The sequence below is a fragment of the Streptomyces sp. NPDC086519 genome (assembly GCF_040686075.1).
Classification (GTDB): domain Bacteria; phylum Actinomycetota; class Actinomycetes; order Streptomycetales; family Streptomycetaceae; genus Streptomyces; species Streptomyces shenzhenensis.
This window is the reverse complement of record NZ_JBFBJL010000007.1, coordinates 1-229,040: the sequence shown is the minus strand read 5'-3', so window position 1 is coordinate 229,040 and position 229,040 is coordinate 1. Positions and strand designations below refer to the sequence as shown.

At 71.5% G+C, this 229,040-nt stretch carries 199 protein-coding genes, 2 tRNA genes and 7 pseudogenes; 117 read left to right on the top strand and 91 right to left on the bottom strand.

What is annotated here, in order from left to right; genetic code table 11:
* The first annotated feature begins 143 nt into the window (after positions 1 to 143).
* Positions 144 to 1,019 (top strand): hypothetical protein, encoded by an 876-nt coding sequence (locus tag AB0P24_RS10080; protein WP_365792084.1) that lies wholly within the window; start codon positions 144 to 146, stop codon positions 1,017 to 1,019.
* A gap of 43 nt (positions 1,020 to 1,062) precedes the next feature.
* Here AB0P24_RS10080 and AB0P24_RS10075 read toward each other — a convergent pair whose 3' ends face one another.
* Positions 1,063 to 1,851 carry an SURF1 family protein gene (locus AB0P24_RS10075; protein ID WP_365792082.1) on the bottom strand — a complete coding sequence of 263 codons (789 nt, stop codon included), beginning with the start codon at positions 1,849 to 1,851 and terminating at the stop codon, positions 1,063 to 1,065.
* Positions 1,852 to 2,083: 232 nt separating this feature from the next.
* Here AB0P24_RS10075 and AB0P24_RS10070 point away from each other — a divergent pair, with 232 nt between their 5' ends.
* Positions 2,084 to 3,892, top strand: a complete 1,809-nt coding sequence (locus AB0P24_RS10070) for a prolyl oligopeptidase family serine peptidase (RefSeq protein ID WP_365792080.1) — start codon at positions 2,084 to 2,086, stop codon at positions 3,890 to 3,892.
* 531 nt (positions 3,893 to 4,423) lie between these two features.
* Here the strand turns inward: AB0P24_RS10070 and AB0P24_RS10065 are convergent.
* Positions 4,424 to 6,364 carry an NAD-binding protein gene (locus AB0P24_RS10065; protein WP_365792111.1) on the bottom strand — a complete coding sequence of 647 codons (1,941 nt, stop codon included), beginning with the start codon at positions 6,362 to 6,364 and terminating at the stop codon, positions 4,424 to 4,426.
* A 207-nt stretch (positions 6,365 to 6,571) separates the two neighbouring features.
* Between AB0P24_RS10065 and AB0P24_RS10060 the strand changes: the two genes are divergently transcribed.
* Both AB0P24_RS10060 and AB0P24_RS10055 read left to right on the top strand, forming a co-directional pair.
* Positions 6,572 to 7,582, top strand: a complete 1,011-nt coding sequence (locus tag AB0P24_RS10060) for a permease (RefSeq protein WP_365792109.1) — start codon at positions 6,572 to 6,574, stop codon at positions 7,580 to 7,582.
* The gene (locus tag AB0P24_RS10055) at positions 7,579 to 8,349 is read left to right on the top strand and encodes a TIGR03943 family protein (RefSeq protein WP_365792078.1); all 771 of its coding nucleotides are present in this window, start codon (positions 7,579 to 7,581) and stop codon (positions 8,347 to 8,349) included. The genes AB0P24_RS10060 and AB0P24_RS10055 overlap by 4 nt, the downstream gene beginning before the upstream one ends.
* 71 nt (positions 8,350 to 8,420) lie before the next feature.
* Here the strand turns inward: AB0P24_RS10055 and AB0P24_RS10050 are convergent, their stop codons facing one another.
* Entirely contained in the window at positions 8,421 to 9,086 is a 666-nt protein-coding gene (locus tag AB0P24_RS10050; RefSeq protein ID WP_365792076.1) for a TetR/AcrR family transcriptional regulator, read from the bottom strand.
* 109 nt (positions 9,087 to 9,195) lie between these two features.
* On the opposite strand from AB0P24_RS10050, the gene AB0P24_RS10045 reads away from it, so the two are divergent.
* Positions 9,196 to 10,143, top strand: a complete 948-nt coding sequence (locus AB0P24_RS10045; RefSeq protein ID WP_365792074.1) for an SDR family NAD(P)-dependent oxidoreductase — start codon at positions 9,196 to 9,198, stop codon at positions 10,141 to 10,143.
* A gap of 226 nt (positions 10,144 to 10,369) precedes the next feature.
* On the opposite strand, the gene AB0P24_RS10040 is transcribed toward AB0P24_RS10045, so the two are convergent.
* Together AB0P24_RS10040 and AB0P24_RS10035 are read right to left on the bottom strand one after the other, a co-directional pair.
* Entirely contained in the window at positions 10,370 to 10,504 is a 135-nt protein-coding gene (locus tag AB0P24_RS10040; protein WP_365792072.1) for a DUF397 domain-containing protein, read from the bottom strand.
* Complete coding sequence (locus AB0P24_RS10035) at positions 10,467 to 11,381, bottom strand: helix-turn-helix transcriptional regulator (RefSeq protein WP_365792107.1); 915 nt, start codon at positions 11,379 to 11,381, stop codon at positions 10,467 to 10,469. Before AB0P24_RS10035 ends, AB0P24_RS10040 begins: the two co-directional genes overlap by 38 nt.
* 188 nt (positions 11,382 to 11,569) lie before the next feature.
* Here AB0P24_RS10035 and AB0P24_RS10030 point away from each other — a divergent pair, with 188 nt between their 5' ends.
* Positions 11,570 to 11,992 (top strand): ATP-binding protein, encoded by a 423-nt coding sequence (locus tag AB0P24_RS10030; protein WP_365792070.1) that lies wholly within the window; start codon positions 11,570 to 11,572, stop codon positions 11,990 to 11,992.
* A 22-nt stretch (positions 11,993 to 12,014) separates the two neighbouring features.
* Here AB0P24_RS10030 and AB0P24_RS10025 read toward each other — a convergent pair whose 3' ends face one another.
* The 4 genes from AB0P24_RS10025 to AB0P24_RS10010 form a co-directional block, all read right to left on the bottom strand.
* The gene (locus tag AB0P24_RS10025) at positions 12,015 to 13,289 is read right to left on the bottom strand and encodes a cation:proton antiporter (RefSeq protein WP_365792068.1); all 1,275 of its coding nucleotides are present in this window, start codon (positions 13,287 to 13,289) and stop codon (positions 12,015 to 12,017) included.
* A 7-nt stretch (positions 13,290 to 13,296) separates the two neighbouring features.
* Entirely contained in the window at positions 13,297 to 13,782 is a 486-nt protein-coding gene (locus AB0P24_RS10020; RefSeq protein WP_365792066.1) for a TrkA C-terminal domain-containing protein, read from the bottom strand.
* 105 nt (positions 13,783 to 13,887) lie between these two features.
* A complete protein-coding gene (locus AB0P24_RS10015) occupies positions 13,888 to 14,256 on the bottom strand; it encodes a peptidoglycan-binding domain-containing protein (protein WP_365792064.1) in 369 nt (122 codons plus the stop codon).
* Positions 14,257 to 14,266: 10 nt separating this feature from the next.
* On the bottom strand, positions 14,267 to 15,268 hold the full coding sequence (locus tag AB0P24_RS10010) for a sulfite exporter TauE/SafE family protein (RefSeq protein ID WP_365792062.1): 1,002 nt from the start codon (positions 15,266 to 15,268) through the stop codon (positions 14,267 to 14,269).
* A 140-nt stretch (positions 15,269 to 15,408) separates the two neighbouring features.
* Between AB0P24_RS10010 and AB0P24_RS10005 the strand changes: the two genes are divergently transcribed.
* Both AB0P24_RS10005 and AB0P24_RS10000 read left to right on the top strand, forming a co-directional pair.
* Complete coding sequence (locus tag AB0P24_RS10005; protein ID WP_365792060.1) at positions 15,409 to 16,419, top strand: ATP-binding cassette domain-containing protein; 1,011 nt, start codon at positions 15,409 to 15,411, stop codon at positions 16,417 to 16,419.
* Positions 16,416 to 17,210 carry an ABC transporter permease gene (locus AB0P24_RS10000; protein ID WP_365792058.1) on the top strand — a complete coding sequence of 265 codons (795 nt, stop codon included), beginning with the start codon at positions 16,416 to 16,418 and terminating at the stop codon, positions 17,208 to 17,210. The genes AB0P24_RS10005 and AB0P24_RS10000 overlap by 4 nt, the downstream gene beginning before the upstream one ends.
* On the opposite strand, the gene AB0P24_RS09995 is transcribed toward AB0P24_RS10000, so the two are convergent.
* The 3 genes from AB0P24_RS09995 to AB0P24_RS09985 all read right to left on the bottom strand — a co-directional run bounded on the left by AB0P24_RS09995 (position 17,188) and on the right by AB0P24_RS09985 (position 23,493).
* The gene (locus tag AB0P24_RS09995; protein ID WP_365792057.1) at positions 17,188 to 20,412 is read right to left on the bottom strand and encodes a BTAD domain-containing putative transcriptional regulator; all 3,225 of its coding nucleotides are present in this window, start codon (positions 20,410 to 20,412) and stop codon (positions 17,188 to 17,190) included. The genes AB0P24_RS10000 and AB0P24_RS09995 overlap by 23 nt on opposite strands.
* 92 nt (positions 20,413 to 20,504) lie before the next feature.
* Complete coding sequence (locus AB0P24_RS09990) at positions 20,505 to 22,091, bottom strand: adenosine deaminase (protein WP_365792105.1); 1,587 nt, start codon at positions 22,089 to 22,091, stop codon at positions 20,505 to 20,507.
* Positions 22,092 to 22,275: 184 nt separating this feature from the next.
* A complete protein-coding gene (locus tag AB0P24_RS09985; protein WP_365792103.1) occupies positions 22,276 to 23,493 on the bottom strand; it encodes a permease in 1,218 nt (405 codons plus the stop codon).
* A 458-nt stretch (positions 23,494 to 23,951) separates the two neighbouring features.
* On the opposite strand from AB0P24_RS09985, the gene AB0P24_RS09980 reads away from it, so the two are divergent.
* The 3 genes from AB0P24_RS09980 to AB0P24_RS09970 all read left to right on the top strand — a co-directional run bounded on the left by AB0P24_RS09980 (position 23,952) and on the right by AB0P24_RS09970 (position 31,755).
* On the top strand, positions 23,952 to 24,593 hold the full coding sequence (locus tag AB0P24_RS09980) for a hypothetical protein (RefSeq protein WP_365792055.1): 642 nt from the start codon (positions 23,952 to 23,954) through the stop codon (positions 24,591 to 24,593).
* 87 nt (positions 24,594 to 24,680) lie between these two features.
* Positions 24,681 to 26,708: an SPFH domain-containing protein gene (locus AB0P24_RS09975; protein ID WP_365792053.1), complete on the top strand. Its 2,028-nt coding sequence runs from the start codon at positions 24,681 to 24,683 to the stop codon at positions 26,706 to 26,708.
* A gap of 130 nt (positions 26,709 to 26,838) precedes the next feature.
* Positions 26,839 to 31,755, top strand: coding sequence for a DNA repair ATPase (locus AB0P24_RS09970; protein WP_365792052.1), 4,917 nt, complete (start codon positions 26,839 to 26,841; stop codon positions 31,753 to 31,755).
* On the opposite strand, the gene AB0P24_RS09965 is transcribed toward AB0P24_RS09970, so the two are convergent.
* A complete protein-coding gene (locus tag AB0P24_RS09965; protein WP_365792050.1) occupies positions 31,722 to 32,804 on the bottom strand; it encodes a helix-turn-helix domain-containing protein in 1,083 nt (360 codons plus the stop codon). The genes AB0P24_RS09970 and AB0P24_RS09965 overlap by 34 nt on opposite strands.
* Before the next feature lie 627 nt (positions 32,805 to 33,431).
* Here AB0P24_RS09965 and AB0P24_RS09960 point away from each other — a divergent pair.
* From AB0P24_RS09960 to AB0P24_RS09910, 11 genes are all read left to right on the top strand, one after another.
* Positions 33,432 to 34,379 carry an ATP-binding cassette domain-containing protein gene (locus AB0P24_RS09960; protein ID WP_365792048.1) on the top strand — a complete coding sequence of 316 codons (948 nt, stop codon included), beginning with the start codon at positions 33,432 to 33,434 and terminating at the stop codon, positions 34,377 to 34,379.
* On the top strand, positions 34,376 to 35,215 hold the full coding sequence (locus AB0P24_RS09955) for an ABC transporter permease (protein ID WP_365792046.1): 840 nt from the start codon (positions 34,376 to 34,378) through the stop codon (positions 35,213 to 35,215). The genes AB0P24_RS09960 and AB0P24_RS09955 overlap by 4 nt, the downstream gene beginning before the upstream one ends.
* 28 nt (positions 35,216 to 35,243) lie before the next feature.
* Positions 35,244 to 36,545 carry a sensor histidine kinase gene (locus AB0P24_RS09950; RefSeq protein ID WP_365792101.1) on the top strand — a complete coding sequence of 434 codons (1,302 nt, stop codon included), beginning with the start codon at positions 35,244 to 35,246 and terminating at the stop codon, positions 36,543 to 36,545.
* The gene (locus AB0P24_RS09945; protein ID WP_365792044.1) at positions 36,542 to 37,210 is read left to right on the top strand and encodes a response regulator transcription factor; all 669 of its coding nucleotides are present in this window, start codon (positions 36,542 to 36,544) and stop codon (positions 37,208 to 37,210) included. The genes AB0P24_RS09950 and AB0P24_RS09945 overlap by 4 nt, the downstream gene beginning before the upstream one ends.
* 116 nt (positions 37,211 to 37,326) lie before the next feature.
* The gene (locus AB0P24_RS09940; RefSeq protein ID WP_365792099.1) at positions 37,327 to 38,823 is read left to right on the top strand and encodes a hypothetical protein; all 1,497 of its coding nucleotides are present in this window, start codon (positions 37,327 to 37,329) and stop codon (positions 38,821 to 38,823) included.
* A gap of 5 nt (positions 38,824 to 38,828) precedes the next feature.
* A complete protein-coding gene (locus AB0P24_RS09935; protein ID WP_365792042.1) occupies positions 38,829 to 39,776 on the top strand; it encodes a lysylphosphatidylglycerol synthase domain-containing protein in 948 nt (315 codons plus the stop codon).
* A gap of 999 nt (positions 39,777 to 40,775) precedes the next feature.
* Positions 40,776 to 41,507, top strand: a complete 732-nt coding sequence (locus AB0P24_RS09930; RefSeq protein WP_365792040.1) for a polysaccharide deacetylase family protein — start codon at positions 40,776 to 40,778, stop codon at positions 41,505 to 41,507.
* Positions 41,508 to 41,658: 151 nt separating this feature from the next.
* Positions 41,659 to 42,012, top strand: a complete 354-nt coding sequence (locus AB0P24_RS09925; protein WP_365792038.1) for a class I SAM-dependent methyltransferase — start codon at positions 41,659 to 41,661, stop codon at positions 42,010 to 42,012.
* A 21-nt stretch (positions 42,013 to 42,033) separates the two neighbouring features.
* The gene (locus AB0P24_RS09920) at positions 42,034 to 42,480 is read left to right on the top strand and encodes a hypothetical protein (protein ID WP_365792036.1); all 447 of its coding nucleotides are present in this window, start codon (positions 42,034 to 42,036) and stop codon (positions 42,478 to 42,480) included.
* Between the two features lie 135 nt (positions 42,481 to 42,615).
* The gene (locus AB0P24_RS09915) at positions 42,616 to 43,740 is read left to right on the top strand and encodes a PLP-dependent cysteine synthase family protein (RefSeq protein WP_365792034.1); all 1,125 of its coding nucleotides are present in this window, start codon (positions 42,616 to 42,618) and stop codon (positions 43,738 to 43,740) included.
* Entirely contained in the window at positions 43,737 to 44,984 is a 1,248-nt protein-coding gene (locus AB0P24_RS09910) for an MFS transporter (protein WP_365792032.1), read from the top strand. The genes AB0P24_RS09915 and AB0P24_RS09910 overlap by 4 nt, the downstream gene beginning before the upstream one ends.
* Positions 44,985 to 45,123: 139 nt before the next feature.
* On the opposite strand, the gene AB0P24_RS09905 is transcribed toward AB0P24_RS09910, so the two are convergent.
* Positions 45,124 to 46,506 carry an NAD(P)-binding domain-containing protein gene (locus AB0P24_RS09905; RefSeq protein WP_365792030.1) on the bottom strand — a complete coding sequence of 461 codons (1,383 nt, stop codon included), beginning with the start codon at positions 46,504 to 46,506 and terminating at the stop codon, positions 45,124 to 45,126.
* 377 nt (positions 46,507 to 46,883) lie between these two features.
* Here AB0P24_RS09905 and AB0P24_RS09900 point away from each other — a divergent pair, with 377 nt between their 5' ends.
* Complete coding sequence (locus AB0P24_RS09900; RefSeq protein ID WP_365792028.1) at positions 46,884 to 47,249, top strand: metalloregulator ArsR/SmtB family transcription factor; 366 nt, start codon at positions 46,884 to 46,886, stop codon at positions 47,247 to 47,249.
* A 63-nt stretch (positions 47,250 to 47,312) separates the two neighbouring features.
* On the opposite strand, the pseudogene AB0P24_RS09895 reads toward AB0P24_RS09900, so the two are convergent.
* From AB0P24_RS09895 to AB0P24_RS09885, 3 genes and pseudogenes are all read right to left on the bottom strand, one after another.
* A pseudogene (locus AB0P24_RS09895) lies at positions 47,313 to 47,634 on the bottom strand (hypothetical protein); the annotation flags it as partial.
* Complete coding sequence (locus tag AB0P24_RS09890) at positions 47,631 to 48,395, bottom strand: aquaporin (protein WP_365792026.1); 765 nt, start codon at positions 48,393 to 48,395, stop codon at positions 47,631 to 47,633. The gene AB0P24_RS09890 and the pseudogene AB0P24_RS09895, both read right to left, overlap by 4 nt.
* On the bottom strand, positions 48,392 to 48,700 hold the full coding sequence (locus tag AB0P24_RS09885; protein WP_365792024.1) for a metalloregulator ArsR/SmtB family transcription factor: 309 nt from the start codon (positions 48,698 to 48,700) through the stop codon (positions 48,392 to 48,394). Before AB0P24_RS09885 ends, AB0P24_RS09890 begins: the two co-directional genes overlap by 4 nt.
* A 149-nt stretch (positions 48,701 to 48,849) precedes the next feature.
* Between AB0P24_RS09885 and AB0P24_RS09880 the strand changes: the two genes are divergently transcribed.
* On the top strand, positions 48,850 to 49,263 hold the full coding sequence (locus AB0P24_RS09880) for an arsenate reductase ArsC (protein ID WP_365792022.1): 414 nt from the start codon (positions 48,850 to 48,852) through the stop codon (positions 49,261 to 49,263).
* A gap of 72 nt (positions 49,264 to 49,335) precedes the next feature.
* On the opposite strand, the gene AB0P24_RS09875 is transcribed toward AB0P24_RS09880, so the two are convergent.
* A complete protein-coding gene (locus AB0P24_RS09875; protein ID WP_365792020.1) occupies positions 49,336 to 51,027 on the bottom strand; it encodes an acetolactate synthase large subunit in 1,692 nt (563 codons plus the stop codon).
* Positions 51,028 to 51,402: 375 nt separating this feature from the next.
* On the opposite strand from AB0P24_RS09875, the gene AB0P24_RS09870 reads away from it, so the two are divergent.
* Positions 51,403 to 52,140, top strand: a complete 738-nt coding sequence (locus AB0P24_RS09870; RefSeq protein WP_365792018.1) for a flavodoxin family protein — start codon at positions 51,403 to 51,405, stop codon at positions 52,138 to 52,140.
* A gap of 224 nt (positions 52,141 to 52,364) precedes the next feature.
* Here the strand turns inward: AB0P24_RS09870 and AB0P24_RS09865 are convergent, their stop codons facing one another.
* The 6 genes and pseudogenes from AB0P24_RS09865 to AB0P24_RS09840 all read right to left on the bottom strand — a co-directional run bounded on the left by AB0P24_RS09865 (position 52,365) and on the right by AB0P24_RS09840 (position 55,431).
* Positions 52,365 to 52,715, bottom strand: a complete 351-nt coding sequence (locus AB0P24_RS09865; RefSeq protein ID WP_365792016.1) for a hypothetical protein — start codon at positions 52,713 to 52,715, stop codon at positions 52,365 to 52,367.
* Positions 52,716 to 52,745: 30 nt separating this feature from the next.
* Positions 52,746 to 52,883 (bottom strand): annotated as a pseudogene (locus AB0P24_RS09860) (PKD domain-containing protein); the annotation flags it as partial.
* A 73-nt stretch (positions 52,884 to 52,956) separates the two neighbouring features.
* The gene (locus tag AB0P24_RS09855) at positions 52,957 to 53,400 is read right to left on the bottom strand and encodes an SRPBCC domain-containing protein (protein ID WP_365792014.1); all 444 of its coding nucleotides are present in this window, start codon (positions 53,398 to 53,400) and stop codon (positions 52,957 to 52,959) included.
* A gap of 2 nt (positions 53,401 to 53,402) precedes the next feature.
* Complete coding sequence (locus tag AB0P24_RS09850) at positions 53,403 to 53,756, bottom strand: metalloregulator ArsR/SmtB family transcription factor (protein ID WP_365792012.1); 354 nt, start codon at positions 53,754 to 53,756, stop codon at positions 53,403 to 53,405.
* On the bottom strand, positions 53,753 to 54,211 hold the full coding sequence (locus AB0P24_RS09845) for an SRPBCC domain-containing protein (protein ID WP_365792010.1): 459 nt from the start codon (positions 54,209 to 54,211) through the stop codon (positions 53,753 to 53,755). Before AB0P24_RS09845 ends, AB0P24_RS09850 begins: the two co-directional genes overlap by 4 nt.
* Before the next feature lie 329 nt (positions 54,212 to 54,540).
* Positions 54,541 to 55,431 carry a phosphorothioated DNA-binding restriction endonuclease gene (locus AB0P24_RS09840; protein WP_365792008.1) on the bottom strand — a complete coding sequence of 297 codons (891 nt, stop codon included), beginning with the start codon at positions 55,429 to 55,431 and terminating at the stop codon, positions 54,541 to 54,543.
* A 164-nt stretch (positions 55,432 to 55,595) separates the two neighbouring features.
* Between AB0P24_RS09840 and AB0P24_RS09835 the strand changes: the two genes are divergently transcribed.
* Both AB0P24_RS09835 and AB0P24_RS09830 read left to right on the top strand, forming a co-directional pair.
* Positions 55,596 to 56,114 (top strand): hypothetical protein, encoded by a 519-nt coding sequence (locus AB0P24_RS09835; protein ID WP_365792006.1) that lies wholly within the window; start codon positions 55,596 to 55,598, stop codon positions 56,112 to 56,114.
* Between the two features lie 163 nt (positions 56,115 to 56,277).
* Entirely contained in the window at positions 56,278 to 58,908 is a 2,631-nt protein-coding gene (locus tag AB0P24_RS09830) for a valine--tRNA ligase (protein WP_365792004.1), read from the top strand.
* Between the two features lie 64 nt (positions 58,909 to 58,972).
* Here AB0P24_RS09830 and AB0P24_RS09825 read toward each other — a convergent pair whose 3' ends face one another.
* Both AB0P24_RS09825 and AB0P24_RS09820 read right to left on the bottom strand, forming a co-directional pair.
* A complete protein-coding gene (locus AB0P24_RS09825) occupies positions 58,973 to 59,326 on the bottom strand; it encodes a hypothetical protein (protein WP_365792002.1) in 354 nt (117 codons plus the stop codon).
* Positions 59,327 to 60,118: 792 nt separating this feature from the next.
* Positions 60,119 to 60,602, bottom strand: a pseudogene (locus tag AB0P24_RS09820) (DUF4265 domain-containing protein); the annotation flags it as partial.
* Positions 60,603 to 60,800: 198 nt separating this feature from the next.
* Here AB0P24_RS09820 and AB0P24_RS09815 point away from each other — a divergent pair.
* A complete protein-coding gene (locus tag AB0P24_RS09815) occupies positions 60,801 to 61,934 on the top strand; it encodes a barstar family protein (RefSeq protein WP_365792000.1) in 1,134 nt (377 codons plus the stop codon).
* 82 nt (positions 61,935 to 62,016) lie between these two features.
* On the opposite strand, the pseudogene AB0P24_RS09810 reads toward AB0P24_RS09815, so the two are convergent.
* A pseudogene (locus AB0P24_RS09810) lies at positions 62,017 to 62,485 on the bottom strand (serine hydrolase); the annotation flags it as partial.
* Between the two features lies 1 nt (position 62,486).
* On the opposite strand from AB0P24_RS09810, the pseudogene AB0P24_RS09805 reads away from it, so the two are divergent.
* Positions 62,487 to 62,759, top strand: a pseudogene (locus AB0P24_RS09805) (tyrosine-type recombinase/integrase); the annotation flags it as partial.
* A gap of 83 nt (positions 62,760 to 62,842) precedes the next feature.
* On the opposite strand, the gene AB0P24_RS09800 reads toward AB0P24_RS09805, so the two are convergent.
* From AB0P24_RS09800 to AB0P24_RS09790, 3 genes are all read right to left on the bottom strand, one after another.
* A tRNA-Pro gene (locus AB0P24_RS09800) sits at positions 62,843 to 62,916 on the bottom strand.
* Between the two features lie 74 nt (positions 62,917 to 62,990).
* Entirely contained in the window at positions 62,991 to 63,752 is a 762-nt protein-coding gene (locus AB0P24_RS09795; protein ID WP_365791998.1) for a Pr6Pr family membrane protein, read from the bottom strand.
* A gap of 144 nt (positions 63,753 to 63,896) precedes the next feature.
* Positions 63,897 to 64,823 (bottom strand): metallophosphoesterase, encoded by a 927-nt coding sequence (locus AB0P24_RS09790; protein WP_365791996.1) that lies wholly within the window; start codon positions 64,821 to 64,823, stop codon positions 63,897 to 63,899.
* Between the two features lie 171 nt (positions 64,824 to 64,994).
* Here AB0P24_RS09790 and AB0P24_RS09785 point away from each other — a divergent pair, with 171 nt between their 5' ends.
* Positions 64,995 to 65,462: a GatB/YqeY domain-containing protein gene (locus AB0P24_RS09785; RefSeq protein WP_365791994.1), complete on the top strand. Its 468-nt coding sequence runs from the start codon at positions 64,995 to 64,997 to the stop codon at positions 65,460 to 65,462.
* A gap of 180 nt (positions 65,463 to 65,642) precedes the next feature.
* On the opposite strand, the gene AB0P24_RS09780 is transcribed toward AB0P24_RS09785, so the two are convergent.
* On the bottom strand, positions 65,643 to 67,946 hold the full coding sequence (locus tag AB0P24_RS09780) for a transglycosylase domain-containing protein (protein WP_365791992.1): 2,304 nt from the start codon (positions 67,944 to 67,946) through the stop codon (positions 65,643 to 65,645).
* A gap of 572 nt (positions 67,947 to 68,518) precedes the next feature.
* On the opposite strand from AB0P24_RS09780, the gene wblA reads away from it, so the two are divergent.
* Entirely contained in the window at positions 68,519 to 68,857 is a 339-nt protein-coding gene (wblA, locus tag AB0P24_RS09775; protein WP_132856581.1) for a transcriptional regulator WblA, read from the top strand.
* Between the two features lie 11 nt (positions 68,858 to 68,868).
* On the opposite strand, the gene AB0P24_RS09770 is transcribed toward wblA, so the two are convergent.
* Positions 68,869 to 70,311: an ArsA family ATPase gene (locus tag AB0P24_RS09770; protein WP_365791989.1), complete on the bottom strand. Its 1,443-nt coding sequence runs from the start codon at positions 70,309 to 70,311 to the stop codon at positions 68,869 to 68,871.
* Positions 70,308 to 71,285, bottom strand: coding sequence for an ArsA-related P-loop ATPase (locus AB0P24_RS09765; RefSeq protein ID WP_365791987.1), 978 nt, complete (start codon positions 71,283 to 71,285; stop codon positions 70,308 to 70,310). Before AB0P24_RS09765 ends, AB0P24_RS09770 begins: the two co-directional genes overlap by 4 nt.
* A 107-nt stretch (positions 71,286 to 71,392) precedes the next feature.
* Here AB0P24_RS09765 and AB0P24_RS09760 point away from each other — a divergent pair, with 107 nt between their 5' ends.
* The 4 genes from AB0P24_RS09760 (at position 71,393) to AB0P24_RS09745 (ending at position 73,807) form a co-directional block, all read left to right on the top strand.
* Complete coding sequence (locus AB0P24_RS09760) at positions 71,393 to 71,548, top strand: DUF4177 domain-containing protein (RefSeq protein WP_181806301.1); 156 nt, start codon at positions 71,393 to 71,395, stop codon at positions 71,546 to 71,548.
* Complete coding sequence (locus AB0P24_RS09755) at positions 71,548 to 72,012, top strand: RidA family protein (RefSeq protein ID WP_365791985.1); 465 nt, start codon at positions 71,548 to 71,550, stop codon at positions 72,010 to 72,012. The genes AB0P24_RS09760 and AB0P24_RS09755 overlap by 1 nt, the downstream gene beginning before the upstream one ends.
* Positions 72,013 to 72,074: 62 nt before the next feature.
* Positions 72,075 to 72,950, top strand: coding sequence for an NUDIX hydrolase (locus tag AB0P24_RS09750; protein ID WP_365791983.1), 876 nt, complete (start codon positions 72,075 to 72,077; stop codon positions 72,948 to 72,950).
* A 2-nt stretch (positions 72,951 to 72,952) separates the two neighbouring features.
* Positions 72,953 to 73,807: an MBL fold metallo-hydrolase gene (locus AB0P24_RS09745; protein ID WP_365791981.1), complete on the top strand. Its 855-nt coding sequence runs from the start codon at positions 72,953 to 72,955 to the stop codon at positions 73,805 to 73,807.
* A gap of 113 nt (positions 73,808 to 73,920) precedes the next feature.
* Here the strand turns inward: AB0P24_RS09745 and AB0P24_RS09740 are convergent, their stop codons facing one another.
* Positions 73,921 to 74,595: a Crp/Fnr family transcriptional regulator gene (locus AB0P24_RS09740; protein ID WP_018547939.1), complete on the bottom strand. Its 675-nt coding sequence runs from the start codon at positions 74,593 to 74,595 to the stop codon at positions 73,921 to 73,923.
* 341 nt (positions 74,596 to 74,936) lie between these two features.
* Between AB0P24_RS09740 and nth the strand changes: the two genes are divergently transcribed.
* The 3 genes from nth to AB0P24_RS09725 all read left to right on the top strand — a co-directional run bounded on the left by nth (position 74,937) and on the right by AB0P24_RS09725 (position 77,974).
* Entirely contained in the window at positions 74,937 to 75,956 is a 1,020-nt protein-coding gene (gene nth, locus AB0P24_RS09735; RefSeq protein WP_365791979.1) for an endonuclease III, read from the top strand.
* Between the two features lie 97 nt (positions 75,957 to 76,053).
* Complete coding sequence (locus AB0P24_RS09730) at positions 76,054 to 76,761, top strand: CoA pyrophosphatase (RefSeq protein ID WP_365791977.1); 708 nt, start codon at positions 76,054 to 76,056, stop codon at positions 76,759 to 76,761.
* 13 nt (positions 76,762 to 76,774) lie between these two features.
* On the top strand, positions 76,775 to 77,974 hold the full coding sequence (locus tag AB0P24_RS09725; RefSeq protein ID WP_365791975.1) for a MarP family serine protease: 1,200 nt from the start codon (positions 76,775 to 76,777) through the stop codon (positions 77,972 to 77,974).
* A 188-nt stretch (positions 77,975 to 78,162) separates the two neighbouring features.
* Here the strand turns inward: AB0P24_RS09725 and AB0P24_RS09720 are convergent, their stop codons facing one another.
* The 6 genes and pseudogenes from AB0P24_RS09720 to AB0P24_RS09695 all read right to left on the bottom strand — a co-directional run bounded on the left by AB0P24_RS09720 (position 78,163) and on the right by AB0P24_RS09695 (position 86,331).
* Positions 78,163 to 78,342 carry a hypothetical protein gene (locus AB0P24_RS09720; protein WP_365791973.1) on the bottom strand — a complete coding sequence of 60 codons (180 nt, stop codon included), beginning with the start codon at positions 78,340 to 78,342 and terminating at the stop codon, positions 78,163 to 78,165.
* A gap of 127 nt (positions 78,343 to 78,469) precedes the next feature.
* Positions 78,470 to 79,390, bottom strand: coding sequence for an alpha/beta hydrolase (locus AB0P24_RS09715; RefSeq protein ID WP_365791971.1), 921 nt, complete (start codon positions 79,388 to 79,390; stop codon positions 78,470 to 78,472).
* Complete coding sequence (locus AB0P24_RS09710; protein ID WP_365791969.1) at positions 79,387 to 79,872, bottom strand: phage holin family protein; 486 nt, start codon at positions 79,870 to 79,872, stop codon at positions 79,387 to 79,389. The genes AB0P24_RS09715 and AB0P24_RS09710 overlap by 4 nt, the downstream gene beginning before the upstream one ends.
* A gap of 80 nt (positions 79,873 to 79,952) precedes the next feature.
* Positions 79,953 to 81,403 (bottom strand): annotated as a pseudogene (gene nhaA, locus AB0P24_RS09705) (Na+/H+ antiporter NhaA).
* A 188-nt stretch (positions 81,404 to 81,591) separates the two neighbouring features.
* Positions 81,592 to 83,550, bottom strand: coding sequence for an acetate--CoA ligase (acs, locus tag AB0P24_RS09700; RefSeq protein ID WP_365791967.1), 1,959 nt, complete (start codon positions 83,548 to 83,550; stop codon positions 81,592 to 81,594).
* Between the two features lie 369 nt (positions 83,551 to 83,919).
* The gene (locus AB0P24_RS09695; RefSeq protein ID WP_365791965.1) at positions 83,920 to 86,331 is read right to left on the bottom strand and encodes a SulP family inorganic anion transporter; all 2,412 of its coding nucleotides are present in this window, start codon (positions 86,329 to 86,331) and stop codon (positions 83,920 to 83,922) included.
* 339 nt (positions 86,332 to 86,670) lie between these two features.
* Here AB0P24_RS09695 and AB0P24_RS09690 point away from each other — a divergent pair, with 339 nt between their 5' ends.
* Positions 86,671 to 87,933, top strand: coding sequence for a hypothetical protein (locus AB0P24_RS09690; RefSeq protein ID WP_365791963.1), 1,263 nt, complete (start codon positions 86,671 to 86,673; stop codon positions 87,931 to 87,933).
* Positions 87,934 to 87,958: 25 nt separating this feature from the next.
* On the opposite strand, the gene AB0P24_RS09685 is transcribed toward AB0P24_RS09690, so the two are convergent.
* Positions 87,959 to 88,945, bottom strand: a complete 987-nt coding sequence (locus AB0P24_RS09685) for an ATP-binding protein (protein ID WP_365791961.1) — start codon at positions 88,943 to 88,945, stop codon at positions 87,959 to 87,961.
* 94 nt (positions 88,946 to 89,039) lie between these two features.
* Between AB0P24_RS09685 and AB0P24_RS09680 the strand changes: the two genes are divergently transcribed.
* Positions 89,040 to 89,864, top strand: coding sequence for an oxidoreductase (locus tag AB0P24_RS09680; protein ID WP_365791959.1), 825 nt, complete (start codon positions 89,040 to 89,042; stop codon positions 89,862 to 89,864).
* 396 nt (positions 89,865 to 90,260) lie between these two features.
* Here the strand turns inward: AB0P24_RS09680 and AB0P24_RS09675 are convergent, their stop codons facing one another.
* A complete protein-coding gene (locus AB0P24_RS09675) occupies positions 90,261 to 91,085 on the bottom strand; it encodes an HAD family hydrolase (RefSeq protein WP_365791957.1) in 825 nt (274 codons plus the stop codon).
* A 584-nt stretch (positions 91,086 to 91,669) separates the two neighbouring features.
* Between AB0P24_RS09675 and ssd the strand changes: the two genes are divergently transcribed.
* From ssd to AB0P24_RS09640, 7 genes are all read left to right on the top strand, one after another.
* A complete protein-coding gene (gene ssd, locus AB0P24_RS09670) occupies positions 91,670 to 92,770 on the top strand; it encodes a septum site-determining protein Ssd (RefSeq protein ID WP_365791955.1) in 1,101 nt (366 codons plus the stop codon).
* Positions 92,767 to 93,948, top strand: coding sequence for a TadA family conjugal transfer-associated ATPase (locus AB0P24_RS09665; RefSeq protein ID WP_365791953.1), 1,182 nt, complete (start codon positions 92,767 to 92,769; stop codon positions 93,946 to 93,948). Before ssd ends, AB0P24_RS09665 begins: the two co-directional genes overlap by 4 nt.
* 126 nt (positions 93,949 to 94,074) lie before the next feature.
* Positions 94,075 to 94,944 carry a type II secretion system F family protein gene (locus AB0P24_RS09660; RefSeq protein ID WP_365792097.1) on the top strand — a complete coding sequence of 290 codons (870 nt, stop codon included), beginning with the start codon at positions 94,075 to 94,077 and terminating at the stop codon, positions 94,942 to 94,944.
* The gene (locus tag AB0P24_RS09655) at positions 94,941 to 95,729 is read left to right on the top strand and encodes a type II secretion system F family protein (RefSeq protein WP_365791951.1); all 789 of its coding nucleotides are present in this window, start codon (positions 94,941 to 94,943) and stop codon (positions 95,727 to 95,729) included. The genes AB0P24_RS09660 and AB0P24_RS09655 overlap by 4 nt, the downstream gene beginning before the upstream one ends.
* Positions 95,730 to 95,824: 95 nt before the next feature.
* Positions 95,825 to 96,004, top strand: a complete 180-nt coding sequence (locus AB0P24_RS09650) for a DUF4244 domain-containing protein (protein WP_234540082.1) — start codon at positions 95,825 to 95,827, stop codon at positions 96,002 to 96,004.
* 28 nt (positions 96,005 to 96,032) lie between these two features.
* Positions 96,033 to 96,347 carry a TadE family type IV pilus minor pilin gene (locus tag AB0P24_RS09645; protein WP_365791948.1) on the top strand — a complete coding sequence of 105 codons (315 nt, stop codon included), beginning with the start codon at positions 96,033 to 96,035 and terminating at the stop codon, positions 96,345 to 96,347.
* 101 nt (positions 96,348 to 96,448) lie between these two features.
* Entirely contained in the window at positions 96,449 to 96,943 is a 495-nt protein-coding gene (locus AB0P24_RS09640) for an Rv3654c family TadE-like protein (protein ID WP_365792095.1), read from the top strand.
* Here AB0P24_RS09640 and AB0P24_RS09635 read toward each other — a convergent pair.
* Complete coding sequence (locus tag AB0P24_RS09635; RefSeq protein ID WP_365791946.1) at positions 96,912 to 99,362, bottom strand: DEAD/DEAH box helicase; 2,451 nt, start codon at positions 99,360 to 99,362, stop codon at positions 96,912 to 96,914. The two genes, AB0P24_RS09640 and AB0P24_RS09635, sit on opposite strands and share 32 nt — an antisense overlap.
* A gap of 79 nt (positions 99,363 to 99,441) precedes the next feature.
* On the opposite strand from AB0P24_RS09635, the gene bldG reads away from it, so the two are divergent.
* The 11 genes from bldG (at position 99,442) to AB0P24_RS09580 (ending at position 116,535) form a co-directional block, all read left to right on the top strand.
* The gene (gene bldG, locus AB0P24_RS09630; protein ID WP_010986038.1) at positions 99,442 to 99,783 is read left to right on the top strand and encodes an anti-sigma factor antagonist BldG; all 342 of its coding nucleotides are present in this window, start codon (positions 99,442 to 99,444) and stop codon (positions 99,781 to 99,783) included.
* A 241-nt stretch (positions 99,784 to 100,024) separates the two neighbouring features.
* Positions 100,025 to 100,459 (top strand): ATP-binding protein, encoded by a 435-nt coding sequence (locus tag AB0P24_RS09625; protein ID WP_365791944.1) that lies wholly within the window; start codon positions 100,025 to 100,027, stop codon positions 100,457 to 100,459.
* Between the two features lie 324 nt (positions 100,460 to 100,783).
* The gene (locus tag AB0P24_RS09620; protein ID WP_365791942.1) at positions 100,784 to 103,192 is read left to right on the top strand and encodes a sodium-translocating pyrophosphatase; all 2,409 of its coding nucleotides are present in this window, start codon (positions 100,784 to 100,786) and stop codon (positions 103,190 to 103,192) included.
* 308 nt (positions 103,193 to 103,500) lie between these two features.
* The gene (locus tag AB0P24_RS09615) at positions 103,501 to 104,151 is read left to right on the top strand and encodes a small secreted protein (protein ID WP_365791940.1); all 651 of its coding nucleotides are present in this window, start codon (positions 103,501 to 103,503) and stop codon (positions 104,149 to 104,151) included.
* A gap of 281 nt (positions 104,152 to 104,432) precedes the next feature.
* Positions 104,433 to 105,953: a class I SAM-dependent methyltransferase gene (locus AB0P24_RS09610; RefSeq protein WP_365791938.1), complete on the top strand. Its 1,521-nt coding sequence runs from the start codon at positions 104,433 to 104,435 to the stop codon at positions 105,951 to 105,953.
* A 370-nt stretch (positions 105,954 to 106,323) separates the two neighbouring features.
* Positions 106,324 to 106,521 carry a hypothetical protein gene (locus AB0P24_RS09605; RefSeq protein WP_365791936.1) on the top strand — a complete coding sequence of 66 codons (198 nt, stop codon included), beginning with the start codon at positions 106,324 to 106,326 and terminating at the stop codon, positions 106,519 to 106,521.
* Between the two features lie 255 nt (positions 106,522 to 106,776).
* The gene (gene topA / locus AB0P24_RS09600; protein WP_365791934.1) at positions 106,777 to 109,620 is read left to right on the top strand and encodes a type I DNA topoisomerase; all 2,844 of its coding nucleotides are present in this window, start codon (positions 106,777 to 106,779) and stop codon (positions 109,618 to 109,620) included.
* A gap of 275 nt (positions 109,621 to 109,895) precedes the next feature.
* The gene (tmk, locus tag AB0P24_RS09595; RefSeq protein WP_365791932.1) at positions 109,896 to 113,162 is read left to right on the top strand and encodes a dTMP kinase; all 3,267 of its coding nucleotides are present in this window, start codon (positions 109,896 to 109,898) and stop codon (positions 113,160 to 113,162) included.
* Positions 113,163 to 113,383: 221 nt separating this feature from the next.
* Positions 113,384 to 114,589 carry a DNA polymerase III subunit delta' gene (locus AB0P24_RS09590; protein WP_365791930.1) on the top strand — a complete coding sequence of 402 codons (1,206 nt, stop codon included), beginning with the start codon at positions 113,384 to 113,386 and terminating at the stop codon, positions 114,587 to 114,589.
* A gap of 209 nt (positions 114,590 to 114,798) precedes the next feature.
* Positions 114,799 to 116,355, top strand: coding sequence for an alpha/beta hydrolase (locus AB0P24_RS09585; RefSeq protein WP_365791928.1), 1,557 nt, complete (start codon positions 114,799 to 114,801; stop codon positions 116,353 to 116,355).
* A gap of 106 nt (positions 116,356 to 116,461) precedes the next feature.
* A tRNA-Thr gene (locus AB0P24_RS09580) sits at positions 116,462 to 116,535 on the top strand.
* Positions 116,536 to 116,632: 97 nt separating this feature from the next.
* On the opposite strand, the gene AB0P24_RS09575 is transcribed toward AB0P24_RS09580, so the two are convergent.
* The 3 genes from AB0P24_RS09575 to AB0P24_RS09565 are packed head-to-tail and all read right to left on the bottom strand — an operon-like array spanning position 116,633 to position 118,845.
* Complete coding sequence (locus AB0P24_RS09575; RefSeq protein ID WP_365791926.1) at positions 116,633 to 117,832, bottom strand: tyrosine-type recombinase/integrase; 1,200 nt, start codon at positions 117,830 to 117,832, stop codon at positions 116,633 to 116,635.
* Complete coding sequence (locus AB0P24_RS09570; RefSeq protein ID WP_365791924.1) at positions 117,813 to 118,217, bottom strand: helix-turn-helix transcriptional regulator; 405 nt, start codon at positions 118,215 to 118,217, stop codon at positions 117,813 to 117,815. The genes AB0P24_RS09575 and AB0P24_RS09570 overlap by 20 nt, the downstream gene beginning before the upstream one ends.
* Positions 118,210 to 118,845, bottom strand: a complete 636-nt coding sequence (locus AB0P24_RS09565) for a helix-turn-helix transcriptional regulator (RefSeq protein ID WP_365791922.1) — start codon at positions 118,843 to 118,845, stop codon at positions 118,210 to 118,212. The genes AB0P24_RS09570 and AB0P24_RS09565 overlap by 8 nt, the downstream gene beginning before the upstream one ends.
* A gap of 59 nt (positions 118,846 to 118,904) precedes the next feature.
* On the opposite strand from AB0P24_RS09565, the gene AB0P24_RS09560 reads away from it, so the two are divergent.
* The 10 genes from AB0P24_RS09560 (at position 118,905) to AB0P24_RS09515 (ending at position 130,758) form a co-directional block, all read left to right on the top strand.
* Entirely contained in the window at positions 118,905 to 119,135 is a 231-nt protein-coding gene (locus AB0P24_RS09560) for a DNA-binding protein (protein WP_365791920.1), read from the top strand.
* On the top strand, positions 119,132 to 119,476 hold the full coding sequence (locus tag AB0P24_RS09555) for a hypothetical protein (RefSeq protein WP_365791918.1): 345 nt from the start codon (positions 119,132 to 119,134) through the stop codon (positions 119,474 to 119,476). Before AB0P24_RS09560 ends, AB0P24_RS09555 begins: the two co-directional genes overlap by 4 nt.
* Positions 119,473 to 120,342, top strand: a complete 870-nt coding sequence (locus AB0P24_RS09550; protein WP_365791916.1) for a bifunctional DNA primase/polymerase — start codon at positions 119,473 to 119,475, stop codon at positions 120,340 to 120,342. Before AB0P24_RS09555 ends, AB0P24_RS09550 begins: the two co-directional genes overlap by 4 nt.
* Positions 120,339 to 121,469, top strand: a complete 1,131-nt coding sequence (locus AB0P24_RS09545; RefSeq protein ID WP_365791914.1) for an AAA family ATPase — start codon at positions 120,339 to 120,341, stop codon at positions 121,467 to 121,469. The genes AB0P24_RS09550 and AB0P24_RS09545 overlap by 4 nt, the downstream gene beginning before the upstream one ends.
* A gap of 228 nt (positions 121,470 to 121,697) precedes the next feature.
* A complete protein-coding gene (locus tag AB0P24_RS09540) occupies positions 121,698 to 122,006 on the top strand; it encodes a hypothetical protein (protein ID WP_365791912.1) in 309 nt (102 codons plus the stop codon).
* Between the two features lie 76 nt (positions 122,007 to 122,082).
* Positions 122,083 to 122,367, top strand: a complete 285-nt coding sequence (locus AB0P24_RS09535; RefSeq protein ID WP_365791910.1) for a hypothetical protein — start codon at positions 122,083 to 122,085, stop codon at positions 122,365 to 122,367.
* Positions 122,368 to 122,949: 582 nt separating this feature from the next.
* Complete coding sequence (locus AB0P24_RS09530) at positions 122,950 to 123,324, top strand: hypothetical protein (RefSeq protein ID WP_365791908.1); 375 nt, start codon at positions 122,950 to 122,952, stop codon at positions 123,322 to 123,324.
* An 817-nt stretch (positions 123,325 to 124,141) separates the two neighbouring features.
* A complete protein-coding gene (locus tag AB0P24_RS09525; RefSeq protein WP_365791906.1) occupies positions 124,142 to 125,566 on the top strand; it encodes a phage major capsid protein in 1,425 nt (474 codons plus the stop codon).
* A 303-nt stretch (positions 125,567 to 125,869) separates the two neighbouring features.
* Positions 125,870 to 130,174 (top strand): phage tail tape measure protein, encoded by a 4,305-nt coding sequence (locus AB0P24_RS09520; protein ID WP_365791904.1) that lies wholly within the window; start codon positions 125,870 to 125,872, stop codon positions 130,172 to 130,174.
* Between the two features lie 215 nt (positions 130,175 to 130,389).
* Positions 130,390 to 130,758 carry a hypothetical protein gene (locus AB0P24_RS09515; RefSeq protein WP_365791902.1) on the top strand — a complete coding sequence of 123 codons (369 nt, stop codon included), beginning with the start codon at positions 130,390 to 130,392 and terminating at the stop codon, positions 130,756 to 130,758.
* Positions 130,759 to 130,839: 81 nt separating this feature from the next.
* Here the strand turns inward: AB0P24_RS09515 and AB0P24_RS09510 are convergent, their stop codons facing one another.
* From AB0P24_RS09510 to AB0P24_RS09460, 11 genes are all read right to left on the bottom strand, one after another.
* Entirely contained in the window at positions 130,840 to 131,220 is a 381-nt protein-coding gene (locus AB0P24_RS09510) for a DUF6415 family natural product biosynthesis protein (protein ID WP_365791900.1), read from the bottom strand.
* A gap of 101 nt (positions 131,221 to 131,321) precedes the next feature.
* The gene (locus AB0P24_RS09505; protein ID WP_365792093.1) at positions 131,322 to 132,515 is read right to left on the bottom strand and encodes a helix-turn-helix transcriptional regulator; all 1,194 of its coding nucleotides are present in this window, start codon (positions 132,513 to 132,515) and stop codon (positions 131,322 to 131,324) included.
* Positions 132,516 to 132,850: 335 nt separating this feature from the next.
* On the bottom strand, positions 132,851 to 134,989 hold the full coding sequence (locus AB0P24_RS09500; RefSeq protein ID WP_365791898.1) for a zonular occludens toxin domain-containing protein: 2,139 nt from the start codon (positions 134,987 to 134,989) through the stop codon (positions 132,851 to 132,853).
* A gap of 90 nt (positions 134,990 to 135,079) precedes the next feature.
* Entirely contained in the window at positions 135,080 to 135,259 is a 180-nt protein-coding gene (locus AB0P24_RS09495) for a DUF6257 family protein (RefSeq protein WP_365791896.1), read from the bottom strand.
* A gap of 2 nt (positions 135,260 to 135,261) precedes the next feature.
* On the bottom strand, positions 135,262 to 135,567 hold the full coding sequence (locus AB0P24_RS09490; RefSeq protein ID WP_365791894.1) for a hypothetical protein: 306 nt from the start codon (positions 135,565 to 135,567) through the stop codon (positions 135,262 to 135,264).
* Positions 135,564 to 135,740, bottom strand: coding sequence for a hypothetical protein (locus tag AB0P24_RS09485; protein WP_365791892.1), 177 nt, complete (start codon positions 135,738 to 135,740; stop codon positions 135,564 to 135,566). The genes AB0P24_RS09490 and AB0P24_RS09485 overlap by 4 nt, the downstream gene beginning before the upstream one ends.
* On the bottom strand, positions 135,737 to 136,540 hold the full coding sequence (locus tag AB0P24_RS09480) for a hypothetical protein (protein WP_365791890.1): 804 nt from the start codon (positions 136,538 to 136,540) through the stop codon (positions 135,737 to 135,739). The genes AB0P24_RS09485 and AB0P24_RS09480 overlap by 4 nt, the downstream gene beginning before the upstream one ends.
* The gene (locus tag AB0P24_RS09475; protein WP_365791888.1) at positions 136,537 to 136,923 is read right to left on the bottom strand and encodes a hypothetical protein; all 387 of its coding nucleotides are present in this window, start codon (positions 136,921 to 136,923) and stop codon (positions 136,537 to 136,539) included. The genes AB0P24_RS09480 and AB0P24_RS09475 overlap by 4 nt, the downstream gene beginning before the upstream one ends.
* A 190-nt stretch (positions 136,924 to 137,113) precedes the next feature.
* Positions 137,114 to 137,485: a hypothetical protein gene (locus AB0P24_RS09470; RefSeq protein ID WP_365791886.1), complete on the bottom strand. Its 372-nt coding sequence runs from the start codon at positions 137,483 to 137,485 to the stop codon at positions 137,114 to 137,116.
* On the bottom strand, positions 137,482 to 137,796 hold the full coding sequence (locus AB0P24_RS09465) for a hypothetical protein (RefSeq protein ID WP_365791884.1): 315 nt from the start codon (positions 137,794 to 137,796) through the stop codon (positions 137,482 to 137,484). The genes AB0P24_RS09470 and AB0P24_RS09465 overlap by 4 nt, the downstream gene beginning before the upstream one ends.
* Positions 137,797 to 137,911: 115 nt before the next feature.
* On the bottom strand, positions 137,912 to 138,439 hold the full coding sequence (locus AB0P24_RS09460) for a hypothetical protein (protein WP_365791882.1): 528 nt from the start codon (positions 138,437 to 138,439) through the stop codon (positions 137,912 to 137,914).
* A 726-nt stretch (positions 138,440 to 139,165) separates the two neighbouring features.
* On the opposite strand from AB0P24_RS09460, the gene AB0P24_RS09455 reads away from it, so the two are divergent.
* Positions 139,166 to 140,059: a glycosyltransferase gene (locus AB0P24_RS09455; RefSeq protein ID WP_365791880.1), complete on the top strand. Its 894-nt coding sequence runs from the start codon at positions 139,166 to 139,168 to the stop codon at positions 140,057 to 140,059.
* A 503-nt stretch (positions 140,060 to 140,562) separates the two neighbouring features.
* The gene (locus AB0P24_RS09450; RefSeq protein WP_365791878.1) at positions 140,563 to 143,880 is read left to right on the top strand and encodes a BTAD domain-containing putative transcriptional regulator; all 3,318 of its coding nucleotides are present in this window, start codon (positions 140,563 to 140,565) and stop codon (positions 143,878 to 143,880) included.
* Here the strand turns inward: AB0P24_RS09450 and AB0P24_RS09445 are convergent, their stop codons facing one another.
* Positions 143,881 to 145,569 (bottom strand): bifunctional 3'-5' exonuclease/DNA polymerase, encoded by a 1,689-nt coding sequence (locus AB0P24_RS09445; RefSeq protein WP_365791876.1) that lies wholly within the window; start codon positions 145,567 to 145,569, stop codon positions 143,881 to 143,883.
* A 67-nt stretch (positions 145,570 to 145,636) separates the two neighbouring features.
* A complete protein-coding gene (locus AB0P24_RS09440) occupies positions 145,637 to 146,422 on the bottom strand; it encodes a Clp protease N-terminal domain-containing protein (protein WP_365791874.1) in 786 nt (261 codons plus the stop codon).
* A 133-nt stretch (positions 146,423 to 146,555) separates the two neighbouring features.
* Here AB0P24_RS09440 and AB0P24_RS09435 point away from each other — a divergent pair, with 133 nt between their 5' ends.
* Positions 146,556 to 147,692: a DUF2786 domain-containing protein gene (locus tag AB0P24_RS09435; protein WP_365791872.1), complete on the top strand. Its 1,137-nt coding sequence runs from the start codon at positions 146,556 to 146,558 to the stop codon at positions 147,690 to 147,692.
* A 306-nt stretch (positions 147,693 to 147,998) separates the two neighbouring features.
* Here AB0P24_RS09435 and AB0P24_RS09430 read toward each other — a convergent pair whose 3' ends face one another.
* Complete coding sequence (locus AB0P24_RS09430) at positions 147,999 to 148,514, bottom strand: DUF4232 domain-containing protein (protein ID WP_365791870.1); 516 nt, start codon at positions 148,512 to 148,514, stop codon at positions 147,999 to 148,001.
* A 156-nt stretch (positions 148,515 to 148,670) separates the two neighbouring features.
* Complete coding sequence (locus tag AB0P24_RS09425; protein WP_365792091.1) at positions 148,671 to 149,192, bottom strand: hypothetical protein; 522 nt, start codon at positions 149,190 to 149,192, stop codon at positions 148,671 to 148,673.
* Between the two features lie 679 nt (positions 149,193 to 149,871).
* On the opposite strand from AB0P24_RS09425, the gene AB0P24_RS09420 reads away from it, so the two are divergent.
* Positions 149,872 to 150,141, top strand: coding sequence for a DUF397 domain-containing protein (locus AB0P24_RS09420; protein ID WP_365791868.1), 270 nt, complete (start codon positions 149,872 to 149,874; stop codon positions 150,139 to 150,141).
* Between the two features lie 90 nt (positions 150,142 to 150,231).
* Here AB0P24_RS09420 and AB0P24_RS09415 read toward each other — a convergent pair whose 3' ends face one another.
* On the bottom strand, positions 150,232 to 150,732 hold the full coding sequence (locus tag AB0P24_RS09415; RefSeq protein ID WP_365791866.1) for an ATP-binding protein: 501 nt from the start codon (positions 150,730 to 150,732) through the stop codon (positions 150,232 to 150,234).
* Positions 150,733 to 151,065: 333 nt separating this feature from the next.
* Between AB0P24_RS09415 and AB0P24_RS09410 the strand changes: the two genes are divergently transcribed.
* From AB0P24_RS09410 to AB0P24_RS09400, 3 genes are all read left to right on the top strand, one after another.
* Entirely contained in the window at positions 151,066 to 151,890 is an 825-nt protein-coding gene (locus AB0P24_RS09410) for a helix-turn-helix transcriptional regulator (protein ID WP_181806657.1), read from the top strand.
* 180 nt (positions 151,891 to 152,070) lie between these two features.
* The gene (locus AB0P24_RS09405) at positions 152,071 to 153,531 is read left to right on the top strand and encodes an aldehyde dehydrogenase family protein (protein WP_365791864.1); all 1,461 of its coding nucleotides are present in this window, start codon (positions 152,071 to 152,073) and stop codon (positions 153,529 to 153,531) included.
* Between the two features lie 174 nt (positions 153,532 to 153,705).
* Positions 153,706 to 154,245: a DinB family protein gene (locus AB0P24_RS09400; RefSeq protein ID WP_365791862.1), complete on the top strand. Its 540-nt coding sequence runs from the start codon at positions 153,706 to 153,708 to the stop codon at positions 154,243 to 154,245.
* Positions 154,246 to 154,265: 20 nt separating this feature from the next.
* Here the strand turns inward: AB0P24_RS09400 and AB0P24_RS09395 are convergent, their stop codons facing one another.
* Entirely contained in the window at positions 154,266 to 155,675 is a 1,410-nt protein-coding gene (locus AB0P24_RS09395) for a glutamate decarboxylase (protein ID WP_365791860.1), read from the bottom strand.
* A gap of 77 nt (positions 155,676 to 155,752) precedes the next feature.
* Positions 155,753 to 157,039, bottom strand: a complete 1,287-nt coding sequence (locus AB0P24_RS09390) for an ion channel protein (RefSeq protein ID WP_365791858.1) — start codon at positions 157,037 to 157,039, stop codon at positions 155,753 to 155,755.
* Between the two features lie 113 nt (positions 157,040 to 157,152).
* Between AB0P24_RS09390 and AB0P24_RS09385 the strand changes: the two are divergent.
* Positions 157,153 to 157,912, top strand: a pseudogene (locus AB0P24_RS09385) (MerR family transcriptional regulator).
* 27 nt (positions 157,913 to 157,939) lie between these two features.
* Here AB0P24_RS09385 and AB0P24_RS09380 read toward each other — a convergent pair.
* The gene (locus AB0P24_RS09380) at positions 157,940 to 158,305 is read right to left on the bottom strand and encodes a YbjQ family protein (protein ID WP_365791856.1); all 366 of its coding nucleotides are present in this window, start codon (positions 158,303 to 158,305) and stop codon (positions 157,940 to 157,942) included.
* A 156-nt stretch (positions 158,306 to 158,461) separates the two neighbouring features.
* Between AB0P24_RS09380 and AB0P24_RS09375 the strand changes: the two genes are divergently transcribed.
* Positions 158,462 to 159,370 carry a VTT domain-containing protein gene (locus AB0P24_RS09375; protein WP_365792089.1) on the top strand — a complete coding sequence of 303 codons (909 nt, stop codon included), beginning with the start codon at positions 158,462 to 158,464 and terminating at the stop codon, positions 159,368 to 159,370.
* A 121-nt stretch (positions 159,371 to 159,491) separates the two neighbouring features.
* Here the strand turns inward: AB0P24_RS09375 and AB0P24_RS09370 are convergent, their stop codons facing one another.
* Together AB0P24_RS09370 and AB0P24_RS09365 are read right to left on the bottom strand one after the other, a co-directional pair.
* A complete protein-coding gene (locus AB0P24_RS09370) occupies positions 159,492 to 161,150 on the bottom strand; it encodes a threonine/serine exporter family protein (RefSeq protein ID WP_365791854.1) in 1,659 nt (552 codons plus the stop codon).
* 231 nt (positions 161,151 to 161,381) lie between these two features.
* Positions 161,382 to 161,873 carry an inorganic diphosphatase gene (locus AB0P24_RS09365; protein ID WP_181807501.1) on the bottom strand — a complete coding sequence of 164 codons (492 nt, stop codon included), beginning with the start codon at positions 161,871 to 161,873 and terminating at the stop codon, positions 161,382 to 161,384.
* A 79-nt stretch (positions 161,874 to 161,952) separates the two neighbouring features.
* On the opposite strand from AB0P24_RS09365, the gene dacB reads away from it, so the two are divergent.
* The 6 genes from dacB (at position 161,953) to folE (ending at position 169,885) form a co-directional block, all read left to right on the top strand.
* Positions 161,953 to 163,614 (top strand): D-alanyl-D-alanine carboxypeptidase/D-alanyl-D-alanine-endopeptidase, encoded by a 1,662-nt coding sequence (gene dacB / locus AB0P24_RS09360; RefSeq protein WP_365791851.1) that lies wholly within the window; start codon positions 161,953 to 161,955, stop codon positions 163,612 to 163,614.
* Between the two features lie 199 nt (positions 163,615 to 163,813).
* Positions 163,814 to 164,947: a zinc-dependent metalloprotease gene (locus AB0P24_RS09355; RefSeq protein WP_365791849.1), complete on the top strand. Its 1,134-nt coding sequence runs from the start codon at positions 163,814 to 163,816 to the stop codon at positions 164,945 to 164,947.
* 191 nt (positions 164,948 to 165,138) lie between these two features.
* Complete coding sequence (gene tilS, locus AB0P24_RS09350) at positions 165,139 to 166,269, top strand: tRNA lysidine(34) synthetase TilS (RefSeq protein ID WP_365791847.1); 1,131 nt, start codon at positions 165,139 to 165,141, stop codon at positions 166,267 to 166,269.
* 66 nt (positions 166,270 to 166,335) lie between these two features.
* Entirely contained in the window at positions 166,336 to 166,896 is a 561-nt protein-coding gene (hpt, locus tag AB0P24_RS09345; RefSeq protein WP_181806860.1) for a hypoxanthine phosphoribosyltransferase, read from the top strand.
* Positions 166,897 to 167,105: 209 nt separating this feature from the next.
* Positions 167,106 to 169,145: an ATP-dependent zinc metalloprotease FtsH gene (ftsH, locus tag AB0P24_RS09340; RefSeq protein WP_365791845.1), complete on the top strand. Its 2,040-nt coding sequence runs from the start codon at positions 167,106 to 167,108 to the stop codon at positions 169,143 to 169,145.
* Positions 169,146 to 169,279: 134 nt separating this feature from the next.
* A complete protein-coding gene (gene folE / locus AB0P24_RS09335; RefSeq protein ID WP_181806862.1) occupies positions 169,280 to 169,885 on the top strand; it encodes a GTP cyclohydrolase I FolE in 606 nt (201 codons plus the stop codon).
* Positions 169,886 to 169,916: 31 nt separating this feature from the next.
* Here the strand turns inward: folE and AB0P24_RS09330 are convergent, their stop codons facing one another.
* From AB0P24_RS09330 to AB0P24_RS09305, 6 genes are all read right to left on the bottom strand, one after another.
* A complete protein-coding gene (locus tag AB0P24_RS09330) occupies positions 169,917 to 170,405 on the bottom strand; it encodes a DUF3180 domain-containing protein (protein WP_365791843.1) in 489 nt (162 codons plus the stop codon).
* A 51-nt stretch (positions 170,406 to 170,456) separates the two neighbouring features.
* Positions 170,457 to 171,068, bottom strand: coding sequence for a 2-amino-4-hydroxy-6-hydroxymethyldihydropteridine diphosphokinase (folK, locus tag AB0P24_RS09325; RefSeq protein ID WP_365791841.1), 612 nt, complete (start codon positions 171,066 to 171,068; stop codon positions 170,457 to 170,459).
* Positions 171,065 to 171,424 (bottom strand): dihydroneopterin aldolase, encoded by a 360-nt coding sequence (gene folB, locus AB0P24_RS09320; RefSeq protein ID WP_365791839.1) that lies wholly within the window; start codon positions 171,422 to 171,424, stop codon positions 171,065 to 171,067. Before folB ends, folK begins: the two co-directional genes overlap by 4 nt.
* Positions 171,425 to 171,682: 258 nt before the next feature.
* Positions 171,683 to 172,186 (bottom strand): nuclear transport factor 2 family protein, encoded by a 504-nt coding sequence (locus tag AB0P24_RS09315; protein WP_365791837.1) that lies wholly within the window; start codon positions 172,184 to 172,186, stop codon positions 171,683 to 171,685.
* Positions 172,183 to 173,118, bottom strand: a complete 936-nt coding sequence (gene folP / locus AB0P24_RS09310) for a dihydropteroate synthase (protein WP_365791835.1) — start codon at positions 173,116 to 173,118, stop codon at positions 172,183 to 172,185. Before folP ends, AB0P24_RS09315 begins: the two co-directional genes overlap by 4 nt.
* 100 nt (positions 173,119 to 173,218) lie before the next feature.
* A complete protein-coding gene (locus AB0P24_RS09305; protein WP_365791833.1) occupies positions 173,219 to 175,030 on the bottom strand; it encodes a phosphatidylglycerol lysyltransferase domain-containing protein in 1,812 nt (603 codons plus the stop codon).
* Between the two features lie 224 nt (positions 175,031 to 175,254).
* Between AB0P24_RS09305 and AB0P24_RS09300 the strand changes: the two genes are divergently transcribed.
* Complete coding sequence (locus tag AB0P24_RS09300) at positions 175,255 to 176,382, top strand: alpha/beta hydrolase-fold protein (RefSeq protein WP_365791831.1); 1,128 nt, start codon at positions 175,255 to 175,257, stop codon at positions 176,380 to 176,382.
* A 97-nt stretch (positions 176,383 to 176,479) separates the two neighbouring features.
* Complete coding sequence (locus tag AB0P24_RS09295; RefSeq protein ID WP_365791829.1) at positions 176,480 to 177,667, top strand: hypothetical protein; 1,188 nt, start codon at positions 176,480 to 176,482, stop codon at positions 177,665 to 177,667.
* 79 nt (positions 177,668 to 177,746) lie between these two features.
* On the opposite strand, the gene AB0P24_RS09290 is transcribed toward AB0P24_RS09295, so the two are convergent.
* Positions 177,747 to 179,075 carry a PH domain-containing protein gene (locus AB0P24_RS09290; protein ID WP_365791827.1) on the bottom strand — a complete coding sequence of 443 codons (1,329 nt, stop codon included), beginning with the start codon at positions 179,073 to 179,075 and terminating at the stop codon, positions 177,747 to 177,749.
* Positions 179,072 to 179,575 (bottom strand): PH domain-containing protein, encoded by a 504-nt coding sequence (locus AB0P24_RS09285; protein WP_365791825.1) that lies wholly within the window; start codon positions 179,573 to 179,575, stop codon positions 179,072 to 179,074. Before AB0P24_RS09285 ends, AB0P24_RS09290 begins: the two co-directional genes overlap by 4 nt.
* Before the next feature lie 31 nt (positions 179,576 to 179,606).
* Here AB0P24_RS09285 and AB0P24_RS09280 point away from each other — a divergent pair, with 31 nt between their 5' ends.
* A complete protein-coding gene (locus tag AB0P24_RS09280) occupies positions 179,607 to 180,758 on the top strand; it encodes an NADH-quinone oxidoreductase subunit D (RefSeq protein ID WP_365791823.1) in 1,152 nt (383 codons plus the stop codon).
* A gap of 90 nt (positions 180,759 to 180,848) precedes the next feature.
* Here the strand turns inward: AB0P24_RS09280 and AB0P24_RS09275 are convergent, their stop codons facing one another.
* Positions 180,849 to 181,871 carry an SAM-dependent methyltransferase gene (locus AB0P24_RS09275; protein ID WP_365791821.1) on the bottom strand — a complete coding sequence of 341 codons (1,023 nt, stop codon included), beginning with the start codon at positions 181,869 to 181,871 and terminating at the stop codon, positions 180,849 to 180,851.
* A gap of 118 nt (positions 181,872 to 181,989) precedes the next feature.
* Here AB0P24_RS09275 and AB0P24_RS09270 point away from each other — a divergent pair, with 118 nt between their 5' ends.
* A complete protein-coding gene (locus AB0P24_RS09270; protein ID WP_365791819.1) occupies positions 181,990 to 183,195 on the top strand; it encodes a sensor histidine kinase in 1,206 nt (401 codons plus the stop codon).
* Positions 183,196 to 183,290: 95 nt separating this feature from the next.
* Positions 183,291 to 183,965, top strand: a complete 675-nt coding sequence (locus AB0P24_RS09265) for a response regulator transcription factor (RefSeq protein WP_365791817.1) — start codon at positions 183,291 to 183,293, stop codon at positions 183,963 to 183,965.
* A gap of 88 nt (positions 183,966 to 184,053) precedes the next feature.
* On the opposite strand, the gene AB0P24_RS09260 is transcribed toward AB0P24_RS09265, so the two are convergent.
* On the bottom strand, positions 184,054 to 185,244 hold the full coding sequence (locus tag AB0P24_RS09260) for a beta-eliminating lyase-related protein (protein WP_365791815.1): 1,191 nt from the start codon (positions 185,242 to 185,244) through the stop codon (positions 184,054 to 184,056).
* Positions 185,245 to 185,463: 219 nt separating this feature from the next.
* Between AB0P24_RS09260 and AB0P24_RS09255 the strand changes: the two genes are divergently transcribed.
* From AB0P24_RS09255 to AB0P24_RS09210, 10 genes are all read left to right on the top strand, one after another.
* A complete protein-coding gene (locus tag AB0P24_RS09255) occupies positions 185,464 to 186,426 on the top strand; it encodes a DUF2520 domain-containing protein (protein WP_365791813.1) in 963 nt (320 codons plus the stop codon).
* A complete protein-coding gene (gene panC / locus AB0P24_RS09250; RefSeq protein WP_365791811.1) occupies positions 186,423 to 187,424 on the top strand; it encodes a pantoate--beta-alanine ligase in 1,002 nt (333 codons plus the stop codon). Before AB0P24_RS09255 ends, panC begins: the two co-directional genes overlap by 4 nt.
* The gene (locus AB0P24_RS09245; RefSeq protein ID WP_365791809.1) at positions 187,421 to 189,166 is read left to right on the top strand and encodes an L-aspartate oxidase; all 1,746 of its coding nucleotides are present in this window, start codon (positions 187,421 to 187,423) and stop codon (positions 189,164 to 189,166) included. Before panC ends, AB0P24_RS09245 begins: the two co-directional genes overlap by 4 nt.
* Positions 189,167 to 189,171: 5 nt before the next feature.
* On the top strand, positions 189,172 to 190,149 hold the full coding sequence (gene nadC, locus AB0P24_RS09240) for a carboxylating nicotinate-nucleotide diphosphorylase (RefSeq protein ID WP_365791807.1): 978 nt from the start codon (positions 189,172 to 189,174) through the stop codon (positions 190,147 to 190,149).
* A gap of 4 nt (positions 190,150 to 190,153) precedes the next feature.
* Entirely contained in the window at positions 190,154 to 190,951 is a 798-nt protein-coding gene (locus AB0P24_RS09235) for a type III pantothenate kinase (protein ID WP_089099902.1), read from the top strand.
* Positions 190,952 to 191,501: 550 nt separating this feature from the next.
* A complete protein-coding gene (locus AB0P24_RS09230) occupies positions 191,502 to 192,119 on the top strand; it encodes a hypothetical protein (protein WP_365792086.1) in 618 nt (205 codons plus the stop codon).
* Between the two features lie 84 nt (positions 192,120 to 192,203).
* A complete protein-coding gene (locus AB0P24_RS09225; protein ID WP_365791805.1) occupies positions 192,204 to 192,389 on the top strand; it encodes a hypothetical protein in 186 nt (61 codons plus the stop codon).
* A 163-nt stretch (positions 192,390 to 192,552) separates the two neighbouring features.
* Positions 192,553 to 192,975 (top strand): BlaI/MecI/CopY family transcriptional regulator, encoded by a 423-nt coding sequence (locus AB0P24_RS09220; protein ID WP_365791803.1) that lies wholly within the window; start codon positions 192,553 to 192,555, stop codon positions 192,973 to 192,975.
* Positions 192,976 to 192,984: 9 nt separating this feature from the next.
* A complete protein-coding gene (locus AB0P24_RS09215) occupies positions 192,985 to 193,518 on the top strand; it encodes an amino-acid N-acetyltransferase (protein WP_365791801.1) in 534 nt (177 codons plus the stop codon).
* Positions 193,519 to 193,794: 276 nt separating this feature from the next.
* Positions 193,795 to 194,130, top strand: a complete 336-nt coding sequence (locus tag AB0P24_RS09210; RefSeq protein WP_181806390.1) for an Lsr2 family protein — start codon at positions 193,795 to 193,797, stop codon at positions 194,128 to 194,130.
* On the opposite strand, the gene AB0P24_RS09205 is transcribed toward AB0P24_RS09210, so the two are convergent.
* Positions 194,109 to 194,729: an SCO3374 family protein gene (locus tag AB0P24_RS09205; RefSeq protein ID WP_365791798.1), complete on the bottom strand. Its 621-nt coding sequence runs from the start codon at positions 194,727 to 194,729 to the stop codon at positions 194,109 to 194,111. The two genes, AB0P24_RS09210 and AB0P24_RS09205, sit on opposite strands and share 22 nt — an antisense overlap.
* Positions 194,730 to 195,159: 430 nt before the next feature.
* On the opposite strand from AB0P24_RS09205, the gene AB0P24_RS09200 reads away from it, so the two are divergent.
* Positions 195,160 to 197,685 (top strand): ATP-dependent Clp protease ATP-binding subunit, encoded by a 2,526-nt coding sequence (locus AB0P24_RS09200; protein WP_365791796.1) that lies wholly within the window; start codon positions 195,160 to 195,162, stop codon positions 197,683 to 197,685.
* A 112-nt stretch (positions 197,686 to 197,797) separates the two neighbouring features.
* Here AB0P24_RS09200 and AB0P24_RS09195 read toward each other — a convergent pair whose 3' ends face one another.
* On the bottom strand, positions 197,798 to 198,400 hold the full coding sequence (locus AB0P24_RS09195; RefSeq protein WP_365791794.1) for an HAD family acid phosphatase: 603 nt from the start codon (positions 198,398 to 198,400) through the stop codon (positions 197,798 to 197,800).
* A 457-nt stretch (positions 198,401 to 198,857) separates the two neighbouring features.
* On the opposite strand from AB0P24_RS09195, the gene AB0P24_RS09190 reads away from it, so the two are divergent.
* The gene (locus AB0P24_RS09190; protein WP_365791792.1) at positions 198,858 to 199,409 is read left to right on the top strand and encodes a M23 family metallopeptidase; all 552 of its coding nucleotides are present in this window, start codon (positions 198,858 to 198,860) and stop codon (positions 199,407 to 199,409) included.
* Between the two features lie 21 nt (positions 199,410 to 199,430).
* Here AB0P24_RS09190 and AB0P24_RS09185 read toward each other — a convergent pair whose 3' ends face one another.
* A complete protein-coding gene (locus tag AB0P24_RS09185) occupies positions 199,431 to 200,027 on the bottom strand; it encodes a helix-turn-helix domain-containing protein (protein WP_365791790.1) in 597 nt (198 codons plus the stop codon).
* 148 nt (positions 200,028 to 200,175) lie between these two features.
* Between AB0P24_RS09185 and AB0P24_RS09180 the strand changes: the two genes are divergently transcribed.
* The 4 genes from AB0P24_RS09180 to AB0P24_RS09165 all read left to right on the top strand — a co-directional run bounded on the left by AB0P24_RS09180 (position 200,176) and on the right by AB0P24_RS09165 (position 203,693).
* Positions 200,176 to 201,780 carry an MDR family MFS transporter gene (locus AB0P24_RS09180; RefSeq protein WP_365791788.1) on the top strand — a complete coding sequence of 535 codons (1,605 nt, stop codon included), beginning with the start codon at positions 200,176 to 200,178 and terminating at the stop codon, positions 201,778 to 201,780.
* Between the two features lie 139 nt (positions 201,781 to 201,919).
* The gene (locus AB0P24_RS09175; RefSeq protein ID WP_181804410.1) at positions 201,920 to 202,381 is read left to right on the top strand and encodes a helix-turn-helix transcriptional regulator; all 462 of its coding nucleotides are present in this window, start codon (positions 201,920 to 201,922) and stop codon (positions 202,379 to 202,381) included.
* On the top strand, positions 202,378 to 202,809 hold the full coding sequence (locus AB0P24_RS09170; protein ID WP_365791786.1) for a VOC family protein: 432 nt from the start codon (positions 202,378 to 202,380) through the stop codon (positions 202,807 to 202,809). Before AB0P24_RS09175 ends, AB0P24_RS09170 begins: the two co-directional genes overlap by 4 nt.
* A gap of 2 nt (positions 202,810 to 202,811) precedes the next feature.
* Positions 202,812 to 203,693 carry a class I SAM-dependent methyltransferase gene (locus tag AB0P24_RS09165; protein ID WP_365791784.1) on the top strand — a complete coding sequence of 294 codons (882 nt, stop codon included), beginning with the start codon at positions 202,812 to 202,814 and terminating at the stop codon, positions 203,691 to 203,693.
* Positions 203,694 to 203,843: 150 nt separating this feature from the next.
* On the opposite strand, the gene cseC is transcribed toward AB0P24_RS09165, so the two are convergent.
* The 5 genes from cseC to AB0P24_RS09140 all read right to left on the bottom strand — a co-directional run bounded on the left by cseC (position 203,844) and on the right by AB0P24_RS09140 (position 208,287).
* Positions 203,844 to 205,193: a two-component system sensor histidine kinase CseC gene (cseC, locus tag AB0P24_RS09160; protein WP_365791782.1), complete on the bottom strand. Its 1,350-nt coding sequence runs from the start codon at positions 205,191 to 205,193 to the stop codon at positions 203,844 to 203,846.
* 11 nt (positions 205,194 to 205,204) lie between these two features.
* Positions 205,205 to 205,909 carry a two-component system response regulator CseB gene (cseB, locus tag AB0P24_RS09155; RefSeq protein ID WP_365791780.1) on the bottom strand — a complete coding sequence of 235 codons (705 nt, stop codon included), beginning with the start codon at positions 205,907 to 205,909 and terminating at the stop codon, positions 205,205 to 205,207.
* Positions 205,910 to 205,940: 31 nt separating this feature from the next.
* A complete protein-coding gene (locus tag AB0P24_RS09150; RefSeq protein ID WP_365791778.1) occupies positions 205,941 to 206,609 on the bottom strand; it encodes a hypothetical protein in 669 nt (222 codons plus the stop codon).
* The gene (locus AB0P24_RS09145) at positions 206,597 to 207,136 is read right to left on the bottom strand and encodes a SigE family RNA polymerase sigma factor (RefSeq protein WP_365791776.1); all 540 of its coding nucleotides are present in this window, start codon (positions 207,134 to 207,136) and stop codon (positions 206,597 to 206,599) included. The genes AB0P24_RS09150 and AB0P24_RS09145 overlap by 13 nt, the downstream gene beginning before the upstream one ends.
* A gap of 275 nt (positions 207,137 to 207,411) precedes the next feature.
* A complete protein-coding gene (locus tag AB0P24_RS09140; protein ID WP_365791774.1) occupies positions 207,412 to 208,287 on the bottom strand; it encodes an A/G-specific adenine glycosylase in 876 nt (291 codons plus the stop codon).
* Between the two features lie 208 nt (positions 208,288 to 208,495).
* Between AB0P24_RS09140 and AB0P24_RS09135 the strand changes: the two genes are divergently transcribed.
* Entirely contained in the window at positions 208,496 to 209,359 is an 864-nt protein-coding gene (locus tag AB0P24_RS09135) for a hypothetical protein (RefSeq protein ID WP_365791772.1), read from the top strand.
* A gap of 177 nt (positions 209,360 to 209,536) precedes the next feature.
* Here AB0P24_RS09135 and disA read toward each other — a convergent pair whose 3' ends face one another.
* Both disA and radA read right to left on the bottom strand, forming a co-directional pair.
* Positions 209,537 to 210,661, bottom strand: coding sequence for a DNA integrity scanning diadenylate cyclase DisA (gene disA / locus AB0P24_RS09130; protein WP_365791770.1), 1,125 nt, complete (start codon positions 210,659 to 210,661; stop codon positions 209,537 to 209,539).
* 80 nt (positions 210,662 to 210,741) lie between these two features.
* Positions 210,742 to 212,151 (bottom strand): DNA repair protein RadA, encoded by a 1,410-nt coding sequence (gene radA / locus AB0P24_RS09125; protein ID WP_365791768.1) that lies wholly within the window; start codon positions 212,149 to 212,151, stop codon positions 210,742 to 210,744.
* Between the two features lie 207 nt (positions 212,152 to 212,358).
* Between radA and AB0P24_RS09120 the strand changes: the two genes are divergently transcribed.
* Positions 212,359 to 214,056, top strand: coding sequence for a hypothetical protein (locus AB0P24_RS09120; protein ID WP_365791766.1), 1,698 nt, complete (start codon positions 212,359 to 212,361; stop codon positions 214,054 to 214,056).
* 377 nt (positions 214,057 to 214,433) lie between these two features.
* Here AB0P24_RS09120 and AB0P24_RS09115 read toward each other — a convergent pair whose 3' ends face one another.
* Entirely contained in the window at positions 214,434 to 215,300 is an 867-nt protein-coding gene (locus AB0P24_RS09115; protein WP_365791764.1) for a hypothetical protein, read from the bottom strand.
* An 80-nt stretch (positions 215,301 to 215,380) separates the two neighbouring features.
* On the opposite strand from AB0P24_RS09115, the gene AB0P24_RS09110 reads away from it, so the two are divergent.
* The 4 genes from AB0P24_RS09110 (at position 215,381) to ilvD (ending at position 219,866) form a co-directional block, all read left to right on the top strand.
* Entirely contained in the window at positions 215,381 to 216,313 is a 933-nt protein-coding gene (locus AB0P24_RS09110) for a Ppx/GppA phosphatase family protein (RefSeq protein WP_365791762.1), read from the top strand.
* A gap of 96 nt (positions 216,314 to 216,409) precedes the next feature.
* Positions 216,410 to 217,240, top strand: coding sequence for a sugar phosphate isomerase/epimerase (locus AB0P24_RS09105; protein ID WP_365791760.1), 831 nt, complete (start codon positions 216,410 to 216,412; stop codon positions 217,238 to 217,240).
* The gene (locus AB0P24_RS09100; protein WP_365791758.1) at positions 217,237 to 217,896 is read left to right on the top strand and encodes a TetR family transcriptional regulator; all 660 of its coding nucleotides are present in this window, start codon (positions 217,237 to 217,239) and stop codon (positions 217,894 to 217,896) included. The genes AB0P24_RS09105 and AB0P24_RS09100 overlap by 4 nt, the downstream gene beginning before the upstream one ends.
* 116 nt (positions 217,897 to 218,012) lie before the next feature.
* Entirely contained in the window at positions 218,013 to 219,866 is a 1,854-nt protein-coding gene (gene ilvD / locus AB0P24_RS09095) for a dihydroxy-acid dehydratase (protein WP_365791756.1), read from the top strand.
* A gap of 58 nt (positions 219,867 to 219,924) precedes the next feature.
* On the opposite strand, the gene AB0P24_RS09090 is transcribed toward ilvD, so the two are convergent.
* On the bottom strand, positions 219,925 to 222,054 hold the full coding sequence (locus tag AB0P24_RS09090) for a serine/threonine-protein kinase (protein ID WP_365791754.1): 2,130 nt from the start codon (positions 222,052 to 222,054) through the stop codon (positions 219,925 to 219,927).
* Positions 222,055 to 222,234: 180 nt separating this feature from the next.
* Between AB0P24_RS09090 and AB0P24_RS09085 the strand changes: the two genes are divergently transcribed.
* The 7 genes from AB0P24_RS09085 to proC all read left to right on the top strand — a co-directional run bounded on the left by AB0P24_RS09085 (position 222,235) and on the right by proC (position 227,179).
* On the top strand, positions 222,235 to 222,561 hold the full coding sequence (locus AB0P24_RS09085; RefSeq protein WP_365791752.1) for an SH3 domain-containing protein: 327 nt from the start codon (positions 222,235 to 222,237) through the stop codon (positions 222,559 to 222,561).
* Positions 222,562 to 222,636: 75 nt separating this feature from the next.
* On the top strand, positions 222,637 to 222,918 hold the full coding sequence (locus tag AB0P24_RS09080) for an SH3 domain-containing protein (RefSeq protein WP_365791750.1): 282 nt from the start codon (positions 222,637 to 222,639) through the stop codon (positions 222,916 to 222,918).
* A 54-nt stretch (positions 222,919 to 222,972) separates the two neighbouring features.
* Positions 222,973 to 223,479: an EamA/RhaT family transporter gene (locus AB0P24_RS09075; protein ID WP_365791748.1), complete on the top strand. Its 507-nt coding sequence runs from the start codon at positions 222,973 to 222,975 to the stop codon at positions 223,477 to 223,479.
* Between the two features lie 157 nt (positions 223,480 to 223,636).
* Positions 223,637 to 224,458 carry a class I SAM-dependent methyltransferase gene (locus AB0P24_RS09070; RefSeq protein WP_365791746.1) on the top strand — a complete coding sequence of 274 codons (822 nt, stop codon included), beginning with the start codon at positions 223,637 to 223,639 and terminating at the stop codon, positions 224,456 to 224,458.
* Positions 224,459 to 224,691: 233 nt separating this feature from the next.
* Positions 224,692 to 225,501 (top strand): ABC transporter ATP-binding protein, encoded by an 810-nt coding sequence (locus tag AB0P24_RS09065; RefSeq protein ID WP_365791744.1) that lies wholly within the window; start codon positions 224,692 to 224,694, stop codon positions 225,499 to 225,501.
* A complete protein-coding gene (locus AB0P24_RS09060; RefSeq protein ID WP_365791742.1) occupies positions 225,498 to 226,298 on the top strand; it encodes an ABC transporter permease in 801 nt (266 codons plus the stop codon). The genes AB0P24_RS09065 and AB0P24_RS09060 overlap by 4 nt, the downstream gene beginning before the upstream one ends.
* 68 nt (positions 226,299 to 226,366) lie before the next feature.
* Positions 226,367 to 227,179, top strand: a complete 813-nt coding sequence (gene proC, locus AB0P24_RS09055; protein WP_365791740.1) for a pyrroline-5-carboxylate reductase — start codon at positions 226,367 to 226,369, stop codon at positions 227,177 to 227,179.
* A gap of 121 nt (positions 227,180 to 227,300) precedes the next feature.
* On the opposite strand, the gene trpS is transcribed toward proC, so the two are convergent.
* Positions 227,301 to 228,353 carry a tryptophan--tRNA ligase gene (gene trpS / locus AB0P24_RS09050; RefSeq protein WP_365791738.1) on the bottom strand — a complete coding sequence of 351 codons (1,053 nt, stop codon included), beginning with the start codon at positions 228,351 to 228,353 and terminating at the stop codon, positions 227,301 to 227,303.
* Positions 228,354 to 228,824: 471 nt separating this feature from the next.
* The coding region (locus AB0P24_RS09045; protein ID WP_365791736.1) for a hypothetical protein at positions 228,825 to 229,040 on the bottom strand (216 nt) is incomplete at its 5' end.

Here is a 229,040-nt window from a genome sequence, read left to right as displayed (position 1 = left end):
CGATCATGGCCGGAAGCGGGTGCTCGGCGAGCACGTCGACCGCGCGCAGCCGGACGTTGGACAGCGGGCACAGCGTCAGCGGGACCCGTTCGCGCCGCGCGGTGCCCGCCCGCCGGGCCCGCAAGCGCCAGGCCGTTGTCGGCATGGCGGCCGCGGCCCTGTTCATCGGCACCGCGATCCCCGCCCTCGTGCACGTCTCCAACTCCGGCGGCACCAACCCCGACACCTCGATGGCCGGCCAGGCCTCCCAGGCGCAGGGCGGCTCCACCGGCGGCAAGAACCCGGACGGCGGCGCCAGCACGGCGGGCGGCACCAGCGGCCAGGCCACCGGCGAGAGCCCCGGCGGCGGCCAGGGGAGCGGCAAGAGCGGGAGCACCGGAACCGGCCCCGGTACCAAGGTCGTCCCCACCGCCAGTGCCGCCAGCAGCGCCCCGGTCTGCACCGCGGCGCAGCTCGGCACCCCGACGTCCACCGTCGACGCCCCCGACTCGACGGGCGTCGTCTACGGCACCTTCCGCGTCGTCAACGTCTCGACGACGAGCTGTACCGTCGGCGGCCCCGGCAGCGTGGGTCTCCTCGCGCAGGGCGCGGCCGACAGCACCAAGATCAACGCCGTCCGGCACACCTCCGGCGACGCGGCGGCCGGGCTGCCCGACCCGGCCACCGAACTCACCGGCCTGGTCCTGGCGCCCGGCGCGGCCTACGAGGAGAAGTTCGGTTTCGTCCCCTCGGAGACCTGCCCGACCGGCGGCTCCAGCACGGGCGGCTCCACCGACACCGGGGGCACCGGCGGCGCCACGGCCTCCCCGAGCCCTTCCGAGGGCGCCAGCAGCAGCGCCGGTACGACCACGTCCGGATCGGGCGGCACCACCACCCAGCTGCTCACCGAGGACGCCACGGCCGACGGGGGCATCGCGGTCTCCTACACCCCGGAGGCCGGCTCCCCGACGGGCTCGGCGACGGTGACGAACGCGTGCGCGGGCACGGTCTACTGGACCGGGGTCCTGCCGGCGGTGTGACCGGCGGGGTCCGGCAGAGCGGGGTCCGGCAGCGCGAGGTCCGTCATACGGCCGTCGGCTGCTGGACTTCCTCGTCCGGGACCAGGCCGAGCGCCGCGTCCCGGGCGAACTCCACCTCGCGGCGCAGCAGCCGGAACCACATGAACACCACGAAGCCCGCGAAGACGAACCACTCACCGGTGTAGCCGAGGTTCTGGAACGCCTTCAGGTCGAGCCCCGAGTTGTCCGGCGCGGTCGCCGGTACGGCCGTCATCCCCGAGTCGGCCTTGTCCAGGGTGATCCACGCGTCGTACACCGGATACGGCACCAGGTTCACCAGTGTGGCCGCACTGATCGCCGCCGTCTGCCCCGCCGGCAGCCCGCCCTGGTTGCTGACGCCGTTGTCCCCCGGTGTCTCGGAGGCCTGCAACGCGCCGGTGACGGTGACCTCGCCGGTGGGCGCGGCGGGCGCCTTGGCGGCATCCGCCTTGCCGGGCAGCCAGCCGCGTACGACGGGCAGGGCCTTGCCGGAGTCGGTGCGCAGCAGGGTCAGGACGTAGAAGCCGTTCTTCCCGTCGACCTGACGGCCGGGCACGAGCAGCTGCTTGCCGTACCGCCCGCTGGCGGTGGCGCGCTTGCCCGACGTGGACTGGTCGACGGGGAGCAGATCGGCCAGTGGCCGGGCCGCCTGCGTCTTCGCCGTCTCGGCCTGCTTGTCCGCGCTGCGATGCGCCTCGACCCGCGCCTCGAACCGGCTCAGCTGCCACGACCCCATGAAGACGCAGAACGGGATGGCGAGCAGCACGAAGACGTTGATGCCCCACCAGCGGGGTGTCAGCAGAAAGCGGTACACCCTGTCCACGGTACGGGGCGGTTCATGACGGTTTACGGGCGGGGTGGGCGGACACGGACGGCATTCCACCGGCTTGCCGAACGGCCTGTCGAACCGTCCGTCGAACCGCCTGCCGAACGGCCTGGTGCCGGCCCGGAGCGCCACCCGGAGGTTCGCAAAGTTATCCACAGGCTGCGGGACTCCTCGACGCGTTGTGGGCGGGGAAGGGCACTATGGGGCCATGACTGCGGCCATGAGTGAGAGCGACATGCCGGACTGGGAGAAGCGCTTCCGCGCCCCTCGGGTCTCCCTGCCGGACTGGGCGGAAGACGCCTGGGACCGTTCCCTGTTCGTGTCGAACGCGACGGGGACGTACGAGCTGTACGCCTGGGACCGCGCGAGCGGTGAGCAGCGCCAGGCGACGAACCGGCCCAACGGCACGACGGACGGCCTGCTCTCCCCGGACGGCGCGTGGATCTGGTGGTTCGACGACAAGGACGGCGACGAGTTCGGCGTCTGGCGCCGCCAGCCCTTCGGCGGCGGCGCGGACGAGGAGGCGACGCCGGGCCTGGAGCCGTCCTACCCCTCGGGCCTGGCGCTCGGCCGGGACGGCCGCACGGCGGTCGTGGGCCGGTCCACGGATGACGAGGGTACGACGATCTACCTGGTCAGAACGGGGGAGGAGCCGCTGGAGATCTACCGGCACGCCGAGTCGGCCGGAGTCGGCGACCTCTCCCACGACGGCTTGCTGATCGCCATCGAGCACACCGAGCACGGCGACGCGATGCACTCGGCGCTGCGCGTGGTCCGCCCGGACGGCACGACGGTCGCCGAACTCGACGACACCGACGGCGGCAGGGAGGAGCTGGGCCTGGAGGTGCTGGGCTTCGCCCCGGTCGACGGCGACCCGCGCCTGCTCATCGGCCACCAGCGGCGCGGCCGCTGGGAGCCCCTGGTCTGGGACGTCGTCTCCGGCGAGCAGACGGACCTGACCCTCGACCTGCCGGGTGACGTGAGCGCGGAGTGGTATCCGGACGGCGGGGCGCTGCTCATCGTGCACAGCCACAAGGCCCGCAGCGACCTGTTCCGCTACGACCTGGCCACGCGCGAGCTGGAGCGCATCCCGACCCCGCCGGGCTCCGTCTCCGGGGCCACGGCCCGCCCCGACGGCGCCGTCGAGTACCTCTGGTCGTCGGCCGCCGAGCCGCCGGTGGTCCGCTCGACGACCGGCAAGGTGGTCCTGGACCCGCCCGGCATGAAGTGCCCGCCGTCGGTCCCGGTCTCGGACGCGTGGGTGGAGGGCCCCGGCGGTGTCATCCACGCCCTGATCCAGAAGCCGGCCGGCGCGACGGGCCCCCTGCCCACCGTCTTCGACCTGCACGGCGGTCCGACCTGGCACGACAGCGACAGCTTCGCGGCCGGCCCGGCGGCCTGGGTCGACCACGGGTACGCGGTGGTCCGCATCAACTACCGCGGCTCCACGGGCTACGGCCGGGCCTGGACGGACGCGCTGAAGCACCGGGTGGGCCTGATCGAGCTGGAGGACGTCGCGGCGGTCCGGGACTGGGCGATCGAGTCCGGCCTCGCCGACCCCGAGCGCCTCGTCCTGACCGGCGGCTCCTGGGGCGGCTACCTCACCCTCCTCGGCCTGGGCACCCAGCCCGAGTCCTGGACGGTGGGCATCGCCGTCGTGCCCGTCGCCGACTACGTCGCGGCGTACCACGACGAGATGGAGTCACTGAAGGCGATGGACCGCACGCTGCTGGGCGGCACCCCGGAAGAGGTCCCGGAACGGTTCGCCGCGTCCTCACCGCTGACCTACGTGGACGACGTCAAGGCCCCCGTGTACATCTCGGCCGGCCTCAACGACCCCCGCTGCCCGATCCGCCAGATCGACAACTACGTCAACCGCCTGGCAGCCCGCTCGGCCCCCCACGAGGTCTACCGCTACGACGCGGGCCACGGCTCCCTGGTGGTCGACGAACGCATCAAGCAACTCCGCCTGGAAATGGAGTTCGCCGAGCGCCACCTGGCGCCTACGGCGACAGCGCCGACAGACTGACCGCCCTTTCCCACCCACCCACCCGACTCGGTCCGCGAAGGAGCGAGCCCCACACCCACGGCGAGCCCCGTCAGGGGTGCGGGGCGCATGGGCGGTGCGTCGCTGCCCCGCGGTGCGGCGAGCCCTGTCAGGGGTGCGGGGCTGTGTTCGTTGTGCGGCTGTGCCGCGGGGGCGCGGGCGGCTGTGGCGGTGTGGCGCCGGGCTGCGGTGCGGTGGGCCCGGTCAGGGGTGCGGGGCGCATGGGCGGTGCGTCGCTGCCCCGCGGTGTGACGAGCCCTGTCAGGGGTGCGGGGCTGTGTTCGTTGTGCGGCTGTGCTGCGGGGGCGCGGGCGGCTGTGGCGGTGCGGGGCTGACGCATGGTGCGGTGCGCCCCGTCAGGGGTGTGGGGCTGTGCCGTGGGGGCGCGGGCGGCTGTGGCGGTGCGTCGCTGACGCACGGTGCGGTGTGCCCCGGCAGGGGCGCGGGGAACTGCGCGGCCGGCCACAACGCGCCCGCGCGTACCCACCACCTCAGCCCGCCCACCCCCGCCTCTCAACCGAGCGCGTCGGGCGGGTGGGCGGGCGGCACCCGGCCGGACAGCTCCGCCAGCCCCCTCCGCGTGGCGACCACCACCGCCCGGTCCCCACCCCGCAGCACGTACTCCCCGTCCGCAACCCCCTGCCGGCCCTCAAGCGCCAGCACCCGCCACGCCCCCGCCCGGAACGCCCCCTCCACCGTCCGGCCCTCCAGCTGCGGATGCCCGCCCACCTCCACCAGCGCCACCAGCAACACCTTCCGCTCCACCGGAATCGCCCCGAGGATCTGCCGCCCCAGCATCGCCCCCGCGAAGGACGGCGCCGCCAGATAGGACACGCTCCGGCTCCGGGTGACGGCACGCGGATGCGCCGCCCGCAGCGTCCGGTACACGGCGGTCGCGAAGTCGTCGTCGTACAGCCGCAGCACCGCCGTCAGATCGGGCCGCACGGACCGCGCGTACAGCACGGCCTCCAGATTCGTCGTGTCCGCGCTGGTCACCGCGAGCAGCGCCTGCGCCCGATGGATCTTGGCGGCCTCCAGGACCCCCTCCTGGGTGACGTCCCCGAGTACCACCGGCACCCGCAGCCGCCGCGCCACCGCCAGCCCGCGCGCCTCGGGATCCGACTCGACGCACACCACGGGGACGTGCAGTTCCCGCAGCCGCGTCAGCACCCGCGTACCGATCTTCCCCAGCCCGAGGAGCACCACATGCCCACTCAGTCCCCGCGGCGGCTTGCGCAGCGCGGAGGCGGTCCGGAAGGTGCCGAGCGCCTCCAGCACCGCCGCCAGCAGCACCGGCAGCAGCAGCAACCCGACCAGTCCCGACAGCAGTTGCAGGATCTGCCGGCCGAGCGGAGCCCCGATCGCGGGATTGTCTATGGCGAACAGGTCGAGGAGCGTGTAGTAGAAGGCCCGTACCGGATGGATGCCCGTCACCACCGACAACGCGACCGCGAGCGCGACCACGCATGCCGCGCTTCCGGCCAGCGACCACCTGAGCCGCCGGGAGAAGAGCGAGGCGAGCGGCGGTACGACCCCGACCCCGCGCCCGGCCGGCTCCGCCGCCCCCGCGGACGACGACACCTGCTCCAGCACCATCACGCCACGCTCGCCCGCGGCCCGTACCTGCTCCGCGTCCGGCAGCAGCCGCGGCCCCTGCTCCCGCAGGCCCTCGGCCGACTGGGGCGCGGCGCCGTTCGGCGAGAACAACGCCAGCGGGAACAGGCCCCGTTCGGAGGCGTCCTGCCCGGCGACGGCACCCGGCGGCAGGTCCACCGCCCGCAGCACCAGGCCGTCCGTGTGGATGACCTTGCCGCGCCCGGCGAGCGCGGTGGCGGCGAGCGCCGGCGCGACGGTGTCGGCGTCGGACAGCACGGTCGTGGAGGCGTCCCCCACCACACCGGCCTCGCCGCCGTCCACGTCCCCGATGGCCAACGCGGCGGCCTGGTCGAGGAGTTCCTCGATGTGCTGCCCCAACCGGCGGTTGTACAGCCGCAGCACGAGCCGCAGCCGCGGATTCAGCCGGCGGGCGGTGAGGGCGGCCCGGATGTTGGTCTCGTCGTCGTCGTACACGAGCGCGAGCGCGGCGGCCCGCTCCACGCCCGCCTCGGCGAGCACCGCCTCGGTGGCCTCGGCGGCCTCCAGCACCCGTTCCCCACGCGGCCCGTCACCGGCAGCGGTGACCGAACCACCCGCACCGGAACCAGCGTTGCCGCCGCCACTGCCGCCACCACTGCTACTACTGCCGCCGCCACCGTTCCCGCCTGCCGCCCGTCCGACGGCCGCACTGACCATCCGGTCGAACAGCGCGGCCGAGGCGGCCCGGGCGCGTCCGACGACCGGCGGCCGGGCGATGCGCACGTCCGGCGGCACGACAAGGGTGACCTGTTCGCCGTAGACCGCGCGCAACTCGGCCGCCAGCCGGTGGGCGAGCCCGTCGTCCCCGCACACCACCATGGGGGCCCTGGCCCCACCACCCTGATACGGAACGCTCGCCACGAGGGAAAAGACTGCCTCAACGGGACGCATGGTTCCAGCAACGAGATGAACAGCCGCCCCTGACCGCCCGTAGGGAAGGTGAGGGAGCATAATCCCGGATCTGACCGAAGTGCCGGAGGTACCCGACCCGTGGCCGTCACCGAGAAAGCCGCCCCGTCCGGCGCCGTGCCCGAGGGCGCGACCCCCGGCGGCGACGGCACCCGTACCCCGCCCGACGGGGAGGGCGGGTGGCACTTCAGCTCCCCCCTGGCCCTGACCCTGCTCCTCCTCCTGGTCGTGGTGTTCCAGAGCCCGGTGCGCGGCGCGCTGTCGAAGCCGGTGATGCAGAGCTGGATGACGGTATTCGTGGCGGTGGTCGTCCAGGCGCTCCCGTTCCTCGTCCTCGGCGTGCTGCTGTCCGCGGCGATCGCGGTCTTCGTCCCGCCGTCCTTCTTCGCCCGCGCCCTGCCCGGCCACCCCGCCCTGGCGGTGCCGGTCGCGGGCCTGGCCGGGGTGATCCTGCCGGGCTGCGAGTGCGCGTCCGTCCCGGTGGCCGGCGCCCTGGTCCGCCGGGGCGTCACCCCGGCCGCGGCGATCGCCTTCCTGCTCTCCGCGCCCGCGATCAACCCGATCGTGCTGACGGCGACGGCGGTGGCGTTCCCGCGCGACCCCGAGATGGTGGTGGGCCGGTTCGCCGGCAGCCTGCTGGTGGCGTGCGCGATGGGCTGGCTGTGGCAGCGGCTCGGCCGCACCGACTGGCTGCGCCTGCCGACGCACGCGCACCACGAGGGCGAGACCAAGGGGGAGGCGTTCTGGTCCTCGGTCCGGCACGACACGATGCAGGCGGGCGGCTTCCTCGTCCTCGGCGCGATGGCGGCGGCGACGCTGAAGGCGGTGGCCCCGGCGGAGTGGCTGCGCACGGCGGCCGCCAACCCGGTGGTCGCGATCTTCGCCCTGTCGATCCTGGCCGTCCTGCTGTCCATCTGCTCGGAGGCGGACGCGTTCGTGGCGGCTTCCCTGACCCAGTTCTCGCTCACCGCGAAGCTGGCCTTCCTGATCGTGGGCCCGATGATCGACCTCAAGCTCTTCGCGATGCAGGCGGGCACCTTCGGCCGCGGCTTCGCCCTGCGCTTCGCCCCGGCCACCTTCGTGGCGGCGATCGCGGGCGCGGTCCTGACCGGGGCGGTGCTGCTGTGAACCGGCAGGCGCAGGCGGCCGTGATGTTCCTGGTGGGCGCGGCCCTGCTGCACGCGGGCGGGACCGACCTCTACCTGCGCTACGTCAAGGCGGGTCTCCAGTGGCTGGTGCTGACCGCGGGCGCCGTCCTGATCGTCTCGGCGCTGGCGACGGCGTGGTACGAGTGGAAGCGTGCCCGCACCCGGAAGGCCGCGCAGGAAGCCGTCCAGGCAGCCGCGCCCGAGGCCGCACCCGAGGCCGCGGCCGAGGCGCATGCCCACCCGGAGCCCCGTATCTCCTGGCTGCTGGTCCTCCCGATCCTCGCCCTGATCCTGATCGCCCCGCCCGCGCTCGGCTCCTACAGCGCGATGCGCACCGGGACGGCCCTGCAACATCCGTACGGCTACATGAAGTTGCCCAAGGCCGACCCGATCCCGATCAACCTGGTCGACTACGCGGGCCGCGCGGTCTACGACCACGGGCGCTCGTTCGACGGCAGGAGCGTGCGTATCACGGGTTTCGTGGCCCTGGACAAGAGCGGTGCCCCCTACCTGGTCCGCATGGCCCTCAACTGCTGTGCGGCGGACGCCCAGCCGGTGAAGGTGGCCCTGACCGGCAAGATCCCCCCGGTCCTCCAGCCGGACGCCTGGCTCCAGGTGACCGGCACCTACACCGCCCGCGTGACACACGACCCGGTGAACAACGGCCCGATCCCCTACCTCAAGGTCACCGAGGCCAAACCGATCCCGGTACCGTCCGACCCGTACGACGAGAGCTGGAACAACTGACGGGTCCGGCCGCGGCGCTTCCAGAGAGCGCGAGAAGAGCAGAGGCCTTGGCCTGTCCAGTGCAACGCGGGTCAGCGGCGGGGTAGCACGCCCAGGAGGGTTGCGGTCAGGGCCAGCTCCAAGGAGTCCTTCAGCTCCAAGTGGAAGCGGGCCAGGTCGGGCTCGGCCTCGTAGGCCGCCCTCAGGCTGGGTGGGGGTGTGCTGTACGCCGACAGCGCGCCGGCCATGACCATGGTTTGCAGGCTGAACAGTGTGGCGTTCTCGCCCAGCTCCGGCAGGTACTTCAGGAGCAGGGCGGTCATGGTTGTCAGGCGGTCCAGGGAGGCGCGCTTGTAGCGTGCGACGACCTCGACGGAGACGTTGTGTTCCAGGACGCTGCCCTGTGCGCCGAAGAGGTCGCACAGCACCACTCGGCCGGAGAGTGAGCGGCTGAGGATCTCGGCCACCGCTGCCGCTCGCTCGGCCATGGGTAGGTTCTCGTCGATGCCGGCGGCCAACTCGCCTGCCAGTTCCGTCAGCCACTCCTGTAGGAAGCGGTCCAGCAGTTCCAGCAGCACCGCCTCGCGAGACTCGAAGTAGCGCAGCACGTTCGGCTTCGCCAGACCTACCCGGCGGCTGAGCTCGTTCAGGGTGACCGCGGCCACGGGCATCTCGTCGAGCATCGCCGACGCCGCGTCGAGGATCGCGCGTCGGCGGATCTCCCGCTGCTCTTCGGTCCGCGCCCGCTGGAAAGTCACGACCACCACCCTAACTTAGGTACCTGCGGTACGTTGACAACGTACCGAGAGTACTTTAATGTCGTCGGCACAAGATACCTTCGGTACGTTAGTTAGTCGGGAGCCTGGCATGAGCGACAAGTGGACGACGGCGAACATTCCGGACCAGCGCGGACGGGTGGCCGTGGTGACCGGGGCCAACACCGGACTGGGGTACGAGACCGCCAAGGCGCTCGCCGAGCGCGGGGCGTCCGTGGTGCTCGCCGTGCGCAACGTCCAGAAGGGCGAGCAGGCCGCAGCCCGGATGACCGGCGACGTGACCGTGCAGGCGCTGGACCTGACCTCGCTCGACTCCGTCCGGACCGCGGCGGCGGCGCTGCGGTCCCGGCTCGACCGGCTCGACCTGCTGATCAACAACGCCGGCGTGATGTACACGCCGAAGCAGACCACCCGGGACGGCTTCGAGATGCAGTTCGGCACCAACCACCTCGGCCACTTCGCGCTCACCGGGCTGCTGCTGGACCTGATGCTGCCGGTGCCCGGCTCGCGCGTGGTGACGGTCAGCAGCACCGGCCACCGCATCCGGGCCGCGATCCACTTCGACGACATGCAGTGGGAGCGGTCGTACAGCCGGGTCGCCGCCTACGGTCAGTCCAAACTGGCCAACCTGATGTTCACGTACGAGTTGCAGCGCCGGCTCGCCACACACGGCACCACCGTCGCGGTGGCCGCGCACCCCGGCATGTCCAACACCGAGCTCGCTCGCAACACCCCCGCGGCCCTCCGGCTTCCGATCACCTGGCTCGCGCCGCTGATCACCCAGACGCCGGCGATGGGCGCGCTGCCGACCCTGCGCGCCGCCACCGACCCCGCCGCGCTCGGCGGCCAGTACTACGGTCCCGGCGGACGCAACGAGGTCAAGGGCCACCCCCGGCTGGTCACCTCCAGCCCGGAGTCGTACGAGGTGGCCGTCCAGCAGCGGCTGTGGGCCGTCTCCGAAGACCTCACCGGAGTGAAGTTCCCCGTCGTTCAGTCCAAGCAGAACTCGTTTCCCTCCGGATCGGCCATCACGATGTAGCCCGCGCCGGCAGGAGGCGCCGGGCCGGGTGCGGCACGTACGCCCTCGGGGCCCTTCGGAGACGTCCGCGGTGCCTTCGGACGCCGCCACCCGCACTTCAGTCATTCCGCTCCGAGCCGACCGTCGCCGTGATCACGGTCAGGTCGGAGAGGTCCGGCCCGCCGGGCCCTCGCGGGCAGGGTTCCGGCGGACCGGGGAGGCGGGCGGTTGCCGGGGCCCGGCAGACTCAGACGTGGTGGCGCCGACCCGCCTTCAGCTTGCCTATGAAAGCGGCCCAGGAGCCGGCCTCGAAGATCAGCGCGGGTCCGTCAGGGGTCTTGCTGTCACGGACGGGGACGGCGCCGGGGATTTCCTCGGCCACCTCCACGCAGTCGCCCCCCGCCTGATTGCTGTAGCTGCTCTTGCGCCAAGCGGCGCCGTTCAGATCGGGACGGAACTTTCGCGCCACGGTAGTTGCCCTCCATCACGGACCTGATCATGTCGAGTGACATGAGCGGGGGCAGGGCTGCCGCCCGCAGCCGATCGTAAATCACCTTGTAGCGCCCGACGTTGGGCGGTTCCTCGATGAGCTGGCCGTAGTCCGAGCCTTCCGTGTAGGCCACGTCCGAGCTGTCCGGAAGAGTGAGGATCGTCAGCGATCCGCCCATCGCCTCGTGTCCGCCCTGGTCGAAGGGCAGTACCTGCACAGTGATGTGACGTTCTGCCGCTCCGTCGAGCAATCGCTCCAACTGCTTCCGCATCACGTCAGGGCCGCCGATGGGACGTCTCAGTACCGCCTCGTCCAGAACCACCCAGAGCTCTGGCCGGTCGGGGGAACCGAGACGCTCCTGACGCCCCATCCGGGCGGTCAGGCGTTCTTGCAACTGCTCGTCGCCGTCGAGCAGCGCATCCAGGCTGAGGACCGCCCGCGCGTAGTCCTCGGTCTGCAACAGGCCGGGCACCACATGCGCCGCGTACTGCCGGATGACCACCGCCCGCTCCGAGTACGCCATGAACTGCCGCGACCAGTCCGGAAACGCCTCCCTGTACACGTACGGCCACAGCTCGACCAGCAACTCGTCCGCACCCAGCGCCGCGTCCAGCGCCCGCGCGAGCTCCCGTGTCGGTCTCGCCCCGGAGGCCCGCTCGATCTGGGTGATCCGGGTGCTCACCACGTGTACCGCGGCGCCGAGTTCGGCCTGGGTCAGGCCGGCGGCCGTACGCAGTCTCCGTACCCGCGAACCGAACAGCGCCGCCATCGACGTACTGGGGTCGATTCCGTTGGCCAAGGCGTCACTTCCATCCCTTACGAACCGAGAAGTAAGGCTGCGTCACCTTTCGAGCGTAGGGCGTCGGGACGACTCTTGGACACGGAACGTGATGTCTCGCGCACAGGGCGGGACATTCAGGCTCGACAGGCAAGGACGGGCAGGCAGTGCTGACAGCGATGGTCGAATCACACTCTTTCGCGGGGCAGTTCGCGTCCTCACCGCGGGGCGCCCGGCACGCTCGGCACCACGCCGTCCGTTGCCTGGAGGGGTGGGGATTTCCTCCGGCGTCGGACGCGTCGTCCACGGTCGCCCTCGTGGTCGGCGAACTCGCCGCGAACGCGGTGCGGCACGGCAGGGTGCCGGGGCGCGACTTCGGGCTGCGGCTCGCCCTCGACACCGCGGCGGGCCTGGTCCGTGTCGAGGTCGCGGACGCCGAATCCGGGAAGAGGCCGCCCGCCGCCGCGCCCTCGTCCTTTCCCGAGGGGGAGTCGGGCCGCGGTCTGCTCCTGGTGGACGCCCTGGCCCTGCGGTGGGGTGTGACGCCTCGTCACCCCGTGGGCAAGACGGTGTGGGCGCAGGTGCCCGTCGCCTCGCCGTGACCGGGGTGGCCGCCGGGTCCGGTCACGCCCGTCCGACCGTGTCCTGGTCCTCCACCGTGTCCTCCACCGTGGTCCCCTGCGTAGGGAGCGGGACCGGGAGCGGGACCGGGCGGTCGGCCGGGACGGGCTCCGTCGTCGCGCACCGTCGGGTCAGGCGGCGGGCCACCGGCTCGGTGTAGCGGGCGGTGAGGGGGCCGAGGATGACGAGGATGAGGACGTAGGCGGTGGCCAGGGGGCCCAGGGAGGGTTCGATGCCGGCGGTGACGGCGAGGCCGGCGATGACGATGGAGAACTCGCCGCGGGCGACCAGGGTGCCGCCGGCCCGCCAGCGGCCCTTGGCCGAGATCCCGGCGCGCCGCGCGGCCCAGTAGCCGGTGGCGATCTTCGTCAGCGCGGTGACGGCCGCCAGGCCGAGCGCGGGCAGCAGGACCGGCGGGATGCTCGACGGGTCGGTGTGCAGGCCGAAGAAGACGAAGAAGACGGCGGCGAACAGGTCGCGCAGGGGAGCGAGGAGGTGGTGGGCGCCCTCGGCCACCTCGCCGGAGAGGGCTATGCCGACCAGGAACGCGCCCACGGCTGCGGAGACCTGGAGTTTCTGCGCGATGCCCGCGACCAGGAGGGTCAGGCCCAGGACCACCAGGAGCAGCTTCTCGGGGTCGTCGCTGGAGACGAAGCGGGAGATGTGCCGGCCGTAGCGGACGGCGATCAGCAGGACCAGTCCGGCGGCCCCGAGCGCGACCGCCAGGGTGAGGCTGCCGGCCGCGAGGCCGACGCCGGCCAGCAGCGCGGTGATGATCGGCAGGTAGACGGCCATGGAGAGGTCCTCCAGGACCAGGATGCTCAGGATCACCGGCGTCTCCCGGTTGCCGAGCCGCCCCAGGTCCCCGAGGACCTTGGCGATGACACCGGAGGAGGAGATCCAGGTGACGCCGGCCAGCACCACGGCCGCCACCGGTCCCCAGCCCAGCAGCAGGGCCATCGCGGCGCCGGGCAGCGCGTTCAGTGCGGCGTCCACCAGGCCTGCCCGGTACTGCGTCCTGAGGTTGGAGACGAGATCGCTGGCCGTGTACTCCAGGCCGAGCATGAGGAGCAGGAGTACGACGCCGATCTCGGCGCCGATCGCGACGAACTCCTCGCTCGTGCCGAGCGGGTAGAGGCCGCCCTTGCCGAACGCGAGCCCGGCCAGCAGGTAGAGGGGAATGGGTGAGAAGCGGAGGCGCCCGGCGAGCCGGCCGAGCAGGCCGAGACCGAGGATGATCGCACCGAACTCGATCAGGAAGACGGCGGAGTCGTGCACGGCGGCCTCACTCCCGCCCGAGTATGGCGGCGGCCGCGTCGACGCCCTCACGGGTGCCGATCACGATGAGCGTGTCGCCGCCGGCGAGGCGGAAGCCGGGGGTGGGGGAGGGGACCGCCTCGGCGCGGCGCAGCACGGCGACGATGGACACGCCGGTCTCGGTCCGCATCCGCGTCTCGCCCAGCAGCCGGCCGTTCCAGTACGACGTGGCGGAGAGTTCGATCCGCTCGGCCACCAGCCCGAGGTCGGTGGTGGACAGCAGGTTCGGGCTGTGGTGGGTGGGCATCAGCGCGTCGATGAGGGCCGCCGCCTCCCCCGAGGACAGCCGCAGCGACAGGGCGCAGGCGTCGGGATCGTCCGGTTGGTAGGCGCTCAGAATCCGTGAACCGTCCCGGTGCGCGACCACGGACACCCGGCCCTGGGCCCGCGTGGCGAGGTCGTAACGGACCCCGATTCCCGGCAACGGCGTCCTGCTCAGGCGTGGAGCCCCCAAGGCTGTCTCCCCTGTCTCGTCGTCTCGTCCCGCTGGCTCTTTGCTCTTTCTTTGCCAACAGCCTAGCCTGGCGGGGGGGAGCCGGGGAGCGGGCCCGGAGGGCGGTCAGGAGGGGTAGGGGACGTAGCAGTCCAGGGCCGGGCGGTACAGCACGTGCCAGGTGCGGCCCTCGATCACGCCGCTGGCCGGCAGGCCGTGGCAGGTCTGGATCCACTCGATCTTCTTCTGCATGACCGTGCCGTAGACCCCGTCCAGGGCGAGCTTGGGCGGCTGTCCGCCCCACGCGTTGCTGAGGCACTGCGCCTGTCTGACCGCCGCTCCGGTCTCGCCGTACGCGAGCGTCGGCCGGTCGCCCGAGGCCACGTAGGAACAGTCCTGACCGGGGGCGGCCGCCGCGGTGTGCGGCACCGCCGGGCCCAGGGCGACGGCCGCGCCCAGTGCCGCGGCCGAGGTGAGAAGTAGGTTCCGTCTCATGCCCGCTCCTTCAAGAGCGACTCGACTTCTGCCCATGGTCGCGCGCGAGCGGCAGCACCCGCGACTCGAGCGGACGCGTGTCCGACGGCGGGGAGGCATCGGCGGGCCGCCGGCCGCGTACCGCGGTGAGCGTGCCGAGCAGGGCCATGGCCAGGCAGCCGAGCAGGACGACGGTGGACGACGCCTTCAGCATCGACAGCCCGGACCCGGTGAGCAGCACGACCAGGGCCCAGCGCACCGCGGCTCCCGAGACCCGGCTGGAGACGAGGGAGCCGACCACGACCCCCGGAACGGCGCCGATGAGGAGCGTCGCCGCGAGTCCCAGGTCGGCGTCGCCGACGAGCAGGTGGCCCAGGGCGGCGGCGGCCACCATGGGGACGGCCTGCACCAGGTCCGTGCCGACGAGGTGGTTGGCTTTGAGGCGCGGGTGGGCCAGCATCAGCATCACGATGATCAGGGAGCCCGAGCCGACCGAGGTCATCCCGACGATCACCCCGCCCGCCAGTCCGATGAGCAGCGTGGCCACGGGCCGTACGGGAACGTGGGCGTCCTCGCTGGTAGGGCTGGTAGGGCTGGTAGGGCTGGTAGCGCCGGTAGCGCCGTCCCCGTCGTCGGCGGTGGTGCGGCGGCGGTCGAGCCACATGCGGGCGAGCATGCCGACGACGGCCAGCATCAGCGCCGCACCGACGACGTACTTGACGCGCTGTTGCAGAGCGTCGCCGTCGCCGAGCGCGCGGAGCAGGAACACACCGCAGAAGGCGGCCGGGACGGCGGTCGGCAGCAGCCAGCGCACGATGTCCCAGCGCACGGTGCCCGCCCGCTGGTGGACCAGCGCGCCGAACGGCTTCATGAACACGGACGCGGCCAGGTCGCTGCCGATGGCCGCGGTGGGGTTCACCCCGAACACCATGACCATGATCGGCGTCATGAGCGCTCCGCCACCCATGCCGGTGAGCCCTACGGCGAAGCCGACGAGGGCGCCCGCGATGACGATCGGAACGGTGGAATCCATGGGGCGGCACCTTAGCCACCATTCCTATGGGAAACGTAGGGAACGGGAACGGTCCCGGGTTTCAGCGTCCCGAAGCCGTCCCGCCCGGCTGAAACCGCGCTGAAGCCCGGTTGAATCCCGGTGGCCGCACGCTCTGCGGCATGACGACGAACGCACCAGAACCCGAACCCGCACTCGCGATCGCGGCCACCGGGCTGCGCAAGGCCTACGGGGACAAGACCGTCCTCGACGGCATTGACATCCGCGTCCCCGCCGGCACGGTCTTCTCGCTCCTCGGGCCGAACGGCGCCGGCAAGACCACCGCGGTCAACATCCTGTCCACGCTCATCGCCGCCGACGGCGGCGAGGCCCGGATCGCCGGGCACGACCTCACCGCCGAGGCCCAGAAGGTACGGGCCGCGATCGGGGTCACCGGCCAGTTCTCCGCCGTGGACGGTCTGATCACCGGCGAGGAGAACATGCTCCTCATGGCCGACCTGCACCACCTGTCCAAGCGGGACGGACGGCAGGTCACCGCCGACCTGCTGGAGCGGTTCGACCTCACCGAGGCCGCGAAGAAGCCCGCCTCCACCTACTCCGGCGGCATGAAGCGCCGGCTGGACATCGCCATGACCCTGGTCGGCAGCCCGCGGATCATCTTCCTCGACGAGCCGACCACCGGCCTCGACCCGCGCTCCCGGCACACCATGTGGCAGATCATCCGCGAACTGGTCTCCGGCGGCACCACCGTCTTCCTCACCACCCAGTACCTGGAGGAGGCCGACCAGCTCGCCGACCGCATCGCGGTGCTCGACGGCGGCAGGCTCGTCGCCGAGGGCAGCGCCGAGGAGCTCAAGCGGCTCGTCCCGGGCGGCCACGTCCGGCTGCGGTTCTCCGACCCGGAGTCGTACGAGCAGGCGGCGACCGCGCTGCGCGAGGCCACCCGCGACGACCAGGCCCTCGTCCTGCAGATCCCCAGCGGCGGCACCCAGCGCGAGCTGCGCGCCATCCTCGACTGGCTCGACGCCGCCGACATCGAGGCCGACGAACTCTCGGTGCACACCCCCGACCTGGACGACGTGTTCTTCGCCCTGACCGCCACCACCGCCGGCGCCACTGCCACCACCGGCACCACCGGCAACCAGAACGCCGACAAGGAGACCGTCCGATGAGCACCGCCGGCTACGCCTTCCGCGACAACCTCACCATGCTGCGGCGCAACCTCCTGCACGCCCGCCGCTACCCCTCCCTCACCCTGAACCTCCTGCTCACCCCGGTCATCCTGCTGCTCCTGTTCGTGTACGTCTTCGGCAACGTGATGAGCGCCGGCATCACCGGCGGCCACGCCGACCGGTCCGAGTACGTCGCCTACCTCGTCCCCGGCATCCTCTTCCTGACCGTGGGCATGACCTCGCTCGGTACCGCCGTGGCCGTGTGCACCGACATGACCGAGGGCATCATGGCCCGGTTCCGCACGATGGCGATCTCCCGCGCCTCGGTGCTGACCGGCCACGTGATCGGCAGCGTGATCCAGACGATGGCGGCGCTGGTCCTGGTCCTGGGCATCGGACTCGCCATCGGGTTCCGGCCCGACGCGTCGCCGGTGGAGTGGCTCGCGGCGGCCGGCCTGATGGCCCTGGTCAGCCTCGCCATGACCTGGATCTCCGCCGGCATCGGCCTGATCAGCCCCAACCCCGAGGGCGCCAGCAACATCGGGACGCCGCTGGTGATGCTGCCGTTCCTGTCCAGCGCGTTCGTGCCGGTGGACGCCATGCCGGGCTGGTTCCGCTGGTTCGCCGAGTACCAGCCGTTCTCGCCCTTCATCGAGACCCTGCGCGGTCTGCTGCTGGGCAGCGGGATCGGCACGAAGAACGCGGTGCTGGCCCTCGGCTGGGGCGTCGCGCTGACCGTGCTCGGCTACCTGTGGTCCAAGGCGCGGTTCAGCCGTGAGCACCGGCAGTGAGCCCGTGCAGAGCCTGCCGGGCCGCCGCCCGCAACTGGTCCCGCCCCAGGGCCGCGTACTCCGACCTCGCGTCGGCGTACGCGGCCCGGTCCGCGTTCTCGGCCGCCTGCCGGGACCGGGCCGAGGAGAGGGTCGGCAGGTCCCGCATCACCGGCAGCACCGCCGCCAGCGCCAGCAGCCGTACCCCCGTGGTGTCGCCCCGGGCCAGCCCCGCGTAGCCGAGCGCGAGCAGCACCGAGCCGTAGACCGGCAGTTCCAGCAGGTCCCCGGCGGCGGGGTCGTCACCGGACAGCATCCCGAGCAGCCGGTCCCGCAGGTGTCCGGCCAGCCCGGCCACCGGTTCCAGCCGGTCGTGCTGCGCGTGCGCGGCGAGCGCGGCCGCCTGCACCTGGAGGGACCAGGAGCCGAGGAACGGATCGTCCGCGGCCAGCGCACCGGCCTCCCGGATCCCGGCCGCCGCCTGCCGCCAGAGGCCGAGACCGACCTCGGTCAGCCCGCGGGCCAGCGCGATCTCCGCCCGGGCCTGTAGCAGCTCGGGGCTGAAGGCCTGGGCGGACTCCGGCTGCGGGTCCGGGGCGGCGCGGCCCAGCCAGTACTCCGCCTCCGCGACCTCCCCGCGCTGCAGACAGGCGGACGCCAGCCCGTAGCGGACCCCGATCGCGTCCAACCAGGTACCGGCCTCACTGAGCGCGTCGGCGGCCCGGAGATGCTCGTACGCCTCCGCACCGCGCTCCGTCTTGAGGCACAGCTCGCCGATCCGGCCATGGCTGAGCAGCATCGTGATGGGGTTGCCGAGCGGCGCCACCGCGGCCAGCATCCGCCGGGCGTAGTGGAGCGCGCGTTCCGTCTCGTACGCGGATTCCCACAGGTAGCTGGCGACGCCCGCCGCGAGGCCCGCGAGCAGCGGCTCGTCGGCGTCGCACAGCTCCTCCAGCCGCGCGTACTGCGGCGGGTGCATGTCCGGGACCGCGCACAGCACGGCGGCCAGGGCCCGCGGCACGGTGTCCGCCGGGGCGGGCGGCAGGCGGCGCAGCGTGACGAGCTGGCGTACGGCGTGCGGGCCGTAGCCCATGAAGAGGCCGGCCGCGCACACCGCCGCCGCGCTCCGGGCCGTCTCCACGTCGTCGGAACGCTCCGGTCCCGGGCGGAAATGGGACAGCGGCCCGCCCGTCTCGGCGGCGAGGGTGACGAACCGGGTGTAGCTGTTGCCGACGGACCACAGGGAGGCCAGTACGGCGGTGACGGCGGCGGTGGCCGGGCCGTCGGCGCGGGCCAGGGCGTACCGCAGCGCGAGGACGAGGTTGTCCTGCTCGGCACGGATGCGGTCGAAGGCGGCCGACGCGTCGGTGCCGTACATCCCGGCGTGGTGGGCCCGCCCGAAGTCCCGGGCCCAGGCGAGGAACCGGCCCGTCACGGCCTCGGTCTCCCCCGCCTCCTCCCGTCGGGCGGCGCCGAACTCCCGCAGCGTCTCCAGCATGTGGAAGCGCACCCCGGCAGGGCTCTCCCCCACCTTGATCAGGGACTGGCCGGCCAGCTGCTCCAGCAGGTCCATCGCGTCCCCGTCCCCGTCCCCGTCCCGGTCCCTGTCCCCGGTGTCGGTGTCGATGCCCGTGTCGCCCAGCACGTACTCCGCCGCGGTCACGTCGAAGCCGCCGGGGAACACCGACAGCGCGCGGAGCGCCGCCCTTCCCTCGGGTTCCAGCAGGTTCCAGCTCCACTCGACCACGGCCCGCAGCGTGCGGTGCCGTTCGGGGGCGTCCCGGGCGCCACCGCGCAGCAGCGCGAAACGGTCCCGCAGCCGGTGCGCGATGTCGGCCACGGAGAGCACCCGGACCCGGGCCGCGGCCAGTTCCACGGCCAGCGGCAGCCCGTCCAGATGACGGCAGATCTCGGCGACCCGGTCGGCCGGCAGGTCCACACCGGGCCGCGCGGCCCGCGCCCGCTGCGTGAAGAGCTCGACGGAGGTCGCCAGGGACAGCTCCGGCAGGGTGTACACCGACTCCGAGGTCAGGCCGAGCGGGGCCCGGCTGGTGGCCAGCACCCGCAGCTCCTTCGACCGTGACACCAGCGCCTGGACGAGGGCGGACGCGGCGGCGATCACGTGCTCGCAGTTGTCAAGGACCAGCAGCGCGGGGCCGGGCCCCAGCGCGGCGACGACGGCGCTCACCGTGTCCTTGCCCCCGCCCGGGAGCTGGCGGCCCTCACCGCCGCCGACGGCCGAGGCGACCTCGTCCGCCACGTCGTCGTGGGTGACACCGGCCAGGGTGACGAAGTGGACGACGGGCTGTTCGGCCGCCCGGCTCACCGCGTGCGAGAGGCGGGTCTTGCCGAGCCCGCCCGGACCGACGACGGTGACCACCCGGGCGCCGCGCAGCAGCCCGGCCACGGCGGCGATGTCGGTGTCCCGCCCCAGCAGCGGGTTCGGGTCGTGCGGCACCCCGTGCCGGACCGGCGCCGCGTCCGCACTCAGCAACTCCTGGTGCACGGCCCGCAGTTCGGCCCCCGGATCACTTCCCAGCTCGTCCCGGAGGCGGCGCCGGTAGCCGTCGTACCGGGCCAGCGCCGCGGCCCGCCCGGCGCCGGCGGCCTCACAGCGCAGCAGCTCCGCCAGCACCTCCTCGTCCCGGGGCAGCTCCCGGTGCAGCTCGGCCAGCGGCGCGGTGGCTTCCGCCCGCCGTTCCAGCCGGGCGAGCGCGAGGGCGTGGGAGCGCACCAGCGCCCGGTACGCCCGCACCCGCCCGGCCCGCAGCGCCACCACCGGGTCGTGCAGTTCCTCGTCCGCCCCGGCGGCCACGCTCCCGTCCCACAGCGCCAGCCCCGCGGCGGCCCGCGCCAGGGAGCCTTCGTGGTCCCCGGCCCGGGCGCGTTCGGCGGCGGCCGCCTCGTGCACAAGGAGCGCGGAGCTGTCGATCCGGGTCTCGTCCAGCCCCAGCCGGTAGCCCGTCGGCGTGCTCAGGATCAGCTCGGCGCCCAGCTGCGACCTGAGCCGGGAGACCAGGACCTGCACCGCCTTGCCCGGCCGCTCCGGCAGCTCGTCCGGCCACAGCCCCTCCACCAGCCGCCCGGTGCTGCAACCGGTGCGCGGATCCTGCGCGAGCAGCGCCAGCAGCCCGCGCAGCCGGGGCGCGGTGATCTCCCGTCCACGGCAGGCGACTCGGGGCAGCAGGGTCAGCTCGGGGGGCTCGGCGGTCTCGGTGGTCACCCGTGCAGACTAGGCGTGTTCAGGCAGCGCCCTGAAGGGGCGCGGGGCTGTGCCTGGTCGGTTGGCCGCGGGAGACCGGGCGTACGTGCTTTTCAAGGTCGGGGCGCGGCTCCGGCGAAGGTCCGCTCGAAGGCCGCGGAGGCGGCTTCCTCGCGCCACTGGACGGCCGCCTTCGGGCTCGCGCCGATCAGCCGCCGGCACTCCGCGCCCGGCGGACGGCCGCTGCCGGGGAGCCGTCCGGCGCAGGCGGCGACCGGACGGTAGCCGTCGCGGACGGGGTCGCCCCGCCACAGGCTCCGGCCGGGCAGGAAGGCGTACTGCACGGAGGCGCGGGCCAGGTCCTTGAGCTCCGGGTACGTCAGGCCGTAGGTCTCGGCGGCGTACTGGTACGCGTGGCTGATGTCGGTGCGCGAGACACCGGGGTCGTCGGTGGCCAGGACGACCGGCACCCCGTACGCCCGGTAGGTGTCGAAGGGGTGGGCGGCGCCGCGCACCCCGAGGATCTGCGCGTTGCTGGTGAAGGGCACCTCCACGGCGATCCGCCGGGCGGCCATCGTCCGGGCCGTGCGCTGCCAGTCGTTCTCGTGACGGAGGTCGACGCCGTGCCCGACGCGCTCGGCACCGGCGATGTCCACGGCCTGCCGGATGTGGAACCGCAGGTCCTCGGGCGGGACCAGCCCCGGCCGCAACTCGCCCGCGTGCAGGGTGACGCGGGCTTTCGGATAGACCGTGTGCAGGAACCTCACCATGCGCATCTGGAGGGTGTAGTCGGCCAGCGCGGTGGACCCGTCCTCGGGCTGGACGAGATTGACGGCGAGGAAACGGGGATCGCGCTCGGCGAGCCGCATGCCGAGGGCCAGTTCGGTGAAGACGCGTTCGCGGGACTCGCCGCGGAAGGCCTGGTAGACGAAGCGCACGGTGAGCCGGCAGCCGGGGCGGGGGCGATCGGTGCCGCAGCGGGCGGCGGCCCGGAACCCGGCGTCGGTGGCGTCCGTCGCCCTGCGCGCCGCCGCGACCACCCCGTCGAGCCGGCCGCCCTCGACGAGCCGGGCGTGCAGGGCGGCGAGGTCGGGGTCCCAGCCGACCTCGTCGGCGAGTCGTCCGGCGCGGTCCGAGGCCGGGTTGACCATGGTCTCCAGATAGAACTGGTGCTGCGCCGCGACCGAGTCGGCGACCTCGGCGAGCACCTTGCCGGGGTGCAGCGCGGGCACCAGCCCGAACTTGTCGAACGTGGCGAAGAAATGGTCGTGGCCGCTGCGGTCAGGCGGGAACTCGTCCATGGACCAGGCCCGTAGGACCGCAGCGCGGAAGCCGGGGTCGGTGCGGGCGTCGGCGGCTGGCCGGGTGCCGGGGCCGCAGGGCGGTACGACGGCGGTCAGCGTCGCCGTGTCGACACACAGGCCGTCCCCGGCGGCGAGCGCGATCAGGTACTCGGTCCTGACCGCGCCGAAGAGGTGGTTGTGCAGGTCGCCGCCCTTGGGCAGCTTCAGGAAGAACCCGCGCAGCGCCCGGGGGTCGTTCGGGGCCGCCGTCCGCAACGACGTCAGGTACGCGTCGGTGCGGGCTTCGGCGTCCGTCACCGGGCGGGGGACGGCGCGGGGCCGGGGGAGCGCGGCCGCGGGCGGCGCGGCCGACAGACAGGTCAGCAGGGTCAGCAGGCAGCAGCAGAGCAGGGGCAGGGTGGCGGCGAGGGGGCGGTCGCGGGGGGTGCGGTGGGGAGCGGCTGCGACGGCGGGCGCCGTGCGGCGGGGGTGGCCGGCGGTGCGAGCGCCGTCGTAGGTCGTCACGGACCGATGATCATCAAGTCGGCCTGGTCACGGCCGGACAGCCACGCGGCACGCACGCAGAGCCACCCGGGCGGGCTCAGGGGCGGTGCTCGCCGTGCAGGTGCCCGTGCCCGTCTCCGTGCCCGTCTCCGTGCTCGTGCCCCTCCTGTTGGTCCCCGCCGTCGTCGGGCGAACCGCCCATCATCCGCAGCATCGCCGGGCCGCCGGTGCGCAGGAACCGTACGACCAGCGCGGCGGCCAGCAGCAGGAAGGCGATGTTGAGCCAGGTGGTGTAGTTCCAGCTGATCCCCTCGTCGGGGATCTTCGCGTCGGCCTGGTCGGGGACCAGCCCGAGGCCCCCGAAGAGGAGCTCCACGGCGTAGCCGGCGGTCACCATCGAGGCGTAGAAGGTGCCCAGCAGGAACGCGGTCATCCGGGCGCCGTAGTACTTCCGGTAGATGTTGAGGATCGGCAGGATCAGCAGGTCGGCGTAGATGAAGGCGATGACGCCGCCGAAGCTGATGCCGCCCTTCCAGAGGACCACGGCCAGCGGCACGTTGCCGATGGAGCAGACGAACGAGGCGATGGCCACCAGCGGTCCGATCAGCGGCCCGGTCAGCTTGGCCGCGAGCGGATGGCCGGTCAGGAAGAGGCTCTGCCAGAAGTCGTCCGGCACCCAGGCGGCGATCGCCCCGGCGATCAGCAGCCCCGCCACCAGGTCGCGCAGGATCGCCGCCCACTCCATGACGAAGATGTGGGAGACGGACGTGAACCCGTTCCGGGAGAGCAGCCGGCGGACGAAACCGCCCTCGCCGCCCACGGACATGTCCATCGCCGCGTGCCCTTCCATGGAGCCCGCCACTCCGCGCTCGGCCTGTTCCCGCGCCCGGCGCAGCAGCCGCTCCCGCAGCAGCACCCGGAACAGCACGGCGAGGACGACGATCATGATCGGGCCGCCGACGAACTCCGCGGCGGTGAACTGCCAGCCCATCAGCAGGGCGAGGATCACGCCCAGTTCGATCACGAGGTTGGTGGAGGCGATCTCGAAGGCCATGGCCGCGGTGAAGTCGGCGCCCTTGCGGAACAGCGAGCGGGCGAGCGCGACGGCGGCGTAGGAACAGGACGAGGAGGCGGCGCCGAGCCCCGCGGACAGCGCGAGCGTACGGGGCCGGTCGTCCCCGAGCAGCCGTACGACCGTCTCCCGGCGCACCACGGCCTGCACGATCGCGGAGAGCGTGAAGCCGAGGATCAGCGCCCAGGTGATCTCCCAGGTCATCGACCCGGCGATGGAGAGCGCGTGCCCGACCGCATCCATGGTGTCCACCCTTCACAGCCGACCATGATTATTAGTTTATATACCCCCGGAGGGTATAAGCCCAGTGGCCTCGCGGCATCCGCGTGGGCATCCCGTCATCCGGCTGCTCTCCGAACTCGGTGTGCACGGCGGCCGACTGCTGCCCGTCGGCCTCGCGGCGACGCTCGCCGCGGCCCTCGCCTCGTACGCCCTCGTCGAACGGCCCCTGCTGCGCGCCGCGGCCGCGTCCGCGTGCGCCGGCCGGAACCGGCTGTCGCCACCGCGGGAAACACCAGCCCGGCGGCCGGTGTCCGGGGAGCGGGGAGCGGGGAGCGGGGAGTGTGAGCTGATCCGGGACGTGAAAGGGCCGCGGATACTTCCGGGATCACACACTGTGCGGTGGTCGCCGCGGTGTCACCCTTGCGCGTGCGGCACACGAAGCGTGGCCGTCGGGGGATCTGTAGAGGCGGGCGAACGCAGTGGGGGACTTTCTGGGGGCGGTCACGGCATTTCCGACCGTGGTCTTCACCTTCGCGCTCGTCGTGGTGGCGGTCTACTGGCTGCTGGTGCTCCTGGGGGGCGCCCACTTCCACGGGGCGCGCGGAGGACATCACGGCCACGGGCACGGCCAGGGGCACGGGGGGCGCCATGGCCACGGGGGACTGCAGAAGGTGCTGGGTCTGGGCGGGGTGCCGATCACCGTGGCGGTGTCGCTGGTGGTCGCCTTCGCCTGGTTCGGCGCGCTCAGCGGCCGGGTGGTGTTCGGCAGCGGCCACGGGGGAGTCCTGCTGGCGGCCGCCCTGGTCGGCGGGTGGGCGGGAGCGCGGGTGCTGGCGTGGCCGCTGCGGCGGCTGATGCCTGCCCCCGCCCCGCCGCCGTCGCGCCGGGACTTCGTCGGTCTCGGCTGTGTGATCCGCACCGGACGGGTCGGCCCCGACTTCGGGCAGGCCGAGGTCCACGCGGCCGACGGTTCCTCCGCCGTCGTCCAGGTCCGGCAGAGCCTCGACGACGCGGCAGGGCCGGGTGGCGTGCTCCGTGCCGGGGCATCGGCACTCATCTACGACTACGACGACGCGGACGAGTACTTCTGGGTCATGCCCGCCGTGCCGGCCACCGGCTGACGCGACCGCGCCCCGCGCTCGTCCGGGCGTTCGGCACGCCCGTCGTTCACTCATCCATCCACGGCAAGGTCGTCCAAGGGAACAGCCATGTCTGTCGTCACTGTCGGAATCGGCGTGCTCGTCGCCGTCCTGCTGCTCATCGGCCTGGGCACGTTGCTGCTCTTCGGCCGGCTGTTTCGCAAGGTGGTCCAGGGCGAGGCGCTGATCGTCTCCCGGCCCAAGAACGTCGACGTCACCTTCACCGGTGCCCTGGTGCTGCCGATGGTGCACCGGGCGGAGGTCATGGACATCTCGGTGAAGACCATCGAGATCTCCCGCACCGGGCGGGAGGGCATGATCTGCAAGGACAACATCCGCGCCGACATCCAGATCACGTTCTTCGTCCGGGTCAACAAGACGGTGGAGGACGTCATCAAGGTGGCCCAGGCGATCGGCACGGAGCGGGCCAGCCATCAGGAGACCCTCCAGAACCTGTTCAGCGCGAAGTTCGCCGAGGCGCTGCGGACGGTGGGCAAACAGCTCGACTTCGCCGACCTCTACACCAAGCGCGAGGAGTTCAGAGACCGCATCGTCGCGGCCATCGGTACCGACTTGAACGGCTACCACCTGGAGGACGCCGCGATCGACCACCTGGAGCAGACCCCGCTGGGGCAGCTCGACGCGTCCAACATCCTGGACGCCCAGGGCATCCGGAAGATCACCGAACTGACGGCGCTGGAGCACATCCGCACCAACGACTTCCAGCGCAACGAGGAGATGGAGATCACGCGCCAGAACGTGGACGCGCGCGAGGCCGTGCTGGAGCTGGAACGGCGGCGCGCGGAGGCGGAGATCCGGCAGCGCAAGGGCATCGAGACCCTGCGCGCGCAGGAGGAGGCGGCCACCGCGCAGGTCCAGGAGGAGGAGCGGCTCAAGGCGCACAGCGCGCTGCTGCGGACCGAGGAACTGCTCGGCGTCCAGCGGGAGAACCAGGTGCGGGAGATCGCGGTCGCCGAGAAGAACCGGGAGCGGGTCCTCGCGGTGGAGAGCGAGCGCATCGAGAAGGACCGGCTGCTGGAGGTCGTCAACCGGGAGCGGGAGGTGGACCTCGCCAGGGCGGAGAAGGAGCGGCAGGTCGAGGTGGAGCGCCGGAGCGTGGCCGACGTGGTGCGCGAGCGCGTCGCGGTGGATCGCACGGTCGCCGAGCAGGAGGAGGAGATCAAGCGGGTCCGGGTCGTCCAGGAGGCCGAGCGTACCCGGCAGACCGTGATCATCGCCGCCGAGGCGGAGGCGCAGGAGCAGCTGGTCAAGGACATCAAGGCGGCCGAGGCCGCCGAGCAGGCCGCGCACCTGCGGGCGAAGGAGCAACTGGTGCTGGCCGAGGCCGCGCAGAAGCGCGCGGAGCTGGAGGCCGCCGCCAACGTGCGCCGGGCGGAGGGCGAGCGCGCCCTGGCCGGGGCGGCCGGCCTGGCCCAGGCCGAGGTGGCGGAGCGGCAGGCCATGGCCGAGGCGGCCGGCGTGCGGGCCCGGCTGGAGGGCGAGGCCGCGGGCCTGAAGGAGAAGGCGGAGGCCGTCGAGAAGGTCGGGCTCGCCGAGGCCGCGGTCGCGGAGAGCAAGGCGAACGCGGAGGCCGCGGGCATTCGGGAGCGGTTGCTGGGCGAGGCCGCCGGTCTCAAGGAGAAGGCGGCGGCGATGGCCGCGCTGGACGAGGTGTCCCGGTCCCACGAGGAGTTCCGGCTGCGTCTGGCCGCGGACAAGGAGGTCCGGATGGCCGAGCTGGAGGTCCGGAGCAAGGTGGCCGAGGCCCAGGCGGCGGTGCTGGCCGCCGGACTGGAGAGCGCGGACATCGACATCGTCGGCGGCGACAGCGTGTTCCTGGAGCGGCTGGTCGGTGCGGTGTCCTTCGGCAAGGCCGTCGACGGCGCGGTGCGGGGCTCTGAGACGGTGCAGGCCCTCGGGGCGGACTGGCTGAACGGCGAGAAGAGCTTCAGCGGCGACGCGACGGAGGTGCTGCGCTCACTGGCGGCCGGCGGTCCGTGGAACCTGGCCCTGCTGATGAAGCTGCTCGGCGGCCAGGCGGACGGCGGCACCGTCCCGGCCGACCCGGTGCAGCTCGCCAACGGTTCAGCCGCATAGCGCGGGACGAAGGCGGCCCCGAAGAGGGCCGCAGTGATGTGCGGCTACCACGGCGCGGGCGCGACCGGCCACGACGAGGCCGCGGGCGAGCGACGGCGCGACGCGGCCAGGAGGAACGGGGAAGGCAACCATGGGCGTCGAGGACGGCACCTACCAGATCCTGCGGGCACGGCTCGCCGACCGGGCGGCGGAACTCGGCCGGCGGGCGGCCTCGCTGAACTCCCGTCGGCAGGAGGCGTTCGGCTCCCGCCCGCTGGACCTGGCGGGCTCGGCCCGGCCGCGCACCGAGGGCGCGGGCACCGCGTGCGGCGTGGTCGCCGTACGGCCCGACGTCCTCCTGCTGGGGACCTCGGCGCCCGACCTCGACGCCGGCCTGCTGTCGCTGCACACGCCGGACGGCTCGGCCCTGGGGCCCGAGAAGGTCCCCGGCCTGCTCGACGACGAACGGTTCCACCGCGACCTGGCCGAGCTGCTGCGCTACTACCGGGACGCGCACCTGACCGACCTGAGGCGTACGGCGTCGGGACGGCTGCTCGCCGTGTTCCGCACCGGCGGGAACGAGGGTGATCTGCGCGTCCTGAGCTGGCAGTTGAGGGCGGACCGGGTCGAGTACCTGGGCAACCACGGTGAACGCGACCTGCCGCGGCCGCCCGTCTCCGAGCTGCCGTGGACGACGACCGGACGCGAGCACCACGCGGACGGACGGATCCTGATCGACGGCGGCGAGGGCGCGGTCTCGGTCGCCACCACCGGCGGCAGCCTCACGGTCCGGGCGCGTCCCGGCGACCGGCTGCTGTTCCAGGAAGCGGTCGACGAGCCGCTACAGAGTCTGGCCGACGCCACGGTCGCCTACGCGGCGACCGGACCCCTGCTGCTCCTGCGGATCCGCCCCTACAACGAACCGGCGGACCGCTACCTGGTCGTCAACACCCGTACCGGTTCGGTGCGTCGTCATGACTCCCTCGGCCGCGGCGCCAGGCTGCTGCCCGCCGAGCAGGGCCTGATCTTCCCCGGTGGCTACGAGCTGGCGGACGGCAGCCATCGGGCGTTCCGAATCGGCGGTGGTGGTGGCGGTGCGTCCGGTGCGTCAGGTGCCGGCGGTGCGGGCGGTGCGGGCGGTGCGTCAGGTGCGGGCGGTGCGGGCGCCGGTTCCGCGGCCGACGGGTCCGGCGCGGACGAGCTGCGCTTCGACGCGGTGCTCCCCTCGCCCAACGGCGAGGACCTGCTCTACGTCCTGCGCCGGCCGGGCCGTGCCGAGGTCCTGCTGCTGCCGTGGAACACCGTCCGCCGCGAGGCCGCGAGCGCCCTGCACGGCGCGGCGCACGCCCTGCTGCCGGACGGCACCCTCGTCCTGCTCAGAGCGGACCCCGAGCCGGTGCGCACGCACGAACTCCAGCTGTGGCACACCCCTTTCCAGTCCGCCGACCACGCCGCCGCCCAGCCGGTCGGGGACGGCCCGCTGGCCCGGATCGGCAACGCCGACCTGGTCGCGGGCATCGCCGACTGCCTCGACGTGGTCCGCAGCGCGACCGCCGCCGCGGCCACGCAGGAGAACCCGACGCCGGCCTCCCCGGAGCTGATCCTCGACGCCTGCGCCAGGGCAGCGGACCGCCACTACTGGCTGGCCGACACCGGCCTGCTCGAACCGCTCGACGAACTGCGCGCCACCGCCCAGCAGTTGGTCGCCGAACAGGCCAGAGTCCGGCAACTCGCCGCCCGCGCGGCGCAGGCTCTGGACCATGCGCGTGCCGAGGCCGCCGCGCTCGTCCGCCGCTCCCACGGCGAACCGCCCGCCGACGCGGACGCCTGGACCGCACTCCTCGCCGAACTGCGCCGGGCCCAGGGCCGCACCCGCACCTTGCGCGAACTGCCCCAGCTCGACCTGGCCGCCCTGGACCGGGTCGAGGCGGACCTGGCCGCCGAGCTCGCGGCGGCGACCGAGCGCGCCTTCGCCTTCTTCGCCGGTCCCGACGCCTTCGCCGCCCCCCTCGCCGCCGCCCGGCTCGCGGCCGGGGAAGCCGCCTCGATCGCCACCGCCGCCGAGGCCACGCGGCTCGCCGACCGCCTCACCGAGCAGGCGGACGCCCTGGCCACCGTGACCGACCTGGTCACCGGCGCGGCCGATGCCGACCCGAGCGCGGGAACGGCCGTCCTGCTGGCCATCGGTGAGGTCCTGGCCGCGGTCAACCGTGCCCGGGCGGTGCTGACCGCCCGCCGCCGCGCCCTGCTCGATGCCGAGCACCGCGCCGCGCATGCCGCGGAGACGGCGCTGCTGGCCCAGGCGACGACCGCCGCCCTGTCCGCCGCCGACACCCCGGCCGCCTGCGACGACCAGCTTGCCCGACTGCTGCTGCGGGTGGACGCGCTGGAGGCCCGCTTCGCCGAGGCCGAGGACCTCGCCGCCGACCTGGCGCTGCGCCGGGAGGAGATCCGGCAGGCGTTCGCCGTCCGGCGCCAGACCCTGCTGGACGAGGCCGCCGCCCGCGCCGACCGGGTCGCCGCCTCCGCCGGGCGGGCCCTTCGGGCGCTGAGCCGCAGGCTCGCCGGGCTCGGCTCGGCGGCCGACGTGCACGCGGCGCAGGCCGCCGACCCGATGGCGCTGCGCATCCGCGCCGCCGCCGGGGAACTGCGCGACCTCGACGAGCGGGTGCGCGCCCAGGAACTGGAGGACGGCCTGCTCGGTGCCGTCCGTACCGCCCTGCGCGAGCTGCGCGACCGGGCCGACCTGTCCGAGGACGGCGGCGCCACCGTTCGGCTGGGGCGCCACCGCTTCGCCGTCCGCCGTGAACCGGTGGAACTCACCCTCCAGCCGGACGGCGACTCGCTGGCCTTCGTCGTCACCGGGACCGGCTACCGCCGGTCCGCCGACCTCCCGGAGCTGCTGACCGGCCGGGAGTTCTGGACGCAACCCCTGGTGAGCGAGTCACCGACGCTCTACCGGGCCGAGTACCTGGCCGCCGCCCTGCTGTCCACGACCACGGCCACCGCCGCCGACGAACCCCTCCTCGACCAGGTCCGCCGCGCGGCCGAGCGGGGCTACGACGAGGGGTACGAACGTGGCGTCCACGACCAGGACGCCACGGCCATCCTCGGCGCGCTGCTACGACTGCGCGCGGGTGCGGGGCTGTTGCGGCACCCCGCCGAGGTGCGCGCCACCGCCCAGCTGTTCTGGGCCTGCGGCGCGACCGACGCCCAGCGGGCCGCCTGGCAGCGCCGCGCCCGCTCCCTGGCCCTGGCCCGAGCCCGCTTCGGCCCCGACGGCGCGGCGCCGACGACCGCGGCGTCCGGGCCGGTGACCGTAGCGTCCGGGCCGGTGACCGCGGCGTCCAGGCCGGTGGCCGCGGCGGCCGGGCCGACGACCGCCATGGCCGAGCTGGCGGCCGAACTCACCGACGCGGTCGCCGCGTTCGCCGCCGCCACCGGACTGCCCCCGGCGCCATGGGCGGGCGACTACCTCCAAGAGGAACTGGCCGACCCGCACGAGGGATTCGCCACCGGCGTCGCCGCACGCACCCTCCTGGACGGCTTCCACCACACCGACGCCGCCCCCCTCCTCACCGCGGACCTGGGCGCGCTCGGCGCCGACCTGCCCGCGCGGCACCAGCTCGCCGGGGCCTGGCTGGGCTCGTACGCGGCCACGCACGCGGACGGCACCGACGGCGAGGGGGTGCCGGAGGCCGTGGCGCACCTGTGCGCGCCCGATCTGCCGCGGTACGAGATCACCGCGCCCGTCGGCGAGACCGTCGACGGCCTCCTCGGCACCCACCCCCGCGTCCGCGACGGCCGACTGACCGTCCGCATCGACCAACTGCCTTACCAAGCAAGGGTGTTCAGAGAAGAACGCGCTCCGGCGTTCCGGGCCTTCCAGCGCCGGCGCGCGGACGTCCTGGCCGCCGAGCGGGCCCGGCTGCGCCTGGACGACCACCGCCCCCGCCCGCTCGCCGGCTTCGTCCGCAACCAGCTCATCGACCAGGTGTATCTCCCGCTCGTCGGCGACAACCTGGCCAAGCAGCTCGGCACGCTCGACAGCACCGGCCCCGCCGACCGCAGCGGCCTGCTGCTGCTCCTGTCCCCGCCCGGCTACGGCAAGACGACCCTGCTGGAATACGTCGCCGACCGCCTCGGCCTGCTCATGGTCCGCGTCGACGGCCCCGCGCTCGGCGCCGCCACCACCTCACTCGACCCCGGCCAGGCCCCCGACGCGGCCGCCCGCCGCGAGGTCGAGAAGATCGTGTTCGCCCTGGAGGCGGGCAGCAACGTCCTGCTGCACGTGGACGACATCCAGCACGTCTGCGCGGAACTGCTCCAGAAGTTCATCCCGCTGTGCGACGCGCAGCGCCGCGTCGAGGCCGTCAGCGACGGTGTCGCCCGCAGCTTCGACCTGCGCGGGCGCCGATTCGCCGTCTGCCTCGCGGGAAACCCCCACACCGCGAGCGGGCAGCGCTTCCAGATCCCCGACATGCTCGCCAACCGCGCCGACGTCTGGAACCTCGGCGAGGTGCTCACCGGCCACCAGGAGCTGTTCGCCCTCTCCTTCCTGGAGAACGCCCTCGCCGCCAACCCGGTGCTGGCCCCCCTCGCCGGAGCCGACCCGGCCGACCTCGCCCTGCTGTCCGCCCTCGCCGACGGCGACCCGGGCGCCCAGGCCGACCAACTCGCCCACCCGGTGCAGGACCTGGACCGGGTGCTGGCCACGCTCACCCGGTTGCGCCGGGTCCAGCGGACCGTCCTGGCCGTCAACAGCGCCTACATCGCCTCCGCCGCCCAGTCGGACACCGACCGCCTCGAACCGCCGTTCCTGCTCCAGGGCTCCTACCGCACCATGGCCCAGCTCGCCGCCCGGGTCGACCCGGTCCAGAGCGACGCCGAGGTCGAGGCCCTGCTCGACGACCACTACCTCGCCGAGGCGCGGACCCTCGGCAGTGCCGCCGAGGCCAACCTGCTCAAACTCGCCCGGCTGCGCGGCCGGGCCACCCCCGAGCAGACGGCCCGCTGGCACGCGTTGTGCGCCGCCTACCCGCCCGCCGTCCACCGCTCCGCGGACTGATCCGGCCACCCCAGCAGCCGCGCACCGAACACCGCCGTCTCCAGGGTGTAGCGCTGGAGCGCGTCGTCCGGATCCAAGCCCGTGATCCGGACGACGTGCGCGATGCGGTACGCGAGGGCGCGCACACTCAGCCCGAGCCGCCGCGCCGCCTCCGCCGCGATGTAGCGCGACTCCGCGTAGGCGGTCAGGGTCTCCAACAGCGGCCGCGCCCCTCCGCGCGCCTTCTGCAACGGGCCCAGCACCGAGTGCACCAGCTCCGCCAGTGCCTCCCGGTCCCGTAGCAGCACCGGCAGCACCAGCAGGTCGGCCGCGTTCAGCAACTGGCCGTCCAGCCCCAGCTGGGCCGCCTGCTCCAACGCGTGCCGCGCCTCCTCGTAGGAGCGCACGACACCGCCGGGTCCGCTGTGCGGACGGCCCACCACGACCCGTCGGCCCTGTGTCAGCTCCGTGAAGGCCTTGATCGCGGCGGCCTCGGCCGGGCCGGCGGGCACGATGCACACCAGCCGCCCGTGCTTGACCGCCAGCAGGACCTCCTCCTCGCCGAAGCGGCCGAGCAACTGCCGCTCCAGGGCCCGCACCTGGGGGTCCTCCAGGTCGTAGCCGTCGCCCTCGGCGACCGCGACGACGTGCGCGCACGCCAGGTTGAGCCCGAACCGCTCGGCGTGCTCGGCCAGCCGGCCCAGGTCGCTGCGGCTGCTCAGCAGGTCCGCCACGAACTCCCGCCGCCCGGCCTCCTCCCGGCGCAGCCGCTCCCGGTAGGCCCGGCCGTGCCCCGTGGCGAGCGCGGCCACCGCCGCCCGCAGCGCCGTCATCGACGCGGCGTCCACCGGCTGCCCCTCCCAGACCCTGCCGGTCGCCGCCAGCCGCTCGTCGACCAGCTCGGCAAGACCGCGCCCCTCCTCGGCGGCCCGGTCGCCGTATGCGCGCAGCGACTCCAGCTCGGCGCGCCGCAGCCGCCGTCCGCTGCTGGCCACATCCTCCAGCAACCGCTCCCACGAACCGTCCCCGGCCGCGGCGGACAAGCCCGAGACCGCTCTGCCCGTAGCCAACTCCCGCTTCCTCCCCCGCACACTGCGACAGCGACCTGCCAGCGTACGCCGCACCACGGACACACCACACCTGAGGCCGCGCCTTCCCGACCTCCGTCGGCCCCCCACCGGCCAGCCGCCACGCCCCGCGCGGGCGGCCGCACCGGGTGGTGGGAACGCACCGCGGTCGCCGCGCCCGGACCGGGCCCGAACGTCGGGCTCGGCGGGGCGGCCGTCGCCGGCCGTCGCCGACACGGCCGGCTCGGCCTGGGGCGTCGCCGCCGTGCGGGCCGTCCGGCCTGGCCCGGCCTGGCCCTGCCCTGCCCGGCCCGGCCCTGTCCGGCCCTGCCCTGCCCGAACTCGCCCGGGCCCGGGCCGAACGGCGAGCTCGGCCTGGGCCGTCGTCGGCACGGGGCCGGCTCGGCCTGGGGCGTCGCCGCCCTGCGGGCCGTCCGGCCTGGCCTTGCCCGGCCTTGCCCTGCCCGCGCGGTGAGACCGCAGGCGCAGCGGCGCGTAGTACCGCGGTACCACCCGGCGGGCGCGGATCAGTCCCCGGTACCACCGAATCGGGGCGTTTCGGCTCCTAGCGTTGTCGGTGAGGCGTCGAGGGCGACAGACGGGCGCCGGTTCCGACAGGAAGAGACGCGCATGATCGACGCACAGCAGCTGACCAAGAGGTACGGCGAGAAGACGGCCGTCGACGGGCTGGACTTCACCGTGCGGCCGGGTACGGTGACCGGGTTCCTGGGGCCCAACGGCGCGGGGAAGTCCACGACCATGCGCATGATCGTCGGGCTCGACGCCCCGACCAGCGGGTCGGTGACCGTCAACGGGCGGCTCTACGCCAGTCACCAGGCGCCGCTGCAGGAGGTGGGGGCGCTTCTGGAGGCGAAGTCGATCCACCCGGGCCGCTCGGCCTACAACCACCTGCTGGCGCTCGCGCTGACCCACGGCATTCCGCGCCGCCGGGTCGACGAGGTGATCGAACTGGCCGGCCTCGGCAGCGTGGCGAGGAAGCGGGCCGGCGCGTTCTCGCTCGGCATGGGGCAGCGGCTCGGTATCGCGGCGGCGCTGCTGGGCGATCCGCAGACGGTGATGCTGGACGAGCCGGTCAACGGGCTCGACCCGGAGGGCGTGCTCTGGATCCGCAACCTGCTCACGGCCCTCGCCGACGAGGGCCGGACCGTGTTCGTGTCCTCGCACCTGATGAGCGAGATGGCCCTGGTCGCGGACCATCTGATCATCGTGGGACGCGGGCGGCTGCTCGCCGACACCACCGTGGCGGACCTCGTCCGGGAGGCGGGCGGCGACACCGTGCAGGTGGCCACCCAGGAGCCGGCCCGGCTGCGGGAGGCACTGGCCGGGCCCGGCGTCGACATCACCGGCCGGGCCGGCTCCGAGGAGCTTCAGGTGACCGGGCTCAGCGCCCGGGAGATCGGCCTGAAGGCGGCCGAGCAGGGAATCGCGCTGTTCGAACTGACCGCGCGGACGGTGTCGTTGGAGGAGGCGTTCATGAACCTGACCAGGGATGCCGTGGAGTACCACGGCTCGACGACCGGCGCCGAGACCCGCGTGGCCGAGGGGAGTGCGGCATGAGCACCCTCATCGCGCCTGTCGAGGCGTCCCCGGCCGCCCCGGCCCGCCCCGCCTACCGGGTGACCGGCCGGCGCGTGCTCGCCTCGGAGTGGGCCAAGCTGTGGTCGCTGCGCTCGACCTGGATCACCCTGGGCCTCGGCCTGCTCTTCCTCGTCGCCTTCGGCCTGATCGCCGCGAACCACTACCAGTCCGGCATCGGCTCCGGGCGCCAGGAGCGCGACTTCGCCACCGCGACGGCCGTGAGCCTGTCCCTCTTCGGCACCAACTTCGCCCAGCTCGCCCTCGGCGTGCTCGGCGTGCTGGTCACGGCCGGCGAGTACTCCACCGGAATGATCCGCTCCACGCTCACGGCCGTACCGCGCCGGCTGCCCGTGCTGTGGTCCAAGGCGGCCGTGTTCGGGCTGGTCGCGCTGGCGGTGGGAACGCTGGGCGTGTTCGTCGCCTTCCTGGCCGGCAGCCAGATCGTGTCGGGCACGCCCGCGGCGATGGGCCTCTCGCACGCGGGCGTCGTGCGCAGCCTGCTGGGCGCCGGGCTCTACCTCGGCCTGGTCGGCGTCATCGGCACCGCCCTGGGTGCCCTGCTGCGGTCGGTGGCCGGCGGCATCTCGGTGCTGGTCGCCGCCCTGATGCTGGTCCCGGGCCTGATATCCCTGCTGCCGAGCTCCTGGCAGGACAACATCAGCCCCTACCTGCCGTCCAACGCGGGCGAGTCGATGTTCGCCCTCACGCACGACTCCACGACCCTCGCGCCGGGCGCCGGACTGCTGGTCTTCCTCGGCTGGACGGTGCTCGCGCTGGCGGGGGCGGCGTACCGGCTGGTGCGCAGCGACGTCTGACGGCCTGCACCATGGGCGGGTGACCACCTTGACGACGACCACCTCCGCCGCGGACGTCGGCGTGACGGGACCGCTGGCCGCCCGGCTCACCCGGGCCGGCCAGCGGCTGCGGCAGGCGGACCGCGCCCATCCGTGGGTGCTGGACACCGCGGTGGCGGCGCTGGTCTTCCTCATGTTCTGCCTGCCGGACCTGGTGCACCACGGCGGTGTGGGGCACGGGGACGGCGACGGCCGGCGCAGGTTCCAGTTCGCCTTCACCCGGCTCCCCCTGGCGGCCGTGCTGGCCCTGCAGGCCGGTCTGGTGCTGCCGCTGCTGTGGCGGCGGCGCCGGCCCATGGCGGTCTTCGTCGCCATCGCCGTCGTCTTCTTCGTGCAGTGGTCGCTGGGCGCCGCGCTGCGCGCGGACGTCGCTTTGTTCGTCGCCCTGTACAGCCTGGCCCTGCACGGGCGGCTGCGCCAGCTGCCGTGGGCCGGCGCGGTGATGGCGGCGGGGATGGTGCTGGTCGCGGTGCGCATCTCCTCGGTCGTGTCCGTCTGGGACGCCCTGTTCTTCCTGCTCAGCACGGCCACCGCGGCCCTGGCCGTCGGCCTGACGGTGCGGGCCCGGCGGGCACAGCTCGCCGGGCTGCGGGAGCGGGCGGCACGGCTGGAGACGGAACGCGACCAGCGCATCAGACTCGCGACCGCCACGGAACGCGCCCGGGTGGCCCGCGAGATGCACGACATCGTCGGCCACAACCTGTCCGTCATCATCACCCTCGCCGACGCCGGGGCGTACGCCGCCGACACCGCGCCCGAACACGGCAAGGAGGCCCTGCGGCTCATCGGCGACACCGGCCGCACGGCCCTCGGCGAGCTGCGCCGCGTGCTCGGCGTCCTGCGCGAGGCGTCGGACGGCGCCCGCCAGGCGCCCGAACTCAGCCCCCAGCCCGGTCTCGCGGACATCGGGGCGCTGTGCGACGGCGTACGCACCGCCGGCCTGGAGATCGTCTACCGGACCGTCGGCGAGGTGGACGCCCTGGACCGGGGCGTGCAGCTGACCGTCTACCGCATCGTCCAGGAAGCCCTGACCAACACCCTGAAGCACGCCGGTGCCGGCACCCGGGTGAACCTGTCGGTCGCCGCCGGGGACGAACGGCTCGTCATCCGGATCCGCGACAACGGCCCGGCCAAAGGCCCCGGACCACGGAACGAGGAAGGACACGGACTGGTGGGCATGCGCGAACGAGCGGCGCTGTACGGAGGGACCGTGAGCGCCGGACCGGTGGCCGACGGAGGGTGGGCCGTGGAGGCAGCCCTCGACCTGACACCGCGGGGAGGCACCCGGTGACCACGGTGCTCATCGTCGACGACCAGCAGTTGCAGCGCTACGGCTTTCGGGTGCTGCTCGACTCCATGCCCGAGACGGAGGTGGTCGGCGAGGCCGCGAACGGCGCCGAGGCCGTCCGCAGGACCGCCGAACTGCGTCCCGACGTCGTGCTGATGGACGTACGCATGCCCGGCATGGACGGCATCGAGGCGACCCGCCGGATCGCCGAGGCCGGGGGGCGCTCCCGGGTCCTCGTGCTGACCACCTTCGACGTCGACGAGTACGTGCACGCCGCCCTGCGGGCCGGAGCCAGCGGCTTCCTCCTCAAGGACGCGCGTCCCGAGGAACTCCTCGCCGGGATCCGCGCGGTCGCCGGGGGCGACGCGGTGATCGCGCCGGCCCTCACCCGCCGCATCCTGGACGAGTACGCCCGGCACGTGCCCACCAGAAGAGGTGACCCGGACGAGGACCCGCGACTGGCCTCCCTCACCGAACGTGAGCGCGAGATCCTCGTCGCCATCGGCAAGGGCTGGACCAACGGCGAGATCGCCGCCCGCTTCGTCCTGTCCGAGTCCACCGTGAAGACGCACGTCGGCCGCGTCCTGGCCAAGATCGGCGCCCGCGACCGCGTCCAGGCCGTGATCTTCGCCTACGACCGGGGACTCGCCCGCCCCGGCGCCGGCTGAGCGGAACCGGACGCCTTCTTGCCTGCCTCTCACCATGTGAGCCGTAGGGTGGGACGTCCCCCCTACAAGCTGTAGGAGGAGCCGGCACCGTGGCGCACGACGAAGAGAGGTGCGAGATGGCCGACGGCTCGAACGCCGCGACGACCGGTGTGCCCCGCACCGGCCTCCCCCCACGGGCCCCCCGGCCCCGGCGCGCGCGGGGCGAGCCCCGGCTCGGGGCGGTCGCGGCCGCCTTCACGCTCGCCCAGCTCGTCCTCGTACGACCGGATCTCGGTCTCGGCTGGGACGAGACCGTCTACGTCAGCCAGGTCAGCGGTCACGTGCCCGCCGCCTACTTCAGCGCGCCCCGCTCCCGCGGCATCTCGCTCCTCGTCGCCCCGATCGCGTCGTGGTCCGACTCCACCGCCCTGCTCCGGATCTACCTGGCCGTCCTCTCCGGCCTCGCCCTCTACCTCGCCCTGCGCGTCTGGCGCGGCCACTTCGGGCCCGGCGTGCTGGCCCTGGCCGGCGCCCTGTTCGCCTCGTTGTGGGTGACGCTGTTCTACGGCCCCGAGGCCATGCCCAACTACTGGGTCGCCATCGGCGCCCTGGCCTGCGTCGGCTGCTTCCTGCGCGCCTGCGCGAACGCGCGGGACCGGGCGGCCTGGTGGGGGGTGTTCGCGGGCGCGGCGCTGATGGCGGGGATGCGCCCGATGGACGCCGTCTACGTCGTGCTGCCCCTGCTCGCGCTCTGCCTGCTCTCCCCGCGCCGCCCCCGTCTCCTCGTCGTGCTGGCCGGGGGGCTGGCGGCGGGTGCCGGCGAGTGGGTGGTCGAGGCGTATACGAGCTACGGCGGCCTCGCGCAGCGCCTGTCCGCCGCCTCCGCCGTGCAGGGCGGCCTCGGCTGGCACCTCGCCGTCGTCGACCAGTTGCGCAGCCTCGGCGGCCGTACCCTGTGCCGGCCCTGCACGGGTTCGGCCCCCAGCCCCCTGGTGACCCTGTGGTGGTTCGCGCTGCCCGTCCTCGCCGTGCTCGGCGCGGTGGTCGCCGTCCGCGCCCGGCGCGCCCTGCCCGTCCTCCTCCCGGGGGCCTGCGCCGTCACCGCCGCGGTCCCCTACCTCTTTCTCATCGGCTACGCCGCCCCCCGCTTCCTGCTGCCCGCCTACGCCCTGCTCGCCCTCCCCGTCGCCCACGGCCTCGCCCACCTGGTCACCGCCCCGGCGCACCGGGCCGGGCGCATCCTGGCGGCCGGCCTGGTGGCGGTCGGCCTGGCGGGCCATCTGGCCGTGCAGTACGTCGTCCTGGAACACACCGTGCACAGCTCCGCCGCGTCCCGCGCCGAGTGGGCCCGCACCGCCGCCGCCCTCCACGCGCGTGGGGTACGGCCGCCGTGCCTGCTCAGCGGCTACGACGCGGTCCCCGTCGCCTTCTACGCCGGCTGCGGCTCCGCCCAGACGAAAGGGCACGACGCCAGCACCACCGTGGCCGAGCTGAAGCGCGCCGCCCAGCACACCTCCCTCGCCGTCCTGGCGCCGCCGGGCGGCCGTCCGCCCGCTTACGCGCGCGCCTGGCCGAAGGAGCGGGTCGGCACCCTCCGGGCGTACCTGGCACCCGGGGTACGGCAGGGGAGGTGACCGCCATGACCGAGGCCGAGAGCCCGCCCATCACGCCGATCCCCCTGGGCAGGCGCCTGTACGTCCAGCTGGGCATCACCCTGGTGGTGCTCGCCGCCGTCGGCGGGATGCTCGCCGCGCACCGGGCCACGCTGGACAGCGGCACCGACCGGTTGGCGGCCGCCGACGGGGAGTGGCTGGTGCTCGCCTGCCTCGCCGCGCTGGCCACCTGGGTGTGCGCGGCCGTGGCGCAGCAGGGGGCGGTGGTCGAACCCCTGCCCAAGGGCCGGCTGGTGGCGGCGCAGTTCGCGGCCGGCGCCCTCAACCACGTCCTGCCGGCGGGGGCCGGAGCGACGCTGGTCAACCTGCGGTTCCTGAGGCGGTGCGGGCTGTCCACCCGGAGCTCGGCGACCGCGCTGGCGGTGAAGGCGGCCGTCGGCGGGATCGTCCGGTGCGCGCTGGGCGTGGCCCTGCTGGTCGCCTCGCCCGGCACGGTGCGTCTCTCCGCGCGGGTCCCGTATGCGCTGCTCCTGCTGCCGGTGGCGTTCGGCGCCGTCGCCCTGGCGGTCGTGGTCAGCGGCCGCCTCAGACGCGTGGTGAGCCGGGCCGTCGCCGACGTACGGGAGGTGCACCGGTGCCGGGCGCGGGCTGGCGCGCTGTGGGGCGGGTCGGTGGCGTTCGCTCTGCTGCACGCCGGGGTGGTCGTCGCCGTGGTCCATGCGATCGGCCTCGGCCTCCCCGCGAGCCGGGTGGTCATGGCCTACCTGGTCGCCAGCGGCGCGGCGGCGCTGCTGCCCACGCCGGGCGGACTGGGCTCGCTGGACGCCGCGCTCGCCCTCGCCCTCACGGCGGCCGGCGCGCCGGGTCCGGCGGCGGTCTCGGCGGTCCTCGGCTACCGCCTGCTGACCGGGTGGCTCCCGATGGCCCCCGGACTGCTGGTCCTGGCGCTACTGGTCCGCCGCTCGGCCCTGTGAACCGCCCCGGCCCCCTGCCTTCTCCGGCCGATCCGGTCGCCGCCTGGGGGCGGTGCGTGCGCTGTTCGCGAGGGAGACAGAGGGAGGCCGGAGCCGGCGTCGTCGCCGACTCCGGCCCGGTGGCGCAGGTCCGGGAGCGCAGGTCCGGGAGTGCCGACGTGGTTACCTCACGGGGCCGTTCAGCCGGTGAAGCCGGTGGTCCCGTTCGGGACGCCGAGCCCGGACGGGCCGTCGTGTCCGACGGTGCCGGTGCAGAGACGGGAGCCGCCGTCGGAGCCGCTGCTGACGTCGTACAGGGCGCAGGTGCGGGCGTACGGGAAGGATGCCGGGCAGGAACCGGCGGACGGGGCGCCGCCCAGCGCGTAGGTCGCCGCGATCAGTGGTGATGTTGAGATTCGGGCCGACCCATGACTCGACCGGCCTGGGGGACGGTTGGCGCCGGGCGACAGGCGCGCGCCGCACGCACTCTGCGCGTCCCTGTTCCGCTTCCGCCCGGCGCGGTGAGCACCCGATGCCGGTCCATGCGGACCGGCATCGTGCCGTCCGCGCATTCCTGGTCGCGATCTCCGAACGGCGGGAGGAGTTCACCCGCCCGGTCCGCGGCCCGGCAGACCCAGGACCTGTCCACCTCCACCTCCTGCTCCGGTTGCCGCGTCGTGCCCACCCTGTTCACGGGCGCCGCGACGAGGCGCCGTCATGGCCGGAGCTCTCTGCTCGGCCCGGGCCCGGACGGGAACGTGCGCGGGGCCATCGAGGCCGATGCGGTCCGTCGCCGTCTGCCTGAACGCGGGCAAGGGGTGGAGTCCTCGTGATCACAGCCGCCCGCGCACTCGATTTCGTCGACAGGACGGACATGCGGCATGCACATAACACACTCGCGCGAACCAACCCGAGGACCGCGAAAGCCGTCAACAAGCATGTAGGCATCATTCGATCGGGGGAAGGTCGCCCGTGCTCTCCTTCGCGCGCATACGACGGCCGCGCATACTCATCGCTCTCGTGACGGCCGTGACCGTGGTCCTGGCCGTCGCGCTGACCATCGCCCTGACGGTGACGACGTACGACCACACGTCGCCGCGCGCGGCCCGTGACAAGGCGTCAGGATCGGTGGCCGGGCCGGTCGACTGCCGCAAGGCGCGGTGCGTGGCCCTCACCTTCGACGGTGGACCCAGTCCGACGACCCCTCGGCTGCTGGACATCCTGAAGCGGGAGCATCTGCACGCGACGTTCTTCGTGCAGGGCGCCGGCCACATCGCGAAGTATCCCGGGATCCTCCGCCGTATCTCGGACGAGGGCCATGAAATCGGCAACCACACCTGGACCCACAAGGTCCTGACGCAGATCGACGCGGACGAAGCCCGTCAGGAACTGACCCGCACACAGGACGCCATCGAGAGGATCACCGGCACCAGGCCTGTCCTGATGCGACCGCCCCAGGGCCGTACCAGCCGCAAAGTGGCCAAGATCTGCAAGGAGTTGGGTCTGGCGCAGGTGCTGTGGAGCGTCACGGCCAAGGACTACGAGACGACCGACTCGGCCCTGATCACCAAGCGGGTGCTCGACCAGACCCACCGCGACGGCATCATCCTGCTGCACGACCTGCACAAGGGCACGGTGCCCGCCGTCCCGGGGATCCTCAAGGCGCTCAAGCAGCGCGGCTACACGATCGTCACGGTGTCGCAACTGCTCGCCCCTGCCGAGCCCCGGCCGGGGATGGTCTACCGGCCCTGAGTCACGGTCGCCCGGTCCGGGTCCGAAGGCTGCCGACGGGCCTTGGGGAACTGCCGTCCTGTACGGCCCGCTCCGGGCGGTTCCGGGCGGCTCCCGGTGGCGCGAGGACAGTGGTCGCACAGCGCGTTCGCAGGCTGGGGCGAAACGGCAGGTGGCGGCCGCCTCCGCGGTGTTCAGGCGTGGGCTGCGGCACCGGGTGCCTGCCGCGGCGCGGGTTCCGTGTGGGGATCCCTCGTCGCCGGTGCTGGACTGCGCCCGGCGCGGGACGCGGCGCCCCGGCAGCGCGCACTGCACCTGGCGGGAGGGCCTCGCGGAGTCCCTCGACCTGCCGGAGTCGTCGTTCGGCACCGTCGTGACCAGCCTGCTGCCGCATCACCTGCCGGAGGAGCTCCGGGCCGCGGCGGCGGCGTACGTCCATGGCCGCGCTGCGCTGCGTGCCTGCGGGCGGCGCGTACGCGGTGGTGACACGGGGCCGACCCGGCCTCGCCAAAGTGGCGTCCTGTGATTGAGTCGATACGCTGCGTATGTGATCCGTATGACGGTCGGCAGGCGCGCTCGGCGGCGCCCCCTGCCGACCGTCCTGCTCCTCGGGCTGATGCTGCTGGTGGCGGCCCATCTGGTGGGCGCCCTGCACGGGCCGGGATTCCTCGGCCTGCACCATCCGATCACCGGTACGCACGTCCAGGTGCCGACGGCGAAGGAGCAGGTGGCGTCCGGGACCGATCACGATCACGATCACGGCCGGGGGCAAGGCCACCGTCACGGCGACGCCTCCGAGGACTCCCTTCAGCACGCGGTCGACCGGGTGCGGGACTCCGCCGACCTTCCGGCCCGCATCCCCCACCTCGTCGAACCGGCCCTCGACCACCCCGGCACGCACCCCTGGCTCGGCCGCGCCGGTCCGACGGACAGTGATCCCGCACCGGACGGCGGCAGATCCGCGTGCGTACGGCACTGCCTCTGGCGGCAATAGGCACGCCCCGCGCGCCGTCCCGACCGGTTCCGCGCCGCACAGGCGCCGGATCGCGGCTCGGCGTGCCCACGCGCCCCCCCCGCACCGTCTGCACCGCGCCCGCCCGAGAGGCGGGTGCGAAGGAGCCGTACCCCTATGGATCTCTCCCTGCTCGAATCCGCCCTGTCCGACAGGGCCGCCACCCCCGTCCCCCTGATCGCCCGCCGCCCCGCCGACCTGGTCGGCAGCACACCCGCGCTGTGGATCGAGAAGCCGTTCGCCCCGCCGGGACGCGGCTTCTACGCCAAGCTGGAGGGCGCCAACCCCGGCGGCATCAAGGACCGCCCGGGCCTGCACATGGTTCGGGAAGCCCGTCGGCGCGGCGAACTCCTGCCCGGCGCCCCCGTCGTCGAGTCCTCCAGCGGCACCCTCGGTCTGGGCCTCGTCCTGGCCGGACTGACCTACGGCCATCCGGTCACCGTCGTCACCGACCCCGGCATGGAGCCGTCGATGGTCCGGCTGCTCACCGCCCTGGGGGCGCACGTCGACCAGGTCGCCGCGCCGCATGCCGACGGCGGCTGGCAGCGGGCCCGCCGCGAGCGCGTGGCCGAGTTCCTGGACCGGGCCCCCGACGCCTACTGCCCCGACCAGTACCACAACCCCGACAACAGGGCCGCCTACCGGCCACTGGCCGCCGAACTCGTCGCCCAGATCGGCCGGATCGACGTCCTGGTGGCCGCCGTGGGCACGGGCGGCCACTCCGCCGGGGTCGCGGCGGGGCTGCGTGAGTCCTGTCCCGGCCTGCGGCTCATCGGCGTGGACGCGACCGGCTCGACGATCTTCGGGCAACCCGCGCGCCCACGCCTCATGCGCGGGCTCGGCTCCAGCATCCATCCCTCCAACGTCGACTACGGCGCCTTCACCGAGGTCCACTGGGTGGGCCCGGCCGAGGCGGTGTGGGCCTGCCGGCAACTGGCCCGGCGGCACTACGCGTCCGGTGGCTGGAGCGTCGGGGCGGTGGCGCTGGTGGCCGGGTGGGCGGCACGGACGTACCCCGCGGGGACGCGCATCGCCGCGATCTTCCCCGACGGCCCGCACCGCTACCTGGAGACCGTCTACAACGACGCATGGTGCCGCGAGCACCGGCTGCTCGGCCAGGAACCGCCGGTGGAGCCGGGCGAGATCGCCGCGCCGGACGAGTGCGAGGTGACGGCGTGGACGCGGTGCGGTCAGGTACGTGATCCGCTCGGGCGCGACGTGACGACGGCGGGTGCGCGATGAGGGGGCTGCGGGCCCAGGTGGCCTCCTTCGACCGGCCGGCCCGGCTGCTGATGGTGAACCAGTTCGCCATCAACCTCGGCTTCTACATGCTGATGCCCTACCTCGCCGACCACCTCGCCCACGGCCTCGGCCTCGCCGCCTGGGCCGTCGGCCTGGTGCTGGGCGTGCGCAACCTCTCCCAGCAGGGCATGTTCCTGGTCGGCGGCACGCTCGCCGACCGGTACGGCTGCAAGCCGATGATCCTGGCCGGATGCGTGCTGCGGACGGTCGCCTTCGGACTGCTCGCGGTGGCGAGCAGCCTGCCCGCGCTGATCGTGGCGTCCGCGCTCACGGGCCTGGCGGGCGCGCTGTTCAACCCGGCCGTACGGGCGTATCTCGCGGCGGACGCGGGCGAGGAACGGCGCGTGGAGGCGTTCGCCGCCTTCAACGTCTTCTACCAGGCCGGGGTCCTGGTCGGCCCGCTCGCCGGACTCGCTCTGCTGACATGGGACTTCGGCGCGGTGTGCGCGGTCGCCGCGCTCGTCTTCGGCGCGCTGGCCGTACTCCAGGCCCGCGCCCTGCCCGCACGCCCCCCGGCCGACCGGGGCGCCGAACCAGCATGGCGAGCGGTGGCCGCCGACTGGCGCACCGTCGCCGCAAACCGGCCCTTCCTCCGCTTCGCCGCCGCGATGAGCGGCTCGTACCTCCTGGCCTTCCAGGTCTACCTGGCGCTCCCGCTCCGCGCCCGCGAACTCTTCGGGGAGCGGACCGGGGTGGTGACCGGAGCGGTCTTCGCCGTCTCGGCACTGGCCGCGCTCTCGGGCCAGCTGAAACTGACGGCCTGGGCGAAGCGGAACCTGCCCGGACCGAGGGCGGTCGTGTGCGGGCTGGTGGTGATGGGGGCGGCCTTCCTGCCGATGCTGCGCGGCTCCCACGGCGCCGTGGCCGGGGTGGCGGCCCTGACGGTGTGCGCGGCGCTGCTGGCCTGGGGCGGTGCGCTGCTCTACCCGTTCGAGATGGACACCGTGGTACGCCTGTCCGGCGACCGCCTGGTCGCGACGTACTACGGCGCCTACAACACCGCCTCCGGCATCGCGATCTCCCTCGGCAACCTGGCCGTCGGCGCACTGTTCGACACGGGTGTGCGCTGGCTGCCGTGGGCGGCGCTGGGCACCACGGGATTCGTGTGCGCCGCGCTGGTGGCCCAGCTCCATCGCGCCGGGCACCTCACATCGGAGCCGGCCGCGGTGACCGTGCCGGTGTGAGGCTCAGCGAGCCTCGGCCACCGCGGAGGCGGCCGCGAACAGCTTGCCGCAGAAGGCGATGGACGCGTCGGGGGCCGGGACGCGGAGGGCGAGCTGCACGCGGGACGTCATCGCGAACCTCCCCGGTCGGGAAGGGCGGTCAGCAGTCGCCGCCGGAGGTGGCGGTCGGGGCTCCGATGCCGATCTGGAGGGTGGCGGGTGCGGCACAGCACCCGCCGCCGGACTGCGCGGTGCTCTCGGGCTCGTCGAAGAGGCCCGCGCCGCCGCAGACGCCGGTCTCCGGGAGGGTGAGTTCGACGCGCCCGGCGGCCTCGTGGTCGCCCGCGATGGCGGCGGTGACGGAGCGGACCTGCTCGTAGCCGGTCATGGCGAGGAAGGTCGGGGCGCGGCCGTAGGACTTCATGCCGACCAGGTAGACGCCCTGCTCGGGGTGGGAGAGCTCGGCCACGCCGTGCGGGTAGACGGTGCCGCAGGAGTGGACGTTCGGGTCGATGAGCGGGGCGAGGGCGGTCGGGGCCTGGAGGCGTTCGTCGAGGCCGAGGCGGAGTTCGGAGAGGAAGGACAGGTCGGGGCGGAGGCCGGTCAGCACGATGACCTCGTCGACGGGGTCGAGGCGACGGCCGTCCTCGGCGACGAGGACGAGCTGGTCGCCGTGGGGTTCCACGGCCTGGGTACGGAAGCCGGTGACCGCGTTCGCGTGGCCGGCCTCGACGGCTTCCTTGGCGCGCAGGCCCAGGGCGCCTCGGGCGGGGAGCTGGTCGGCCTCGCCGCCGCCGTACGTGTTCGCGCCGATGCCGCGCCGCAGGATCCACACCGCGTGCGTGCCGTCTTCCTCCTTCGCCAGGTCGGCGAGGAGTGCCAGGGCGGTGAAGGCGGAGGCTCCGGACCCGACGACCGCGGTGCGCCTGCCCGCGTAACGGGCGCGTACGGCCGGGTCCGTCAGGTCCGGGATGCGGTAGGAGATCCGGCCGGCGGCCGACTTCTCGCCGAGGGCGGGCAGGCCGTCCGCTCCCATCGGGCTCGGGACAGACCAGGTGCCGGAGGCGTCGATGACGGCGCGGGCGGTGATCCGCTCCTCGTGGCCGTCGGCGTGCTGGACGTGCACGGTGAAGGGCTGCTCGGCGCGGCCGGCGTCGACGACCCGGTCGCGGCCGGCGCGGGCGACACCGGTCACCGTGGCGCCGTAGCGGACCTTGTCGCCCAGGGCGTCGGCGAGGGGCTGGAGGTAGCGCTCGGCCCAGTCGCCGCCGGTCGGGTAGGCCGTGCTGTCGGGGCGGAGCCAGCCGGTCGGGGCGAGGAGCTTCTCGGCGGCCGGGTCGATGACCTCGCCCCAGGTCGAGAAGAGGCGGACATGGGACCAGTCGCGTACGGCGCTGCCCGCAGCGGGGCCGGCTTCCAGGACGAGGGGTTCGATGCCGCGCTCGACGAGACGGGCCGCGGCGGCCAGGCCGATCGGGCCGGCCCCGACGACCACGACGGGCAGTCGGCCGGTGGTGAGCACGCTGTGGGTGGACGCAGCCACGAGGTTCCCCTTTGCTTCGACATTCGTCGATCTCTTGCGCGGCCAGGATGACACCTGTATCGATAAGCGTCAACATAGACATTCATCGAATCCGGGAGTCGGGCGGGGCGGGTGCGCAACGCGTTGCCGCGTACGGCCCGCTGCCCGGGCTGCCCTTCGGCGGAGCCCCGGGGTGCCGCTCGCGACACGGGACGAGGCCGTCGCCCATCCGGCCCCGCCGGGAGCTCTCGGCGGGGCGACCTGTCGTCGAACTCCCTGCGTCCGCGCGGGGCCGGCCGGGACGCGGAACGGATCGCGCGACGCCCGCCCGCCTCTCTCGAACCCGGGGCCGTGCGGGGGCCCTCGTGCACTGGTTCGACATGTGTCAACATAGACGCATGTCGAATACGAAGGCGCTGCCGCTGCTGGAACCCGCCTCCGGCGAGGCTGCGGCGCCGTGCTGCCCGCCGCTCACCGAGCGTCCGTTCACCGCGGAGGAAGCCGACGTGGCGGCGCGGATGTTCAAGGCGCTCGGGGATCCGGTGCGCCTGCGGCTCTTCTCCGCGGTCGCCTCCCATGCGGGCGGCGAGGCGTGCGTGTGCGACATCTCGGACGTCGGTGTCTCCCAGCCGACCGTCTCGCACCACCTGAAGAAGCTCAAGGACGCCGGCCTGCTGACCTCCGAGCGGCGTGGCACGTGGGTGTACTACCGGGTCGAGCCGTCGGTGTTCGCCGCGATGGGGCAGCTTCTCGCCCCACGCTGATGTCGCGGGGCACGCACGAGGAGGCATCCCGCCGCCTCGCAGCCCCTCAGGACCACTTGACCACTTGCCCGGGACGGCGGGCAGGAAGGGCCGCCACCAGGTGCCGGTCGCGCTGATCACCGTACGGGCGTGCCGGGTGCCGGAGTCGGCCGCCACCCGCGGATGACTGCCGTCCCGGTGGACGGCGAGGAGTGGGCGGCGGGGGAGAGTCCCAGGTGTGCTGCCAGGTGCCGTCCGGTGCGGTCCGGTGCGGTCCGGTGCGGTCCGGTGCGGTCCGGGCGTCGAGGATGACGAAGCCGAGGCCGAGGCGGCGCGGGTGGTGATCGGCGGCGGCGAGCCCTGCCTGGCCGCCGCCGATCACCACCACCCGCGTGCTGTGGCTCAATCCGCCGATCGCCCGGGCGGGAAGACGAGGCCCACCAGGGCCAGTCCGGCCGCCGCGCCCACGAGTTGCGCGCCGATGAAGCCCAGCACCGAAGCCGGGGCGATGCCCGCGAAGGTGTCGGTGAAGGCGCGGCCGATCGTCACGGCCGGGTTGGCGAAGGACGTGGACGAGGTGAACCAGTAGGCGGCGCCGATGTAGGAGGCGACCGCGACGGGCGCGAAGCGCAGCTGGTCCGTCCGGGCCAGGCCGAAGATCAGCAGGATCAGACCGGCCGTCGCGACGACCTCGCCCAGCAGCAGATGACCCGCCGACCGGTCGTGCGTGGACCACTTCACCAGGGGTTCGCCGAACATCGCGTCCGCCAGGATCGCGCCGGCGATGGCGCCCACGGTCTGCGCGGGCAGGTACACCGCCGCCTCGCGCAGGGTGACCCCGGCACCGCCGCGTCGTGCTGTCCACCACTCGGCCAGCGTGACGACCGGGTTGAAGTGGGCGCCGGAGACCGGGCCGAGCAGGAGGATGAGGACGCCGAGGCCGAAGACGGTGGCCGTGGAGTTGGCCAGCAGTTGCAGGCCGACGTCCTCGGTCAGTTCGGTGGCCTGGATACCGGAGCCGACCACGACCGCCACCAGCGCCGCGGTGCCGATGAGTTCGGCGGCGGCCCGGGCGACCAGCGGGGTACGCGGCCGACTGGCTCCCGGCGCAGGCTCGGCCACCGCCGGCGCGGCGGCCTCGGCCGGGGTGGTTTCGGCGGCGGTCATGGGCAGGTCCTCTTGTTCTCCGCGGCGGCGCGAGCGGACTCGGCGAGGTCGGCGAACTGGCCGGCGAGTGCGGCGATGACGTCCGGGCGCAGCTTGTAGTACGTGTACCGGCCGCACGGCTCCGTCTCCACGACCCCGGCCTCGCGCAGCACCTTCAGGTGGTTGGAGAGGTTGGTCTGCCGGGCACCGGTCTCCTCCACGAGGTGGGTGGTGCACAGCGTCTCTTCGGCGAGCAGGGTCACGATCCGGAGCCTGAGCGGGTCGGCCAGGACCCGGATCAGATCAGTGTCGACTGACGTCATCATGGACTGATACTGTCACATCAGCGGTTACTGATACCAGCAGATGCTGATATGTCGTGCCCGTTCTGGTGCGGAGTTGCAGAGTTGCCAGATTTGCGAGATTTGCGAGAGCTGTCGAAGTTGCGAGAGCTGCGAGACAAGAGGGACCTCTGATGTCCGACAAGCCGTCCGTGCTGTTCGTCTGTGTCCACAACGCCGGCCGTTCCCAGATGGCCGCGGCGTGGCTGACCCACCTGGCCGGGGACCGCGTCGAGGTCCGCTCCGCCGGCTCCGCCCCCGGCGCAGGCGTCAACCCGGCCGCCGTCCAGGCCATGGCAGAGGTCGGCATCGACATCTCCGCCGAGGTCCCGAAGATGCTCACCGTCGACGCCGTCAAGGAGTCCGACGTCTGCATCACGATGGGCTGCGGCGACACCTGCCCGGTCTTCCCGGGCAAGCGGTACCTGGACTGGGATCTGGAGGACCCGGCCGGCCAGGGCGTCGAGGCCGTCCGTCCGATCCGGGACGAGATCAAGGTGCTGGTCGAGGGCCTGATCAAGGAGATCGCGCCCGAGCCCCAGGCATGAGCACGGCGGCCGGCACCGCCGCTCGCACACTGTGGTGAGTGCGCACGTCGCTTCAGCGTGGTCGACCGGGTGTCAGAACGGGCCGTGGAGGCTGCCCAGTCTGTCGGTCAGGCGCAGGTTCTCGGAGTAGTCGACGGGACAGGCGATCACGGAGACCGCGTCGTCGTCGAGAGCACGGCGCAGCACGGGCAGCAACTGGTCGGCGGCCTCGACAGCGTAGCCGCGTGCGCCGAAGCTTTCGGCGTAGGCGACCAGGTCGGGGTTGGTGAACCGGGTGTGGCTGTGCCGGCCGAGTTCGAGTTCCATCTTCCAGGTGATCAGGCCGTACTCCTGGTCCACCAGGACGAGGACGACGAGCGGGACGCGTTCGCGGACGGCGGTCTCCAGTTCCTGGGAGTTCATCAGGAAGGAGCCGTCACCCATCATCGCGAGGACCCGCCGGTCCGGCCGGGCGAGCTTGGCGGCGATGGCGCCCGGCAGCGCGAAACCCATGGTGGACAGGCCGTTGGAGACCAGACAGGTGTCCGGTTCGTAGGTCGGGTAGAGGCGGGACATCCACATTTTTCCCGCGCCGGTGTCGGCGAGGACGATGTCGTGGCGGTCAAGCGCGGTGCGGACATCGGTGACCACGCGCTGCGGTACCACGGGGAACGCGTCGTTGTCGCGTCCGTACCGGAGTTCTTCGTCGAGCAGCGTGCGGATCTTCCCGCTGCTTCCGGAGTCGTAGGCCAGTCCCTCGGGCAGTGCCGCCGCGAGTGCGTCCAGCGCCTGCGAGGGGTCCCCTCTGACGCCCACTGCCACCGGGTAGTGGGCGTCCACCTCGGCGGGGAAGCGGTGCACGTGCAGGATCCGCTTGTCACCGTCCGGGTTGATCTTGACCGGGTCGAACTCCTGGATCTCGTAGCCCACACAGATCAGTACGTCGGCCGCGTCGAAACCGAAGTTGCCGTAGTCGTGGCGCATGAAGCCGACCGCACCGAGGGCGTTCGGGTGGTCGTCGGGAAAGACGCCCTTGCCGTGAAACGTGGTCGCGACCGGGATGTTCAGCCGTTCGGCGAACCGGAGCAGGGCAGCCGAGGCCCCGGCTCTGGCGGCGCCGTGGCCCGCCAGCACGATGGGGTGCCGAGCCGAGGCAAGCACGTCGACCGCCCGCGCGATCTGGGAGGGTGACGGCGCGTCGGCACGCACCTTGTCGATCTGCAGGGGTGCCAGCGGCTCGGCGGGACGCCCCGCCTCGATGTCCTCCGGCACGGCCAGGAACACGGCACCGGGGCGCTCGCTCTGCGCGGTCTTGAACGCTTTGCGAGTCATCTCCGGCACCGCGTCCGGACACACGATCTGGGCCGCCCACTGGGTGATCGGGGCGAACATCGACACCAGGTCGATGACCTGGTGCGACTCCTTGTGCGTACGGCGCAGGGAGCCCTGGGCGGCCAGGGCGACCATCGGGGAGCTGTTGGTCATGGCGTCCGCGGTGCCGAGGAGCAGGTTGATCGCACCGGGTCCCAGCGTGGCCGAGCACACCCCGGCCCGGCCGGTCAGCCGCCCGTAGATCTCCGCCATGAACGAGGCGGCCTGCTCATGGCGTACCAGGACGTACCGGATCCCGGAGCCGTTCAGCGCGTCGACGAAGCGGATGTTCTCCTCCCCGGGAATCCCGAAGACGTACTCCACGCCCTCGGCCCGCAGGCAACGCACCAGCAGGTGTGCGACGTCCTCCACGGCAGCCGTGTCCTGCGCGTCGTTCGCGCCCTCGGTATCCATGAGACGAACGTAGGCACGCCCCGCCCGCCCCGGCCACTCGTCCGCCGCCGACCGAGGCGGCCCCGCCGCCCTGCCCATCAGCGGCGCGTCCCTCTGCCGACGGTCATCGAGGTCGTCCCCGCCCACGGCCCGCTCGACGGCGCGGGCGCAAGGGCGGTTGGCGGCCGGCACCGAGCCGGGCGCGACAGCACAACCGCCCGGCGCCGCCCCGCCCACGGCGCGAGCGCCCCGGTGACCCGACGCCGGACGCGGCCGAGGCCATTCGGAGGCACTGCGGTGGCACCCTGACGTGGCCGACTCGCACGCTGGACCTCGGACACGGACATGGACGACTCGCCACGCACCACGTGATGGCAGGGCTTTCAGGAGGATCGAGTGACCACTTCGTCGTCGCCCACCGACGGGCCGCCGGCCCGGTACGACGACCTGCGCGCGCTGGTGATCAACTGCACCCTCAAGCGTTCCCCTGAGCCGAGCAACACCCAGGGGCTGATCGACCGCAGTACCGCGATCATGGACGCGCAGGGCGTGCAGGTCGACGTGGTGCGGGCGGTGGACCACGACATCGCCACCGGGGTCTGGCCCGACATGCGGGAGCACGGCTGGGAGACGGACGCCTGGCCCGAGCTGTACCGGCAGGTGACGGCGGCGGACATCCTTGTGCTCGCCGGCCCCATCTGGCTGGGCGACAACAGCTCTGTGACGAAGCGGGTGATCGAACGTCTCTACGCGTGCTCCAGCCTGCTCAACGAGGCCGGGCAGTACGCCTACTACGGCCGGGTGGGCGGCTGCCTGATCACCGGCAACGAGGACGGCGTCAAGCACTGCGCCATGAACGTCCTCTACAGCCTCCAGCACCTCGGATACACCATCCCCCCGCAGGCGGACGCCGGATGGATCGGCGAGGCAGGCCCCGGCCCCTCCTACCTCGACCCGGGTTCGGGCGGCCCGGAGAACGACTTCACCAACCGCAACACCACCTTCATGACCTGGAACCTGCTCCACCTGGCCCGCGCGCTGAAGGACCTGGGCGGCATTCCCGCCTACGGCAACCAGCGCACCGCCTGGGATGCCGGCTGCCGCCGCGACTACGAGAACCCGGAACACCGTTAGACACGACGATCACTGCCGGACGCCTACCGCCCGGTCCGGCGCGGCGGGCTTCCGGGGGCGGATGGCCCGGCCTGCCGGTGCCCTGAATTCCCGGCGGGGTCGCCCTACTCGCTGACCGGACTGTCCTGCATGTACTCGATGGCCTTCCGCCCCCGGTAGAAGACGGCTCCTTGCACCGGCATGTGCGTCGGTGCACCGGGAGGTCGGGACCCGACCCGGCGGGGTCAGCCGAAGGAGCCTTCCAGGTCGGCGATGACGTTGACGGAGCCGTTGGCGTTGTGGATGTGGATGTAGCCGTTCGTGTCGAGGGGGATCACGGCGAGGACCGTGCGGGTCCCGCCGGTGGCCAGGTTGAGGTTCATGACGTCGGGCAGGCTGCCGGCGCCGAAAGCGGTGAGGTGGGTGGTGGCCGTGGGCCCGGTGCCGGTGAGGTTGACCAGTACCGCTGTTGCGCCGAGCGGGATTCCGCCGACGCCGGCGACCTTGACCGCGAGCGTGCCGCCTGCCCCGACCCGTTTGGCGGGGGCGCCGGTGCCGTACCGGGTGTCGAGCAGGCGGTAGGGGCCGGCGCCCACGAAGGCGGCACCGACCGCGGCCTTGGTGGTGGCGGTGGCGGTGCGCCCGTCGGAGTCGGTGATCTTCTGCGTGACGGTGTAGGTGCCGGGGGCCGCGTAGTGGTGCCTGACGGTTCCGTCCGAGCCGGCGGCGGAGACGGCCGCCGTACCGTCGCCGAAGGTGATCCGGTTGCTGGTGACCGGGTAGGAGGAGAAGGGGGTGGCGTCGTATCCGCACCTTGCGGTGGCGGGGGCGGAGCGCTCAGTGCCAGTCGCTGATCCGGACGTCGCCGGGCGCCGGCCTGCCGTGCCCGGTCTCCACGAACTCCTTGAGGCTCATCAGGAAGATCGCCCACTTGGTGCTGCAGTGGTGCATGAACTCGACCGGCTCGCGCCAGCCCTCGTGCTTGAACAGGACGATGGTGTAGTCGTCGCGTCGGCTGAGAGTCCAGTCGATCTCGGTCCCGAGCCATTCCGCGGGTCCGTCCGTGACGCGCCACCGCACCCGGCCGGCCGGGTCGAGTTCCAGGATCTCCATGTCGAAGCCCCCGACGTCGCCGAACCGGAACGCCAGCTCGCCGCCGACTTCGCTCTTGCCGGTGGTCTCGGTCGTCCACCAGCCGGCGATGCCCTCGGGCGTCGCGATGGCCCGGTAGACGTCGTCCAGCGACGCGACGGCGCCGATCCGATGCAGGATGTCGACCATTTTCATGCTCCTTCGGTGTTGTTGCGGCTGCGTTCGATCGCCTCGGCGATGCGCTTGATCCGGCGCAGTCGGGCATCCCAGGTGGCGCCGACCGCGGCCAGTTGCGCGGCGGCGCGGGCGAGCTGCGCCTCGTCGACGCGGTAGCGCCGCTCACGGCCGGCCGGCTCGGCACGGACCAGTCCGACCCGGTCGAGGACGGCGAGGTGTTTCGACACGGCCTGCCGTGTGAGGGGGAGGCCGGTGCTGAGTGAGGTGGCCGTGCCGGGTCCGGACGCGAGGAGCAGGTCGATCAGGGTGCGCCGGGTCGGGTCGCCGATGGCCGACCACAACTCGTCGTCGACGGGGGGCGTGCTCATGGACGCGACACCAGCCGTGTGATGTACGTGCCCAGTCGGGGGATGTAGTGGTCCCACGCGCTCGCGTGATCGCGGTACTGCTCTTCCAGGACGGCGATCTCCCAGCCCATCTCGCGGAACCCGGTCTCGGTCATCCGCACCCGGGTTCCGTGTTCCGTCGGCACCAGGTCGAAGGTGACCAGCAGCGAGTCCCCGCCACGTTCGGCGTCGGCATAGCACCATCGGAACGAGAACCGTCTGGGTGGGTCGACCTCGACCACCGTGAGGGCGACGGCCATCGTCTCGCCGGTCGCCTCGTCACGCCAGAAAAGCTCACCAGGAGCCCCTGGGGCGGGCTCGAACCGGGCGTCGTCAGGCCACCACTCCCGCATGTGCTCCGGTCGACTGATGACCTCGAAGACGACCTCGGGCGAGGCGTCGACGTGGATGTCGCGCTCGATACCGCCGTACTCCATACTCCAGCCCTTTCGCAACCTTTGGTTGCGTATCAGCGTACGACGCGAGCCGCTTATGTGCAACCTTTAGTTGCGTATCCATGGGAGGCGTCCAGTCCACGGCCCGCCATCAAGACCGAGCACTTTGCAGCGGTGGCTGCTCGGCAGGTACGCCCTTACGGATGTCCTCACCGATACCCCGCTGCCGCCGGACACGGAGCCGACGATGGCGTTCGACTTGATCAGGCGCGGGCGGGAGGAGCTGGCCCGGCTGCTGCACCTGCTCGGCAAGGTGACTCCACCAGACCTGGGGCACATCAACGCCTTCATCGAACCCGGAGTGGTTCAAGTCAGGCGACGGGGCGTGGGGAACCTCGGAAGACTTGGCTGGTGTGCCAGGAGAGGTAGGTCTCCGCGACGGGGCGAATGCCGGGTTGAGGTCCGATGAGCGGGCGGCCGGCGAGTGCGGTGACGTGGTCGCGGGCGGCGGGGCTGCGGCCGACGAAGCTCTGCGAGACCAGGATGCGGTGGCCGTCGCCTATGCCGAGCACGCCCTTGTCGAACAGCTTGTGGTGCAGCGAGCACAGGCACAGCCCGTTGTCGACCTGGTCCGGGCCGTCGAAGGCCCACCAGCGCACGTGCGCGGCCTCCAGCCCGACGGGTGCCGCGCCGATCATGCCGTCGTAACCACAGAAGGCGCACTGGTACTCGTAGGCGGTCAGCACCATCTCCCGCATCCGCCGGTCCCGCTGCCGCCTCTCGGGCGCTGCCAGCGCGGCTGTCTCCGCCAGCTCCAACTCCAGGCCCACCGTCTCGCACAGGTCCTGGTGCAACGACGGCGGGAAGTGCAGGTCCAGCAGCACCCTTGCCATACGGCCCAGCAGCGACGGTTCCCGCCGCAGCGCCAGCCGCAGGTCCGGAGCCAGCCGCCCCGTGGCCCCGCTGGCCCGCAGCTCCCGTACTCCCGTGCCGGGGCTGCCGGCGCCGCGATCGGTCCGTACCTCCCACACCTCGTCGCTGACCAGATGGTGGAAGGGATAGGCGGGCGTGGTCCCACGCGCCGGGCCGTACTCCGCCAGCAGTTGCTTCAGATCGGCCTCCACCGCGGTGTATCGCAGCTCGTCCTCGGCATCAGCCTGAAACCGGCCCAGCGCGTACAGCAGCAGCAACGGTTTGTGCGGAGCCCGCACACCGTCCCGACTCCACTGCCTCAGGTTCGCCGCGCGCTCCAGCCAGTCCATGGCCGTGATCGTAGTGACGCCTCGCCGTACTGAACCGCCCTGGGACGGTCCGGAGGCTCCACCGGGCCCGGAGCGGTTCGCCGTCTGTACGGGAATTCGCGTGGTCGGTCTCCGAGGAGCATTTCGCACTGCCCGAATAGTCGGGCAGATCATGAAGCCCAGCCGTGGCGCAGGGGGAGCCGGCCGGTCTGGAGCGCGTCGCGCTGCTCGGTGATCCACTGTTCGACCTGGTCCACGGATTCCGTTACCGGTCGGTGCGTGGTGTCGAGCAGCTGGGTGTGCCATCTGAGATCACCGGCATTCCACCCGGTCCAGCGGCGCCAGGCCGCGGGGCGGAGGGGGCGGTCAGTACCTCTCCCAAGGGGGACTGCCCGGAGAGCAGAAGATCGATGCCGCGCTCTTGGTACTCCAGCGCGCGTCGTATCCACATCTCGGTCATCCGGTGGCGCCAGTGCCGGTCGACGCCCTTCGGTACACCGAGCTCGTCGAAGTCGTGCACGGCGATCTTCCTGATCCGAGCAGCCGCCGTGTACGCCAGGGTCGTCTTGCCCGAGCAACTGGACCCGGTGAGCTTCAACAACATCGCGTCAGGATGCCGACAGCACGTCACCGCCCACGACCTATTTCTTCGAGCCACGCATCAGGGCGACGTCGCCAGCGCTTGGAGCGGCTCGGGGATTTGAGGTTCCGTCGGGGCGGAGGGGTAGGCTGGGAACCGGTCGCACGGGAGCGTTCTTGGTCACACTTGGATTCCTCCGTGCGGCCACTTCTCTGTCCTGACCATGGCGCGGCGTGCGCGCAATAGTCAGGCGAGGCGAGGAGTGCCGCGGCCCTAGAATGGCCGTCGTGACCGACAACACTCAGCGCCCCGCAAGCGGGCCGAACAGCGCCCCCGAACTGCCGACCCAGTACGCGCCGGCCGAGGTAGAGGGGACGCTGTACGAGCGCTGGGTAGAGCGCGGTTACTTCGAGGCTGACGCGAAGAGCGACAAGCCCGCGTACGCCATCGTCATCCCGCCGCCGAACGTCACGGGCTCGCTCCACCTGGGCCACGCCTTCGAGCACACGCTTATCGATGCCCTCACCCGCCGCAAGCGCATGCAGGGCTACGAGACGCTGTGGCAGCCCGGTATGGACCACGCGGGTATCGCGACGCAGAACGTCGTCGAGCGGGAGCTCGCCAAGGAGGGCAAGTCCCGTCACGACCTGGGCCGTGAGGCGTTCGTCGAGCGGGTCTGGCAGTGGAAGGCCGAGTCCGGTGGCCGGATCGCCGGGCAGATGCGGCGTCTGGGCAACGGCGTGGCGTGGAGCCGTGACCGTTTCACCATGGACGACGGCTTGTCCCGTGCCGTCCAGACCGTCTTCAAGAAGATGTTCGACGACGGTCTGATCTACCGCGCCGAGCGCATCATCAACTGGTGTCCGCGTTGTCTGACGGCGATCTCGGACATCGAGGTCGACTACCAGGACGATGACGGCGAGCTCGTCTCTCTGAAGTACGGCGAGGGGGACGACACGGTCGTCGTCGCCACCACGCGTGCGGAGACCATGCTCGGTGACACGGCCGTCGCCGTTCACCCTGACGACGAGCGTTACAAGCACCTCGTCGGCCGGCGCATTCAGCTGCCGCTGACAGGCCGCACGATTCCCGTCGTCGCCGACACGCATGTCGACCCCGAGTTCGGCACGGGCGCCGTCAAGGTCACGCCCGCCCATGACCCCAACGACTTCGCCATCGGCCAGCGGCACGGCCTGGAGTCGCTGACCGTGATGGACGAGCGCGGTGTCATCACGGTCCACGGGCCCTTCGAGGGGCTTGACCGCTTTGAGGCGCGTTCCGCGATCGTCGCCGCGCTGCGCGCCGAGGGCCGGATCGTCGCGGAGAAGCGGCCGTACGTCCACTCGGTGGGCCACTGCTCGCGCTGCAAGACGACGCTGGAACCGCGACTGTCTCTGCAGTGGTGGGTGAAGGTCGAGACGTTCGCCAAGGCCGCGGGTGACGCGGTCCGCGACGGCCGGGTGGACATCCACCCCGCCGACCTGTCGCAGCGGTACTTCGACTGGGTCGACAACCTCAACGACTGGTGCATCTCACGGCAGTTGTGGTGGGGCCACCGCATCCCCGTCTGGCACGGCCCGAACGGCGAGACCGTGTGCGTCGGCCCCGACGAGCAGCCGCCGACCGGCGAGGGCTGGGAGCAGGACACCGACGTCCTCGACACCTGGTTCTCGTCGGGCCTGTGGCCCTTCTCCACGCTGGGCTGGCCCGAGGAGACCGCGGACCTGGCCAAGTTCTATCCGAACTCGGTCATGGTCACCGGGTACGACCTGATGTTCTTCTGGGTCGCCCGGATGATGATGTTCGGCCTGTACGCGATGGACGGCGAGATCCCCTTCCACACCATCGCGTTCCACGGCATGGTCCGTGACGAGCACGGCAAGAAGATGTCGAAGTCGTTCGGCAACACGGTCAATCCGCTGGACTGGATGGACAAGTACGGCTCCGACGCCCTGCGGTTCACGCTCGCGCGGGGCGCCAACCCCGGTACCGACGTGCCGATCGGTGAGGACTGGGTCCAGGCCTCCCGGAACTTCGCCAACAAGATCTGGAACGCGACGCGGTTCGCGCTGATGAACGGCGCCACGATCGAGGGCGAGCTGCCCCCGGCCGAGCAGCTCTCGGCCACGGACCGTTGGATCCTGTCCCGGCTGAACACCGTCGTGGCCGAGGCGGACGCGTACTACGACGACTACCAGTTCGCGAAGCTCGCCGATGCCTTGTACCACTTCGCGTGGGATGAGGTCTTCGACTGGTACGTCGAGCTGTCCAAGACGACGTTCATGGCCGGCGGCGACGCGGCCAAGGTCTCGGCCCGCGTTCTGGGCGAGGTCCTGGACGTGACGCTGCGCCTGCTGCATCCCATCGTTCCGTTCGTGACGGAGACGCTGTGGACCACGCTCACCGGCCGTGAGTCCATCGTCATCGCCGACTGGCCGGCGGACAGCGGGTTCCGCGATGCCGCAGCCGAGACGGAGGTCGAGAGCCTCCAGCAGGTGATCACCGAGGTTCGGCGCTTCCGCTCGGACCAGGGGCTGCAGCCCGGTCAGAAGGTCCCGGCTCGCCTGGACCTGTCGGGTACGCAGCTCGCTGCCCACGAGGCCGCCATCCGTCAGCTGCTGCGGCTGCAGCCGGAGGGTGACGGCTTCAGTGCCACGGCGACCCTTCCGGTCGCCGGCGCCACGGTCGCACTCGACCTCTCCGGCACGATCGACGTCGCGGCCGAGCGCAAGCGGCTGGCCAAGGACTTGGCTTCGGCGGAGAAGGAGAAGGCCCAGGCGGAGGCCAAGCTCGGCAACGAGGCGTTCCTGGCGAAGGCCCCGGACAACGTGGTCGAGAAGATTCGGACCCGTCTCGCGAAGGCCGAAGAGGACATCGTCCGGCTGCAGAACCAGATCGACAACCTGCCGCCCGCCTAGTAGCCAGACCAGCGAGGAAGCCCCGGACGCATCGTCCGGGGCTTCCTTCATGAAACGGGCACCGCTACGGAATTCCCAAGCCTTCGAAGGGGCTCGACAGGGAGAACCGCCGTTGGCGGGCGACCGCCAGGGCCTGTTCGAGGTCGAACTCGGCCATCCGGATCAGGTCGACGAGCCGGGACGGCTTCGAGGCGAGGACGAGGCGCGTGATGTCCTCGGCTGAGTCATCGCGGTTGAAGTGGTGCCGGAACAGGTCGAGGTTCTTCTCCATCACCAGCAGGGTCATGTCGAACTCGGAGATCTCGGCGTCGGAGACCCGTCGTGTGCGCGAGTGGACCCGGTATTCGTGCAGCGGTCCGGCGATGCACACGATGTGGTTGGCCTCGCCTCTGCGGAAGCGTCCGGCGAGGAGGTTCACGGCGAACGCGAAGTTTCCCCGTGATCTCGGACACGTGATCGTTATGCCACGAGGGCGTGCAGGTGCCGTTGCCTGGTCTCGGTCGGGGTGAGGCAGCCGAAAGGCCGGTGCGTGCGCAGGCGGCGGCGGTTGCAGAAGGTCTCGATGAAGGAGAAGACCTCGGCGCGGGCGGTGGCCCGACCGGGCCGGATGCGGGTGTCGATCTCATCCTTGAGCAGGGCCCAGGAGCTCTCCGCGGCAGCGTTGATGCCCCTGTGGAGTCGCGGACATCGCGCGAACCTGTCTCCGACCCCTGCGCGCGGGCAGTTGCCCAGTGTCACTGCTCACCGGGAACGACACCGGCATCGGAGCCGGTGTGCCAAATACTCCCGATGAGTTCACGCTACTCCCCAAGAGGCCGCACGGACCGCTCCTGGACTCCGCTTCACTGCCGTCGGCAGTCCTCCCCCGAAGAGCGGCTGGTCTCGAGCCAGGACCGCGCCGGTTCCGCCGCGCGCCCGGTGTCCACGGTGAGTTGGAGACGCGTCCCTCCCCCGGAGCCCGCGGGACAGCTTGCGCTGCTCGGTGGCGGCGAAGCAGAACCAGGTGTCCTCTTCGTCCCAGTAGCTGCGGAACCATGTCGTCATCGGCCCATCGTGGACCACCGCTGTCGGCCTCCGATGGCTTGCTGGTCAATCGAACCAGACGACGAGCCGTACGTTCACCGAGCCGTGCAGCTCACCCGGTGTTCACATCACCTCCCAGACCGGCCCCAGCAGGTGGAGCCACTCGGAGGAGGTCCCGCAGAGGTCGGGCGCTCCACCACTCGTCGGTCCCACAGCCAACCTGGAAGTGCCACCACCTTCCTCTCGTCCTTTCTTCAGAAGCGCCTTGATCCCGGCGAAGTCGGCGCCAGCCGGTGCGCAGAAGGCCACCATGGCGAAGTCCTCGCTGAAGACCTCGCCTCCGAGCCCGAACGTCGAAAGGCGCTGGTGCACCGCCTGAGGGCTGCTTCCCAAGGGGCCAGTAGGGACAGGCACGACCCGAATCGTGCAGTTGCCGGCGGGCTGACCCGCCCAACGGCCCGGTGGAGGCCGTCGGTGTCGGTCTGATACCGGATCACGTCACCTTCAGCCACCCCGTCCTGAAGGAAGGGAGTGTTCTGCACGATGGCCGTCTCATCGTCGAGCTTCGTTGCCCACAGGCCCTCTGTGTCCTGCGGGAACCAACCCTCGCGGGGAACGAACCGGAACCAGACCTTGATCTTCTCGACGGTGTTCTCCATGACGGGCATCATTCGCCGTCTGGAGCGGCACTTATCACCGGGGCTGATCTGGGCGATCAACGTTCGTCTGTCCTCGGTCAAGACCCGCGGGCCCAAAAACAGTTGAAGCCGCCCTCAATCAGCGCCGTATCGTGGGCAAGGTGTGGCGTCCGGATGTTCGGGGGTTGAGTGCAGGTCGAAGATCATGCGGCTTGGGAGCGAGACTTCCCGGTGAAGTACCTGCTGGTCCACCAGGATGAGGACGACGAGGACGAGTTCTGGGGACGGTGCGCGGGTGTCGAGGGCATGTTCGTGGACAGGGTGCCGCCACCGCGCGAGGTCCTGACACTGCGGGGATGCGATCCCGAGGGGCTGTTGCGCGATGCTCTGATGCCGAACGGGGAGTCGACCGCCCTGCTGGGTGACGTATGCGTCGAGGTCTGGGACGAAGAGCAGCCGTTGCAGTGGTGGTCATTGCTCGACTGCGTCGTCATCACCCATCAGTCGAACCGTGACGATCCGGCCCTGGTGGATGTCGTGGTCGGAGCGGGCGTCGAAGAGGAGCACGCCTGGTCGCACACCCTACCGGCGACACCGCGGTTCAAGCTGTTCGCGGGGCCCACAAGGACACCCGGTTCGGCTGGCCATTGTCTGGCAGTGGACGGGCTGTTCGTGATGCGAGGTGCCCCGGCGCCCACGCCGATGAGACTCGTTGGCTGTGAGCCTGCCGAGCCCATGCTCGCCGTCCTGCGTCGGCCGCGCAAGTGGGACCGGGACTGGGTGGGGCTGTGGGCCCTGGACCGCACCGGCCGGGTGATGTACCGCCACAACGTGCACCTGCGCATTGAGACTGCCCGGCCTTCAGTTCTGGGCTGCGGCCTTCTCGACATCAGGCTCACCGATGGTGGCGACGACCGGCCTCCCCTGCTAGCTCGCCCCATCTGGGAGACCTGGTACAGAGGTGCTCCGACCACCCGCAATCAATGGGCTGCGCTCTCCGCCCAGGGCAGGTCCGAGTGGCTCGACCTGACCGCCACTGGCATGAACGAGCAGGGCCCTGACCGTTCGGACGACGTCCATCACCTCGACGGTACGTACGTCACAGACATGCCTGGCCTGCACTGCGCCATGGCTGAGGCGCTGGTGGGCCCCGGCGGCTACTACGGCCGGGAATGGAACGCCTTCAAGGACTGCCTGCACGGTGGCTTCGGCGTGTGTGCGCCCTTCACCTTGATCTGGCACGACGCCGATGTCGCTCGCCGGGCACTGGCGGACGAGATCTGGGACACCGAGAAGGGACTTACCTACTTCGAGGAAATCGTGCAGCTCCTCGAATCCTTCGGAGTCACGGTAGTTCTCCAGTGACATGGGCCCAACGCCCTGGTCCCTGGTCGGACAGTCGCCTGATGGGGGCAACGCGCATGGGGCGACCTTCTGGACGCGGCTCTCAGCTGAAGACGAGTTCGCGGAAGGCGCTGCGAATATCGGTCAGAGGCTGTCGATCGCGGGTGTAGCAGAGCTTGTTGGTCAGCAGCACCGCCCATCGACTCTGTCGGGGTGAGATCCACATGCGCCTCGGTGGTCCAAGCGGGGGCGAAGCCGGCCCGTCCTGGTGCGGTGGCGGTATCGAGCATGTAACGCAAGAAGGCAGCGAGGTCGTCGAGGACGGTGAAGGTGCCGGCGATGCCGCAGACACCGCCCAGCAGGCGCGCGGAGAAGTCGTGGGCGGTTCCCTTGAGGTGAGTGTCGGTGCCCTGGTCGAGTTCGGTCGGGGCGCAGCGGGCCGCGATCTTGTCGGGTAGTGGGCCGAAGCGAGTGGTGTGCATGCCCAGGGGCCGCCAGACGCGGACGGCGGACAGATCGTCCAAGGACCGGCCGGAGAGGTGCTCGGCGAGGTAGCCGAGGATGAGGGCAGCCAAGGCCGTCGTGAAGAAAGCCGGGCTGGAGCCGGAGTGGACGCCCCGGGAGCTCCGGCACAGCTTCGTGTCCCTGCTCTCCGACCACGGCATCCCGCTGGAGCGCATCGCGCTCCTGGTCGGCCACAGCAGCCAGGCCACCACGGAAGCGGTCTACCGCAAGCAGTTCCGGCCCGTGATCACTGAGGGGGCCGAAGCCATGGACGACATCTTCGCCGAAGATCAGGAGGGGGAGGAGACAGGCGACTCGGAAGAGGGCGGCGCCGTGGCCTGATCAAATTCGGTTGGCCCCCTGTTTGGCCCCCCGGACACGTCAGAGGCCGGATAGTAAATTTACTATCCGGCCTCTGACCAGCGTCGGGGTGGCGGGATTTGAACCCACGACCTCTTCGTCCCGAACGAAGCGCGCTGCCAAGCTGCGCTACACCCCGGTGTCGCTGCTGTGGTGCTTGTCGCGGCGACGTCGTTTACTTTAGCCCACCGGTGGCCGGAGACGAAATCCGGTTTAGGGGCGGCGGCCGACCGGGTTCGGGCGGGTGTGGTCCAGGGCTACCAGGAGGACCGCCAGGGCGTAGCAGGCGAGGCCCAGGAGGAGGGCGTTGGCGAGGGTGGCGCGGTAGCTGTGCTGCTCGGCGTCGAGGAAGGGGTAGAGGTAGTGGCCCGGCGTTCCGGGCAGGAGCAGTTCGGCTCGGGTGAGGTAGAAGGCCAGGTAGGCCAGGGGGTACAGCATCCATGCCGCCGCCTGGCGGAGGTGCAGGCGGGCCGGGGGTGTGAGCAGCAGCCAGTCGAGGAGTGCGGCCGCGGGGGCCGCCGTGTAGAGGAGCTGTAGCGCCAGCCACTGGCCGTGCCAGGCCACCGGCGGGTGTGTCGCGCCCGTCATCGAGAACGGTGGGGTCGTGTGGCCCAGGAGCAGGTGGTAGACCAAGGACGAGATCACCGCGTAGAGCAGCACCGCGCCCGTCAGGGTCGAGGGGGCGGGGCGGGCCGCGTGCCAGGCCCGGCGGGCCGAGACGAGGCTGACCAGGGCCAGGAGCACCGCCGCCTGGACCCCGAAGTAGCTCAGGATCCGGTCCGGACTGCCCAGCAGCAGCTCCAGGGCCACGCCCGCCAATGCCAGGACGGCCGTCGCGAGGCGGAACATCGCGGTCAGGGGGCGGCGGACAGGGGCGACCACCGCCGTCGCCGGGACGTGTCCGGGCATCAGCACGGGCGTGCCCGGAACCGCGGGGAGGTCGGGTATGTCCCTGGGTATCGGAGGAGTCGTCATGCCCTCAAAATAGGGAGAAAGGGGCATGTGCGGCATTTCGGTTTACGCCGGGTGGGTTATTCCCGGTCCGGCCTCCCGGTATCCGGCCTCCCCGGGGTCCGGCCTCCCCGGGGTCCGGCCTCCCCGGGGTCCGGCCTCCCCGGTCTACTCCCGCCCCACCAGCGTCAGCAGCGTCGCCTCCGGTGGGCAGGCGAAGCGGACGGGGGTGTAGCGGCTGGTGCCGCAGCCGGCCGAGACGTGGAGGTAGGAGGTACGGCCCTCCGCCGCGTGGCGGGAGAGGCCCTTCACCCGGTCCGTGTCCAGGTCACAGTTGGTGACCAGGGCACCGTAGAAGGGGACGCAGATCTGGCCGCCGTGGGTGTGGCCGGCCAGGACCAAGGGGTAGCCGTCGGCCGTGAAGGAGTCTAGGACGCGCAGGTACGGGGCGTGTACGACGCCCATGGAGAAGTCCGCCGCACCGGACGGGCCGCCTGCCACCAGCGGATAGCGGTCGCGCTTGATGTGCGGGTCGTCCAGGCCCGTCAGCTCCACCGAGACGCCCTCGATCTTCAGAGTGCCCCGCGTGTTCGTCAGGTTCAGCCAGCCCGCTCCGTCGAAGCCGTCCCGCAGGTCCTCCCAGGGGTTGTGGATCGCGCCGACGACCGGCGGGTTGCCGTTCAGGCCGTGCCTGCCGCTCGTCTTCTCCAGCAAGTAGCGGGCGGGGTTGCGGGGTTTGGGGCCGTAGTAGTCGTTGGAGCCGAAGACGTACGCGCCCGGGAACTCCATCAGCGGGCCCAGCGCGTCCAGAACCTCCGGGACGCCCTCCGGGTCGGACAGGTTGTCGCCCGTGTTGATCACGAAGTCCGGGCGCAGGCCCGCCAGCGACCGCAGCCACCGCTGCTTCTTGCGCTGGCCGCCGACCATGTGGATGTCGGAGACCTGGAGCACCCGCAGCGGGCGCATCCCCGGGGGGAGAACCGGGACCGTCACCCGGCGCAGTCGGAACGAACGGACCTCGACGCCGGCCGCGTACAACACACCCGCGGCGCCGAACGCCGCGATTCCCAGGGGTACTCCGTATCGAGCGCGCATACGACCATCGTGTCAGACGCGAGGAGGGGGTTGAGACCGGCCACAGCGAAGCGAAGAGGAGAGGAGAACCCAGGAGAGGGGAGGGGAGGAGAACCCGGAAAGGGGGAGGAGAGGCAGGGGGCGGGGAAAACGTCGGGCGGTCCGGCTGCGGCACCTGCGACAATCGGTGCCATGACCACCACGCTCAAGTCGAAGCTGCAGGACGACCTCAACACCGCGATCAAGGGCCGTGACGAGCTCCGCTCGGCCACCCTCCGGATGACGCTCGCCGCGATCACCACGGAAGAGGTCGCGGGCAAGGAGAAGCGTCAGCTCTCCGACGACGAGGTGCTCAAGGTGATCGCCAAGGAGGCGAAGAAGCGCCGGGAGGCGGCCGAGGCCTTCACCCAGGGCGGCCGCGCCGAGAGCGCCGAGCGGGAGAAGGCGGAGGGCGAGGTCCTCGCCGAGTACCTGCCGAAGCAGCTCAGCGACGAGGAGCTGGAGGGGATCGTCGCCGAGGCCGTCGAGGAGGCGAAGGCGGCGGGTGCCGAGGGGCCGCGGGCCATGGGCGCCGTGATGAAGATCGTGAACCCGAAGGTGGCCGGCCTGGCCGAGGGCGGCCGCGTCGCCGCCGCGGTGAAGAGGCGGCTCCAGGGCTGAGAGAGCGGAACCGGGCAGCACGGCGGTACGACGGTGGGGCCGCACCTCTGCGGAAGAGGTGCGGCCCCACCGTCGTACGAGGAGAGCCTCCGTAGGCGAAGTCCTCCGGAGGCGAAGTCTTCCGGAGGTGAAGTCCTCCATGGGGGAAGTCTTCCGTGGGGAAGTCTTCCGTGGAGGAGATCAGCCCCGGTTGCCGCCGTTCCCGTTGTTGCCGCCGTTCCCGTTCCCCTGGATGAAGCCGGCGGGGAGGGAGAAGGTCGGGTTCGGGGTGGAGCCGCCGGTCGTCGTGCCGCCGTCGCTCGTGCCGCCGGTCGTCGTCAGGCCGCCGATGAGCCCGCCGATCAGGCCCCCCGTGTTGTCCCCGCCGCCGTTGTCGCCGCCGTTTCCGTTGCCGTTGCCCTTGTCATGGTTGTTCTCGTCGGGGATGTCGACGAGGTTGAAGGAATCGGACGGCTTGCCCTCCAGGGCGCCGGTCATGGCGTCCTTCCAGATCGGACCCGGGGTGTCGGCGCCGAAGACCTCGGAGTGGTAGACGCCGCCGATGGTGATGTTGGTCATCTCGACGTTCTGCTTGGCACTGCCGACCCAGACCGCGCCCGCGAGGTTGGGCGTGTAGCCGACGAACCAGGCGTTCTTGCGGGAGTCCGTCGTACCCGTCTTGCCGGCGCTCTCCCGGTCGTCCAGACCGGCCTGCTGACCGGTACCGGAGTCGATCACACCGCGCAGCAGGGTGTTGATGGTGTCCGCGGTCTTCTCGCTCATCGCGCGCGAGCAGGTCGACTTGGGGACGGCCAGGGACTTCTGCTCGTTGCCGACCTTCTGGGTGATGGACTCGATGGCGACCGGCGTGCAGTACATGCCCCGGTCGGCGAAGGCGGCGTACGCGCTCGCCATCGTCAGCGGGGAGAGGCCGATCGCGCCGAGGGCGATGGACGGGGTCTGCGGGAGCTTCGAGCCGTCACCCTGGTGGACGTGGAGCGCATCGGTCATGTTGACCACCGGGCACAGGCCGATGTCGGAGATCAGCTGGACGAAGTAGGTGTTGATGGACTTCGCCATCGCCCTCTTCATCTGGTACGGCCCGACTTCGGACTCGTTCTCGTTCTGGACCTGCTCGTTGTCCGTGTTGACCCACTGCTTGCCGCCGCACTGCTGCACGGGGCTCGGGTAGTTCATCTTGTACGGCGACGAGTACTCCTGCGTCGCCGGCTTGCCGCCCTCGATGGCGGCCGCCGCCACGAACGGCTTGAACGTCGAACCGGTCGGGAAGCCGTAGTTGGAGCCGCCGTAGTCCCGGTCGACCGAGAAGTTGTACTCGGTCTCGTTCTTGTTGTAGCCGTACGGCTTGGACTGGCCCATCGCCAGGATCCTGCCGCTGCCGGGCTCCACGAGGGTGGCGGCGGCCGCGACCGAGTCGGACTTGTAGACGTGGTCCTTGATCGAGGTCTGCACGGAGTCCTGGGCCTGCGGGTCCAGCGTCGTACGGATGGTGAGGCCGCCCTGGTTCCAGAGCTTGGCGCGCTCTGCGGAGGTCTTGCCGAAGGTCGGGTCGTTGAGGAAGACGTTCTCCACGTACTTGCAGAAGAACCCGGCGCCCTTGACCGCCGTGATGCAGCCGTTCTTCGGCTGGGTGACGTGCAGGCCGAGCGGGGTCTCCTTGGCCTTGTCGGCCTCCGCCTGCGAGATGTCGCCGACCTGGGCCATGCGTTCGAGCACGATGTTGCGCCGCTTGGTCGCCTCGGCCTCGTCGTTGACCGGGTCGTAGCGGCTCGGCGACTGCACGATGCCGGCGAGCAGGGCCGACTGCTGGAGGTTCAGGTCCTTGGCGTGCTTGGAGAAGTAGCGCTGGGAGGCGGCCTCGATGCCGTAGGCCTGCTCGCCGAAGAAGGTGATGTTCAGGTAGTTCTCGAGGATCTTCTTCTTGCCGAGCGTCTCTTCCAGCTGGATCGCGTACTTCAGCTCCTTGACCTTGCGGCCGAGGGTCTGCTGGGTGGCCTCGGCGACCTTGGTCGGGTCGTCGCCGGCCTCCTCGATGAAGTAGTTCTTCACCAGCTGCTGGGTGAGCGTGGACGCGCCCTGGGCGACCCCGCCGCTCTGCGCGTTCTTGTTGAGCGCGCGCAGCACACCCTTCAGGTCGATGGCGCCGTGCTGGTAGTAGCGCGAGTCCTCGATCGCGACGATCGCCTTCTGCATGTACGGCGAGATGTCCTTGAGCTCCACCACCGTGCGGTCACGGGAGTAGACCTGGGCGATCTGGTGGCCCTCGCTGTCGAGGATCCTGGTGCGCTGGCTGAGCTGCGGGCTCTTCAGGTTGGCCGGGATATCGTCGAAGCCCTGGACCGAACCCTTGGCCGCGAGGCCCAGGGCCCCGGCCGCGGGCAGCGCGATGCCCGCCATCACGGCTCCCGCGAGCACACTGACACCGAGGAACTTGGCGGCCTGCTGCGTGGTCGACAGACCACCGCCCGAGCGCTTCTTTGGCATGGGGGCAGCCTAATCCGTAGTCCTGGGCGTTCCGGGGGAGCGGGTGGCTCTCGGGATGTTCGAGTGCAGGATCGTGACATAGAGGGCGCCCCGGCCGTGCACAGGGCCGTGCGCGGGGGGCGACACCGCCGGCTCCGCCTGACGGCACGACGACATGAACGGTCTACCTTGCCATTCGCCGGACACACGGACAGGCCTTGGCCTAAGCTGCTCTCAACTGTCACAGCAGTGCGGTCACGTATCAATACGTCCGGCGACCCCGAATCGTTCCGGAACCCGCCCACTTTTTTTCGGGTGATGTGTTGATGGCGTGTCCGAATCCACCTCGTGTGTCACTTGGCGTCCGTTGTGGCGCACCATAGCTGTCCCGGTTTGCCGCGATCATCACGCATGTCGCCAGCTCACTCCCGCGGGTGATCTGCCGCTTACCCATAGTCCGTTCGGGCCATTCAAGATTGGGCCCGAAGGGGGTGTTGCGCTGTGCCCACCTTCCGTAACGTCCTCAACTGGCGGCGGTGAATATGCCGCCGTCGCCGTGGGGGAGCCTCGATTCGGGAGAGGACGGCGCCGGTATGGGCTGGGTAACCGACTGGAGTGCGCAGGCTGCCTGCCGCACTACCGATCCGGATGAACTGTTCGTTCAGGGAGCGGCGCAGAACAGGGCCAAGGCGGTGTGCACCGGATGTCCGGTACGCACGGAATGCCTGGCCGATGCGCTGGACAATCGCGTCGAGTTCGGCGTGTGGGGAGGCATGACGGAGCGGGAGCGCCGCGCACTGCTGCGCCGGCGGCCCACCGTGACCTCCTGGCGCCGGCTCCTGGAGACAGCGCGCTCGGAGTACGAGCGGGGGACCGGGATCGTCCCCCTCGACAGCGACGAGGTGTACGAGAACTACGCAGCGGTGAGCTAGACCGGACCGGTCTACGGCAGCTCCGGCCGGCCGGCCGCGAGCCGGTCGCCGATGTCCCGCAGCCCCGCGAGGTCGTGCACATCGCCGGGAAGCGCGGCCACTTCCACCACGGCCACCTCGGGATGGCGCGCGGTGAAGCGGTCACGTGTGCGCTGCTCGCGGGAGAGCAGCCGCATGCGCTCGGCGTGCAGCCTCAGCAGGCCTGCGGTGAGCTGGTCGACGGTGCGGTCCGGGCCTTCTGACGAGTCTGACGAGGGGGATTCGTCAGTCATGTCCGAAGCCGTGTCCGAAGCCGTGGCCGAAGTCATGTCCGAGGTCGTGTCCGTGGTTGTGTCCGTAGTCAGGTCCGCGAGCCCTGACGAGGGGGATTCGTCGGGCCGGGACTCGGACGGCATGGGCGCGGGTGATTCAGAACTGCCGTACGTGTCGGGAGAGTTACGAAGTCCAGCTTTCCCGCCGCCCTGATCCACAATGCGGGGCTCCTCAAGATTTTCCGCGGCGGCGAGCGCACGCTCGGCCGACAGGCGGTCGGCGCCGCTGCCGTGGACCCGGTTGAGGACCAGACCGACCAGCGGCATGTCCTCCGCGGCCAGCCGCTCCACGAAGTACGCGGCCTCCCGCAGCGCGTCCCGCTCCGGAGCCGCCACCACCAGGAACGCCGTGCCGGGCGCCTGGAGCAGCTTGTACGTCGCGTCCGCGCGCGTGCGGAACCCGCCGAACGTGGTGTCCATCGCGGACACGAACGTCTGTACGTCCTTCAGCAACTGCCCGCCGAGCAGCTTGCCGAGGGTGCCGGTCATCATCGACATGCCGACGTTCAGGAAGGCCATGCCCGCGCGGCCGCCCAGTTTCGCGGGGGCGGTGAGAAGACGGATGAGCCGGCCGTCCAGGAAGGAACCCAGCCGCTTCGGCGCATCGAGAAAGTCCAGCGCGGAGCGCGAGGGCGGGGTGTCGACCACGATCAGGTCCCACTCGTCCCGGGCCCGCAACTGGCCCAGCTTCTCCATCGCCATGTACTCCTGCGTGCCCGCGAAGCCCGCTGAGAGCGACTGGTAGAAGGGGTTGGCCAGGATGGCGGCCGCCCGGTCGGCGTCCGCGTGCGCCTCCACGACCTCGTCGAAGGTGCGCTTCATGTCGAGCATCATGGCGTGCAGTTCGCCGGTGCCCTCCGTGCCCTTCACCTTCCGCGGCACGTTGTCCAGCGAGTCGATGCCCATGGACTGCGCCAGCCGCCTGGCCGGGTCGATGGTCAGCACCACCACCTTGCGGCCGCGCTCGGCCGCCCGCAGGCCGAGGGCCGCCGCCGTGGTGGTCTTGCCGACACCGCCCGAGCCACAGCACACCACGATCCGGGTGTCCGGGTCGTCCAGCAGCGGATCGACGTCGAGCGCGGGCGCGTGGGCCAGCCGGCGTGCGCCGTCCTGCGCCGGTTCCTTGGCCGGGTCCGGAGTCATGACATCCCCTGTTTCCGCAGCTCGGTGGCGAGTTCGTACAGGCCCGCCAGGTCCATCCCCTCGGTGAGCAGCGGCAGTTCGTGCCGCTCCAGGTCCAGGTCGGCGAGGACCGCGCGCTGCTCGTGCTCCAGCGTGTACCGCTCGGCGTACTCGGCGGCCTGCGCGAGCAGCGGGTCCACCAGTTGCTCGGCCTTGCCGCCGCGCCGCGCCCCGCCGAGCCCGGCCGCCGACAGCGCCTGCGCCACGGCGGTGCGCGGCACCGTCCGTACGAGTTCCAGGTCGGTCGCGTCCAACACCTCCGGCCGGACCATGTTCACGATGACCCGGCCCACCGGCAGCCGCGCGGCCCGCAGCTCGGCGATGCCGTCGGCGGTCTCCTGGACCGGCATCTCCTCCAGGAGTGTGACCAGGTGCACGGCCGTCTCCTCGGACTTCAGCACCCGCATCACCGCCTGCGCCTGATTGTGTATCGGGCCGATCTTGGCCAGCCCGGCCACCTCGTCGTTGACGTTCAGGAAGCGGGTGATGCGGCCGGTCGGCGGGGCGTCCATGACGACGTAGTCGTATACGAACCGGCCCGCCTTGTCCTTCCTGCGCACCGCCTCGCACGCCTTGCCGGTCAGGAGGACGTCCCTGAGGCCGGGCGCGACGGTGGTGGCGAAGTCGATCGCGCCGAGCTTCTTCAGCGCCCGGCCCGCCCCGCCGAGCTTGTAGAACATCTGGAGGTAGTCCAGAAGGGCCAGTTCGGGATCGATGGCGAGCGCGTAGACCTCACCGCCTCCCGGCGCTACGGCGATCTTCCGCTCTTCGTAGGGCAATGCCTCCGTCTCGAAGAGCTGGGCGATGCCCTGCCGACCCTCGACCTCCACGAGAAGCGTCCGCTTCCCCTCGGTCGCGAGGGCCAGCGCGAGTGCGGCGGCGACCGTCGTCTTTCCGGTCCCGCCCTTGCCGCTGACGACCTGGAGCCTGCTCACATCTTCGAGACTAACCAGTCGGCCGGACACTCACGCGGGAGGCTGTGGATAACCGTGCGTGCGGTGGCCCACGTGTCCCGTCCGTCACAGCGGATACAGTCGCCCCCATGACCAAGTGGGAATACGCAACCGTGCCGCTGCTCGTCCATGCCACGAAGCAGATTCTGGACACCTGGGGCGAGGACGGCTGGGAGCTCGTCCAGGTGGTGCCCGGGCCCAACCCGGAGCAGCTCGTGGCCTACCTGAAGCGGGAGAAGCCCTGATGAGCGCCGTCGAGGCCAAGCTGGCCGAACTCGGTCTCGCGCTGCCGGCGGTCGTGCCGCCGCTCGCCGCCTACCAGCCGGCCGTGCGGTCCGGTGTGTACGTGTACACCTCCGGCCAGCTGCCGATGGTGGACGGCAAGCTCCCGGTCACCGGCAAGGTCGGCGCCGAGGTCACCGCGCAGGAGGCCAAGGAACTGGCCCGTGTCTGCGCGCTGAACGCCCTGGCCGCCGTGAAGTCCGTCGCCGGTGACCTGGACCGGATCGCGCGCGTGGTGAAGGTCGTGGGCTTCGTCGCCTCCGCGGCCGACTTCACCGGACAGCCGGGCGTGATCAACGGCGCCAGCGAACTGCTCGGCGAGGTCCTCGGCGACAAGGGCGTGCACGCGCGCAGCGCGGTGGGCGTCGCGGTGCTGCCTTTGGACGCGCCGGTCGAGGTCGAGGTCCAGGTCGAGCTGGAGCCGTAGCCGTAGCCGTAGCCGGCGGAAGCCCCCTCGAACATTCGCTCCCTACGGGATAGCCTCCGGTAATGGCCGATGGACAGTGGTATCCCCCCGAGTGGCCGGACCGCATCCGCGCACACGCGGAGGGCACCCTGGTGCCGGTGACCCCGAAGCGCGCGGCCACCGTGCTGCTCCTGAAGGACACCCCGGACGGTCCCGTCGTCCACATGCTGCGCAGACGCGCCTCCATGGCCTTCGCCGGAGGCGCGTACGCGTATCCCGGCGGCGGTGTCGATCCTCGCGACGACGACCACCAGGTCCGCTGGGCGGGCCCCACGCGCGCGTGGTGGGCCGACCGGCTCGGCGTCGACGAGGCGGGCGCCCAGGCGATCGTCTGCGCGGCCGTGCGGGAGACGTACGAGGAGGCGGGCGTCCTGCTCGCCGGACCGGCCCCGGACGCCGTGGTCGGCGACACCACCGGGGACGACTGGGAGGCCGACCGCGCCGCCCTGGTCGCCCGTGAGCTGTCCTTCGCCGAGTTCCTGGACCGGCGGGGTCTGGTCCTGCGCTCGGACCTGCTGGGGGCCTGGACGCGCTGGATCACCCCGGAGTTCGAGAGCCGCCGCTACGACACCTGGTTCTTCGTCGCCGCCCTGCCCGCGGGCCAGCGCACCCGCAACGCCTCCACGGAGGCCGACCGCACGGTGTGGATCCGCCCGGCCGAGGCCGCCGTCGGCTACGACAAGGGCGAGCTGCTGATGATGCCGCCCACCATCGCCACCCTGCGGCAGCTGCTGCCGTACGCCACGGCGGCGGAGACGCTCGCGGCGGCGCCCGCCCGGGACATGACCCCGGTGCTGGCCCGCGCCCGCCTGGCGGACGGCGCGATCGTCCTGAGCTGGCCGGGCCACGACGAGTTCACCAAGCGCATACCGACCGATCTGACGAGCGGTGGAGCCTGACCATGACGGACGCAGCAGCCCTGCCCGGCCAGCCGCGCGGCGGAGTCCTCCCGGGGCCCGCCACCGAGCGGGCCGTCAACGTGCTGGCGCCCAACGCGTCCGCGATGACCCTGGACGGCACCAACACCTGGATCGTCGCCGAGCCCGGCTCCGACCTGGCCGTGGTGATCGACCCGGGCCCGCTGGACGACGGCCACCTCAGGAACGTCATCGACACCGCGGAGAAGGCCGGCAAACGCGTCGCGCTGACTCTTCTGACCCACGGCCACCCGGACCACGCCGAGGGCGCCGTGCGCTTCGCGGAACTGACCGGCACGCGCGTGCGTGCCCTCGATCCGGCGCTGCGGCTCGGCGAGGAGGGACTGGCCGCCGGTGACGTGATCACGACCGGCGGACTGGAGCTACGGGTCGTACCCACTCCGGGCCACACCGCCGACTCCCTGTGCTTTCACCTGCCGGCCGACCGCGCGGTCCTGACCGGCGACACCATCCTGGGGCGCGGTACGACGGTCGTGGCGCATCCGGACGGCCGTCTGGGCGACTATCTGGACTCGCTCCGGCGGCTGCGCTCCCTGACGGTCGACGACGGCGTGCACACCGTGCTGCCGGGCCACGGACCGGTCCTGGAAGACGCCCAGGGAGCCGTCGAGTTCTACCTCGCCCACCGCGCCCACCGGCTCGCCCAGATCGAGACGGCCGTCGAGAACGGCCACCGCAGCCCCGCCGAGGTCGTCGCGTACGTGTACGCCGACGTGGACCGCTCCCTGTGGCCGGCGGCGGAACTGTCGGTACGGGCCCAGCTGGACTACCTGACCGAGCACGGACTGATCCAGACCGAACTCCAGTCCGAGTTCTAGGCCCGGTTCCGGTCCCGGTCCTAGTCCTGGTTCTAGTCCTGGTCCCGGTTCCGGACGAGGCCGCAGGCCGACAAACGCGCGGGGTCCGGGGGCAGCGCCCCCGGAGACGGCGACTACCGCGAACGCTTGGCCAGCCGCTCGACGTCCAGCAGGATCACGGCCCGCGCCTCCAGGCGCAGCCAGCCGCGCTGGGCGAAGTCCGCCAGCGCCTTGTTCACGGTCTCGCGGGACGCGCCGACCAACTGGGCCAGCTCCTCCTGCGTGAGGTCGTGGACGACGTGGATGCCCTCCTCGGACTGCACGCCGAAGCGGCGGGAGAGGTCCAGCAGGGCGCGCGCGACCCGGCCCGGCACGTCGGAGAAGACCAGGTCGGACATGGCGTCGTTGGTCTTGCGCAGCCTGCGGGCGACGGCGCGCAGCAGCGCGGTGGCCACCTCGGGCCGGGCGTTCAGCCAGGGCTGGAGGTCGCCGTGGCCGAGGCCCAGCAGCTTGACCTCGGTCAGCGCGGTGGCGGTCGCCGTGCGCGGGCCGGGGTCGAACAGCGACAGCTCGCCGATCAGCTCGCCGGGGCCGACGACGGCCAGCATGTTCTCCCGGCCGTCGGGGGAGGTGCGGTGGAGCTTGACCTTGCCCTCGGTGACGACGTAGAGCCGGTCGCCCGGGTCGCCCTCGTGGAACAGGGAGTCGCCACGCGCGAGGGTCACCTCACTCATGGAGGCACGCAGCTCCGCGGACTGCTCGTCATCGAGCGCCGCGAAGAGCGGGTTGCGCCGCAGAACGTCGTCCACGAGTTCTCTCCTTGTCGACCTGCTCAGGGGATCTTGCTCCCCCTTGGTACCAGGGGACCGTGTTCCCCATTTTGCCGGACGGTCCAAACAGTGTGATCTGTCACAAGGATGCCGCACAGGTGTGCCTGGGTAAGCGGCAGGGGTCCAATCGGGGGCTGATCTTCCGGGTCCGGGGCGGATGTCGGTGCCGGGCTTTAGGCTGGCCGGGTGTCCAAATCGCCGGTGAAGCACAGGCCAAGGGGGCTGGGCGGGTGGTTGTACGAGGTGATTCCGCTGTGGGCGAACATGGGTCCGACGCCGCTTCCAGGGAACCGAAAAAGGCGACAAAAGCGGCGAAAGTCGTGAAGAAGGCTGCGGTGAAGAAAGCCGCCGCGCAGAAGACGGCGGTGAAGAAGACGGCGGTGAAGAAGACGGCGGCGCAGAAACCGGCGGTGAAGAAGACGGCGGTGAAGAAGACGGCGGCGCAGAAACCGGCGGTGAAGAAGGCTGCGGTGGAGAAGACAGCAGCCAAGAAGACGGCGGCCAAGAAGGCCGCCGTCGAGAAGGCCGCCGTTGAGAAGCCGCAGCCGGCCGGGAAGCCGGAGTCGCCGGCCGCGCTCGTCCGCCGGGCCCGCCGGATCAACCGCGAGCTCGCCGAGGTGTATCCGTACGCCCACCCCGAGCTGGACTTCGAGAACCCCTTCCAGCTCCTGGTGGCCACGGTGCTCTCCGCCCAGACCACCGACCTCAGGGTCAACCAGACCACCCCGACGCTGTTCGCGAAGTACCCCACCCCCGAGGACCTGGCCGCCGCCAACCCGGAGGAGGTCGAGGAGATCCTGCGGCCGTGCGGGTTCTTCCGGGCCAAGACCAAGTCCGTGATAGGGCTCTCCAAGGGGCTGGTCGAGCAGTTCGGGGGAGAGGTCCCAGGGCGGCTCGAAGACCTCGTCAAGCTGCCCGGCGTCGGCCGCAAGACCGCGTTCGTCGTGCTCGGCAACGCCTTCGGGCGCCCCGGCATCACCGTGGACACGCACTTCCAGCGTCTGGTCCGCCGCTGGCGGTGGACCGCGGAGACCGAACCCGACAAGATCGAGGCCGCCGTCGGCGCACTGTTCCCCAAGAGCGACTGGACCGACCTCTCGCACCACGTGATCTGGCACGGCCGCCGGATGTGCCACGCCCGCAAACCCGCCTGCGGCGCCTGCCCGATCGCCCCGCTCTGCCCGGCCTACGGCGAGGGCGAGACCGACCCGGAGAAGGCGAGGAAGCTGCTCAAGTACGAGAAGGGCGGCTTCCCCGGCCAGCGGCTCAAGCCGCCGCAGGCGTATCTGGACGCGGGCGGCCGGCCGGCGCCGCCGCTGGGCGCCGTATCAGGGACCTGACCCAGGGGCCCTCTCAGGGACGGAGAACGGAACGATCAAGGAGACTTCGGGCGTTGGAACGGGCAGGACGGGGGAGCAGGGTCGGACGGGGGATGTCGTGACGCAGAGCAGCAAGGCACAAGCGGGCGGTCCACGCGAGGGCGTGGTGCTCAGCAAGGAGGGTCTGCCCGAGTGGCTGGACCCGGTGGCGCGGGCCGCCGAGACGGTCCAGCCGCTCCAGCTGAGCCGCTTCCTGCCGCCGGAGAACGGCGCGGGGCGGCAGTCGGCCGTGCTGATCCTGTTCGGCGAGGGGGAGCAGGGGCCCGAGCTGCTGCTGATGGAGCGGGCCGGTTCGCTGCGCTCGCACGCCGGGCAGCCCTCCTTCCCCGGCGGCGCCCTGGATCCCGAGGACGGCGACCCGAAGGCCGACGGGCCGCTGCGGGCCGCTCTCCGGGAGGCCGAGGAGGAGACCGGGCTGGATCCCGCCGGCGTCCAGCTGTTCGGTGCGCTGCCCAGGCTGTACATCCCGGTGAGCGAGTTCGTGGTCACCCCGGTGCTGGGCTGGTGGCGCGTGCCCAGCCCGGTGGGCGTGGTCGATCCGAACGAGACGGCGCGGGTCTTCACCGTTCCCGTGGCGGATCTCACGAATCCGGCCAACCGGGCCACCACCGTGCACCCCAGCGGCCACCAGGGCCCGGCATTCCTGGTCGAATCGACCCTGGTATGGGGGTTCACGGCCGGGGTGATCGACCGTCTGCTGCACTACGCGGGATGGGAGCGCTCCTGGGACCGAGAGAAGCTGGTCCCGCTCGACTGGCGGTCATGACAGGGTGTCGTTCGTGAATGTGCTGGACATCCTGTTGCTGGTCGCCGCCGTGTGGTTCGCGATCGTCGGCTACCGCCAGGGGTTCGTCGTCGGCATCCTGTCGGTGATCGGCTTCCTGGGCGGCGGACTCGTCGCCGTCTACACCCTGCCCGTGATCTGGGACGCGGTGACCGACAACGCCGAGGTGGGTACCACCGCCGCGGTCGTCGCCGTGGTCGTCGTCATCGTCTGCGCCTCCATCGGCCAGGCCCTGACCACCCACCTGGGCAACAAGCTGCGCCGGTACATCACCTGGTCCCCGGCCCGTGCCCTGGACGCCACCGGCGGCGCGCTGGTCAACGTGGTGGCAATGCTGCTGGTCGCCTGGCTGATCGGCTCCGCCCTCGCCGGCACCACCCTGCCGACGCTCGGCAAGGAGGTGCGCAACTCCAAGGTGCTGCTCGGGGTGTCCAGAGCGCTGCCCAACCAGGCCGACACCTGGTTCGCGGACTTCTCCACGGTCCTCGCGCAGAACGGCTTCCCGCAGGTCTTCAGCCCGTTCGCCAACGAGCCGATCACCGACGTCTCGCCGCCCGACCCGGCCCTCGCGAACAGCTCGGTGGCCACCACCGCCAAGCAGTCCATCGTCAAGGTGACGGGCACCGCGCAGAGCTGCGGAAAGATCCTGGAGGGCACCGGCTTCGTCTTCGCCGACCGCCGCGTGATGACCAACGCCCACGTCGTCGGCGGCGTCGACGAACCCACCGTCCAGGTCGGCGGCGAGGGCCGCAAGTACAACGCCAAGGTCGTCCTCTACGACTGGCAGCGCGACATCGCCGTACTGGACGTGCCGGACCTGCGGACCAGGTCGCTCAAGTTCTCGGCCGACGCCGCGCAGACCACCGACAGCGCGATCGTCGCCGGGTTCCCGGAGAACGGGTCGTACGACGTCCGGCCCGCCCGGGTGCGCGGCCGTATCACCGCCAACGGTCCGGACATCTACCACCGCGGCACCGTGCGTCGTGGCGTCTACTCGCTGTACGCGACCGTCCGCCAGGGCAACTCCGGCGGCCCGCTGCTCACGCCCGAGGGCAGGGTGTACGGGGTCGTCTTCGCGAAGTCACTGGACGACGCCGACACCGGGTACGCCCTCACGGCCGACGAGATCCGGGTGGACATCGCCCGGGGCCGCACCGCGAGCCAGCAGGTGGGCACCGACAGCTGCGCCCTCTAGCGCCGCGTGCCCCGCACGAGTCGTGAGGCCGGCGGAGTCGTCACGTCAGCCGGCGTGCGAACTGCGCCGGTGCCGCACGGTGTTGCTTCTCGAAAGAGCGGCGACGGCACCATGCGTCCGACCGTCAGGACCACCGGCTCTGCGCACCCATGCGGCCACGGCACTGGAGGCCCGTGGGGCTGGGGAGCTCAGCCGCGGGTGTGGCGCAGACGCACCGAGACCCAGCGGGCCCGGCGGCGCAGGATGCGCGGAATCCCCACCCTGAGGTCCGTGCCCGGCAGCTGCGGGGCACCCCCTCGATAGGGGTTCGGACCGCCTGTCGTACGGCGGTTGCGGGGTGCGTCACTGTAGTCGTGCGTCCAGCCCATACCCCGACGTCTGCCCCTGCCCCAAGGTCGATAACCTCCCGCACGCCCCTCAATCGGCCTATGCGCCGGGCATGTGGCCGTTCGTAGAACAGGTGTCCAGATCCGGATACCGGGCGCATCGGCGCGGTCACCGATCGGGTTCGGGGTCTTTCAGCCAGTTGACCAGTTCGGCGGAGAAGCCCACCGGGTCCTCCTCGTGCGGGAAGTGCCCCAGCCCGTCGAACAGCCGCCAGCGGTACGGGGCTTCGACGTACTCGCCGGAGCCGGCCGCGCTGCGGGTGCGGGTGACCGGGTCCAGGGAGCCGTGCAGATGGAGGGTCGGGACGCGCACCGGGCGCTTCATCCGGCGGTTGAACTGGATGCCGTCCGGCCGCGCGAGCGAGCGCACCAGCCAGCGGTACGGCTCGATCGAGCAGTGCGCGGTGGACGGGATGCACATGGCCTGCTGGTAGGTCTCCACCGCCTCGTCGTCGGGCAGCCGCGGCCCGGACCAGTCCCGGATCAGCCGGCCGACCAGTGCGCCGTCGTCGGCGGTGAGCTGCCGCTCGGGGATCCAGGGCCGCTGGAAGCCCCAGATGTAGGAGGCGGCGGCGGTCTGCCGGTGGTCCCGGAGCATCGCCGAGCGCCAGCGCCGCGGGTGTGGCATGGACACCACCGCGAGCCGTCGTACCAGCTTCGGGCGCATCGCCGCCGCCGTCCACGCCAGGTAGCCGCCCAGGTCGTGGCCGACCAGCGCGGCGTCCGGCTCGCCCAGGGAACGGATCACACCGGTGATGTCGAGCGCGAGGTTCGCCGGGTCGTAGCCGCGCGGGGTGCGGTCGCTGCCGCCGACGCCGCGCAGGTCCATGGCCACGGCCCTGAAGCCCGCGTCGGCGAGCGCGACCAGTTGGTGCCGCCAGGTCCACCAGAACTGGGGGAACCCGTGCACCAGCATGACCAGCGGTCCGTCGCCGAGCTCGGCGATGTGGAAGCGGGCGCCGTTCGCGGCGATGTCCCGGTGCGTCCAGGGGCCCTCCGGCCGTACGACCGAGGGAGCGGGATCCGTCATGAGGTCGAGCGTGCCACAGCCTCGATGGCCGGCACCTCGTCCCGTGGAAGTTCCGGGCGCGGATGCGGCTTGGCGTTCTGCAGCACGTTCGCCGTCTCCTTCATCGACGCGGCCACCTTCTGCGGGCCCTGCCCCTTCTTGGCCTTCTTCGCGAACACCACGCCGACCAGTACGAGGGCGACGGCCACCAGGACGTTCGCCGCGAAGGAGAGCAGGAAGCAGACCGCGAGATTCCACTGGCTCCAGGTCCGAATGCCGTACGCCAGCGCGAAGTTGAGCATCGGCAGGGAGAACAGCAGCAGCACCCCGGCCGCCGAGAACGCACCGCCGCTCGTCGCGCCCCGCTTGACGTCCTGCTTCAGCTGGGCCTTGGCCAGCGCGATCTCGTCGTGCACCAGCGCCGACATCTCGGCCGTGGCCGAGGCGAACAGCTGGCCGATGCTGCGTTCGGCACCGACCGGGCTGCCGTCGGGTGCGCTCATCGCGGTCTCCCTCTGCGTCTTCGTCGTCGTCTTCTCGCACCGGCCTCTTGTACCGGTCTTTTTTGTACCGTCTCGTCAGATCATGCCGGACGGCCGCCCTGCTCGCCTGCCCCGCCCGGCACTTCGGCAAGCGCGTCACGCCCCAGGCCCCCTACGAGGCGGCCTTCTCCGCGGCGATCCTGCGGTGTTCGGCGGCCTTGCGCTCGTAGATCTCCGCCATCCGCAGGTGGTAGGCCGGGTCGTCCTCCTCGTAGACGTCCGGGATGCCGTCGAGATCGTCGTCCCGCTCCTCGGCCTCGACCAGCCTGCGGTAGCGGGTGTTGCGTATCTTCAGCAACACCGTGGCGCACAGGGCCGCGATGAGCGAGCCGGTGAGCACGGCGGCCTTGACCTCGTCCGTGAGCACCGCGTCGCCTTCGAAGGCGAGTTCGCCGATGAGCAGCGACACGGTGAAACCGATGCCGGCCAGCGAGGCCACCGCGAAGACGTCGGCCCATTCGATGTCCTCGCTGAGCGAGGCCCGGGTGAAGCGGGCGGTCAGCCAGGTCCCGCCGAATATCCCGGCCGCCTTGCCGACGACCAGGCCGAGGACTACTCCGAGCGTCTCCGGTCTGGTGAAGACGTCGCCGAGCGCCCCTGCGGACACCGTCACCCCGGCGCTGAAGAGCGCGAACAGGGGCACCGCCAGCCCCGCCGACAAGGGCCGCACCAGATGCTCGACGCGCTCACCGGGGGAGTGTTCCTCACCCTTACGGGTGGTGCAGCGCAGCATCAGGCCCATCGCGACACCGGCGATGGTCGCGTGCACGCCGCTGTTGTACATCAGCGCCCAGATCACGACCGCGAGCGGTACGTACACGTACCAGCCGCGCACGCCCCCGCGCAGCAGCAGCCAGAAGACGGCGAGGCCGAGGACCGCGCCGCCGAGCGCGGCGAAGTGGATCCGCTCGGTGAAGAAGATCGCGATGATCAGGATGGCGAACAGGTCGTCGACGACCGCGAGGGTGAGCAGGAAGGCGCGCAGCGCGCTCGGCAGCGAGGTGCCGATCACCGCCAGCACGGCCAGCGCGAAGGCGATGTCGGTGGCCGTGGGCACCGCCCAGCCGTTCGTGGAGCCGCCGCCGGTGAGGTTGGTGAGGGTGTAGACGAGCGCCGGTACGGCCATTCCGCACAGCGCGGCGACCACCGGGAGGACGGCCGCCTTCGGGTCGCGCAGGTCGCCGGCCACCAGCTCGCGTTTGAGCTCGATGCCGGCGACGAAGAAGAAGACCGCGAGCAGGCCGTCGGCGGCCCAGTGGGCGACGGAGAGGTTCAGGCCGAGGGCCCCGGGGCCGAAGTGGAACTCCGCGACGCTCTGGTAGCTGTGGTGGAGCGCGGGGATGTTCGCCCAGACCAGCGAGGCTGTCGCGGCGACGAGCAGCAGCACACCGCCGACGGTCTCGGTCCGCAGCGCGTCCGCCACGATGGTCCGCTCGGGCAGTGAGAGCCGGCCGAGGACCTTCCGGACGGGGGTGGTGCGGGGCGCGGACACGGGGACCTCCGGTCGGTGGGCAGGACAGGGCTACTTGCCGACCAGACTTCCCGGCACACCTTTGGATCACGCTACTTTGCTTAGTTTACCTAAGATGTGGGGCGAGTTACCAGATGAGTCTCACGGTAGGGGCAAAAAGGGCGCCCGGCACGTTTCGTGCCGGGCGCCCCTTCGGACGCGGGAAGGGCTCAGTCCTCGCTGGGCGCCGCCGGGAGCTTCGCCTGGATGAGATCCATGACCGTCGAGTCGGTGAGCGTGGTCACGTCGCCGAGCTGCCGGTTCTCGGCGACATCGCGCAGCAGCCGGCGCATGATCTTGCCGGAGCGGGTCTTCGGCAGCTCAGCCACCGGCAGGATCCGCTTGGGCTTGGCGATCGGGCCGAGGGTGGCGCCGACGTGGTTGCGGAGCTCGTTGACCAGAGCCGCGTCCTCGGCGTTCGCCGTGCCGCGCAGGATCACGAAGGCGACGATCGCCTGCCCGGTCGTCTCGTCCGCCGCGCCGACGACGGCCGCCTCGGCGACCGACGGGTGGGACACCAGCGCCGACTCCACCTCGGTCGTGGAGATGTTGTGCCCGGAGACCAGCATGACGTCGTCCACCCGGCCGAGCAGCCAGATGTCGCCGTCGTCGTCCTTCTTCGCGCCGTCACCGGCGAAGTACTTGCCCTCGAACCGCGACCAGTACGTGTCCAGGAACCGCTGGTCATCGCCCCAGATCGTGCGCAGCATCGACGGCCACGGCTCGGTCAGCACCAGGTAGCCGCCACCGCCGTTCGGCACCTCGGCCGCCTCGTCGTCGACGACCGTCGCCGAGATGCCGGGCAGCGGGGTCTGCGCGGAACCGGGCTTGGTCGCGGTGACGCCGGGCAGCGGCGAGATCATCATCGCGCCGGTCTCGGTCTGCCACCAGGTGTCCACGATCGGCGTCCGGTCGGCACCGATGTGCTTGCGGTACCAGATCCACGCCTCGGGGTTGATCGGCTCCCCGACCGAACCGAGCACCCGCAGGCTGCTCAGGTCGAACTTCGCGGGGATGTCGTCGCCCCACTTCATGAACGTGCGGATCGCCGTCGGCGCCGTGTACAGGATCGTCACCCCGTACTTCTGCACGATCTCCCAGAACCGGCCCTGGTGCGGGGTGTCCGGGGTGCCCTCGTACATCACCTGGGTCGCGCCGTTGGCCAGCGGCCCGTACACGATGTACGAGTGGCCGGTCACCCAGCCGACGTCGGCCGTGCACCAGTACACGTCCGTCTCCGGCTTGAGGTCGAAGACCGCCCAGTGCGTGTACGACGTCTGGGTGAGGTAGCCGCCCGAGGTGTGCAGGATGCCCTTCGGCTTCCCGGTCGTACCGGACGTGTAGAGGATGAAGAGCGGGTGCTCGGCGTCGAAGGCCTCCGGTGTGTGCTCGGCCGACTGCCGCTCGACGATCTCGTGCCACCACACGTCCCGCGTGTCGTCCCAGGCCACTTCCTGCCCGGTGCGCCGCACCACCAGCACGTGCTCGACGTTGCCCGCCTTGCCGACCGCCTCGTCCACGGCCGGCTTGAGCGCGGACGGCTTGCCGCGCCGGTAGCCGCCGTCGGAGGTGATGACGACCCTGGCGTCCGCGTCCTGGATGCGGGTGGCCAGCGCGTCCGCCGAGAAGCCGCCGAAGACCACGGAGTGCGCGGCGCCGATCCGGGCACAGGCGAGCATCGCGATCGCCGTCTCCGGGATCATCGGCATGTAGACCGCGACCCGGTCGCCCTTCTGAACTCCGAGTTCCAGCAGGGCGTTGGCCGCCTTGGAGACCTCGTCCTTCAGCTCGGCGTAGGTGATCGCGCGGCCGTCGCCGGGCTCGCCCTCGAAGTGGATGGCGACGCGGTCGCCGTGTCCGGCCTCCACATGCCGGTCCACGCAGTTGTACGCGACGTTGAGCTCGCCGTCCTTGAACCACTTCGCGAACGGCGGGTTCGACCAGTCCAGCGTCTCGGTCGGCTCCTTGGCCCAGGTCAGCCGGCGGGCCTGCTCGGCCCAGAAGCCGAGCCTGTCAGCCTTGGCCTGTTCGTACGCCTCGGCCGTGACATTGGCGTTCTCGGCCAGGTCAGCGGGCGGCGCGAAGCGTCGCTCCTCCCTCAAGAGGTTGGCCAGGCTTTCGTTGCTCACGACATCTCCCTTTCGAAGGGTGTCCGTTGTGTCCCAGGCCACACCTCATCAGACCTGGGGCCCCGGTGACAAGGGCCGCCGAATAATTGGTTTAGACCTATCGGGTGGGGTGGGCCGAGTCCGGGAGCGGGGTGCGGCGGAGCGCCGCGGTCGGTCGGGCGTGCCGAGCCTGCCAGTTTCGGGGTGCGCCGTGACACACCGGTGCCCGTGCCTGCGCCTGTGCCGGTCCCCGTGCCCGTGCCTGCGCCTGTGCCGGTCCCCGTGCCCGTGCCTGCGCCTGTGCCGGTCCCCGTGCCCGTGCAGCGCCTGCGCCTGTGCCGGTGCTGGTGCCTGTGCCGTGCGGCGCCGACGGCCCCGAGCGCCGTCGGCTCACGCCGGGCTGGGCAGCTCCTCCGTGCCGGGCACCCCCTGGAACACCCCTTCCTCCGCGTCCGCACCGCCCCGGCTCAGCAGGTACGCCTGCGCCTCGCCCACGTGGAAGTACATCCCGTGCAGCTCCAGCTCGCCCACCGCCAGCGCCCGCGCCACCGAGTCGTGCGCCCGCAGATGCTCCAGCTGCTGGATCACGTTCGTCAGGCACAGCCGCTCCACCGTGTCCGCCGGCGCCCGTCCGGCCAGCCGGGCTCCGGGGCGGTCCTCGTCGGCCAGCCGGGCCAGGCTCGGCAGCCCGTGCCGCAGCCACCGCCCGAGCGGGGTCGCCGCGCCCCCGCTTCCCGAGCCGAGCAGCGCCTGCATCGCCCCGCACCCGGAGTGCCCGCACACCGTGATGGACCGCACCCTCAGCACGTCCACCGCGTACTCGATCGCGGCCGCCACCGAGTCGTCCCCGTTCTCCTCACCCGGAAGGGGGACCAGGTTGCCCACGTTGCGGACCACGAACAGGTCACCCGGGCCACTGGAAGTGATCATCGAGGTGACGAGCCGGGAGTCGGCGCAGGTGAGGAAGAGCTGTGACGGCCGCTGCCCCTCGCGCGCCAGCCGGGCCAGCTCCGCCCGCACCAGGGGCGCGGTGTCACGCTGGAACGCGCTGATCCCGCGAGCGAGCTCATGACCCGCCCCGGCCGACCTCCCGAGCCGGCGACCGTGACCTGCGCGGGGCCCGGGTCCGGGACCCGTGCGCGGTCCGGGACCGTGACCTGTGTGCGGCTCGGTGCGGTGCCCGTGCTCCGGTCCGTGGCCGTGCTCCGGTCCGTGGCCGTACTCCGGTGCGCGGACGCCCACGCGGCAGCCGGTCAGTTCGGCGGAGCCGCCCCGCGCGGTGTGGGCCTTGCGCCAGTCCCGCAGTGACTCGTACGCCGCGTGGTCCATGAACGAACCTTCCAGCTCCACCACGGCGTGGGCGCCCTGGGGTACGAGATGCAGGACTCTGCTGAGCCGGGGCACCGCGAGGAATGTCAGCTGCCCTCCTACGTGTACGTGATGGACTCCTCCCTTCTCCTCGTGGGTGATGCGGGTGCGGGCGAGGCGGTGCAGGGCAAGGGCGACGGCCACGGCGACCCCGAGGACCACGCCCTCCAGGACGCCGAGGAGAACCACCCCGAGTGTGGTGACGGCGTACACCAGCACTTCGCGGTGGCGGGTCACCGTGCGGATGTGGTGCAGGGACACCATCTGGATGCCGACGGCCATCACCAGGGCGGCGAGCGAGGCGAGCGGGATGAGATCCAGGACCGGGACCATCAACAGCGCGGCGACCACTACGAGAACGCCGTGCAGGATCGTGGAGTTCCGGCTCACGGCACCGGATCGCACATTCGCCGAACTGCGCACCGCCACCCCCGCGACCGGCAGGCCGCCGAGCGCCCCCGACACGATGTTGGCCGCGCCCTGTCCGAGCAGTTCCCGGTCCAGGTCGGAGCGGCCGAGGCGGGACTGGGGCCCGGTGCGGCCGGCCACCAGCTTGTCCACGGCGACCGCGCCCAGCAGCGACTGCACGCTGCACACCAGCGTGGTGGTGAGCACGGCGGCGACGAGGCCGAGCGCCGGCCCCTCGGGCAGCCCCGCCAGTGCGTGACTGCTCCAGGACGGCAGGTCGACCAGGGGCAGGGCGAGCCCGGTGAGCGAGGCCGTCGCGGTGGCACCGGCGACGGCGGCCAGGGCGGCCGGGACCGTACGCAGCGGGCGGCCGGCTCTGCCCGGGATCCGGGGCCAGCCGAACAGCAGGGCGAGGGTCAGCGCGCTCATCGCCACGGAGGCCGGGTGCAGGTTCGCCAACTGGGCGGGCAGGGCCCGGACATTGGCGAGGACCGAGCTCTGCGGGGTGCCGCCGAGGACGATGTGCAGCTGGGCGACGGCGATGGTGACGCCGATGCCGGCGAGCATGCCGTGCACCACGGCCGGGCTGACGGCGAGCGCGGTGCGGGCCACGCGCAGGCAACCCAGGCCCAGCTGGGCCAGCCCGGCGAGGACGGTGATGCCGCAGGTGGCCCGCCAGCCATACCGGTGGATCAGGTCCGCGGTGACCACGGTGAGTCCGGCGGCGGGACCGCTGACCTGGAGCGGGCAGCCGCCGAGCCGCCCGGCGACCAGTCCGCCGACGGCTGCCGCGACCAGGCCGGCCTGGAGCGGGGCGCCGGTGGCGAGGGCGATGCCGAGGGACAGCGGCAGGGCGATCAGGAACACTGCGACGGACGCGGACAGGTCGGCCCCCGCGACGGGGAAGCGGCCCCGCGGGGGCGTGGCCGGATGCTGTGCCCGGTCGGCTCCGGCGCCGGTCTTGGCAGTTGTGGATCGGGCGAGGCCGGGGCTCTCTTGGTGCGTGGGGACGCAGGCTGATGACATGTTTCCCGTCTCCTCCGGGGCAGCGCGGTCGCGGATCTGGGGTCTCCTCGCCCGGGGGGCGAGGGCTCGGTCGCGGCTGTGGGGCACGGCGTGCAGTGGCGGGATGAATCAACGCTCGGTAAATGAATCGTAATGCAGAGTAAAGGTCAAGCATGGATTTATTGCGCAAATGGGGCACATCTTCACCTCCATGGGTGAAGTGAGCAGTTCATCGGCTTGTCGTATTAATCCCTCTCTCGGTCCCATGCGACCTTGGCGGCGCTGTCGGCAGACACCCGGCACATCGCCATAAAACGCCGTCACCGGCGTTCGCCGAGAGAAGGAAGAAGGTGGGCGGAATTGGCCGCCACCCAGAGGATTGCGGTCGGTGCCGTAGCCGCCGCGGCCTGTGCCGCGTCGGTCGCCGGTTGCGCGACCGGTACCAACTCCGAGCAAGGGACGTCCGGTCCGCAGAAGGGAGCGCCGGCGCCCCAGAGCGTGGTCCGTCTGATCGGCGACGGATCCACCGCGTACACCGGCGCGCAGCCGCATCTGCCCCGGCCCGAGCGGCTCAAGGCCGGTGAGAAGCCCCCGCAGTTCGTGGTGTTCTCCTGGGACGGCGCGGGCGAGGACAGCCAGAAGCTGTTCTCGCACTTCCGCAAGGTCGCCAAGGAGAACCACGCGACCATGACGTACTTCCTCAGCGGCGTCTACATGCTGCCCGAGGAGAAGCGCGACCTCTACCGGCCTCCGCAGCACTCGCCCGGCAGCTCCGAGATCGGCTTCAACGACGAACAGGGCATCGCCGACACCGTCAAGCAGCTACGGCTGGCCTGGCTGGAGGGCAACGAGATCGGCACCCACTTCAACGGGCACTTCTGCGGCCCCGACGGCGGGGTCGGCGAGTGGTCGGTTGCCGAGTGGAAGAGCGAGATCGCCCAGGCCGAGCGGTTCGTGAAGACCTGGAAGACCAACACCGGCATGAAGGACGCCGCACCGCTGCCCTTCGACTACGACAAGGAGCTCGTCGGCGCCCGCACCCCCTGCCTGGAGGGGCAGAAGAACTTCGTGAAGGCGGCGAGCCAGCTGGGCTTCCGCTACGACACCAGTGGCGTCAACGACCAGGTGTGGCCCAAGAAGAGGGAAGGGCTGTGGGATCTGTCGATGCAGCTCGTGCCCTTCCCCGGCCACTCCTACGAGCAGTTGACCATGGACTACAACTTCATGGTCAACCAGTCCGGCACGTCGACCCAGGGTGACCCCGACAAGTACGAGTACTGGGGCGACCAGATGCGCGACGGGCTGCTCCAGGGCTTCAACCGCGCCTACAACGGCAACCGCGCACCGCTCGTCATCGGCAACCACTTCGAGTCCTGGAACGGCGGCACCTACATGCGCGCCATCGACGACGTCGTCGCGAACGTCTGCAACAAGCCCGACGTGCGCTGTGTCTCCTTCCGCCAGCTGGCCGACTGGCTGGACGCCCAGGACCCGCAGGTCCTGGCGAGGCTGCGGAGCCTGAACGTGGGTGAGGCCCCGCGGCAGGGCTGGGAGTCCTTCCTGTCCGGGCGCCCCGCACCGGCACCGAAGGGGGTGCCCGGGGCGCCGGCGGTCAGGCAGTAGACGCGGGGCCGGGGGCGGCCGCCCGTCATACGGGGGCGGCGACTCCCTCGCCGAGCACGAACCCGGGGTCGATCTGCGCGGCCAGGTCGGCCCCGGTGCGCTCGTTGCCCCACGACAGGGCGTTCTTCAGGTGGAAGTGGACCATCTGCCGGGTGTACCGCTCCCAGTCCCGCAGCTCGTACGTCGCGTCGGTGGCGGCCTTGAGGGCATGCAGGGCACGGGAGTTGGGGTTCTCCAGAAGGTCGAACCGGGGTGGGCGGCCCTTCTCCATGGCGCGCACCCAGTCCGAGTGCCCGACCGTGACCAGCAGGTCGTCCCCGACCTCCGAGTGCAGGAAGTCGATGTCCTCCTGCCCCTGCACCTTGTTGCCCACGACCTTGAGGGCGACGCCGAAGTCCCGGGCGTACTCCTTGTACTGGCGGTAGACGGAGACCCCCTTCCGGGTCGGCTCGGCGACGAGGAACGTGATGTCGAAGCGGGTGAACATGCCGGAGGCGAACGAGTCCGAACCCGCCGTCATGTCGACCACGACGTACTCGTCGGGGCCGTCGACGAGGTGGTTCAGGAACAGCTCCACCGCTCCCGTCTTGGAGTGGTAGCAGGAGACCCCCAGGTCGGCTTCCGTGAAGGGCCCGGTGACCATCAAACGGACGGCGCCGCCGTCGAGTTCCACCGGCCGCGCACAGGCGTCGTACACCGGGTTGGGCTCCCGCACCCGGACCAGCCGCGAGCCCTCGCCGGGCGGGGTGGTCTTGATCATCGTCGCGGCGGAGGCGATGCGCGGGTTGTGGCCGCGCAGGTAGTCCTTGATCAGGGAGAGTTGCTCGCCCATCGCGGGCAGCGCCTCCGCCTCCGTCTCGTCGAGGCCGAGCGCGGGGCCCAGGTGCTGGTTGATGTCGGCGTCGACGGCGACGACCGGTGCGCCGGCGGCCGCGAGATGGCGGATGAACAGGGAGGAGAGCGTGGTCTTGCCGCTGCCGCCCTTTCCGACGAAAGCAATTTTCATGTTCACGAAGAGTAGTCGAATGATAGCTGTGTGTGTCATGTGGAGTGAAGAAGACCACTCCTTCGTGGAGTCCCGGAGCGGGGTGCGTAGTGTCGTACTCATGAGTACGACAGGTGCGACCGCCGACCCGCTCGCCGCCCTGGGCGCGCTGCCCGGGGTGGCCGAGTCCGTGGAGTCCGTGCGCAAGGCCGTGGACCGGGTCTACGGGCACCGGATCATGCGGCGCCGCAGCAACGCCGTCACCTCGGAGGCCGCGCTGCGTGCCGCCCGGGGCAGCGCCGCGCTGTCCGGCGCCGACTGGGCGCTGGAGGAGGTGCGGCGGCGCTCCGACTTCGGTGCGGACGACGAGGCGCGCGTGGTGGGCGCGGCACTGCGGCTGACCGCGGAGGCGGGCCAACTGCTCTCCGTTTGGCGGCAGTCGCCGCTGCGGGTGCTGGCGCGGCTGCACCTGGTGGCGGCCGCGACGGCGGACGACGAGGTCGGCCGGCCGCGCCGGGCCGGCGAGGGCGTCGAGGAGCCGCTGGTGGAACTGCCGCTGCCCGATGCCGACGAGGTCTCGGGGCGCCTGGACGGGCTTGCCGAGCTGATCGTCGCGGGGGGCGAGGCGCCCGCGCTGGTGACGGCCGCCGTGGTGCACGGCGAACTGCTCGCGCTGCGGCCCTTCACCTCGTGCAACGGGCTGGTCGCGCGCGCGGCCGAGCGGATCGTGCTGATCGGCAGTGGCCTCGACCCCAAGGCGATCTGCCCCGCCGAGGTCGGCCACGCCGAACTGGGCCGCGTCGCCTACCTGGCGGCCCTGGACGGCTACGTCTCCGGAACCCCGGAAGGGATGGCGGCCTGGATCGCGCACTGCGGGCGCGCGGTGGAACTGGGCGTGCGCGAGTCGACGGCGGTGTGCGAGGCGCTGCAGCGCGGGGCCGCGTAGGCCCCGTCCGGGGAGGCGCGGGTCTCAGGGATCTCGGAAAAGGGTTGCGGCGGTACGAGTTCTCGTACCGCCGCTGGCATGTCCACCGGGTTACCAAGCGTCCTCGATATGTCGCCCATCAGGTCGGGTGCTTTGCCCGTCACCTGGTGCGGCTGGCCCGTAATCGACGGGTCGACGTCGCGTGGGTGCCCAGTGTTCATGCTCGGTCCGTGGGGCCGGATGCGTTTTAAAGGTGATCCTCTCGGATGTCCTTTGGTCTCGCGGGCCGCTAACCCTTTTGTACTGCAAGCCCGGAGCGAGCGGAAGTCCTGCCTGCAGTTCTTTACTTTTGGGTCCAAAGGCGCCCCAAAGGGGCGGAAGCGGGTCGACCGGTGAACGGGAGTGCCGGTGGCCGGTTCAGGCGACCGTGCTCCGGCGCCGGCTGGCGTACCAGACCAGGCCCGCGGTGGCGGCCGCCGCTCCTATGGCCGCCGCGGCGACCAGGGCGGGACGCGGGGGCGCGGAGATCCGCTGCTTGAGCCGTACCGGCCGGTGGAAGTCCAGGATCGGCCAGCCGCGGGCGAGGGCCTCGCGGCGCAGCGCGCGGTCCGGGTTCACGGCATGGGGATGACCGACGGCCTGGAGCATCGGCACGTCGGTCGCCGAGTCGCTGTAGGCGTAGCAGCGCTCGAGGTCGTACCCCTCGGAGGAGGCCAACTCCCGGATGGCGTCGGCCTTGGTCGGGCCGTACGCGTAGTACTCCACCTCGCCGGTGTAGCAGCCGTCGTCCCCGACGACCATGCGGGTGGCCACCACCCGGTCGGCGCCCAGGAGTTCGCCGATCGGCTCGACCACCTCGGCGCCCGAGGTGGAGACGATCACTACGTCCCGGCCGGCCCGGTGGTGCTCCTCGATGAGGGAGGCGGCCTCGTCGTAGATGATCGGGTCGATCAGGTCGTGCAGGGTCTCGGCGACGATCTCCTTGACCTGCTGGACGTTCCAGCCGCGGACGAGGCCGGACAGGTACGCCCGCGTGCGCTCCATCTGGTCGTGGTCCATACCGCCGACCAGGAACACGAACTGGGAGTACGCGGTGCGCAGCGCCGCCCTGCGGTTGATCAGGCCGCCTTGGTAGAACGACTTGCTGAAGGTGAGTGTGCTCGACTTCGCAATGACCGTCTTGTCCAGGTCAAAGAAGGCCGCTGTGCGGGGCAACGAGTGGTTTTCCACGACCCCGAGCATAGGCGCCCACCATTCGGCGTAAGGTGGGGCGTGTGGGTTTGCCTGAGAAGGCTCTCGGGTACACCATGGAAGTCACGGATCGTTCGCGACCGTGCTAACCCGGTCCGGCTCCTCCCCCCCCGAGTCGGCCGTGGAGACGACCCCCACTCTCCCCCCCGGTGGGGGTCGTCGCATGTCCGGGTGGGTTTTCCTCCTCTCTCGCGGGCCCTGAGGCCTTCGTCGGGCGGCTCCGGCCGCCCTTCTCGCATGTCCATGATTCATCACGCTCGGTAGCCGAAGCGCTGCGCTGTGGAAGCCGCGCAGACCCCCGGGACGGACCTCACCGGTATGGGCGACAGCGATATTCACAACCATCGAGTTGTCCACAGTTTCGGACCAAGATCCACACGATTTCCGGGTTCGCTGCACCGTGATTCCAGCGCGCTCCGGCGGCGGCGAGTTCATGGCCGGTTCCGTTTGTCGGGCGCCAATGGCCGGTTTCTGCCGGCCGTGCATATGGAGGCCGATCGCCGGTTCTCCGCACGTTTGGGAATCGCGTGGCCGCGGGGGCCATGCGGGAGAACGCAGCCAAGGGGGAAGCCCACGTGGCCAAAACCGTCACCCACGACCCGCCGTCCGCCGCCTCGGGACGGCCCGGACGCCCGATGATCGTCACCGAGGACGCCGAACTCCTCGACGACCTGCTGCGCCTGTGCGCGGCGGCCGGCGCCAAACCGGAGGTCCACCACCGCCCGCCGGAACACGGCGGCGGCTGGGAGTCCGCCCCGCTGGTCCTGGTCGGCGACGACGCCGCCCGGCGGGTGCGCGGGGCCGCGCGCCGGCGCGGGGTCGTCCTGGTCGGCCTCGACCAGGACGACCCCGATGTGTGGAAACGGGCCGTGGAGATCGGCGCGGACCACGTCCTGATGCTGCCCGACGGCGAGCAGTGGCTCGTGGACCGGATCGCCGACGTCGTCGAGGGCGTGGGCCGCCCGGCCCTCACCGTCGGTGTCATCGGCGGCCGGGGCGGGGCCGGTGCCTCCACGCTGGCCTGCGCGCTCGCCGTCACCTCCGCGCGGGAGGGACTGCGCACCCTGTTGGTGGACGCGGATCCGCTGGGCGGCGGAATCGACGTACTCCTCGGCGGCGAGACGGCCGAGGGCCTGCGCTGGCCCGCCTTCGCCGCCTCACGCGGCCGGCTCGGCAGCGGTGCCCTGGAGGAGTCGCTGCCCGAACTGCACTCGCTGCGGATCCTCAGCTGGGACCGCGGCGACTGCGTGGCGATCCCGCCGCCCGCCGTCCGCGCGGTGCTCGCGGCAGCCCGGCGGCGCGGCGGCACGGTCGTCGTCGACCTGCCGCGCCGCCTGGACGACGAGGTCGCCGAGGTCCTCACCCAGCTCGACCTCGCCGTCCTGGTGGTCCCCGCCGAACTCCGCGCGATCGCGGCGGCCGCACGGGTGGCGGCCACCGTCGGCATGGTCGTGCGCGATCTCAGGGTGGCGGTACGGGGGCCGTACGCGCCGGGGCTGGACGACCGCGAGGTGGCCCGCCTGCTCGGCCTGCCGCTGGCCGGCGAGGTACCCGACGAACCCGGCCTGTCCCGGCCGAACCGGAAACCGCCGGGCTCCGCGGCACGCGGCCCGCTGGGCCGCTTCTGCAAGGGCTTCTGGGAGCGCACGCTGGTCGAGGCCGGTGGTGTCGCATGAGGTCCGACGCCGCGGTGGATGACGGTCCGGCCCTGCTCGACGGGGTACGGCGCTGGCTCGCCGAGCGCGGCGCCGAACCGACACCCGCGCGGGTGGCACAGGCGCTGCGCGCCCAGGGGCGGGTCCTCGGTGACGCCGAAGTCCTCGGCGCGGCCGAGCGGTTGCGCTCCGAACTGGTCGGCAGCGGCCCCCTGGAACCCCTGCTCGCCGACCCCGCGGTCACCGACGTCCTGGTGACCGCCCCGGACCGGGTCTGGGTGGACCGCGGCGGCGGCCTGGAACTCACCCCGGTCGCCTTCCCGGACGCGGCGGCGGTACGACGCCTCGCGCAGCGGCTGGCCGCGGTGGCCGGCCGGCGCCTGGACGACGCGCGTCCCTGGGCGGACGCCCGGCTGCCCGACGGCACCCGCCTGCACGCGGTCCTGCCCCCGGTGGCCGTGGGCTGCACCTGCCTGTCGCTGCGGGTGGTCCGGTCCCGGGCGTTCACACTCGACGAACTGGCCGCGGCCGGGACCGTGCCGCCCGGCGGCGACCGGATCCTGCGGGCGCTCATCGCGGCCCGGCTCTCCTTCCTCGTCAGCGGCGGCACGGGCACCGGGAAGACGACCCTGCTGAGCGCCTTGCTCGGCCTGGTCGGACCGGGGGAGCGGATCGTGCTCGCCGAGGACTCGGCGGAGCTCAGGCCCGAACACCCGCATGTCGTACGGCTGGAGACCAGACCCGCCAACCAGGAGGGGGCCGGCCTGGTCACCCTGGAGGACCTGGTCCGGCAGGCCCTGCGGATGCGGCCCGACCGGCTCGTCGTCGGCGAGGTCCGCGGGCCCGAGGTGGTCCACCTGCTGGCCGCGCTCAACACCGGCCACGAGGGCGGCTGCGGCACCGTGCACGCCAACGCGGCCGCGGACGTACCGGCCCGCCTGGAGGCCCTCGGCACGGCGGCCGGGCTCGACCGGGCCGCCCTGCACAGCCAGCTGGCGGCCGCGCTGTCGGTGGTGCTGCACCTCGTAAGGGACCACGCGGGCCGGCGCCGGATCGCCGAGGTGCACGTTCTGGAGCGGGACCCCTCCGGGCTGGTGCGGACGGTACCGGCGCTGCGCTGGGACGCGGAGGCGTTCGCACGGGAGCGGGGGTGGGAGCGGCTGCGAGGGCTGCTCGGCGGTGATGAGGGCGCGCTGTGAGCTGTGAGCTCGAAGCGACGGCATGAGGGCTGGCGGGCTCGAAGCGACGGCATGAGGGCCTGTGAGCTCGAAGCGGCCGGCTGATGCCGGCCTGAAGTGACGCCAGTGATCCACGACGTGAAAGGGATGTGTCTGATGGGTGAGACGACGGCCGGTGCGGCCCTGGTGTGCGGTGGGGTCATGGCCTGGCTCCTGGCCGAGCGGCAGCGCGAGGTACGCCGGACGCGGCTGCTGCTCGCCGGCGGTGGGGTGGTGGCCACCGGGCCGCCCTCCTGGGAGCGGGCGCTCGCGGAACTGCGGCGGCTGCACGGCCGTTGGCGGAGTGAGTGGTGGGCCCTGGCCGCCGGTGTCGCGCTCGCGCTCCTCGCCGCCTCGGTCCTTCCGGTCCTCGCGGGAGCCGCCGGGGTGCCGGTGCTGCGCCGGGTACGGCTGGCCCGGCAGGCTCGGCGGACCCGGCAGACGCGCGCCGACGCGGTGATCGCGCTGTGCGGGGCGCTCGCCGGCGAGGTACGCGCGGGACGGCAGCCGGGTGAGGCCCTGCTGCGGGCCGCGCGGGACTCCGGTGGCCTCGGCGAGGCCCGCCCGACGGTGGTCGCGGCGGCCCGCTTCGGCGGGGACGTGCCGGGTGCTCTGGCGGTGGCGGCGCGGCAGCCCGGCGCCGACGGCCTGCTGGGGCTCGCGGCCTGCTGGCGGGTGGCCGTCGACCAGGGCGCCGGTCTCGCGGCCGGCCTCGACCGCCTGGACGCCGCCCTGCGCGCGGAACGGGACCAACGTGCCGATCTGCGAGCCCAGTTGTCGGGCGCCCGGGCCACCGCGGTGCTGCTCGCCGCCCTGCCCGCCCTCGGCCTGCTGCTCGGCTCGGCCATGGGCGCCGACCCGCTGCGGGTGCTGCTGCACACCGGCGCCGGCCTGGGCTGCCTGGCCGCCGGCGCGGTGTTCGAAGGCGCCGGGATGTGGTGGGCGACCCGGATCGTGCGGGGAGCTGAGGCGGCGTGAGCGCGGAGGCTGTCCACAGGCTGGGGGTGACGGTCGCGGTGCTGGCGGCCCTGGGCTGGTCGGCATGGTGGCTGGAGGGGGCCAGGCGCAGGCGCTGGACCCGGCGCAAGGTCGCCGGACTGCTTGGTCCGCAAAGGCCGGAGCGGGCACAGAGCCGCTCCGACGTCAGCGGTGCCGTCCGCAGGTGGCTGCCGGTCGTCGGTGCGGTGTGCGGCGGCTGGGCGCTGGTCGGCGGGGTACCCGGGGCGCTGCTGGGACTGGGGATCGCGGTGGGGCTGTGGCGGTGGCGAAGCCGGACCGGTGACGCAGGCCGGGCGGCCGAGGCGGAGGCGGCCGAGGCCGCTCGCCAACTCCCGCTCGCCGCCGACCTCCTGGCGGCCTGTATCGCCGCCGGGGCCGGTCCGGTGGTCGCCGCCCAGGCCGTCGGAGAGGCCCTCGGCGGACCCGTCGGGGAAGGGCTGGCGCGGGGCGCGGCGGAGGTGCGGCTGGGCGGTGAGCCGGCGGCTGCCTGGCGGCGGCTGGCCGCTCTGCCGGGTGCCGCCGCCCTGGCCCGGCTGCTGGAGCGCGCCGGTGAGTCCGGGCTGCCGGCGGCCGCACCCGTCGCCCGGCTCGCCTCGGACGCCCGCGCCGAATGGGCAAGAAACGCGACCGGGCGGGCGCGACGGGCGGCCGTGCTGATCTCGGCGCCGGTGGGGCTGTGCTTTCTGCCCGCGTTCATCGCGGTGGGCGTGCTCCCCGTGGTGATCGGACTCGCGGGCGGGGTGCTGCGAGGGGGTGGTGGGTGAAGGGCGAGACAACGGAGCCGCCGTCCGGAACTGACGTCAAGGTCAGGCGAGTTTGCGCGATTCGAGGAAGTTCACGCGAGTTCAAGGGAGTCGAGATGTACCAGAAAATGAGGATGCTGTTGCGCCGGGACGCGGGGATGGTCACGTCCGAGTACGCGATGGGGATCATCGCCGCCGTCGGGTTCGCGGCGGTCCTCTACGCGGTCGTGACGAGCGGGCAGGTCAGCGCGGAGCTCCAGGACATCGTGAAACGAGCCCTCAGTGCGCGGATGTGAGCGGGGGCGCGGGGCGGACCGGGGGTTCGTGACCGCGGAGGCGGCCGTGGTGCTGCCGGTGCTGGTGGCGTTCACGATGGCGCTGGTGTGGGGGCTGCTCGTGGTGGCCGCCCAGATCCGGTGCGTGGACGCCGCCCGCACCGGGGCGCGGGCCGCGGCGCGGCAGGACGCCGAGGACGCGGTGATCGCGGTGACGAAGGAGGCGGCGCCGGCCGGGGCGACGGTGACGGTCGGCCGGGAGGGGGACGAGGTACGGGTGACGGTGGTGGCGAGGCCGCCGGTGCTGGGTGTGCTGCCGTTCGAGGTGCGGGAGTCGGCGGTCGCGTTGCTGGAGGCGTCGTGAGGGGGCGGCGGGGTCTGGTTGCGCAGCTGCGGGCCGGTGGGGGCCGGCCGCGCCCACGCGGCGGAGCCGCAAAGGTCACAGCCCCGCGCCCCTTCAGGGCGCTGTCCAGCCGGTGGGCTGCGGATCGAGGGTCGGCCACCGTCTGGACCGTCGGGGCGATCGGCGTCCTCTGCGTGGTGTTCGGTGTCGTGCTCGGCCTCGGTCAGGCCGTCGTGGTCCGGCACCGCGCGGCCGGAGGCGCCGACATGGCCGCGCTCGCGGCGGCGGATCACTGGGCCGAGGGGACGGCGGCGGCCTGCGCCAAGGCCGACCGCGTGGCCCGGGCACAGGGGGCACGACTTACACGGTGCGTGCTCGTGGGGGACGTGTCGGATGTGTCGGCGGCGTCGGGAGCGGGGCCGTTCGCGGCCGAGGTCAGGGCCAGAGCGGGCCCCGGCTGCAACGCCGGAGCGGGCCCCGGCTGCGACGCGCCGCAAAGGGGCGCGAGGCTGGGACATCTGCGGCTCCGCCGCGTGGGCGCGACCGGCCCCCAGGCAGCGGTACGCACGCAAGCACCTGTTCCGGCTACTCCGGCGCCCCCCGCAGCAGCGCCGTGAGGAGTCGCACCGCCCCCCGCTTGTGCAACGGCTCGTTTCCGTTGCCGCACTTGGGGGACTGGATGCAGGACGGGCACCCGGCGTCGCACTCGCACGCGGCGATCGCCTCCCGGGTGGCCGTCAGCCAGGTGCGGGCCGTGTGGAAGGCGCGTTCCGCGAAGCCGGCGCCGCCGGGGTGGCCGTCGTAGACGAAGACCGTGGGCAGGAGCGTGTCGGGGTGCAGCGGGATCGACACGCCGCCGATGTCCCAGCGGTCGCAGGTCGCGAAGAGCGGGAGCAGGCCGATGGAGGCGTGTTCGGCGGCGTGCAGGGCGCCGCCGAGGATCTCCGGGTTGATCCGGGCCTCGTCGAGCTGGTCCTCGGTGACGGTCCACCACACCGCGCGGGTGCGCAGCGTACGGGGAGGGAGGTCGAGTTTCGTCTCGCCCAGGACCTCGCCGGTGATGAGCCGGCGGCGCAGGAAGGAGACCACCTGGTTGGTGACCTCGACGGAGCCGTAGCAGAGGCGGCCGTCGCCCCAGGGGACCTCGGTGTCCGTCTCCAGGACGGAGATGGCCGTGGTGTCGCGGGCGACCGTGGAGTACGGCGGCTCGGCCTGTTCGACGAGGGCCACCGAGTCCTCCAGGTCGAGGGACCGCACGAGGTAGGTGCGGCCCTGGTGGAGGTGGACCGCGCCCTCGTGGACCGTGGAGTGGGCGGCGCTCGCGTCCACCGTGCCGAGCAGGCGCCCCGTGCCCGCCTCGACGACCTGCACCGGGCGGCCGCCTTCGCCCCGGATGTCCGTCAGGTCGGCGGCCCGCTCCCGGCGGGTCCAGTGCCAGGCCCTGGTCCGGCGGCGCAGCAGCTTCGCGGCCTCCAGCTGCGGCAGCAGCTCCTTGCAGGCGGGGCCGAAGAGGCCCAGGTCGTCGTCGGTGAGGGGGAGCTCGGCCGCGGCGGCGCACAGGTGCGGGGCGAGGACGTACGGGTTGTCGGGGTCGAGGACGGTGGATTCCACCGGCTGGTCGAACAGCGCCTCGGGATGGTGGACGAGGAAGGTGTCCAGCGGGTCGTCGCGGGCGACCAGGACGGCGAGGGCGCCCTGCCCGGCGCGGCCCGCCCGGCCCGCCTGCTGCCACACAGAGGCCCTCGTACCCGGATACCCGGCGATCAGTACGGCGTCCAGCCCGGAGACGTCCACACCCAGCTCCAGGGCCGTCGTGGCGGCAAGTCCGAGGAGTTCCCCGGAGTGCAGCGCGCGTTCCAGGGCGCGCCGCTCCTCGGGGAGGTAGCCGCCGCGATAGGCCGCGACACGCCGGGCCAGGGAACGGTCCACCTCGGCCAGCCGTTCCTGGGTGATGACGGAGATCAGCTCCGCGCCGCGTCTGGAGCGCACGAAGGCGACCGAGCGCACGCCCTGCACGGCGAGGTCGGTGAGCAGGTCGGCGGTCTCGGCGGTGGCGGTACGGCGGACGGGGGCGCCCTTCTCGCCGTGCAGCTCGGTCAGCGGCGGCTCCCACAGGGCGAAGACCAGCTCGCCGCGCGGGGAGGCGTCGTCGGCGATCTCCACGACCGGCAGGCCGGTGAGGCGACCGGCGGCCACGGCGGGCTCGGCGGCGGTGGCCGAGGCCAGCAGGAAGACCGGGGAGGCACCGTAGCGGGCGCACAGGCGGCGCAGCCGGCGCAGCACCTGGGCGACGTGCGAGCCGAAGACGCCCCGGTAGGTGTGGCACTCGTCGACGACGACGTACTTCAGCGACTTCAGGAAGGAGGACCAGCGGGCGTGCCCGGGCAGGATGCCGCGGTGCAGCATGTCCGGGTTGGTGAGCACGTAGTTCGCGTACTGGCGGATCCACTCCCGTTCCTCGTACGGGGTGTCGCCGTCGTACACGGCCGGCCGCACGGCCGGGCCCAGCGGTTGTGAAAGTTCCTTCACGGAACGGCACTGGTCCGCTGCCAGCGCCTTGGTGGGCGCCAGGTAGAGGGCGGTGGCGCCGCGGCCGTTGGCGGCCTCGGATCCGTCCAGGAGGGTGGACAGCACCGGTACGAGATAGGCCAGGGACTTGCCGGAGGCGGTGCCGGTGGCGACCACCACCGAGTCGCCGTCCAGGGCGTGCTCGGCGGCCAGGGCCTGGTGTTCCCAGGGGTGCTCGATGCCGCACGCCCGCACGGCCGCGACGACCTCCGAACGAATCCGGTCAGGCCAGACGGCATGCCGGCCCGCACGCGGGGGCAAGTGCTCCGTATGAGTGATGCGCGAAGCCCGGCTCGGCCCGGAGGCGAGCCGGTCCAGGACCGTGCCCGGAGAGAACCCGGACGCGGCCGGAACCGGCGGTCGATCGGATCGGTGATTTATGGCCATCGGGACCGAGTGTGTCACTGGCATGACGGACAATGGGGCCAAGGCGTCGTGCACGCCTGCCGGTAAGTGATTGAATGCCATCGCGGCTGGCGAACCGTCCCGGGGGCCGCAAGACGAGTCCCGAGGGGCGACCGCTCGATAGCAAGGTGCTGGAGGATCCGTGGACCTGTCCCTGTCGACCCGTACAGTCGGCGATCGTACGGTCGTCGAGGTCGGTGGCGAAATCGACGTATATACCGCGCCCAAGCTGCGCGAGCAGCTGGTCGAGCTGGTGAACGACGGGAATTTCCACCTCGTCGTCGACATGGAGGGCGTGGACTTCCTCGACTCCACCGGGCTCGGCGTACTGGTCGGCGGCCTGAAGCGGGTGCGTGCCCATGAGGGTTCGCTGCGCCTGGTGTGCAACCAGGAGCGCATTCTGAAGATCTTCCGTATCACCGGCCTCACCAAGGTGTTCCCGATCCACACCTCGGTCGAGGAAGCGGTGGCGGCCACCGACTGACCCCGGGCCGGCCGACGTACTCCGGACCTCCATCGGTCCGTGACGTCCGGCCGGCCGGCCCTCGGCACGGGCTCGTACGCGTCGTACGGGCGCTCGTGCCGCCCCCGCCCGTTCGGGCCCGCGTGCCCGTGCCGGCAGCCGTTCACGGGCCGCACCGCCCGTGGCGGACGCAATTCATCGGGGGCCCGGGTTCTTCGGCGGCCCGGCCCCCATCGCACGCCCGTAGTTCCGAGGGGGACGTATGGCCACCGTTGAACTCCGCTTCAGCGCGCTGCCCGAGCACGTCCGCACCGCCCGACTGGTGGCGGCGGCGGTGGCTCGCAGGGCCGGAGTGGACGAGGCCGTCCTGGACGAGGTCCGGCTGGCCGTCGGCGAGGCCTGTTCCCGTGCCGTGGGTCTGCACCGGACCGCCGGCATCGCCGAGCCGGTGCGGGTGGCGCTGATCGAAGAGGAGAAACAGTTCTCCATCGAGGTCGGCGACGAGGCACCCCGTTCCGTTCCCGGTGACCGGGCGTCCGCAGGCGCGGCGGACACCGACGTGGAGGCCGAGGAGGACGAGATGGGCCTCGCGGTCATCAGCGGCCTCGTCGACGACGTGGAGGTCACCGCCGGGGAGCACGGCGGGCTGATCCGCATGACCTGGCCGACGACCCCGCCCGGGGTCGCGCTCACCTAGCGTCATCCCGACTCTGTGCCGAAGGGCCCTACCGAGTAGGGCCCTTCGGCATGTGCGCGTCGCCCACCGCCGGTCCTACAGTGATCTCGTCCGAATGGATTTAGTGAATTCCTTCACGATCAAACGGGTGATAATTTGATCAAGTAAACGCCGTCGTCAATGCTTTTAGGGCATTACCGCTTTCGGGTTCGTCGGCGTGACCTCGATCATTTGCTGAAGAGGCACGAGAAGGCCAATTCCGTTTACCGTCCCCTGTTTAGATCACTCGCGGGTACCTAGAATCCGTCCACATCTTGAGCTCAGCCCAAGCGTCAAGGAGGACGAATGGCGGGGCTTTCTACCCCTCATCAGTTTGGCCACCCCACAACCATCGCGGCCGCAGTCCTGACCGACGACAACCGGGTCCTGGTGGCGGTCATCGCCGCCGTGGCGCTGGCCGCGCTCGTGGTCGCGTGGATCCTGGTGCGCCAGGTGCTCGCGGCGGGCGAGGGCACCGACAGCATGAAGAAGATCGCGGCGGCGGTCCAGGAAGGCGCGAACGCCTATCTGGCCCGGCAGCTGCGCACCCTCGGCGTATTCGCCGTCGTGGTGTTCTTCCTGCTCATGCTGCTGCCCGCGGACGACTGGAATCAGCGCGCCGGACGGTCGATCTTCTTCCTGATCGGCGCGGCGTTCTCGGCGGCCACCGGCTATATCGGCATGTGGCTCGCCGTACGCAGCAATGTGCGCGTCGCCGCGGCGGCCCGCGAGGCCACTCCGGCGGAAGGCGAACCGGAAAAGGATCTCACCGCCGTCTCGCACAAAGCCATGAAGATCGCTTTCCGCACGGGCGGCGTCGTCGGCATGTTCACGGTGGGGCTCGGCCTGCTCGGCGCCTCCTGCGTGGTGCTGGTCTACGCGGCCGACGCGCCGAAGGTGCTCGAAGGCTTCGGCCTCGGTGCCGCCCTGATCGCCATGTTCATGCGTGTCGGCGGCGGCATCTTCACCAAGGCCGCCGACGTCGGCGCCGACCTGGTCGGCAAGGTCGAACAGGGCATTCCGGAGGACGACCCGCGCAATGCCGCGACCATCGCCGACAACGTGGGCGACAACGTCGGCGACTGCGCGGGCATGGCGGCCGACCTCTTCGAGTCGTACGCCGTGACCCTGGTCGCCGCGCTGATCCTCGGCAAGGCTGCCTTCGGCAACTCCGGACTGGCCTTCCCGCTCCTGGTGCCGGCCATCGGCGTGCTCACCGCGATGATCGGCATCTTCGCGGTCGCCCCGCGCCGCAGCGACCGCAGCGGCATGAGCGCCATCAACCGCGGGTTCTTCATCTCCGCGATGATCTCGCTGGTGCTGGTCGCGGTCGCGGTCTTCGTCTACCTGCCGGGGAAGTACTCCGACCTCAACGGCGTCACGGACGCGGCCATCAGGGCCAAGGACGGCGATCCGCGGATCCTCGCGCTCGTCGCGGTCGCCATCGGCATCCTGCTCGCGGCCGTCATCCAGCAACTGACCGGCTACTTCACCGAGACCAACCGGCGTCCGGTCATGGACATCGGCAAGTCCTCGCTCACCGGCCCGGCCACCGTCGTCCTCGCCGGTATCTCGGTCGGCCTCGAATCGGCCGTCTACACCGCCCTGCTGATCGGCCTCGGCGTCTACGGCGCGTTCCTGCTGGGCGGTACGTCGATCATGCTCGCACTGTTCGCGGTGGCGCTGGCCGGCACCGGCCTGCTCACCACGGTCGGCGTCATCGTCGCCATGGACACCTTCGGGCCGGTCTCCGACAACGCCCAGGGCATCGCCGAGATGTCCGGCGACGTCGAGGGCGCGGGCGCGCAGGTGCTCACCAACCTGGACGCCGTCGGCAACACCACCAAGGCCATCACCAAGGGCATCGCCATCGCCACCGCCGTCCTCGCGGCGTCGGCGCTCTTCGGGTCGTACCGGGACGCGATCACCACGAACGTGCAGGACGTGGGCGCGAAACTGACCGGCGCGGGCGCGCCGTTGACCCTGTCCATGGACATCTCGCAGCCGAACAACCTCGTCGGCCTCATCGCCGGCGCGGCGGTCGTCTTCCTCTTCTCCGGGCTCGCCATCAACGCCGTGTCGCGTTCGGCGGGTTCGGTGGTCTTCGAGGTGCGGCGGCAGTTCCGCGAGCACCCCGGGATCATGGACTACACGGAGACGCCCGAGTACGGCAAGGTCGTCGACATCTGCACCAAGGACGCCCTGCGGGAGCTGGCCACGCCGGGACTGCTCGCCGTGATGGCGCCCATCTTCATCGGGTTCACGCTCGGTGTCGGCGCCCTCGGCTCCTACCTCGCGGGCGCGATCGGCGCGGGCACCCTGATGGCCGTCTTCCTGGCCAACTCCGGTGGTGCCTGGGACAACGCCAAGAAACTCGTCGAGGACGGTCACTACGGCGGCAAGGGCAGCGAGGCCCACGCGGCCACGGTCATCGGCGACACGGTCGGCGACCCCTTCAAGGACACCGCGGGCCCCGCGATCAACCCGCTGCTCAAGGTCATGAACCTGGTCTCCCTGCTCATCGCGCCCGCGGTGATCAAGTTCTCCTACGGGCAGGACAAGAGCATCGGCATCCGGATCCTGATCGCGGTCTTCGCGCTGATCGTGATCGTCGGCGCGGTGTACGTCTCCAAGCGGCGCGGAATCGCCGTCGGCGACGACGAGGACAGTGCCGAACACGTGGCCAAGTCGGCGGATCCCGCGGTGGTTCCGTAGGCGGTCTTACGGCACCCACCGGGGCCCTTGCGAGGGGAACCGGTCAACGAGCGGGCGGATGGCGTGTGCTGACACGCCGTCCGCCCGTTTCGCGTGCCCGGGCAGCCCGCCTCCGTACGGCGCGCGCTCGCCGCGTTCCGTGCGCCGGAGTGCGTCCGGGGCCAGGATGTGCGCGTCGTCTCGTCGTGAGCCTTCTCTCCCTGGTGCAAATTTCCCTAAAAGCATACTTAGTGGGTGCTCTCCATGGGGGTGCTGTCCGTCCGCCGTGTAGATTCCGGGGGCCGAGAGCCATGGAAGGGACCGATCCGGTGAACAAGAAGCTCGCGGCCGCACTGTCCAGCGGTGCGGTACTGGTGGTGGCGCTGTCCGGGTGCAGCAGCAACAAGGGCACCGACCCGAAGCTGATCGCCTGGGCCAAGACCGTGTGCGACGCGGTCCCGGCGCAGGACGCGAAGATCAAGGCGGCGAACGAGGCGATCTCCACGGCGGTCTCGGACACCACGAGCTCGCCCGCGACCATCCAGAAGACCGATTCCAAGGCCTTCCAGGACATGTCCGACGCCTACAAGGCGCTCGCCTCCGCCATCAGCGGCGCCGGCGCGCCCCCCGGGGTCGACGAGGGCGCCAAGCGCCAGCAGAACGTCGTCACGACCCTCAACAGCCTCTCCGCGTCGTACGCCGACCTGAAGAAGAAGGTCGACGCGCTCGACACCAAGGACCAGGCCAAGTTCGCCTCCGGTCTGCAGGACATCGCCTCCCAGACGACGCAGCTGGAGACGCAGAGCAAGAGCGGTACCGCGGCGCTGAACGCCCTGGAGCAGGGCGAGGTCAAGGACGCGATCGCCGAACAGGCCAGCTGCAAGAAGGTCTCCGCGTCTACGTCCTCGGCGGCGTCGTCTCCGGCGTCGGCGCCGGCATCGTCTGCGACGGCGTCTCCGAAGTCCTCGACCGCGGGCTGAGGTCCTCGACCGCTGAAGTCCTCGACCGCGGGCCGAGGCGGGAGCGAGCGTCACGGGCTGCGGCTGAGGGCGGGCTGTGGCTGGGGCTCTGTGGGTGGGGCTGCGGCGGGGCCGGGCGTCGTGGGCCGGGGCGCGGGCGGCGGTGTGCTGAGCCCCGCCGGCCGAGGCCGCGTGCCGAGCGGGGTTCGGCGGTCCGCTGCCGTGCGCCGTGCGGGGTTCGGCGGCCCGCGGCCGTGTGCTGAGCCCGCGGGCGGGCGGGTGCGCGGGACACAATGGAGGGCGTGACTGACTCCGGCCTCACCACCCTGCCCGCCTCCGACCGCCCCGACGTCGCCGCCCGGCTGCGCACCGCCCTGCTGGGCGCCTCCTTCACCGCCGACGGGCTGCTCGACCTGCTCGGCGCCCCCGCGTACGCGGCGCTGGCCCGCAGCGAGACGGTGCCCGCGCTCCGCGCGACCCGCGGGGACACGCCCCTGGAGACGCTCGTCCGGCTGTTCCTGCTCCAGCAACCCGTGCCGCACGCGCGCGTGGCGGACTTCCTGCCCGTGGACGACCTCCTGGACAGCGGCTGGCTGACCGGTGTGGGCGGCGACGAGGTCGCGGCCACCGTGGACGTACGGCCGTACGGCGGGCCGGACGGCGAGGACTGGTTCATCGTGTCCGACCTCGGGTGTGCCGTCGGCGGCGCCGGGGGCATCGGCCAGCGGCACGAGGGGGTCGTCCTCGGGGTCGGCGGGGCGTCCACGACCCTCGCCGGCATCACCGTCCGTACGCCCGTCGCCGCCGCCCTCGACCTCGGTACCGGCTCCGGGATCCAGGCCCTGCACGCCGCCCGGCACGCCACGCGCGTGACGGCGACCGACCTCAACCCGCGCGCGCTGCACATCACGGCGCTCACGCTGGCGCTCTCCGGCGCACCGGCGGCCGACCTGCGCGAGGGCTCGCTCTTCGAGCCGGTCAGGGACGGGGAGACGTTCGACCTGATCGTCTCCAACCCGCCGTTCGTGATCTCACCGGGCGCCCGGCTGACGTACCGGGACGGCGGGATGAGCGGGGACGATCTGTGCCGCTCGCTCGTTCAACAGGCCGGGGAGCGGCTGACCGAGGGCGGGTTCGCGCAGTTCCTCGCCAACTGGCAGCACGTCGCGGGGGAGGACTGGCAGGACAGGGTGAGGTCCTGGGTGCCGCGCGGCTGCGACGCGTGGATCGTGCAGCGCGAGGTGCAGGACGTCAACCAGTACGCCGAGCTGTGGCTCAGGGACTCCGGCGACCACCGCGGGGACCCGGCCGAGTACCAGGCGCGGTACGACGCGTGGCTCGACGAGTTCGAGACGCGCAAGGTGAAGGGGGTGGGATTCGGCTGGATCACGCTGCGGAAGACGGACGCCGCCGTGCCCTCGGTCACCGTGGAGGAGTGGCCGCATCCGATCGAACAGCCGCTCGGTGAGGCGATCCGTGCCCACTTCGACCGTCTCGACTACCTCCGTGACCACGACGACGCGGATCTCCTCGAAGGCCGCTTCAGGCTGGCCGTCGAGGTGGTCCAGGAGCAGGTCGGGCTGCCCGGCGCCGAGGACCCGGAGCACGTGGTGCTGCGCCAGCACCGCGGGATGCGCCGCGCGACCAAGGTGGACACGGTGGGCGCCGGATTCGCAGGGGTGTGCGACGGCACGCTGAGCGCGGGGCGGATTCTCGACGCCATCGCGCAACTGATGGGCGAGGACCCGGTGTTGCTGCGCGACCGCACCCCGGCGCAGATCCGGCTGCTGGTGGAGCAAGGGTTCCTGGAGCCGGCGGTCTGACGGACCGGAAGGCATGCCTGGCGGGCCCGCGTGAGGGCGGGCCGGCGCACCCGCGGGAAGGCCGGCCGGACAAGCCGGAAAGGCCCGCCGGCAACGCCGGGGGAGCCTGTCGGGCGCGCCGGGAGAAAAGCCGGGAGAAAAAAGGCCGGAAAATCTGGCCGGAACGTTCGCCCCGTGGCCCGTCGCGGGCCCCTCGCTGTTCGTCACCGGTCCACGGCCGGTGCGCCACTAGGCCATCGATCTGATGTTCGAGAGTCTTACGGTCGCTCGTTCACCCGGATTTCGCCCCTCGGCCGCCCGTCCGCCGCCCGTGCGTGCCAGTCTCCGGGCGCTGGGCAGTCACGGGCGGCAGGGAAGGGGTGCGCGGGCCATGGAGAGCGGACCGGCGATCTTCGCAGGGGTGGTGTTCGCCCTGTTCGGGGGCGCGCTGCTGGTGTGGACCGGCATCCGGCTCCGGCGTGGTGAACCCGTCGCCCAGGGTGTGAGTCAGGTCGCATCCGCGACCCTCGCGGGCGTCGCCGCGATGATCTCCCTGAGCCTCGGGGCGTACTGCCTGACCCGCCCCTGAAGGCGGCCTTCCGGTAATCGGAGCGTCACGCTCCGGACCGGGTCCGAAGGACGACCGGGGACTCCGGGCGGCAGGAATGGCGGTAGTCGGGTTACCGTTCGAGTGGCCGTTGTGAGCTTTTCCCGTTTGACACGGGGGCGGGATGTACCGTCACACTCCGCAGCGTCACCAAGTGAGCGGGCGCCCCTGCCCGTGCCACGACCCCGGGAGCAAGGCCTGGGGAGGCCCCAGCGTCGACCGGAGAGAAGAGCGAAGTTGTCCCCGACCAGCGAGACCGCACAGGGCGGCCGCCGACTCGTCATCGTCGAGTCGCCCGCCAAGGCGAAGACGATCAAGGGCTATCTGGGCCCCGGATACGTCGTCGAGGCGAGCGTCGGGCACATCCGTGACCTTCCCAACGGCGCCGCGGAGGTGCCCGAGAAGTACACCGGCGAGGTCCGCCGCCTCGGCGTGGACGTCGAGCACGACTTCGAACCGATCTATGTGGTCAACGCGGACAAGCGGGCCCAGGTCAAGAAGCTCAAGGACCTGCTGAAGGACTCCGACGAGCTCTACCTCGCCACCGATGAGGACCGCGAGGGCGAGGCGATCGCCTGGCACCTCCAGGAGGTGCTCAAGCCCAAGGTCCCGGTCAAGCGGATGGTCTTCCACGAGATCACCAAGTCCGCGATCCAGGCCGCCGTGGCCAACCCGCGCCAGCTCAACCAGAAGCTCGTCGACGCCCAGGAGACCCGCCGCATCCTCGACCGCCTCTACGGCTACGAGGTCTCGCCGGTCCTGTGGAAGAAGGTCATGCCGCGCCTGTCGGCCGGCCGTGTCCAGTCCGTGGCGACCCGCCTCGTGGTGGAGCGGGAACGCGAGCGCATCGCGTTCCGTTCCGCGGAGTACTGGGATCTGACGGGCACCTTCGCGACCGGCCGCGCGGGCGATCCGTCGGACCCGTCGTCGCTGGTGGCCCGCCTGCAGGCCGTCGACGGGAGGCGCGTCGCCCAGGGCCGTGACTTCGACTCGCTCGGCCGTCCCAAGACCGCGAACACCCTCCACCTCGACGAGGCGAACGCCCGCGCCCTCGCCGCCGCCCTGGAGAACACCCGGTTCTCGGTCCGCTCGGTCGAGTCCAAGCCGTACCGCCGCTCTCCGTACGCCCCGTTCCGTACGACGACCCTCCAGCAGGAGGCCTCGCGCAAGCTCGGCTTCGGCGCGAAGGCCACCATGCAGGTGGCCCAGAAGCTGTACGAGAACGGCTACATCACGTACATGCGTACGGACTCCACGACGCTGAGCGACACCGCGATCGCGGCCGCCCGCGCCCAGGTCACGCAGCTGTACGGCGCCGACTACCTGCCCTCAGCCCCGCGGACGTACGCCGCGAAGGTCAAGAACGCGCAGGAGGCGCACGAGGCGATCCGCCCCTCGGGTGATCGTTTCCGCACCCCCGCCGAGACCGGCCTGACCGGCGACCAGTTCAAGCTCTACGAACTGATCTGGAAGCGGACCGTCGCCTCCCAGATGAAGGACGCGACCGGCAACAGCGTGACCGTCAAGATCGGTGGCACCGCCGCCGACGGCCGGGACGTCGAGTTCAGCGCCTCCGGCAAGACGATCACCTTCCACGGCTTCCTCAAGGCCTACGTCGAGGGTGCCGACGACCCGAACGCCGAGCTGGACGACCGCGAGCGCCGGCTACCCCAGGTCGGCGAGGGCGACGCGCTCAGCGCCGAGGAGATCACGGTCGACGGGCACGCCACCAAGCCCCCGGCCCGCTACACCGAGGCCTCGCTGGTCAAGGAGCTGGAAGAGCGCGAGATCGGCCGTCCGTCGACGTACGCGTCGATCATCGGCACGATCCTCGACCGGGGTTACGTGTTCAAGAAGGGGACGGCCCTGGTGCCCTCCTTCCTGAGCTTCGCCGTGGTCAACCTGCTGGAGAAGCACTTCGGCCGACTGGTCGACTACGACTTCACCGCCAGGATGGAGGACGACCTCGACCGCATCGCCGCCGGTCAGGCCCAGGCGGTGCCGTGGCTGAAGCGCTTCTACTTCGGCGAGGGCGGCGAGGGCACGGCCACCGGTGGCGCGGCCGACGCCGGCAACGGCGACGGGGACCACCTCGGCGGCCTCAAGGAACTGGTGACCGACCTGGGCGCGATCGACGCGCGCGAGGTGTCGTCGTTCCCGGTGGGCAACGGCATCGTGCTGCGGGTCGGCCGCTACGGCCCGTACATCGAGCGCGGCGAGAAGGACTCCGAGGGCCACCAGCGGGCGGACGTGCCGGAGGACCTGGCTCCCGACGAGCTATCCGTCGAGCTCGCGGAGGAGCTGCTCGCCAAGCCGAGCGGCGACTTCGAGCTGGGCGTCGACCCGCGGACCGGCCACCAGATCATCGCCCGTGACGGCCGCTACGGCCCCTACGTCACCGAGGTGCTGCCCGAGGGCACCCCGAAGACCGGCAAGAACGCGGTCAAGCCGCGCACGGCCTCGCTCTTCAAGTCCATGTCCCTGGACACGGTCACGCTGGATGACGCGCTCAGGCTGATGTCGCTGCCGCGCGTCGTCGGCACCGACGCCGAGGGCCAGGAGATCACCGCGCAGAACGGGCGCTACGGGCCGTACCTGAAGAAGGGCACGGACTCGCGCTCGCTCACCTCCGAGGACCAGCTCTTCACGATCACCCTCGAAGAGGCGCTGCAGATCTACTCCCAGCCCAAGCAGCGCGGCCGGGCCGCCGCCAAGCCGCCGCTGAAGGAGCTGGGCACCGACCCGGTCAGCGAGAAGCCGGTCGTGGTCAAGGACGGCCGCTTCGGGCCGTACGTCACCGACGGGGAGACCAACGCGACGCTGCGCTCCGGTGACAGCGTCGAGACCATCACCCCGGAGCGCGGCTACGAGCTGCTCGCCGAGAAGCGGGCCAAGGCGCCCGCCAAGAAGACGGCGAAGAAGGCGCCCGCGAAGAAGACGGCGGCCGCCAAGAAGGCCGCGCCGGCGAAGAAGACGGCGGCCAAGAAGACCGCCGCGAAGAAGACGACGACCACGGCGACCACGGCGAAGACGGCGGCCAAGAAGGCGACGGCCTCCCGGAGGGCGACCGCGGAGGACTGATCGCGGAGGTCTGACCGCGGAGGTCTGACCGCGAAGTACTGGCCGCGGAGGTCTGATCGCAGAACCGATCGCAGGACCGATCGCAGGACCGATCGCAGAACCGATCGCAGAACCGATCGCAGAACCGATCGCAGGACCGATCGGAGGGCTGAGACGCCCTCAGGTCCTCACATCGGCTTCGCATTGTGCACGTCCCGGCATCAACTTGGTGTCGGGGCGGGTGTACCTGTGGACGGTCGCGACAGGCTGTCCTTGGCTGCCGATAGGCTGAAAGCATGACGCGAGCCGAGCAGCCAACGGCCCCCCAGACAGAACCTGACGACGCGCTGGTAGCGGATTCCCGCGAGCGCGCCGTCCGCTCTCTGCTGCGCCGACCAGAGCTGAGGCGCTTGTGGAGCGCCCAGCTTGTGAGCGGAATCGGCGACAGCCTGGCGTTGCTGGTGCTTGTCGTGCTCACGCTCCAGGCGGCCGTCGCTCAGGGCTCCTTCGGCGGCGGCTACCGCGGCGCGGCGCTCGCGGTGACGATCGTCTTCGGGGTGCGCGTTCTCGCCACCCTGCTCTTCGGCGCCGTCCTGCTGGGCCCGCTCACCGCGCTGACCGCGCAGGACGGCCCGCTCGACCGCCGCTGGACCATGGTCGGCACCGACGGCCTGCGCACCGTCCTGCTGATCATCGCGCCGCTGTGGATCGACTGGACGCCGGCGAACGCCCTGACGCTCGTCCTGGTGACGGCCTTCGTCACCGGAGTCGCCGAGCGCCTGTGGACCGTCTGCCGGGAGAGCGCGGCCCCCGCGCTGCTGCCCGCCCCGCCCCCGGAGGGCGCGACGGTACGACCGCTGCCCGACCACCTGGACGCCCTGCGCCGTCTGTCGCTGCGCACGACGTTCCTGGCGATCCCGCTCGCGGCCGCCGCCCTGGTCCTCGCGTCGCTGATCAACAACCTGCTGGGCACCGGCATCGCCTGGTTCGCCCAGCACCAGGCGGCCCTCGGGTCGTACGTGGCCGCGGGCCTGTTCGCCGCGTCCCTCTCGGTGCTGGTCTACCTGGACGTGCCCGGCACCCGTACCCCGCGCGCGCGGTCGCCGCTGGAGGGCCTGCGCCGCCCCAGGACCGCCGCCGGCACCGACACCGGCCGCACCGGCGCCATCCCGCTCCTGGTACTGGCCTGCGCCGCCGTCGCCGGGGCGATCTCCGCCGCGGTCGCCGTCTCCGTGCTGCACGCCAGGGACCTGGGCGGCGGCCCGGTGCTCTACGGCCTGCTGGTGCTCGCCCTGACCGGCGGGGTCGCCGTCGGCATCCGTACGGCGCCCTCGCTGCTGCCGACGCTCTCCCGCCGTCGCCTGCTGTTCCTGGCGATCGCCTTCACCGGCATCGCGCTGCTCGCCGCGGGCCTGGTCCCGGACGTCACCTCCGTCCTGCTGATCGTCGCGCTGGCCGGCATCGGCGCGGGCGTGGCCGCCAACACCGGGCACACGCTGCTCGACCAGGAGACCGAGGACTTCCGCCGGGCGCGGACGACCGAGCACCTGCACGCGGTGGTCCGGGTCGCCATAGCGCTCGGCGCGCTGATCGCCCCCCTGGTGGCCGCGCTGATCGGACCGCACCGGCTGGAGAACGGCAAGTTCGTGTTCGCGCACGGCGGCGCCGCCTTCACGCTGATGCTGGTCGGCGCGCTGCTGCTGCCGGTGGCCGCCCTGGTGCTCGCCAAGGTCGACGACCGCTCGGGCGTACCGCTCCGCCACGACCTGCGGGACGCGGTGCTCGGCGGCGACGACCCGGCGCAGGTACCTACGGCCGACGGTTTCTTCATCGCCCTGGAGGGCGGCGACGGCGCCGGTAAGTCCACCCAGGCCGAGGCCCTCGCGGAGTGGATCCGCGCCAAGGGCCACGAGGTCGTCCTCACCCGCGAGCCGGGCGCCACCCCGGTCGGCAAGCGGCTGCGCTCGATCCTCCTGGACGTCTCGTCCGCCGGCCTGTCGCACCGCGCGGAGGCGCTGCTGTACGCCGCCGACCGCGCGGAGCACGTCGACACCGTCGTCCGGCCCGCCCTGGAGCGTGGCGCGGTCGTCATCTCCGACCGGTACATCGACTCCTCCGTCGCCTACCAGGGCGCGGGCCGGGACCTGTCCCCGACCGAGGTCGCCCGCATCAACCGGTGGGCGACCGCCGGGCTCGTCCCGCATCTGACCGTCCTGCTGGATGTGGAGCCGGAGACGGCCCGCGAGCGGTTCACCGAGGCGCCCGACCGGCTGGAGTCCGAGCCCGCCGAGTTCCACGCGCGCGTGCGGGCCGGTTTCCTGACGCTGGCCGCCTCCGACCCCGGCCGCTACCTGGTGGTCGACGCAGGCCAGGAGCCCGAGTCGGTCACCACCGTCATCCGGGCCCGGCTCGACACCGTGCTGCCGCTGTCCGAGGCCGAGGTCAAGGCCGCCGAGGAGGCGCGCAGGAAGGCCGAGGAGGAGGCCCGCCGCAAGGCGGAGGAAGAGGCGGCCCGCAAGGCCGAGGAGGAGCGCCTGGAGCGCGAGCGGCAGGAGCAGCTCGCCAAGCTGCGCGCCGAGGAGGAGGAGCGCAAGCGCCGCGAGCTGGAGGAGGCGCAGCGCCGCGAGGCCGAACGGCAGGCGGAGGAGGCCCGGGTGCGGGCCGAGGAGGCGCGTAAGCGGGCCGAGGAGGAGCAGGCCCGGCTGCTCGCCGAGGAGAAGGCCCGCGCGGAGGCCGAGGCCCGCCGCAAGGCCGAGGAGGAACGGCGCCGCAAGCAGGCCGAGGAAGAGGCCCGGCTGCGCGCCGAGGCCGAGGAACGGCGCCTGGAGAAGCAGCGCAAGGCCGAGGAGGCCCTGCTCAAGGCCGAGGAGGCCCGGCGCGTCGCGGCGGAGGCGGCGGCAGCGGCCGACCTGGCCGCCCGGCAGTCCGCCGTCCGGCAGCCGACGGCTCCGGGGGTCACGCCGGAGGCGGCGACCATGCCGACGCCGGTGGTACGGCCTCAGACCCGGGACGACGAGACGAAGGTGCTGCGCCCGGTGCGGGACGAGCAGCCGGCCGCGGCCCCGGAGTCCGACTCCGAGGTGACGGCTCAGCTGCCGCAGCCGCCGGTGCGGCCTGCGGGAGCGGCCGACGAGACTGCGGTGCTGCCCCCGGTGACGCCGGGTGCGGCTGACGAGACGGCGGTGCTGCCCCCGGTGACGCCGGGTGCGGCTGACGAGACCGCGGTGCTGCCTGCCGTGGGCCCGGCCGACGAGACGGCCGTACTGCCTCCCGTGCGCGACGATGCCGGTGCTCCCACCGACCCCCCGGCGGACCGGATGCCGCCCGGCTTCTTCCGGGACGAGCGGGCCGGCGGGAACCCCGACGGCTCCGATGACCGCACCCGCGAGCTGCCGCAGGTCGACGCCGCCGGCCCGGCCCCGCGCCGGCGCCCCCGGCCCGACTGGGCCGAGGAGACCCCGCTGGACGACCTGCCGTCGCTGGCCGACGAGCTGCTGGGGTCGTACGAGGAGCCCGAGCACGACGACGAGCGGGGCCGCCGGGGTCGCGGTCGACGCGGCTGAGGTTCCCGCGCGGGGGCGGTGCTGGTCGGGGTGCCGGCCGGTGCCGCCCCCGCCCCCGTTGTCAGTGGGCACCCGCACAATGGAGTCCGGACCACACCACCGGTGAGTTCCGGGCCACTGGGCGGGTGGATCCCGGACCACGGAGCGGGTGGGGTCCGGGCCATGGAACCGGCACCGGCAGAGTCCGGACCGGTACGTATGACGAAAGGGCGGCGTGACCCATGAGCGTGTGGGACGACCTCGTCGGGCAGGAGCGGGTGAGTGAGGTGCTCACCGCCGCCGCCCGGGACGCCGACGCCCTCGTCACCGCCGCCGCGACCGACCAGCCGCCGCCGGAGTCGTCGAAGATGACCCATGCCTGGCTGTTCACCGGTCCGCCCGGCGCCGGCCGCCACCAGACGGCGCGGGCCTTCGCCGCCGCCCTCCAGTGCGTGAGCCCCGACCGCGCCCTGGGCGGCGTCCCCGGCTGCGGTTTCTGCGACGGCTGCCACACCGCCCTGGTCGGCACCCACGCGGACGTCACCACGGTCGCCGCCGTCGGCGCCGAGATCCTGGTCAAGGACATGCGAGACACGGTCCGCAAGTCGTACACGGCCCCGGCGACCGGCCGCTGGCAGATCATCCTGGTCGAGGACGCCGAGCGGCTGAACGAGAAGTCGGCCAACGCCGTCCTCAAGGCCGTCGAGGAGCCCGCCCCCCGCACGGTCTGGCTGCTCTGCGCCCCCTCCCTGGAGGACGTGCTGCCCACCATCCGCTCCCGCTGCCGCCACCTGAACCTGAGCACGCCCTCGGTCGAGGCGGTCGCCGACATGCTCGTCCGGCGCGAGGGCATCGAGCCCCAGGTGGCCGCGGCCGCCGCCCGCGCCACCCAGGGACACGTCGACCGGGCCCGTCGGCTGGCCACCGACCCGGCCGCCCGCGCGCGCCGCGCGGCCGTACTGAAGCTGCCGCTGCGGCTGGACGAGATCGGCGCGTGCCTGAAGGCGGCCCAGGAGCTGGTGGACGCGGCCGCGGAGGACGCCAAGCAGCTCGCCGAGGAGATGGACGGCAAGGAGACCGAGGAGCTGAAGGCGGCCCTCGGCGCGGTCCAGGGCGGGCGGCTGCCGCGCGGCACGGCAGGCGTGATGAAGGACCTGGAGGACATGCAGAAGCGCCGCCGCACCAGGACCCAGCGCGACAGCCTCGACGTCGCCCTCACCGATCTCACCGGCTTCTACCGCGACGTCCTCGCCCTCCAGCTGGGCTCCAGAGTCGCGATTGCCAACGAGGACGCCGAGGACGCCCTGGAGCGGCTGGCCCGCGCCGGCTCGCCCGAGGCCACGCTGCGCCGGATCGAGGCGATCGCCGCCTGCCGGGAGGCCCTCGACCGCAATGTGGCGCCGCTGCTGGCGGTGGAGGCGATGACGATGGCGCTCAGAGCGGGCTGACGACGACACCGACAGGGCACGCGGGCGGGTGCAAGGCGCTTGGTGCAACGGCGCTTGGTGCACGGCGTTGACCGGGGTCACCCGTACGAGCCACAGACCTCACGCACGGCATGTAGATCATTTCGCGGCGTTACGCTCGATTGATGCACATCAGGCGAATCCCCCACCGGACCCCAATTCGGCACCAGCCCCGGGCCCGGACCCGTGCCATGGCGGCGGCCCTGCTCTCGGCCGCCGCCCTGCTCGCCTCCGCCTGTTCCTCCTCGGGAAGCGCGTCGACGTCGACCGCGGCGGCCACGTCGGCCGACGCCGCCGAGCTGGCCGCGCTGCCCCGCGCGACGCCGTCCGCGCTGGCGCCGTACTACGACCAGAAGCTCACCTGGCGCGAGTGCGGTGTCCCCGGATTCCAGTGCGCGACGATGCGGGCCCCGCTGGACTACGCCAGGCCCGGCGCGGGTGACGTCCGGCTGGCGGTCGCCCGGAAGAAGGCGGCAGGAAAGGCGGAGCCGCCCGGTTCACTGCTGGTCAATCCGGGCGGGCCGGGCGGCTCGGCGGTGGACTACCTCCAGCAGTACGCGGGCATCGGCTACCCCGCCGGGGTGCGGGCGCGCTACGACCTGGTCGCCGTGGACCCGCGGGGAGTCGCCCGCAGCGAGCCCGTCCAGTGCCTGAACGGGCGGCAGATGGACGCGTTCACCGAGACCGACATGACCCCCGACGACCAGAAGGAGACGAACCGGCTGGTCGGGGAGTACAAGACGTTCGCGGAGGCCTGCGGGTCGCACTCGGCGCAGCTGCTGCGCCATGTCTCCACCGTCGACTCGGCGCGGGACATGGACATCCTGCGGGCGGTGCTCGGCGACCCGAAGCTGAACTACGTGGGGGCGTCGTACGGCACCCTGCTCGGCGCCACCTACGCCGGCCTGTTCCCGCAGCGCGTCGGCCGGATGGTCCTGGACGGCGCGATGGACCCGTCCCTGTCCGCGCGTCGGCTGAACCTGGAGCAGACGGCGGGGTTCGAGACGGCGTTCCAGTCCTTCGCCAGGGACTGCGCGAAGCGCGCCGACTGCCCGCTCGGCGCCCAGGGCAGCACACCGACCCAGATCGCCGACAACCTCGGGACGTTCTTCCGGAAGCTGGACGCGCACCCCGTCCCGACCGGTGACGCGGACGGCCGCAAGCTGACCGAGTCCCTCGCGACGACCGGCGTGATCGCGGCGATGTACGACCAGGCGGAGTGGGAGCAGTTGCGCGACGCCCTGCACGCGGTGATCAAGGACAACGACGGCGCGGGTCTGCTCGTGCTCTCCGACAGCTACTACGAGCGGGACGCCGACGGCCGTTACTCGAACCTGATGTCCGCGAACGCCGCGGTGAACTGCCTGGACCTGCCGTCGGCCTTCACCGGTCCCGAGCAGGTCCAGAAGGCCCTGCCCGAGTTCGAGAAGGCGTCCCCGGTGTTCGGCCCGAACCTGGCGTGGGCGTCGCTGAACTGCACGTACTGGCCGGTGAGGGCCACGGGGGAGCCGCACCGGATCGAGGCGAAGGGCGCCGCCCCCATCGTCGTGGTCGGCACCACCCGCGACCCGGCGACCCCCTACCCGTGGGCCCGGTCCCTGGCCCGCCAGCTCTCCTCGGGCCGCCTCCTCACCTACGTCGGCGACGGCCACACCGCCTACGGCCGGGGCAGCGCCTGCATCGACTCGGCGATCAACACCTACCTCCTGAACGGCACCCCTCCGGCACCGGGAAAGCGCTGCTCATAGCCCTGCCACCGGCCCCGGAGCCCGCCGCTCCGGGGCGTGTACGGAGCACCCCGGAAACTGTGTAGACTTACCGACGTCGCTGATCGCACCATAGTGCGGGCGACGCGCCGCTTTAGCTCAGATGGCCAGAGCAACGCACTCGTAATGCGTAGGTCTCGGGTTCGAATCCCGAAAGCGGCTCCGAGGTGAAACCGCAGATCAGATGCGGTACGCGACTGGCCCCCGGCAAGATCACTGCCGGGGGCCAGTACGCATTTAGTACACGTGGTTTTGATCGCTAGGCGTCGGTGAGCGACGCATCCGCCATCGCCAGTGCGACCTGTCGGCCGGCGTCGAGTGCGTCCGCGACCTCGTCCAGCCGGTCCGGGAACAGATGCCCGTAGATGTTCAGCGTCATCGAGGCATCCTTGTGCCCGAGCATCAGCTGAACGACCTTCACGTCAGCCCCGGCCGCGATGGCGAGGGACGCGGCCGTGTGGCGCAGCTTGTGCGGCGTGATGCCCATGCCCCCGAGGCCGGCCTCCTTCACCGCAGGGTCGAACACCCGGGAACGGAAGTTGCTGTACCGCAGCGGCCCGCCCTCCTGCGCCGTGAACAGCAGCCCGTCGGCGGCCTTCCCGAGGGCGAGCGTGCCCAGTTCGTCGGCGAACGACCGGGGGAGCGGCACAGAGCGCTTCTCGTGATTCTTTACCGGCCCGAGCGCGAGGTGCCCGGAGACGTCGGTGTAGTTCTGCACGATCCGGATCCGGCGCTTCGGCACCGACAGCCGGCCCGCCTTGATGGCCGACGCCTCCGCCCACCGGATCCCGCAGTACCCGAGGGTGAGGATCAACAGCCGGTACTCACCTGCTGCGGCTGCCAGCCGCTCCAGCTGGTTGTACGTGAGGTAGACGTGCTCGTCCTCGTCGTCCGGCCGCGGCAGCTCGTGGTCGTGGCACGGGCTGGTGGCGATCCGCTTGGAGAACACCGCGTGCTTCATCACCATGGCCAGCACCCGGTACGCCTTGATGATGCGGGCCGCCCCCAGCTGCTTGCCGGACTTCCCCGGCTTCGTCTCCAGCTCGGTCAGCCACGCGTTCACGTCCTCCCACTGGATCGCCGCGATCTGCCAGGCGCCCCACTTCGGGATCACGTAGTTGTCGAGCAGGTCCCGATAGTCCCGCTTCGTGGTCCGGCCGATCTTCCGCTTCGACTCGTACCACTCCTCGGCGACCACCTTCACGGCCGCCTTCCCGGACTTCGGATCCCGGTACGAGCCCTTGTCGAGCCGCGCCGTGATCGCATCCTTCTCGGCTTCCGCCTGCGGCAGCTTCCCGAACGTCTTCGCCTTCGGCTTCCCGTCCGGCCCGTACCACCGCACCCGCCACCGGCCCGGAGGCTGCCGCTTGCTGCCCTCACGCTTGGCTGCCTGCCAGGTCTCCATCGCGGCCTGATAGTCCGCGTGGCTCGCGCGGTCCTCAATCCACACTCGCGCCATCGGCGTCACCCTCCCAACATGCTCCGGCGAGCAGTTCGCTCAGCTCGCTCAACGCCTCGGCCAGCTTCTCGTCAGCGTGAGCCTTAGTGCGCTCGCAGTCCTTGACCCGTTGACGAGCTGCGGCCACTAGAGCGGGTTGGTGGCCATCGGCTGGCGACGCCAGAAGGTCGCCAACAGAGACACCGAAGACGTGTGCCAGCTGTACGGCTTCGTTGACCCGGAGAGGACGCTCCGCGTTTTCCGTCTTGGTCACGGTGGTCTGGCCCCACGAAAACCCGGCAACTGACATCCGTGAGGCGAGCTGCTGCTGCGACCAGCCACGTATACCCCGAAGCGCCTTGATGCGTCGTCCAACTGCTTGCTCAGCAGTTTGCGCCTCAGTCATCGGCGGTCCCCCTCGGGTAGACCCAGACCGGCCGGCCTTCCTCGTCCCACTTGAACGAGCCGCGCACCTTGCCCTCTTCGCGGTACGCCTGCAGCTGCTCGCCGCTGTACTGCTCGCCACCGGCCCGCAACGGACGCAGCCACACCGGGCGGCCGTACAGCTCGTACTCCATCCACTGATCTTCCGGGTGGCGGCCAGGCTCGTACATCAGGGGTGTCCGGCCGTCTGCCCACTCCCATGCGGCCAGCGCCGGCACTCGGCCAGCACCGGTGACATCGACCGGAGTGTCCGGCTTTTCGGTGAAGGGGAGCAGGAGTGCTGAGGGGCTAACCCCAAAGATGATTGCCAGGGCCACCAGCTCGTCGGCGGTCACGTGCCGTTCCGCCTTCTCCATCCGGGTGATTCCCGACGGGGATAGGGCCCTTCCTCGTGCTTCCAGGGCTGACGACAGCTGGCGCGTGCTGAGACCTCGGGCCTTACGCAGTCTGGCCAGGTTGTCGGCCACGGTCTTTCCGGTGTCGCCCACCTCGACGGCGCGTCGGCCGTACTGCTGCTCGCTCATGCTGGCAAGCCTATGCAGATCCAGGCCGCTTGCATATCGGCTCACTTCGGTTACCATCTCGGTCATGTGTAGCAGCATAGCTACGATCGCTGCACGTAAGCAACGATCAGGTCTAAGGAGATGCGATGGCGAGCACTGTCAGGGTCTTGGATGAAGTCCTGACTCCCGCCCAGGTGTGCGAGCAGTACCCGATCTTCCGGAACCGGCAGGCACTCGCCGATCTCAGGTGGAGGGGCACGGGGCCGGACTACATCAAGACCGCCGAAGGGCGCGCGGGAAAGTGCTTCTACCGGCGTTCGGCAATCGAACGGTGGCTCGACGAGCACACCGTTTCTGGAGGTCAGAGCGCCGCATGAGCCAGAACAGCAACGAACCCCGGGAGTCCCTAGCTCCCAGGGTTCGTGAAGACCAAGCGGCGGCAGGCAGCAGGTCTGTCGCCACCGTAGCGCAGCCCGCCGGGCGCGCACAGCAGGAGAGGCGCCCTGGCGGCTGGCCCGTCAGCATCCAGGCGATCGAGCTCCGGAACGAGTTCCAGCGGGAACGCGCCCGCAAGCAGCTGATCCTCGACAGCATCCGCGCCCACCTCAGCGAACAGCCGAGCGACAACACCATTCGCAGCTGCGCCCGCCGCTGGACCGACGACATCCGACGCCTCGCCGACGACATCATCGCCGCACACCAGGAGGCGGACGCGTGAGCAACCACGACAAGGCGCGCGCCGCAGCACTCCACGCCGCGACCGAACGGCAGTACGAGGTGTTCCCCCTGTCCATCAACAAGACGCCCATCATCAAGTCGCCCCACGACAAGGGCCACGACTGCCCCGGCATGTCCGTCTGCGGAGCACCCGGACACGGCGTCGGCGACGCCACCAGCGACCCCGACACCATCAACTGGCTGTTCGACCAGGCGCCCAAGGCCGTCGGCTACGGCATCCGGTGCGGCGCCCGGCTCGTCGGCCTCGACCTCGACCGGAAGCCCGACGTCGACGGAGTCGCCACCCTCAACCTGCTCGCCGACCGCCACCGCTTCACCGTGCCCCGCACGACGACAGTGTGCACGCCCTCGGGTGGCTTCCACCTGTGGCTGGCCGTGCCCGACGGGACGATCGTTCCCAACTCCGTCGGCCGCGTCGGGCCCGGCATCGACGTCCGCAGCAGCCGCGGATACCTCGTCGGCCCCGGCTCGATCGGCCGCAAAGGCACCTACACCCTGCACCCCAAGACCGGTTACATCAAACCGCAGCCGATCCCCGAGCAGCTGCTCGCGCTGATGCTGCCACCGCCCCCAAGCCCCCGCCCCCAGCGCTACACCACCCCCGCGCCAGGCGCTGGCGGGCGGGCCCTCAACGGGCTCGTCGGAGTCGTCCTCAGCGCAGCCCAAGGCACGCGCAACGACCGCCTGTACTGGGCTGCCGCGAAAGCGTGGGAGCACGTGAGAGACGGACATCTCGCGGCCGGTGACGTCGAGGCTGAGCTGATCTCGGCGGCCGTGCAGGTCGGACTCGGCGAAGCCGAAGCGCGCCGCACCGTCGCCTCCGCCGGACGAGGAGTCGCGGCATGAACGAACCGACCGTCACCTACCTGCGGGAGCAGCCCCCCGACGATGACCCGTGGGCAGGCGAGAACGCGGCGCCCGGTCCCCGCACCGTGGGTGTCTCGTCGGAGGAATACTTCGCGAAGCGCGTCGACCAACTGGAGGCCGAACTCCTCGACGCCGCAGCACTCGACAGCATCGAACCGCTCGAACCCGTCATCGCGGACGTCCTGTACCGGGACACCCTCGCCCGTGTCTACGGGGCGTCCGGCACCTTCAAGTCGTTCATGACGCTCGACTTCGCCGGCTGCGTCGGAACCGGAATGGCCTGGCACGGCCAGGCCGTGACCCAGGGGCCAGTCATCTACCTGGTAGCCGAAGGCATCAGGGGCATCCGCAAGCGGGTGCGCGCGTGGGAGCAGCATCACGGCCGCAAGATGACTGGCGTCTACTTCCTGCCCCGCCCGGTGCAGGCGATGGACCTCGAATGGCTGGTGCTCATCGAGCTCTGCAAGCGCCGGAAGCCCGCCCTGGTCGTCATCGACACACAGGCCCGCGTCACCGTCGGCATCGAGGAGAACTCCAACACCGAGATGGGCCGCGTCGTCGACCGCATGGAACAGCTGCGCGCGGCATCCGAGGCGTGCGTGCTGCTGGTCCACCACACCGGCCACGACGGCGACCGCGGGCGCGGCGCCACCGCCGTGAAGGGCGCGCTACAGACCGAGTTGGGAGTCGAGCGCAAGGGCACCACCCTGCTCGACACCACTATCACGCTCAAGACCGGCAAGCAGAAGGACGACGAAGAGCTCGGCGACGTCGTCTTCGGGCTGCACCAGATCGCCCTGAACGGGGAGGCCAAGGAGGACGGCAGCCCCCTGACATCCGTCGTCCTGGTGCCGCTCGACCCGGTCTCGCAGCCGCAGGCCCGCACCGGCCAGCAGGGGCGCGTCGAGGAGATCGCCGCAGCACTCGACAAGGCCGATGTGCCCGTGGACTGGGGGCGTGACCGTCTGCGTCACAAGTGCAGTGCCCTCGGCATTCAGGCCCGCAACGACCTGCTCAAGGAGGTCATCGAGTACAGGCGGAATCGGGCAAATCACCTGTCCCCAAACCTGTCCCCGGACGTCGAGGGGACGGGACAGGATGAATAGGACATCTCACCTGTCCCCAATGACGGGACAGGTTTTCGAGAAACCCCAGGTCAGGCCTGTCCCGGACAGGTCGGGGACAGGTCGGGGACAGGGCAAGTCGGCACACCTGTCCCCTCCCCCCTCCTCCTTTAGGGAGGGGACAGGTGGGACAGCCCCCGACCGGAACCCCCACTGAGCTACCCGCCAATGCCCGTCTCCGACGGCCACCACAGACAAGGAGTCACTGACATGACCGCATCCACCGTCATCGCCCTGGGCGACGAACGCGACACCAGGTTCATCGTGCAGACCATCCCCACCGACGAAGGCACCTGCAGCCAGGGGAACGACAGCTGCGGCAAGCCCGGCGCCATCGCCGTCCGCAACACCATCGACCAGCAGCGGCCCGCCGAACGCAGCACCTACCGGGTCACGCTGTGCGCCGACCACCAGGACGGCGCCCCGCGGATGCATGACCTGTGGGTGGCCGACGCCCGCAAGCTCCAGGACCCCGCCACGCGCGCCAAGTTCCTCGCCCAGGCCGCCGCCACCGCCTGACCCGCACGACAACGGCCGGGCCCGCGGATATCGGGCCCGACCACCCACCCAGCATCCCAAACCAGGAGCCACCGGTATGAGCGCCCTCACCTTCTCCCGCCTCGTCCTCGTATGTGACGGCTGCCAGAAGCGGCACGGCGAGCCCCACGGCCACAACTCGGCTCAAGAGGCCCGCATCGCCGCATACATCGACGGCTGGCGGTTCCCCGCCACCGTCAAGAAGGACGGCAGCCAGGGCACTGGAGCGTCCGACGTCTGCCCTGACTGCATCCCGACGTGGGTTCCACAGCGATGGCTACAGCGGCCGGGCCGAGGCGCCCACCTCCCCATCAGTGAAGCGCCGCGGGGTGACGTGGCATGAGCGAGTCGCACGTCGAGCAGCAAGTGCGGGCCCGCATAGCCGCGGCGAAGCGCCGGGAGCAGGACATGCTGCGGCAGCGCGCCGAACTGGCCGCCGCCCGCCGCGCCGGCCTCGCACGACGGCACGCCGCCAAGCTGGCCCGCCAAGCCTCCCAGCAGCGGGAAGCTACCGACCTGCATGGGGCGGCAGGCCACGCAGGTATGGGGCAGAGCCCCATAGCTGAGGCCAGTCGTGGGGAATCCGACACGGTTGCCAGGCCCCGCAAGGACCTGGCAAACGACACGGGTCCCGACCTGCGTAGCGCAGACAGCAACGCAGATGAGCCTGTCAGCTCGACAGTCTCATCAGTGACCGACACGGGCACGGTTGCGACTCCCACGGCGGGAGCCGCAGACGGGGCCGCGACGTGAAGCGCGCACCGCGGCGCTGCGCTGTGTGCGACGGGCCCCTCCGATCCGGCAAGGGCCGGCCGTGTGTCCGCGGCTGCGGAGCCTGGCTCTGCCGCACCCGACGACAGCCCCCGTGCGGTGACGTACACGGCGGGCAGTGCCCCCACCTCGAACTACCAGAGGAGACAGCAGCATGACCGAGCAGCATCCCCAGGGCGAGCAGAGCGGACGACTGGCACGGCACCAGCAGCAGGAAGCCGCCGAGCAGCGCGGACAAGCCGAACTGATGGCACGCGCCCGATGGATCGGGGCAACCGGAGCTCGACCCCGACGTGTCCGCAAGACCGACACCAGGCCGACGAGCCAGCGCCGCAACGTCAACGTCGACACCACCGGGGCGGAGATCCTCGCGGCCGTCGCCAGCATCGCCGTCGACCCACGCTGCCCCGAGTGCGGAGGGCCCGCCGAGCTGGGCACCGACGACCGCAGGCACGTCACCATCGCCATCGACCACCGACCGACCTGCGAACACGCCCACGACGGGCAAAACCGCAGGTCAGAGGCATGATCGCTGCCGATCCGGGTTTTTTGATCTTGAGCGCCATGACCCCGCCCCCAGTCATTTCATTTATCCCCCCGCAAAAAACACCAAGGGCCCCCTTGATCAACTAGGGGGCCCGAATTCGAGCGAAAGGCTTCGAGATGACGGCTGGGAGATACCGGAAGGATCCTGGGGGTTCTTCAACCACCCGCCGTGGCTATGGTGCCGAACATCAGGCGGCTCGCGCAAGGGCCTTGCAGGCATTGTCACCTGGGGATTTGTGTCCGTTCTGCTCGCGTCCGATGTACCCGGAGCAGGATCTCGACTTCGACCATGAGGTGCCGCTCGCGGAGGGCGGGCGGGGTGGTCCGCGCCGGCTGTCGCATGCTTCCTGTAATCGGTCGGCTGGGGCGAAGCTGCGGAATCGGATGCGTAAGAGGGGCCAGCGTCCCGTTGTGTCCCGTGGCGCCGTTCCTGTGGTTCCTCCGGCTCCTGGTACGGCCTGCTACGACTGCGGGCAGCCACTGCTGGCAGGGCAGGCGTTGCGGTCGGGTTCGGGCGGCTACGGGGAGAGCGTGGTGTGGTCGCATGATCCTTGCGGAGTCCGGTTCACGTCGGTGCCGGTGGGCCGCTTGTAGCGCTTCCCTGCTAGCGCGTTTCGGCGTACCGTGATCTCAGCTCCATTCGAGCATGTCCCCTGTCACTGGGGGCTGCTGGCAGGCCTGGCACTGGCCGCACGGATGTTGAAGCTAGACCTGGCACTGGTCGACTCCACGTCAATCAGCTATCGCCGCGAAGCCCTGGCACTGGGTACGCCGATGCGTGCACCCACCAGGGGTTTTCTGTGTCTGCCCAGTCCAACCCGCAGACGTCCGCGATGTTCAAGCGGCTGGTCGCCAAGCGCGAGCAGACCGCGAAGGACCGTGAGACGGTCATTGCCAGGCGCGCCGCCATCACAGCTCTCGCCGACGAAGAGCACCGCGACTACCTGCATCCGGAAGAGGATGCCGAGTTCCGCGAGCTCACCAGCTACGTCAAGCGGCTCGACGAGGACCTGAAGCGTCTCGACGAGCGCATCACCGAGCTGTCCGACGAGGCGGAGCGGTCGCAAACGCTCACGGTCGGCGCGGCAGCGGTGAAGCGGGCCAGCGCCCGCGTGGAGTCGGTCCGTGAGGGCCGTACCTACGACCGGGGCAACGGCCGGTCGTACCTGCAGGATCTGATGCGCCTGCAGCTGAACATGGACGCGAACGGTGAGTCGATCGAGCGGCTGCGCCGGCATGCGCAGGACGTCGCCGAGGCCGCGGCGAGCCCCGAGTACCGCGACCTGTCGCGTACCGACGGGTCCGGTGGCTATGCGGTGCCGCCGCTGTGGCTCATGTCGCAGTACGTCGAGCTCGCCCGTGCGGGCCGCGCTTACGCGAACCTGGTCAACTCGCAGCCGCTGCCGCCCGGCACCGACAGCATCAACATCCCGAAGGTCGCCACCGGCACCGCCACCGCGATCCAGACCGCGGACAACGCGGCCGTTCAGGAGACCGACCTCGCCGACACGTCGGTGACGGCCCCGGTGCGCACGATCGCCGGCCAGCAGGACGTGGCCGTGCAGCTCCTCGACCAGTCGCCGATCTCGTTCGACGAGATCGTGTTCCGTGACCTGGTCGCGGACTACGCGACGAAGCTCGACCTGCAGGTCATCTCCGGCAGCGGCAGCTCCGGTCAGGTGACCGGTGTCCGTGGCACGTCCGGCATCACGACGATCACGTACACGTCGGCGACGCCGACCGTGGCCCAGCTGTACAGCAAGATCGCGGACGCGGTGCAGCGTATCCACACGCTCCGGTTCATGCCGCCCACGGCGATCGTGATGCACCCGCGGCGGTGGGCGTACTTCCTCGCGGCCTCGGACTCCAACGGGCGTCCGCTGGTCGTCCCGGACTCGGGGAACCCGCAGAACGCGGTCGCCACGCTCGGCGTGGTCGGCGCGCAGCAGGTCGTCGGCAGCCTCCACGGCCTGCCGGTCGTGACCGACCCGTCGATGCCGACCACCCTCGGCGCCGGCACGAACGAGGACGTCGTCCACGTCATCAGGGCATCGGATCTGCTCCTGTTCGAGTCGGGCATCCGCTCCCGCGTGCTCCCGGACGTCGGCTCCGGCAACCTGACTGTCCGACTCCAGTGCTACGGCTATCTGGCCTTCACCGCTGGCCGCTATCCGCAGAGCGTGGTCGAGGTGTCGGGTTCCGGCTTGGTCAGTCCAAGCTTCTGAGCTGCGGGTTGAGGTGTCGGGGAGTGATGACCCCCGAGCTGCTGGAGTGCCACCCGGTTACGGGTCCGGCGGCAGCGCCTCCCCGTTGGCCGCGTCCTGGCGCGGCCCTGGCCGGCCGAAGGTCTCCTCTCCAGGGCAGGATCTTCGGCCGGCCCACCAGCTGCGCCGGCCGTTCCGTCTTCCTTTCGGCCGGCGCTTGGGCGGGTGTCAAGCGCACCGGATGCGTAAGGACCGCCATGACCCGCTGTTCTCGGCGAGCGGATACCTGCACCCGCCCCACACCCCTCTTCCAAGTGAGGCGACATGGCCTTTGCCAGTACCGGCATCCGGTACGACATCATCGCCCGTGATGCGGCGTCGCGGACGTTCCTCGGAGTGTCGCGTGCCGCCGGGCGCACGGATTCGACGCTCGCGAAGCTCGGGAAGACCGCACGGATCGCGGGCGAGGCGGTAGCGGTTGGCCTGGCCGCTGGTTTGGTGGAGGGTACGAAGGTCGCGGTCGAGTTCCAGAGCTCGATGACCCGCATCTCCACCCAGGCTGGCGCTACCACCAAGGACGTCAAAGTCCTGTCGGATCAGGTGCTGAAGCTGGGTACGACGACCCAGCAGGGCCCGCAGGCGCTCGCCGAGTCGCTGTACCACCTGAAGTCGGTGGGCATGGACAACGTCAGCGCGATGAAGGCGCTGAAGGAAGCCAGCGACCTCGCCGCGGTCGGTCACGCCAACCTGGAAGAGACCACCAACGCACTCGCGGGCGCCTGGCGTACCGGCATCAAGGGCGCCACCTCGTTCCACGAGGCCGTCTCAACCGTCAACGCCATCATCGGCGCCGGCAACATGTCGATGGACCAGTTCAACGCAGCCATCGGCACCGGCATCCTGCCGTCGGCGAAGACCTTCGGCCTGTCGATGAAACAGGTCGGCGCCGCTCTCGCCCTGATGACGGATGAGGGCATTGACTCGGCGTCCGCGGCCACCCGGCTGCGGATGTCCTTCAGTCTGCTCGGGGCTCCGTCGGGTGCGGCTGAGAAGCAGTTGAAAAAGATCGGATTGACCGGCCTGGACCTCGCCGAGGCGATGCGCGGCCCGAAGGGCCTCATCGGCGCGATCTCGCTGCTGAAGGATCATCTCGACAAGAGCGGCCTGTCCGCGTCGAGGCAGTCCCAGCTGCTGTCCCGGGCGTTCGGTGGCGGCCGGTCCAGCTCGGGCATCCTCCTCTTGCTCAACAACCTGGACGTGTTGGAGCGCAAGCAGGAGCAGATCAACAAGAGCACGGCGAAGTTCGACGACGCCGTGAAGCAGCAGCGGAAGACCGCCGAAGCGCAGTGGAAGTTGCTCACCTCCAACTTGGAGGTGATGGGCATCCGGGTCGGCACGAAGGTACTGCCCTACGTCACCGACTTCGTGCACTACCTGGCCACCACGGCGATGCCCCAGGCTGCCAAGTTCGGGAAGACGGTCGAGGACCTGATCCCGGTCGACAAAATCAAGAAGAGCATCAGTGACGCGAAGACCGCGGTCTCGGACTTCCTCAGCGGGCTGAAGGGCCCGAAGCAGCAGAAACTGCCGACGCCGTTGCTGAAGGCCCCGGACACCGTCCAGCTGCCGAAGGCGCCCACCTCCGCCGCGGCAGGCCTCGGGAAGACGATCCACGACGCGATCGCGGGCGGCTTCAAGGACATCGACTGGAGCAGCCTGGGCAAGACCCTCGGCGACGGCCTCGGGCAGGCCTTCCAGTGGCTGGTGTCCCACGGTGCCGACCTGTCGAAGAAGCTCGGCGACGCTATCGGAAAGATCGACTGGGTCAACGTCGGCAAGACCCTCGGCGTGATCGCCCTGCCCCTCGCGATCGGGTTCGTCGACAACCTCTTCGAGCCCATGTTCCACGCCGACTTCTGGAAGAAGCACTGGCTGGACACGATCCTCGCGGCCATCTCGGTCGTACCGATGGGCAGGCTCGGCGGCGTCATCGGCAAGCTCGGCGAGAAGGTGCCGTGGGGCAAGTTCGGTGAGGCCCTGTCGAGGCTCCCTTGGGGGAAGCTGATCCCGTTCTCGGAGAAGCTGGCGGAAGCGGCCGGCCCGATCCTCCTGAAGATCAACGAGTTCGTGGCGAAGCTCGCACTCAAGTTCATCGCGTCGTTCGCAGAGCACTTCCCGAAGATCGCCGCATGGTTCGCGCGGGAACTCGCCTTGCTGCCGATCCGTCTCGGTGTCCTCGGGCTGGAGCTGGCGAGTAGGGGCAGCCAGGCGATCTCCCGGCTGTCGACGAGCCTGCTGGAAGCCTTGCCGGGTGCGGGTAGGAAGTTCATTGCTGCGGCGTGGAAGGCGTTCGGCCGGTTCAGCCTCTACCAGATCGGCCTCAATCTGGCGAAGTCACTGATCAGCGGGGCCTGGTCGCGACTGAAGGACATCGGCAGCTGGATGAAGTCGCACCTGGTCGACCCCGTCGTCAAGTGGGTGAAGTCGGGGTTCGGGATCGCCAGCCCGTCGAAGGTGTTCGCCACGATCGGCGGGAACCTGATCTCCGGTCTCCGCAATGGTGTCGTCGCGGCCGTGAAGGGCATCGGCAGCTGGTTCACGTCGCACGTGAAGACGCCTGTCGTGGGCGCGTTCCGTACCGCTGGATCCTGGCTGTACAGCAAGGGGAAGGACGTCACGAACGGCCTGATGGACGGCCTGCAGCAGCCTTGGAAGACCCTGAAGAAGTGGGTGTCGGGGATCGCGGGCTGGATCAAGGCGCACAAGGGCCCGATCTCCCTCGACCGGAAGCTGCTGCACCCGGCGGGTGTCGCCCTGATGCACGGCCTGCTGTCCGGATTGAAGTTCGGGTTCAAGGGCGTCGGCGACTTCGTGTACAAGGTCGGCGACACGGTGGCCGGGACGGTGAAGGGCATCGCGTCCAGCATCGGCCTGGGCAACTCGTCGGTGTCGGGGGCCGCGCAGCAGTTCGCGCAGCTGGCGATGAAGGCGAAGGGCTGGGGGTCCGCGGAATGGCCCGCGCTGAAGGCTCTGTGGACGCGGGAGTCCGGCTGGAACTACAAGGCCACCAACCCGACGTCCGGCGCCTACGGCATCCCGCAGGCTCTTCCGGCGTCGAAGATGGCGTCGGCCGGCTCCGACTGGCGGACGAACGCGGACACGCAGATCCGTTGGGGACTCGGCTACATCAAGTCCCGGTACGGGTCGCCGACGGCGGCATGGGCCCACGAGAACAAGTTCGGCTGGTACGCCAAGGGCGGTCTCGCGCAGTTCGGGGAGACGGCGTGGGTCGGCGAGCGGGGCGCCGAGCTGATGCAGGTCACCCCGAAGGGCACCCGCATCTTCAACCATGCCGACTCCATGGCGATGGCGAAGCAGTCCGGCATCAAGCTGCCCGGGTACGCGTCCGGCACGATCCTCAACGCCGCCGACCGGGTGCACCGCGACAAGCAGCGCGTCGAGGACGCCAAGGACGCCGTCGCGAACGCCAAACGCCGACACAAGGGTGTCGCCGCGGCTGAGAAGCGCCTCCAGGCTGCCGAGAAGGAGCTGAAGGCCGCCGAGATCTCGCTGCGGAACGCCCAGCGTTCGGCGAAGACGAGCATCTCGAACACGATCGCGACGGGGCTCCTCAAGACGTTGAGCACCGGCACGTCGTCGGCGATCGCATCAGCGGTCAAGTCGCTGGCGACGAAGCTCCTGAACGCCGGCTACACCAAGACCGCGGCGTCGATCCAGAAGAAGGGGGCCCGGCTCGAATCGCTCGCCGACAAGCGGGCATCGATCCAGAAGACGATCGCTGCGGCCAACCAGTACGCGGCTGATCAGGCTGGGAACATCAACGACTTCCTCAGCATCTCGGGGACGTCCGCGACCAGCGTCGGCGACCTGATCTCGCAGCAGCAGACGCAGCAGAAGACCGCCTCGGACTTCGTCAAGCTGTCCAAGAGCCTGAAGGCGCGCGGAGCGAGCAAGGCTCTGATCGAGCAGCTCGCGGCGGCCGGGCCGGGCAGCCAGCTCGCAACCATCCTCGGGGACAAGTCCGTCACCACCCAGGACATCGCCAAGCTGAACAAGCTGATGGCCTCCGGCGGAAAGCTCGCGACCGGCTTCGGCAAGGACATGGCCGACCTGATGTACGACAGCGGCAAGGACGCCGGGAAGGGATTCCTCGCCGGACTGAAGGGGCAGGAGAAGGCCCTCGGTAAGCAGATGGCGAAGCTGGCCACCGACTTGGTCAAGCAGATCAAGAAGGCCCTGAAGATCAAAAGCCCGAGCCAGGTGTTCCGTGACGAGGTCGGCAAGAACGTCGTCCTCGGCATGGCCCACGGCATAGACATGCACAGCCACCTCGTCGGCGCCGCAACCCAACGCCTCGCCGACACCGCCACCGGCGTGTCCATGCGCCGCCGCTACGTCCCGACCGCCACCAGCGGCCGGACAGGCGCCGACCAGGAAGAGCTCTGGTCGCGGCTCGCCGCGGCAATCGAGGCCTCTGGCAGCGAAGTCCACGTCCACTTCAACGACGACCGGCTCCGCGACCTCATCGACGTCCAGGTCAAGCCGAAGATCAAGGCGTCGGAGGCCAGCACCGCCTACCGGGCGAAGGTGGGGAGGAGGAACGGGTGACACCGCACCGGGGAGGCCGAGGGGTATGGCAGATCGCCGCCCCCCCTTGGCAGTCCGTTCCCGCAGATTGTCGTACAGCAAGGCGATCCACCCAGAACACTGGGGTCATGAGAGAACTACCTGAAGACGATCGGCCAAGCGGCGCCGGCATGGTCCCCGACAGCGAAGAAGCGGCCGTAGCGGACGCCGGGGACCTCGCGGACCCCCGGAACCCGATGGCTACCGCGTTCGCCTTCGTCGGCTCCCTGCTCCACGACGACGGGCCGGACGTCGAGTCGCTGCGCAAGCTGTGCACGCCCGAGTCGTGGGAGGCCTTTGGCGACTTCACGGCCGCCCGGGACGCCATCGGTGAACGCGGCCTTGCGACACGGGCCGACCCGCCCGCTACGGGTGAACCCAACGTCCGGTACGCCAAGATGGTGCACATGGACGACCCGGAGCGCGAGGCGGAACGGGCCGACGGCTGGGTATCCATCGGTGACGCCCGGATCATCACGATGCAGTGGCGGCCCGCGGACGGCTACTGGCGGGTGCACGCCTTCGGTATGCCTGTGCTCCCCGAGGACCTGCCGCCGGTGAGCTAGCAGACATGGCGAAGCCCCGGCCGGATCGGCGTCCGGCCGGGTTTTCTGTGCGTCCGCCCCTACGGGGGACAGGGGCCGACGCTAGCTGGGGGTGCCGCCGAGGCTCTGGTAGTGGTGGCACAGGGCAACGACGGAGCGGGCCAGTTTCATGGCGACGGACATGCGTACCGGGCTGTTCCCGCCGACCCCGAGCCCTAGACGCGTCTGGGCCTCTCTCGTGCAGGCGAGCGCGCACTCCCGGGAGACGTCGCCCTTCGGGAACCGGCCGGCCTGCTGCTCGACCAGAGGAATCATCAGCTCGATCTGGCCGCGCAGCGTCAGCCGTAACGTGTCCAGGTCGTCGGCGCCGATCGGTTTCGCGTCGAGGGCGAGCAGCCGATCCGCGGTGGCCACCATCGTGGCGATGTCCGGCGGCAGCTGGTCGAGCTCTGCCGTGCCGTCAGCTGTCTTGGGACCGGTCATCAAGGCTCCCCGATGTCAGTGATCGTCGAGTCACCGACGGTAGGAGCGCCGGACAGCTGGAAGGGGCAGGATTCCTGCCCCTCGCTCACCTGTACGACCGGCTACGCGGCCAGCAGGCCGAGTTTCACCGCGAGTTCGGACGCCCGACGGCGCCGTTCCGGCTGCTTGGCTTCCGTCTCCTCCAGCACGATCCTGCGGGCGTACCCGTTGTAGCGGATCGTCTCCGGCGCGGCCTCGTGCGCCTTCGCCAGCGTCGCCAGCGCCACGTCCGGTTGGTTGTCCAGCTGGTAGCCGCGGGCCTCCTCGATGCGATGCCGGGCCCGGCGCGGCCGTGAGGGGATCGTGACCGCGTCCGCCCGTGCCGCCTGCCGCACCGACTCGCCGCCGGCCCGCAACTCCACAGCCACGGTGACCGCGTGCGCGCCCATGATGGCCCGGGAGAACGAGGTGATGGGGTGGTAGTAGTCGGCGGGCAGCTGCTGCGCCGTCCTCTCGGCCTTGTCCCACCACGACCAGGCGGTACCGGTCTCCCCGCGGCGTGCGGCCGTGTACCCGGCCTCGAACTGCAGGGCCCCGGCGATGGCCCGCACCCTCTCGTCGCCATCAGGCAGCCGGGTGTCGAGGTAGCGCAGCGCCTCTCTGGTGACCGTGTCGGCGGCATCGAAGTGCGCGGGCCCGCTGTCGCGGTGGGCCTGCGCTGCCAGCCACGCGGCCACACCGATGGCGTGCGGGTCCTCGGACTCCTGCGCGGCGACCATGCCCCGCTCGGCGACCCTCCACAGCAGCGCCGAATCCGGCTGGTAGGCCACGAAGAACTGACTCAGGCTGTACACCTCGGACAGCACCGCTTGCGCGGCACGCCGTTCCGTGCCGGTATCGGCCTGCCTCACGGCGAGTTGAGCATCCCGGATCAGGTCGGGCAGCAGCCGGCCGATGACCTCCCGGTGGTTGGGTGCCGAGTGCCGGGCCGCCCATGCCCGTGCCAGCCGGTGCTGAAGGTGCTCGGCCGGGGGCGCCTGCCGGTCGGCGGCGAGCGGGAACGCGTCGACAGCCGCACGCACTGCGGGCAGGCACGGATGCCCGGGGCCGACGAACAGGTCGACGTGCATGGACTGGTCGCCGGTCAGGTCGGCGAGGTCGCGGACGCGAAGGGCTTCCGCAATGCGCAGAATCATCGGGAGTTTCGGTACCTGGATCTGTCCGCCCTCAACCTGCTTGACCCACGACGGCGACTTGTTGAGGAAGCCGGCGAGGACGGTTCGGCTCATGCCGCGGCGCTGGCGGAGGATCTGCATGCGTTGTCCGAACACCACCGGTTCGGCGAACGGGTCGGGGGTAGCATCTTGAGACGTCACGGGCCTTGCCCCTCTCTGTACAGCTCACCACTGCCAGGGTATGGGGCAAGGCTCTTCTCATGTGACGGGCCCGGAAACACGAAAAGGCCCCCGCCTCGACGATCCGAGGCGGGGGCCTTGTGGTGTGGGGAGGGAGGCGGCGAAGGGGAGACCAACACCCCGATTCTGGGGGTGTCGACGTCTCTCCGGGACTGCCTCCCTTGCCTCCCTGACTGGCCATTTCCGCAGGTCATGTGCAGGGAGGCAGGGCGGGGAGGCGGGCAGGGAGAACTCCCTCAGTCCTCGGTGCCTCCCTCATCGTCGAGGTCGTCGCCGCGGGCCGAAATCGCCTCCATGATCCGGTCGAGACTGACGTGCATCTTGCCGCCGTTGGTCTTGTAGTCGCCGTGTCCGACGTCGTCCAGGACGGCCTTCAAGTCCCGGGGCGACCAGTTGCCGTACTCGACGGGGTTGCGGTCCTTGAGGCCGTGCAGCACGTCCAGGGTGAGCATCTTCGGCTCGTGCCCGAGGACGGCCGCGATGTCCGCGAGATGGTCGACGGGCTCGAAGGCCGGGCCGGCGGGAACCCCGGTGCCGTCGTACAGGGCCATGGCCCGCTCGACAACCGGCGTCACCTGGTCGATGCCCTTCTCCGGGTTCCGCTCGACGTAGTGGGAGCGGATGACTTCGAACGGCTTGCTGGTGAAGCCCACGGTCACGGCCGTACCGACGTCCTGCCCCGGAATCAGCTCGGTGGCCCGGATGCCGGCCTTGTACCGGCCGGATCCGAGGAGACCGTCGTTGGCGACCTGGTCGCCGACCGCGAACGCGACCCGGTGTGACGTGTTGCGGGTGACGTCCCGCGGGATGCTGTCGGCGGTCGGGGAGACGGTGACCCAGATCAAGGTGATGCCTACCTTCCGCGCCTTCTTCATCACGCGAATGGCCAGCTCAGCAGCCTCTTTCGCGTACTCCTTGTGCATGAACAATTCGTGGCACTCATCGAAGACGACGACCTTCGGGCGCATCCGAGGGTCCCGCATGGCCAACTCGCGCGTCAGCTTCGGCGACTCGCCGCCGAGGTCTTCCAGCAGCTTGCCGCGCTCGGTCACCTCGTTGGCCAGGCCGCGCAGGGCGTCGAGGGCGGCCTTCAGCTGCTCGGGGTCGTCGCCCTTGACCAGGGTGCGCAGCCGGGGCTTGAGCGGGTCGTAGTCCACGTTCGTCGCCATCACGTACACCTCGGCGATGACCAGCGGATCCAGGATCGCGCCGAGCAGCATCGCGACGACGATGGAGGTCTTTCCGGAGCCCATGATGCCGCCGACGATCCAGTTGGCGGCCATCAGCTGGCCGATGACCGGCTCGCCGCGCTGCGACATGGCGACGGGGACGCCCTTGAAGTAGTCGGTGGTCCCCTCGTCGAGCAGTGGCCACGGCGGCACGGGCCCGCTCAGGGAGCCCTGGTCCGCGACCCACAGGTCGAGCACACCGGGCTGCTTCGGGGGCTCGGTCGGCCACACCTCGACGGGCTTGCGCAGCAGGTTGTGGGCGAGCACCTTCTTCTTCGCGTTGATCATCTCGACGGTGACGCCCATCGGCAACTGCAGCTGGCTCCAGTAGCCGTTACCGAGCCGGGTGGTGGGCGTCACCCAACGGGCCACCCAGCCTCCCTTGATGGCCTTGTTGAGCTGCGGAATCGACAGGTTCTCCAGGGCCCGCATGATGGCGTTCTCATCCGGCAGCGCGCCCTGTTCGCCCTCGGCCGCGGGCAGCGCCCACGAGGGAGCGGACCGCTGCTCGTGGCCCACGATCCAGGCGCCGGCCAGCGCGAGGACCGGGATGGCGTACAGCAGGGGGCGCCACACGATCCCGGCGAGGAACGCGACCCAGCCGACGAACTCGATCACGGCGTTCGTGGGGGCGAGGACGTCGTGCACGTCGTGGTTGTAGGCGGCCACCAGGATCCCGAGGGCGAGCAGCAGCCCACCGGCGCCGACCAGCGCCGAGGCGAGCGCCTTCGGCAGGTTCAACGCCATCTGCAGCATGTCCATGCGCCGCTTGTGGCGGGCGAACCGGTAGGCGTAGGCACGCTGTTCCCAGGTGCGGAGTAGCTCCTCGTTCCCAGCTGCCTCGGCGGCCCGCATCATCCGCTGGTGGACGGCGGTGGTGCGGGCCTCCCAGGCGCGCCGGGTCAGGATCCGGGTCCCGCCGACGATGTAGGCGCCGTGCCGGACGGTGAACCGGTAGGTGTCGTGCTGGCGGGTGTCGACGAACACGCGCCGCAGTGAGTCGATGCGTACCCGGCGACGGGGCCGCCGTACCCCGGTTTCGGGCGCCTCGGGTACGGGCGTACCTGGTGTACCTGCCTTGTCGAGTACGACGGGTACAGGTGTACCCGGGTCCCCGGTGTTGGCGGGTACCTGGACGTCGGTCATGCTGATCCTTCCTGCTCTCTTCGGAGGGTTTGGGGACACGGGGCGCCCGGTGTACCTGTGCCGGGTACGGGCGCCCCGTGGTGTACCTACCTACTGCTTGGTCTTGCGGCGGCGGGCCTCGTTCTCGATGCGCTCGACGCGCGCCTGCAGGTCGCTGATGTCGACGTCCGGTCCGGCGATGCCGCGTTTGGCCATGCGGGCCGTGAGGACGGCGATCCGGGCTTTCTCGCCGGCCGTGAAGTCGGAGAAGTGCAGTTCATTGGCGGCCATGGTCACTTTCCTTTCTGGAAGTCGGCCCACAGGCCGCGGAGGACCAGGGCGAGGATGGCGACGGACACGGCGCCGATGGCGACCGCGACCGCGAACAGGGAGGCGACCAGGCATCCGGCGATCCCGAGACCGCCGATCGTCACCCACTTCTTCGTGTCGAACTCGGACTTGGCGGCCGGCGCCGGGGCCGGGGCCTGCTGCTGTACGGCCTGCTGGGTGGCGAGGACGGCCGCGACGATCCGGGCGACATCCGTGTCCGCCTCAGCCGCACGAACCGCGGCCTCCGCCTTCTTCAGGGCGTCACTCACCGCACCCACCTCCGCACCCGAGGCACGACCGTGCGGGCCAGCACCGCCAGGAGCAGGGCGGACGGCATGGCCTTCAAGACGGAGGCCATGACCACCGCGGCGGCGACGGCGACAACGGACGGGAACAGCACCCACAGCACCCCGAGCAGGGCACCCCACAACAGGGCCTTCATGACCGCGCTCCTGTCAGCTCGTCACGGATGCGCTGCGCACGGGCCTGCCCGATGCTGTACTTCTCCTTCAGCCGCCGTACTCCGGGTACTTCGGCAGGGAAGTCGGCCCGTACCTGCGGGATCAGCGGATCCGGGTACACCGGCTCCTCGTCCGCCTCGGCCGGGCCGCTGGACTCGGCGGCGTAGGTGCCGTCGACGGTCCAGTCGGGTACGTACTCGGCCCGTACCTCGGGGCGGGTACGCGGGGACTCGGCGGCGAGTACAGGCGTCGAGGTTTCGTTTCGGATTTCGTTTCGGAGGGCCCGGTTCAGCTCCCCGGGGCACTCGAACACCGGCAGCAGCCGCGCACCCACGGGTACGGCCTCGGGTACAGCAGGTACAGGCTCCGGAAGTGCCGGGTACGGCTCGGGTACACGCTCGACCGTGGCGACCGGACCAGTTTGGATGTTATCCAAACTGGTCGGCTCGGCGGGCACTGCGTCCTCAATGCGGAGGGCGTGCACCCGCCACAGCACCAGCGGGGCAATCGCGGACACGGCGACGACGAGCGGCACATTCACCGGCAGCAGACCGGCGGTCACCAGATGCGAGGCAGCGTTCACGCCGATCATCGCGACGACCGCGGCGAGGACGTCCTTGTGGGCGCGCATCGCCCGCACCGTGTAGATGTCCAAGGCACCCGGCACCGCGCCGGCCACCCACTGGTTGAAACCGACCTGCCGGGCCAGCTCGTACTCAGCCGACGCGGTGGCGACCAGGGCCGCCGCAAGGGCGGCCCACTTCAGGACGTCGTTCTTCACCGCTCGCCCACCCTCGGGTACGCCCGGTCCACGGCCCGGTACATGGCCAGCACGAGGGCATGCGTGGCCCGGTCGTAGAAGTCGGGCTCGGCCATCTGCGCCATCGCCTCGGCGCCCTTCTGAAGCTCCAGCGCGCTCTCCGAGAGGATGTACGCCTCGGCGAAGTAGCGGACCTCGGCAACCGTCAGACTGTCCGGGTGACGGCCGTCGCCGTAGTACTTGTTGATGCCCATGTCGACCGCGGCGGCCAGGTGGTCGCGGGAGACGACGACGCGGATCCCGACCACCGCGTGCGGCTCGTCGTAGGGGTCGACGATGGTGTGCTGCTCGGTCATGCCGCACGTCGACGGCACGTCGGTCAGGTGCTCAAGGGAGATAGTCATTCGCCTGCCTCCTGGGCAGAAGCGCGCACCACACGGTGTGCGGCCAGGCACACGCCCTCACGGTCGCGACGGTCGTTCGCGTCGAGCAGGGCGGCCATCAACGCGGGAACGGACGGGGCAGGGCGGGACGACCGGGCGAGACTGCGCAATGCGGCGTGCTCGGTCGGGCGCCGGACGGGCCAGCGGGCGGTCACTGGTCCTCACCCCGCAGGCGGATCGTCTCTGCGGCAACCGTCTCCAGCCGGGCGGCAGCCGTGCGCAGGACGCCGGCCAGGTGCGAGACCTCCTCGGCCTCGTACTCACCCTGCAGCTCCAGGTCGACCACGACGCGGGGCACCAGATCGACGAACGGCGCCCACGACATCCACGTCCGCAGCGGCGTCTGAACGCCGTAGGAGTACGTGTCCGCGATCACCTTCACCCGCACCGAGTTGTGAGAGATGTCGTTCCGGCCGATACCGGCCCCCACCTGCCAGCCGTGACCGACACACCAGGCGGGGCAGTCGAACGTGACCGGCCCGTGGTCGATGGTGTCCAGGGTGACCCTGCGGAGGCCGCTCACCGGTCCTCCCCGACGGGCAGGGCGACAGCCTCCGACCACGACAGGCCGGCGTCGAGCGCGGCGTGCGCCTGGTCGACCGTCACGTATCCGGCGATCGGGTGCTCGGCAAGCCGCTCCCGCAGATACTTCGCGGTCCAGGCCGGCCCGAGGTCGGGCCCGTCGTCCAGCAGGTTCCGCAGGGCGACCCGAGCGTGTACGACACGGGCATTCAGCAGCCGGTCGTGCGCCTCGGAACCGCCGACTGTCGCGGGATGCGGGAGGTCGATGGCCTCCAGGACCGCGGCGAGCAGGTCGCGGACGTCGCCGGTCATGCCTTCCTCCCCTTACGGCGGGCCTGCCGGTTGAGCCGACGGGCGTCGCGGGGGGTGAGAGCGTCGAGGGTGACGGGCTGCCGGTTGTCGGCGACGTTGCGGTTACGGCGCGGCATCACACGTCACCCCGCTCGTTACGGGCGGCCTGCTGCTTGTACTGCTCGCGGACCTCGACCAGCCGGCGGTGCGTGGCGCGCATCCGCTCCACACGAGCGGCCAGCGTGTTGATGACCGTCTCCAAGCCGTCCGGGTCGAGGCCGTCGATGAAGTGGTCGTCGACCAGCTCGACCACCGCGAACGGCAGCCGCTCCGACACCTTCCCGGACCACGGCTCGACCTTGATGACCGTCGACAGGACCCGGAACTCCTCCGGGCTGCCGTTCTCGGTGACCGGCAGGGTCAGGGATTCGTCCCAGAACCAGCACCACACGTCCTCGGGGAACACCGGGTGCTCGACGTCCTCGACGTGGTTGAGGGTGCAGCCTGCCATGCACGTGTACGTGAAGGGCTGACCGGTACGGCGGTTGACGAACGTCCACGTCCTCGGCTCGACCGGCTCCGACTGGTCGGCGGCCGACGGCTGCTGAGGAATGGCGGGAAGGCTGAGAGCCTCAACGTGCTTGCTGATGGCAGAATGCGTCACAGCGGTCTCCTGGTTTGGTCAGGTAGATCCGTAGGCCCCGTTTCGGTGTTGGTAGCACCGGGCGGGGCCGCTTCGTTTTCGAAGCGATGCCATCACCTTAGACGCGAGTGCGCCTATCGTGCAACACCCTCGGATGAGGATTCCCGTACACATGCAGTACACACGGCAACCCGAGAGTGCTCGATACCAGTCGATACCCATCTATGGGAAACGCGCAGGTCAGGGGGCTGGTCCGCACAATGTGCGGGTCAGGCGGGGGCCCGGAAAGACCTCGTAATGCGTAGGTCTCGGGTTCGAATCCCGAAAGCGGCTCCGGCAGAGGCCAGGTCACATAGTCGGTGATCTGGCCTTTTTGTTGTGTTGAGGGGCGGCGGGTGAGCGCCCAGGACCGGGGCGGGTCCGGCGGGCGGGCCAAGGAGATCGCCGGGGGCTTCCCAGGTGGACCGGTGCACCGTCGGTGTCGGCACGGACCGGCCCCAGGACCGGAACACAGAGCGCACCCCGGGAATTCACTGCGCCCCTCCTCCCGCCTCTCCTCCGGTCTTCCCCGGTCCTTCCCCGGAGTCGGCGGCGCCCTTTCGTGTCCGGTGCGCGTGGACGCCCGCGCGGCGTCACAGGACAGGCCCATTTATGGAGTATCGACCTGCCCGTGGTGACATCTTGGTGAACGATGGCCATCCTGAGGACAGACACGGCTGCCGCCGTCGGCCGGATGGGGTGAGGGGCATGCAGGAGCCGAGGCTCGGGGTGGCCGTGGTGACCATGGGGAACCGGCCCGACGAAGTCGACGCGCTGCTCAAGTCCGTTGCCAAGCAGGACCTGGCGCCCGACCGCATCGTGATCGTCGGCAACGGCTGTCGGCTGCCCGAGTTCGCCCGCCGCCTCGACCTGCCCGGCGAGGTCACCACCGTCGACGTCGAGGACAACCTCGGCTGCCCCGGCGGCCGTAACGTCGCCCTCGCCGCCCTGCGCGCGTTCGGCGACGTGGACGTCGTCGTCGAACTGGACGACGACGGACTGCTCGTCGACGTCGAGGTGTTCCGGCAGGTCCGGGATCTGTTCGCCGCCGACCCCCGTCTCGGCATCGTGGGCTTCCGTATCGCGGACGAGGACGGCGTGACCCAGCGGCGGCACGTGCCGCGCGTCGGCAACGCCGACCCCATGCAGGGGGGTTACGTCACCGGGTTCCTCGGCGGCGGCCACGCCCTGCGCATGGACATGCTCGCCGAAACCGGTGACTGGCCCGCCGAGTTCTTCTTCGCGCACGAGGAGACCGATCTCGCGTGGCGGGCGGCCGACGCCGGCTGGAAGATCCTCTACGCGCCCGAGCTGCTCCTCCAGCACCCCCGGACCTCACCCGCCCGGCACGCCGTCTACTTCCGGGTCACCGCCCGCAACCGCGTCTGGCTGACCCGCCGTCGGCTGCCCCTGCCGCTGATCCCGCTGCACCTGGGCGTCTGGATCCTGATCACGCTCCTGCGCACCCGTTCTACGGGCGGCCTACGGGCCTGGTTCGCGGGGTTCGCCGAAGGGCTGCGTGAACCGGCCGGGGAACGCCGGCCCATGCGCTGGCGCACGGTCTGGCAACTCACGCGACTGGGCCGCCCACCCGTCATCTGACGACGAGAATCCGTCAGTCCGTCAGTCCGTCAATTCATCAGTCCGTCAAACCGTCAATCGGGGAAGCCGTCAATCCGCCGATGCGGTAAGCCGTCAGTCCGGGAAGTCGGTCAAGTCGGGAGCCGGGGATGTCTTCCGGAGACGGGACGAGGGCCCCGGTCGTTCACCTCCGCCGACCGGAACCCTCTCGCGTCCCCGGAGCCAGGCCTGCGGCGACACTCCCCCGAGTCACGCGATCTACGCGTGCGCCGTCGAACCCGGTCCGATGCGAAGATCACATCAGGGATCGCCAACGGATCGCTAACATGTGGCCAGTGGTTCTCCGGGAGGTCGCGAACCGGTTGGCGTGAATACGCCGGGACGACTCCGGGAGCGGGCCGGAACCCAGCGGATTCCGGTTCCGACCGGCACGGAGAAGGTGGCGGGAACTCGTCCCCCAGGGGACGGAATTCCGCCGGGATCCAGGACAGGACCGGCGGGCACGTCCGCCGTGCGGGAAGGCGATGGGCGGAGTGATGCGGCGGTACGAGCTGCGGTTCGGACTGCTGGGACCTCCGGTCCTCTACGACGCGGCCGGCGTACACCCCATCGGCAGCCCCAAGGTGCGCGCGCTGCTCGCCGCGCTGCTGCTTGAGGCCGGACGGGTCGTCTCCGTCGAGTCGCTCAGGGAAGCGCTGTGGGGCGGGGCGCCCCCGGTGTCGGCGCGCGCCTCGCTGCACAACCACGTCACCCGGTTGCGCAGGCTCCTCGACGACCCGGAGCGGCTGCGGGCCGTACCGCCCGGGTACCTGCTGCGGGTCGACGACGGTGAACTGGACGTCGACGTGTTCGACGCCCGGGTGGCCCAGGCGCGCGCGGCTCACGGGCGGCGGGAGTGGGCGCCGGTGCTGCACGCCTGCGCCGACGCGCTCGCCCTGTGGCGCGGCAGCCCGCTCGGGGGCCTCCCCGCCGAACTCGGCGGCTTCGCCTTCGTGCAGCGCCTGGAGGAGGCCCGGCTGCTCGTGCTGGAGTGGCGTTACGACGCGGAGCTCGCCCTCGGCGGACCTCGACTGGGCGGCGTCGTACCGGAGTTGGCGGCGCTCGTCGCGGAGCACCCGTTCCGTGAGGCCTACCACCGCCAGCTCATGCTCGCCCTCCACCGCACCGGCCGCCAGGCCGAAGCCCTCGCCGTCCACCGCGACCTGCGCAACCGCCTGCGAGAGGAACTCGGCATCGAACCGGGCCCGGCGGTACGCCGGGCCCACGTGGAGGTGCTGCGGGGGCGCAGCGCGGCGGGGGAGCGGACGCCTTACGACGGAGGTGCCTCGGGTGGTGGGGCGGGTGCGGCCGCGTCGTGGCTTGTCGCGCAGTTCCCCGCGCCCCTGGAGGGCCCGTCAGCACCCGGTCAGCGGACAACCGCAGGTGCCGGTGAGCGAGCGGAGCCAGCCAGCGCAGTGCCGGCGGCACCCGTCCACCCCGGTTCTACGCGCGATGACTCCTCGGCGCCCCGCCCCGCTCAACTTCCGCCGTACCCGGCCCACTTCACCGGCCGAACCGCCACACGCGAAGAACTGACGCACACCCTCACCCCGCCACACGGCAACCCCCGTCCCCCCGCGTCCACCGACGGCGATTCCGCTCCGCAGGGGCCACCGGCACCCGCCCGCGAAGCCGCCACGCGTGCCGCCGCCCTCGGCCCCACCGACGGCGACCATGAAACCGTCACGGGTGGGGTGGGCGGAAACACAAGGGCCGAAGGCGAAGCCGAGGCCACGGCCCCCGTCCTCGTCGTGGTCAGCGGTACGGCCGGCGTCGGGAAGAGCGCGCTCGCGCTCCACGTGGCGCATCAGCTGCTGGATCGTTTCCCCGACGGTCAGCTCTACGTCCACCTGCACGGCGCCACCCCCGGCGTGCCCCCGCTCGCCCCCGGCCAGGCACTCGCCGCGCTGCTCAGAGACCTCGGCGCCGACCCCCGGCACATCCCCGAAGACCCGGACGCCGCAGGTGCGTTGCTGCGCTCCCTGCTCGCACCGACCCGCACCCTGCTGCTACTCGACGACGCCGCGAACGCCGCCCAGGTACGGCCCTTGCTCCCCGGCGGCCCCGGCTGCGCGGTGATCGTCACCAGCCGTTCCCCGCTCACCGCGCTCGACGGCGCCCGCCGCTTCCCGCTCGGCCCGCTCACCGGCGAGGACAGCGCGGCGCTGCTGCGCGCGGTCAGCGGGCGGGACGAGATCGACGCCGCCCACCCGCTGGTCGGCCTCACCGGCCGGCTCCCGCTCGCCCTCCGCGTCGTGGCCGCCCGCCTCGCCGCCCGCCGCGCGCTCACCCCCGACGTGCTGGCCGGTCAACTGGCCGCCGCGGAGAGCAGGTTGCAGCACCTCGAATACGACGACCTGAGCGTCCGGCGCTCCCTTGCCGTCGCCCATGACGCCCTCGCCGCCGCCGACCGCGCCGCCGACCGCGATGCCGCCGTCGCCCTGCGCCACATCGGCGCCCTCGACCTGCCCACCTACGGCGCCCCCCTGATCGCCCGGCTCACCGGCACCGACGAGCGCCGCGCCGAGGCCGCCCTGGACCGGCTCGTCGACGTGGCCCTCCTGGAGGAGACCGCCTACGGCCGCTACGCGCCCCACGACCTGGTGCGCGACTTCGCCCGTGAGCTGGCCGGGGCGGCCGACGGCGCCGAAGGCCCGGACCGCACCGGGGCCGCGCTCACCGCCCTGCGCTGGTTCGCCGCCGTCGCCGAACGCGCCCTCGTCGCGATCGTCGAACCCGGCCTCGACCGGGGCGACCGCCGCCGGCCCACCACCGCCCAGCCCCCCGAACACCAGCCGTACGCCGACGCCCTGCCGCCCTTCGAGTGCGCCGAACACGCCTTCGCCTGGGGCGACATGGAGCTGGAGAACATCGTCGCCCTGGTGGAGCGGTACGCCGACACCGCCGACACACGGATCAGCGCCTACCTCTCCACTCTCGTCCGGCTCCTCTACCCCTATGTCCTGCGCAGCGGCCGGGTCGCCGAGATGGAGGTGCTCGGCACCGCCGCGCTGGCCGCCGCACGCCGTCTCGGTGACGAGCCCGCCGAGGCCTACGCCCTGGGCGACCTCGCGGGGCTGCGCTTCCTCACCGGCCGCCAGCGGGAGGCCCTCGCCCTGACCGACGGGGCGCTGGCCCTCTGGCGGCGGCTGGGCGCGGTGTCCTGGATCCGGCGCGGCCTGAACAACCGGGGCCTGCTGCTGGAGGGGCTCGGCCGGTACGAGGAGTCGGGGGAGGCGCTGCGGCAGAGCCTGGACTACTCCCGGCAGCTGAACGACCCCTACGGCGAGGCCGTCACCCACAGCCATCTCGGCAACCTCCACGAGCACACCGACCCGCGCGCCGCCATCGAGCAGCACCGGCGCTCACTGGCGATCGGGGACGCGATCGGCGCCGTCATCGTGCAGCACTCGGCGCACTGCAACATCGGCTACGCCCATCTGAGCCTCGGTGAACCGGCGGCCGCCGCCGCGCACTTCGAGGAGAGCCTGCGCATCCTCGGCGGCCACGGCGACTGGCACGGCGAGTCCCAGACCCGGCTCGGTCTGGTCCGCGCACTGCGCGCCCTCGGCCGCACCGACCGCGCCCACCACGAGTGTGCCGAACTCCTGCGCCGCGCCGACGCCCGCGCCGACCGCTACAGCGGCGGTCTCGCCCGCCACCAACTCGGTCTGCTCCTGCGCGAGCAGGGGCGGGCCGGCGAGGCGTACGGCGTCTGGCGCGAAGCCCTCGCGGCCCTGGACGGCACGGACGAGCCGGACGTCCTCGCGGAGCTGCGCGGCCTGCTGGCACCCGGCGGCTGATCACTTCGCGTCGGCATAGCACTCCACCACCGCCGTCGTGAACGGGAAACGCACCGGTGTCTGTCCGAACGTAAGCCGTCCGGCCAGGTCCGCCGCCTCCCGTATCGCCGTCACGACCGTCTCCGTCTCCTCCTTGGGGCAGTGCACGATCACCTCGTCGTGCTGGAAGAAGACCAGCTCGGCCGCCAGGTCCGCGCAGGTCCGGCGGAGCGCCGCGAGCATCAGCAGAGCCCAGTCGGCGGCGCTGCCCTGCACCACGAAGTTGCGCGCGAAACGGCCCCGGGCGCGGGAGTTGGAGGAGGCGTATCCCGGCACCCAGCCCTCGGCCGGCTGCTCCTCCGGCTCCTCCTGGGGCATCCCCGCCTCCTCGGTGCCGTCACCCGCGCCGGTCGCCGGCGGGCAGGTCCGGCCCAGCCAGGTGCGCACCAGCCGGCCCTCCTCGCCCGCCCGCGCCGCCTCGTCGACGTAGGCCACCGCCTTGGGGAACCGGCGGCGGAGCGCGGCCAGGTTCTTCAGGCCGTCACCCGAGGTCTGGCCGTAGACCGCGCCGAGGACGGCGATCTTGGCCTCCTGGCGGTCGCCGGAGAAGGCGCGGTCGGAAACGGACTGGTAGAGGTCGGCCTCCCGCCCGGCGACCTCCATCAGCCCGGGGTCGCGGGAGATCGCCGCCAGCACCCGCGGTTCCATCTGGTCGGCGTCGGCCACGACCAGCCGCCAGCCGGGGTCGGCGACCGCGGCCCGCCGGATCACCTTGGGGATCTGCAGCGCGCCCCCGCCGTTGGTCACCCAGCGCCCGGTGACCGTGCCGCCCGCGTGGAACTCGGGCCGGAACCGGCCGTCGCGCACCCAGTCCTGGAGCCAGGTCCAGCCGTGCGCCACCCAGATCCGGTACAGCTTCTTGTACTCCAGGAGCGGTTTCACCGCCGGGTGGTCGACGGACGAGAGCTCCCAGCGGCGAGTGGACTTCACCTTGATCCCGGCCTGGGCGAAGGCCTTGATCACATCGGCGGGCAGATCCGGCCGCACCCGCCTGCCGAAGGCGGCCGAGACCTCGTCGGCCAGCTCGGCCAGCCTGCGCGGCTCACCGCCGCCCGCGTACCTCTCGCCGAGCAGCTCGCGCAGCACCTCGCGGTGGACGTCGGCGCTCCAAGGCACGCCCGCGCGGTTCATCTCGGCGGCGATCAGCATCCCCGCCGACTCGGCGGCGGTCAGCAGCCGCATCCGGTCCGGGTGCTCGGCCCGGTCGTGCCGGCGCTGCTGCTCGGCGTAGACCGCGAGCAGTTCGTCGAGCGGCAGGCGGGCGGTGCCCTGCGGCTCGAACAGCGGGGACTGCGCCCCCGGCTCGGCCGCGCGCTGCGGCGGATCGGGCGGTACAGGGCCGCCGCGGAGGCGGGCCAGGGCGGCGGCGGCCGAGCGTGGCTCGCCGGAGCGCCCCTCGTGGCCCAGCAGAAGTGTCTCGGCGTCCTCGATGTCGTAGCACCGCTCCACTCGCACCCCCGTGGCGAGCAGGCGCGGGTAGACCTCGGCGGTCGACCGCCACACCCAGCGCGTTACCTCCGGGCGGCCCCTGACCGCCCCGGCGAGATCGGGCTCCCGCCGCACCGGCCCGGCGGGCAGCCCGTCCGGACCGAGGGGGGCGACATCCACGCCACCGTCCTCGGCCGGAGCGAGAGCCCACCGGTCGGTCATGCCACGAGTCTGGCACCCGCCACTGACAATCGCCCTGACCTGGAAATTCAGCGCTCCGACGGGCTCTTCACCCGTCCTCCGCCGCCGCGTCGCCCGCCGCCTCCGCCGCGCCCGCCGCCTTTGCCGCCGCGTCCTTCTGCTCCAGCAGCAGCGACAGCACCTTGTTCATGTACTCCTCGGTCGCCGGCTTGGTGATGCCCAGCCCGCTGAGGACGCCGTCGCCGTTCTCGTGCTCCAGGAGGGCCAGCAGCAGGTGCTCGGTGCCGACGTAGTTGTGGCCGAGGCGCAGGGCCTCGCGGAAGGTGAGTTCGAGGGCCTTCTTGGCTTCGGGGCCGTAGGGGACGAGGTCGGGGACGTCGTCGGCGGCCGGCGGGAGCGCGGCCGTGGCCGCCTGACGCACGGTGTCCAGCAGGACGCCCTGCGCGAGGATCGCCTTGGCCGCGATGCCGTCCGGCTCGGCGAGCAGGCCGAGGACCAGGTGCTCGGGGCGGCCCTCGGGGGTGCGGGCCGCGAGCGCTTCGTTGTGGGCCGCCATCACCACGTTCCTGGCGCGCGGGGTGTAGCGGTCGAAGCCCTGGCTGGGGTCGGGACCGGCGGACTCCTTCGGCACGAAGCGCTTCTGCGCCGCCTGCCGGGTCACCCCCATGCTCTTGCCGATCTCGGTCCAGGACGCGCCCGAGCGCCGGGCCTGGTCGACGAAGTGGCCGATCAGGTGGTCGGCCACGTCGCCCAGGTGGTCGGCGGCGATCACCGCGTCCTGAAGCTGGTCGAGAGGTTCGGGGTGCACCTTCTTGATCGCCGCGATGAGGTCGTCGAGGCGTACGGATGCCGTGATGTTCGGGTTGGTAGCCATGTGTCAACCGTAGGTTGACACCCCTTCACTGTCAACCCTCGGTTGACACTCGGGGGCCCGCTGTCACGGCCGGTTGTCCACAGGGTGTGGACGGCCGCCGAAGACTGTCGGCGTCGCGTGGCACGATCGACACGTGACCAGCAGCAAGCCCAGCACCGTCGACCGAGCCTTCCAGAGCGCCCTGTACGACGACACCGACTCCGGCCTCGACACGGGCGCGTCCCTCCTCGCGGCCGACACCGACGCGGACGCGGAACTCGCGCACCGGGGCCGTGAGTTCGTCGCGGCCACCTGGCGGCGCGGCTGGCAGCCCGCCGACGTCGTACGACTGGTGCGGCGCGAACTGGACGACCCGCACGTCCGGCTGGCCGCCGGGCTGATCCGGGCGCAGGTGCCGGACGACCGGCCGCGCGGCCCCCGCTGGCAGGCGCAGCTCGACGCGCTGCCCGAGGAGGACGGTCACGCACGCGTGGGCGACCGTTTCTCGCACGCCACCGCCGTCCTGGAGCTCTACCGCCTGCTGCTCCGGCTGCCCGCCCTGGAGCCCCTCGACGAACCACGATCCGCTTCCGCCGCGCACCGTCCGGCGTCCCGCATGCTCACCCGGATCCGCGCGCTGCTCGCCAAGGCCGAGGCGACCGGCTATCCGGAGGAGGCGGAGGCGCTCAGCGCCAAGGCGCAGGAACTGATGGCCCGGCACAGCGTCGACGAGGCGCTGCTCGCCGCGGGGGCGCCCGCGCCGGACGCGCCGGGTGCCTGCCGGATCGGGGTCGAACCGCCGTACGAGCAGGCCAAGGCGGTCCTGCTGGACGCGGTCGCCACGGCCAACCACTGCCGCGCGGTGTGGAACGAGCCGCTGGCCTTCTCCACGGTCGTCGGCTTCGAGGCGGACCTGGAGGCGGTCGAACTGCTCCACACCTCGCTGCTGGTGCAGGCCACACACGCGATGACAAAGGCGGAGGCGGCGCAGCGGGCGGGCGGCCGCAAGCGCACGAAGACCTTCCGCCAGTCCTTCCTGGCGGCCTACGCCCACCGGGTCGGCGACCGCCTCAGAGCGGCCGCGCGGTCGGCCGTGGCCGAGACCGAGGCACCCCAGACCCTGCTCCCGGTCCTGGCCACGAGGGAGATGGCCGTGACCGACCACCTGAACCGGATGTTTCCCGCCACCACCACGACCCGCCTGCGCGGAGTGACCGACGAGGCCGGCTGGGCAGAGGGCACAAGAGCAGCGGACCAGGCCCAGGTCCGCTCCCACCGTCAACTTCCCTGAGCCTCACCGCGCCCCGTAGGGGGCGCGGCCGCGGCGCCCCGCGAGTGGGTGTGGGGCTGTGTGGATATGCGGCTGCCGCCGCGTGGGCGCGGCGCCTCTCATCGGCGGTGAGTCGAACCCCGACCGTGGTAGTGCCCCGACAGGGGCGTGGGGCTGTGTCGATTTGCGGCTGCCGCCGCGTGGCGCGATGCCTCTCATCGGCGGTGAGTCGAACCCCGACCGTGGTAGTGCCCCGACAGGGGCGCGGGGAACTGCGCGAGAACCCCCACCGGCGGTCAGCCGAAGCCCGGCCCCCAGGCCCCGGATTCAGTCCCCCACCTGCTGAAACGCCCCCACCGCGGCGTTCACCTTCTCCGCCGACCCCTTGCCCGCCACCGCTCCGTACTTCCACGGAAAGCTCTGCGTCGCGGCGGTCCCCGGCAGGGACACCGTCATCGACGTGGCCGCGAGACTCGCCTGGTCGCCGTCCTTGCCGCGCACGTAGCTGACCGAGAACGTCGCGGAGTCGCCCTTGGCGAGCTTGAGCTCCTCCGTCTTCGCCCCCGACTGCGCGGCGACCGCCGCCGACGTACCGCCCGCCTTCAGCGTGACCCCCGCGAAGCCGTCCAGCGTGCACGGCGCGCTCTGGTTGGTGATGCTCACTGGCACCTCACCGGTGTCCCCCGCGGCCGGCGCGACGCTCGCGGAGCCGACTTGGACGGATACCTTGCCGATCTCGCAGGCCGAGCTGTTCTTGCCGCTGGAGCCCGATCCGCCGGCGCCGCAGGCGGTCAGGGCGAGGGTGGCGGCGAGGGCGGTGACGGTGAGCGGAATGACGCGCATGAGCAGTTCCCCATCGAGGTCGTGACGGTGTCCCAGCATCATCACGCCCCGCCCCGCGCCCTGCGCGCCCGCCCCCGCCCTCGGAGCTTCCACGGTGTGCTGCCGCCGGCCCGCGCAGGCCGGCGGCAGCACACCGCGCGGCGGTCGAACACGGCCCTACTGCCCAAGACTCGCCGTCGCCAGCCCCGACGGCAGCTTGCCGCCCTCGGCCTTGGTGTAGGTCTCCTCGCCCGCTTTTCCGGACCAGGTGACTTTCATGCCTGCCTTGCTGACCGAGTCGACCATTCCGGTGACCCGGTCCTTGCTGCCGTCCGTGCAGGTGAGATGGATCATCCGCATCCCGGCCTCCTCACCGGCGGTCCCGCTGCACACGGCTCCGCCGGTCTCGAAGAGCCCGGCTTTCTTGCCGGTGACGACCAGCGCGACGATCTTGCCGCCGCTCGTGGTGATCCAGCTGCCCTGGAGCGAGTCGGAGGAGGCCGTGGCGCTGCCCGAACCGGCCGTGGCGGTGGCGGCCGCGGACGACGTGTCCGACGGGGTGGCCGAGGAGCCGCTGCCGGAGCCGCCACCGCTGCACGCGGTCAGCGCGAGCGCGCCCACCAGTCCCGTGACGGCGGCCGCGATCCGCAGGGCCGGCCGGGTGGCCGCCGCAGCCGTCCGAGCCGAAGCGGTCTCCATGTGCGTCGTAGCCGTACTCGCCGTAGCCGTGGTCACCGCAACGCTCCCAAGCTCTAGGGGGTCGGCCGACCCGGCCGCCCGAACGACAGCGGCAAGCTACCAGGACTCACCTGGAGAACTTGCGGACGCCAGGTAGGTATCCACTGTGGGCTTGGTCCCGTCGCGGTCGTGCACCCGCGTGCGCTCGCGTCACCCGCCCGCGCGACGCGAGCGCACGCGCGCGTGACCGTGTGGCTCACGCCCGGCGCCGAGGCGCTCCGCAGGGGCCTCCGCCGGGGGCCTGGCGCTCCCCACCTGCCGCTTTCACCTTCCCGCACCGGTCGCGCCGGGGCCAGACCCGCTCCGGCCCGTCTCGCTCACCGGACAGTCACATGGACACTGGAACACCTGGGCCGGTGTCAGCGTCTTTCCTTGGTGCGTGAAGAATCGATCCGGTCGATCCCGTGCGGATGACAGTGCGCGGGATCACGGGGGCTGGCGGTCGCATGTCCTGCGGAAACAGGGGCAGACGCTGGAACGGGTTGAGTAAAGCGGACGTCAAAGCTGTAACCGCAGGAACACCCCGCGTGCACGTGCATCTGCTCATGCATCTGCACGTGAACAAGGTTATGATCCGGGTCAGTTGACCGCTGCACCAATGGTCACATCAGCCAGTTAGTGCACCACCGGGGAGCGACCTGTGGACCTCGACGTTGACGGCGGGTACGGGGGGTTTGACGTGTACAACGGCATGGCTGCCACGCAGCTGGACGGAGTGGCCTGGCAGAAGAGCAGACACAGCAACTCGCAGGGCTCCTGCGTGGAGTTCGCCCGGCTGCCGGGCGGCGACGTGGCGGTCCGCAACTCGCGCTTCCCGGACGGGCCCGCGCTCGTCTACACGCGCGCCGAGATCGAGGCGATGCTTCTCGGGGTCAAGGACGGCGAGTTCGACCACCTGGTCACGAGCTGACGGCGGTCGCACCTGGAGCGTCTCGGTACATTCGGTACACAGTGCGCGGTAACGCGCGTAGAAACCCGGCGTCCGAAGACGCCGGGTTCCTCACTCGGCGGACTGCAGTCGGAACAGCGCCCACACGACCTTGCCGCTGAGGGTTCCCGCCAGCGGATGCCAGCCCCAGCTGTCACTGAAGGAGTCGACCAGGAACAGCCCGCGGCCCGACTCCGCCGAGAAGTCGTCGGAGTCGCGGGGAGTGGGCGTCTCGTGGCTGGGGTCGCGCACCGCGCACACCAGCCGTCCGGTCCACCGCATCAGGTGCAGCCGCACCGTCGGCCCCTGTGGCGCGGCGAGGCAGTCGGTCTCCCCGGGCACCGCGTGCCGCAGGGCGTTGGTGACGAGCTCCGAGACGACGAGACAGACGTCGTCGAAGCGGTCGCCGACGTCCCACTGGCCGAGCGTTCTCCGGGTGAACAGACGCGCTTCGCGCACCGCTTCGTAGCGGGCGGGCAGGGCACAGGAGGCGGCGTTGGACACGGCCGCGGGATCAAGCGGCGGAAGGCCCTGCCGTAATGGCTTGAGCATGGTCGATCCATTCGTCCCCATGCGAGGCACTCCCGGGAATTCGCGGTCGTTGCGATGCAGCGGTGGCGCGGGACCATGGTTTCGGATGCGCAGAGCAGATGCAAGGGCAGATGCACGTGCAGGAGACCGAATTGGACCCTCCCGTACCGCTTCTTGGTCATTTTTTCCGCCAACTTCCCATCCTTGGCTCACTACCTGCTTGCAACTTCCTGCGCTTAAACTTTGGCCGCTTACCGTTTCCGTAACCGGACGAGTACTGCTCGAAGTGTTTTAGTGGCAGACTGCGGGCCCTGAAGACGGTTGGGGAGGCTGGCGAACGTGAGCGCGGGAGAGCCCGGATCGGTGGTGCGGCGAATGCTGCTCGGCTCGCAACTCAGGCGGCTGCGTGAGGCCCGGGGGATCACCCGCGAGGCCGCGGGGTACTCGATCCGTGCCTCCGAGTCGAAGATCAGCCGCATGGAGCTGGGCCGGGTGAGTTTCAAGACGAGGGACGTGGAAGACCTACTGACGCTGTACGGCATCACCGACGAGGCCGAACGCGAGCAGCTCCTCTCCCTGGCCCGCGAGGCCAACGTGGCCGGCTGGTGGCACAGCTACTCCGACGTCCTGCCGACCTGGTTCCCCACCTATGTCGGGCTGGAGGGCGCGGCCCATCTGATCCGCGCCTACGAGGTGCAGTTCATCCACGGTCTGCTACAGACCGAGGAGTACGCGCGCGCGGTGGTGCGGCGCGGTATGAAGGGGGCCGGCGAGGCCGACGTCGAGCGCCGGGTCACGCTGCGCATGGAGCGGCAGAAGTACCTGGTGGCCGAAAACGCCCCCGACTTCCACATCGTCCTCGACGAGGCCGCCCTGCGCCGCCCCTACGGCGACCGCGAGGTGATGCGCGGCCAGCTCCAGCACCTGGTCGAGATCTCCGAGCGGCCCAACGTACGGCTGCAGATCATGCCGTTCAGCTTCGGCGGGCACTCCGGGGAGGGCGGCTCCTTCACCATCCTGAGCTTCCCCGAGTCGGACCTGTCCGACGTGGTCTACCTGGAGCAGCTCACCAGCGCCCTCTACCTCGACAAGCGCGAGGACGTCGCCCAGTACGAGCAGGCGCTGAAGGAACTCCAGCAGGACAGCCCGGGACCGGACGAGAGCCGGGACCTGCTGCGCGGGCTGCTGCAACTGTCGTAGACACCCGTCGTGGATGTCTGCCGTGGGTATGTCGACGCACCTGGGGATTCCCCTAGATCATCGAACTGGTGCCCCAACTCCCCTGTGACGCCAGTAGCATGACGCGTGATCAGACCGTGATGTGGATGTGGACCGGGGGTTCGCATCGACTGCCGTCGCAGCAGGGGATCGAGGGATCACATGTCGTCCTATTTCACCGACCTGGCCCAGCAGTACATCGACGGTGAGTGGCGCCCGGGGACCGGTTCCTGGGACATCATCGACTTCAACCCGTACGACGGTGAGAAGCTCGCGTCGATCACGATAGCCGCGGTCGAGGAGATAGATCAGGCCTACCAGGCCGCGGCGCGGGCCCAGAAGAAGTGGGCCGCCACCAACCCCTACACCCGACGCGCCGTCTTCGAGAAGGCCCTGCGCCTCATCGAGGAGCGGGAAGCGGAGATCACCGAGGCGATCATCGCCGAGCTCGGCGGCACGCACCTGAAGGCCGCCTTCGAGCTGCACCTCGCCAAGGAGTTCCTGCGCGAGTCGATCCAGTGGTCGCTGCGCCCCGAGGGCAGAATCCTGCCGTCCCCGGTGGACGGCAAGGAGAACCGCGTCTACCGCGTGCCGGTCGGTGTGGTGGGCGTGATCAGCCCCTTCAACTTCCCCTTCCTGCTGTCGATCAAGTCGGTCGCCCCGGCGCTCGCGCTCGGCAACGCCGTGGTCCTCAAGCCGCACCAGAACACCCCGATCGTCGGCGGCACCCTGGTCGCGAAGATCTTCGAGGACGCCGGCCTCCCCGGCGGCCTGCTCAATACCGTCATCACCGACATCGCGGAGATCGGCGACGCCTTCATCGAGCACCCGATCCCGAAGGTCATCTCCTTCACCGGCTCCGACAAGGTCGGCCGCCACGTGGCCACCGTCTGCGCCTCGCTCTTCAAGCGCTCGGTGCTCGAACTGGGCGGCAACAGCGCGCTCGTGGTCCTCGACGACGCCGACATCGACTACGCGGTCGACGCGGCGGTCTTCAGCCGGTACGTCCACCAGGGCCAGGTCTGCATGGCCGCCAACCGTGTCCTGGTCGACCGCTCGATCGCGGACGAGTTCACCGAGAAGTTCGTCGCCAAGGTCAGGACCCTCAAGGTCGGCGACCCGAGCGACCCGCAGACCGTCATCGGCCCGCTGATCAACTCCCAGCAGGCGGAGTCGGTTTCGGCCACGGTCCAGCAGGCCGTCGCCGAGGGCGCCACGGCCCTGGTGCACGGTACGACCACCGACAACCTGGTCGAGCCCTCGGTCCTGACCGGCGTCCCGGCCGACTCCGGCCTGCTCCGCCAGGAGATCTTCGGCCCGGTCGCCTTCCTCATCCCGTTCGACGGCGAGGAGGAGGCCGTACGCCTGGTCAACGACACCCCCTACGGCCTCAGCGGCGCGGTCCACACCGGGGACGTCGAGCGGGGCGTGGCCTTTGCCAAGCAGATCGACACCGGGATGTTCCACGTCAACGACGGCACCGTCCACGACGAGCCCGTCGTCCCCTTCGGCGGTGAGAAGCACTCCGGGATCGGCCGCCTGAACGGCGAGACGACGGTGGAGTCCTTCACCACCCTGAAGTGGATCTCGGTACAGCACGGCCGGAGCGGCTTCCCGTTCTAGTCTCGTTCCAGAAATCAGCTCCAGAAATCAGCTCCAGGAATCCGTTCCGGAAGCCCGTTCCGGAAGCCTGTGAACAGTGCGGCCGCCCCGGGCCCTTTAGGACGCGATCTGTCCTAAAGGGCCCGTAGCCTCGGTCAGGTCAGGGCAACACGACCCGAGGAAAGGCGGCCGGACATGGTCACTCACGTTCCCGCGGAAGCACACGGCGACGAGCGCGGAGCACTGCTCTCGTTCATCGAGGAGCAGCGTGGCGGCATCCGCCGGGCGCTCCTCGGCCTCACCGACGAGCAGGCCGCGAGCAAGCCCAGCGCGAGCGAGCTGTCCCTGTCCGGCCTGCTCAAGCATGCCGCCGAGGTCGAGCAGAGCTGGATCGCCCGCGCCAAGCAGGAGCCGCCGGCGATCCAGCGCGACCAGACGAACTGGCACGAGACCTTCCAGCTGGTCGGCGACGAGACGGTGGCCTCCCAGCTCGCCCACTGGGAGCAGGTCGCCGCCGAGACCGAGAAGTTCATCCGCTCGGTCCCCAGCCTCGACGACACCTTCCCGCTCCCGCCACAGCCCTGGTTCCCGCCGGAGGGCCGGGTCTCCATGCGCTGGGTCTGCCTCAACCTGATCCGCGAGACCGCCCGTCACGCGGGCCACGCCGACATCATCCGCGAGTCCCTGGACGGGAAGACGGCCTTCGAACTGGTGGCGCTGGAACAGGCCTCCTAGCTCTCGGCGGCCCCTGGTCCTCAGTGGTGGAAGCTGGTGGCCGCGCCCTTGTCATGGGTCAGTGGACGCGGCTGCCGGCGCAGTTCGGGCAGCAGCCGGGACAGGTCCTCGACGAACAGGTCCGCCAGGTCCTTCGAGAAGCCGTTGCGGCACACCACCCGCAGCACGGACAGGTCCTCCCGGTTCGCCGGGAAGGTGTACGCCGGCACCAGCCAGCCGCTCTCGCGCAGCCGCCGGGAGACGTCGAAGACGTCGTACGCCGTCACGTGGTCGGCGGTGGTGAAGGCGAACACGGGCAGTTCGTCGCCCCGGGTGAGCAGCCGGAAGTCGCCGAGCGCCGCGATGCGTTCGGCGAGCCCGGTCGCCACGTCCCGGGACGCCTGCTGCACCGCGCGGTAGCCGTCCCGGCCGAGGCGCAGGAACGTGTAGTACTGCGCGACCACCTGGGCACCGGGGCGGGAGAAGTTGAGGGCGAAGGTGGGCATGTCGCCGCCCAGGTAGTTGACCCGGAAGACCAGTTCCTCGGGCAGCGCCTCCTTGTCCCGCCACAGCGCCCAGCCGACGCCCGGGTAGACCAGCCCGTACTTGTGCCCCGAGGTGTTGATCGACGCCACGCGCGGGAGGCGGAAGTCCCACACCAGGTCCTCGTCGAGGAAGGGCGCGATCATCGCGCCGGACGCGCCGTCCACATGGACCGGGACGTCGATTCCGGTGCGCTCCTGGAGGGCGTCCAGGGCGGCGCACAGGTCGGCGATCGGCTCGTACGACCCGTCGAAGGTGGAGCCGAGGATGCCGACCACCCCGATGGTGTTCTCGTCGCAGAGGTCGGCGGCGGCCTGCGGGTCCAGGTGGTAGCGGTCACCCTCCATGGGCACGAACCGGGGCTCCACCTCCCAGAAGTTGCAGAACTTCTCCCAGCAGACCTGGACGTTGATCCCCATGATCAGATTCGGGCGGGCGCCGCCCGGATAGCGGTCGGCGTTGCGCTGCGCCCAGCGCCGCTTCAGCGCCATCCCGGCCAGCATGCAGGCCTCGCTGGAACCGGTCGTCGAACAGCCGATGGTGTCGGCCGGATCCGGCGCGTTCCACAGGTCGGCGAGCATCGCCACACAGCGCCGCTCCAGTTCGGCGGTGCGCGGGTACTCGTCCTTGTCGATCATGTTCTTGTCGTCGCACTCCGCCATCAGGATCCCGGCCTGGGGCTCCATCCACGTGGTGACGAAAGTGGCCAGGTTCAGCCGGGCGTTGCCGTCCAGCATCAGCTCGTCGTGAACCAGCTGGTAGGCGGTGGAGGGCGGCAGCGGGCCGTCCGGCAGCCGGTGCGTGGGCGGGGCCTCGGCCATGCCGGCGACCGGGTTCGCCTCACCGAAGAACGGGTTGACGGACATCGATCGCTCTTGATGCTTCTGAGGACCTTTGTGCAGCGGCATGAGGAGTGCCTCCTGGACGACTTGAACGACTTGAACGACTCGAACGGCTCGAACGGCTCGATGAAATTCACCAAGGGTCAGCGCAGGGCCGTACCGTCCGCGCGCAACTGCATTCTCGGCCGCCCGGTCACCAGCAGCCACGCGGGCAGCGACGCGATGCTCAGCAGCACGATGATGCTCGGCGAGGCCACGAGCACCGCGGCCGTGAACAGGCTCACCCAGCCCTGCCGGGTGATCGCCAACAGCATGCCCAGGACACCCGCCACCACGCCCACCGACGGCTGGACGGCGGGCACCAGGGCATGGGCGCACAGCCCGAAGGCCGAGCCGATGAACACCGACGGGAAGATCCGGCCACCGCGGAAACCGCAGGAGGCGGCCACCGTCAGCGCGGCCAGCTTGACGACCGTCATCACGGCGAACTGTCCCGCCGACCAGCCCTCCGGGTCCTTCGCCAGCTCCGCGACCTGGTCCAGCCCCTTGAAGAGCGTCAGACGACCGCCCAGCGCCCCCAGCAGGCCCAGCACGAACCCGCCCACCGGAAGCGCCACCATGGGGTGTCCCAGGCGCCGGAAGGCGCCGTGGACGTACGGGAAGGCGCGGACGGCGGCCATGCCGAGCAGCGCGGCCGCGGGGGCGATCACCAGGGCCGCCAGCAGATCCGGCCAGCCCGTCCGGCCGGGCGCGGGCAGTCCGAGGTCCAGGGACGGACGGGCCAGCAGGTCGGTCGTCATCGCGCCCGCCGCGGCGGCGATCAGCGGCCCGAAGAGGTTGTCCCACAGCGCTCCCTTCAGCGGCTTCCCGGCCAGTGCCTCGGAGATCACCAGCGCCGCCGCCACCGGTGTCCCGAACAGCGCCCCGAGCGTCGCCGCGTCGGCCAGCGCGGGCCACAGCGAACCCGGCAGCCGGGGCGCCGCGAGCCGCCCCAGCCACAGCGCGAGCCCGACGTTGACCGCGATGATCGGGTTCTCCGGACCGAGACTCGGCCCGCCCGCCAGCATCAGCGCGGTCGCCAGCAGCAGTCCCGGCAGCACGACGGGCGGCAGTGCCACGGCCTCCAGGCCCAGGGTGGCCGGATCGGGCCCCGCGTGGCCGGGCACCTTCCACACCACCAGCCCCACCGCGATCCCGGTGGCGGTCAGCATCACCAGCATCCACAGCACCGAGTACCGCCCGATGCCCAGCGCGTCCGGCAGGTTGTTCCACAGCACGTGCTGCAACCGTTCGGCCAGCGAACTCACCAGCAGGAACAGCAGGCTGCTGCCGACACCGACGACGAGGGCGGGCAGGATCAGCGGCAGCAGGGCACGCGCGGGGGCCGAGGGCGGGGTGGGAAGCGCCTGCGGCGCGGTGTCCTGGGCCACGGGCCCACCATAAGCGGGCAAAACAGGCACAACACCCTGGAGGCTGCCGTACGGAACGGGCTTGCACCTCACGTGGCGTGAGGACCCAGTCTGGAGCGCGGAAAGGAGCGGAAGTGAGCTACTCGGTGGGACAGGTCGCCGGGTTCGCCGGTGTCACCGTGCGCACCCTGCACCACTACGACGAGATCGGCCTGCTGGTCCCGGGCGAGCGCAGCACCGCGGGCCACCGGCGCTACGGCGAACGAGACCTCGACCGGCTCCAGAAGATCCTGTTCTACCGGGAGCTCGGCTTCCCGCTCGACGAGGTCGGCCCTGCTCGACGACCCGGATGCGGATCCGCGCGCACACCTGCGCCGGCAGCACGAACTGCTCACCGCCCGGATCGAGAAGCTGCGGAAGATGGCCGCGGCCGTGGAACACGCCATGGAGGCACGCAGGATGGGCATCAACCTCACCCCCGAGGAACGCTTCGAGGTCTTCGGCGACAAGGACCCCGAGCAGTACGCCGAGGAGGCCGAGCAGCGCTGGGGCGGCACCGAGGCCTACGCGGAGTCGCAGCGCCGCGCGGCCCGCTACACCAAGGCCGACTGGCAGCGCATGAAGGCCGAGGTCGACGACTGGAGCGCGCGTTACGCCGCCCTGGTGAAGGCGGCCGAGCCGGCGGCCGGCGAACGGGCCATGGACATGGCCGAGGAGCACCGGCGGCACATCTCGGCCTGGTTCTACGACTGCCCGCACGAGATGCACCGCTGCCTCGCCGCGATGTACGTCTCCGACGAGCGCTTCAAGGCCTTCTACGACTCGATGGCCCCGGGCCTGGCCGAGCACCTCAAGGAGGCGATCGAGGCGAACGCGGCCCGGCACACGGCGTGACCGGACCGGCGGCAGAGGGCCTGGTGGCTACTCCTTGTCGAGGATGACGGCCGTGCCGTACGCGCAGACCTCCGTCCCCGCGCCCGCCGCCTCCGTCACGTCGAAACGGAAGGCCAGCACGGCGTTGGCCCCACGCGCGCGTGCCTGGTCCACCAGCCGGTCCATGGCCTGGTTGCGGGTCTGTACGAGCGTTTTCGTCAGCCCCCTCAGCTCGCCCCCGACCATCGACTTCAGACCCGCGCCGATCTGACTGCCCAGGTGCCGGGAGCGCACGGTCAGCCCGAAGACCTCGCCGACGACCTCCCGCACCCGGTACCCGGGAACGTCGTTCGTGGTGACGACCAGCACATCGGCCTGCGGCCCCTGACCGCCGCCGTACTCTTCGATACCCATGTCCACAGCCATTCCCCAGGCCGGGCACAGTCCACCCAGGTTCCACCGGTGGAACCTGGGGCGGACACATTACGTTGATAGCTTTGTGCGCCCGCACAAGGAACCAGCTGTGCCCTCACCCTTCAGGAGCCCGGAACCGTGACGACCGGAACCGCGATGACGCTCGCCCTCGGCCCGAGCTGGCTGGATCCCAACAAGCTGCTCGACTCGTTCGGCATCTGGGGCCTGCTCCTGGTCGTCTTCGCCGAGTCCGGGCTGCTGATCGGCTTCTTCCTCCCGGGCGACTCCCTCCTCTTCACCTGCGGCCTGCTGATCACCTCGAACCAGCTGGACTTCCCGCTGTGGGGCGCCATCGCCCTGATCTGCCTCGCCGCGATCCTCGGCGACCAGGCGGGCTACATGTTCGGCAAGAAGGTCGGCCCGACGCTCTTCAACCGCCCGGACTCCCGCCTCTTCAAACAGGAGAACGTCGCCAAGGCGCACGAGTTCTTCGAGAAGCACGGCCCGAAGTCCCTGATCCTGGCCCGCTTCGTGCCGGTGATCCGCACGTTCACGCCGATCATCGCCGGCGTCAGCGGCATGGCCTACCGCTCGTTCCTGACCTTCAACGTCATCGGCGGCGTCATGTGGGGCGCCGGCGTCACCCTGCTCGGCTCCTGGCTCGGCAAGATCGACCTCGTCAAGAACAACATCGAGGCGATCCTGATCCTGATCGTCCTCATCTCGGTGGTCCCGATCATCATCGAGTTCCTGCGGGCCCGCGCGAAGGACAAGAAGGCAGCCCGCACGGAGCAGCCGCTCCAGCACCAGGCGGCCCCCCAGGCGATGGACGACGCGACCACGCAGCTCCGCCGGATCGAGCCGGCGTACACCCCCCAGCAGCCCCAGCAGCAGCCCCAGCCCCAGCAGCAGTACGGGTACGGCCAGCAGCAGCCCCAGCCCCAGCAGCAGTACGGGTACGGCCAGCAGCAGCCGTACTACGACCAGAACGGCTACTACCACCAGGGCGGCTACGGCCAGCAACAGCAGAACCCGTACACCGAGGACCAGTACCGGGCACCGTGAACTGGAGCGCCCCTTCAGGGGCGCGGGGCTGGACACATGTGCGGCTCCGCCGCGTGGGCGCGACAAGCCACAACGCACCCGCACCCGCACCCGCCCACGCGCCGGCTCCCCCCAAAGGCGCTCAGAACCCCCTGGTCCGCTTCGCGGCCCTGCGCTTCCCGGCCGACCCCACCCGCAGGGTCAGCCGGGAGATCTCCGACCCCAGATTGACCCCGATGGCGATCGCCATGGCGAGCGACGCCGCCTTGGCCAGTGACACCAGCCCCTTGTCGACCTCGTTCTGAGCCATCGACAGCAGCCCGAAGTAGGTCGCCGACCCCGGCAGCAGCGGTCCGATCGCCGCCGTCGTGTACGGCAGCGCGGAGGCGAACCGGAACCGCGACAGCAGCTGCCCGAACAGCCCCACCAGCCCCGCCGCGACGGCCGTGGAGGCGACCGGCGAAATCCTCCCGGCGTACTGCATCGCACCGTAGACCGACCACGCGACACCTCCGTTCAGGGTGACGGCCAGCAAGGTGGATCGTTCCTGCTGGAGCAGTACGGCGAAGGTCAGCGACAGCACCATCGACGCGGCGATCTGCAGCAGCGGCCGTTCGGAGCCGACCAGCGCCGCGTCGGGATTGAGCCGGCCGCCCAGCTTCACACCGAAGTACAGGACCGTCAGCACCCCGATGACGATGCCGACGAAGAAGTACATGACCTCCAGCAGCCGTGCGGCGGCGGTGATGTAGAAGCCGGTGAGCCCGTCCTGGACGCCCGCGACGAGGGCCCGCCCGGGCAACAGCGCGAACAGTCCACCGGTGACGACGGCGGACGCCGCGACGTCGACGTGGGCGAGCGAGAAAGCGACCCCGATCGCGGCCGGCGGCATCGCGGCGATCATGAACTGGTAGAACTCCGGCAGCCCCCGCCCCGCGCACAGCCACGCCAGCCGGTCGCCGAGCATCGCGCCGACCGCGGCCGCCACGAACATCAGCAGGTCGCCGCCGACGAGCAGGGAGGCGGCCCCGGCGAGCAGCCCGCTCGCCGCGGTCAGCGCCCAGCCGGGGTACGGGTGCCGGTTGCGGCGGATCTCCGCGAGCCGCCGGTAGGCCTCCTCCAGGGAGACATGGGTCTCGGGGTCGGTGAGGTCGTCCACGAGCCGGAACACGGCGGACAGGCGGGTGTAGTCGGTCCCGCGCCGCCGCACCGTCCGGGACGCCGTCACCGGGTCGTCGACCAGTGACGGCTGGTACGAGATCGCCAGCAGCGTGAAGGTGACGCCCGGCTCACAGCGGTCGAGGCCGTACGACCGGCAGACCGCGAACATCGCGGCCTCCACGTCCTCCGCGCCCTCGCCGCCGGCCAGCAGCAACTCGCCGATCCGCAGGGTCAGGTCGAGCACGCGCGGGACGGCGGGGCCGCCGTCCTCGGCCTTCTGCACCGGCTCCGGCGCCGGCCGCTCGGCCACCGGCATGCGCAGCATCGTGCGCATCCGGTCCTGCCAGGGCGCGTCCTTGACGAGGCTGACCGCGGGGAACCCGGAGGCGGGCGTGAAGACGGGCGGGGCGTCCTGGGCGCTGTAGGTGCTCGGCAGGCTGAACGCCGACCCCTCCGGCTCCGCGATCACCGGCTGCGGCGCCGCGAGCCCCTCGGGCACCGAGAACTCGGACGTCGTCTCCGGCTCACCCGCGCCGCCGTCGGGGACCTCGACGCCCCGGGGGACGGCGAACTCGGACGTCAGCTCCGGGTCGTACCGCGCCTCGTCCGCCCCGGGCTTGCGGTCCTCCGCCTCCGTCACCCTCGTAACGCTCCCTGAACGACACCTTCACTACAGCCACGACAGCCTCAGTATGCGCGTGACCACACAGCGGACACGAAAACCGGCCGTGAAGGATCACGCGGACCCGAAAACCAGCTGTGAAGGATCAAGCGGACCCGAAAACCAGCCGTGGGGGATCACGCGGACACGAAAAACGGGCCCCACGCGTGCGTGCGGCCCGTTTCCCGGTGTCGGCCCACCGGGGTGGTCTCAGTGACCGCCGGTCTCCTTGAAGCGCTTGTAGGACCGCTCGATCTCCGCCTCCGCGTCGGTGCGGCCCACCCAGTTGGCGCCCTCGACGGACTTGCCGGGCTCCAGGTCCTTGTAGACCTCGAAGAAGTGCTGGATCTCCAGGCGGTCGAACTCCGACACGTGGTGGATGTCGCGCAGGTGCTCCACGCGCGGGTCGGTGGCCGGAACGCACAGCAGCTTGTCGTCGCCGCCGGCCTCGTCCGTCATCCGGAACATGCCGATCGCGCGGCAGCGGATCAGACAGCCCGGGAAGGTGGGCTCGTCCAGGATGACCAGCGCGTCCAGCGGGTCGCCGTCCTCGCCGAGGGTGTTCTCGACGAAGCCGTAGTCGGTCGGGTAGGCGGTCGAGGTGAAGAGACGACGGTCCAGGCGGATCCGACCGGTCTCGTGGTCCACCTCGTACTTGTTCCGCGAACCCTTCGGGATCTCGATCGTGACGTCGAACTCCACCGGTGGCTCCTCCATGATCAACACATAGTTCTGGTGGTTAAGTGTCCCTCACGCAGGTGTGTGATCGCGAAAGGGGCTGGTGGTCGTGCCAGAGCTGAGGCCTTGGCAGTCCGCGAAACCGCGTGTGCGGAAGATCGCGGACGCCCTACGACCGCGTCTGGCACACCTGGTGACCGCCACGAAGCCGCAGGTCGCGCGGTTGCGGGGGGCAGTGGGACCGCAGCTCGCACGCGTCACGCGCGCGACCGGACCCCGGCTGGCCACCCTGGCCCGCTCCCCTCGACCTCGATTCCGGACCCTCAGGACCTGGCAGTACACCGCGGGCGCCGCCACTGCCGGGCTCGCCCTGGCCGCCGGTGCGGTGACCGCGGCGGGCCCCTGGGACGCCGACGGTCAGCGTACGGCCGAGCGGGACCGGGCCGCCGCCCTGGAGCGCTCGGGTGGCACAGATCACGGCTCCGGTGCGGACTTGGTCACAGCCGATGGCGAGCCCAGCCCCGCGCCCAGCGCCGGATCCGTCCTGACGGGCCTGGGTGCCGCCACGAACACCGTGAAGTCGGCCCCCGCCGGAAAGTCCGTCGACATCTCCACGACGGCCGTCACGGACCTCCTGCGGCCCCTGCTGGCCTCCACGGCGCTCGGCGGCACCCGCACCGCCGTGGTCGTCGACGTGGCCAGCGGGGCGCGCCTGTACGGCTCCGGCGCCGACACGGCCCTCACCCCCGCCTCCACCACCAAGATCGCCACCGCCGTCGCCGCCCTCTCCGCCCTCGGTCCCGACCACCGCATCACCACGCGGGTGGCCCTGGAACCCGGTACGAGGGAGGTCGTCCTGGTCGGCGGCGGCGACCCCACCCTGACCGCCCGCGAGGACGCGGCCGGCTGGGCCAGCCTGCGCACCCTCGCCACCGAGACGGCGAAATCGCTGACCGCGCGGGGCATCAGGCAGATCACCCTCTCGTACGACACCACGCTCTACTCCGGCCCCGACCTGCACCCCATCGGCGTCAACGACAACCTCGCGCGCGTGAGCCCCCTGACGGCCGACGAGGGCCGCACCGACGACTCCACCGAGGGACCGGTGACCCGGGTGAGCGACCCGGCGGCCGACGCGGCCCGGAAGTTCGCGGGCTTCCTGGCGGACGCCGGCATCAAGACCTCGGCACCCGGCACCTCCAAGGCGAGCCGCCGGGCCGACACCCTCGCCACGGTCTCCTCGCCGCCGCTGTCCTCGATCGTCGAGCGCATGCTGACCAACAGCGACAACGACATCGCCGAGGCCCTGGCCCGCCAGACCGCGCTGGCGAGCGGCCGGCCGGCGAGCTTCGACGGGGGAGCGGCCGCGATCGACGCCCAACTCACCGAGCTGGGCCTGCCGATGACCGGCGCCTCCTTCCACGACGGCAGCGGCCTGAACCGCGACGACCGGCTGACCGCGAACCTCCTCACCGCCCTCCTCGTCAAAGCCGCCGACGCCGACCAGCCGGGCCTGCGCGCGGTCCTCACCGGCCTTCCGGTCGCCGGATTCACCGGCACCCTCACCAGCCGCTACACGGACGGTGCGGCGGGTGCCGTACGCGCGAAGACCGGCACCCTCACCGGCGTCAACACCCTCGCCGGCACGGTCGTCGACAAGGACGGCCGCCTGCTGGCCTTCGCCTTCCTGACCTCGGACACGACAAACCCGGCAGCGGCCCAGCAGGCCCTGGACAAGACCGCCACCGCCCTGGCGGGCCTGTAACCGCCGCCCGCCGCCCGCCGCCCCAGCCATGTCTCAACCGCCGCGGGGGAGGGTGGGCACGGCCGACAGCGCCGGGCACCTGAAACCGGCCCCCGCCCCTGCCCGCGCCGGCCGCGCCCCACCCCTCCGCACAAGTCACGCCAACCTCACCAACCCTCACGGCCTGCCCCAAGTGGGAGCGCTAACGTACGGTTGACGCATGACGAGCATCGGTGGCGCTGCTTCTTCTGGGATGGTCGACTGGAATCTCGCGGTGGCGACCGCGACCCGGCTCGTGCGGCCGGGCCCCGAGGTGAGCCGCGACGAGGCCCGGGCCATCGTCGCGGAGCTGCGGCGGCACGCGAAAGCCTCGGAGGAGCACGTCCGGGGCTTCACTCGTATGGGGACCGAAGACATCCACGACACCCCCGTCCTGGTGGTGGACCGGCCCGGCTGGGTGAAGGCGAACGTCGCCGGGTTCCGGGAGCTCCTCAAGCCGCTGCTGGACAAGATGCAGGAGCGGCGGGCCGGCACCCCCGGCGGCGCGGTCCTCGGCGCGGTCGGCGGCAAGGTCACCGGCGTGGAGCTCGGCATGCTCCTGTCGTTCCTGTCCTCCCGGGTCCTCGGCCAGTACGAGACCTTCGCCCCCTCCTCCCGCGACCTCCCGGCGGACGAGAACGGCGGCGGCCGGCTGCTGCTCGTCGCCCCGAACATCGTCCACGTGGAGCGCGAACTCGACGTACAGCCCCACGACTTCCGCCTGTGGGTGTGCCTGCACGAGGAGACGCACCGCACCCAGTTCACGGCGGTGCCCTGGCTGCGCGCCCATCTCGAGGGCGAGATCCAGGCGTTCCTCTCGGAGACCGACGTCGACCCGATGACCGTCCTCGAACGCATCCGGGACGCGGCCCAGTCCCTCGCCGGCGGCCGCCCCGAGGCCGAGGAGGACGACGGCGGACGGTCGTTCGTCGAGCTGGTGCAGACCCCCGCCCAGCGCGAGATCCTCGGCCGGCTCACCGCCGTGATGTCCCTCCTGGAGGGCCACGCCGACTTCGTGATGGACGGCGTCGGACCCTCCGTCGTGCCGACCGTCGCCGAGATCCGCGAGAAGTTCCAGCAGCGGCGCGCCAAGGGCGCCTCCCGGCTCGACATGACCCTGCGCAAACTGCTCGGCCTGGATGCCAAGCTCCGTCAGTACCGGGACGGCGAACGGTTCGTGCGGGCCGTCGTCGACCAGGTCGGAATGGACGGCTTCAACCGGGTGTGGACCTCCCCGAACACCCTGCCGACCAAGGCGGAGATCGCCAAACCGGCGGACTGGGTCGCGCGGGTGCACCGCAAGGCCGAGTCGTGAATCGGCGGATGTGTGGTGAACCGAAACCGGCCGACGGCAGGTGAACGCCCCGCCAATCACCCGTCCGAGGGACCGTGAGCGATGGGTAGGCGTGCGATGCTCGGGGAACGGCCCGTTTCTGTCACCATCTACACACCCTGAGTGACCGGACTCGGGTTCACCCCCCGAAAACTTCATGAAGGGAACCGGACATGGGTCCCCATCCCGCGGTCGCGGCGATACGCCTGGCGGTCCGCCGCGTCCTCCACGACATCCTCACCGACCAGAGCCGCCACAGCCGTACCGCCGGTGAGCGCAGCGGCGGCCGTATCGGGGTGCGCCTCGCGCGCCCCGTCGTCGACGGCCCGGGCATCCCGGGTACGCCGGAAGCCCCGGAGATCCCGGAACAGACACCGAACGAGCGGACCCCCTCCCCGCTCGTCCTCGTCGCGTGCTCCGGCGGTGCCGACTCCATGGCGCTCGCCTCCGCCCTCGCCTTCGAAGCCCCCAAGCTCGGCATCCGCGCGGGCGGCATCACCGTCGACCACGGCCTCCAGCCCGGCTCCGACCTGCGCGCCGAGGAGGTCGTCCTGCGGCTGCGCGAACTCGGCCTCGACCCGGTCGAGGCCATCACCGTGACCGTCGGCCGCGACGGCGGCCCCGAGGCCGCCGCCCGCGACGCCCGCTACGCCGCCCTCGACGCCGCGCTGGAGCGGCACGGCGGCACCGCGATCCTGCTCGGCCACACCAGGGACGACCAGGCCGAAACCGTCCTGCTCGGCCTCGCCCGCGGCTCCGGGATCCGCTCCCTGTCCGGAATGGCCGCGGTCTCGGGGGCCGACGGCCGTTACCGCCGCCCCTTCCTCCAACTCGACCGGCAGACCGCCCGCAAGGCCTGCATGGTCCAGGCTCTGCCCGTTTGGGACGATCCTCACAACGCGGACCCGGCCTACACCCGCTCCCGGCTCCGCCACGAGGGCCTGCCCGCGCTGGAGAAAGCCCTCGGCAAGGGCGTCGTCGAGGCGCTCGCCCGCACCGCCCAGCTCTCCCGCGACGACGCCGACGCCCTCGACACCTGGGCCAGGCAGGCCGAGGCCTCCGTACGGGACGCCGCGGGCCTGCTGGAGTGCGCCAAGCTCTACGCCCTGCCGCCCGCGGTACGCCGCCGGATCCTGCGCCGGGCCGCCATCGAGGCGGGCGCACCGGCGGGTTCCCTGTTCGCCCGGCACATCGAGGAAGTCGACCGCCTCATCACCGGCTGGCGAGGCCAGGGGGCCATCAATCTCCCCGGCAAAGTCGTCGCCCAGCGCCAGGGTGGCAGACTGGTGATTCGGCAAGGCTGAGTCCCGACCTTCCGGAGTGCTCCTCCGAAGGGCTGGGCAGGCCGGTGGGACGACCGACCGAAAGTGATGCGGGTGGACGCGAACGACATGGGTGCCGACCTCCAGCAGGTGCTCATCACCAAAGAAGAGATCGACGCGAAGCTGGCCGAGCTGGCCGCGAAGATCGACGCGGAGTACGCGGGCAAGGACCTGCTCATCGTCGGCGTCCTCAAGGGCGCCGTGATGGTCATGGCGGACCTCGCCCGGGCGCTGTCCACCCCCGTCACCATGGACTGGATGGCCGTGTCCTCGTACGGCGCGGGCACCCAGTCCTCCGGTGTGGTGCGGATCCTCAAGGACCTCGACACCGACATCAAGGGCAAGCACGTCCTGATCGTCGAGGACATCATCGACTCGGGCCTGACCCTGTCCTGGCTGATCAACAACCTCGGCTCCCGTGAGCCCGAGACCCTGAAGATCTGCACCCTGCTGCGCAAGCCGGACGCGGCCAAGGTCGCCATCGACGTCGAGTGGGTCGGCTTCGACATCCCCAACGAGTTCGTGGTCGGCTACGGCCTCGACTATGCCGAGAAGTACCGCAATCTCCCGTTCGTCGGTACGCTCGCGCCTCACGTCTACGGCGGCTGACCTCCGGCTGATACGCCGGGGAGTCCACTTACGTAAGACGATCGGGAACCCCAGCGGGTTTCGCGCCGTTGGAGCATGCAGAGACGGGTTTCACCAGCCGTCCGAGAAGCTTCGTGCGGCTTCGGGCCACAATGCTGGGGTACCGTCAGAAGAACTGTCTTATCAAACTCACTATGGCAGGAGGGACGGGGCGACACCGCTCCGTATGGATGGACGTGAAGCGATACTTCCGTGGGCCGGTCATGTGGATCGTGCTGGCCGTCCTTGCCGTGGTCGTGTTGATGCAGGTCGTCGGCTCGTCCGGCGGCTACAAGACGGTGGACACCGGCCAGGTCGTGGCGGCGATCAATGACAACAAGGTGGAGTCGGCGAAGCTGACCACCGGTGACGAGCAGACCATCAAGGTCACGCTCAAGAACGGCGAGAAGGTCGGCGGCAGCTCGAAGATCCAGGCGAGCTACATCGGCGACCAGGGCGTCACCATCGCCAACACGCTGCAGACCAAGTACCAGGACAAGCAGATCCCCGACGGCTACACCGTCGCGCCGACCAAGCAGAACGCGTTCGTCAGCGTCCTGCTGTCCCTGCTGCCCTTCGTCCTCATCGTGGTCGTCTTCCTGTTCCTGATGAATCAGATGCAGGGCGGCGGCTCCCGGGTCATGAACTTCGGCAAGTCCAAGGCGAAGCTCATCACCAAGGACACCCCGAAGACGACCTTCTCGGACGTCGCGGGCTGTGACGAGGCCGTCGAGGAGCTCCACGAGATCAAGGAGTTCCTGCAGGAGCCGGCCAAGTTCCAGGCCGTCGGCGCCAAGATCCCCAAGGGCGTGCTCCTCTACGGCCGTCCCGGCACCGGCAAGACGCTGCTCGCGCGTGCCGTCGCCGGCGAGGCAGGAGTCCCCTTCTACTCGATCTCCGGTTCCGACTTCGTCGAGATGTTCGTCGGTGTCGGTGCCTCCCGAGTGCGTGACCTCTTCGAGCAGGCCAAGGCGAACGCCCCGGCGATCGTCTTCGTCGACGAGATCGACGCGGTCGGCCGCCACCGCGGCGCCGGCCTCGGCGGCGGTCACGACGAGCGCGAGCAGACGCTGAACCAGCTGCTCGTCGAGATGGACGGCTTCGACGTCAAGGGCGGTGTGATCCTCATCGCCGCGACGAACCGGCCCGACATCCTCGACCCGGCGCTGCTGCGCCCCGGCCGCTTCGACCGCCAGATCGCGGTCGACCCGCCGGACCTTCAGGGCCGTCTGGAGATCCTCAAGGTCCACCAGAAGGGCAAGCCGGTCGCGCCCGACGTCGACCTCGCGGCGGTCGCCCGCCGTACGCCGGGCTTCACCGGCGCGGACCTGTCGAACGTGCTGAACGAGGCGGCCCTGCTCACGGCCCGCAGCGACCGCAAGCTCATCGACAACCAGATGCTCGACGAGGCGATCGACCGTGTGGTCGCGGGCCCGCAGAAGCGGACCCGGATCATGTCGGACAAGGAGAAGAAGATCACCGCGTACCACGAGGGCGGTCACGCCCTGGTCGCGGCGGCCTCCCCGAACTCCGACCCGGTCCACAAGATCACGATCCTGTCCCGCGGCCGAGCCCTCGGCTACACCATGGTCCTGCCGGACGAGGACAAGTACTCGACCACGCGCAACGAGATGCTCGACCAGCTCGCCTACATGCTGGGCGGCCGCGCGGCCGAGGAACTGGTCTTCCACGACCCGACCACCGGCGCCGCCAACGACATCGAGAAGGCCACGGCCACCGCTCGCGCGATGGTCACGCAGTACGGCATGACCGAGCGTCTCGGCGCGATCAAGTTCGGCGGCGACAACACCGAGCCCTTCCTCGGCCGTGAGATGTCCCACCAGCGCGACTACTCGGAAGAGGTCGCCGCCCTGGTGGACGAGGAAGTCAAGAAACTGATCGAGAACGCTCATAACGAAGCGTGGGAGATCCTGGTCGAGAACCGCGACGTCCTCGACAACCTCGTTCTCCAGCTTCTGGAGAAGGAGACCCTGAACAAGGAGGAGATCGCCGAGGTCTTCGCGGCGATCCACAAGCGGCCCGCAAGGCCCGCCTGGACCGGCTCCTCCCGCCGTACGCCGTCCACCCGCCCGCCGGTGCTCTCCCCCAGGGAGCTCGCACTGACCAACGGGGCGAACGGCTCGGCACCGGCGATCAGCACGGTGAAGTCCACGGCGGCCGAGTCCGCCACCGCGGTCGAGAAGGCCCCGGAGGACCGTCCCGAGAGCTGACTCACACCGGTCTCATCCGGCTCGGAATGGATGCCGCGCCCCCCAGGATCTAGCCTGGGGGGCGCGGCATTTCGGTATGGCCGCATATGAGGCGCGGCCCACGCGCGCTCACCCGAAGGAACGAGGCACCTCAGATGACCGACCCCGTGACCCTGGACGGCGACGGCACCATCGGCGAGTTCGACGAGAAACGCGCCGAGAACGCCGTCCGCGAACTCCTCATCGCGGTCGGCGAGGACCCGGACCGCGAGGGCCTGAGGGAGACTCCGGCACGGGTGGCGCGGGCGTATCGCGAGCTTTTGGTGGGGAATCGCCAGTCGCCCGAAGAGGTCCTGACGACGACGTTCGATCTCGGCCACGACGAGATGGTCCTGGTCAAGGACATCGAGATCGTTTCCTTGTGCGAGCACCACATGCTGCCGTTCCACGGGGTGGCCCATGTCGGCTACATCCCGGCGGAGACCGGCAAGATCACGGGTCTGTCGAAGCTCGCGCGGCTGGTCGAGGTGTTCGCCCGCCGTCTCCAGGTGCAGGAACGACTCACCACGCAGGTCGCGGACTCGCTCATGCGGATCCTGGAGGCCCGGGGCGTGATCGTCGTGGTCGAGGCCGAGCACATGTGCATGTCGGTTCGCGGGATCCGCAAGCCGGGAGCCAAGACGACGACGTCCGCGGTCCGCGGTCAGCTCAGGGACGCCACGACCCGTGCCGAGGCGATGAGCCTGATACTGGCACGCTGACCCGCCGGGGGCGGGCCGCCTGGGGCAGGGGTCAGGCGACCGGCTCGGCCCCGCTGTGGTCGTTGTCGTCGTCCTCCGGGAGCTTGCACACCCGTTCCAGGAAGAGGGCCGCCGCTATCACGGCGATGCCGGCGACGACCGAGAAGGCCGCGTAGAGGGCCTGGTCGCGGCGGGTGGGGATGTCGAGGAGTTCCAGCAGGAAGACGCCCGTGCCGCCGTACATGCCGGCGACCAGGGCCGCGACCAGGGCGCTCGCCTGGCCGAAGACGACGGCGCGGGCCGCCATCAGGGGGTCGACGCCCTTGGCGCCGGGGCGGCGCTCGCGCTGGGCCTTGAGCCGGGCGCGCAGCGAGAGGGCCGTGGAGAGCAGGACCACGGCGATCAGCGCGAGGACGATCGGGGCGGCCACCGGCACGCTCGGCAGGGTCCCCACCGCGTTCCACAGGCGGGCGCCCGCCCAGGACAGCACTCCGGCCACGACGAAGACGCCGGCCAGCACCCTGATCCGCAGCTCTTTCACTGTGTTCCTTCAGCTCCCCCGCAGCGATGTTGGTCGTCTCGACCTTAACGACTACTCGGGCAGTCGGAGTTCCAGATCCCGGCGCGCTTCCACGCCGTGCCGGGTGACGGCGGCCAGCAGCTCCGCGACCGGGCCCCGGCCGGGCAGCAGGGCCTCGGGCTCGACGTCGTACCAGGGCGCGAGCACGAAGGCACGCTCGTGGGCGCGCGGGTGCGGGAGGGTGAGCCGCGGGTCGTCGGAGACGACGTCGGCGTAGGCGACGATGTCGACGTCGAGGGTGCGCGGGCCCCAGCGCTCGTCCCGCACCCGGTTGAACGCCTCCTCGACCGCGTGCGCCCGCTCCAGCAGCGAGGACGGCGGGAGGGTGGTCTTGAGCACCACGACCGCGTTGAAGTACGTGGGCTGGCTGCCGGGCTCGACGCCCCACGGCTCCGTCTCGTACACCGGTGACACGGCCTTGATGCGGACGCCCGGGGTGTCCTCCAGGGCGTCGATGGCGCCCTGGAGGGTCTCCAGGCGGTTGCCGAGGTTGGAGCCGAGGGCCACCACGGCCCGTTTGGGGTTGGACAGGGTGGTGTCGGCGGCGTCGACCTGCTCGACAACGGAGGCGGGCACCGGCTGTACGGTCGGGTCGCTGGGTCCCCGCAGGGAGGATGCGGTCATACACGGCTCCGGGTGATGGTGACGATGACGTCGTCGAAGGGGACGGTGATGGGCGCGTCCGGCTTGTGGACCTGGACCTCGACCTCTCTTACCCCTTCGTGCTTGAGGCAGACCTGTGCGATCCGCTCGGCGAGCGTCTCGATCAGGTTCACCGGCTCCCCCTCGACCACGGCGACGACCTCCTCGGCCACGATGCCGTAGTGCACGGTCTTCGTCAGGTCGTCGTCGGCCGCCGCCGGCCGGGTGTCCAGGCCGAGGACGAGGTCCACGACGAAGGTCTGGCCCTCCTCGCGCTCCTTGGGGAAGACACCGTGGTGCCCGCGGGCCCTCAGGCCGCGCAGCGCGACACGATCCACGCGAATCACTCCTGCAATCGTCGGTGTGGCGGCCGGGCCGCACCGCGTGCGGGCGAGGGACCGGCTCCACACGAATCTACCTGCGGGCACTGACAGAGCCGGGGTACGGAGCGTGAGGGTCGGGCAGGGTATGTCAGGGTTCATCGCGTGTTTCCCCCGGAGAACCCGGCGGATCATGGGCCGGTGGCCGTACCTGCTTGCGAGTTCGTGATTCCGGCCACTTCTCGGTCCGTGCCGAGCCGGCGGGGTGTCGCGCGCTCAGGAGGGCGTGTCGTCCTCCTCGTCCTCGTCGGTCTCGGACAGCACGGGGGAGGCGTGATGGGACCAGAGCTTCCAGCCGTCCTCGGTGCGCCGGAACACGTTCGTGGCGACGACCAGCTGCCCGACCAGCGGGCCGAGCTCCTGGCCGCCCTCGGGGGCCGGACCGCCGCTGAGGATGTTCTCGGTGCAGGTCACCAGGGCGGTGTCGCCGGTGACGGAGACGTGCACGTCGGTGAGGAAGAACTGGATGTAGTCGGTGTTCGCCATGATCAGCGCGTACGACCGCAGGACCTCGCCGCGGCCGGTCAGCACCGGCCAGCCGGGGTGCACGCAGGAGATCACGCCGCTGTCGGCCGGGTCGTGGTACTGCTCGTCGACGCCCAGGTCGGCGGGGGTGAGCCAGAGGGAGGAGACGGTCTCGAAGTCGCCGTTCTCCAGTGCCTCGTAGAAGGCGGTGTTGGCGGCCTCGACCTGCTCGACGTCGGTGTGGGGGGCGCTCACCGGGCTCCTTCTGCGCGGTGGGGAGTGCTCCGCGCGGCCTGGGTGGCCTGCGCGCCCGGCGCGTCCGTCCCTGCGCGCGCCTCCTCGATGGCGCGCGCGACCCGGACCGCGTCCGCCGTGGCGCGCACCTCGTGCACGCGTACCGCCCATGCGCCGGCGTGCGCCGCGAGCGCCGAGACGGCGGCCGTCGCCGCGTCGCGCTCCCGGGCCGGCGGGGGCGCCCCCTCGGGTCCGGCCAGGACCCGGCCGAGGAACCGCTTGCGGGAGGCGGCGACGAGCAGCGGGTGGCCCAGGGCGTGCAGCCGGTCGAGGTGGGCGAGCAGGGCCAGGTCGTGCTCGGAGTTCTTGGAGAAGCCGAGGCCGGGGTCGACGACGACCCGGTCCGGGGAGATGCCGCCGGCCAGGACGGCGTCCACGCGCGCGTGCAGTTCGTCGAGGACCTCGCCGACGACGTCGTCGTACACGCCCGTGACGTTGCCGCCCTCCAGGAAGCCGCGCCAGTGCATGACGACGAAGGGGGCGCCGGAGTCGGCGACGACGCGGATCATGTCGGGGTCGGCGAGGCCGCCGCTGACGTCGTTGACGAGGGCGGCGCCGGCGGCGAGGGCCTGCCGGGCGACGGAGGCGCGCATGGTGTCGACGGAGACGAGGACGCCTTCGGCGGCGAGGCCGCGGACGACCGGGACGACCCGGCGCAGTTCCTCGTCCTCGTCGACGCGGGTGGCACCGGGGCGGGTGGACTCGCCGCCGACGTCGACGAGGTCGGCGCCCTCGGAGACGAGGACGAGGCCGTGCTTGACGGCCGCGGTCGTGTCGAACCAGCGGCCGCCGTCGGAGAAGGAGTCGGGGGTGACGTTCACCACCCCCATGACGGCGCACCGGTCCCATGCCGGAAGCCCTGTCACCTGGCCACGTCCGCTGTGGTTGCTCATACGTTCAGCGTAGGCCCAGGGCCCCGTGGCCAGCCCCCGTGGCCCGAGCGGCGCCCCCGGGCTGGAGGGGGAGGGACGTCCGCTCGGGCCGGTCATGGGGTCAGGCGGCTCGTACCTCCTGTTCGGTGAGGCTGTGGGCGCACGGGCGGGGGGCGGGCGGCTGGCGGCGCAGGAAGCGCGGCAGCGGCAGGGCGAGGCTGACGAAGCCCTCGGCCTGCATGGCGGCGAGGCCGATGCGCGGGAGGTCGCCGGAGGCCCGGTAGACCACGAAGCGCGGCTCCCAGCGGGGCTGGAACTTCGCGTTGAACTTGTACAGCGACTCGATCTGGAACCAGCGGGAGAGGAACACCAGCAGTCCGCGCCAGGCGCGCAGCACCGGTCCCGCGCCGATCTTCTCGCCGCGCGCGAGCGCCGAGCGGAACATCGCGAAGTTGAGCGAGACCCGGGTGATGCCGAGCTTCGGGGCGGCCTGGAGGGCGGCCACGATGAGCAGTTCGTTCATCCCGGGGTCGGCCGAGCGGTCACGGCGCATCAGGTCGAGGGAGACGCCGTCGGTGCCCCAGGGCACGAAGTGCAGGATCGCCTTGAGGTCGCCGTACTGGCCGGGCTGGTCGTCGGCCTTGTGGGCGGTGGCGATCAGGCAGTCGCCGTCGGCCGGGTCGCCGATGCGGCCGAGCGCCATCGAGAAGCCGCGCTCGGTGTCGGTGCCGCGCCAGTCCTCGGCGGCCCGGCGGATCCGGTCGAGCTCTGCCTCGCCGACGTCACGGATGCGCCGTACCCGGGTTTCGTAGCCGGCCCGCTCGATGCGCTTGACCATCTGGCGCACGTTGCGCATCGCGCGTCCGGCGAGCGAGAAATCCGCGACGTCCACCACCGCCTCGTCGCCCAGTTCGAGGGCGTCCAGGCCGGTCTCGCGGGTCCACACCTCGCCGCCCGTCTCCGAGCAGCCCATGACGGCGGGGGTCCAGGAGTGGGCCTTCGCCTCGTCCATGAAGCGTTCGATGGCGCCGGGCCAGGCCTCGACGTCGCCGATCGGGTCGCCGCTGGCGAGCATCACGCCGGAGACGACGCGGTAGGTGACCGCCGCCTTGCCGCTGGGGGAGAAGACGACCGCCTTGTCGCGGCGGAGTGCGAAGTGGCCGAGGGAGTCGCGGGCGCCGTGCTTCTCCAGGAGGGCGCGCAGCCGCGTCTCGTCCTCCTCGGTGAGGTGCGCGGCGGGGTGTTCGGGGCGGAAGGCCAGGTAGATGGTGGTGACCGCGGTGATCAGACCGAGGGCGCCGAGCGAGAAGGCGACCGTCCAGGAGGTGGAGCCCTCGTAGTCGACGGGGCCCTCGAAGCCGAACAGGCCGTACAGGACGTGTGTGATGCGGTCGGCCAGGCTCGGGTCGCCGATGGTGCGCTTCGGGTGGGCGCTGACGATGACCAGGCCGAGCGCGAGCGAACCGGCGCTCATGAGGACGAAGTTGGCGAGCGCGCGCCACCGGCTGCGCGGGTCGGGCAGCGCCCTGAACTCGTCGCGGTGCAGCACCAGCGGCACGAACAGCGCCAGTGAGATCAGCGCGCCGATGACCGAGTGCCGGTACACGAACTGCGAGACCGCGCCGGCCGGCAGCAGCGCGACCGCGGCCCGCCAGGCCCGGCGCTTGCGTCGCTTCAGCCCGTGCGCGAGCAGCAGCAACAGCACGCCGACGCTGAGCGAGAGCGCGGCGGCGAACGGGCCGAGCGAGCCGGGCAGTACTTCCGCCATGGCGTGCATGCGGCTGTGACGGAAGCGCGGGAACACGCCCGCCGCGATGTCCAGGACGCCCACGGCCGCGCACGCCCTGCCGACCAGAGCGGGGGCGGCCTCAGGGCGCGGGCCACGGACTATGCGCCGCGCCCGGCCTGATCGGCTCGGAACCTCGCCCGACAATTCCCCATCTATCCTGACAGACATCGCATCCTGTAGTTCTGCGAGAGACCTTGGATCCGGGCCCGATTCGGGCATCCGGCGACATTGCGCCCTCTAGGACGGTGTCTCGGGGGGAGAGGTTCACTCCCCACCGGAAAGCCGGTTCAAAGGCCAGGGAAAGCCCGGGGCAAGCCTCGCTGAAAGCGGCGGTGGTCACGGGGGAAAGCGCAGGCAGGAAGCACCTCATGGGTCTCACGAGCGATAAAATGCTGGCATTGGCGATCTTGCTCGCCGTACTGCTGTTCGTAGGCACGCTGTGGCTGTGGCCCCGGCTCGCCCGCCGGAACTGGCGGGCCGTCAGCGGCCGCGTCGGCCTTTTGCTGGCCACTCAGCTGGCGCTCTTCGTATGCCTCGGGATAGCCGTCAACCAGGCTTTCGGTTTCTATGCGAGCTGGGCCGACCTGTTCGGCACGGAGACCGACCAGGGCGTCGTCGTCGACCACACGGCGGGCGCCGCGGCCGGTGCTCCGCTCCGCGTGGTGTCCACCTCCGAGGTGCACGGCATGGGCGGCTCGCTGCCCCGTACGGCCGGTCAGATCCAGCAGGTCGGCATCGTCGGCCGTACCACGCACATCGCCACGCCCGCGTACGTGTACCTGCCGCCGGAGTACTTCCAGCAGCAGTACCGCACCCGTACGTTCCCCGTGGTGGTCGTCCTCAGCGGCTATCCGGGCACCGCGCGGGCGCTGGTCGACAAGCTGCACTACCCGCGGACCGCCCAGCACCTGGTCCGGGCCGGGAAGATGCGGCCGGCGATCCTGGTGATGCTGCGGCCCACGGTCGCGCCGCCCCGGGACACCGAGTGCGTGGACATCCCGCACGGCCCGCAGACCGAGACCTTCTTCGCCAGAGACCTGCCCGCGGCCGTACGCGCGCACTACCGGGCCGCCGTGAAGCCGGGCAGCTGGGGAATCGTCGGCGACTCGACGGGCGGGTACTGCGCGCTCAAGCTCGCGATGCACCACCCCGGCGTGTACGCGGCCGGTGCCGGACTCTCCCCGTCGTACAAGGCCCCGCTGGACGCCACGACCGGCGACCTCTTCCAGGGCGACCGGAACCTCAAGAACCGCGCGAACCTCTGGTGGTTCCTGAAGCACGAACCCGCCCCGGACACCTCCCTGCTGGTCACCAGCAGCAAAGTCGGGGAAACCAACTACAAGGCCACGCTGAAATTCATCGCGAGCGTGGAGGCCACGAAGCTGACCCGGATCTCGTCGATCATCCTCGACAGCGGCGGTCACAACTTCAATACCTGGCGCCGTGAGATCCCCGCGACCCTCCAGTGGCTCAGCGGCCGATTGGGCGGCAGCTGAGTCCCGACCCCGCCGATACCGTGTGAAGGCTCCGTTGTCGCTGTGTTTTTACGGCCCGGGGCACCACGATTCCCCTACGCGCGGTAAGTTTCTGGCCATGCCACGTGGACGCCACCGTCATTCCCCACCTCTGCACAGGCTGTTGCCTCCTTCGGCGATCGCCGGTGTCTCCCTCGTCTGCGCCCTGGGCCCCTGGCTGTTCTCCCAACCGACGGTGCTGCGCACGCTGGCCGCGATAGCCGCGGCCACCGCGGCCGTCGGTGCCGCCGTCATGCGGCGCTGGGACAGCGAGGCGGGCAAGCAGGTGGCCGACCTCTCACGCGCGCGTGCGAGCGACGAGTGGCGCCACGAGGAGCGGACAGCCGAGCTGGAGACCGACCTGGAGGAGTCGCGCGAGCTGCGCGCCAAGCTGGAGCAGCGGCTGCGCGCGAAACGGGCGGAGCTGGCGGGACTGCGCAACGAGCACGCGGCCCTGCTGCGCCGCTACGCCACCGCCGAGACCGAGCGCGCGAGCGCCCTGGAGGGCCGCCGCCTGCTGGAGATCGAGGCCACCGCGCCGTCGGACGGCCTGCCGGCCGCGCGGAGCGCGGACGAGGCGGAGAAGCCGGCGGCCGTCGAGGAGAAGGCCGAGGAGCCGGCGGTCGAGGAGACGGCTCCCGCCATCTTCTCGCCGGAGGGTTCCCAGCTGTTCCTGCGGGCCAAGGTGGCATTGGCCCGGTTCGACGAGAAGGACACCCCGGCAGTCGAGGCCGACGCGTCCGGCGAGGGCACGGCGGAGACGGCCGCCGAGCCCGAGGCCCCCAAGGGCGAGACCGCGCCGGAGGACGAGGCGCAGGGGCAGCCCGAGGCGGCCGACGGGCACACGCGCGCGGCCGCCGCCACCACGGCCGAGCCGCAGGACGGCACCCCGGCAGCGGCGGAGCAGGACGCCCACCCCTCGACGGCACCGTCCGCCAACTCCGTGCAGCCCTCGGGCCACTTCACGGTCCCGACCGCGGTGGCGGTCCTGCCGGCCGCGCCGATCCCGCGCCCGCTGGTCACCGGCGGCTTCGACTTCTTCGGCACCCAGAAGGGCTCGCCGGCGGGCGGGCTGGACGCCATGCACAACGAGGACCTCGCGGACGTCGTCGGCCAGGAGGCGCTCGCGCTGCACAAGACGGAGGCGGAGGCCGAGTTCAAGCCCGCCGACGCACGCGCGCGGGGCGTCGGCCAGGTCATCGACCTGACCGCGCACGACGAGACGGAGCAGATCAACCTCGGGGGCCTGCGCAGCGCCGCCTCCTGAGACACCGCCGCCTCCTGAACACGCGGCGACTGCGGGCCGGGACACCCGACGGGCGCCCCGGCCCGTGCCGTTGCGGGGGTCAGGCCATCCAGCGGTCCGGCCGCGCGGTCCGGCGCCCCGTCCGGGACCGCTCGGCCTGCTCCCGCAGCAGCGCCGCGGCCTCCTCGGCGCCCCGCAGGCGGGCCGTCACGGTCTTGTCGGCTCCCGTGTCCACATGGACGTCCGCGAGCCGCCACAGCCGCCCCCAGGGCCCCTGGGTCAGCCGTACGCTCTGGACCTTGGCGTGCGGGACGAGTGCGAGGTGCCGGCGCAGCAGCCCGTGCCGCGCCGCGAACACCGCGTCCGTGACCGCGAGCCCGTACCCGCGCCACCACAGCGGCACGCACCACCGGGCCCGCCCCGGCGGCCGCGGCAGCTCACCGGGGACGGTGACACCGGGCAGCACGCGCGCGACGACCGACTCGGCGACCGCGCGCGGAGCGACCGGCACCAGCACCGAGTTCGCCGACCCGGCCACGTCCAGCTCCACCCGCACCCAGCGCAGCGGCCGCCACAGCAGCGGCTCCACGATCCGCACGGTCTGCACCCGCCCCGGCGGCACCGTCTCGTGCGTGCGGTCGAGCAGCCCGTGGTCGATGCGCAGCCCGTCCGGGGACTCCCCGACCGTCCAGTCGTACTCCCCGACGAACCGCCCCACGCTCGTCGTGGCCGCCGCGCCGAGCAGCGGCACCGCGGTGGCGAGGACCGTCCACACGCTGTGGGTGGCCAGCCAGAGGAACGGCGGGGCGACGAGGGCGGCGGCCAGGGAGCCCCAGGTGGCGCCCGTCAGCATGATCGAGACGGCGAGCTTGTTCGGCGGCACGCGCATCAGCTCGTGCGCCGGCGCCTCCCCGACCTCGTGCGCCGTCTCGGGCGCGAACCCGGCGGCGCGCGCGAGCAGCTCCGCGCGGAGCCGACGCGCCTCGCCCTGGCCCAGGAAGGCCAGTTCGTCCTTCTTGTCGGTGCCGACGACGTCTATGCGCAGCTTGGCGACGCCCGCCACGCGCGCGAGGAGCGGCTGGGTGACGTCGACGGCCTGGATCCGCTCCAGCCGGATGTGCGCGGTGCGCCGGAACAACAGGCCGGTGCGTATGCGCAGTTCGCTCTCGGTCACCGCGAAGTAGGTGAACCACCAGGTGAGGAAGCCGTACAGGGCCCCCGCCGTGACCAGGGCGGCGAGCCCGCCCAGGGCCATCGTCGCGGTCAGCCTCGTCAGCTGCTCCTGCGCCTGGTTCGGGTCGTGCATCGCCCAGCCGGTGAGCACCGCGACCGGGGCCCACGCCCGCCGGAACGGCGTCACCGGGTGCAGCCGCCGCTCGCCCGCGGCCCTGCCCGTCCCTACGGCGCTTTCGACGCCCGGGGCGGTCACAGCCCCGCCGATCGGGCCTCGCCGAGCTCGGTGAGCCGGTCGCGCAGCCGTTCCGCCTCGGCCGGGTCGAGGCCGGGGATCGTCGCGTCGGTGGCCGCGGCGGCGGTGTGCAGCTGCACGCTGGCGAGCCCGAAGTGCCGCTCGACGGGCCCCGAGGTCACCTCCACCAGCTGCATCCGCCCGTACGGCACCACGGTCTCCTCGCGCCACAGCACCCCGCGGGTGATCAGCAGGTCGTCGGCGCGCTCGGCGTAGCGCCAGGACCGCCAGTTGCGGCCCAGCAGCACCCAGCCCCAGGCCAGCGCGGCCAGCGGCAGCAGCGCGAAGGCCGCCCACACCGGGCCGGCCAGCAGGCTGAGCAGCAGACCCACGGCCAGGGCCGTCAGCCCCAGCCACACGACCAGCAGCAGCCGGCGCATCCGCAGCAGGCCGGGCGGCAGCCCCGTCCAGGCCGGTTCGGTCCCCTTCGTCCCGGCGCCGGCCGGGCTCCCCGTCTCCATGACGCCAGCGTACGTAGGAGAGACTGGGTCCATGACTCCTACGACGGAGACCACGGTCGGGATCGGCGGCGCCGCGGAGAGCACCGACATGGTGCTCAACATCGGCCCCCAGCACCCCTCCACGCACGGCGTGCTGCGGCTGAGGCTGGTGCTGGACGGCGAGCGGATCGTCGCCGCGGAGCCGGTGATCGGCTACATGCACCGCGGCGCGGAGAAGCTCTTCGAAGCCCGCGACTACCGGCAGATCATCATGCTCGCCAACCGCCACGACTGGCTGTCGGCCTTCTCGAACGAGCTGGGCGTGGTCCTCGCCGTGGAGCGCATGCTCGGCATGGAGGTGCCCGTCCGCGCGGTGTGGACGCGCACCCTGCTCGCCGAGCTGAACCGGGTCCTCAACCACCTGATGTTCCTCGGCTCCTATCCGCTGGAGCTCGGCGGGATCACCCCGGTGTTCTACGCGTTCCGCGAGCGCGAGGTGTTGCAGAACGTCATGGAGGAGGTCTCCGGCGGCCGCATGCACTACATGTTCAACCGCGTCGGCGGCCTCAAGGAGGACCTGCCGGCCGGCTGGACCGCACGCGCGCGTGCGGCCGTGGCCGCCGTGCGCTCCCGCATGGACGTCTTCGACGACCTGGTCCTCGGCAACGAGATCTTCCGCGGCCGCACCCGCGGCGTCGGCGCCCTCGCGCCGGAGGCCGTGCACGCGTACGGCGTGAGCGGGCCCATCGCGCGCGCCTCGGGCGTCGACTTCGACCTGCGCCGCGACGAGCCCTACCTGGCCTACGGCGAGCTCCAGGACACCCTGAAGGTCGTCACCCGCACCGAGGGCGACTGCCTGGCCCGCTTCGAGTGCCTCCTGGAGCAGACCCACAACGCCCTGGACCTGGCCGACGCCTGCCTGGACCGGCTCGCCGACCTGCCGCCGGGACCGATCAACCAGCGGCTCCCCAAGGTGCTCAAGGCGCCCGAGGGCCACACCTACGCCTGGACCGAGAACCCGCTCGGCATCAACGGCTACTACCTCGTCAGCAAGGGCGAGAAGACCCCGTACCGGCTGAAACTGCGCTCGGCGTCCTACAACAACATCCAGGCCCTGACCGAACTGCTGCCGGGAACGCTGGTGGCGGACATGGTCGCGATCCTCGGGTCGATGTTCTTCGTCGTGGGCGACATCGACAAGTAGCGACAAGTCCGGACGAGTCGAGACAAGCAGGGATCAAGTGGAGGCAGGGGCAGGTCGGGCGGCGCCGTCCGCCGCGGGCTTCGGGCTTCCCTAGAGCAGCGTGTCCTTGATGCCCACCGGCTGGAGCAGCCAGAGGAAGTCGCCCAGGCCGCCGGGGGCGATGAGCTCGGCGGCCTCTCCCGCGATCGCGAGGGCGCGCACGTATCCGGCGGGGTGCGTGGAGGCGAGCGTGAGCGGAGGGCGTGCGCCGATCAGGCCGAGGGCGCGCAGGGCGTCGCGTTGGGTGCACAGCGACGCCTCGGGCAGCCTGAGTGCTGGGTCGAGCGCCGTGCACGCGTCCAGCGCGACGTGCGCCGTGATGTCGCACGTCCCGTCCGGCACGGGGGCGGTGGCCCGTCCGTCGCGGAAGCCGGTGAGCGTCCCGAACGGGGGGCGCGTGGCCAGGGTGTGCGCATAGTCCACGGCCACCGCGAGTCCCCTTTGCAGGCTGGTGACGGCGGACGCCCACGCCCGGTCCCGGGGCAGCCCGATCTCCGCCCGCAGCCCCGGCTCCGTACTCAGCGGCCACCACCGTGCGAGCCACTGCGCGTCCGCGCCCGACACGCGCTCGCCGAGCAGCTCGGTGCCGTCCGGCCGGACCAGCACCAGCCGGGCCACCCCGGCCGTGTCCACCTCGGCGACCTCGACCGGCACGTTGTCCAGCCACTCGTTGGCGAAGATCAGCCCGTTGACCGTGCGCGGGAGTTCGGTCAGCCAGGTGATCCGGTCGGGCAGGCCCGGCGGGCGGTCGGCGAGCTCCACGGCGTACGCACGCACGCGTGCCGCCACGTCCGCGGGCAGCGCGGCGAGCACTCCGCTGACCAGCTCGCCCCGGCCGGCGCCCATGTCGACGAAGTCCAGCGTCCCGGGGCGGCCCAGGGCCTCGTCGAGCCGGCACAGCAGCTCGGCCACGGCCTCGGCGAACAGCCGCGAGGCGTGCACCGACGTACGGAAGTGCCCGGCAGGGCCCTCCGGACGGCGGTAGAAGCCGCCGGGGCCGTACAGGGCCGCCTCGGTGGCCGCACGCCAGCCATGTGCGTCACCGGCCGTCTCTCGCGTCGCCTCATCCGTCACCGGCCCAGACTAGGCGCACAGGTGATCACCTTCTCCACCTTGCGGAGTACGCGTGCGTAACAGGGATCGGCCCTCCGGTTGACCCCTGCACCTATCACGCATCCCTACGCTGGGTTACGTGCAGCGCCTCTATGACTTCCTCCGCAGGCACCCGATATGGGTCGACAGCTTCTGGGCTGTCGTCCTGCTGGGGATTTCCGGCGCGAGCATCTGGAAGCTCGGCGGGGGGCAGGGGCACCACGGATCCAGGGTCGCCATGCTGGCCGTGTCCGTCGTGATGAGCGTCGTCATCGCGCTGCGCCGCCGTTTCCCGGAGCCGATGCTGCTGCTGGCCGCGGCCACCGGCCTGGCCCAGCTGGTGCTGGACGTGGAGACGACCGTCGCCAACTTCGCCATGCTGGTGATCGTCTGCACGAACGCCGCCGTCGGCGCGCGCTGGGCGTCCCGGCTCGGTCTCTACGCCGGGCTGTGCGCGGCGCCCCTGGCGGAGATCCGGTGGCCGCAGCAGGAGGCGAGCTTCCCGGGACACGTCGCGATCGTGCTGTTCCAGACGGTGCCGTTCGTGTGCGCCTGGGTGCTCGGCGACTCCATGCGCACCCGTCGCGCCTACTTCGCGCAGCTCGAGGAGCGGGCCGCCCGGCTGGAGAAGGAGCGCGAGGCGCAGGCCAAGGTCGCGGTCGCCGCCGAGCGCGCCCGGATCGCGCGCGAGCTGCACGACGTGGTCGCGCACAACGTGTCCGTGATGGTGGTCCAGGCCGACGGCGCCGCCTATGTCCTCGACGCCGCCCCCGACCAGGCGAAGAAGGCCCTGGAGACGATCTCCTCCACCGGCCGCCAGGCCCTCGCCGAGATGCGCCGCCTGCTGGGCGTGCTGCGCACCGGCGAGCACAAGGAGGTCGGCGAGTACGTCCCGCAGCCCGACGTCGAGCAGATCGACGAGCTCATCGAGCAGTGCCGCAGCTCCGGTCTGCCCGTCGACTTCAAGGTCGAGGGCACCCCGCGCCCGCTGCCCAGCGGTGTCGAGCTCACGGCGTACCGGATCGTGCAGGAGGCGCTCACCAACACCCGCAAGCACGGTGGCCCCAACGCGGGCGCCAGCGTGCGGCTGGTCTACTTCGACGACGGACTCGGCCTGCTGGTGGAGGACGACGGCAAGGGCGCCCCGCACGAGATGTACGAGGAGGGCGGCGCCGACGGCCAGGGGCACGGCCTCATCGGCATGCGCGAACGGGTCGGCATGGTGGGCGGCACCCTCGACGCGGGCCCCCGCCCTGGCGGAGGATTCCGCATCAGCGCCCTGCTCCCGCTCAAACCGGCGCACTGACGCAGACGCACGCCCCCGGTTGACACCTGTCACGCCCCCCGGACCCCCGGGAGACCGCTGGCAGACGGACGAAAACGGAAACGGAAGAGGACCCGATGACGATCCGCGTGATGCTCGTCGACGACCAGGTGCTGCTGCGCACCGGGTTCCGGATGGTGCTCGCGGCCCAGCCGGACATGGAGGTCGTCGCGGAGGCGGGCGACGGCGTCGAGGCCCTCCAGGTGCTGAAGGCCACCGCCGTGGACGTCGTCCTGATGGACGTGCGCATGCCCAAGCTGGACGGCGTGGAGGCCACCCGGCGCATCTGCGCGGAGCCCGACGCGCCCAAGGTGCTCATCCTGACCACCTTCGACCTCGACGAGTACGCCTTCTCGGGGCTGAAGGCGGGCGCCTCCGGCTTCATGCTCAAGGACGTGCCTCCGGGTGAGCTGCTGGCCGCCATCCGTTCCGTGCACAGCGGGGACGCCGTCGTCGCGCCGTCCACCACCCGGCGCCTGCTCGACCGCTTCGCGCCGATGCTGCCCTCGGCCGGCAAGGAGCCCCGGCACGAGGAGCTGGGCCGGCTCACCGACCGCGAGCGCGAGGTGATGGTGCTGGTCGCGCAGGGCCTGTCGAACGGCGAGATCGCGGGCCGGCTGGTGCTGTCCGAGGCGACCGTGAAGACCCATGTGGGCCGCATCCTGACCAAGCTGGGGCTCCGGGACCGCGTGCAGGTGGTCGTGCTGGCCTATGAGACGGGGCTGGTGCGGGCGGGCGGCGGACACGGGTGAGGTGGGGCCGGGCGCCTACGAGGGTGCCTGGTGCTGTTGGGCGGCGGCTGCGGGTTGTTTGTGGTTGCTCGCGCAGTTCCCCGCGCCCCTATCGGGGCGCTGCAGGCAGCCGTGTTGTGAAGTCCGCGACCGCCGTTCGCACGTCCTGTGCCGTCCATTCCAGGCCCGCCTCCGCGACCGTGACTTCGGTCATCGACAGGCTCGGCCCCTTCGCTTCCCAGAAGCCGGCGAAGAGGTAGGTACCGGTCTCCTCGGCCTGGCGTACCGCCGTCTCCATCAGCACATCGGGGTCGTACGGAAGCCAGACCTGGAACTGGTGGGTGTGCGGTTCCTCGGGGTGGACGCGGGACCAGGGCACGCCTGCCTCCGCGAAGCCCTCGCGCAGGGCCGCGGCGACCACGCGCGCGTGGTGGACGTAGTCCGGAAGGCGGGGCAGTCGGCGCTCCAGGCCGACGAGGGCCGCCAGGGCGGTCGGGAACTGCTGGAAGACCGTTCCGCCGTAGCGGTGGCGCCAGGTCTTCGCCTCCTCGATCAGGGGCTTCGGGCCGGCCAGCGCGGCGCCGCCGAAGCCGTCGAGGGACTTGTAGAACGACACGTAGACGCTGTCCGCCAGATCCGCGATCTCGGGCAGCGACCGCCCGAAGTGGACGGTGGACTCCCACAGGCGCGCGCCGTCGAAGTGCACCACCGCGTCGCGCTCCCGCGCCGCCTCCACCAGTTCCGTGAGCTCCTCCCAGGAGGGCAGCACGAAACCCGCGTCCCTGAGGGGCAGCTCCAGCATCAGCGCCCCGAAGGGCTCCTCGAAGTCGCGCAGTTCCCGGGCGGTGGGCAACCGGGGCTCGCCGGTGACGCGCACGGTGCGCAGGCCGGCCACCTCGCGCAGGGCGTTGCGTTCGTGCACCTCGGGGTGGGCGAGGGCGTGCAGGGCGACCGTGGGGTTGCCGGTGCGGGCCGCCCAGCAGCGCAGGGCGACCTGCTGGGCCATCGTGCCGGTCGGGAAGAACGCGGCGGCCTCCGTGCCCAGCAGGGCCGCGACGCGCCGCTCCAGGGCCTCGACGATCCCGTTGCCGTAGATGTCCGACGGCTCGTCCAGGTCGTACACCTCGGGGGCCGCCTCCTGGAGGAGCGCGAGGCGTTCGCGGAGCGGGGCCCGCAGGCCCATGCGCGCGAGGACGCGGCCGGCCCGCCGGTAGGCGGCTGCCCGCCGCTCTCGCAACTGCTCGTCCGCCGACCGGGGTTCGGTCGGCTGCTCGTCCTGGGCCGTCGCCGTGTCACTCATGCCGTGGATGATGCCGTGGCGCGTCGGCACGGGGCACTCGGATTTCCGCGCCGCCGGCGGGGACCGGTTCCGATCTGACCGGTTCCGATCCGACCGGTCCCGGTGTGACCAGTCACCCACAGCCTGTGGACGGCCGATCGGCCCCGGACCGGATAGCGTTAACATGACGAGAAATCGTCCGGTACCCAGAGCGGACTGGAACGGGAAGGCCACCCTCGCGTGAGTACAGTCCAACAGCCAGACCCCAGTGACCGCCCCGCGCGGCTCACCGTCGGTGTCGTCGGCGCCGGCCGGGTGGGTCCCGCGCTGGCCGCGTCCCTGCAACTCGCCGGGCACCGTCCGGTGGCCGTTTCGGGGGTCTCCGACGCCTCCCGGCGGCGCGCCCGGGCGATGCTGCCCGACGTCCCGCTGCTCTCCCCCGCCGAGGTCCTCCAGCGCGCCGACCTGGTCCTGCTGACCGTCCCCGACGACGCCCTGCCCGGCCTGGTCGCGGGCCTCGCCGAGACCGGCGCCGTACGGCCCGGCCAACTCCTCGTGCACACCTCCGGGCGATACGGCGCGAAGGTCCTGGACCCGGCCCTGCGCGCGGGCGCGCTGCCGCTGGCCCTGCACCCGGCGATGACCTTCACCGGGACCCCGGTGGACGTGCAGCGGCTGGCGGGCTGCTCGTTCGGAGTGACCGCGCCCGAGGAACTGCGGCTGGCCGCCGAGGCCCTGGTCATCGAGATGGGCGGCGAGCCGGAGTGGATCTTGGAGGAGAACCGCCCGCTCTACCACGCGGCCCTCGCACTCGGCGCCAACCACCTGGTCACCCTCGTCGCCCAGTCCATGGAGCTGCTGCGCGCCGCCGGCGTCGAGGCCCCCGACCGGATGCTCGGCCCGCTGCTCGGCGCCGCCCTGGACAACGCCCTGCGCTCCGGCGACGCGGCGCTGACCGGGCCGGTCGCGCGCGGGGACGCGGGCACCGTCGCCGCGCACGTCACGGAGCTGCGCCGGCACGCCCCGCAGGCCGTCGACGGCTACCTGGCGATGGCCCGCGCGACGGCCGACCGGGCGCTCGCGCACGGCCTGCTGAAGCCGGAGCTCGCCGAGGACCTCCTCGTCGCCCTCGCCGACAGCGGCGACGGCGGCGACGGCGGCACCGGAACGACCGGCACCAACGGCACCGAGGGGACCCGATGAGCACCGCCCTGCTGCGCACCGCCGAGGCACTGCACGCGCGCGTGCGGCACGGCCGCCGCACCGTCGTGATGACCATGGGTGCCCTGCACGAGGGCCACGCCACCCTGATCCGCGCCGCGCGCGAGATCGCGGGACCGGACGGCGAGGTCGTCGTCACGGTCTTCGTCAACCCGCTCCAGTTCGGTGCCGGCGAGGACCTGGACCGCTACCCGCGCACCCTGGACGCCGACCTCAAGATCGCCGAACAGGCGGGCGCCGACGTCGTCTTCGCCCCGTCGGTCGACGAGGTCTACCCGGGCGGCCGGCCCCAGGTGCGGGTCACCGCGGGACCGATGGGCACGCTCCTGGAGGGCGCCTCGCGCCCCGGGCACTTCGACGGCGTCCTCACCGTCGTCGCCAAGCTGCTCCACCTCACACGCCCCGACGTGGCCCTGTTCGGGCAGAAGGACGCCCAGCAGCTGGCCGTGATCCGGCGCATGGTCCGCGACCTGAACTTCGGCGTCGAGATCGTCGGGGTGCCGACCGTGCGCGAGGCCGACGGGCTCGCGCTGTCCAGCCGCAACCGCTACCTGTCCGCCGACGAGCGGCGCACCGCGCTCGCGCTGTCCCGCGCGCTGTTCGCCGGCCGCGACCGGCACGCGGCCCAGGAGGCGCTGCGCGCGCGGGCGCGTGAGGTGCCGTCCTCGCGGGCGCGCGCCGAGGCGCTCAGCGCCATAGGCGAATCCCGCGCGGCCGCCGACGCCCACGCAGTCGCCAAGGCCGTGCCGAACGCCGCCGCCGCGGTCCGCGCGGCCGCCCGCCAGGTCCTGGACGAGGCCGCCCACTACGACCCGCCGCTCGAACTGGACTACCTCGCGCTGGTCGACCCCAGCGACTTCACCGAGATCGACGACGACTTCACCGGAGAGGCCGTCCTCGCCGTCGCCGCCCGGGTCGGGACGACCCGGCTGATCGACAACCTCCCTCTCACCTTCGGACCCCTCGGAGCCGCCTTGTGACCAGCACAGGCACCAGCACTGGCGCCAGCACAGGCATACGACTGCACGCCCCCGCCCCGGGGTGGAGCATCTCGGCTGACGTGGTCGTCGTCGGGTCCGGGGTGGCCGGCCTGACCGCGGCCCTGCGCTGCCAGGCCGCCGGGCTCAGCACCGTCGTCGTCACCAAGGCCCGCCTGGACGACGGCTCCACGCGCTGGGCGCAGGGCGGCATCGCCGCGGCCCTCGGCGACGGCGACACCCCCGAACAGCACCTCGCGGACACCCTGGTGGCCGGTGCCGGCCTCTGCGACGAGGAGGCGGTGCGGATCCTCGTCACCGAAGGCCCCGGCGCGGTACGGCGGCTCATCGACACCGGCGCCATCTTCGACGAGTCCTCCGAAGGCGGCCTCGACCTCACCCGCGAGGGCGGCCACCACCGGCGCCGGATCGCGCATGCGGGCGGCGACGCCACCGGCGCCGAGGTCTCCCGGGCCCTCGTGGAAGCGGTACGCGCGCGTGGGCTGCGCGCCATCGAGAACGCGCTCGTCCTGGACCTGCTGACCGACGCCGAGGGCCGTACGGCCGGTGTCACCCTGCACGTGATGGGCGAGGGCCAGCACGACGGCGTGGGCGCCGTGCACGCCCCCGCGGTCGTCCTCGCCACCGGCGGCATGGGCCAGGTGTTCTCCGCGACCACCAACCCGTCGGTGTCGACCGGCGACGGCGTCGCGCTGGCACTGCGCGCGGGCGCGGAGGTCAGCGATCTGGAGTTCGTGCAGTTCCACCCGACCGTGCTCTTCCTCGGCCCGGACGCGGAGGGCCAGCAGCCGCTGGTCTCCGAGGCGGTGCGCGGCGAGGGCGCCCACCTGGTCGACGCGGACGGCACGCGCTTCATGCTGGGCCAGCACGAACTGGCCGAGCTGGCGCCCCGGGACATCGTCGCCAAGGGCATTCTGCGCCGGATGCTGGAGCAGGGTGCCGAGCACATGTACCTCGACGCCCGGCACTTCGGCGCCGACATGTGGGAACACCGCTTCCCGACCATCCTGGCCGCCTGCCGGGCCAACGGCATAGACCCGGTCACCGAGCCCATCCCGATCGCCCCGGCCGCCCACTACGCCTCCGGCGGCGTCCGCACCGACGCGCGGGGGCGCACGACCGTCCCCGGGCTGTACGCGTGCGGCGAGGTCGCCTGCACCGGCGTGCACGGCGCGAACCGGCTGGCCTCCAACTCCCTCCTCGAAGGCCTGGTCTACGCCGAGCGCATCGCCGCCGACATCACGGCGGTCCGCGCGGAGCACGGCCTCCACGCGCGCGTGCCCGCACCGGTCCCGCACCCCGAGAAGCCCGCGCACCCGCTGCTCGCCCCCGAGACCCGCTTCGCCATCCAGCGGACCATGACCGAGGGCGCCGGTGTGCTGCGGTCCGAGGAGTCCCTGGCCAGGGCCGCCGAACAGCTCCAGCGGCTGCACACGGACGCCCGTGACACCCTGGCCGAGAACGGCAAGACCGCCGAGCCCGGGGTCGACACCTGGGAGGCCACCAACCTCCTGTGCGTCGCGCGCGTGCTCGTCGAGGCGGCCCGCCGCCGCGAGGAGACCCGCGGCTGCCACTGGCGCGAGGACCACGCCGACCGTGACGACGCCGCATGGGGCCGCCACATCGTCGTACGGCTGAATCCGGACCGTTCACTGGCCGTGCGCACCACCGACACCGCAGACTTCCCCCCTACCCGGCCGCACCAGCCACACCAGGAGCAGTGACAGACGTGAGCACCAACGACCTTCCCCTTGCCGACGGCGGTGGCTGCGGCGACGGCTGTGCCTGTGGCGCCGAGGGCGACGAGGAGTACCTGGAGTGCGGGCTCGACCCCGCGCTCGCCGAACTGCTGGCCGCCGCCGGACTCGACCCCATCGAGGTCGAGGACGTCGCCAACGTGGCCATCCAGGAGGACCTGGCGGGCGGCGTGGACGTGACGACCGTCGCGACGATCCCCGAGGAGGCCGTCGCGACCGGCGACTTCGTCGCGCGTGAGGCCGGAGTCGTCGCGGGCCTCCGGGTGGCCGAGGCCGTGGTCTCCGTGGTCTGCACCGACGAGTTCGAGGTCGAGCGGCACGTCGAGGACGGCGACAGGGTCGAGGCCGGGCAGAAGCTGCTCTCGATCACCACCCGCACCCGCGACCTGCTCACCGCCGAGCGCAGCGCGCTGAACATCCTGAACCGCCTCTCCGGCATCGCGACCGCGACGCGCGCGTGGGCGGACGTCCTGGAGGGCACGCGGACACGCGTGCGTGACACCCGCAAGACCACTCCGGGGCTCAGGTCGCTGGAGAAGTTCGCGGTGCGCTGCGGCGGTGGCGTCAACCACCGCCTGGCGCTCTCGGACGCGGCGCTGGTCAAGGACAACCACGTGGTCGCCGCCGGCGGCGTCGCCCAGGCCTTCAAGGCCGTCCGCGAGGCCTTCCCGGAGCTGGCGATCGAGGTCGAGGTCGACACCCTGCACCAGCTGCGCGAGGCCGTCGACGCGGGCGCCGACCTGATCCTGCTGGACAACTTCACGCCGGGGGAGTGCGAGGAGGCCGTGGCGATCGTCGGCGGGCGCGCGCTCCTTGAGGCGTCCGGGCGGCTCACGCTGGACAACGCGCGGGCGTACGCCGAAACCGGCGTGGACTTCCTGGCCGTCGGCGCCCTCACCCACTCCTCGCCGATCCTGGACATCGGCCTGGACCTGCGCGAGGCGGAGTGACCCCATGCTCCTCACGATCGACGTCGGCAACACGCACACCGTCCTGGGGCTCTTCGACGGCGAGGACATCGTCGAGCACTGGCGCATCTCCACGGACGCGCGCCGTACCGCGGACGAGCTGGCGGTGCTCCTCCAGGGCCTGATGGGCATGCACCCGCTGCTCGGCGACGAGCTCGGCGACGGCATCGACGGGATCGCGATCTGCGCGACCGTGCCGAGCGTGCTGCACGAACTGCGTGAGGTCACCCGCCGGTACTACGGCGATGTGCCGGCGGTGCTGGTGGAGCCCGGGGTGAAGACCGGGGTGCCGATCCTCACCGACAACCCCAAGGAGGTCGGCGCCGACCGGATCATCAACGCGGTCGCCGCCGTCGAGCTGTTCGGGGGGCCGGCGATCGTGGTCGACTTCGGTACGGCCACGACCTTCGACGCGGTGTCCGCGCGCGGGGAGTACGTGGGCGGTGTGATCGCGCCCGGCATCGAGATCTCGGTGGAGGCGCTGGGGGTCAAGGGCGCGCAGTTGCGGAAGATCGAGGTGGCGCGGCCGCGGAGCGTGATCGGGAAGAACACGGTGGAGGCCATGCAGGCGGGCATCGTGTACGGGTTCGCCGGGCAGGTCGACGGGGTGGTCGGGCGGATGGCGCGGGAGCTGGCGGATGATCCGGACGATGTGACGGTGATCGCGACGGGTGGGTTGGCGCCGATGGTGCTGGGGGAGTCGTCGGTGATCGACGAGCATGAGCCGTGGCTGACGCTGGTGGGGCTGCGGTTGGTGTACGAGCGGAACGTGTCGCGTATGTGAGCGGCCGGTGGGGGCGGGCCGTGGGGTTCTCGCCCCCGCCGCCCCTACCCGTCCCGTCCTCCAGGGGGTGGGCCCCCTTCGACCGCCCGTTTCGGGGGCTGCCGCCCCCGGACCCCCGCTTCGGCCTGAACGGCCTCGTCCTCAAACGCCGGACGGGCTGGTAGTGGAGGGCGCGGACCGGCTTTCGTCCTCAGGCGTCGGACGGGCTGGTAGTGGAGGGCGCGGACCGGCTTTCGTCCTCAGGCGTCGGACGGGCTGGTAGTGGAGGGCGTGGACCGGTTTTCGTCCTCAGGCGTCGGACGGGCTGGTAGTGGAGGGTGCGGGTCGGCTTTCGTCCTCAAGTGTCGGACGGGCTGGTGGGTGGGGGTGCGGGCGGGTCTTCGTCCTCAAGCGTCCGGTGGGCTGGTGGGGGGTGCGGGCCGGTCTTCGTGGTCAAGTTGCGGCGGCCAGGTGGGTGGCCCTGGTGCGGCGCACCGGGTTGTTGTGTCTGGTTTGTCTGATTTACGCGTATCTTCGGTTCATGCCCACGCCATACGGATCCCGCGGCGGCATGGCGTTCGGTGCGGAGGAGCTGCGTGTGCTCCGCCGTGCTCTCGCCCTCGCCCTTCATCCCGGTCCCGTCTCCGCCGAGGACGTCAAGGACTGTCACCGGCTCGCCGAGTCGCTCGACGAGGCGTTGTGCGAGGGGGCCCGGCTGCGTGCCTTCCTGGTGGCCGACCTGGCCCGGTACCGCGCCGCGCTGCCGGGGGCCGTCGCCGGTTACCTCGCGCTCCTGGAGGAGGCGCTGGGTGCCGGGCACCGGCCCGCCCCGGACGACCTGGCCGCGCTGCGGGCGCTGCGGGGGAACGCCGGTGCCGCCGCTTTGCTCGTCCGCTGCCAGGATCTCGCCGAGCGCGATGTACGGGCCCGGCTCGCCCAGGGGGGCCGGTCGGTACCGGCGCCCGCTGTTCCGGTCTCCAGGGCCCGGCTGACGGCCCTGCCGGGCGGTGTGGCCAAGGAGCCGGAGAAGAAGCCCAAGGAGAAGCCCGCCGAACGGCCCGCCCCGCGACCCGCGGCTCCCGACCCCACCCCGCCGAAGCGGCCCATTCCCACGCCGGGCGAGGTCTTCCCCCGCCGCCGCCCCGGCGCGCCGGCGACCGGGTCCCCGGCGCAACTCGCCGCAGGCTGAGAAAACGGCAGGCGGCGGGGGGACGGGGGAGCGGTTCGCCCACCCCGCCCCTTTCGCCCGGTACTCCCTGGCTACTCTGGACCCATGGACTACGTCTCCGCGCTCCTGCCCCCGGTCGTCATGGCCGTCTTCTTCATCGGTCTGGTCCGGGTGATCGTGAAGACCCAGGGCGGCGCCGCCAAGGCCAAGGAGGACGCCGCCGTCGACGCCGCCCTGGAGCGCGCGGAGAGCGCCCGCCGGGCCGCCGTCCCCGAGTCCGACGGCGTCTGAGCCGCGACGCGCCCTCCCCGGCGTACGACTCGCCGGGCATCCCTCGCCATGCCCGCGCTCCCGGAGTCGTACGCCCTTTTTGCCCCCGTTTGCTGGTCGAAGTGCAGGTTCGGCACGCCATTGGCGTGATCTCCCACTATTGTTCTGAGTTGTGCCTCGCCCATTGGGAGAACTCGAAGACGCGGTCATGACGCGGGTGTGGAAGTGGAACCGCCCGGTGACCGTTCGAGAAGTCCTGGAAGACCTTCAGCAGGAACGGTCCATCGCGTACACCACGGTGATGACCGTTTTGGACAATCTCCATCAGAAGGGCTGGGTCCGGCGGGAGGCCGAAGGGCGCGCCTATCGATATGAGGCCGTCTCCACCCGGGCCGCCTACGCCGCCGCCCTGATGAACGACGCGTGGTCGCAGAGCGACAACCCGGCCGCCGCACTCGTCGCCTTCTTCGGGATGATGAGTGACGAACAGCGACAGGCCCTGCGGGACGCCGTACGCATCGTGCAGGGTCCGGATAGGGAGAGGGAAGACCGGGAAGCTCCGCAAGAGGAGAACCCCGGCTCCGTGGCGGACACCGACGGGCGATAGCGTCCGCTCATGTCAGCGATGCACCCCGAAGTCACCGCAAAAGCCATCACCGTCCGGCGGGCCCGGACCAGCGATGTCCCGGCTGTGCGCCGCCTCCTCGACGTGTACGTTCGCGACCGCATCCTGCTCGACAAAGCCACGGTGACGCTTTACGAGGACATCCAGGAGTTCTGGGTTGCCGAACGCGACGACAACGCCGAGGTGGTCGGCTGCGGCGCACTGCACGTGATGTGGGAAGACCTCGCGGAAGTACGCACTCTCGCGGTGAACCGCAGCCTCAAGGGCGCCGGTGTCGGTCATCAGTTGCTGGAGAAGTTGCTGGAGACCGCACGCTGGCTTGGTGTTCGCCGTGTTTTCTGTCTGACCTTCGAAGTCGAGTTCTTCGGGAAGCACGGCTTCGTGGAGATCGGCGAGACACCCGTCGACACCGATGTCTACGCGGAGCTGCTGCGTTCCTATGACGAGGGTGTCGCGGAGTTCCTCGGACTCGAACGAGTGAAACCGAACACCTTGGGCAACAGCCGGATGCTTCTGCATCTGTGATCGTCGAGAGGGATCGGCGGACAAGGCCCATCGGGGCACAGATGGACGGGAGATCGGCCCGCTATTCCGGTCAACCCGCCTGCCCGGGTGCCCTATGTCCGAAACGCGCATGTTTCCGGGTGCGGGCGGGCCCCTCGGTCTCTCCCGGGGGTTTGTGTTTTTCCCGCAAAAGCGGTTTGCTTTCCGAGTACTGCAGTACTGCATATAACAGGGGGGCGGCGAAACGGCGGACGCCGCAGACCCCCGGCCCTGAAGTTATCGATGAAAGGAAATCCGGTGGCACAGAAGGTTCAGGTCCTTCTTGTCGACGACCTCGACGGCGGCGAGGCGGACGAGACCGTGACGTTCGCGCTGGACGGCAAGACGTACGAGATCGATCTCACGACCGCCAATGCGGACAAGCTGCGCGGCCTTCTCGACCCCTACGTCAAGGGCGGTCGGCGTACCGGTGGCCGCGCTTCGGGTGGGCGTGGAAAGGCCCGGGTGGCTTCCGGCGGCAGCCAGGACACCGCGCAGATCCGCGCGTGGGCCAAGGAGAACGGTTACGAGGTCAACGACCGCGGCCGTGTTCCCGCGACGATTCGCCAGGCCTACGAGGACGCCAACGCCTGACCGTCCTGCGGTCCGTGGTCCGCGCGCCGCAACCGGATGCGGTGGCACTCCGTGGCCACCGTGTTCACCAGCCGTACGAGATCGGGGGCGCCTCCGACGCCCCCCATGGCCGACAGTGTCGGCAGCGAGGCCTCGACCTCGCACCCCGACTCGGGGGGCCGCAACCAGACGGCGGCCCCCTGTACGGGCGTGTCCGGACCGGGCCGCGCGGGCGCGTCCATCGCCTCCCCGGCGCCCAGCGCCCGCAGATCGAGATCCAGGGCCGCCGTGCCCCACTCCAGCCAGTCCAGCAGCCCCGGCAGCTCCTCCGCGCTGCCCGCGGCCACCAGCAGCCGCGTCCGGCCGCCCTGGAGGGCCACCGGAGAGCCCGGCGCCAGGTGCCTGAGCGCCCGCACGCCCGCCCGCGCCGGCACCTCCAGCACGTCGAAACGCACGCCCGTGACCAGCCGTAGCGGCTCTCCGGGAAGCGCGGGCACTGTCGCCCACCCCAGATCGTTCTCGTACCAGTGCCGCAGCCGGCCCGGCTGCCCGGCGCGGGGATCGAACGGATTACGGGGGTGAGGAACCGTGGAAGCTGCCGGAGGCGCTGTGCCAGCCATGCCCGATGCAACCTTCCCGAGACCGCCGGAGTTACGCTGGGTGTACGTGCGACTGCGCCGAGTCCCGGAAGAGGGGGCGTGCGGGGGGCCGGAGAGACGCAAGGTTGTTCGCCCATAGCGGAGGGACCGGGGGGCCGCGGCATGGACTGTCAGTCGCTGCGGGTAAGACATCCCTAGTGGGAGGGGGGCGACACGCAGGCGAGGCCGTCTCACGTTCGCCATCGGCGTACTGACGGAAGGGGTAACTGCCTGGCCTGCGGGAACATCGTCTCGCACCATCGGGTTGGAGCAGATGTCGGCGTTCGGGGTCAGGAGGCCATCGACGGTGTCGGCAGTTGGAATGAGCGGTCCCCGCTTGCGGGACTAAGCTGCGGAAGGACAGGAGGGGAAGTTCCCCCCACTGCCTGACCGCTCTGAGGAGCGATTAACGATGTTCGAGAGGTTCACCGACCGCGCGCGGCGGGTTGTCGTCCTGGCTCAGGAAGAAGCCCGGATGCTCAACCACAACTACATCGGCACCGAGCACATCCTCCTGGGCCTGATCCACGAGGGTGAGGGTGTCGCCGCAAAGGCCCTGGAGAGCCTCGGCATTTCGCTTGAGGCGGTCCGTCAGCAGGTCGAGGAGATCATCGGCCAGGGTCAGCAGGCCCCGTCCGGGCACATCCCCTTCACCCCCCGTGCCAAGAAGGTCCTGGAGCTGTCGCTCCGCGAGGCCCTTCAGCTGGGCCACAACTACATCGGCACGGAGCACATCCTGCTCGGCCTGATCCGTGAGGGCGAGGGCGTCGCCGCCCAGGTCCTGGTCAAGCTGGGCGCAGACCTCAACCGGGTGCGGCAGCAGGTGATCCAGCTGCTCTCCGGTTACCAGGGCAAGGAGACCGCCACCGCCGGCGGCCCTGCCGAGGGCACCCCCTCGACGTCCCTGGTCCTCGACCAGTTCGGCCGGAACCTCACCCAGGCCGCTCGTGAGTCCAAGCTCGACCCGGTCATCGGGCGCGAGAAGGAGATCGAGCGGGTCATGCAGGTGCTGTCCCGCCGTACCAAGAACAACCCGGTCCTGATCGGTGAGCCCGGCGTCGGCAAGACCGCCGTCGTCGAGGGCCTCGCCCAGGCCATCGTCAAGGGCGAGGTGCCCGAGACCCTCAAGGACAAGCACCTCTACACCCTGGACCTCGGCGCCCTGGTCGCCGGCTCCCGCTACCGCGGTGACTTCGAGGAGCGCCTGAAGAAGGTGCTCAAGGAGATCCGCACCCGCGGCGACATCATCCTGTTCATCGACGAGCTGCACACGCTGGTCGGTGCGGGTGCCGCCGAGGGCGCCATCGACGCCGCGTCGATCCTGAAGCCGATGCTGGCCCGCGGTGAGCTCCAGACCATCGGCGCCACCACCCTGGACGAGTACCGCAAGCACCTGGAGAAGGACGCGGCCCTCGAGCGCCGCTTCCAGCCCATCCAGGTCGCCGAGCCGTCCCTGCCGCACACGATCGAGATCCTCAAGGGTCTGCGTGACCGGTACGAGGCCCACCACCGGGTCTCCATCACGGACGAGGCGCTGGTCCAGGCGGCCACCCTGGCCGACCGCTACATCTCGGACCGCTTCCTGCCGGACAAGGCGATCGACCTGATCGACGAGGCCGGTTCCCGGATGCGCATCCGCCGGATGACCGCGCCGCCGGACCTGCGCGAGTTCGACGAGAAGATCGCCGCCGTCCGCCGGGACAAGGAGTCCGCGATCGACTCGCAGGACTTCGAGAAGGCCGCCTCCCTCCGCGACAAGGAGAAGCAGCTCCTGGCCGCCAAGGCCAAGCGGGAGAAGGAGTGGAAGGCCGGCGACATGGACGTCGTCGCCGAGGTCGACGGCGAGCTGATCGCCGAGGTCCTCGCCACGGCCACCGGCATCCCGGTCTTCAAGCTGACCGAGGAGGAGTCCAGCCGGCTCCTGCGCATGGAGGACGAACTCCACAAGCGGGTCATCGGCCAGGTCGACGCCGTCAAGGCGTTGTCGAAGGCGATCCGCCGTACGCGTGCCGGTCTGAAGGACCCGAAGCGCCCCGGTGGCTCGTTCATCTTCGCCGGCCCGTCCGGTGTCGGTAAGACCGAGCTGTCCAAGGCCCTCGCCGAGTTCCTCTTCGGTGACGAGGACGCGCTGATCTCCCTCGACATGTCGGAGTTCAGCGAGAAGCACACGGTGTCGCGTCTCTTCGGTTCGCCCCCCGGCTACGTGGGCTACGAAGAGGGTGGCCAGCTGACCGAGAAGGTCCGCCGCAAGCCGTTCTCCGTCGTCCTCTTCGACGAGGTGGAGAAGGCCCACCCGGACATCTTCAACTCGCTGCTTCAGATCCTGGAGGACGGTCGCCTGACCGACTCCCAGGGCCGGGTCGTGGACTTCAAGAACACGGTCATCATCATGACGACCAACCTCGGCACCCGGGACATCTCCAAGGGCTTCAACCTGGGCTTCGCGGCCTCGGGTGACACGAAGACCAACTACGAGCGCATGAAGAACAAGGTCCAGGACGAGCTCAAGCAGCACTTCCGGCCCGAGTTCCTCAACCGCGTCGACGACGTGGTCGTCTTCCCGCAGCTGACGCAGGAGGACATCCTGCGGATCGTCGACCTGATGATCAGCAAGGTGGACGAGCGCCTGAAGGACCGGGACATGGGCATCGAGCTCTCCCAGCCCGCCAAGGAGCTGCTGTCCAAGAAGGGCTACGACCCGGTGCTGGGCGCGCGTCCGCTGCGTCGCACGATCCAGCGCGAGATCGAGGACACGCTCTCGGAGAAGATCCTCTTCGGCGAGCTGCGCCCCGGTCACATCGTGGTCGTCGACACGGAGGGCGAGGGCGAGACCGCGACCTTCACCTTCCGCGGCGAGGAGAAGTCGGCCCTTCCCGACGTCCCGCCGATCGAGCAGGCGGCCGGCGGAGCCGGGCCGAACCTGAGCAAGGAGGCGTAACCCTTCGCGGGTTGGCCGATGAGAGGGGCCGGTGCCATGGGGCACCGGCCCCTCTCGCTTGTCCGCACCGGCCCTGTCGAGTTCCGTCAGCGGATGGAGCCTTGTCGGCGCCCTACGACAACTGGCCGTTGTAGTCCGGCAGCTTGAACGTCTTGTCGGCGTGGCCGCCCGAGAGGTCGGAGGCGCTGTTGCCGATGTTGGCGATGATGTCGTAGCCCTTGTTCTCGATGTCCACGCGCTGGGCGGTCTTGTAGGCGGCGACGTCCTTGAACAGGTCGAGGAAGCCGCGGACGTAGAGGCCGGATACCTGGTAGCCGTCGTGTTCGAGGTTGTACTCGGTGGGCAGGTAGATGATGCCCGGACGCGCGGTGACGAAGAACAGGGAGACGCCGTGCTGCTGGGCGTACTCGGCGACGTTCAGGACCGGCTTGTTGGCCGGCTGGGGCCAGCTGAAGCCGAAGTCGGTCTCCAGCGTGGTGTTGTCGATGTCGAAGACGATCGCCTGCTTCTCGCCCGGCTGCGCGGCGGCGATGCGCTGCTGGAGGTAGGGCAGTGCCTGGTCCATCACGGACTGGCAGTCCTGCTGCCAGGTGGCGTAGTCGACCGTGGTGGAGCTGCTCGCCGTCGCGGCCTGGGCCGGCGCGGCCAGTCCGGCGAGCGCGGCCACGGATACGGCGGTGACGGACATGCGGCGGGTCCAGGTGCCTGTGATCATCGGGCGGGGTGTCCTCTCGCGTCACTCTTGCTATGTCAGGGGCATGGTGAGTGGGGCAGGTGGCGCGAGGGGAACCGTAGGGTTACCGGCGGGTAGGAGGCTAGAGGTGTGCGTCGGAATCCGCTGCGACGGGGGCGGAGGGCGGGCCGCGCTGGTGACATACCGCACGGGTGAAATGTCCGTTACTAGCGTAGATAGTGGGCGTTTTGACCTGGGTGGTGGTGATTTCGCCCGCGGCGGTGTGGGCGAGTTGCCGACGTCGGGACGGGGCTGACCGGCCAGGCGGCCGCTGTCAAGAAAGGGGCAATTCTTGCCCTCAATACTATGAAATGTCGTAGATGGGGTGGCTTGAGCGGATGCCGGGATCCGGGTTACCAAGGGATGGCCCGTTCGGTGGCCGCCCCCTGTGGGACGGCTCCCCGGAGGGGCTCCCTGTTGCCTACCCCACGAGGTTCTGATGTCCCTGCGCGCCGCTCTCCGTTCCCCCCGTACGTCCTCGCTCCGCAGGCGGGCCGCTGTTCTGGCCGCCGGTGCCGGGGTCGCGGCCGTGGTGGGGTCGGGGGTCGCGTCGGCCGCCACCTCCAGCGCCGCCGCCTGGGTCGACCCGGTCCAGAAGTACACACTCTCCGCGAGCTTCGCCCAGGCCGGCAGCCATTGGAGCGCCAAGCACAGCGGGCAGGACTTCGCCGTGCCGACCGGCACCGAGGTCGTCGCCGCGCACGGCGGCACCGTCGTCAAGGCCGGCGGCAACGGCGCCGGTGACGGCCCCGCGTACGGCAACGCCATCGTCGTCAAGCACGGCAACGGCCAGTACTCGCAGTACGCGCATCTCTCCCGGGTCGACGTCAGGCCCGGTCAGGTCGTCAGGACCGGCCAGCACATAGCCCTGTCCGGCAGCACCGGCAACTCCACCGGGCCGCACCTGCACTTCGAGATCCGCACCACTGCGAACTACGGTTCCGCGGTCAACCCCGTCACCTTCCTGCGCGCCAAGGGCGTGACCGTCTAGGGACGCGTCCGGCGGCGCGCGCTAGGCGGGGTGCGAGCCCCGGTGGGCCTGGGTCACCAGGTCCACGGCGACCTCCAGGACGGCCTCGCGCCTCTTCTGGGGGTCGCCTTCGATGTCCTGCATGACGAACATGCCGGCGTGCAGCGTGAAGAGCGCGCTGATGCAGCGGACCTGGTCGGTCAGGGCGGCGTCCGGGTCGATGATGATGTCCCGCAGGCCGCGCATCCGGTCCTTGAAGGCGTCGCCGATCCGCAGCTCCCGGACCGTCGCCTGGTTCTCCTGCATGAACCGGAAGAGGGGTTCGGCGTCGGCCAGCGCCTGGTGGTAGCGCCGTACGATCTCCTGCTTGGTCTCCAGGGTGTGCGGCTGGCCCCTGCCCCACTCGATCAGGTTCTCGATCGGCCGGGTCAGGTCCTCGAAGAGGCTGACCAGGATCTCTTCCTTGGTCTTGAAGTGGTAGTACAGCGCCGCCTTGGTCACGTCGAGGCGCTCGGCGATCTCCCGCAGGGAGGTCTTCTCGTAGCCCTGCTCGGCGAAGAGTTCGAGCGCCACGTCCTGGATGCGCTGGCGGGTGTTTCCGCGGCGCTGCTGCTTGGTGCCGTCCATGGTGACGCTCATCCTCTTACTCCTCGCACTCCCGCGAAAACTTGCTTGCCGCCCGGCTAGTAAACTTACTTGACGCCCGGCTAGCAACGGGTCTAACTTCCGAGTGTACTGAACTAGCCGGGCGGCAAGTAAGTAGCTGTCGTCAGGGGGAGTGGGAGAGATGGCGGACACCCAGGCGGTCGAGAGCGGCCAGACTCCGGGGACACCGGAAGCGGCCGAGCAGCCGGAGAAAGAGCCGAAGAGCGTACGGGTCGTGATGCTCGCGCTCATGGTCGCGATGATGCTCGCGATGCTCGACAACATGATCGTGGGCACGGCGATGCCGACGATCGTGGGTGAGCTGGGCGGTCTGGAGCATCTGTCGTGGGTCGTGACCGCGTACACCCTCGCGACCGCGGCGGCCACCCCGCTCTGGGGCAAGCTCGGTGACATGTACGGGCGCAAGGGCGCCTTCATGACCTCCATAGTCATCTTCCTGGTCGGCTCCGCGCTCAGCGGCATGGCCCAGGACATGGGCCAGCTGATCGGGTTCCGGGCCATCCAGGGACTCGGCGCCGGCGGTCTGATGGTCGGCGTCATGGCGATCATCGGTGACCTCGTGCCGCCCCGCGAGCGCGGCAAGTACCAGGGCATGATTGCCGGTGTGATGGCGCTCGCCATGATCGGCGGCCCGCTGGTCGGCGGCACCATCACCGACAACTGGGGCTGGCGCTGGGCCTTCTACATCAACCTGCCGCTCGGCGTGGTCGCGCTGGCCGCCGTCAGCGCCGTACTGCACCTGCCGAAGAAGCGGAGCAAGACGCGCATCGACTACCTCGGCGCCGCTCTGCTGACCCTCGGCATCACCTCGATCGTGCTGGTCACCACCTGGGGCGGCTCCCAGTACGCCTGGACGTCCGCACGGATCATGGAACTGATCGCCATCGGCGTCGTCGCGCTGATCGGCTTCGTCTTCTGGCAGACCAAGGCCGCCGAGCCGGTCCTGCCGCTGCACATCTTCCGCAGCCGCAACTTCACCCTGATGTCGATCATCGGCTTCATCGTGGGCTTCGTGATGTTCGGCGCCACCCTGTTCCTGCCGCTCTACCAGCAGTCCGTGCAGGGCGCCTCCGCGACCAACTCCGGTCTGCTGCTGCTCCCGATGCTCGGCGCGATGCTGGTGACCTCGATGATCGCCGGACGGGTCACCACCAGCACCGGCCGCTACAAGGTCTTCCCCCTCGTGGGCGGCGTGCTGCTCACCGTCGGCCTGTACCTGCTGTCCACCATGGACACCGACACCACCCGGCTCACCTCCGGGGTGTACATGGCCGTCGTCGGCCTCGGCATGGGCTGCCTGATGCAGATCACCATGCTGGTCGCGCAGAACAGCGTGGAGATGAAGGACATGGGCGTCGCGTCCTCGTCCACCACCCTGTTCCGTACGCTCGGCTCCTCCTTCGGTGTCGCCATCATGGGCGCGCTCTTCAACGACCGGGTCAAGAACGTCATGGCCGAGCGGGCCGGCGCGGTGGGCTCCAAGGTCACCGAGCAGTCGGCGCAGCTGGACGCGAAGAGCCTGGCGAAGCTGCCGGCGGCGGCGCGCGAGGCGTACCAGCACGCGGTGTCGGCCGGTACCCATTCCGCCTTCCTGCTCGGTGCCGTGGTCGCCGTGCTGGTGCTGGCGGCGGCGATCTTCGTCAAGGAGGTCCCGCTGCGGGGCGGTCCGCAGAAGGCGGGCGAGTCCGACGAGGCCGCGCCGATGCCGGTGGTCGAGGCCGTCTGAGCGAGGTGCCGGTCGAGGCCGGTTGACCACGGTGCGGGAGTTCCGGGGAGTACCGCCCCCGGGACTCCCGCTTCGCCGTTTCGGGCCGAAGACTGACGGCGTGGACAAACTGCGGCAGCTACGCCTCGCCAAGGACGCCATGGACCGGGACTGGGCCGACCCGGCCCTGGATCTCGACGCGGTCGCGGCGCACGCCGGATACTCGCGGTACCACTTCCTGCGCGCCTTCAAGGAGGCGTACGGCGAGACGCCCGGCCAGTACCTGACGCACCGCAGGATCGAGCGGGCACAGGAGATGCTGCGCGGCGCGAACCTCACCGTCACCGAGATCTGCCATCTGGTCGGCTTCAGCAGCCTCGGCACCTTCTCGGCGAGATTCAAGGCCCGCACCGGACTCAGCCCCACCGAGTACCGGACCAGGCACGTGGGTCGCGGCGCCTCCCTGATCCCCGGCTGCTACGCCATGCTCTGGGCCGGCGGGTTCCCGGGCAGAAGCGCAACTTCCGAGAAGCGCGGCCCGGACCCGGCTGCCTACCGTGACGGACAGGAACAGCGACCGTCCGGCGGCAGCGGCCGGGCAGGCAGGAGAGCGCAGCCATGATCCAGGGCCTGGCCATCACCACCGTGTGGACCTTCGACCAGCAGCGGACCAAGGCCTTCTTCACCGAGAAGCTCGGCTTCGAGGTGCGCGAGGACCTCGCGATGGGTGACATGCGGTGGATCACCGTCGGCGCCAAGGACCAGCCGGGCGTCGAACTCGCCCTGATGCGCCTGGACGGCCCGGGCCTCGACCCCGAGTCCGCCGAGGCGCTGCGCAAGCTGGTCGCCAAGGGGGTCATGGGCGCCGGCGCGTTCCGCACGGACGACTGCCGCGGCGACTACGAGACCTTCAGGGCGCGGGGCGTCGAGTTCGTCCAGGAGCCCAGGGAACGGCCGTACGGCATCGAGGCGATCTTCCGCGACGACAACGGCAACTGGTACTCGCTGACCGAGCGCAGCGAAGAGCTCGACTTCTCCAAGGAGTTCTGAGCATGGCGACGGAGACCGGGCCCGATCACACCGCCGTGCGTACCGCCCTGTGGCGGGCGCTGCACCTGCGCGCCGACGCGCCGCCGTACGTCATCGAGGACGAGATCGGACTGCGGCTCGCCGAGCCGGACGCCGTGGACGGGGCGGGGGCGGGCGGCCGCGAGGGCTGGCTCGCCCGGCCGGACATGGACATCGAGGCCACCCGGCGGACCCGGGCGTCCATCGTGGCCCGCGCCCGGTTCGTCGAGGACCTGGTGGTCGCGGAGGCCGGGCGCGGGGTCGACCAGTACCTCGTCCTCGGTGCCGGGCTCGACACCTTCGCGCAGCGCCGGGCCGCCGACGCGGTCGCCGCCGGGCTGCGCGTGTTCGAGGCCGACCGGGCCGGGGCCGTGGCCTGGAAGCGACGGCGGCTGACCGAGCTGGGGTACGGCGTGCCGGACTGGCTGACGCTGGTGCCGGTGGACTTCGAGGGGGACTGGTGGGGGCGGCTGGTGGCCGCCGGGCTCGATCCGGGGCGGCCGGCCGTGGTCGCGTCCGCCGGGGTCACGATGTACCTCACCGAGGCCGCGATCGCCGCCACCTTCCGGTGCATCGCGCGGCTCGCTGCCGGGTCGACGCTGGTCACGACGTTCCTGCGGCCGATCGAGGACGTCGAGCCGGACCAGCGGGAGCAGCTGCTGGCGGCCCAGCGGGGCGCGCGGGCCTCCGGCACGCCCTTCCTGAGCTTCTACACACCCGAACGGATGGCGGCCCTCGCCCGCGAGGCCGGCTTCCGGGACACCCGGCACGTCCCGGCGGAGGAGCTCGCCGACCGCTACTTCGCCGGCCGCGCCGACGGCCTGCGCCCGTCCCGCGGCGAGGAACTCCTCGTGGCACTCACCTGAGGCACCTCTTCCGGGGCACGCCTGGGCACGCCTGGGGCACGCCTTCTGGGGTGCGGCGGCTGAGGCACCCCTTCCGGGGCACGCCCGGCGCACGCTTTCTGGGGCGCGGCGGCTGAGGCGCGGCCCCCGTGGCACCGGCCGGAGCGCTTCTCAGCGGCTTCCCGCCTGGGCCGGGCCCGGCAGCACCGGGTAGCTGCCGGTGGCCGTCGGGGCATGCTCCGGCAGCCACAGGACGGCCACCGCGCCCTCCGCCGGGATGTGCTGGGGCGCGCCCGCCGGGCGGATGTTGCGGAAGGTCAGGCGGGCGCCCAGGACGCGTGCCTGACCCGCCGCGATGGTCAGGCCCAGGCCGTGGCCCTGGCCGGCCCGGTCCTTGCTGCCGGTGCGGAAGCGGCTCGGGCCCTCGGCGAGGAGTTCCTCGGGGAAGCCGGGGCCGTGGTCGCGGACCCGGATGACCCTGCCCTCGACGGTCACCTCGATCGGCGGCCTGCCGTGCCGGGCCGCGTTGGCGAGCAGGTTGAACAGCACCCGCTCCAGTCGGCGCGGATCGGTGGTGACCTCCGACTCGTGCACCACCCGCACCTCGATCTGCGGGTCCTTCGCGGCCACCCGCCGGGCGACGAACTCGCCCAGCATGATGTCCTGCAGCTCGGCCCGCTCCGAGGCACTGTCGAGACGGGCCACCTCCAGCACGTCCTCGACGAGGGTGCGCATCGCCTTCGCCCGGTCCAGGACCAGTTCGGTCGGCCGGCCGGGCGGCAGCAGCTCGGCCGCCGTGAGCAGGCCGGTCACCGGCGTACGCAGCTCGTGCGCGATGTCCGCCGTCACCCGCCGCTCGGCCTCGAGACGCTGCTGCAACGCGTCCGCCATGGCGTCCACCGCCCGCGCCAGGTCGTCGGTCTCGTCCCGTACGACCCCGCCGATCGCCTCGCGCACCCGCACGTCCGGCTCGCCCATGGCGACCTGGTTGGCCGCGGCCGCCGCCTTGCGCAGCCGGCGCGAGAGCTGACCGCCGATCAGCACCCCGAGCGCGCTGCCGCCGAGGACGACCGCGATGGAGCCGATGACGAGGGCCTGGTCGAGGTCCTTCAGCACATCGCTGCTGCGGTTGGCGAAGGTGCTGTGCAGGGACAGCACCCGTCCGTCCTTGGCCTGCACCGCCGCCCAGATGTCCGGCGCGCCGGTGTGGTCGATGACGTCGGTCGCCCGGCGGCCCGCCTCGACCCGCTCGCGCAGGGCCGGCGGCAGCCGGGGGTCGTCGACCTTGACGTCGGGGAAGTTCGCCCTCCCGTACAGCTCGTAGTTGCGCTGCGCGATCTGTAGCCGCTCGTTGGCCAGGTCGCGCGCGTTGTCCAGCATCGAGACCCGGGCGGCGTTGTGCACCACCAGGCTCAGCGCGATCGCGACCAGCGCGCCGACCAGCGCGATCGCCGCGCTCAGCTTCCATCTGAGCCCGGTGCGCAGTCCCGGGCTCCGGTACCGGACGAAGAACCGTCGCATGACCGCCTCGCTCAGGCCTTCAACTTGTAGCCGAAACCGCGGACCGTCTCGATCCGGTCCTGGCCGATCTTGGTGCGCAGCCGCTGCACATGGACGTCGACGACGCGGGTGTCGCCGCCCCAGCCGTAGTCCCAGACGCGTTCGAGCAGCTTGTCGCGGGAGAGTACGGTCCCCGGTGCCGAGGAGAACTCGAGCAGCAGCCGCATCTCGGTCGGGGTGAGCGCGACCGGCTGCCCGGACCGGCGCACCTCCATGCCCTCGGTGTCGATCTCGAGTTCGCCGAAGGTGAGCATGGAGCCGGTCACCTCCGCCGCGTCCCCGTGCGGCTTGTCGCCGCCGCTCGCGTGCCCGAAGCGGCGCAGCACCGCCCGGATCCGGGCGACCAGTACGGCGCCGTCGAACGGCTTGGTGACGTAGTCGTCGGCGCCCGCCTCCAGGCCGAGCACCACGTCGATCGAGTCGGCGCGCGCCGACAGCATGATCACCGGGACGGTCGACTCGTCACGGATGCGCCGGCACAGGCTCACCCCGTCCATGCCCGGGACCATCACGTCCAGCAGGGCGATGTCGGGCCGGTCGGCGCGGAAGGCCTCCAGCCCCGACAGGCCGTCGGGCATGGCGGTCACCGCGAAGCCGTCCCGCTCCAGGGTGAGCTGGGTGGCCTCGCGGATGACGTCGTCGTCCTCGACGAACAGGACGTGGGTCTGGTCTGCCATCCCGGCTCTCTAGGTGGTCGGTGGGGTGGGTTCAGTTGGCGGTGGAGGGCTCCGGCGTGGCGTCGCCGCTGCCGGCCGCGTTGCCGTAGTCGGTGTGGTGGAAGTCCTCCTGCACGAAGCGTCCCGCGGCCCAGCTGTAGGTGATCACGTTCTCGCCCGAGGGGCTCGACACCGGGTCGCCCTTCTCGTACACCTGCTTGGTCACGCTCAGGTCGCCCCGGTCTATCTCCGCGTAGACCGGGGACTCCTCGGCCTTGAAGACATTCTTGTACGCGCCGCTCTCCCGGCGGTACACGTACGCCCCGACCCCGACCGCGTCCCCGCAGGTCAGTACGTTGACGACGACGTCCTCGGCGGGGCCTGAGGTGAGGTCGCCGTACGTCACGTCGACCGGGTACTCGTCGCCCGCGCACGGCTTCAGGTCCCGCTTCACCGTGGCCGAGACCACCGGGTCGGCCTTCACCAGAGCGACCGCGTCGACCTTGTCGTACGTCTGGGACGGATTGGGCGAGGGGGCCTTGGCGGCCGGGACGTTCGCGGCCGAGCCGGCGTGTGCCGGGCCCTCGTCCCGGGCTCCGGTGCCGCCGGTGCCGCAGGCCGCGGCGAAAAGGGCGAGGGCGGCGAGCACGGCCGTCGCCGTGATCACCGCCTGCGCACTCGCCGGGTCCCTGCTGGGCTCCGTGCCGGTCAGGCCGCGCAACGCTCCCGCTCCTCACGCTCCAGCGCGCGTGCGTCGAGGTCGCGTGACTCCAGCTCCTCGCGGAGCCGGGCGAGCGCCCGGTGCAGCGTGCTCTTGACCGTTCCGGCCGACATGCCGAGGGCGGCGGCCGTCTCCTCCGTGGACATCTGCTCCCAGTGTCGCAGCACGACGACACTGCGCTGCTTCGGAGCCAGAACTTTCATGATGTCCATAAGGAGAGCGCGGTCCGCGTGCTGCTCGGTGGAGTCCTCCACGCGGGCGTCGGGCAGCTGCTCGGTCGGGACCTCCTCCAGCTTCCGGGCCCGCCACCACTCGGTCCGTGTGTTGATCATGACCCGGCGCAGGTAGGCGTCCGCGAGTTTCTTGTCGGCGATGCCGTCCCAGCGGCCGTACGTCCGTACCAGCGCGGTCTGCAGCAGGTCCTGGGCGTCGGTCGGGTCCGGGACCAGCCGGCGGGCGCTGCGCAGCAGCGCGTCCTGCCGGGTGCGGACGTACTCCTCGAATTCGAGCACCTCGCCCTGCGCCATGATCAACCGCCTCCCGATCCCCGTCTTCCCCGGCCCAGTGCCTGGGTTCCCGTCCCGCGGTCCTGGCGGGCACAGAAACGAAGCTACGGACCCGTTGTCACGGGGCTGTGCGCAGCAGCCTGCGGGTAGCAATCGGCTGTCCGTCGGTTGTGTAACGGAAGTAGGTTCGGGGTAAGTAGGCGCAGTTTTATGCCCAGTTGTGCGGTGTTTTGTCGTGCGATCGGGGTCGTGACACAGCCCTGTGCGCTGTGACGCGGCTGTGCGTTCGCGGTGCGTCAGCCCACTGGAAGCCGGTACAGGCCGCCCGCGAGCGGCTCCACCAGCCCGTCCGAGACCAGCCCGTCCAGCGCCCGCGCCCGCTGCACCGGCTCGTGCCACACCCGGTCGAGAGCCGTCTGCGGCACGGGCGCGTGCGCCTCGCGCAGGACGGCGAGCAGTTTGCCGCGCACCTGACGGTCCGTACCGGCGTACGTCTGCCCGCGCCGGGGCGGACCCTCGTGCTCCGGCTTGCCGGCCAGCCGCCAGGCACACTCCCCGGCGATCGGGCACCGCTGGCACGTCTCGTTCTTCGCCGTGCACACCAGCGCGCCCAGCTCCATCGAGGCCGCGGCCCAGCGGGCGGCGGTCCTCTCGTCCGTCGGCAGCAGCTCGCGGGCGAGCTTGCGCTCGGCGGCGGTGGTGGCGTTCGGCGGGTACTGCACACCGCTCACCGCCCGCGCGAACACCCGCCGCACATTGGTGTCGAGTACGGCGTGCCGCTGCCCGTACGCGAACGAGGCGACCGCCGCGGCGGTGTACTCACCGATGCCCGGCAGCGCGAGCAGGTGCGCGTGATCCGTCGGTACGTCCCCGCCGTGCCGTTCCGTTATGGCGACGGCGGCGCCGTGCAGCCGCAGGGCGCGGCGCGGGTAGCCGAGCCGGCCCCAGGCGCGCACCGCCTCGCCGGGCGCCTCGGCGGCGAGGTCGGCGGGGCGCGGCCAGCGGGCCAGCCACTGCTCGTACACGGGCTGCACCCGGCTCACCGGGGTCTGCTGCAGCATGAACTCGCTCACCATCACCCCCCACGGGCCCGCCTCCGGGCGGCGCCAGGGGAGGTCACGGGCATGGGCGTCGAACCAGGCGATCACGGGGGCGTGGAGCTTCTCAGTCATGTCCCTTCCGATCCTGCCACGTCCGGCGACGGCTGGGGTGGACGTGGTTCGTGGCGGGGCGGGGCCGGGGCTGGCGCCCCTCGCCAGGAGGCTCGCCATGAAGACGAGCCGTGCTGACGGGAGTTGCCGGAATGATGATCCGGAAAAGTTGAGGTTTGGGCGGCGGGTGGGGCGAGGAACTGCACGGATCTCTCGTACAGTTTGCGCCGTGGGATCTCTGCGCAATCCGGTCGGGCCGCTTCCCTCCTCCATCTACTGGCGACGGAGGGTCTTCATGCTGTCGGCGCTCGTCGTCCTGGCGCTGCTGATCGCGTGGATCGTGACGTCGAACGGCGGGGGCGGCAAGAAGAACGCGGGCGGGTCGGACGGCAAGAATCCCGTGTCCACGATCACGCCGGGGCCGTCCGGCAGCGGGCCGGCGATCAGCCAGGCACCGGGCGGCCGGGACGAGTCGAGCGGCGGCTCGGGGAGCGGTTCGACCTCCGGTTCCGACGGCGGGAGTTCGGGCGCAACGGGCGGTGACCCGTCGTCGGGTTCCGCCGGTTCGGCGGGCTCCTCGGGTTCGTCGGGTTCGTCGGGTTCGTCAGGTTCATCGGCCGGTTCGGGCGGTGACGACGTCACGTCGGGTTCCGGCGGTACGGTCGCCTCGCTGCCGGGGTCCTCCTCACTGCCCAACTGCACCGCCGGGTCGGTGGCGTTGAGCCTGAAGAGTCTGCACAACTCGTACTCGCCGGAGCAGACGCCGACCTTCCAACTCACCGCGAAGAACACGTCGTCCAGCGACTGCAAGATCGACCTCGGACCGAAGAACGCGGTGCTGACCATCACGCAGGCCAGTTCGGACGCAGGCTACTGGTCGTCGGCGGACTGCCCGAAGACGGCGGCGAGCCGGTGGTACCGGGTGCCGGCCGGCAGCAGCATCACGTACACCCTGACGTGGGACCGGAAGCCGAGCGCTCCCCAGTGCGCGACGCCTGCGGCGGGCTCGGCCGGGGCGGGCACGTACCTTCTGGAGGCCGAGGCGCCGGGGTATGCCAAGGCCCAGGCGTCTTTCGTGCTGGCGGCGGATTAGCGGGCCGCCCTGGGGGTACCTCCCAGGCCCTTAAGGCACCGGGGAGGCACGACTGCCCGCGGCAAGGTGAAAGACACGGCTGGGCAGCGCCCCGTAAGGGGCGCGGGGAACTGCGCGATCAGCCCCCGCCGGGCCGCGGCCGCCTCGCAACGCGAACTGCCGAGTCAAACGGCGAAATCAGACATACCGTTCAAGAATCGAAGACTCCGCCAGCCGGGACAGCCCCTCGCGCACGCTTCGGGCGCGGGCCTCACCGACGCCGTCCACGGTCTGGAGGTCATCGACGCTCGCGGCGAGCAGCTTCTGTAGGCCACCGAAGTGCTCCACCAGCCGGTCGATGATCGCCCCCGGCAGCCTCGGCACCTTCGCCAGCAGCCGGAAGCCGCGCGGCGACACCGCGGAGTCCAGCGCCTCCGGCGACCCCGTGTACCCCAACGCCCGCGCCACCGTCGGCAGTTCCAGCAGCTCCGCATGGCTGAGGGCGTCCAGCTCGGACAGCGCCTCATCGACCGTACGGGAGCGTTTCGCCGTCGGCTCGGGCACATAGTCCCGGACCACCAGCTCGCGCTCCGGCTCGACCCCGGCGATCAGCTCGTCCAGCTGGAGGGCGAGAAGCCGCCCGTCGGTGCCCAGTTCGACCACGTACTCGGCGATCTCCGTGGCGATCCGGCGGACCATCTCAAGGCGCTGCGCGACGGCGGACACGTCGCGGACCGTCACCAGGTCCTCGATCTCCAGCGCCGACAGCGTGCCCGCGACCTCGTCCAGGCGGAGCTTGTACCGCTCCAGCGTCGCCAGCGCCTGGTTCGCGCGGGAGAGGATCGCCGCCGAGTCCTCCAGGACGCGGCGCTGACCGTCGACGTACAGCGCGATCAGCCGCATCGACTGGGAGACCGAGACCACCGGGAAGCCGACCTGCTTGGAGACGCGGTCCGCCGTGCGGTGGCGGGTGCCCGTTTCCTCCGTGGGGATCCTCGCGTCGGGCACGAACTGCACGCCCGCCCGCAGGATCTTCGACAGGTCGGAGGAGATCACGATGCCGCCGTCGAGTTTGCACAGCTCACGCAGCCGGGTCGCCGTGAACTCGACATCCAGCACGAAACCGCCCGTGCACATCGCCTCGACCGTCTTGTCGAAGCCGAGGACGATCAGCCCGCCCGTGTTGCCGCGGAGGACCCGCTCCAGGCCGTCCCGCATGGACGTGCCCGGAGCCACGGCGCTCAGCGAGGCGCGCATCAGGCCATCGGAACCGGCACTCCCACCGGACTTTCCGGGAGCTCCTGCCCGGTCGTTGGCTGCCACTGCACTCCTCCGGTCGCAGGTTCTGAGGCGCTGCCGTCCCCGCACTCGGTTCGTACGGACGGGCGAGACCAGGGCAAAGTCTACCGGCGCTCCTCCGCCTCCCGTGGGGCCTCTCGGCGACGGGAGCGCGGCAGCACCCGCAGCGCATCCCCCATGTCGGCGACTTCGAGGACCTTCATGCCCGCCGGGATCTTGCCGGGATCGCCCGGCACGAGCGCGTGCGTGAAGCCGAGCCGGTGCGCCTCCGCGAGCCTGCGCTGGACCCCGGTGACCCGTCTGACCTCGCCCGCGAGGCCCACCTCGCCGATGGCGACCAGGTTCTTCGGGAGCGGGGTGTCGCTGGCGGCGGAGGCCAGGGCGAGGGCGATGGCCAGGTCGGCCGCGGGCTCGGAGAGCTTCACCCCGCCGACCGTCGCGGAGTAGATGTCCCGCTTGCCGAGCGCGCTGATCCGGCCGCGCTGCTCCAGGACGGCCAGCATCATCGAGACCCGGGAGGTCTCCAGGCCGGAGGTGGTCCGGCGCGGGGAGGGGATCTGGGAGTCGACCGTCAGCGCCTGCACCTCGGCGACCAGGGGGCGGCGGCCCTCCAGGGTGACGGTCAGGCAGGTGCCGGGGACCGGTTCGGCACGTCGGGTCAGGAAAAGCCCGCTGGGGTCGGCGAGGCCCGTGATGCCCTCGTCGTGCAGTTCGAAGCAGCCGACCTCGTCGGTGGCGCCGTAGCGGTTCTTGACGCCCCGGACCAGGCGCAGGCGGGCGTGCCGGTCGCCCTCGAAGTGCAGGACGACGTCCACCAGGTGTTCCAGCAGGCGGGGGCCGGCGATCGCGCCGTCCTTGGTGACATGGCCCACGAGCAGGGTGGACATGCCCCGCTCCTTGGAGGCGCGGATGAGCGCCCCGGCCACCTCGCGGACCTGGGCCATGCCGCCGGGGGCGCCGTCGATCTCCGGGGAGGCGACCGTCTGTACGGAGTCCAGGACCAGCAGTGACGGCTTCACCGCGTCCAAGTGACCGAGGACGGCGGCCAGATCGGTCTCGGCGGCGAGGTAGAGGTGGTCGTCGATGGCGCCGATGCGGTCGGCGCGCAGCCGGACCTGGCTGGCCGACTCCTCGCCGGTGACATAGAGGGTGCGGTGCTCGTCACTGGCCGACTTGGCCGCCACGTCGAGGAGGAGGGTGGACTTGCCGACGCCGGGCTCGCCGGCGAGCAGCACCACCGCGCCGGGGACCAGGCCGCCGCCGAGGACCCGGTCCAGCTCGGGCACGCCGGTGGTGCGGGCGGTGGCCTGACGGCCGTCGACCTGGCCGATGGGCACCGCGGAGGTGGTGACCCGGCCGGGGGCCGTCGTCCGGACGGCGGGCGTGCCGTACTCCTCGACCGTCCCCCACGCCTGGCACTCGGCGCACCGGCCGAGCCACTTGGCCGTCTGCCAGCCGCACTCGGTGCAGCGGTAGGACGGACGGTCCTTCGAGGTCTTGGTACGGGCAGCCATGCGGAAACCGTAGCCCCCGCCACTGACAGTGGGCCGACAGTGGTCCGTGTGACAGGTGTGGGTGGACCGGTCCCGGCCACCCCGAGACGGGAACGAGCCACGGTAGAACACGTTCCTGTCCCCTTTTGAGGGATCGTTTCACCCGTACGGATTAAAAGTGGTCAAGCCGCCAGAAGGGGCGATACAGGGCCGCCTACGGTCGCACGGGTGATGAGCAGCAGTGCGGAGACCTCGGCCCGAACGACAGGCGCGCACCGGGCACACCGGGAGGCGCGCGCGGCGCGTGATCGTACGGCGGCGCGTGCGCTGGCGCAGCGACCGCCGGCGCGCTACGAACCGTACCTGGACGGCCTGTTCACCTACTGCCTCTCGGTGCTGTGCGACCACGACGCGGCCGTCGCCGCGCTCGGGGACGTCCTCGCCCTCGCCGAGCGGCGCGGCCAGCGCGTCCCGGAGGCCGCCGGGGACCGCAGGGCCTGGCTGTACGCGCTGACCCGCTGGGCCTGTCTGCGCGGCCTCGCCCAGGCCAAGCAGAAACGTCAGGCCACCCACGCGGCGGGCCGGCCCCCCACCCCCGCCCCCGACCCCGGGGTCCCCGCCGACACCCAGGAGCAACGGCGTCGCGAACTCGCCCTGCTCGCCTGGCCCGAGGCCGCCGGCACCACCCCCGAGCAGCGCGAGGCGCTCGAACTCGCCGTCCGCCACCACCTCGCCGCCCACGAGGTCGCCGCCGTCCTCGGCATGGACCTGGCCGGCGCCCGGGAGCTGCTCGCCTCCGCCGCCTGCGAGGTGGAACGCACCCGCGCGGCCCTCGCCGTCGTCGAGACCGGCGGCTGCCCGAGCGTGTCCCACCTCACCGGCGACAGCCAGCTCGTCCTCAGCAGCGCCCTGCGCCGGGAACTGGTCCGGCACGTCGACGACTGCCCGCGCTGCCGCCGCACCGCCGAACGCGCGGCTCCCGGCCGGTGGCCCGGCGCGATGACCACGCCCGCCGAGCTGCCCGTCCTGGAGGCGCCCCGCGCGGCCCTGCACATGGCCATGGCGCATCAGCCACGCGCGCGTGGCGCCGCCGCCCCCCGCTTCGACCGGCGCGGCTTCCCGATGGACCCCAAGGACCACGCGGCCCGCCGCGACCGGCTACGCGCGCGTGCCGTCACGACGACCGTCGTCGCCACGGTGGTCGCGGCGCCGGTGCTGGCCCTGTGGGCGGCGTACCGGGGCTCGCCGGCCGGGGAGGGCCACGACGGGACGTCCGCGAGCGTGCGGGAGGCCGCCGGCCCCGACGCGCTCGGCGGCGACACGGCCGGGGGCTACGAGAACGCCGGCAACGCCAGCACCAGACCCGGACCGCGCGTCGGCAAGGACGGCAAGGCCGATGTGTCGGTGGAGGTGATCAGCGTCGGCGGAGCCGACCGGAAGGCGGTCGGCTCGGGACACCTCGCGGTGACGGCCGCGAACGACGGCGACACGACGCTGATCACGCTGGCGGCGTCCGGGGACGCGGCGGTGCGGTGGTCGGTGACCACCCCGGCGAGCTGGCTGTACTTCTCCCGGCCGTCGGGAACGCTGCGGCCGGGAGAGTCGTTCACGATCAAGGTGTACGTCGATCATCTGCGGGAGCCGGCCGGGCGCTGGGGCGCGCGGGTGGCGGTGGCGCCGGCGGGGGCGGTGGTGTCGATCAGCGGGTACGGGACGGCTCCGCCGCCGCGTCGGGGGCCTCAGCCGCCGCCTCCGGGGAGACCGACGCCGACGCCGACCGATTCGGCGTCCGCCGAGCCGACACCGCCGGTCAGTGAGCCGCCGACGTCGGCGTCGCCCACGCCGAGCGCGTCAGACCCGGGGAGCCCGACGGGGTCGGCATCACCGACGGCTCCCGACAGCGAGGGCCCACCGCCGACTCCGTGAGCATTGCGGGTGCGGTGCGGTGCGGTGCGGTGCGGTGCGGTGCGGGTGCGGTGGCGGGTGCGGCGCCGTGGTGGCTGGTCGCGCAGTTCCCCGCGCCCCTGAAGGGGCGCCTCGGTGGGTGTCGGGTGGGAGGGGCGCGTTCCTTGTGTGCCTGGCGGGTGCGGCGCCGTGGTGGCTGGTCGCGCAGTTCCCCGCGCCCCTGAAGGGGCGCCTCGGTGGGCGTCGGGTGGGAGGGTCGCGTTCCTTGTGTGCCTGGCGGGTGCGGCGCGGTTGTGGCTGGTGGCGCAGTTCCCCGCGCCCCTGAAGGGGCGGCTCGGTGGGTGTCGGGTGGGAGGGGGCGTGGTTCCGCGTGTGCCTGGCGGGGCGTCGGCGTGGGGTCAGTTGGTGGGATCCGCCGGATGCGGGGCCAGCAGTGGCGACTGCGAAGCCAGGCGGGCCTCGCACAGTTCGGCCAGGCGGTCGTACCCTGCCTTGCCCATCAGTTCGGTCAGTTCCGGCCGGTACGAGAGGTACACCGGGTCGCCCGCGCCGTGCGCCGAGGTGGCCGAGGTGCACCACCAGTGCAGGTCGTGGCCGCCCGGGCCCCAGCCCCTGCGGTCGTACTCGCCGATCGAGATCTGCAGGACGCGCGTGTCGTCGGGGCGGTCGATCCAGTCGTACGTGCGGCGGATCGGGAGCTGCCAGCAGACGTCCGGCTTGGTCTCCAGCGGCTCGCGGCCCTCCCGCAGCGCCAGGATGTGCAGCGAGCAGCCCGCGCCGCCCGCGAAGCCGGGCCGGTTCTGGAAGATGCACGAGCCGTTGAAGGGACGGGTCTGGCGGGAGCCCTCCTCGTCCTCCGAGACCCAGCCGTGCTCGGTGCCCTCGGCGTGGTGCTGCCAGATGTCCGGCGTGAGCCGCGCCACATGCCCGGCGACCCGCTTCTCGTCGTCCTCGTCGGAGAAGTGCGCGCCCAGCGTGCAGCAGCCGTCGTCCGCGCGGCCCGCCTGGATGCCCTGGCAGCCGCTGCCGAAGACGCAGTTCCAGCGGGAGGTCAGCCAGGTCAGATCACAGCGGAACACCTGCTCGTCGTCCGCCGGATCCGGGAACTCCACCCACGCGCGCGCGAAGTCGAGACCCTTCTCGTCCGCGGCCAGAGCCTTCTTCGACAGCGTCGCCGCCTTCGGCCGCTTCGGTGGCTTCACGCCCGAAGGACCGTCGGCTGATTTGGCGGCCTTGTGGTCCTTCGTGTTTTTCGTCTTTGGCACCTGTCAAGGGTAAGTCGCCGAGAACGGCTGCGGGCACCGCTCAGGGCCTGTCGGCAGCAGTGTTCCGTACAGTTCCGTACATGAGACTCGGTGTCCTCGACGTGGGATCCAACACGGTGCACCTGCTGGTGGTGGACGCGCACCCCGGCGCGCGCCCCCTTCCGGCGCATTCGCACAAGGCGGAGCTGCGCCTTGCCCAACTTCTGGACGGCAACGGGGCGATCGGCCCCGACGGCGTCGAGAAACTGGTCGGTGTCGTCAAGGACGCCCTCCAGGCCGCGGAGGACAAGGGCGTCGAGGACCTGCTGCCGTTCGCCACCTCCGCCGTGCGCGAGGCCAGCAACGCCGACGACGTCCTCGCGCGCGTGAAGGCCGACACCGGTGTCGAACTCCAGGTCCTCAGCGGCGCCGAGGAGGCCCGCCTGACCTTCCTCGCGGCCCGCCGCTGGTTCGGCTGGTCCGCCGGGAAGCTGCTGGTCCTGGACATCGGCGGCGGCTCCCTGGAGATCGCGTACGGCATCGACGAGGAGCCGGACGCGGCCGTCTCGCTGCCGCTCGGCGCCGGCCGGCTCACCGCGGGCTGGCTCCCCGGCGACCCGCCGTCCGCCGGCGACATACGGGCGCTGCGTCGCCATGTACGCGCCGAGATCGCCCGAACGATCGGCGAGTTCAGCCGCTTCGGCGCCCCCGACCACGTGGTCGCCACCTCCAAGACCTTCAAGCAGCTGGCCCGCATCGCCGGCGCGGCCCGCTCCGCCGACGGCCTCTACGTCCAGCGCGAACTCAAGCGGAGCTCCCTGGAGACCTGGGTCCCGAGGCTCGGGGCCATGACCACGGCCCAGCGCTCCGCACTCCCGGGAGTGTCGGACGGCCGGTCGGGCCAGCTGGTGGCGGGCGCCCTGGTGGCGGAGGCCGCGATGGACCTCTTCGAGGTGGAGAACCTGGAGGTGTGTCCGTGGGCCCTGAGGGAGGGAGTCATCCTGCGGCGCCTCGATCACATGGGTACGGCGTGACCGCGCCTTCGCCGGTCCCTTCGCCGACGCGACGCCGGTCACACCGGGGAGCAGGCGCCCCCTGTCCACTGGCCCCCACCCCGTAACCTGTCCCTCGTGGCAAACCCAAGGGACGTCGTCCGCATCCCGGATGCGAAGGTCGCGCTCTCCACGGCCTCCGTCTACCCGGAGTCGACGGCGACGGCCTTCGAGATCGCCGCGCGCCTCGGTTACGACGGCGTCGAGGTCATGGTGTGGACCGACCCGGTCAGCCAGGACATCGAGGCCCTGCGGCGGCTGAGCGAGTACCACCGCATCCCGATCCTCGCCGTGCACGCGCCCTGTCTGCTGATCACCCAGCGGGTCTGGTCCACCGACCCCTGGGTCAAGCTCCGGCGGGCCCGGTCCGCCGCCGAGAAGCTGGGCGCGAGCACAGTCGTCGTCCACCCCCCGTTCCGCTGGCAGCGCCAGTACGCCCGCGACTTCGTCGAGGGGATCTGGCGCATGGCGAACGAGACCGATGTGCGGTTCGCGGTGGAGAACATGTACCCCTGGCGCTACCGCGACCGCGAGATGCTCGCGTACGCCCCCGACTGGGACGTCACCAAGGACGACTACCGGCACTTCACGATCGACCTCAGCCACGCCTCGACGTCCCGCGTCGACGCGCTCGCCATGCTCGACCGGATGGGCGGCCGGCTCGGCCATGTCCACCTCGCCGACGGCCGCGGCTCCGCCAAGGACGAGCACCTGGTGCCCGGCCGCGGCACCCAGCCCTGCGCCGAACTGCTGGAGCGGCTCGCGGTCACCGGGTTCGACGGGCATGTCGTCATCGAGGTCAACACCCGGCGCGCGATGTCCGGCGCGGAGCGCGAGGCGGACCTCGCGGAGGCCCTGGCCTTCACCCGCCTGCACCTGGCCTCGGCGGTGAAGGTGCCCCGCCGATGACCCGTACCGCAGACGGCACGGGGAACGGCGGCACGGGGAACGGCGGCACCGCAGGCGGCACCGGCGTCCGGCGCCGCGGCCGGCCCCCGCGTACCGAGTCGGCCGGCACCCGGGACCGTATCCTCGCCACCGCCCGCGAGGAGTTCTCCGAACGCGGGTACGAGAAGACGTCCGTACGCGCCATCGCCAAGGCCGCCGGCGTCGACTCCGCCCTGGTCCACCACTATTTCGGCACCAAGGAGCAGATCTTCGAGGCCGCCGTCTCGGTCGCTTTCGCCCCCGCGCTCAACGCGCCCACCGCCATCGCCGACGGCCCGCTGGAGGGCGTCGGCGAGCGTCTGACCCGGTTCGTCTTCGGCATCTGGGAGAACCCCACCACCCGTACCCCGCTCCTCGCGATCCTCCGCTCCGCCGTCAACAACGACACGGCCGCCGCCGTCTTCCGCCGCCTGATCGCCACCCAGCTGCTGCGCCGTGTCGCGGAGCAGCTGGACCTGCCCGACGGGGAGCTGCGCGCCGAGCTGGCCGCGGCGCAGCTGGTGGGGTGCGCGATGATGCGTTACGTGATCAAGCTGGAGCCGTTGGCGTCGGCGGACCTGGAGCAGCTCGTGACACGGGTCGCCCCGGTGGTGCAGGGGCACCTGACCGGGCCCTGACCCACTCTCCCTCGGCTCCGAGACACGCGTCCCGCATCCCGGACACCTCGTCCCGAGGCCTGAACGACGGGCGTACGCTCGTTGGCAGCCCTATCTGTCTGAAGGAGCGAGCGACGATGCCCGAGCTGAGGTCCCGCACAGTCACCCACGGCCGCAACATGGCGGGCGCCCGCGCCCTTATGCGCGCCTCCGGTGTACCCGGTGCGGACATCGGCCGCAAGCCGATCATCGCCGTCGCGAACTCCTTCACGGAGTTCGTGCCGGGCCACACCCACCTGCAACCGGTCGGCCGGATCGTCTCCGAGGCGATCACGGAGGCGGGCGGTATCCCGCGCGAGTTCAACACGATCGCCGTCGACGACGGCATCGCGATGGGCCACGGCGGCATGCTGTACTCCCTCCCCTCCCGCGACCTGATCGCGGACTCGGTCGAGTACATGGTCGAGGCGCACTGCGCCGACGCCCTGGTCTGCATCTCCAACTGCGACAAGATCACCCCCGGCATGCTCATGGCCGCCCTGCGCCTGAACATCCCGACGGTCTTCGTCTCCGGCGGACCCATGGAGGCCGGCCGCGCGACCCTCGTGGACGGCACGGTCCGCACCCTCGACCTGATCGACGCGATGGTCGAGGCGGCGAACGAGAACGTCTCCGACGCGGACGTCCTCAGGATCGAGGAGAACGCCTGTCCGACCTGTGGCTCCTGCTCCGGCATGTTCACCGCCAACTCGATGAACTGCCTGACGGAGGCCATCGGCCTCTCCCTCCCCGGCAACGGCTCGGTCCTCGCCACCCACACGGCCCGTAAGCAGCTCTACGTCGACGCGGCCCGCACGGTCATGGACCTCACCCGCCGCTACTACGAGCAGGACGACGAGACGGTCCTGCCGCTCAGCATCGCGACCTTCGCCGCGTTCGAGAACGCGATGGCCCTGGACATCGCGATGGGCGGCTCCACCAACACGATCCTGCACCTGCTGGCCGCCGCCCAGGAGGCGGGCGTCCCCTTCGGCCTCCCGGAGATCGACGCGGTCTCCCGCCGGGTGCCCTGCCTCGCCAAGGTCGCCCCGAACGTCGCCAAGACCCGCACGTACTACATGGAGGACGTGCACCGCGCCGGCGGCATCCCCGCCCTCCTCGGCGAGCTGCACCGCGGCGGCCTCCTCAACGAGGACGTCCACTCCGTCCACAGCCCGTCCCTCGCGGACTGGCTGAAGACCTGGGACGTGCGGGGCGGCTCCCCGTCCCCCGAGGCGGTCGAGCTGTGGCACGCGGCCCCGGGCTGCGTCCGCTCCGCCGAGGCCTTCTCCCAGTCCGAGCGCTGGGCGGCCCTGGACGAGGACGCGGCGGAGGGCTGCATCCGCAGCGTCGAGCACGCGTACTCCAAGGACGGCGGACTCGCGGTCCTCAAGGGCAACCTCGCCGTCGACGGCTGCGTCGTCAAGACGGCCGGCGTCGACGAGTCCATCTGGACCTTCGAGGGCCCCGCGGTCGTCTGCGAGTCGCAGGAAGAGGCCGTCGAGAAGATCCTCAACAAGCAGGTCACGGAAGGCGACGTGGTCGTCATCCGCTACGAGGGTCCCAAGGGCGGCCCCGGCATGCAGGAGATGCTCTACCCGACGTCCTTCCTCAAGGGCCGCGGCCTCGGAAAGTCCTGCGCCCTGATCACCGACGGCCGCTTCTCCGGCGGCACCTCGGGCCTCTCCATCGGCCACGCCTCCCCGGAGGCGGCCTCCGGCGGCACCATCGCCCTCGTCGAGAACGGCGACCGCATCCGCATCGACATCCCGAACCGCACCATCGAGCTCCTCGTCGAGGAGGCGGAGCTGTCCCGCCGCGAGCAGGCCCTGAACGGCGTGTACGCCCCGAAGAACCGCGACCGCAAGGTCTCGGCGGCCCTGCGCGCCTACGCCGCGATGGCCACCAGCGCCGACAAGGGCGCGGTGCGCGACGTGACGAAGCTCGGCTGACACCGCCGCAGCGCCCTGGGGGCCGCCTCCCTCGCGGGGGCGGCCCCTTCGTCCGCCCTCACCAGCCGGCGGGATCCGCCGCGTCCACGGCGAAGACGGTGCCGTCGGGGGCGGCGGCGTAGAGGTGGCCGTCCAGGAGCAGGGGGGCGGGCACCGAGGTGGCGATTCCGCCCGAGGCCGTCCCGAAGCGGGCCGAGGTCTGTCCGGCGACCGCTCCGGTACGTGCGTTCACGGCCATGAGCCGGCCGTCGGCAGCGGAGAAGTACACGTGCCGGCCGTCGGCGACGGGTGCCGAGCCGCGGCTCACCGAGGTCTCCGCGTGCCACGTGCGCCTGCCGGCCCTCATGTCGACGGCGTCCAGCGAGCCGGTGGCGGCCAGCACGTAGACCACGTCGCCCTGCACCCCGGCCTGCGCGTCCTCACGCGGTACGGGCAGTTTGACCCGGCGGGTGGCTCCGGACTGCGGGGCGTAGCGGACCACGGCGTCCGTGTCGCCGTACACCGGATCGGCGGACAGCAGCAGAACCGCCCCGTCCTGCGTGCCGACCGGCGTCAGCCGTCCCTGCAGCCGGGTGTCCCCCCGGACGTCTCCGGTGGCCGGATCCAGGGCCGTGACGTGGGTGCTGGTCCCGTCCGCGGACGTACTGGTCACAAACGCCGAGGACGGATCCGTGGGAAAGAAGTCGATCCGCGCCGTGCCGTGAACCCCGGTCGACCGGCTCCACCTGGGGGTGCCGGTCGCGCTGTCCACGCCGGTGACCGTGCCGTCCGCGCGCGTGAGCAGGAGCATGCCGCGGGCGTACTCCATCCCACTGTTCTCGGGCAGATCGCGCTGCCATCGGCTTTTGCCCGAGTCGGGGTCGAGCGCCACCACACGCCGGGCCCCGTCCGTGACGAGCTGGACGAGCCCGCCGGAGAGGACGGGGGGCCGGTTCCAGTGGGCGTTCGCGACGGAGTGCCGCCACAGCACCGCACCCGTCACCGGGTCCAGGGCGAACGCCACCGACGCCTCGGTGCAGAACAACCTTCCCTCGCCAGTGGCACACTGGGGAGTGGCCGTGCCCTTGGCGACGGGTTTCGCCTGCCACGCGGAGAAGGCGGCGGGCGTCGTCCTCGGACTGCTCGCCCGCGGTTGCGGGGTGCTCCCGGCGACCCACTCGACCAGGGCCACGACCGCGCCGAGCGCGAGGACGACGGCACCGGTGGCCAAGGCGACCCGCCTGCCGAGCCGTGGTCTGCGCGCCTTCAGCGGCTTCTCCGCCTTCGGCGGCTCCGGCTTCGCCGCCTCGCCGGTGTCGCCACCGACGAGGGCACCGGCCGTGGCCCGCTGTGCCGGTATGAACGCCTGCGTGTCGTACGACGCCGCCAACGACCGCAGCGCGCGCATCAGTTCGTCGGGCGTCGGCCGGTCCTCGGGCTCCTTGGCGAGGCAGCGCATCACCAGCGGAGCGACCTCCTCCGGTACACCGGTGAGGTCGGGCTCGTCATGGACGACCTGGTAGGCGACGACATAGGGACTGTCCGAGTCGAACGGCCCCCGCCCCGTCGCCGCGTGCACCAGTACCGAGCCGAGCGCGAAGATGTCGGCGGCGAACCCCACTTCACGCGGCCGCCGGAACTGCTCCGGCGCCATGAACGGCGGCGTACCGATCAACTTTCCCGTCTCGGTCCGCAGTTCGCTGTCTTTCGGCCGGGAAATACCGAAGTCGATGACCTTGGGACCGTCCTCGGCCAGCAGCACGTTGCTCGGCTTCAGATCCCGATGCACCACGCCGACCCGGTGAATGTCCCGCAACGCCTCCGCCAGTCCCACCATCAGCCGGCGCAACTGGGCCGGAGGCATCGGCCCGTTCCGCTTCACGTGCTCGGAGAGGGTCGGGCCGGGAATGAAGAGGGTGGCCATCCAGGGCCGTTCGGCCTCGGGATCGGCGTCCACCACGGGTGCGGTGAAGGCGCCGCTGACCTTGCGCGCGGCGGCCACCTCCTGCCGGAAACGGCCCCTGAACTCGCGGTCCTTGGCGTACTCGGCGTGCACGACCTTCACCGCGAGCTTCAGCCCCGAGGTGCTGCGGGCCAGGTGCACCACGCCCATGCCACCGGAGCCGAGGCAGGACTCCAGGCGGTAGTGCCCGGCGTACTCGGGAAGTTCCGCTTCCGCGCCCGCTCCGGTGTTGCGCTGTGGCGTCAAGGGACCACCCCCGTGCTTTTTCCGCGGAGCGCGACGCACGGAGCCTAGTCGATGACTCGTACGAGACAGAGGCGGCTTGCTAGCCTCCGCGTGCGAGTTACGGGCGTGTGTTTCGTGGCTCGAATCAGGGGAATCAACGGGACTCCATGGAACTCATGGGTCCAGTGGGGGGAGCACCACGTGTCTGTCGATCACGCACAGGAAGCCGAGAGCGGCGGCGAGGAAGAGGCCGTCACCACGCTGGCAGCAGCCACCACCGTTCGCTACTACTCGGTCGCCCCGGGCGTCCGCCTGAACGTCCGCAGCGGCCCCGGCACCAGCTACGACATCACCCGCGTCCTCCCCGAGGGCGCCAAGGTCCCGATCTACTGCCAGACGCCGGGCACTTCGGTGTCCGGTTACTACGGCACGTCGAACATCTGGGACAACATCAGCAACGGCGAGTTCGTATCAGACGCCTACGTCAACACGGGCAGCGACGGCTACGTGGCCGACCGCTGCTCCTGACCGGTCCAGGGGGCTGGGATGACACCCTTACGACGCGCTTCCATCCTTCTCGCAGGCTCCGCCGGAGCCTTTCTCATGGTTCTGGGGGCGGCCTCGGTCGCCGCCGCCGTATCGACGTACTCGGTCGCCCCGGGCGTCCGCCTGAACGTCCGCAGCGGCCCCGGCACCAGCTACAGCATCACCCGGACCCTCCCCGCGGACACCAAGGTCCCGATCTTCTGCCAGACGCCGGGCACTTCGGTGTCCGGTTACTACGGCACGTCGAACATCTGGGACAACATCGACAACGGCGAGTTCGTCTCGGACGCCTACGTCAACACGGGCAGCGACGGCTACGTGGCCGACCGCTGCGCCTGACCTCGCGCACCACCCCGCCCCGGAGCCCGCGGCCCCCGGCGCCATAATCGTCCCGTGAGCGACGAACCAGGCACCCCGGACACCCCCGCGGGCTCCGTCGGCGGCCCCCGCCCCGAGCCCCTCCGTTTCTTCGGTACGTCCTGGGTGAACCACGACGACGGCTACACCGCCCGCCGGATCGGCGTGGCCGTGGGCTCGCTCGCCGCCGCCGGTGTCTCCTGCCTGGTCCTCCGCCTCGCCTACGAGGGCGTCCAGCTCGCCGACACCGGTGCCTTCGTGACCGTCCTGGTCGTCGCGATGTTCGCCATCTGCAGTGCCCTGGCCTTCCGCAACACCTGGGAGTCCTTCGGCAAGCGCCCCGACCCCGAACGCCAGGCCTCCCTGCGCGGCCTCCTCGCCATCGGCTTCGTCGGCTCGCTCCTCGCCTACTTCTTCCGCTCCCTCACCGAGGCCCCCGGCGAGAAACTCCACCGCGCCGAGTACGACACGGCCGTCCGGGAACACGAACACCGCACCACCCGCCGCTCGGGCGACCCGTCGAAGAAGAAGCGGAAGCGGTGAGGCCGGCCCGCCGGTCGCGGGGGAGAGCGGAGCGCAGGCGCTGAGGCCGGCGGCCGGACGGCCTGGCGGAGCGGCGGTCGTGTCCAAGCCGCCTGCCGGAAATCCCTTCGCCGGAAATCCCTGTCGCCCCCGTCCCGCCTACCGGGACCATGGCCGCATGACCACAGGCCAGTCGCAGTCGCATCCCCGGAACCCGACCCCGACCCCCACCCCCGTTCCCTCCCACGCCGCACGCGCCCGCTCCTTCAACGCCGCCGCGGCCCAGTACGCCGCGAACCGTCCCTCGTACCCGCCCGCCCTCCTCGACGCCGTCGAGGAGGAAGCCGGCCGCTCCCTCACGGGGGCCCGGGTGGTCGACGTCGGCGCGGGCACCGGCATCGCGACCGCCCTCCTGCACGCGCGCGGCGCCGACGTGGTCGCGGTGGAACCGGGAGAGGGCATGGCGGCGCAGTTCCACGCCACCCTCCCCGGCCTCCCGATCGTCCGCGGCAACGGCGACGCCCTCCCGCTCGCCGCCGCCACCGCCGACTTCCTCACCTACGCCCAGGCGTGGCACTGGACCGACACGGCCCGTTCCGTGCCGGAAGCGCTGCGCGTGCTGCGTCCCGGCGGGGCGCTGGCGCTGTGGTGGAACACCGACGCGCTCGACGTCGACTGGATCGCCGACTCCGCCGACCGCATCAGCCGGTTCTTCGGCATCGACGTCAGAGCGGAGCAGAGCAAGTCCGCCGACCGCACCGATCTCGCCGACCCCAGCGGCCGACTCCGGTTCGCCCGCCGCGTGGTGCGCTGGAGCCGCCGGGTCCCGGTCGACACCCACCTCGCCAACATCGGCAGCCACTCGGCGTTCCTCGTCACCCCCGAGGCCCGCCGCACCGCCTTCCTCGCCGAGGAACGCGCCCACCTCCTGAAGGTCTTCCCCGACGGCGTCGTCGAGGAGACGTACGACGTCCTCCTGCTCGTCGCCCTCAACACCTGAGCGCCGCCCACCTGTCGGCTCGCGGCAGCGACTCGGCCGCGGGCCGACGGGGGCCGGCCGCGCCCACGCGGCGGTAGCCGCACACCGCATACAGCCCCGCGCTCCATACGAGGCGCTGCCCCGCCGCGTCTCACCAGCCGCGGGCAGCCGTGCCGCTCGGCCGGCGCCGGAAGGCGCTCCCACCCCACCTTCTCCCCTTGACGCCCCACCCCCTCCCGAGCATTATTCAGCACATGGTGAATTCTTCGTCGGAGCCACCCCTGGCCCCCGGCAACCCAGCCCTGCCCCCCGCCGTCGAGGCCGCCGGACTCACCGCGGTCCGCGGCCCCCGCACCGTCCTCCGCGGCCTCGGCTTCACCGTCCCGCGCGGCCAGATAACCGGCCTCCTCGGCCCCTCCGGATGCGGCAAGTCCACCCTGATGCGCGCCGTCGTCGGCACCCAGGCCAAGGTCACCGGCACCCTGAACGTCCTCGGCCGCCCCGCCGGTCACCCCTCCCTGCGCACCCGCATCGGCTACGTCACCCAAGCCCCCTCCGTCTACGGCGACCTGACCATCCGCCAGAACCTCGACTACTTCGGCTCGATCCTCGACCCCACCCGCCCCGCCCACGGCCGCCGCGCCGACACCGCCCGCGTCCTCGGCGAAGTCGACCTCACCAGCCACGCCGACACCCTCGCCGGCAACCTCTCCGGCGGCCAGCGCAACCGCGTCTCCCTCGCCGTCGCCCTGCTCGGCAGCCCCGAACTCCTCGTCCTCGACGAACCCACCGTCGGCCTCGACCCCGTCCTGCGCCGCGACCTCTGGAACCTCTTCCACTCCATCGCCGCCACCCGCGGCGCCACCCTCCTCATCTCCTCCCACGTCATGGACGAGGCCGAACGCTGCCACCGCCTCCTCCTCATGCGCGAGGGCGAGATCCTCGCCGACGACGCCCCCGAGGCCCTGCGCACCCGCACCGGCTCCGACACCGTCGAGGCCGCCTTCCTCCACCTCGTCGACGAAGCCAACGCCAACGCCCGCACGAAGGAAACGGCACGATGACCACTCAGCCGGCCACCGCAGGAACCACCGGAAGCGCCGCGGCCATCCCCGTCAGCGCCCTCAACCTCTCCCGCACTACCGCCACCGCCGGCCGCGTCCTGCGCCAGCTCCGCCACGACCCCCGCACCATCGCGCTGCTGATCCTCGTCCCCTGCCTGATGCTGGTGCTGCTCCGCTACGTCTTCGACGGCAGTCCGCACACCTTCGACAACATCGGCGCCTCACTCCTCGGCATCTTCCCGCTCATCACGATGTTCCTGGTGACCTCCATCGCCACCCTGCGCGAACGCACCTCCGGCACCCTCGAACGCCTCCTCGCCATGCCCCTGGGCAAGGCCGACCTCATCGCCGGCTACGCCCTCGCCTTCGGCCTCCTCGCGATCATCCAGTCGGCCCTCGCCACCGGCCTCGCCGTCTGGTTCCTGGGCCTCGACGTCACCGGCTCTCCCTGGCTCCTGCTCCTGGTCGCCCTGCTCGACGCACTGCTCGGCACGGCCCTCGGGCTCTTCGTCTCGGCCTTCGCGGCCTCGGAATTCCAGGCGGTCCAGTTCATGCCCGCGGTGATCTTCCCGCAACTCCTGCTCTGCGGCCTCTTCACCCCGCGCTCCCAGATGCACCCCGTCCTCGAAGCCATCTCCGACGTCCTCCCCATGTCCTACGCCGTCGACGCCATGAACGAGGTCCTCCGCCACACCGACATGACCGCCACCTTCGTCCGGGACGTCCTGATCGTCGCCGGCTGCGCCGTGCTGGTCCTGGTCCTCGGAGCAGCCACCCTGAGGCGACGGACCGCCTGACCCACCGCCGACGTCCGCCCAGCGGACAACCGGCCCCCGCCCCACCCCCCGGTGCCAGACTGAACCGCATGAGTCAGAAAGTCGCAGTCCTCGGCACCGGCAAGATCGGCGAAGCCCTGCTCAGCGGAATGATCCGCGCCGGCTGGGCCCCTGCCGACCTCCTGGTCACCGCCCGCCGCCCCGAACGAGCCGAAGAACTCCGCGCCCGCTACGGAGTCACCCCGGTCACCAACCCCGAGGCCGCGAAGACCGCCGACACTCTGATCCTCACGGTCAAACCCCAGGACATGGGCGCCCTCCTCGACGAACTCGCCCCGCACCTTCCCGCCGACCGCCTCGTCATCAGCGGCGCCGCGGGCATCCCCACCTCCTTCTTCGAGGAGCGCCTCGCCGCAGGCACCCCGGTCGTCCGCGTCATGACGAACACCCCCGCCCTCGTCGACGAGGCGATGTCCGTCATCTCCGCCGGCAGCCACGCCACCGCCGGCCACCTCGCCCACGCCGAGGAGATCTTCGGCGCTGTCGGCAAGACCCTCCGGGTTCCCGAGTCCCAGCAGGACGCCTGCACCGCCCTCTCCGGCTCGGGCCCGGCGTACTTCTTCTACCTCGTCGAAGCCATGACCGACGCCGGCATCCTGCTCGGCCTGCCCCGCGACAAGGCCCACGACCTCATCGTCCAGTCCGCGATCGGCGCCGCCGTGATGCTCCGCGACAGCGGCGAGCACCCCGTCAAGCTCCGCGAGAACGTCACCTCCCCCGCCGGCACCACCATCAGCGCCATCCGCGAACTGGAGAACCACGGCGTCCGCGCCGCCCTCATCGCCGCCCTGGAAGCCGCCCGCGACCGCAGCCGCGAACTCGCCTCCGGCAAGAAGGACTGACGGCCCGCCCCTCGAACGCACCGACCTGCCCACATCCGAGGTCACCCCGCCGGGCCGGGTTCGGCGGCGAGGTCACGACGCGCCGGCACCCCGCATCGCGCCTCGCCACCGGCCCCCACGCCTACCGCGCCGCGTCCAACGCCGGCTCGGCCGTCACCTGCCCCGGGCCGGCGAAGGCGCCGGGCGGCAGCAGCCCGATCGCCCGGTAAGCCGTATCGACGATCGGCCGGGCGATCGCCCGAGCCTTCTCCGCCCCATGCCGCAGCACCTCCTCCACATATCCCGGATCGGCACACAACTCCTTGTGCCTGGCCTGCACGGGCCTGAGCGTCTCCAGCACCGCCTCCGCGGTGGCCTGCTTCAGAGCGCCGTACGAATCGTGAACGGTCGCCAGTGACTCAGGGTTCCCGCCCGTGCACGCAGCGAGAATCTCCAGCAGGTTCGCGACCCCGGGACGCTCCTCCCGGTCGTACACGACCTCCCGCCCGCTGTCGGTGACGGCCCGCATGACCTTCTTCCGGATCACGTCCGGCTCGTCGAGGAGATAGACGATCCCCGGCCCGGAGTCGTCCGACTTCCCCATCTTCGACGAGGGATCCTGCAGGTTCATCACCCGGGCCGCCACCGTCGGCACGGTCGCCTTCGGCACCACGAACGTGTGCCCGTACCGCTGGTTGAACCGCACCGCCAGATCCCGCGCCAGCTCCACGTGCTGCGCCTGGTCGTCCCCGACCGGCACCTCGTCCGCCCCGTACGCCAGGATGTCCGCCGCCATCAGCGCCGGGTACGTCAGCAGCGACAGCCGCACGCCCCGCCCCCGCGCGCCCTCGCTCGCGACCTTCTCCTTGTACTGGATCATCCGCCGCATCTCGCCGTCGGTCGCCACGCACTCCATGACGTACGACAGCCGGGTGTGCTCGTCGACATGGCTCTGCACGAACACGGTGCACAGCTCCGGATCCAGCCCCGCCGCCAACAGCAGCGTCGCCGCCTGCCGGGTGAGTCTGCGCAGCCGGGCCGGGTCGTGGTCCACGGTCATCCCGTGCAGGTCGACGACGCAGAACAGGGCGTCGGACTGATGCTGGTCGACGGCGGCCCACTGCCGCATCGCTCCCAGGTAGTTCCCCAGTGTCAGGTGCCCGGTCGGCTTGATGCCGCTGAAGACCCGTGTCATTCCCTCTCCACCTTCTGGCCGAGGCCGCCGCTCCCGGCGGCCGGCCCCCGGAGGTTCCGGAGGGAGATACGCGAACGGCCGCCGAAGCGGCGGCCGTTGAATACGTACGTGAGCGCGGCCGCCGTCAGGCGGGCCACCACTGCTGGTTACACGTACGCGTAGTCATGCCCCCTACCTTACGCCCCCGGGGCGCCGTCCCGCCGCGAGTTGACACGCCCCGACCGGATACGTATTGTTCTCCGGGTTGTCCGACGTGAGCGCCGACCTCGGTCGGTCCCCGGACAGCCATTCCGCAGTACCTACCAGCAATCGGCGATACGTCGTCGAGGGCTTCGGCATGCGTATTCGCGTAATGAGGAATCCGTGTTCGAAAGGACGCGGCCCCCGATTAGCTCGGAGGCCGGGAATCCGCTAAAGTCTCACCCGTCGGAACGGCCAACGGCCGCGAAGGCAACACCCGCTGACTGGGAATCAGATGCCGAAAGGATCTGATAGAGTCGGAACCGCCGGAAAGGGAAACGCGAGAGCGGGAACCTGGAAAGCACCGAGGAAATCGGGTCGAGAAAAGATCTGATAGAGTCGGAAACGCAAGACCGAAGGGAAGCCCGGAGGAAAGCCCGAGAGGGTGAGTACAAAGGAAGCGACCGTTCCTTGAGAACTCAACAGCGTGCCAAAAGTCAACGCCAG

Coding starts and splice junctions, on each gene's coding strand:
- AB0P24_RS10070 (WP_365792080.1), top strand. CDS start 2,084: ATGAGTGAGAGCGACATGCCGGACTGGGAGAAGCGCTTCCGCGCCCCT.
- AB0P24_RS09510 (WP_365791900.1), bottom strand. CDS start 131,220: ATGACCGGTCCCAAGACAGCTGACGGCACGGCAGAGCTCGACCAGCTG.
- AB0P24_RS09215 (WP_365791801.1), top strand. CDS start 192,985: ATGTCAGCGATGCACCCCGAAGTCACCGCAAAAGCCATCACCGTCCGG.
- AB0P24_RS09190 (WP_365791792.1), top strand. CDS start 198,858: ATGTCCCTGCGCGCCGCTCTCCGTTCCCCCCGTACGTCCTCGCTCCGC.
- AB0P24_RS09505 (WP_365792093.1), bottom strand. CDS start 132,515: ATGCAGATCCTCCGCCAGCGCCGCGGCATGAGCCGAACCGTCCTCGCC.
- AB0P24_RS09660 (WP_365792097.1), top strand. CDS start 94,075: ATGTGTCTGATGGGTGAGACGACGGCCGGTGCGGCCCTGGTGTGCGGT.
- AB0P24_RS09750 (WP_365791983.1), top strand. CDS start 72,075: ATGGCCGATGGACAGTGGTATCCCCCCGAGTGGCCGGACCGCATCCGC.
- AB0P24_RS10065 (WP_365792111.1), bottom strand. CDS start 6,364: ATGGTGGTGTGCGGGGACGACGGGCTCGCCCACCGGCTGGCGGCCGAG.
- AB0P24_RS09540 (WP_365791912.1), top strand. CDS start 121,698: ATGACCGCATCCACCGTCATCGCCCTGGGCGACGAACGCGACACCAGG.
- panC (WP_365791811.1), top strand. CDS start 186,423: ATGAGCACCGCCCTGCTGCGCACCGCCGAGGCACTGCACGCGCGCGTG.
- AB0P24_RS09620 (WP_365791942.1), top strand. CDS start 100,784: ATGGCGGGGCTTTCTACCCCTCATCAGTTTGGCCACCCCACAACCATC.
- AB0P24_RS09425 (WP_365792091.1), bottom strand. CDS start 149,192: ATGGAGACCGCTTCGGCTCGGACGGCTGCGGCGGCCACCCGGCCGGCC.
- AB0P24_RS09500 (WP_365791898.1), bottom strand. CDS start 134,989: ATGACCGACGTCCAGGTACCCGCCAACACCGGGGACCCGGGTACACCT.
- AB0P24_RS09200 (WP_365791796.1), top strand. CDS start 195,160: ATGTTCGAGAGGTTCACCGACCGCGCGCGGCGGGTTGTCGTCCTGGCT.
- AB0P24_RS09175 (WP_181804410.1), top strand. CDS start 201,920: ATGGACCGGGACTGGGCCGACCCGGCCCTGGATCTCGACGCGGTCGCG.
- AB0P24_RS09890 (WP_365792026.1), bottom strand. CDS start 48,395: ATGACCGCCGCCGAAACCACCCCGGCCGAGGCCGCCGCGCCGGCGGTG.
- AB0P24_RS09545 (WP_365791914.1), top strand. CDS start 120,339: ATGAACGAACCGACCGTCACCTACCTGCGGGAGCAGCCCCCCGACGAT.
- AB0P24_RS09070 (WP_365791746.1), top strand. CDS start 223,637: ATGACCACAGGCCAGTCGCAGTCGCATCCCCGGAACCCGACCCCGACC.
- AB0P24_RS09935 (WP_365792042.1), top strand. CDS start 38,829: ATGACCGAGGCCGAGAGCCCGCCCATCACGCCGATCCCCCTGGGCAGG.
- AB0P24_RS09415 (WP_365791866.1), bottom strand. CDS start 150,732: ATGGGGACGAATGGATCGACCATGCTCAAGCCATTACGGCAGGGCCTT.
- AB0P24_RS09695 (WP_365791965.1), bottom strand. CDS start 86,331: ATGTCATCAGCCTGCGTCCCCACGCACCAAGAGAGCCCCGGCCTCGCC.
- AB0P24_RS09410 (WP_181806657.1), top strand. CDS start 151,066: ATGCTGCTCGGCTCGCAACTCAGGCGGCTGCGTGAGGCCCGGGGGATC.
- AB0P24_RS09955 (WP_365792046.1), top strand. CDS start 34,376: ATGAGCACCCTCATCGCGCCTGTCGAGGCGTCCCCGGCCGCCCCGGCC.
- trpS (WP_365791738.1), bottom strand. CDS start 228,353: ATGACACGGGTCTTCAGCGGCATCAAGCCGACCGGGCACCTGACACTG.
- AB0P24_RS09675 (WP_365791957.1), bottom strand. CDS start 91,085: ATGCTCGGGGTCGTGGAAAACCACTCGTTGCCCCGCACAGCGGCCTTC.
- AB0P24_RS09915 (WP_365792034.1), top strand. CDS start 42,616: ATGGATCTCTCCCTGCTCGAATCCGCCCTGTCCGACAGGGCCGCCACC.
- AB0P24_RS09230 (WP_365792086.1), top strand. CDS start 191,502: ATGGCGTTCGGTGCGGAGGAGCTGCGTGTGCTCCGCCGTGCTCTCGCC.
- AB0P24_RS09855 (WP_365792014.1), bottom strand. CDS start 53,400: ATGGTCGACATCCTGCATCGGATCGGCGCCGTCGCGTCGCTGGACGAC.
- AB0P24_RS10080 (WP_365792084.1), top strand. CDS start 144: ATGGCGGCCGCGGCCCTGTTCATCGGCACCGCGATCCCCGCCCTCGTG.
- AB0P24_RS10035 (WP_365792107.1), bottom strand. CDS start 11,381: ATGGCGGCGCTGTTCGGTTCGCGGGTACGGAGACTGCGTACGGCCGCC.
- AB0P24_RS09760 (WP_181806301.1), top strand. CDS start 71,393: ATGACCAAGTGGGAATACGCAACCGTGCCGCTGCTCGTCCATGCCACG.
- radA (WP_365791768.1), bottom strand. CDS start 212,151: ATGGCTGCCCGTACCAAGACCTCGAAGGACCGTCCGTCCTACCGCTGC.
- AB0P24_RS09635 (WP_365791946.1), bottom strand. CDS start 99,362: ATGGCATTCAATCACTTACCGGCAGGCGTGCACGACGCCTTGGCCCCA.
- AB0P24_RS09680 (WP_365791959.1), top strand. CDS start 89,040: ATGAGTACGACAGGTGCGACCGCCGACCCGCTCGCCGCCCTGGGCGCG.
- AB0P24_RS09260 (WP_365791815.1), bottom strand. CDS start 185,244: ATGAGTGACACGGCGACGGCCCAGGACGAGCAGCCGACCGAACCCCGG.
- AB0P24_RS09225 (WP_365791805.1), top strand. CDS start 192,204: ATGGACTACGTCTCCGCGCTCCTGCCCCCGGTCGTCATGGCCGTCTTC.
- AB0P24_RS09195 (WP_365791794.1), bottom strand. CDS start 198,400: ATGATCACAGGCACCTGGACCCGCCGCATGTCCGTCACCGCCGTATCC.
- AB0P24_RS09590 (WP_365791930.1), top strand. CDS start 113,384: ATGAGCGTGTGGGACGACCTCGTCGGGCAGGAGCGGGTGAGTGAGGTG.
- AB0P24_RS09975 (WP_365792053.1), top strand. CDS start 24,681: ATGTCTGTCGTCACTGTCGGAATCGGCGTGCTCGTCGCCGTCCTGCTG.
- AB0P24_RS09885 (WP_365792024.1), bottom strand. CDS start 48,700: ATGATGACGTCAGTCGACACTGATCTGATCCGGGTCCTGGCCGACCCG.
- ftsH (WP_365791845.1), top strand. CDS start 167,106: ATGGACGTGAAGCGATACTTCCGTGGGCCGGTCATGTGGATCGTGCTG.
- AB0P24_RS09140 (WP_365791774.1), bottom strand. CDS start 208,287: ATGACTGAGAAGCTCCACGCCCCCGTGATCGCCTGGTTCGACGCCCAT.
- AB0P24_RS09840 (WP_365792008.1), bottom strand. CDS start 55,431: ATGGACTGGCTGGAGCGCGCGGCGAACCTGAGGCAGTGGAGTCGGGAC.
- cseB (WP_365791780.1), bottom strand. CDS start 205,909: ATGGCAGACCAGACCCACGTCCTGTTCGTCGAGGACGACGACGTCATC.
- AB0P24_RS10000 (WP_365792058.1), top strand. CDS start 16,416: ATGAGCACCGCCGGCTACGCCTTCCGCGACAACCTCACCATGCTGCGG.
- AB0P24_RS09940 (WP_365792099.1), top strand. CDS start 37,327: ATGGCCGACGGCTCGAACGCCGCGACGACCGGTGTGCCCCGCACCGGC.
- AB0P24_RS09280 (WP_365791823.1), top strand. CDS start 179,607: ATGACTCCTACGACGGAGACCACGGTCGGGATCGGCGGCGCCGCGGAG.
- AB0P24_RS09780 (WP_365791992.1), bottom strand. CDS start 67,946: ATGCCAAAGAAGCGCTCGGGCGGTGGTCTGTCGACCACGCAGCAGGCC.
- AB0P24_RS09080 (WP_365791750.1), top strand. CDS start 222,637: ATGGTTCTGGGGGCGGCCTCGGTCGCCGCCGCCGTATCGACGTACTCG.
- AB0P24_RS09100 (WP_365791758.1), top strand. CDS start 217,237: ATGACCCGTACCGCAGACGGCACGGGGAACGGCGGCACGGGGAACGGC.
- AB0P24_RS09880 (WP_365792022.1), top strand. CDS start 48,850: ATGTCCGACAAGCCGTCCGTGCTGTTCGTCTGTGTCCACAACGCCGGC.
- AB0P24_RS09650 (WP_234540082.1), top strand. CDS start 95,825: ATGTACCAGAAAATGAGGATGCTGTTGCGCCGGGACGCGGGGATGGTC.
- AB0P24_RS09585 (WP_365791928.1), top strand. CDS start 114,799: ATGGCGGCGGCCCTGCTCTCGGCCGCCGCCCTGCTCGCCTCCGCCTGT.
- AB0P24_RS09485 (WP_365791892.1), bottom strand. CDS start 135,740: ATGAAGGCCCTGTTGTGGGGTGCCCTGCTCGGGGTGCTGTGGGTGCTG.
- AB0P24_RS09570 (WP_365791924.1), bottom strand. CDS start 118,217: ATGACTGAGGCGCAAACTGCTGAGCAAGCAGTTGGACGACGCATCAAG.
- AB0P24_RS09555 (WP_365791918.1), top strand. CDS start 119,132: ATGAGCCAGAACAGCAACGAACCCCGGGAGTCCCTAGCTCCCAGGGTT.
- AB0P24_RS09745 (WP_365791981.1), top strand. CDS start 72,953: ATGACGGACGCAGCAGCCCTGCCCGGCCAGCCGCGCGGCGGAGTCCTC.
- AB0P24_RS09565 (WP_365791922.1), bottom strand. CDS start 118,845: ATGACCGAGATGGTAACCGAAGTGAGCCGATATGCAAGCGGCCTGGAT.
- AB0P24_RS09295 (WP_365791829.1), top strand. CDS start 176,480: ATGCCACGTGGACGCCACCGTCATTCCCCACCTCTGCACAGGCTGTTG.
- AB0P24_RS09960 (WP_365792048.1), top strand. CDS start 33,432: ATGATCGACGCACAGCAGCTGACCAAGAGGTACGGCGAGAAGACGGCC.
- folE (WP_181806862.1), top strand. CDS start 169,280: ATGACCGACCCCGTGACCCTGGACGGCGACGGCACCATCGGCGAGTTC.
- AB0P24_RS09205 (WP_365791798.1), bottom strand. CDS start 194,729: ATGGCTGGCACAGCGCCTCCGGCAGCTTCCACGGTTCCTCACCCCCGT.
- AB0P24_RS09520 (WP_365791904.1), top strand. CDS start 125,870: ATGGCCTTTGCCAGTACCGGCATCCGGTACGACATCATCGCCCGTGAT.
- AB0P24_RS09170 (WP_365791786.1), top strand. CDS start 202,378: ATGATCCAGGGCCTGGCCATCACCACCGTGTGGACCTTCGACCAGCAG.
- AB0P24_RS09060 (WP_365791742.1), top strand. CDS start 225,498: ATGACCACTCAGCCGGCCACCGCAGGAACCACCGGAAGCGCCGCGGCC.
- AB0P24_RS09560 (WP_365791920.1), top strand. CDS start 118,905: ATGGCGAGCACTGTCAGGGTCTTGGATGAAGTCCTGACTCCCGCCCAG.
- AB0P24_RS09265 (WP_365791817.1), top strand. CDS start 183,291: ATGACGATCCGCGTGATGCTCGTCGACGACCAGGTGCTGCTGCGCACC.
- AB0P24_RS09400 (WP_365791862.1), top strand. CDS start 153,706: ATGGTCACTCACGTTCCCGCGGAAGCACACGGCGACGAGCGCGGAGCA.
- folP (WP_365791835.1), bottom strand. CDS start 173,118: ATGAGCAACCACAGCGGACGTGGCCAGGTGACAGGGCTTCCGGCATGG.
- AB0P24_RS09720 (WP_365791973.1), bottom strand. CDS start 78,342: ATGGGCTGGACGCACGACTACAGTGACGCACCCCGCAACCGCCGTACG.
- AB0P24_RS09535 (WP_365791910.1), top strand. CDS start 122,083: ATGAGCGCCCTCACCTTCTCCCGCCTCGTCCTCGTATGTGACGGCTGC.
- AB0P24_RS09475 (WP_365791888.1), bottom strand. CDS start 136,923: ATGACTATCTCCCTTGAGCACCTGACCGACGTGCCGTCGACGTGCGGC.
- AB0P24_RS09875 (WP_365792020.1), bottom strand. CDS start 51,027: ATGGATACCGAGGGCGCGAACGACGCGCAGGACACGGCTGCCGTGGAG.
- AB0P24_RS09285 (WP_365791825.1), bottom strand. CDS start 179,575: ATGGAGACGGGGAGCCCGGCCGGCGCCGGGACGAAGGGGACCGAACCG.
- AB0P24_RS09710 (WP_365791969.1), bottom strand. CDS start 79,872: ATGAGCGCACCCGACGGCAGCCCGGTCGGTGCCGAACGCAGCATCGGC.
- ilvD (WP_365791756.1), top strand. CDS start 218,013: ATGCCCGAGCTGAGGTCCCGCACAGTCACCCACGGCCGCAACATGGCG.
- AB0P24_RS09605 (WP_365791936.1), top strand. CDS start 106,324: ATGGAGAGCGGACCGGCGATCTTCGCAGGGGTGGTGTTCGCCCTGTTC.
- folK (WP_365791841.1), bottom strand. CDS start 171,068: ATGACCGCATCCTCCCTGCGGGGACCCAGCGACCCGACCGTACAGCCG.
- AB0P24_RS09625 (WP_365791944.1), top strand. CDS start 100,025: ATGGCCACCGTTGAACTCCGCTTCAGCGCGCTGCCCGAGCACGTCCGC.
- AB0P24_RS09405 (WP_365791864.1), top strand. CDS start 152,071: ATGTCGTCCTATTTCACCGACCTGGCCCAGCAGTACATCGACGGTGAG.
- AB0P24_RS09455 (WP_365791880.1), top strand. CDS start 139,166: ATGCAGGAGCCGAGGCTCGGGGTGGCCGTGGTGACCATGGGGAACCGG.
- cseC (WP_365791782.1), bottom strand. CDS start 205,193: ATGCGACGGTTCTTCGTCCGGTACCGGAGCCCGGGACTGCGCACCGGG.
- AB0P24_RS09795 (WP_365791998.1), bottom strand. CDS start 63,752: ATGACGACTCCTCCGATACCCAGGGACATACCCGACCTCCCCGCGGTT.
- AB0P24_RS09850 (WP_365792012.1), bottom strand. CDS start 53,756: ATGAGCACGCCCCCCGTCGACGACGAGTTGTGGTCGGCCATCGGCGAC.
- AB0P24_RS09970 (WP_365792052.1), top strand. CDS start 26,839: ATGGGCGTCGAGGACGGCACCTACCAGATCCTGCGGGCACGGCTCGCC.
- AB0P24_RS09300 (WP_365791831.1), top strand. CDS start 175,255: ATGGGTCTCACGAGCGATAAAATGCTGGCATTGGCGATCTTGCTCGCC.
- AB0P24_RS09495 (WP_365791896.1), bottom strand. CDS start 135,259: ATGGCCGCCAATGAACTGCACTTCTCCGACTTCACGGCCGGCGAGAAA.
- AB0P24_RS09665 (WP_365791953.1), top strand. CDS start 92,767: ATGAGGTCCGACGCCGCGGTGGATGACGGTCCGGCCCTGCTCGACGGG.
- AB0P24_RS09715 (WP_365791971.1), bottom strand. CDS start 79,390: ATGACGGATCCCGCTCCCTCGGTCGTACGGCCGGAGGGCCCCTGGACG.
- AB0P24_RS09375 (WP_365792089.1), top strand. CDS start 158,462: ATGACGCTCGCCCTCGGCCCGAGCTGGCTGGATCCCAACAAGCTGCTC.
- AB0P24_RS09395 (WP_365791860.1), bottom strand. CDS start 155,675: ATGCCGCTGCACAAAGGTCCTCAGAAGCATCAAGAGCGATCGATGTCC.
- AB0P24_RS09755 (WP_365791985.1), top strand. CDS start 71,548: ATGAGCGCCGTCGAGGCCAAGCTGGCCGAACTCGGTCTCGCGCTGCCG.
- AB0P24_RS09235 (WP_089099902.1), top strand. CDS start 190,154: ATGCTCCTCACGATCGACGTCGGCAACACGCACACCGTCCTGGGGCTC.
- AB0P24_RS09900 (WP_365792028.1), top strand. CDS start 46,884: ATGTCGAATACGAAGGCGCTGCCGCTGCTGGAACCCGCCTCCGGCGAG.
- AB0P24_RS09845 (WP_365792010.1), bottom strand. CDS start 54,211: ATGGAGTACGGCGGTATCGAGCGCGACATCCACGTCGACGCCTCGCCC.
- AB0P24_RS09785 (WP_365791994.1), top strand. CDS start 64,995: ATGACCACCACGCTCAAGTCGAAGCTGCAGGACGACCTCAACACCGCG.
- proC (WP_365791740.1), top strand. CDS start 226,367: ATGAGTCAGAAAGTCGCAGTCCTCGGCACCGGCAAGATCGGCGAAGCC.
- hpt (WP_181806860.1), top strand. CDS start 166,336: ATGCGGGTGGACGCGAACGACATGGGTGCCGACCTCCAGCAGGTGCTC.
- AB0P24_RS09465 (WP_365791884.1), bottom strand. CDS start 137,796: ATGACCGGCGACGTCCGCGACCTGCTCGCCGCGGTCCTGGAGGCCATC.
- AB0P24_RS09110 (WP_365791762.1), top strand. CDS start 215,381: ATGAGACTCGGTGTCCTCGACGTGGGATCCAACACGGTGCACCTGCTG.
- AB0P24_RS10010 (WP_365792062.1), bottom strand. CDS start 15,268: ATGGATTCCACCGTTCCGATCGTCATCGCGGGCGCCCTCGTCGGCTTC.
- AB0P24_RS09165 (WP_365791784.1), top strand. CDS start 202,812: ATGGCGACGGAGACCGGGCCCGATCACACCGCCGTGCGTACCGCCCTG.
- AB0P24_RS10030 (WP_365792070.1), top strand. CDS start 11,570: ATGGTCGAATCACACTCTTTCGCGGGGCAGTTCGCGTCCTCACCGCGG.
- tmk (WP_365791932.1), top strand. CDS start 109,896: ATGACGCGAGCCGAGCAGCCAACGGCCCCCCAGACAGAACCTGACGAC.
- AB0P24_RS09430 (WP_365791870.1), bottom strand. CDS start 148,514: ATGCGCGTCATTCCGCTCACCGTCACCGCCCTCGCCGCCACCCTCGCC.
- AB0P24_RS09530 (WP_365791908.1), top strand. CDS start 122,950: ATGACCGAGCAGCATCCCCAGGGCGAGCAGAGCGGACGACTGGCACGG.
- wblA (WP_132856581.1), top strand. CDS start 68,519: ATGGGCTGGGTAACCGACTGGAGTGCGCAGGCTGCCTGCCGCACTACC.
- AB0P24_RS09065 (WP_365791744.1), top strand. CDS start 224,692: ATGGTGAATTCTTCGTCGGAGCCACCCCTGGCCCCCGGCAACCCAGCC.
- AB0P24_RS09910 (WP_365792032.1), top strand. CDS start 43,737: ATGAGGGGGCTGCGGGCCCAGGTGGCCTCCTTCGACCGGCCGGCCCGG.
- AB0P24_RS09515 (WP_365791902.1), top strand. CDS start 130,390: ATGGCTACCGCGTTCGCCTTCGTCGGCTCCCTGCTCCACGACGACGGG.
- AB0P24_RS09790 (WP_365791996.1), bottom strand. CDS start 64,823: ATGCGCGCTCGATACGGAGTACCCCTGGGAATCGCGGCGTTCGGCGCC.
- tilS (WP_365791847.1), top strand. CDS start 165,139: ATGGGTCCCCATCCCGCGGTCGCGGCGATACGCCTGGCGGTCCGCCGC.
- AB0P24_RS09770 (WP_365791989.1), bottom strand. CDS start 70,311: ATGACTCCGGACCCGGCCAAGGAACCGGCGCAGGACGGCGCACGCCGG.
- AB0P24_RS09445 (WP_365791876.1), bottom strand. CDS start 145,569: ATGACCGACCGGTGGGCTCTCGCTCCGGCCGAGGACGGTGGCGTGGAT.
- AB0P24_RS09380 (WP_365791856.1), bottom strand. CDS start 158,305: ATGGGTATCGAAGAGTACGGCGGCGGTCAGGGGCCGCAGGCCGATGTG.
- AB0P24_RS10005 (WP_365792060.1), top strand. CDS start 15,409: ATGACGACGAACGCACCAGAACCCGAACCCGCACTCGCGATCGCGGCC.
- AB0P24_RS10045 (WP_365792074.1), top strand. CDS start 9,196: ATGAGCGACAAGTGGACGACGGCGAACATTCCGGACCAGCGCGGACGG.
- AB0P24_RS09355 (WP_365791849.1), top strand. CDS start 163,814: ATGACGAGCATCGGTGGCGCTGCTTCTTCTGGGATGGTCGACTGGAAT.
- AB0P24_RS09985 (WP_365792103.1), bottom strand. CDS start 23,493: ATGGATGCGGTCGGGCACGCGCTCTCCATCGCCGGGTCGATGACCTGG.
- AB0P24_RS09185 (WP_365791790.1), bottom strand. CDS start 200,027: ATGAGCGTCACCATGGACGGCACCAAGCAGCAGCGCCGCGGAAACACC.
- AB0P24_RS09450 (WP_365791878.1), top strand. CDS start 140,563: ATGGGCGGAGTGATGCGGCGGTACGAGCTGCGGTTCGGACTGCTGGGA.
- AB0P24_RS09440 (WP_365791874.1), bottom strand. CDS start 146,422: ATGGCTACCAACCCGAACATCACGGCATCCGTACGCCTCGACGACCTC.
- AB0P24_RS09180 (WP_365791788.1), top strand. CDS start 200,176: ATGGCGGACACCCAGGCGGTCGAGAGCGGCCAGACTCCGGGGACACCG.
- AB0P24_RS09575 (WP_365791926.1), bottom strand. CDS start 117,832: ATGGCGCGAGTGTGGATTGAGGACCGCGCGAGCCACGCGGACTATCAG.
- AB0P24_RS10015 (WP_365792064.1), bottom strand. CDS start 14,256: ATGAGACGGAACCTACTTCTCACCTCGGCCGCGGCACTGGGCGCGGCC.
- AB0P24_RS09145 (WP_365791776.1), bottom strand. CDS start 207,136: ATGGCGCAGGGCGAGGTGCTCGAATTCGAGGAGTACGTCCGCACCCGG.